General features: G+C 64.4%; 166 protein-coding genes, 5 tRNA genes, 2 rRNA genes, 1 other RNA gene and 3 pseudogenes. 65 read left to right on the top strand and 112 right to left on the bottom strand.

Features of this window, described 5'->3' with window-relative positions; genetic code table 11:
* The first annotated feature begins 361 nt into the window (after window positions 1-361).
* On the top strand, window positions 362-1,336 hold the full coding sequence (locus BMON_RS09195) for a polyprenyl synthetase family protein (RefSeq protein WP_051917833.1): 975 nt from the start codon (window positions 362-364) through the stop codon (window positions 1,334-1,336).
* Between the two features lie 10 nt (window positions 1,337-1,346).
* On the opposite strand, the gene cydC is transcribed toward BMON_RS09195, so the two are convergent.
* From cydC to BMON_RS10550, 9 genes are all read right to left on the bottom strand, one after another.
* Complete coding sequence (cydC, locus tag BMON_RS03335) at window positions 1,347-3,284, bottom strand: thiol reductant ABC exporter subunit CydC (protein WP_051917832.1); 1,938 nt, start codon at window positions 3,282-3,284, stop codon at window positions 1,347-1,349.
* A 7-nt stretch (window positions 3,285-3,291) separates the two neighbouring features.
* Complete coding sequence (gene cydD / locus BMON_RS03330; RefSeq protein ID WP_033512605.1) at window positions 3,292-5,142, bottom strand: thiol reductant ABC exporter subunit CydD; 1,851 nt, start codon at window positions 5,140-5,142, stop codon at window positions 3,292-3,294.
* Between the two features lie 211 nt (window positions 5,143-5,353).
* Window positions 5,354-6,376 (bottom strand): cytochrome d ubiquinol oxidase subunit II, encoded by a 1,023-nt coding sequence (gene cydB / locus BMON_RS03325; RefSeq protein ID WP_033512603.1) that lies wholly within the window; start codon window positions 6,374-6,376, stop codon window positions 5,354-5,356.
* Window positions 6,373-7,872 carry a cytochrome ubiquinol oxidase subunit I gene (locus tag BMON_RS03320; protein WP_081882829.1) on the bottom strand — a complete coding sequence of 500 codons (1,500 nt, stop codon included), beginning with the start codon at window positions 7,870-7,872 and terminating at the stop codon, window positions 6,373-6,375. Before BMON_RS03320 ends, cydB begins: the two co-directional genes overlap by 4 nt.
* Window positions 7,873-7,932: 60 nt before the next feature.
* Entirely contained in the window at window positions 7,933-9,108 is a 1,176-nt protein-coding gene (locus BMON_RS03315; RefSeq protein ID WP_033512601.1) for an NAD(P)/FAD-dependent oxidoreductase, read from the bottom strand.
* Window positions 9,109-9,486: 378 nt separating this feature from the next.
* Window positions 9,487-9,702, bottom strand: coding sequence for a CsbD family protein (locus BMON_RS03310; protein WP_033512687.1), 216 nt, complete (start codon window positions 9,700-9,702; stop codon window positions 9,487-9,489).
* A gap of 142 nt (window positions 9,703-9,844) precedes the next feature.
* Entirely contained in the window at window positions 9,845-10,093 is a 249-nt protein-coding gene (locus BMON_RS03305) for a GlsB/YeaQ/YmgE family stress response membrane protein (RefSeq protein ID WP_033512600.1), read from the bottom strand.
* 353 nt (window positions 10,094-10,446) lie between these two features.
* Window positions 10,447-11,790, bottom strand: coding sequence for a ClC family H(+)/Cl(-) exchange transporter (locus tag BMON_RS03300; RefSeq protein WP_051917831.1), 1,344 nt, complete (start codon window positions 11,788-11,790; stop codon window positions 10,447-10,449).
* 133 nt (window positions 11,791-11,923) lie between these two features.
* Window positions 11,924-12,502, bottom strand: a complete 579-nt coding sequence (locus tag BMON_RS10550; RefSeq protein WP_051917830.1) for an excalibur calcium-binding domain-containing protein — start codon at window positions 12,500-12,502, stop codon at window positions 11,924-11,926.
* Window positions 12,503-13,242: 740 nt separating this feature from the next.
* On the opposite strand from BMON_RS10550, the gene BMON_RS03290 reads away from it, so the two are divergent.
* Window positions 13,243-14,049 carry an SDR family oxidoreductase gene (locus tag BMON_RS03290; RefSeq protein ID WP_237745308.1) on the top strand — a complete coding sequence of 269 codons (807 nt, stop codon included), beginning with the start codon at window positions 13,243-13,245 and terminating at the stop codon, window positions 14,047-14,049.
* Between the two features lie 574 nt (window positions 14,050-14,623).
* On the opposite strand, the gene BMON_RS03285 is transcribed toward BMON_RS03290, so the two are convergent.
* Window positions 14,624-14,705, bottom strand: a tRNA-Leu gene (locus BMON_RS03285).
* A 227-nt stretch (window positions 14,706-14,932) separates the two neighbouring features.
* Here BMON_RS03285 and BMON_RS03280 point away from each other — a divergent pair.
* Window positions 14,933-15,934 (top strand): AEC family transporter, encoded by a 1,002-nt coding sequence (locus BMON_RS03280; protein WP_033512597.1) that lies wholly within the window; start codon window positions 14,933-14,935, stop codon window positions 15,932-15,934.
* Window positions 15,935-16,284: 350 nt separating this feature from the next.
* Here BMON_RS03280 and BMON_RS03270 read toward each other — a convergent pair whose 3' ends face one another.
* Entirely contained in the window at window positions 16,285-17,622 is a 1,338-nt protein-coding gene (locus BMON_RS03270; RefSeq protein WP_033512594.1) for an MFS transporter, read from the bottom strand.
* 117 nt (window positions 17,623-17,739) lie between these two features.
* Here BMON_RS03270 and BMON_RS03265 point away from each other — a divergent pair, with 117 nt between their 5' ends.
* Window positions 17,740-18,363 (top strand): winged helix-turn-helix domain-containing protein, encoded by a 624-nt coding sequence (locus BMON_RS03265; RefSeq protein ID WP_161786323.1) that lies wholly within the window; start codon window positions 17,740-17,742, stop codon window positions 18,361-18,363.
* Between the two features lie 266 nt (window positions 18,364-18,629).
* On the opposite strand, the gene rdgB is transcribed toward BMON_RS03265, so the two are convergent.
* The 3 genes from rdgB to BMON_RS03250 form a co-directional block, all read right to left on the bottom strand.
* Window positions 18,630-19,280, bottom strand: coding sequence for an RdgB/HAM1 family non-canonical purine NTP pyrophosphatase (rdgB, locus tag BMON_RS03260; RefSeq protein WP_033512592.1), 651 nt, complete (start codon window positions 19,278-19,280; stop codon window positions 18,630-18,632).
* 252 nt (window positions 19,281-19,532) lie between these two features.
* Window positions 19,533-20,303: a ribonuclease PH gene (gene rph / locus BMON_RS03255; protein WP_051917827.1), complete on the bottom strand. Its 771-nt coding sequence runs from the start codon at window positions 20,301-20,303 to the stop codon at window positions 19,533-19,535.
* 104 nt (window positions 20,304-20,407) lie between these two features.
* Window positions 20,408-21,037, bottom strand: a complete 630-nt coding sequence (locus BMON_RS03250) for a Pr6Pr family membrane protein (RefSeq protein WP_033512589.1) — start codon at window positions 21,035-21,037, stop codon at window positions 20,408-20,410.
* A gap of 294 nt (window positions 21,038-21,331) precedes the next feature.
* On the opposite strand from BMON_RS03250, the gene BMON_RS03245 reads away from it, so the two are divergent.
* The gene (locus tag BMON_RS03245) at window positions 21,332-22,657 is read left to right on the top strand and encodes a nicotinate phosphoribosyltransferase (RefSeq protein ID WP_033512587.1); all 1,326 of its coding nucleotides are present in this window, start codon (window positions 21,332-21,334) and stop codon (window positions 22,655-22,657) included.
* Window positions 22,658-22,952: 295 nt separating this feature from the next.
* Here the strand turns inward: BMON_RS03245 and BMON_RS03240 are convergent, their stop codons facing one another.
* Window positions 22,953-23,288: a DUF3039 domain-containing protein gene (locus BMON_RS03240; RefSeq protein ID WP_033512680.1), complete on the bottom strand. Its 336-nt coding sequence runs from the start codon at window positions 23,286-23,288 to the stop codon at window positions 22,953-22,955.
* A 1,021-nt stretch (window positions 23,289-24,309) separates the two neighbouring features.
* Here BMON_RS03240 and coaD point away from each other — a divergent pair.
* The 7 genes from coaD (at window position 24,310) to ilvN (ending at window position 30,406) form a co-directional block, all read left to right on the top strand.
* Window positions 24,310-24,810 (top strand): pantetheine-phosphate adenylyltransferase, encoded by a 501-nt coding sequence (gene coaD, locus BMON_RS03235; RefSeq protein WP_033512585.1) that lies wholly within the window; start codon window positions 24,310-24,312, stop codon window positions 24,808-24,810.
* Entirely contained in the window at window positions 24,803-25,576 is a 774-nt protein-coding gene (locus BMON_RS03230) for a cell division protein (RefSeq protein WP_237745307.1), read from the top strand. Before coaD ends, BMON_RS03230 begins: the two co-directional genes overlap by 8 nt.
* A 1-nt stretch (window position 25,577) precedes the next feature.
* Window positions 25,578-26,207, top strand: coding sequence for a YceD family protein (locus BMON_RS03225; protein WP_033512582.1), 630 nt, complete (start codon window positions 25,578-25,580; stop codon window positions 26,205-26,207).
* Between the two features lie 276 nt (window positions 26,208-26,483).
* Window positions 26,484-26,690: a 50S ribosomal protein L32 gene (gene rpmF, locus BMON_RS03220; RefSeq protein ID WP_034885246.1), complete on the top strand. Its 207-nt coding sequence runs from the start codon at window positions 26,484-26,486 to the stop codon at window positions 26,688-26,690.
* A gap of 132 nt (window positions 26,691-26,822) precedes the next feature.
* A complete protein-coding gene (gene rnc / locus BMON_RS03215; RefSeq protein ID WP_081882824.1) occupies window positions 26,823-27,695 on the top strand; it encodes a ribonuclease III in 873 nt (290 codons plus the stop codon).
* A gap of 194 nt (window positions 27,696-27,889) precedes the next feature.
* Window positions 27,890-29,842, top strand: coding sequence for an acetolactate synthase large subunit (locus tag BMON_RS03210; RefSeq protein WP_033512578.1), 1,953 nt, complete (start codon window positions 27,890-27,892; stop codon window positions 29,840-29,842).
* A 9-nt stretch (window positions 29,843-29,851) separates the two neighbouring features.
* On the top strand, window positions 29,852-30,406 hold the full coding sequence (ilvN, locus tag BMON_RS03205; RefSeq protein ID WP_033512576.1) for an acetolactate synthase small subunit: 555 nt from the start codon (window positions 29,852-29,854) through the stop codon (window positions 30,404-30,406).
* A 10-nt stretch (window positions 30,407-30,416) separates the two neighbouring features.
* Here ilvN and BMON_RS03200 read toward each other — a convergent pair whose 3' ends face one another.
* On the bottom strand, window positions 30,417-32,657 hold the full coding sequence (locus BMON_RS03200; RefSeq protein WP_033512574.1) for an ABC-F family ATP-binding cassette domain-containing protein: 2,241 nt from the start codon (window positions 32,655-32,657) through the stop codon (window positions 30,417-30,419).
* Window positions 32,658-32,702: 45 nt separating this feature from the next.
* A complete protein-coding gene (locus BMON_RS03195) occupies window positions 32,703-33,425 on the bottom strand; it encodes a type 1 glutamine amidotransferase (protein WP_033512572.1) in 723 nt (240 codons plus the stop codon).
* A gap of 79 nt (window positions 33,426-33,504) precedes the next feature.
* Between BMON_RS03195 and cysS the strand changes: the two genes are divergently transcribed.
* Window positions 33,505-35,115, top strand: a complete 1,611-nt coding sequence (cysS, locus tag BMON_RS03190; protein WP_033512675.1) for a cysteine--tRNA ligase — start codon at window positions 33,505-33,507, stop codon at window positions 35,113-35,115.
* A gap of 30 nt (window positions 35,116-35,145) precedes the next feature.
* Here cysS and spxB read toward each other — a convergent pair whose 3' ends face one another.
* On the bottom strand, window positions 35,146-36,993 hold the full coding sequence (gene spxB, locus BMON_RS03185; protein ID WP_051917826.1) for a pyruvate oxidase: 1,848 nt from the start codon (window positions 36,991-36,993) through the stop codon (window positions 35,146-35,148).
* Window positions 36,994-37,341: 348 nt separating this feature from the next.
* On the opposite strand from spxB, the gene ffh reads away from it, so the two are divergent.
* The 6 genes from ffh (at window position 37,342) to trmD (ending at window position 42,789) form a co-directional block, all read left to right on the top strand.
* Window positions 37,342-38,997, top strand: coding sequence for a signal recognition particle protein (gene ffh, locus BMON_RS03180; protein ID WP_193345831.1), 1,656 nt, complete (start codon window positions 37,342-37,344; stop codon window positions 38,995-38,997).
* Window positions 38,998-39,034: 37 nt separating this feature from the next.
* Window positions 39,035-40,198 (top strand): endonuclease/exonuclease/phosphatase family protein, encoded by a 1,164-nt coding sequence (locus tag BMON_RS03175; RefSeq protein WP_034881716.1) that lies wholly within the window; start codon window positions 39,035-39,037, stop codon window positions 40,196-40,198.
* Between the two features lie 244 nt (window positions 40,199-40,442).
* The gene (gene rpsP / locus BMON_RS03170; protein WP_033512569.1) at window positions 40,443-40,874 is read left to right on the top strand and encodes a 30S ribosomal protein S16; all 432 of its coding nucleotides are present in this window, start codon (window positions 40,443-40,445) and stop codon (window positions 40,872-40,874) included.
* A 1-nt stretch (window position 40,875) separates the two neighbouring features.
* Window positions 40,876-41,109: an RNA-binding protein gene (locus BMON_RS03165; protein ID WP_033512567.1), complete on the top strand. Its 234-nt coding sequence runs from the start codon at window positions 40,876-40,878 to the stop codon at window positions 41,107-41,109.
* A 1-nt stretch (window position 41,110) separates the two neighbouring features.
* Window positions 41,111-41,713: a ribosome maturation factor RimM gene (gene rimM, locus BMON_RS03160; protein WP_033512565.1), complete on the top strand. Its 603-nt coding sequence runs from the start codon at window positions 41,111-41,113 to the stop codon at window positions 41,711-41,713.
* 149 nt (window positions 41,714-41,862) lie between these two features.
* On the top strand, window positions 41,863-42,789 hold the full coding sequence (gene trmD / locus BMON_RS03155) for a tRNA (guanosine(37)-N1)-methyltransferase TrmD (RefSeq protein WP_033512563.1): 927 nt from the start codon (window positions 41,863-41,865) through the stop codon (window positions 42,787-42,789).
* A gap of 27 nt (window positions 42,790-42,816) precedes the next feature.
* On the opposite strand, the gene BMON_RS03150 is transcribed toward trmD, so the two are convergent.
* The 9 genes from BMON_RS03150 to rpmB (BMON_RS03110) all read right to left on the bottom strand — a co-directional run bounded on the left by BMON_RS03150 (window position 42,817) and on the right by rpmB (BMON_RS03110) (window position 49,860).
* The gene (locus BMON_RS03150; protein ID WP_033512562.1) at window positions 42,817-43,419 is read right to left on the bottom strand and encodes a nitroreductase family protein; all 603 of its coding nucleotides are present in this window, start codon (window positions 43,417-43,419) and stop codon (window positions 42,817-42,819) included.
* 226 nt (window positions 43,420-43,645) lie between these two features.
* Window positions 43,646-44,224 carry a 16S rRNA (guanine(966)-N(2))-methyltransferase RsmD gene (gene rsmD / locus BMON_RS03145; RefSeq protein WP_152595758.1) on the bottom strand — a complete coding sequence of 193 codons (579 nt, stop codon included), beginning with the start codon at window positions 44,222-44,224 and terminating at the stop codon, window positions 43,646-43,648.
* Between the two features lie 134 nt (window positions 44,225-44,358).
* Window positions 44,359-45,006: a DUF1345 domain-containing protein gene (locus BMON_RS03140; RefSeq protein WP_081882823.1), complete on the bottom strand. Its 648-nt coding sequence runs from the start codon at window positions 45,004-45,006 to the stop codon at window positions 44,359-44,361.
* 53 nt (window positions 45,007-45,059) lie between these two features.
* Entirely contained in the window at window positions 45,060-47,471 is a 2,412-nt protein-coding gene (locus BMON_RS03135) for an ATP-dependent DNA helicase RecG (protein WP_033512667.1), read from the bottom strand.
* A gap of 114 nt (window positions 47,472-47,585) precedes the next feature.
* Window positions 47,586-47,996, bottom strand: coding sequence for a hypothetical protein (locus BMON_RS03130; RefSeq protein ID WP_152595757.1), 411 nt, complete (start codon window positions 47,994-47,996; stop codon window positions 47,586-47,588).
* A 131-nt stretch (window positions 47,997-48,127) separates the two neighbouring features.
* On the bottom strand, window positions 48,128-48,292 hold the full coding sequence (locus tag BMON_RS09845) for a recombinase family protein (protein WP_156098613.1): 165 nt from the start codon (window positions 48,290-48,292) through the stop codon (window positions 48,128-48,130).
* A gap of 280 nt (window positions 48,293-48,572) precedes the next feature.
* Window positions 48,573-49,040 (bottom strand): P-loop NTPase family protein, encoded by a 468-nt coding sequence (locus tag BMON_RS03120; protein WP_033512557.1) that lies wholly within the window; start codon window positions 49,038-49,040, stop codon window positions 48,573-48,575.
* On the bottom strand, window positions 49,037-49,480 hold the full coding sequence (locus BMON_RS03115) for a MarR family winged helix-turn-helix transcriptional regulator (protein WP_051917825.1): 444 nt from the start codon (window positions 49,478-49,480) through the stop codon (window positions 49,037-49,039). Before BMON_RS03115 ends, BMON_RS03120 begins: the two co-directional genes overlap by 4 nt.
* 185 nt (window positions 49,481-49,665) lie before the next feature.
* Complete coding sequence (gene rpmB, locus BMON_RS03110; protein ID WP_033512553.1) at window positions 49,666-49,860, bottom strand: 50S ribosomal protein L28; 195 nt, start codon at window positions 49,858-49,860, stop codon at window positions 49,666-49,668.
* Between the two features lie 258 nt (window positions 49,861-50,118).
* Here rpmB (BMON_RS03110) and BMON_RS03105 point away from each other — a divergent pair, with 258 nt between their 5' ends.
* A complete protein-coding gene (locus BMON_RS03105) occupies window positions 50,119-51,183 on the top strand; it encodes a PfkB family carbohydrate kinase (RefSeq protein WP_051917824.1) in 1,065 nt (354 codons plus the stop codon).
* Between the two features lie 49 nt (window positions 51,184-51,232).
* Here the strand turns inward: BMON_RS03105 and BMON_RS03100 are convergent, their stop codons facing one another.
* Window positions 51,233-52,456 carry a lactonase family protein gene (locus BMON_RS03100; RefSeq protein WP_237745306.1) on the bottom strand — a complete coding sequence of 408 codons (1,224 nt, stop codon included), beginning with the start codon at window positions 52,454-52,456 and terminating at the stop codon, window positions 51,233-51,235.
* Window positions 52,457-52,581: 125 nt separating this feature from the next.
* Between BMON_RS03100 and BMON_RS03095 the strand changes: the two genes are divergently transcribed.
* From BMON_RS03095 to BMON_RS03085, 3 genes are all read left to right on the top strand, one after another.
* A complete protein-coding gene (locus BMON_RS03095; RefSeq protein ID WP_081882822.1) occupies window positions 52,582-53,877 on the top strand; it encodes a DUF2974 domain-containing protein in 1,296 nt (431 codons plus the stop codon).
* A 123-nt stretch (window positions 53,878-54,000) separates the two neighbouring features.
* The gene (locus BMON_RS03090) at window positions 54,001-55,170 is read left to right on the top strand and encodes an adenosine deaminase (protein WP_237745305.1); all 1,170 of its coding nucleotides are present in this window, start codon (window positions 54,001-54,003) and stop codon (window positions 55,168-55,170) included.
* Window positions 55,171-55,195: 25 nt separating this feature from the next.
* Entirely contained in the window at window positions 55,196-55,969 is a 774-nt protein-coding gene (locus BMON_RS03085; protein ID WP_033512551.1) for a mechanosensitive ion channel family protein, read from the top strand.
* 21 nt (window positions 55,970-55,990) lie between these two features.
* Here the strand turns inward: BMON_RS03085 and BMON_RS03080 are convergent, their stop codons facing one another.
* From BMON_RS03080 to BMON_RS03065, 4 genes are all read right to left on the bottom strand, one after another.
* Window positions 55,991-57,049, bottom strand: coding sequence for a CPBP family intramembrane glutamic endopeptidase (locus tag BMON_RS03080; RefSeq protein ID WP_161786322.1), 1,059 nt, complete (start codon window positions 57,047-57,049; stop codon window positions 55,991-55,993).
* Entirely contained in the window at window positions 57,046-58,191 is a 1,146-nt protein-coding gene (locus BMON_RS03075) for a D-alanine--D-alanine ligase family protein (protein ID WP_033512660.1), read from the bottom strand. The genes BMON_RS03080 and BMON_RS03075 overlap by 4 nt, the downstream gene beginning before the upstream one ends.
* A gap of 82 nt (window positions 58,192-58,273) precedes the next feature.
* Window positions 58,274-59,272: an NAD(P)H-dependent glycerol-3-phosphate dehydrogenase gene (locus BMON_RS03070; RefSeq protein ID WP_033512549.1), complete on the bottom strand. Its 999-nt coding sequence runs from the start codon at window positions 59,270-59,272 to the stop codon at window positions 58,274-58,276.
* 147 nt (window positions 59,273-59,419) lie between these two features.
* Window positions 59,420-60,304 (bottom strand): lysophospholipid acyltransferase family protein, encoded by an 885-nt coding sequence (locus tag BMON_RS03065; RefSeq protein WP_033512547.1) that lies wholly within the window; start codon window positions 60,302-60,304, stop codon window positions 59,420-59,422.
* Window positions 60,305-60,405: 101 nt separating this feature from the next.
* Here BMON_RS03065 and BMON_RS03060 point away from each other — a divergent pair, with 101 nt between their 5' ends.
* Window positions 60,406-61,068 carry a DNA-3-methyladenine glycosylase I gene (locus BMON_RS03060; RefSeq protein ID WP_237745304.1) on the top strand — a complete coding sequence of 221 codons (663 nt, stop codon included), beginning with the start codon at window positions 60,406-60,408 and terminating at the stop codon, window positions 61,066-61,068.
* A 72-nt stretch (window positions 61,069-61,140) separates the two neighbouring features.
* Here BMON_RS03060 and murA read toward each other — a convergent pair whose 3' ends face one another.
* The 5 genes from murA to leuC all read right to left on the bottom strand — a co-directional run bounded on the left by murA (window position 61,141) and on the right by leuC (window position 66,745).
* Window positions 61,141-62,466, bottom strand: a complete 1,326-nt coding sequence (gene murA / locus BMON_RS03055) for a UDP-N-acetylglucosamine 1-carboxyvinyltransferase (protein ID WP_033512656.1) — start codon at window positions 62,464-62,466, stop codon at window positions 61,141-61,143.
* Window positions 62,467-62,647: 181 nt separating this feature from the next.
* Window positions 62,648-63,796 carry a tRNA-dihydrouridine synthase gene (locus BMON_RS03050; protein ID WP_033512545.1) on the bottom strand — a complete coding sequence of 383 codons (1,149 nt, stop codon included), beginning with the start codon at window positions 63,794-63,796 and terminating at the stop codon, window positions 62,648-62,650.
* Between the two features lie 230 nt (window positions 63,797-64,026).
* On the bottom strand, window positions 64,027-64,305 hold the full coding sequence (locus tag BMON_RS03045) for an Lrp/AsnC family transcriptional regulator (protein WP_033512543.1): 279 nt from the start codon (window positions 64,303-64,305) through the stop codon (window positions 64,027-64,029).
* Between the two features lie 243 nt (window positions 64,306-64,548).
* A complete protein-coding gene (gene leuD, locus BMON_RS03040) occupies window positions 64,549-65,232 on the bottom strand; it encodes a 3-isopropylmalate dehydratase small subunit (RefSeq protein ID WP_033512541.1) in 684 nt (227 codons plus the stop codon).
* 109 nt (window positions 65,233-65,341) lie between these two features.
* Window positions 65,342-66,745, bottom strand: coding sequence for a 3-isopropylmalate dehydratase large subunit (gene leuC / locus BMON_RS03035; protein ID WP_033512539.1), 1,404 nt, complete (start codon window positions 66,743-66,745; stop codon window positions 65,342-65,344).
* A gap of 262 nt (window positions 66,746-67,007) precedes the next feature.
* Between leuC and BMON_RS03030 the strand changes: the two are divergent.
* Window positions 67,008-67,736: pseudogene (locus tag BMON_RS03030) on the top strand (IclR family transcriptional regulator); the annotation flags it as partial.
* Between the two features lie 26 nt (window positions 67,737-67,762).
* Here the strand turns inward: BMON_RS03030 and BMON_RS03025 are convergent.
* A complete protein-coding gene (locus BMON_RS03025) occupies window positions 67,763-69,118 on the bottom strand; it encodes a metallophosphoesterase family protein (protein ID WP_081882820.1) in 1,356 nt (451 codons plus the stop codon).
* An 80-nt stretch (window positions 69,119-69,198) separates the two neighbouring features.
* Between BMON_RS03025 and BMON_RS03020 the strand changes: the two genes are divergently transcribed.
* Both BMON_RS03020 and BMON_RS03015 read left to right on the top strand, forming a co-directional pair.
* The gene (locus BMON_RS03020; protein ID WP_161786321.1) at window positions 69,199-70,284 is read left to right on the top strand and encodes a permease; all 1,086 of its coding nucleotides are present in this window, start codon (window positions 69,199-69,201) and stop codon (window positions 70,282-70,284) included.
* Window positions 70,281-71,054: a TIGR03943 family putative permease subunit gene (locus BMON_RS03015; RefSeq protein WP_051917819.1), complete on the top strand. Its 774-nt coding sequence runs from the start codon at window positions 70,281-70,283 to the stop codon at window positions 71,052-71,054. The genes BMON_RS03020 and BMON_RS03015 overlap by 4 nt, the downstream gene beginning before the upstream one ends.
* On the opposite strand, the gene BMON_RS03010 is transcribed toward BMON_RS03015, so the two are convergent.
* The 3 genes from BMON_RS03010 to BMON_RS09185 all read right to left on the bottom strand — a co-directional run bounded on the left by BMON_RS03010 (window position 71,042) and on the right by BMON_RS09185 (window position 76,603).
* Window positions 71,042-73,579, bottom strand: coding sequence for an LTA synthase family protein (locus tag BMON_RS03010; RefSeq protein ID WP_237745303.1), 2,538 nt, complete (start codon window positions 73,577-73,579; stop codon window positions 71,042-71,044). The genes BMON_RS03015 and BMON_RS03010 overlap by 13 nt on opposite strands.
* Before the next feature lie 262 nt (window positions 73,580-73,841).
* Entirely contained in the window at window positions 73,842-74,759 is a 918-nt protein-coding gene (locus tag BMON_RS03005) for a metal ABC transporter solute-binding protein, Zn/Mn family (RefSeq protein ID WP_081882835.1), read from the bottom strand.
* A gap of 260 nt (window positions 74,760-75,019) precedes the next feature.
* Entirely contained in the window at window positions 75,020-76,603 is a 1,584-nt protein-coding gene (locus BMON_RS09185) for a hypothetical protein (protein WP_051917818.1), read from the bottom strand.
* Between the two features lie 57 nt (window positions 76,604-76,660).
* Here BMON_RS09185 and rpmB (BMON_RS02995) point away from each other — a divergent pair, with 57 nt between their 5' ends.
* The 7 genes from rpmB (BMON_RS02995) (at window position 76,661) to BMON_RS02965 (ending at window position 79,520) form a co-directional block, all read left to right on the top strand.
* Window positions 76,661-76,894, top strand: coding sequence for a 50S ribosomal protein L28 (gene rpmB / locus BMON_RS02995; protein WP_033512646.1), 234 nt, complete (start codon window positions 76,661-76,663; stop codon window positions 76,892-76,894).
* 180 nt (window positions 76,895-77,074) lie between these two features.
* Window positions 77,075-77,245, top strand: a complete 171-nt coding sequence (gene rpmG, locus BMON_RS02990; protein WP_033512533.1) for a 50S ribosomal protein L33 — start codon at window positions 77,075-77,077, stop codon at window positions 77,243-77,245.
* 45 nt (window positions 77,246-77,290) lie between these two features.
* The gene (gene rpsN, locus BMON_RS02985) at window positions 77,291-77,596 is read left to right on the top strand and encodes a 30S ribosomal protein S14 (protein WP_033512532.1); all 306 of its coding nucleotides are present in this window, start codon (window positions 77,291-77,293) and stop codon (window positions 77,594-77,596) included.
* 70 nt (window positions 77,597-77,666) lie between these two features.
* A complete protein-coding gene (locus tag BMON_RS02980) occupies window positions 77,667-77,933 on the top strand; it encodes a type B 50S ribosomal protein L31 (RefSeq protein WP_033512530.1) in 267 nt (88 codons plus the stop codon).
* 201 nt (window positions 77,934-78,134) lie between these two features.
* Complete coding sequence (locus BMON_RS02975; protein WP_033512528.1) at window positions 78,135-78,257, top strand: ribosomal protein bL36; 123 nt, start codon at window positions 78,135-78,137, stop codon at window positions 78,255-78,257.
* Window positions 78,257-78,424 carry a 50S ribosomal protein L32 gene (locus BMON_RS02970; RefSeq protein ID WP_033512526.1) on the top strand — a complete coding sequence of 56 codons (168 nt, stop codon included), beginning with the start codon at window positions 78,257-78,259 and terminating at the stop codon, window positions 78,422-78,424. The genes BMON_RS02975 and BMON_RS02970 overlap by 1 nt, the downstream gene beginning before the upstream one ends.
* Window positions 78,425-78,596: 172 nt before the next feature.
* Entirely contained in the window at window positions 78,597-79,520 is a 924-nt protein-coding gene (locus BMON_RS02965; protein ID WP_123644364.1) for a hypothetical protein, read from the top strand.
* A gap of 258 nt (window positions 79,521-79,778) precedes the next feature.
* Here the strand turns inward: BMON_RS02965 and BMON_RS02960 are convergent.
* The 3 genes from BMON_RS02960 to gltX form a co-directional block, all read right to left on the bottom strand.
* Window positions 79,779-79,853: transfer RNA gene (locus BMON_RS02960), tRNA-Gln, on the bottom strand.
* A 43-nt stretch (window positions 79,854-79,896) separates the two neighbouring features.
* Window positions 79,897-79,969: transfer RNA gene (locus BMON_RS02955), tRNA-Glu, on the bottom strand.
* Between the two features lie 313 nt (window positions 79,970-80,282).
* Window positions 80,283-81,812 (bottom strand): glutamate--tRNA ligase, encoded by a 1,530-nt coding sequence (gene gltX, locus BMON_RS02950; protein ID WP_033512523.1) that lies wholly within the window; start codon window positions 81,810-81,812, stop codon window positions 80,283-80,285.
* A 281-nt stretch (window positions 81,813-82,093) separates the two neighbouring features.
* Between gltX and BMON_RS02945 the strand changes: the two genes are divergently transcribed.
* The 3 genes from BMON_RS02945 (at window position 82,094) to BMON_RS02935 (ending at window position 85,133) form a co-directional block, all read left to right on the top strand.
* Window positions 82,094-83,152 (top strand): ABC transporter substrate-binding protein, encoded by a 1,059-nt coding sequence (locus BMON_RS02945; protein ID WP_033512521.1) that lies wholly within the window; start codon window positions 82,094-82,096, stop codon window positions 83,150-83,152.
* A gap of 86 nt (window positions 83,153-83,238) precedes the next feature.
* Window positions 83,239-84,042, top strand: coding sequence for an ABC transporter permease (locus BMON_RS02940; protein WP_051917842.1), 804 nt, complete (start codon window positions 83,239-83,241; stop codon window positions 84,040-84,042).
* 188 nt (window positions 84,043-84,230) lie between these two features.
* Window positions 84,231-85,133 (top strand): DUF805 domain-containing protein, encoded by a 903-nt coding sequence (locus BMON_RS02935; protein WP_051917817.1) that lies wholly within the window; start codon window positions 84,231-84,233, stop codon window positions 85,131-85,133.
* On the opposite strand, the gene BMON_RS02930 is transcribed toward BMON_RS02935, so the two are convergent.
* Together BMON_RS02930 and BMON_RS02925 are read right to left on the bottom strand one after the other, a co-directional pair.
* On the bottom strand, window positions 85,124-86,164 hold the full coding sequence (locus BMON_RS02930) for a hypothetical protein (RefSeq protein WP_033512519.1): 1,041 nt from the start codon (window positions 86,162-86,164) through the stop codon (window positions 85,124-85,126). The two genes, BMON_RS02935 and BMON_RS02930, sit on opposite strands and share 10 nt — an antisense overlap.
* A gap of 96 nt (window positions 86,165-86,260) precedes the next feature.
* Entirely contained in the window at window positions 86,261-86,920 is a 660-nt protein-coding gene (locus BMON_RS02925; protein ID WP_033512518.1) for a histidine phosphatase family protein, read from the bottom strand.
* Window positions 86,921-87,139: 219 nt separating this feature from the next.
* On the opposite strand from BMON_RS02925, the gene BMON_RS02920 reads away from it, so the two are divergent.
* Window positions 87,140-88,483, top strand: a complete 1,344-nt coding sequence (locus tag BMON_RS02920) for an MFS transporter (protein ID WP_033512517.1) — start codon at window positions 87,140-87,142, stop codon at window positions 88,481-88,483.
* Window positions 88,484-88,616: 133 nt separating this feature from the next.
* Here BMON_RS02920 and BMON_RS02915 read toward each other — a convergent pair whose 3' ends face one another.
* Window positions 88,617-89,174, bottom strand: coding sequence for a GtrA family protein (locus BMON_RS02915; RefSeq protein WP_033512515.1), 558 nt, complete (start codon window positions 89,172-89,174; stop codon window positions 88,617-88,619).
* 252 nt (window positions 89,175-89,426) lie between these two features.
* Here BMON_RS02915 and BMON_RS02910 point away from each other — a divergent pair, with 252 nt between their 5' ends.
* Complete coding sequence (locus tag BMON_RS02910) at window positions 89,427-89,774, top strand: phenylpyruvate tautomerase MIF-related protein (protein ID WP_033512514.1); 348 nt, start codon at window positions 89,427-89,429, stop codon at window positions 89,772-89,774.
* An 88-nt stretch (window positions 89,775-89,862) separates the two neighbouring features.
* On the opposite strand, the gene BMON_RS02905 is transcribed toward BMON_RS02910, so the two are convergent.
* From BMON_RS02905 to BMON_RS02870, 9 genes are all read right to left on the bottom strand, one after another.
* Window positions 89,863-91,380 (bottom strand): formate--tetrahydrofolate ligase, encoded by a 1,518-nt coding sequence (locus BMON_RS02905; RefSeq protein WP_033512513.1) that lies wholly within the window; start codon window positions 91,378-91,380, stop codon window positions 89,863-89,865.
* Window positions 91,381-91,520: 140 nt separating this feature from the next.
* Window positions 91,521-93,161, bottom strand: coding sequence for a C69 family dipeptidase (locus tag BMON_RS02900; RefSeq protein WP_033512511.1), 1,641 nt, complete (start codon window positions 93,159-93,161; stop codon window positions 91,521-91,523).
* Window positions 93,162-93,293: 132 nt separating this feature from the next.
* A complete protein-coding gene (locus BMON_RS02895; RefSeq protein WP_051917816.1) occupies window positions 93,294-93,872 on the bottom strand; it encodes a YbhB/YbcL family Raf kinase inhibitor-like protein in 579 nt (192 codons plus the stop codon).
* Between the two features lie 130 nt (window positions 93,873-94,002).
* Complete coding sequence (locus tag BMON_RS02890; RefSeq protein WP_033512508.1) at window positions 94,003-95,154, bottom strand: DNA polymerase III subunit delta'; 1,152 nt, start codon at window positions 95,152-95,154, stop codon at window positions 94,003-94,005.
* Complete coding sequence (tmk, locus tag BMON_RS02885) at window positions 95,151-95,852, bottom strand: dTMP kinase (protein WP_033512507.1); 702 nt, start codon at window positions 95,850-95,852, stop codon at window positions 95,151-95,153. The genes BMON_RS02890 and tmk overlap by 4 nt, the downstream gene beginning before the upstream one ends.
* Entirely contained in the window at window positions 95,849-98,929 is a 3,081-nt protein-coding gene (topA, locus tag BMON_RS02880; RefSeq protein WP_081882819.1) for a type I DNA topoisomerase, read from the bottom strand. Before topA ends, tmk begins: the two co-directional genes overlap by 4 nt.
* Window positions 98,930-99,018: 89 nt before the next feature.
* A complete protein-coding gene (locus BMON_RS02875) occupies window positions 99,019-100,113 on the bottom strand; it encodes a phosphatase PAP2 family protein (RefSeq protein ID WP_051917815.1) in 1,095 nt (364 codons plus the stop codon).
* A 54-nt stretch (window positions 100,114-100,167) separates the two neighbouring features.
* Window positions 100,168-100,264: signal recognition particle sRNA small type (gene ffs, locus BMON_RS09460), an RNA gene on the bottom strand.
* A 41-nt stretch (window positions 100,265-100,305) separates the two neighbouring features.
* Entirely contained in the window at window positions 100,306-101,010 is a 705-nt protein-coding gene (locus BMON_RS02870; RefSeq protein WP_081882818.1) for a DsbA family oxidoreductase, read from the bottom strand.
* 277 nt (window positions 101,011-101,287) lie between these two features.
* On the opposite strand from BMON_RS02870, the gene trhA reads away from it, so the two are divergent.
* Window positions 101,288-102,064: a PAQR family membrane homeostasis protein TrhA gene (gene trhA, locus BMON_RS02865; protein WP_051917814.1), complete on the top strand. Its 777-nt coding sequence runs from the start codon at window positions 101,288-101,290 to the stop codon at window positions 102,062-102,064.
* A gap of 115 nt (window positions 102,065-102,179) precedes the next feature.
* Here trhA and BMON_RS02860 read toward each other — a convergent pair whose 3' ends face one another.
* Window positions 102,180-102,503, bottom strand: coding sequence for a branched-chain amino acid transporter permease (locus BMON_RS02860; RefSeq protein ID WP_033512506.1), 324 nt, complete (start codon window positions 102,501-102,503; stop codon window positions 102,180-102,182).
* Window positions 102,490-103,191: an AzlC family ABC transporter permease gene (locus BMON_RS02855; RefSeq protein WP_033512636.1), complete on the bottom strand. Its 702-nt coding sequence runs from the start codon at window positions 103,189-103,191 to the stop codon at window positions 102,490-102,492. The genes BMON_RS02860 and BMON_RS02855 overlap by 14 nt, the downstream gene beginning before the upstream one ends.
* A gap of 278 nt (window positions 103,192-103,469) precedes the next feature.
* Here BMON_RS02855 and glf point away from each other — a divergent pair, with 278 nt between their 5' ends.
* A complete protein-coding gene (gene glf, locus BMON_RS02850; RefSeq protein WP_051917840.1) occupies window positions 103,470-104,693 on the top strand; it encodes a UDP-galactopyranose mutase in 1,224 nt (407 codons plus the stop codon).
* Window positions 104,694-104,892: 199 nt separating this feature from the next.
* Here glf and BMON_RS02845 read toward each other — a convergent pair whose 3' ends face one another.
* Window positions 104,893-106,035, bottom strand: a complete 1,143-nt coding sequence (locus BMON_RS02845) for an inositol-3-phosphate synthase (RefSeq protein WP_033513022.1) — start codon at window positions 106,033-106,035, stop codon at window positions 104,893-104,895.
* Window positions 106,036-106,240: 205 nt separating this feature from the next.
* Between BMON_RS02845 and BMON_RS02840 the strand changes: the two genes are divergently transcribed.
* Window positions 106,241-108,583, top strand: coding sequence for a transglycosylase domain-containing protein (locus BMON_RS02840; RefSeq protein WP_081882816.1), 2,343 nt, complete (start codon window positions 106,241-106,243; stop codon window positions 108,581-108,583).
* Window positions 108,584-108,723: 140 nt separating this feature from the next.
* Here the strand turns inward: BMON_RS02840 and leuA are convergent, their stop codons facing one another.
* A complete protein-coding gene (gene leuA / locus BMON_RS02835; protein ID WP_033513024.1) occupies window positions 108,724-110,637 on the bottom strand; it encodes a 2-isopropylmalate synthase in 1,914 nt (637 codons plus the stop codon).
* A gap of 122 nt (window positions 110,638-110,759) precedes the next feature.
* On the opposite strand from leuA, the gene BMON_RS02830 reads away from it, so the two are divergent.
* Entirely contained in the window at window positions 110,760-112,001 is a 1,242-nt protein-coding gene (locus BMON_RS02830) for a glycosyltransferase family 4 protein (RefSeq protein ID WP_051917813.1), read from the top strand.
* A 133-nt stretch (window positions 112,002-112,134) separates the two neighbouring features.
* Here the strand turns inward: BMON_RS02830 and BMON_RS02825 are convergent, their stop codons facing one another.
* The 13 genes from BMON_RS02825 to BMON_RS02765 all read right to left on the bottom strand — a co-directional run bounded on the left by BMON_RS02825 (window position 112,135) and on the right by BMON_RS02765 (window position 123,857).
* Complete coding sequence (locus tag BMON_RS02825) at window positions 112,135-112,755, bottom strand: DUF5701 family protein (RefSeq protein ID WP_033513027.1); 621 nt, start codon at window positions 112,753-112,755, stop codon at window positions 112,135-112,137.
* Window positions 112,756-112,868: 113 nt separating this feature from the next.
* Window positions 112,869-113,939: an aspartate-semialdehyde dehydrogenase gene (locus BMON_RS02820; protein WP_033513028.1), complete on the bottom strand. Its 1,071-nt coding sequence runs from the start codon at window positions 113,937-113,939 to the stop codon at window positions 112,869-112,871.
* A gap of 134 nt (window positions 113,940-114,073) precedes the next feature.
* Window positions 114,074-114,634 carry an ACT domain-containing protein gene (locus tag BMON_RS02815; RefSeq protein WP_033513095.1) on the bottom strand — a complete coding sequence of 187 codons (561 nt, stop codon included), beginning with the start codon at window positions 114,632-114,634 and terminating at the stop codon, window positions 114,074-114,076.
* A gap of 140 nt (window positions 114,635-114,774) precedes the next feature.
* Window positions 114,775-115,539, bottom strand: coding sequence for an aspartate kinase (locus BMON_RS02810; protein WP_051917812.1), 765 nt, complete (start codon window positions 115,537-115,539; stop codon window positions 114,775-114,777).
* 94 nt (window positions 115,540-115,633) lie between these two features.
* A complete protein-coding gene (gene recR / locus BMON_RS02805) occupies window positions 115,634-116,236 on the bottom strand; it encodes a recombination mediator RecR (RefSeq protein ID WP_033513030.1) in 603 nt (200 codons plus the stop codon).
* A 9-nt stretch (window positions 116,237-116,245) separates the two neighbouring features.
* Complete coding sequence (dnaX, locus tag BMON_RS02800; protein WP_033513032.1) at window positions 116,246-118,984, bottom strand: DNA polymerase III subunit gamma/tau; 2,739 nt, start codon at window positions 118,982-118,984, stop codon at window positions 116,246-116,248.
* 180 nt (window positions 118,985-119,164) lie between these two features.
* Window positions 119,165-119,557 (bottom strand): Rv3654c family TadE-like protein, encoded by a 393-nt coding sequence (locus BMON_RS02795; RefSeq protein ID WP_272944899.1) that lies wholly within the window; start codon window positions 119,555-119,557, stop codon window positions 119,165-119,167.
* The gene (locus BMON_RS02790; protein WP_237745302.1) at window positions 119,554-119,949 is read right to left on the bottom strand and encodes a TadE family type IV pilus minor pilin; all 396 of its coding nucleotides are present in this window, start codon (window positions 119,947-119,949) and stop codon (window positions 119,554-119,556) included. Before BMON_RS02790 ends, BMON_RS02795 begins: the two co-directional genes overlap by 4 nt.
* Entirely contained in the window at window positions 119,949-120,236 is a 288-nt protein-coding gene (locus BMON_RS02785) for a DUF4244 domain-containing protein (RefSeq protein ID WP_051917839.1), read from the bottom strand. The genes BMON_RS02790 and BMON_RS02785 overlap by 1 nt, the downstream gene beginning before the upstream one ends.
* 312 nt (window positions 120,237-120,548) lie before the next feature.
* Window positions 120,549-121,100 (bottom strand): type II secretion system F family protein, encoded by a 552-nt coding sequence (locus BMON_RS02780; RefSeq protein ID WP_051917811.1) that lies wholly within the window; start codon window positions 121,098-121,100, stop codon window positions 120,549-120,551.
* 58 nt (window positions 121,101-121,158) lie between these two features.
* Window positions 121,159-121,833, bottom strand: coding sequence for a type II secretion system F family protein (locus BMON_RS02775; RefSeq protein ID WP_052122224.1), 675 nt, complete (start codon window positions 121,831-121,833; stop codon window positions 121,159-121,161).
* Window positions 121,823-122,869: a TadA family conjugal transfer-associated ATPase gene (locus tag BMON_RS02770; RefSeq protein ID WP_081882815.1), complete on the bottom strand. Its 1,047-nt coding sequence runs from the start codon at window positions 122,867-122,869 to the stop codon at window positions 121,823-121,825. Before BMON_RS02770 ends, BMON_RS02775 begins: the two co-directional genes overlap by 11 nt.
* Window positions 122,859-123,857, bottom strand: a complete 999-nt coding sequence (locus BMON_RS02765) for a CpaE-like family protein (protein ID WP_152595781.1) — start codon at window positions 123,855-123,857, stop codon at window positions 122,859-122,861. Before BMON_RS02765 ends, BMON_RS02770 begins: the two co-directional genes overlap by 11 nt.
* An 848-nt stretch (window positions 123,858-124,705) precedes the next feature.
* On the opposite strand from BMON_RS02765, the gene BMON_RS02760 reads away from it, so the two are divergent.
* The 4 genes from BMON_RS02760 (at window position 124,706) to upp (ending at window position 129,954) form a co-directional block, all read left to right on the top strand.
* Window positions 124,706-126,925, top strand: a complete 2,220-nt coding sequence (locus BMON_RS02760; protein WP_033513036.1) for an RNA degradosome polyphosphate kinase — start codon at window positions 124,706-124,708, stop codon at window positions 126,923-126,925.
* Between the two features lie 95 nt (window positions 126,926-127,020).
* On the top strand, window positions 127,021-128,139 hold the full coding sequence (locus tag BMON_RS02755; RefSeq protein ID WP_033513038.1) for an NUDIX hydrolase: 1,119 nt from the start codon (window positions 127,021-127,023) through the stop codon (window positions 128,137-128,139).
* A complete protein-coding gene (locus BMON_RS02750) occupies window positions 128,129-128,911 on the top strand; it encodes a hypothetical protein (RefSeq protein ID WP_033513040.1) in 783 nt (260 codons plus the stop codon). The genes BMON_RS02755 and BMON_RS02750 overlap by 11 nt, the downstream gene beginning before the upstream one ends.
* A gap of 404 nt (window positions 128,912-129,315) precedes the next feature.
* Window positions 129,316-129,954 carry a uracil phosphoribosyltransferase gene (gene upp / locus BMON_RS02745; RefSeq protein ID WP_033513042.1) on the top strand — a complete coding sequence of 213 codons (639 nt, stop codon included), beginning with the start codon at window positions 129,316-129,318 and terminating at the stop codon, window positions 129,952-129,954.
* Window positions 129,955-130,104: 150 nt separating this feature from the next.
* On the opposite strand, the gene BMON_RS02740 is transcribed toward upp, so the two are convergent.
* From BMON_RS02740 to BMON_RS02730, 3 genes are all read right to left on the bottom strand, one after another.
* Window positions 130,105-131,172 carry a glycerophosphodiester phosphodiesterase family protein gene (locus tag BMON_RS02740; RefSeq protein WP_033513043.1) on the bottom strand — a complete coding sequence of 356 codons (1,068 nt, stop codon included), beginning with the start codon at window positions 131,170-131,172 and terminating at the stop codon, window positions 130,105-130,107.
* A 231-nt stretch (window positions 131,173-131,403) separates the two neighbouring features.
* Window positions 131,404-133,188 carry an ABC1 kinase family protein gene (locus BMON_RS02735; protein ID WP_081882814.1) on the bottom strand — a complete coding sequence of 595 codons (1,785 nt, stop codon included), beginning with the start codon at window positions 133,186-133,188 and terminating at the stop codon, window positions 131,404-131,406.
* A 21-nt stretch (window positions 133,189-133,209) separates the two neighbouring features.
* Window positions 133,210-133,446: a phasin family protein gene (locus BMON_RS02730; RefSeq protein ID WP_051917835.1), complete on the bottom strand. Its 237-nt coding sequence runs from the start codon at window positions 133,444-133,446 to the stop codon at window positions 133,210-133,212.
* A 217-nt stretch (window positions 133,447-133,663) separates the two neighbouring features.
* Here BMON_RS02730 and BMON_RS02725 point away from each other — a divergent pair, with 217 nt between their 5' ends.
* On the top strand, window positions 133,664-134,377 hold the full coding sequence (locus tag BMON_RS02725) for an MIP/aquaporin family protein (RefSeq protein WP_202805440.1): 714 nt from the start codon (window positions 133,664-133,666) through the stop codon (window positions 134,375-134,377).
* A gap of 140 nt (window positions 134,378-134,517) precedes the next feature.
* Here the strand turns inward: BMON_RS02725 and BMON_RS02720 are convergent, their stop codons facing one another.
* Genes BMON_RS02720 through dnaB form a run of 3 tightly spaced genes read right to left on the bottom strand, consistent with a single transcriptional unit; the run spans window position 134,518 to window position 138,377 of the window.
* Entirely contained in the window at window positions 134,518-135,270 is a 753-nt protein-coding gene (locus tag BMON_RS02720) for a type 1 glutamine amidotransferase (protein ID WP_033513045.1), read from the bottom strand.
* 13 nt (window positions 135,271-135,283) lie between these two features.
* A complete protein-coding gene (locus BMON_RS02715) occupies window positions 135,284-136,930 on the bottom strand; it encodes a MurT ligase domain-containing protein (protein ID WP_237745301.1) in 1,647 nt (548 codons plus the stop codon).
* 1 nt (window position 136,931) lies between these two features.
* Window positions 136,932-138,377, bottom strand: coding sequence for a replicative DNA helicase (gene dnaB, locus BMON_RS02710; protein ID WP_161786340.1), 1,446 nt, complete (start codon window positions 138,375-138,377; stop codon window positions 136,932-136,934).
* A gap of 414 nt (window positions 138,378-138,791) precedes the next feature.
* On the opposite strand from dnaB, the gene BMON_RS02705 reads away from it, so the two are divergent.
* Window positions 138,792-140,171, top strand: coding sequence for an MATE family efflux transporter (locus tag BMON_RS02705; protein WP_051917809.1), 1,380 nt, complete (start codon window positions 138,792-138,794; stop codon window positions 140,169-140,171).
* A 104-nt stretch (window positions 140,172-140,275) separates the two neighbouring features.
* On the opposite strand, the gene BMON_RS02700 is transcribed toward BMON_RS02705, so the two are convergent.
* The 4 genes from BMON_RS02700 to ftsY all read right to left on the bottom strand — a co-directional run bounded on the left by BMON_RS02700 (window position 140,276) and on the right by ftsY (window position 145,343).
* A complete protein-coding gene (locus BMON_RS02700) occupies window positions 140,276-142,108 on the bottom strand; it encodes a [protein-PII] uridylyltransferase family protein (RefSeq protein ID WP_033513046.1) in 1,833 nt (610 codons plus the stop codon).
* A gap of 136 nt (window positions 142,109-142,244) precedes the next feature.
* Window positions 142,245-142,583 (bottom strand): P-II family nitrogen regulator, encoded by a 339-nt coding sequence (locus tag BMON_RS02695; RefSeq protein ID WP_033513048.1) that lies wholly within the window; start codon window positions 142,581-142,583, stop codon window positions 142,245-142,247.
* 1 nt (window position 142,584) lies between these two features.
* Entirely contained in the window at window positions 142,585-143,868 is a 1,284-nt protein-coding gene (locus tag BMON_RS02690; protein WP_033513050.1) for an ammonium transporter, read from the bottom strand.
* A gap of 176 nt (window positions 143,869-144,044) precedes the next feature.
* On the bottom strand, window positions 144,045-145,343 hold the full coding sequence (ftsY, locus tag BMON_RS02685; RefSeq protein ID WP_033513051.1) for a signal recognition particle-docking protein FtsY: 1,299 nt from the start codon (window positions 145,341-145,343) through the stop codon (window positions 144,045-144,047).
* 116 nt (window positions 145,344-145,459) lie between these two features.
* Between ftsY and BMON_RS02680 the strand changes: the two genes are divergently transcribed.
* Window positions 145,460-146,395 (top strand): TetR/AcrR family transcriptional regulator, encoded by a 936-nt coding sequence (locus BMON_RS02680; protein ID WP_237745300.1) that lies wholly within the window; start codon window positions 145,460-145,462, stop codon window positions 146,393-146,395.
* Here BMON_RS02680 and BMON_RS02675 read toward each other — a convergent pair.
* Window positions 146,376-147,884 carry a C69 family dipeptidase gene (locus BMON_RS02675; protein WP_033513122.1) on the bottom strand — a complete coding sequence of 503 codons (1,509 nt, stop codon included), beginning with the start codon at window positions 147,882-147,884 and terminating at the stop codon, window positions 146,376-146,378. The genes BMON_RS02680 and BMON_RS02675 overlap by 20 nt on opposite strands.
* A gap of 276 nt (window positions 147,885-148,160) precedes the next feature.
* Between BMON_RS02675 and BMON_RS02670 the strand changes: the two genes are divergently transcribed.
* Together BMON_RS02670 and BMON_RS02665 are read left to right on the top strand one after the other, a co-directional pair.
* The gene (locus tag BMON_RS02670; RefSeq protein WP_033513052.1) at window positions 148,161-148,430 is read left to right on the top strand and encodes a mycoredoxin; all 270 of its coding nucleotides are present in this window, start codon (window positions 148,161-148,163) and stop codon (window positions 148,428-148,430) included.
* A 205-nt stretch (window positions 148,431-148,635) separates the two neighbouring features.
* Window positions 148,636-148,708, top strand: a tRNA-Lys gene (locus tag BMON_RS02665).
* 317 nt (window positions 148,709-149,025) lie between these two features.
* On the opposite strand, the gene BMON_RS02660 is transcribed toward BMON_RS02665, so the two are convergent.
* Window positions 149,026-150,195 (bottom strand): hypothetical protein, encoded by a 1,170-nt coding sequence (locus BMON_RS02660; RefSeq protein ID WP_033513053.1) that lies wholly within the window; start codon window positions 150,193-150,195, stop codon window positions 149,026-149,028.
* A gap of 344 nt (window positions 150,196-150,539) precedes the next feature.
* Between BMON_RS02660 and BMON_RS02655 the strand changes: the two genes are divergently transcribed.
* Entirely contained in the window at window positions 150,540-151,241 is a 702-nt protein-coding gene (locus BMON_RS02655; protein ID WP_033513055.1) for an MgtC/SapB family protein, read from the top strand.
* A 24-nt stretch (window positions 151,242-151,265) separates the two neighbouring features.
* Here the strand turns inward: BMON_RS02655 and BMON_RS02650 are convergent, their stop codons facing one another.
* Window positions 151,266-152,996, bottom strand: a complete 1,731-nt coding sequence (locus tag BMON_RS02650) for a flavodoxin domain-containing protein (protein ID WP_033513056.1) — start codon at window positions 152,994-152,996, stop codon at window positions 151,266-151,268.
* Window positions 152,997-153,265: 269 nt separating this feature from the next.
* Here BMON_RS02650 and BMON_RS09180 point away from each other — a divergent pair, with 269 nt between their 5' ends.
* The 3 genes from BMON_RS09180 (at window position 153,266) to BMON_RS09175 (ending at window position 156,767) form a co-directional block, all read left to right on the top strand.
* Complete coding sequence (locus BMON_RS09180; RefSeq protein WP_051917808.1) at window positions 153,266-154,105, top strand: metal-dependent transcriptional regulator; 840 nt, start codon at window positions 153,266-153,268, stop codon at window positions 154,103-154,105.
* 233 nt (window positions 154,106-154,338) lie between these two features.
* The gene (locus BMON_RS02640) at window positions 154,339-155,661 is read left to right on the top strand and encodes an FtsX-like permease family protein (RefSeq protein ID WP_033513058.1); all 1,323 of its coding nucleotides are present in this window, start codon (window positions 154,339-154,341) and stop codon (window positions 155,659-155,661) included.
* Entirely contained in the window at window positions 155,658-156,767 is a 1,110-nt protein-coding gene (locus tag BMON_RS09175; RefSeq protein ID WP_051917807.1) for an ATP-binding cassette domain-containing protein, read from the top strand. Before BMON_RS02640 ends, BMON_RS09175 begins: the two co-directional genes overlap by 4 nt.
* 15 nt (window positions 156,768-156,782) lie before the next feature.
* On the opposite strand, the pseudogene BMON_RS02630 reads toward BMON_RS09175, so the two are convergent.
* From BMON_RS02630 to metG, 9 genes and pseudogenes are all read right to left on the bottom strand, one after another.
* A pseudogene (locus BMON_RS02630) lies at window positions 156,783-157,554 on the bottom strand (HD domain-containing protein).
* A 144-nt stretch (window positions 157,555-157,698) separates the two neighbouring features.
* Window positions 157,699-158,531, bottom strand: a pseudogene (locus tag BMON_RS02625) (class II glutamine amidotransferase domain-containing protein).
* Window positions 158,532-158,596: 65 nt separating this feature from the next.
* Window positions 158,597-160,978, bottom strand: a complete 2,382-nt coding sequence (locus tag BMON_RS02620) for a KUP/HAK/KT family potassium transporter (RefSeq protein ID WP_081882810.1) — start codon at window positions 160,976-160,978, stop codon at window positions 158,597-158,599.
* A gap of 162 nt (window positions 160,979-161,140) precedes the next feature.
* Window positions 161,141-162,097, bottom strand: a complete 957-nt coding sequence (locus tag BMON_RS02615; protein ID WP_033513061.1) for a TatD family hydrolase — start codon at window positions 162,095-162,097, stop codon at window positions 161,141-161,143.
* A 34-nt stretch (window positions 162,098-162,131) separates the two neighbouring features.
* The gene (locus BMON_RS02610) at window positions 162,132-162,815 is read right to left on the bottom strand and encodes a YesL family protein (RefSeq protein WP_033513062.1); all 684 of its coding nucleotides are present in this window, start codon (window positions 162,813-162,815) and stop codon (window positions 162,132-162,134) included.
* Window positions 162,816-162,935: 120 nt separating this feature from the next.
* On the bottom strand, window positions 162,936-163,664 hold the full coding sequence (locus BMON_RS02605; protein WP_033513064.1) for a hypothetical protein: 729 nt from the start codon (window positions 163,662-163,664) through the stop codon (window positions 162,936-162,938).
* A gap of 127 nt (window positions 163,665-163,791) precedes the next feature.
* Window positions 163,792-165,597, bottom strand: coding sequence for an ABC transporter ATP-binding protein (locus BMON_RS02600; protein ID WP_033513065.1), 1,806 nt, complete (start codon window positions 165,595-165,597; stop codon window positions 163,792-163,794).
* Window positions 165,598-165,608: 11 nt separating this feature from the next.
* The gene (locus BMON_RS02595; protein WP_033513066.1) at window positions 165,609-167,453 is read right to left on the bottom strand and encodes an ABC transporter ATP-binding protein; all 1,845 of its coding nucleotides are present in this window, start codon (window positions 167,451-167,453) and stop codon (window positions 165,609-165,611) included.
* A gap of 991 nt (window positions 167,454-168,444) precedes the next feature.
* On the bottom strand, window positions 168,445-170,382 hold the full coding sequence (metG, locus tag BMON_RS02590; RefSeq protein ID WP_051917806.1) for a methionine--tRNA ligase: 1,938 nt from the start codon (window positions 170,380-170,382) through the stop codon (window positions 168,445-168,447).
* 177 nt (window positions 170,383-170,559) lie between these two features.
* On the opposite strand from metG, the gene BMON_RS02585 reads away from it, so the two are divergent.
* Window positions 170,560-171,312 (top strand): hypothetical protein, encoded by a 753-nt coding sequence (locus BMON_RS02585; RefSeq protein WP_152595782.1) that lies wholly within the window; start codon window positions 170,560-170,562, stop codon window positions 171,310-171,312.
* Between the two features lie 345 nt (window positions 171,313-171,657).
* On the top strand, window positions 171,658-171,939 hold the full coding sequence (locus BMON_RS02580; protein ID WP_051917805.1) for a variant leucine-rich repeat-containing protein: 282 nt from the start codon (window positions 171,658-171,660) through the stop codon (window positions 171,937-171,939).
* Window positions 171,940-171,993: 54 nt separating this feature from the next.
* Here the strand turns inward: BMON_RS02580 and rsmI are convergent, their stop codons facing one another.
* Window positions 171,994-173,028, bottom strand: coding sequence for a 16S rRNA (cytidine(1402)-2'-O)-methyltransferase (gene rsmI / locus BMON_RS02575; RefSeq protein ID WP_237745298.1), 1,035 nt, complete (start codon window positions 173,026-173,028; stop codon window positions 171,994-171,996).
* Between the two features lie 142 nt (window positions 173,029-173,170).
* On the opposite strand from rsmI, the gene BMON_RS02570 reads away from it, so the two are divergent.
* Window positions 173,171-174,814: a dolichyl-phosphate-mannose--protein mannosyltransferase gene (locus BMON_RS02570; RefSeq protein ID WP_081882830.1), complete on the top strand. Its 1,644-nt coding sequence runs from the start codon at window positions 173,171-173,173 to the stop codon at window positions 174,812-174,814.
* An 8-nt stretch (window positions 174,815-174,822) separates the two neighbouring features.
* Here BMON_RS02570 and BMON_RS02565 read toward each other — a convergent pair whose 3' ends face one another.
* Window positions 174,823-175,659, bottom strand: a complete 837-nt coding sequence (locus tag BMON_RS02565; RefSeq protein WP_033513070.1) for a carbohydrate ABC transporter permease — start codon at window positions 175,657-175,659, stop codon at window positions 174,823-174,825.
* Window positions 175,656-176,510 carry a carbohydrate ABC transporter permease gene (locus BMON_RS02560; RefSeq protein WP_033513072.1) on the bottom strand — a complete coding sequence of 285 codons (855 nt, stop codon included), beginning with the start codon at window positions 176,508-176,510 and terminating at the stop codon, window positions 175,656-175,658. The genes BMON_RS02565 and BMON_RS02560 overlap by 4 nt, the downstream gene beginning before the upstream one ends.
* A 321-nt stretch (window positions 176,511-176,831) precedes the next feature.
* Between BMON_RS02560 and BMON_RS02555 the strand changes: the two genes are divergently transcribed.
* Window positions 176,832-177,503, top strand: coding sequence for a DedA family protein (locus tag BMON_RS02555; RefSeq protein ID WP_033513073.1), 672 nt, complete (start codon window positions 176,832-176,834; stop codon window positions 177,501-177,503).
* Window positions 177,504-177,644: 141 nt separating this feature from the next.
* A tRNA-Ala gene (locus BMON_RS02550) sits at window positions 177,645-177,717 on the top strand.
* A 64-nt stretch (window positions 177,718-177,781) separates the two neighbouring features.
* On the opposite strand, the gene pntB is transcribed toward BMON_RS02550, so the two are convergent.
* The 7 genes from pntB to dnaK form a co-directional block, all read right to left on the bottom strand.
* Window positions 177,782-179,173, bottom strand: coding sequence for a Re/Si-specific NAD(P)(+) transhydrogenase subunit beta (gene pntB / locus BMON_RS02545; protein WP_237745297.1), 1,392 nt, complete (start codon window positions 179,171-179,173; stop codon window positions 177,782-177,784).
* A complete protein-coding gene (locus BMON_RS02540; protein ID WP_081882809.1) occupies window positions 179,173-180,747 on the bottom strand; it encodes a Re/Si-specific NAD(P)(+) transhydrogenase subunit alpha in 1,575 nt (524 codons plus the stop codon). Before BMON_RS02540 ends, pntB begins: the two co-directional genes overlap by 1 nt.
* 116 nt (window positions 180,748-180,863) lie before the next feature.
* Window positions 180,864-181,541, bottom strand: coding sequence for an HAD family hydrolase (locus tag BMON_RS02535; protein ID WP_051917804.1), 678 nt, complete (start codon window positions 181,539-181,541; stop codon window positions 180,864-180,866).
* A 40-nt stretch (window positions 181,542-181,581) separates the two neighbouring features.
* Window positions 181,582-182,145 (bottom strand): heat shock protein transcriptional repressor HspR, encoded by a 564-nt coding sequence (locus tag BMON_RS02530; protein ID WP_033513075.1) that lies wholly within the window; start codon window positions 182,143-182,145, stop codon window positions 181,582-181,584.
* A 5-nt stretch (window positions 182,146-182,150) separates the two neighbouring features.
* Entirely contained in the window at window positions 182,151-183,164 is a 1,014-nt protein-coding gene (locus tag BMON_RS02525; protein ID WP_033513077.1) for a DnaJ C-terminal domain-containing protein, read from the bottom strand.
* Window positions 183,165-183,213: 49 nt separating this feature from the next.
* Complete coding sequence (gene grpE, locus BMON_RS02520; RefSeq protein WP_033513078.1) at window positions 183,214-183,927, bottom strand: nucleotide exchange factor GrpE; 714 nt, start codon at window positions 183,925-183,927, stop codon at window positions 183,214-183,216.
* Between the two features lie 2 nt (window positions 183,928-183,929).
* Window positions 183,930-185,828 carry a molecular chaperone DnaK gene (gene dnaK / locus BMON_RS02515; RefSeq protein WP_033513080.1) on the bottom strand — a complete coding sequence of 633 codons (1,899 nt, stop codon included), beginning with the start codon at window positions 185,826-185,828 and terminating at the stop codon, window positions 183,930-183,932.
* Between the two features lie 356 nt (window positions 185,829-186,184).
* Here dnaK and BMON_RS02510 point away from each other — a divergent pair, with 356 nt between their 5' ends.
* Entirely contained in the window at window positions 186,185-187,204 is a 1,020-nt protein-coding gene (locus BMON_RS02510; RefSeq protein ID WP_033513082.1) for a LacI family DNA-binding transcriptional regulator, read from the top strand.
* A 39-nt stretch (window positions 187,205-187,243) separates the two neighbouring features.
* Here BMON_RS02510 and BMON_RS02505 read toward each other — a convergent pair whose 3' ends face one another.
* Window positions 187,244-189,019, bottom strand: coding sequence for a glycoside hydrolase family 13 protein (locus BMON_RS02505; RefSeq protein WP_033513084.1), 1,776 nt, complete (start codon window positions 189,017-189,019; stop codon window positions 187,244-187,246).
* Window positions 189,020-189,274: 255 nt separating this feature from the next.
* Here BMON_RS02505 and BMON_RS02500 point away from each other — a divergent pair, with 255 nt between their 5' ends.
* A complete protein-coding gene (locus BMON_RS02500) occupies window positions 189,275-189,910 on the top strand; it encodes a YesL family protein (protein ID WP_033513086.1) in 636 nt (211 codons plus the stop codon).
* A 175-nt stretch (window positions 189,911-190,085) separates the two neighbouring features.
* Here the strand turns inward: BMON_RS02500 and BMON_RS02495 are convergent, their stop codons facing one another.
* Window positions 190,086-191,408, bottom strand: coding sequence for an ABC transporter substrate-binding protein (locus BMON_RS02495; protein ID WP_033513087.1), 1,323 nt, complete (start codon window positions 191,406-191,408; stop codon window positions 190,086-190,088).
* A 204-nt stretch (window positions 191,409-191,612) separates the two neighbouring features.
* Window positions 191,613-192,311 carry a histidine phosphatase family protein gene (locus BMON_RS02490; RefSeq protein ID WP_033513088.1) on the bottom strand — a complete coding sequence of 233 codons (699 nt, stop codon included), beginning with the start codon at window positions 192,309-192,311 and terminating at the stop codon, window positions 191,613-191,615.
* Window positions 192,312-192,484: 173 nt separating this feature from the next.
* Here BMON_RS02490 and BMON_RS02485 point away from each other — a divergent pair, with 173 nt between their 5' ends.
* Both BMON_RS02485 and BMON_RS02480 read left to right on the top strand, forming a co-directional pair.
* A complete protein-coding gene (locus BMON_RS02485; RefSeq protein ID WP_051917803.1) occupies window positions 192,485-192,907 on the top strand; it encodes a DUF4235 domain-containing protein in 423 nt (140 codons plus the stop codon).
* Window positions 192,908-193,044: 137 nt separating this feature from the next.
* The gene (locus BMON_RS02480; protein WP_033513089.1) at window positions 193,045-193,833 is read left to right on the top strand and encodes a nitroreductase family protein; all 789 of its coding nucleotides are present in this window, start codon (window positions 193,045-193,047) and stop codon (window positions 193,831-193,833) included.
* An 83-nt stretch (window positions 193,834-193,916) separates the two neighbouring features.
* Here BMON_RS02480 and BMON_RS10320 read toward each other — a convergent pair whose 3' ends face one another.
* The 4 genes from BMON_RS10320 to BMON_RS02460 all read right to left on the bottom strand — a co-directional run bounded on the left by BMON_RS10320 (window position 193,917) and on the right by BMON_RS02460 (window position 198,840).
* Window positions 193,917-194,123 (bottom strand): hypothetical protein, encoded by a 207-nt coding sequence (locus BMON_RS10320; protein WP_081882807.1) that lies wholly within the window; start codon window positions 194,121-194,123, stop codon window positions 193,917-193,919.
* Window positions 194,124-194,175: 52 nt separating this feature from the next.
* Window positions 194,176-195,114 (bottom strand): aldo/keto reductase, encoded by a 939-nt coding sequence (locus BMON_RS02470; protein WP_033513091.1) that lies wholly within the window; start codon window positions 195,112-195,114, stop codon window positions 194,176-194,178.
* A 372-nt stretch (window positions 195,115-195,486) separates the two neighbouring features.
* Window positions 195,487-195,603 (bottom strand): 5S ribosomal RNA (rrf, locus tag BMON_RS02465).
* A 177-nt stretch (window positions 195,604-195,780) separates the two neighbouring features.
* Window positions 195,781-198,840, bottom strand: a 23S ribosomal RNA gene (locus tag BMON_RS02460).
* Window positions 198,841-199,030 lie beyond the last annotated feature (190 nt).

Below are 199,030 nucleotides of genomic sequence, written 5' to 3'. Positions count from 1 at the left end.
ACGATGTAAGGACGATGGCTTCGATGGGTCCCTGGCCGGTAAGGTCGTCTGCACCGTGCTGGGTAGTGGAGGTGCGGCTGCCTTGACCAGGCCCTGCCGGGCGTGGTGGTGCGTCCCAGGCGGAGGCAGGTGCACGAGCGGTGCGGGTGCACGACGGCGCGAAGGCAGATACCCGTACCCGGGCGAGCCGGAGGCAATAACCCGCGGTCCGCCCGCCCTGGCCCCGCCTTTCGGACGCCGGCGCATGACACACTCGGCGCGACCCCGCCACCATGCCGGGGCGTATCGAATATCGTGCACGGCCTTATCGGATGGTGATGGGTAGACTGGCAGCAACGACACCACAAGAGTAGGGAAGCGCATGGCACTGAGACGGGACACGGTTTTGCATGCCGATATGCAACGGGTCATCGAGACCCTGCACCGCGAGCGCACCTCGGTGGAGCCCTATGCCGACCAATATCGCGAACTGCTCGACAACCACGGCAAGATGATCCGCGCCTCACTGGTGCTGGCCTTCGCCCACGCCCGCGCCCGCGGCAATGCATCGGCACCGGCGCCCGACCGGCTCGACGACCTCGTCATCACGGGGGCGGCCGCCATCGAAATGCTGCATCTGGCGACGCTGGTGCACGACGACGTCCTCGACGGAGCACCGGTACGGCGCAACCAGCCCACGGTGCAGACCATCGTCGGCAACAAGACCGCGATCTATCTGGGAGACCTCATCCTGACGCGGTACATGGAAATCATGGCGTCAATCGCCCCGAATCTGGCATTCGTCCGGGAACAGTCATCGACGCTGCGCGAGATCGTGGCCGGCGAGCTGATGCAGGAATCCTCACGCCACGACACCACGGTGAGCGTGGACCATTACATGCAGGCCATCGGCGGCAAGACCGCGGCGCTGTTCCGGCTCGCCTGCCTCACCGGACTGCGGTTGAGCGGCGACGAGGCGCCCGCCGACGCGTGGATCACGGCGGCGACGAACTTCGGCGACCATCTGGGCACCGCCTTCCAGATCGTCGACGATCTGCAGGATTTCGATCTGTCCAAGGACACCGGCAAGCCCAAGCTCGAGGACATCGCCGACGGCATCTACACGCTGCCCGTCCTGTTGGCCCTGCGCGAGGACCCCGCCATGGCTGATATCCTCAACGACCCTCAGGCCGTCGTGACGTATTTCGCCGACCACCCCCAGGCGATGCGCGAGAGCCGATCCATCGCGTCATACCACGTGCACGAAGCCGCCGAGGCACTCGATACCGTGCCGATGCACGAGCCAATCAGGACGTTGCTCGACACGACGCTGCGTCGTTTCGACGCCAGCATCTGAAGGTTGGCGCTCAGTCCCCGTCGCTTTCGCCGACATCGAGATGGTACAGGGCCCGGAACCGCGCGTTCATCCGATAGAGTTCCGCGGGTTTGCCCTGCATGACGATGCGGCCGTGCTCGAGGAAGACAATGCAATCGGCCTGTTCGAGACCCTGCAGATGGTGCGTCACCCACAGCAGCGTGCGTGAGGCGCTGGCCCGCAGGATGACGGTCATGACGTCGCGCTCCGTGATGGGATCCAGTCCGATGGTGGGTTCGTCGAGCAGAATCACGGGCGTGTCCTTGACCAGGATCCTGGCCAGGGCGAGGCGCTGGCGCTGCCCGCCCGACAGGCGTTGGCCCGACTCGTCCACCGGGGCGTCGAGACCACCGGGCATGGCCTTCACCTGTGCGTCGAGACGCACATCCTCCAACGCCTTCCACAACCGCGCGTCGCTCGCCTCGGGCACACCCAGGCGGATGTTCGCGGCGATGGTCGTGTTGAATACGAACGGGGCCTGGTTGAGATAGCCGAAGATGGCCGACCGCGCATCCTGCAGGGCCCGCACGGGGATGCCGTTGACTCGAATCTCGCCGGATTGCGGCAGCAGGTCGCCCAGCAGCAACTGCAGGATCGTCGTCTTGCCCTCGCCGCTGGGGCCGAGGAGCGCCACTTTCTGGCCGGTGGTGATGTGCAGCGTGAAGTCGTCGAGCAGCGGCGGGTCATCCGGGGTGTAGGCGAAGGTCACATGGTCGAAGTCGATGGTCCTCACCGGCCCATCGAGGCGGCGTTGGGGCACATCCACGGGCCGATGGCTCTCGACCCGATCGGTCAGGGCATTGAGGTGGCTGAGCGAATCGGTGTACAGCGGGATCTCCGCCGCGGCCTGCGCCACGACAATAAAGCAGTCGATGAGCGGGAACAGGGACAGCACGACCGCGGCCGCGAAGTCGGCGTGCGCCGTGGTGCCGGTCAGGAACAGCGCCGAGCCTACGATGAGACCCACCGCCGCAATGCCGAAGACCAGCTGGATGGCGAGGTTTCTGTGCCGTTCGAAGGTCTCGCGCTCGCGCCGGCTCGCTGCAATGGTGGTGAACTGGCTGGCTCCGGCCGCGGCGAATTCGTCGGAGCGATGCGTGATCACCCAGTCGCTCAGTCCGAGGAACCCTTCGGTGACGCGGGTGTACTCCTCCTGGCGCGCGACCTTCTCGCGGTGGTAGCGCCCATCGGCGAAGCCCAACGAGACCATGGGGGCGAGCACGAGCACAAGGGCGAGCAACAGGAACATGAGCGCGCTGGTCGGCCAGGAGAACACACCGACGGCGACGGTGACGGCGACCCACATGATGTAGGCCACGACGGCCGGGAAGATCGTACGCAGATAGAAGTTCTCGAGGTGATCGAGATCGTCGGCCAGCACACCGAGCACCGAGCCGGTTCGCTCGTGCTCGGTGAGGAAGGCCGCGTCCCTGGACAGCGTGCGGTAGAGCTGCACGCGCAGTTTCGACACGACGTGCAGCACCCAGTTATGGCTTTGGATGCGCTCGAGATAGGTGAAGGTGGGGCGTCCCAGGCCGAAGGCTCGCGTGAGCACGATGGGCACGTAGACCATGAGAATGTTGTAGGGGTGTCGGGCCGAACGGCTGATGAGGAAGCCCGAGGTGAACATGAGTCCCGCCCCGCACACGAACGTCAGGGCGCCGAGCAGGAAGATGAGCGTGAGGCGCACGCGGTTCTGCTTGAGGTACGGCCAGAACCAGTGGTCGTGGCGCCATACCCGCAGATACCGCCGCAGGCCGGGCCGCGTGCGGTCCTCATTGGTTTCATCGGACCCGTTGACCGCGGAATACTGCCCCGTGGATGATGTGGACCCGTCCTGCGGTGTCGCATGGCGCGTCGCCGTGTGGGGTTGCGGACCTGCGCCGGCGACATTCTCGTCGGCGGCCTTCGTACCCATGGTTGCAGTCATTGGTGTTTCAGTCATTGGTGTGGTATCCGTCAATCTGGTTGCCTCCCATCTCGCCGATCAACTCGTCCAGCGCCCCGCCCCGGCCCTTGAGCTCACGGGGGTCGCCCTGCTCCACGATGCGGCCGTGATCGAGCACGACCACGCGGTCCACGTCGTCGAGCCAGTGCAGCCGGTGTGTGGCGAGGATCACCAGATGGTCGCGCATCACGGGCAGTAGGGTGCGTTTGAGCTCGTATTCGGTCTCGATGTCGAGATGGGCGGTGGGCTCGTCGAACAGCAGGATCTCGCGGCTGCCGTCGAGCATCACGCGGGCCAGGGCGATCCGCTGCGCCTGGCCGCCGCTGATGCCGCGGTTGCCCTCCCCGATCGCCGTGTCCAAACCGTGCGGCAATGTGGCGAGCCAGTCGGCGAGTCCGGCCCGATTGGCGGCCACGCACACCTCGTCGTCGGGCGCATCGGGACGGTAGAACCTGATGTTGTCGGCGATGGAGCCGTGGAAGATGTACGGCGTCTGGGGGATGTAGCTGATATGCCGCTGCCAGGCGGCGACATTGAGATGCGGCAGGGGTGTGCCGTCGAGGGTGATCGTGCCGTATTGGGGCAGATGGAATCCGGCGAGGAGGTTAACCAGTGTCGACTTGCCCGAGCCCGAGCGCCCGATGACGGCGACGCGCTCATGGCCGTGCAACTCGAGATCGAGGCCATCCAGGACCACCGGTCCGAGCGAGACGGTTGTCTCGGCCGACGCCGTCGTCGCGCGTTCGCCGCGACGCCTACGGCCACGATCGGGTGTGGACGGTTTGGCCGGAGCCGTGGGCTCCTCGGCCCGTGGGTAGGAGAATGTCACATCGTGCAGGGCCAGCGTGCTGGAAGGCGTCCAACCATCCCAGGCCGTCGTCTCGTCGCGCGGGGGCGCAGGGGTTTCAAGCAGGGTCATGATGTCGTTCAGGGCGTTCTTGCCATTGAGGGTCGCGTGGTAGTCGTTGCCGAACTGCCGGATCGGCAGGAAATACTCCGGTGCCAGGATCAGGGCGAACAGGGCCGGGAAGAGCGCGATGGCGCCGCCAATGAGGTTGTTGCCCAGAAACACCGCGACGATGGCGATGCTCAGCGTGGTGAAGAAGTCGAGGGCGAAGGTCGAGGTCATCGCGACGCCGATCACGGCCATGGTCCTTCTGCGGAATCGTTCGCTGACCGTGTAGACCTCGCGCTCGTAGGCCTGCGAGACGCCGAGCATCTTGAGCGTCGGCAGGCCCAGGATGGTGTCGACGAAACGGTTGTTCAACATGCGGAACTGCTCGTATTGACGGTCGGACTTGTCGCGGGCGGCGATGCCCAGAATCGCCATGAAGAAGATGAGCAGCGGAAGCGCGCAGAGCAGCACGAGGCCGCTCAGCCAGCTCTGCGACCAGACGACGATGAGCACGACCACCGGGATGATGGACATATCCATCATCTTGGGCAGGACGGTTTGGATGTAGGTCTTCGTCTGATCCAGCCCGTCGATGAGCATCGTCACCGTCGCACCGGTACCGCGCCGCGCCATGCTCGAGGGGCCCGCGGCGAAGATCGCGCGCTGGACGCGGGGCCTGAGCTCCGCGATGGTGCGGTCGGCGAAACGCGTGCCGACGCGCTGTTTGCCGACCTCACACAGCTGACGCAGCACGAACGATCCCGCGAACACGGCCACAGGCACGGGCAGCGCGTCCAACGACCGCAACTGCCACAGACGCACCAACGACTCGGTCAGCCCATAGGACTGGCCGAGAATCGCCAGCGCCTGGACGAGCGACAGCAGCATCAGCACGCTCATGGCGGCCCGGAAGCCCGGGAACTTCTGCAGACGTGGATCGATCACTGGATTGCATCCCCTTCATCGGCATCGCGCCTCCTTGATGCCGTACGTCATCAGGGCCGACGCCGAACGTCGCCCTAGCGGCGCCCGTCACACTGGATATTCGATATGGTACGACGGCGCCCGGCAACTGCCCTCCCCGTACCAGGACGCCTCGCATAGGCGAAACGTCATGAGTGCACGGGGGGGGGGACGCGGTCGGGCGCCGACGCGGTCAGTAAGCCTGCGAAGCCTTTTCGTCGGAGACGGACAGGCGCTTGCGCTGGATGACGTAGCTCCAGATGAAGTACGCCAGGACGATGGGCAGGAGCACGACCAGCACCACCGTCATGATGCGCAGCGTGTACGGGCTCGCCGAGGCACTCGCGGCCATGAGGTCGTGCATGCCTCCGCGGGAGACCATCACGCGCGGGAACATGCCGTTGAAGATGAAGGCGATCACGCCGACCAACGTCAGGCCCGAGGCCACGAAGGCCACGCCACCTCGATGATTCGTGGCCGCCAGATGCGCGACGACGGTCGCGGCGAGGATGATCACCGTGATCAGCCAGCTCGTGATGGGCCGCAACCGGTAGAAGTCGGTGAGGAAGAACGCGAGGACCACGAAGACGACGAGAGCCGGGTAGGCGATCCAGTAGAGCTTGCGCGACGTGTTGAGCATGTGGCGCGAGCGATTGGCGTCGAGCTTGAGGCTAAGGAAATGCAGCCCGTGCACGAAGCAGAAGAATACCACCGCCACACCGCCGACGACGGAGAGCCAGTTGAACACGTCGGTGAAACCGGCCCAGACGTTACCGTCCTTGTCCATCGGCACGCCCTGGATGAGGCTGGTGAGCATCATGCCCAGGAAGAACGGGGCCGCGAGGCATCCGACGAAGTTCGTCCACTGCCATACGTTGCGCTCACGTCGGGTCAGCGCATGGGCCGAGAACTCGAAGGAGACGCCGCGCAGGATGAGTGCGACCAGCACGAGGAACAGCAGCAGGTAGTAGCCGGAGAACAGGCTGGCATACCACAGCGGGAAGGCGGCGAACATGGCGCCGCCCGCCGTGATGAGCCAGACCTCGTTGCCGTCCCAATGCGGGCCGATGGCGCGCATGTAAAGCCGCCGGTCCTCGGAACCTTCGGCGATGAAGCGCGTGGCCATGCCGACGCCGAAGTCCAGTCCGTCAAGGAACAGGAATACGGCGAACAGCAACGCGATGACGAAGAACCATAATCCTTGCAGCACACTCATGCGAGCTCCACGCTCCTTTCATGCGATGCGGCCGCACCGGCCGTACCCTTCGGCGCCAGATGCAGGGCCGCACCATCCGGGCCATCCATGCCGTCGATATCCTCGATCGGCAGGCCGTCGCCGGCCGGACCTTGCAACAGCACCCGACGCGAATAGAAGATCATGACACCGCCCAGCACCAGGAAGAGCAGGAAGTACACGATGTTGGTGAACAGCAGGCTGCCCACGGTGGCCGTCGGCGAGACGCCGTCGGCGATGGTCAGCAGGCCGTACACGATCCACGGGTAGCGCCCCATCTCGGTGATGAGCCAGCCGCCGGTGTTGCCGATGAACGGCAGGAAGGTGCACACCCCCAGCACCCACAGCATCCACCGGTTGCGCAGCAGCGTCGTCTTGTTCCGCCGTGTGAACCACAGCGCGAGCAACGCCACCAGCGCCACCCCGAAGCCGACCGCGGCCATGAACCGGAAGCTCCAGAACAGCACATTGACGGGCACGTAATAGTTCATGTCCGCGCCGAATTTGCCGTCGTACTGCTGGTGCAGCTCCTGGTTGATGGTGTTCATGCCCTTAACCCCGCCGGACAGGCGGTGGTAGGAAAGCAGCGAAAGCATGTAGGGGATCTCGATGCCCTTGGAGGTCTTGGCCCCCTCGTCGATCAGGGCCACGGGGGTCCACGCCGCCGGGTCGCCGCTGTCCTCGTAGAGCCCTTCGGTCGCGGCGAACTTCATGGGTTGGTCGTCGATGATGAACTGGGTCTGCAGATCTCCGGCCCCGATGGTCAGGACGGCGCCCACCAGCGCGACGACGGCACCGAACCTCACGGACTTGGTGAAGAAGATCCGGTCGGAGTCGCTGTGCTGCGTACGCTTGCGCAGCAGACCGAAGGCGGCCATGCCGAGCATGACCATGCCACCGGTCAGCACCGCGCCGAAGATGACATGCGGGAACGCGCGCCACAATTGCGGGTTGCCGATCACATCGGTGAAGCTGCGCAGTTTGACGTGCCCCGTCTGCTTGCTGATCTCGAATCCGGTGGGGTGCTGCATGAAGCTGTTCGCGGCCAGGATCCAGATGGCCGACATGATCGAGCCGAGGCACACCAGCCAGATGAACACGGCGTGGACGGCCGGCTTGAACCGGTCCCACGTGAACATCCACACACCGATGAAGGTCGACTCCAGGAAGAACGCGAGCAGCGCCTCGATGGCTAGCGGGGCGCCGAAGATGTCGCCCATGAACCGCGAGTAGTTCGACCAGTTCATGCCGAACTGGAACTCCTGGATGATGCCCGTGACGACGCCCACCGCGAAGCTGAGCAGGAAGACCTTGCCCCAGAACTTCGCCATGGTCAGATAGATCTCATGCTTCTTCACGGCGTACATCGTCTCCAAAATGGCGACGCAGAGCGCCAGACCGATGGATAACGGCACGTAGAAGAAGTGGAATATGGTCGTCATGGCGAATTGGAATCGCGACAACCCTAGGATACTCACGACCGTGCTTCCTTTCCCAAGCGCTGCGGCACGCCTCCGGTGGTTCCGGCGGCCGATGCGTCAGTTGCTTGCCAGCATTTCCTTGACATGCGCCAGCTCCAGCACGGAGCGGTCGTTGACCAGTTTCTTGACCAGGGAGACCTTGTGCCCCTTGAGCTTCCAGTGTCCGAGCATGTCGATGCTGGCCACGCCCTCGTGGGGGCCCAGCGAGCACACGGTGCCGACGCTCTTGAACACGAAGGGTTGGGTCGGGCGGCCGTCGATGAGGGCTGCCACGTTCGCCGCGGCGGCGTCGGCCTGCGCGATGGCGATCTGCGCGGTGGTCGGATAGAGCCTGCCGGAAGAGGCGTCGGGGACGGCCGAAACGTCGCCGATGAGGAACTCCCCGGGGTGCCCCTCCACGGCAAGGTCCTCGCCCACGACCACGCGATTGCGCTTCTGGTCGTATCCGGAGTCGTTGATGACGTGGCTGCCGCGCACGCCCGTGGTCCAGATGACGGTGTTGGCGTGGAACTCGAGGTCGCCGCCGATGACGACGCCCGGCTTGACCTCGGTGATCGCGGTGCCGGGGTGCATCTCGACGCCGTGCTTGGTGAGAAAGTCGACCGCCCAGGTCGAAAGATCCTCGGGCAGCATCGGCAGGATCTTCTTGCCGGCCTCCACGCAGATGATGCGCATGCCGCCCTCGGGCAGCCCGTATTGCTTGGTCCAGCGCGGGACCTGGTGGACGAGCTCGCCCAGCAGCTCGATTCCGGTGAACCCGGCCCCGCACACGACGATATGCAGGTCGTTCTCGTCGTGGCTTGTGGCGTAGTTGGCCAGCGTGCGTTCGATGTGCTCGTGGACGGCCACGGCGGAATCGATGTCGGTGAACGACAGGCTGTGCTCCTTGACGCCCTTGACGCCGAAGGTCTCCGACTCGAAGCCCAGCGCATTGACCAGGTAGTCGTAGGCCAGCGGCTCGCCGTGCTCGAGGATGACGCGCTTGTTCTCACGATCGATCGAGACGACGGTGTCGATGACGACGTCGACCCGGTGGTCGACGGCCTCGCGGATGTCGAACGTGATGTCCGCCGAGGTCTTCGTGCCCGCCGCGACCTCATGGAGTTGGGTGGATTCGTAGTGATACGGATGATTGTTGACGAGCACGATATGCGCGTCGACCTTGTCGTGCATCAGACGTTTCACCGTCCGAAGCCCCGCGTAACCGCCCCCGAGAACCGCTATAGTCGCCATTGTTGCCGCCTTCAGCATTACAGAGTGAATTTCCTGCGGGGTGGATTGGCAAACGTCGTCGTTTCCCCGATGACGCGGGAATCCGCCCACTGCCCATGAGTATAGTCAATCCGACCGCACGGCAACGCGGTGAACGGCCGTGAAGGGGCCGAAACGTGCCGTTTTGAGGAATATCTCACATTGCGATCGAGTGGTCGACATCCGCCGCCTGGCACGGGGCATACCCACACATAACGAGACCGGCCCGCCGCGGATCTTACGATCATGCGGCGGGCCGGTCTGATCCGCGGTCATCGAACTGAGATCGCGGATCAGGACACCGGGGTTACTGCTCCCCTGCTTGTGTCAGTTACTTGTGTACTTGTGTACTTGTTGTCGTTACTTATTGTCGCCCTTGGAGTTCTTGACACCTTCGCCGACACCATCAATGGCATCCTTGGCGTCGGCGAAGGCCTCCTTGGCCTTGCTCATGGTCTTCTCGACCAGACCCTCGGACTCGGCCTTCTTGTCCCCGGTCACCTGGCCGAAGGCCTGCTTGGCCGCGCCCTTGAGCTCATCGAACTTGTTGTCCGCTGCGTGGTTGTCATCTGCCATGATATGCACCTGCTGCTTTCTGTTGTTGATTGGGTTGTTGGTTGGTTGACATCTCTTGACACCTGTGGTGCCGGTGGTGTCGGCGCCGTGCTTCTAACGTGTTGTGACCAGCGCCGCGCGCCGAGCCTCACCGGACCGGGTGTTACTTGTCCTTGTTGACGCTTCGGATGACGAAGGAGACGACGAGCACGAGAATGACCGCACCGATGATGGAAGGAACAATCGCCATACCCGCAAGGCTGGGTCCCCAAGTGCCGAACAATGCCTGCCCGATCGACGACCCGATGAGTCCCGCCAAGATATTGGCGATCCACCCCATGGATTTGCCTTTATTCGTAATCGCCCCCGCGATGACACCGATAATTGCGCCTACGATAATGGACCAAATCATTATTGCCTCCTTACTGACCGGTCTCAAAAAGCGACCAGCCGATCTGTCGTCGTTACAGGCTATCACAGCGAAGACTGCGCAACCTGAATGCGCCGGGACGAACGCCGGGACGACACCGCCCTCAGGCCTTGCGGCGCTTGACATGACGGCTGTTGGTAGCAGATTCCCAGGCGGCTGCACAATCCACCGAGAACGAATATCGTCACGATGCCGCCGCGATTGTTGTAAAATATTGTGTTTAGGCGATGCGCGCCGGAATGCGCCGGGATACACGCGAGGATACGCCGGAATGCGTCAAAATCCTCGAAAACCGTAAGAACCCTTCAGGATCCTTCAGCAATCGTCAGCATGTGTCAGGGCCGGATTGGTGCGGGGCCGCCCAACGCCTCGTAGATGGGCCGTCCACCCAGCACGTCATAGATGATGTAGGCGATGAACGTCACGAACGCCAGCGGCATGAGCACGCCGAACGAGGTCATCTCCGCGACGAGCACCACAGCAGTCAGCGGGGCCTTGCTCACCGCGCCGAACAGCCCGCTCATCCCGGCGACGATGAGGATCGGGACAATGGACGGCCGCCCCGCCCAACCGAGGTCGCCGAGCACACCTCCACACACCGCCCCGACGAGGGCCCCCAACGTGAGAATCGGCAGGAAAATGCCGCCGGGACTGCCCGAACCGTAAGTGATCTGCGACACCACGAACCGCACGGCCAGAAATCCCGCAACGATCGGCAGGGCATACCCGCTGCCACCCAACGCGTTGATGAGCGCGTTGCCACCGCCGAGCAGCACGGGGTGCCACAGGCCCACCGGCATGGTCAGCAGCAGCGGCACGGCCGCGCGCAGCCAGACAGGGATATGGCAGCGCACATACCAGCGATCGGAACGCAACACGGTCCACGCATATGCCCACGCCCCCAGGCCAAGGGCCACGGCGAGCACCGCGAGCGCACCGTACTCACCCAGACCCGGCGCGGCCAGCGTGGGGAAGCGAAAGACCGGAGCCAATCCGAAAACCTGCTGGGCGACCGCATCCGACGCGAGGGCGGCGGCGAAGGATGACATGCCGATCTGCAGGGAGAATCTGCCGTAGACCTCCTCCGCCACGAAGAGCACCGCGGCCACCGGGGCATTAAAGGCGGCGGCGAGCCCTGCCGCGGCGCCTGCAGCGACGAGCTCACGCCGGAACCGACGTGTCGTCGCCGTCCTGTCCGACAACCCCATGCCCACGCAGGCGCCGAGCTGAATGCTGGGGCCCTCACGCCCCGCGAATGCGCCCGGACCAATGGCGAGAATGCCCCCGATGAATTTCTTCCACAAGACGTCCCACCACGGGAACGAAAGCGCCGACGGGCCGCGCAGACGGCGTTCGACGTCGGGGATGCCCGACCCTTTGATGAGTGGCTGCGAGGCGATCAACCCGGCGATCACCGCCGACACCACGAGACAGCCCGCAATAGCGGGAACGATCTGCCAGAGATGATTCGGCAGCCCCCAATACCACCATTGCACCGTCTCCAGGCCCCTCGCCAACAGCCAACGGAACGCGCTGACCACCGCCCCGCCCAGCACGCCCACGAGCACGGACCAACCCACGAGCCGCAGGGACACGGTATGGTGCGATACCGTCCGGTGCGACGCCACCGCCACTCGGCGCATCATGCGCCGCAAGACATCCGCCCGTTTCCTGCCCATGCTTGGCACGATAACCACGCACACGGACGAGGCCCGCGACGCCATCCGATTCGCGTGCGTCGTCTCACGATGACCACGCGTGCGGACGAGGGCCGTCACCGCCCAGGCGACATCGCGGCGGTTGCCCGATCACTCATTCACACCCGACACCGTCGCCATCGCGATCGAGACGGTGGTCATACCCAGGCTCTCCCACCCTGATGGGTGCCTTCCCGGCAGCTCTGACCGCGGCGCAGCTGGCGTAGAAGACATTCTGATCCTGCGCCGGCGGTTGAGGTGGGTTCTGGTCCGGAGCAGGGGTTCCCGAATTCGTCTGACCATCATGCTGATGTTCAGCGTTGTTTCGTTCCACCTCCTTTCGTTCCGCCTCCTTACGTTCCGCCTCCTTACGTTCCGCCTCCTTTTGATCGGCGACTTTCTGATCGATGCTGTGCCGCACGGCATCCATATCCCGCTGCAGGGCATTGACCCCATCCTCGTAATCCGGGAGGCTCTTGGAGTCGAGCGTGGCCACACGATCTATGTCACCGTGCAACGTGTTGCGTGTATTGTCGTCGGACACCTTGCCATCTGAGGAACTCAGCAATGCGCGGACATCATGCACCTTGGCGGTCAGGCCCCGTTTCGCTTCGGCAAGCTTGTCACGGGCGGCCCGATCCTTTGCGGATTCATGTACGAGCAGAATCCGTGGGGAACCATCGTCATCCGACACTGATTTGACGATCCAGTTGGACTTCTTCCAGACTGTTTTCCATCCGAAGTCTCAACCGTGTACTCGCCCTTGTCGATATGCGCATGGTTCAATATCTTGCGCGCATCCGTCCACGCCATTCCCACCAGACCGAGTTTCGCGACCTCCGAGTAACTGCCGGTGTCCGATTCGCGAGCAGGGGCAGAAGCGGAGGCGGCCGTCATCGGAGCTGTCGCCTCATGCTCTCCATCACCCGTCGACCCGCCGCATGCACACAACCCCAGCACCATGGCCACTGCGACCTCTGGGGTGTGACAGTGGAAGGTGGTGGTGGGCTTCGGTGGGTGTGGCCGGGTAGTTTTCTTCCATCAGCTGAAAGATCGTCTTGTTTTGTGTCCTGTGTTGAGGCCCTCTACTGTTGGTTGTGCGGGCGGTGGCCTTATCCATGATGTTGCGGAGCCGCCATACGCGGCGGGGCGCGCACGTCAAACTGCTTATAAGCGTCTCGGGCAGGCCGGGTGGCCGTTTCTTCCGGTCTGTTGTGTTTTCGGCCGTGCGGCGTGGCACGGCCGAATGTGAACAGGAATTCGAATCAGTAGGCGCGCCGATTCCATGATTCGGTGAACGTCTGTCAGCCTTCCAGGAAAGGAACTCTGATGACAGGTCTCGATACTTTTGAAAAAAATACAAACAGGGCACCGAACCATCCAGGGCCAGGTTTCCGTGAACAGACACAGAACCCTCCGGGTACGACGGCGGCCATGACGCCTGAACCGGACCATGGCGAGAACTCCTGGGTCGGTAGGAACAGGCTCGAAGGGGTGAGGGCTCTGATCACGGGGGGCGACTCGGGAATCGGGCGTGCCACGGCTATCGCTTTCGCCCGGGAAGGGGCGCATGTGGCGATATCCTGTCTGTCGTCGGAACTCGAGGACGCGCGGCGTACGTGCGAGTTGATTGATGTCGACGGTGGTGGTTCGTGCCGGGTGTTCGAGACTGACATCCGTGACGAGAAGCGGGCCAGGGAGCTTGTCGATGATGTCGCGTCCGCGCTGGGTGGGTTGGATGTGCTGGTCAACAACGCGGGTACGCAGTGGGGTCGGCGTCCGAATGGTTTAGAGGATGTGACCGCGGATCAGATGCGTGACGTGTTCGGCACGAATCTGATCGGTACCTTCCTGGTCACACAGCAGGCGTTGAAGTATATGAAATCCGGGGGGAGCATCATCAATGTCACGTCGATCCAGGCTTATGACCCGTCCGGGAATCTCATCGATTACGCGGCCACGAAGGCTGCTCTGACTAATTTCACCGCGAATCTGGCGCAGCAGCTAGGACCGAGGGGGATCCGGGTGAATGCCGTTGCTCCCGGACCGATCTGGACGCCGTTGATCACGTCGACCATGCCTGCCGAAAGCATCCCGGAATTCGGGAGGAACACTCCCTTGGGCAGGCCGGGGCAGCCGAGCGAGCTCGCGGGGGCCATGGTGTTCCTCGCCAACAACGCCGAGGCTTCCTATGTGAGCGGTACGGTGCTCGCAGTGACCGGTGGAAGACCGATCTTCTGATGACGCCCGCACCCGATGGCGGATCCGCCTATACCGGTCCGCCATCGGGGCTCAGGCCAGCTGTGGACCCATCTCCCACGCCTCCCGATGCACCACCCCATGCAATCTGACCAGTGTCTCCTCCGACATGAGACCATCATCATAAAGCTGCTGGCAGGCCGCATCGAAAACGGCCAAATCGTGGTGGAGGACATCGGCGTCAAGCATGACCACAGGATAGCAGGGGTGCCTATTCCGCGCACTGCCCGCGACGTGGGTACCCGAGATCTAGACCCGGGGAGATAGGGTCACGATAGGCCCCCCTTAGTCAATCGACCTCAATGACGAGAGTCGGTCCGGGCACGTTGAAATCAGTCTTCCAAACTGATTACGCGGGTTCGGTACTCACCTGATGCCAATGTTCACGGGCTATCATGTCATTCATTTCTGACTACATTTTGAGCACACTTTATCGTGATAGCCCGTGAAACATATGATTTGCCATGAATTCGTAAGACAAGAGATCAACAACGGAAACCAAGACGGCAGTAGACCTCACCCACTCACAGAAGAGATTACTGAACATCGCAAAAAGTGCGAGCAAAGGGACTCGAACCCTCACGACCGCAGTCACAGGAACCTAAATCCTGCGCGTCTACCAATTCCGCCATGCTCGCGGCGCCCCGGATGCCGCATGGGAGACCACGCACCCATCCGCCGGAACAACGTGACCAATCTAGCATGCACCGCGAACGCCTTGGCTCATTAACAGCAGGTGGCTCATCGACAACGCCGCGCTTATCTGCAACACGTCGGATATCTACAACATGTCGCTTATGAACAGGGCGCATTACAGTGGTGGTCGTACGCCCGCAGTCCGTCGAGCCTTCGCAAGAGGAGCGCCATGTCCGCCACCATTCAGCCGCTGACCCTGCTGCTCATCCTCCTCGCGGGCTACCTGTTCAAACGATTCGGGCTATTCTCCGACCGCGATTACCGCGTCGTGCAGACGGCGGAATTCAACCTCGTGCTGCCCGGGGCCATCATCTACTCCTTCGCCACCAATCCGCACCCCACCTCGCTGCTGCTCATCGCCGCACTCTCCTTCGTGGCGGCGCTGCTGCCGGCGGCACTCGGTTTTCTGGCGACGAGGCGCCGGCCAGTCGCCGACCGCGCATTCCTCATGCTCAATTCGTCCGGGTTCAACATCGGCTGCTTCACCTTCCCCGTGCTCCAGTCGCTGCTCGGCCCTGCGGCGCTCGTGCCCGCGGCGATGTTCGACATCGGCAACAACATCATGGTCGCGGCCGGCACCAACGTCATGACGCAGACCCTGCTGCACATCAAACCCGGCGCGACGTTGGCCGAACAGCACGCGGGGGCGGCCCCCACCCTGCAGTATGCGCGGCCCGCCGACCGCGACGCCCGCAGACTGACCAGACGGGCGCTGCTGCGCAACATCGCACGCGGCTTCCTCACCTCACCATCCTTCGACGTGTATCTGGTGATGATCGCGCTCATGGTGACCGGCCTGAGCATGCCGCAGTGGGTGGCGACGGTCTCGCAGCCGTTCGCTACGGCGAACGCCTTCTGCGCGATGCTCATGGTCGGCATGCTCACCGATCTGCCCGAGTCACGGCGCGACGTCCTCGCCGTCGCCGAAGTCATCGCCTGGCGCGTGCCGTGCGGCCTGGTATTCGCCGCCGCGGCGTGGTATCTACTGCCGTTCGATCCTCTGGTACGCGAGGCCGTGGCCCTGTGCTGCATGGCGCCGACCGCGGTGTTCTCGACGATGTTCACCGACCGCGTGCTGGGCAACGCGAAACTGGCCGGACTGACCCTGTCGCTCACCGCCGTCCTAGCCATCGTGATGATGGTCGGCACCCATATGATCCTGCACGTCTGATTGTGTACGCTTGATCCGTGCGGGCGAGATGTGCGAAGCCGAACGGGGATGCCGACCATCCTCTCCGATTGGGCCACCACTGCCGGTGGCTCGGGTGATCCGGATCTGCCGGGAGCATGGCCTGACCCGTTCCATGGACGCCAAGGGCCGCTCTCGGAGACCATCTCGTCCGGTACCGGGAGGGGAAGGATCAAAACCCGATCCGGCATGAGCATCACCACCAAACGCCGTGAGCTCGGATTTGTGACATGATGCAGGAACACAACAAGGTGCCCGACAATTCGTCACCCCCCAGCTCAATGTGGCACGACGAAACACATGAGTCCACAGGCCATCAAACGGATTCACGCCTATAACGCGACTTCGCTCCATGCGGCCGCCCGGGGAATCGCCCGTATGGAGGGCGACAACAGGACGATCAATGCGCCGACCACCAGCATCGCCAGGAAGAACACCACGGCTACACGGAACCCAACCGCCGTGATCAAACCGCCCGCACACGCGCCGCAGAACGCGGACAGCGCCTGGGCCGGTGCAGTCAGGCTGCTGGCGATCCTGCCCTGCATGCGTTCCGGAGCCTTGGCGAAGACGAACCCGAGCAGCAGCGCATTGATGAGAGGAAACGGCAACCCGACCAATGAATTGCTGATGAGTATCAACGCATAGCCGTCGCCCAACGTCATCGGCACCACGACGGCGCATATGAAGGCAAAGGCCACGCACATGGAGCGGCCCACAGGGACCGAGCCGCCGATCCTGTTCGCCAGCAGCGATCCGAGGAGCATGGACGCACATATGCCGGCGTTGATGAGTCCTATGTTGGCTGCGTTCACTCCACGGGAAGCCAGAGAGAGCTGTATCGCATACTGGACACCGTTAATCCCGAAATTGGCCAGACTCGCGGCCATGACGATACGCATGACGGTTGCACGACGCAGCATCCACCGCCATCCACTCACGAAATCGCCCATGAAGGACGCCGTTCTCCCGGAGCCGACGACCATGCACCCAGCTTCGGCTCCTTCGTCGGCCCCAGCATCGGCCCCGTCACCGGTCACTTCGCCGGCGGTTTGCGATTCCCTGATCCTGCAGGCCGCGACACCCGATACCATGTGGGCCACGGATGAGACCAGAAACGGAAGCCAAGGACGAACCGCGTACAGAAAACCCCCTACGGGACCTCCCGCCATATTGACAACCGCGTCCCTTCCCTCGTTCACGCTTCGCGCCCAGGGATAATCGCGGATATCGATGATCGATCGGAGCATAGCATCGGCGGCGCTTCCAAGCAAACCGTTCACGGCGGAGGCGAGGACCGCTATCACCAGCAAGTTCGTGAAACGCAGCATTCCGTACAAACCCAGCATCGCGATGCTCCCCCAGGCAAGGAAGCCGACGAACGCATTCACGATGATCAGCCGTTTCCGGTCATGGCGGTCGACGTACGTCCCCCCGACGACGCCCATACCCTGTTGCGCCAGCAGCGACGCCGTTGCAAGCCATCCGGCCCGGGTGAGGGAACCCGATACTGCATACCCGATGAGCGACAGGGCGAGGGTCCTGAGCGATACCCCCACGGCCCCAGCGGTGTCGGCAGCGAACCACGAGGCGTATCGAGCAGACGCGTACCATGGTTTGCCCGGGTCCGCTGAGCCTGAGGTTTGTTCTGCGTTGGAGGTTACGATCATGGCCGGCTCATGTTCTTTGCTGTAATGTTGCCCCGAGTCTCGGTAGTAAGTGCGAGCCTATCATCAGCAAACTATTTGCACAAGTTATTTGTGCAAATAGTTTGCTATCATTGTCCCATGACGCAAACACACCTTGGAACACCGGGAGAGGACAAGCCCCGTACCGGCACCCGACGCGACCCAACCGATTCGAACGCCCTGACGGCGATGTCGAACCCGCTGCGCATGAGGATCCTCGGTATACTGCGGGTCGAGGGAATCCAAACCGTGGGATCCATCAGCACACGAATCCACGAGGCGCCGGGTTCGGTGAGCTACCACCTTTCCCGACTGTCACGCGCCGGTCTCGTGGAGAAAATCCACCACCACGACGGCGACATGAGGAAAAGCTGGTGGAAAGTCACACGACATGCCACGTTGCTCCCCGCCGCCAGGCGACCCGACGACCCGGGCGCACCGCATGAGGCCACGGACCCGTTCCGCAGATCGGCGGCCCTGTCATACGAACAGGCCTACGAACGGTATCTCGATGCCATCCCACGACTGTCCGCGGATTGGGTCGAAGCGGGGACGAGCGACAACGCCGTGCTGCGGCTGACCCCAGACGAGACGAACCGCATGATCCGTGACCTCACCGAGGTGATACACCGCTGGTCGGCCGTCGCGGACGCGCATGTCCCCGACGATCCACGCACCAGACAGGTAGCAGTGATACTGCAGGCCTTCGCCTGGATCCCCTGAACGACGGCGAATACAGGCGGCTGGACATGGTTTTTCGCTCGTTTCCTGGTCGTTTCGAGCGGGTCGTTCACGTTGTGTAGTGAATTCCAGGCAGCTTCGACTCGATGGCCTTAAAGGAACGGCTATATACCGCCAATTCGCGTGACGGCCCGAGACCGGACACCGTCGGTGTCCGCAAAAAGACTACACAACGTGAGAAAGGAGACGAACGTCCACATGAGGGGCCCGTTTGGTGCGCACCCGCGCGCACCCACGCACGACCGGTATCAGCGCCGACGTACGGCGTCAAGCATGCGGTCGACGGCCGGCATGAGCGCCTTGATGGCCTTGCCACGGTGGGAGATCGCGTTTTTCTCATCGGCGGTGAGCTGGGCGCTGGTGAGCACCGAGCCGTCCGGGTTCGTGCGGTTCGGCTGATCGTCCGGCTCGAAAATGGGGTCATACCCGAATCCGTGCTCACCGCGAGGGCCCCGGATGATCCTGCCCGGCATCTCGCCCATCCCCACATGCTCCCCGCCCGCGGGGTCGACAAGCACAGCGGCGCAACGGAACCGGGCCGTACGCTTGGCATCGGGGATATCGGTGATCTGAGCAAGCAGCAACATGTTGTTCTCACGGTCATGCCCGTGGACGCCGGACCACCGCGCCGACAGGATGCCGGGGGCCGCGCCAAGCACATCCACGATGAGACCGCTATCGTCCGCGATGGCGGGCAGGCCCGTTTCGCGCGCGACCGCACGGGCCTTGAGCAGGGCGTTCTCCTGGAAGGTCATCCCGGTCTCGATCGGATCCGCCAGATGCAGCGAGCCCGCCGACACCAATTCGACATCGGCCGCACGTTCACCGAGATCCTCCTCGAGAATGCGGCGCATCTCCACCAGTTTGCCCTCGTTATGCGTGGCCACTACGATCTGCATCGCGACCCATCCTTCCCATCATCCATCGTCATATCACCCGAATATCAGCCGACAGCCGGGGTTCGGCGCACATGGCCGCACCGGGCACGCAGTCGTCACACGGCCGTAGCACCCAGCCATCAGATACTCGACTGCATCCTCACCGAAATCCTCGGCGGCACCCTCGGCGACATCCTCATGCAGACGCTCGTGCACATCCCCGCCGCACCCTTACTCGGTACGCCGTTAATCGGTACGCCGTTAATCGGCGCATTAATCGGCGAGCGCCTCGCTCTGCGCGCGCTGCAACTCGCGGTTGCCCTGCTCCGCCAGGTCGAGCAGACGGTTCAGCTCAGTGCGGTCGAAGGGACGGTGCTCGGCCGTGCCCTGGATCTCGATGAACTTTCCCGCGCCGGTCATGGCGACGTTCATGTCGGTCATCGCCCGGCAATCCTCCGGATACGGCAGGTCAAGCATCGGCGTGCCGTCGATGACGCCGACCGATACCGCGGAGACGCAGTCGCGCAGCACCTTGTCGGGCGAAGAGATATACCGCTTGTGCGCAGCCCAGCGCATGGCATCGACGAGTGCGACGTAGGCACCGGTCACGGATGCGGTTCGGGTGCCGCCGTCGGCCTGCAGCACATCGCAATCGAGCTGCACCTGATATTCGCCCAGGGCCTTCATATCGACGACGCCGCGCAGGCACCGTCCCACTAGGCGGCTGATCTCGTGCGTGCGACCGCCGATCTTGCCGCGCACGGACTCCCTGGCGGTGCGCTCCGAAGTCGCCCGGGGCAGCATCGCGTACTCGGCCGTCACCCAGCCCAACCCGCTGTCGCGGCGCCAACGCGGCACGCCGGCCGTGAACGTGGCGGTGCACATCACCCTGGTGTTGCCGCATTCGATAAGCACCGAACCCTCGGGGGCGTCGGTGAAACGGCGCGTGATCTTCACGGGGCGCAGTTCGTCGACCTTCCGCCCGTCGACGCGCACGGTCGCGTCGTCCCTTGTTTCGTCAGCAGTATTGTGCGTTGCAGTCATGGTTTCAACGTATCACCAGGCGCTAACGCTCCCCGGCCTCAGCTCATCGGCCGACCAGTATGGATCGGGGCGGTCGGCGGACGTGAACGGAACGCTCCCCGGTCTCAGCGGCCGACCAACGGTTTGGCCGGCAGGATGCGGTCGATGAGGAAGATCACCAGCCCCAGAATGGCGAACCCCGCAAGCATGCCGACGCAGTTGATGGCCAGCTGCTCCCAGCTGATCTGCGTCGGATCGATGAAGCCGTACGGGTACGGGTCGCCGCCCGCCCGCGGGCCCGAATGCGGCCAGAGCCAGCCCCGGATCAGCACGAACGCGAGATAGACCGGGAAGTAGAGCAACCAGGTCAGCGGGTACGTCCAGCCGATGCGCCGGTGCTTATCGAACAGCAGGAAGTCGATGACCGCCATGATCGGCGCGACGCGGTGCAACAGGATATTGGTCATGATGCCGAAGACGTATTTCGCGGTGGCCGGGTCATCGGGTGGCAGAATCAGCCAGGCGACCAGACCGGTGACGATGATGAACAGCGTCACGCAGCCCTTGAGCCACGCCGGCGGCTGACGACCGTCCAGCAGGCTCGCCGCACCCGCCCAGAGCATGACGAAACCGAGCAGCAACCCGGTCTGGAAGGTGAAGAACACCCAGTAGTTGACGGCGTGCCAAGCCACGCTCACCGATGCCAGGCACACAAACGCGGTGGCCAGACGCCACAGTCCCACAACATATCTCATGCCGCCCAGCCTAGCCGGACCACGGCATCGCGCCGCAACCGGGGCACCTAGACGTCGGAGGCGAAGGCGGCCGCCGTACCAAGGACGCCGGCATCGCGGCCGCCACCACATTCCATGTGGGGTCGGGGGGGGGGGCGAACATGCGAACTGTCGCCTCGCCCGCCGCCCTGTCCGCCGCCCTGCCCGACGCCCTGCCCACCGCTTGGCCTGCAGAACCCGTCCGTCGGGACGTCACCCGACGCGACTAGACTGGCGGCTACATACGCCCTGATGCAGGAGATCTAAGGAGACCCGATGGCCGACGAGCAAACCACAGCGCTGATGACCGACATGTACGAGTACACGATGCTCGACGCGGCATTGCGGGACGGTACCGCGCAGCGCCGGTGCGTGTTCGAGGTCTTCACCCGACATCTGCCCGAGGGACGTCGCTATGGGGTGGTGGCTGGGACGGGCAGAATCCTCGACGCCCTCGAACGATTCCACCTCAGCGACAGCGACCTGGCCTTCCTCGCCGACCGTTCGATCGTGAGCCGTGAGACCATCGACTGGCTCGAGCACTTCCAGTTCTCCGGCCGCATCTCGGGCTACCGCGAGGGCGAGATGTTCTTCCCCAACTCCCCCATCCTGCAGGTCGAGGGGACCTTCGCCGAATGCGTCCTGCTCGAGACGCTCCTGCTGTCGGTGCTCAACTACGATTCCGCGGTCGCCTCGGCCGCTTCGCGCATGGTCACCTCGGCCAAGGATCGGCCCTGCATGGACATGGGCGGTCGCCGCACGAACGAATCGGCCGCGGTCGCGGCATCCCGCGCCGCCATCGTCGGCGGGTTCCAGGGCACGGCGAACCTGCTCGCGGCCAAGATGTACGACCTGCCTGCCATCGGGACAGCCGCGCACTGCTTCACGCTGTTGCACGACTCCGAACGCGACGCATTCCAAGCCCAGATCGACGCCTTGGGCAAGAACACCACCCTGCTCGTGGACACCTATAACATCGAGGAGGCCGTGAAGACCGCCGTCGAAGTGGCCGGCACCGAACTCGGCGGAGTGCGTATCGATTCGGGAGATCTGGCGGCACTCGCGCAGCGTGTGCGCAACCAGCTCGATGCGCTCGGCGCGCGCAATACGACGATCACCGTGACCAACGACCTCGACGAATACGCGCTGGCCTCGTTGCAGTCCGCCCCCGTGGATTCCTACGGCGTGGGCACGATGCTGGTCACCGGCTCCGGGGCGCCGACCTGCGCCATGGTCTACAAGCTGGAGGAACGCGAGAACCGCGACGGCGTCATGCAGCCGGTCGCCAAGAAATCCAAGGACAAGGCCACCGTACCGGGGCGCAAACTCGCCTACCGGTCCTACGAATACCAATTGGCGGACTGCGAACACGTCATCGCCGGCTCCGAGGAGCAACTGAACGCATTCCAACCGCAGGACAACTGGAAGGACCTCTTCGTCACCTACGTCGGCCACGGTCAGATCGACCACTCCTACCAGGGACACGACGCCATCATGAACGCCCACCGGCACCGCGCCGAGGCTTTGCGCGAACTGCCCATCGCCGCGCAGTCGCTGATGAAGGGCGATCCGGCGATCCCCACGGAGACGACCGTCCTGTGAGACGGACTCCGGCGTCGACGCTTTGGTCCGTCGATTAGGACTAGGCCTGCGGACTCAGCGTTGATTCATCAACTCGGCGTTGACCTGTGGATTCGACGTTGGTCCGTCGATTAGGCCCTGGAGACTCGGCTTTCAGAATTGACCTGCCGACTCAGCTTGCGGACCCGGTCTTGGAGGCTGGGCCTGCGGACTCGGCGTTGGAGACTTCGGCGTCGACAACGCTTTGGTCCGTGGACGACGCCATCTCCGAATCAGCTCATCGCCGTATCCGAATCAGCTCCGGTTCGACCCCGGATCAGCTCCGCGTCATCTCCTCGTAGATGCGCTTGCAGTCGGGGCAAACCGGATACTGTGAGGGATCGTGCTTCGGCACCCATATTTTCCCGCACAGCGCCACGACCGGACGGCCAGTCATGCGGGACTGCATGATGCGGTCCTTGGAGACGTAATGCGCGAAACGATCGGCATCGCCGTCGTCGCTCTTCTGTGTCTGTTCCTTGGTCTCCGGACGCTCCAATACCGCGGTGCCGGTGCCGGAATCCGGGTCCGACAGCGGAGAGACCGGATCGTCGGGACCATCGACCACGCGATCACACACGGTCCGTGCCTCGTATGCCCATACCTTGTTCATATGCATGCCTCCGCAATCTCGTGTTTCAAGCCGGCTTCCATGATACCGCGGGGCTCCGTTCCGGTTTCTGCCCCCGTTGTCCGTAGGCCTGTATGTCCGTATGACCGTAAGTCCGTATGCCTGTATGCCTGTACGTCCATATCTCCGTATGCCTGTATGCCCATATGACCATATGCAATCCGGACTCCTGCATGCCTGCATATCCATATGCAAGCGAAATACCGAAGAATTGGGGAATGCCCGTTATCCATATTTCCCCGTGCCCGCATTTCCCCCGTGCCACATGCAACAGATCGCAATCGAGGCCCCTGGCACATCAAACAAGATGAACCCAATGCGATACGACCCGGTCGCCGGCAGTATGACCGGAATGTGAGACTCGAATCCTCAGGCGCCTCAGACAAGTCGGGCATTACAAAAAGGGAGCCGCGGAATTCCGCCAGTGAATAATTGTATTGGCCGAGTTGTCTATGTGAACCTACGACTCTTGTCAGCGAACCTGCGACCTGTGTACGTGAATCGTCGATCCCTGTACGCGAACCAACGACCCTTGTCTGCGAACCGTCGATCCTTGTCAACGAATCAACGACCCTTGACGACGTACCCGCGACCCTTGTCGGTATACCTGCGACTCTTGTCGGCGAATCGTCGATCCTTGACAGCGAACCGGCGACCTGCGTAGGCAAACCGGCGACCCTTGACGACGTATCCGCGACTCTTGACGACGAACCTACGATCCTTGTCGGCATACCTGCGACTTGTGTAGGCAAACCTACGACTTGCGTACACGAATCGGCGACTTGCGTAGGCGAACCTACGACCCTTGACGACGTATCCGCGACGCGCGTACGCCAACCCGAACCCGCAAACCGCCAACCTGCCTATGCGAAACCCACAACCCTCGCCCGCAAACCGCATCGAAGCACGGATCGGATGCACGACGCAGGCAAGTCCGGAGCCCACGGACCGACGACGCGGGCCCGCTTTTCATTTGACGGCTCGGCGGGCTAGTCTAGGCACCATGACCATCGCAGTGTGCCCAGGCTCCTATGACCCCGTAACCGCAGGACATCTCGACGTCATCGAACGCAGCTCCCGGCTTTTCGAGGCCGTACATGTACTGGTGGCGGTGAACGCGGCGAAGACGCCGATGTTCTCCGCCCAGGATCGCGTGCAGGCGATCCGACGCGCGTTGGATGAGGACGGATACCCCCAAGTCCAGGTGGCCTCCACCACCGGTTTGGTGACCGACTATTGCACCCAGGTCGGTGCGACGGTTATCGTCAAGGGCCTGCGCCAGAACGGCGACTACGAGGCCGAACTCGGCATGGCCCTGGTCAACCGCAAGCTCGCGCGGGCCGAGACCCTGTTCATCCCCGCGGATCCGGTACTTGAACATATTTCCAGTTCCATCGTCAAGGATGTGGCCCGCCACGGCGGCGACGTGAGGGGTATGGTCCCCGACTGCGTCATACCAATGTTGGCCGATGTCCTACACAAGGAAAGAGTCAATCATGGCTGATGAATCACACGATACGGCGGCCGGACGCCACTCTGCGACGAACGGCCAGGGCGACACGGGCACGCAGCCCTCGAATCTCGGCAGCCAGCCGATCTACCAGCCGCAGGATGATGACCGGACCGGGCAGACGGAAGCCGTGACGAACCTGTTCGCGGCCACCCCGCTTCCCGACCTGCGCGAGGGCGACGACGTCGCTGCGAACCCCGATGCGAAGAGCCGGGCCGAGTTCACCACCGTCTACGACACCATCGACCGGCTCGAGGCCTCACTGGCCGAGGCCAAGGGCTCGTTGTTCGCGCCCGGCATGGTGAAGGTGGATCGCGACGAGTTTAGCGAACAGCTCGACCTGCTCAAAAGCAAGCTCCCCGTGCAGCTGGAACGCGCCTCGTCGCTCATGCGCGAATCCGAACGGCGTCTGGAGACGGCGCAGAGCCAATCGAACGCCATCATCGCCTCCGCGCAAAGCCGTGCCGCGGACATGGTCAAGGAAGCGCACGAACAGGCCGAATTCCTTGCCGGCCAGGAGAACGTCACCGAACTTGCGCGGCAGAAGGCGCGGGTCATACTCGACAAGGCGCAGGAGACCTCCGACCGCCTGACCCAAGGCGCCAACCAATACTGCTCGAAGGTCATGGGAGAATTGCAGGACCAGCTGGGCAAGCTCGGCCACGACGTGCAGGCCGGGCTCGACCTGCTCGACCAGCGCCAGCAGGAGGCGGGCGAGGTCCTGCCCCATCTCGAACAACACGATTATCCGGAGGCCTGACATGCCACGTCCAGAAGATTCACCATGGGCCGTGCCCGTCGCACGGCTCTCATCGCGCGCCGGGCAACACCAGGACGTCGATGACGTGTTCCCCGCCCCCGACGGCATCGGCGACCACGTCGTCGGCATCAAGGAGGGCTCGGACATCCGCGTGACCGGGTCGTTCGACTCCATCGTCGACGGGCTGATTCTCTCGGCGCGCATCAGCACCCGGTTGCAGGCCGAATGCACGCGCTGCCTCACACCGATCGACCGCGAGTGGCAGGCGAGCGTCACAGCATTCTTCCCCTACGAGGAGCCATCCACGGGCAGGAACCGTCGGGATGGCCGCACAGGCAATCACGGCATGGATGACGCCGACGATGACGCCGAGATCCTCGCCGGCGAAGAGGAGAGCGAGGACACCTACCCGCTGAGCCCCGACGGTGGTTTCGCCGACCTCGAGGCGTTGCTGCGCGACACCTTCGCCGAGCATCTGCCGGTCCAACTCGTGTGCCGTCGCGACTGCCGGGGACTGTGCCCGCAATGCGGCATCAACCTCAACGAGCATCCGGAGCACCATCACGAGCTGCCAGACCTGCGCTTCGCCGGTCTGGCCGGGCTCAAGGCGCGCCTCGAACAGCAGCAATAACCCGAGACGACGGGCGAAGTACCGCTGGTTAGGTACCAGCGGCCGCGCGTACGGATACCTCAGGTAGGCACCAGGAGCCGCACATGCGGATACGACGAGTACGCACAATCCCGAATGCGCGGATATCGCGCGTACGGATACCTCAAGTAGGACAATCCCGCACGTGTAGATATCGCGAGTACACGCATGCCCGAATGTGCGGATGCGCGCGCCTCTTGTCGATGTACAACGGGTGCGTTAAGATTCTGTACGCTTAAGCTCAAGAGTTCGAACGAAATAGAGGAATACCATGCTTTGCCAAAGTACAAGACTTCGCGCGCCAACACCCATTCGCGTCGTGCGAATTGGAAGGCGACCGCCGCCCAGACCATCAAGTGCCCGAACTGCGGTGCACCGATGCTCTCCCACATGGCATGCCCGAGCTGCGGATCGTTCCGCGGCCGCGTGTACCGTGAAGGCATCCGCACGTCCCACACCAAGTGAGTCCTGCGACAAGCAACATGAAGACCCTGCCATCGACGGGTGGCGGGGTCTTCGCATATCCACCATCGAAGACCCTGCCATGGCGCCCGGCACGTAACGGCGTCACGGCACGACAGAGAGTGTGAGAACACCATGGACAACGAGCACAGCGAACACAGCGATACCGCATCGAACCAGGCCGCGCAGGCCAGTCGTCATGAAGACGACCGTCACGAAGCAGACCGAACGGCCACGCGCAGCGCGCAGCAGCCGGTGAAGGAACCGAGTGAGGAACTGCTCGGCAGGCTGGGCACGACGCTGTCCCCCGACCTCCTCGTCGAGGCGCTCACCCACCGGTCCTTCTCGCATGAACACCCCGGCGCGCTGAATTACGAGCGCCTTGAATTCCTCGGTGACGCGGTGCTCGAGCTCGTCGCCACCGAAACCCTCTACCGCATCCACCCCGACATGAACGAGGGGCAGCTTGCGAAGATGCGCGCGAAGGCCGTGTCCGAAGAGGCCCTGTCGGCCATCGCCCGGGACGTGCTGCAGGTCGGCCCCTATATCCTCCTTGGCAACGGCGAGGCGGAGACCGGCGGGGCCGAGAAGAGCTCGATTCTGTGCGACATCGTCGAATCCCTGATCGGGGCGACCTTCATCGAGCACGGCATCGACGAGGCCCGCAAGGTCGTGCACCATCTGGTCGATGACACGTTGGACGAGGTGTCGCATGAAGGCCCGGCGCTCGATTGGAAGACCTCACTTACCGTGAAGGCGCACGGCATGGGACTGCAGGACCCCGAATACCGCATGGGCGTGGACGGTCCGGAATTCGCGCAGATGTTCACCGCCCGCGCCGTACTGCCCGACACCGACGAGGTGCTGGGCACCGCCTCGGGCACCAGCAAGCGCAAGGCCCAGCTCGCCGCCGCATCTCTGGCATGGAAGACCCTCGACGCCCGCGACCACACGAAGGCCAAGCACGGCAAAACCGATCGGCGCAGGCACGGTTCCGCGCATAGGTAAACGTCCCGACTCGCCAGCATGTGGGCGTCGACACGGGATGTCGCTCGCCCCACAGTACGATGAATCCCAATTGCACGGGCCGGCGAGCGCCACAAGCCATCCGCAGGGTCCGCGCATATCCCCGACCACACCGCGTGATGTGACAGCGGGCGTGGTCGGTTCGGGGGACAGCACCAACGTAAGAGGAGAGGACCATGGCATCACCAACGCCGCTTCAGGCGTTCAGTTCAGTGCCCACACCATCGAGGAAGCCCGCGCAGCGCACGGACGATGGCCGCGGGGAGCGGATGACCGGCGCACAGGCACTGATTCGATCACTGGAGGATCTGGGCGTCAAGGACGTCTTCGGCATCCCCGGCGGGGCCATCCTGCCGGTCTATGACGCCATCACGGACGATGTCTCGTTCCGTTTCGTCCTCACCCGCCACGAGCAGGCGGCCGGCCATGCGGCCGAAGGGTACGCCATCGCCACCGGTGAGGTCGGCGTATGCATCGTCACTTCGGGCCCGGGCGCCACGAACATGGTCACCGCGATCGCGGACGCGACCATGGATTCCGTGCCGCTCCTGGTCATCACGGGCCAGGTCGGCGTCGATGCCATCGGCACGGACGCCTTCCAGGAGGCCGATATCGTCGGCATCACCTACCCGATCGCCAAGCACTCGTTCCTCGTCACGCGCGCCCAGGACATCCCCCGCGTGCTCACCGAGGCTCACCACATCGCCCGGACCGGACGCCCCGGCCCCGTGCTAGTCGACATCACCAAGACCGCGCAAAAAGAGATGATGTCGTACTCCTGGCCGCAGCGCATGATCCTGCCGGGATACCACCCCACGACCAAACCACACGGCCGGGTGCTCGCCCAGGCCGCGGAGCTCTTCACCCAGTCCTTCCGCCCCGTGCTGTACGTGGGCGGCGGCGCGGTTCGCTCGAACGCCGGAACCCAGGTCAAGGCCCTCGCCGACCTGACCGGAGCCCCCATCGTCACCACGCTGCCCGGACGCGGATTGGTGCCCGACGACGACCCCAAGGTGCTGGGCATGCCCGGCATGCACGGCGCCATTGCGGCGACGGGCGCCTTGCAGCGTTGCGATCTGCTCGTCGCCATCGGCGCCCGATTCGACGATCGCGTCACCGGCAAACTCGAGAACTTCGCCCCGGCGGCCCGCGTCATCCATATCGACATCGACCCGGCGGAGATCGACAAGAACCGCCAGGCCGACGTGCCGATCGTCGGCGACGTGGCCACCGTGCTCGAGGCGCTCATACCCGTCATCGAGCAATCGTGGAAGACCCACCCCCACCCCGATCTCGACGCCTGGTGGGCGCTGCTGCATGACTGGCTCACCCGCTATCCGACCACGTACGAGGAGTCGCCCGACGGCACCCTCGCCCCGCAGTGGGTCGTCAAGGAGCTCTCCGCGCATGCCGGCCCCGGCACCATCTGGGTGTCGGGCGTGGGGCAGCACCAGATGTGGGCCTCGCAGTTCGTCAACTTCACCCACCCCCACACCTGGATCTCCTCGGGAGGCCTGGGAACCATGGGATACGGGCTTCCCGCGGCCATCGGAGCGACTGTTGGCGCCGCGAGGGACGACGGCCGTCCCAGGCCCGTATGGCTGATCGACGGCGACGGCAGCTTCCAGATGAATTCGCAGGAGCTCGCCACCGCATTCCTCGAGCACACGCCCGTCAAGATCGCGATCCTCAACAACTCCGTGTTCGGTATGGTGCGGCAGTGGCAGACGCTGTTCTTCCACCAGCACTACTCGCAGACGGATCTGCGCGACGGCCAGGCAGGCAGGGACACGGAGACCGCCGGGACCTCAGGAACCACAGGGACCACAGGGATCTCAGGGACCTCCAAGGCCTCCGACACCGCGGACACCATGCAGTTGGGCCCCGACGTCCCCGACTTCGTGACGCTTGCCCAGGCCTATGGCTGCGTCGGCATGCGCGCCCGCACCAAGGAGGAGGCGGTGACCGCCATCGAACGCGCCAACGCCATCAATGACCGGCCCGTGCTCATCGACTTCCGTGTCTGGAAGGACGCCATGGTCTGGCCCACGATCGCCGCCGGCGTCTCCAACGACGAGGTCGCCTACCGGCCCGGCATCAACCCGCTGCACGCGGAGACGAAGGAGTAAGTAACTCACATGGCCATCTATCCCGCTTCACAACCGGGCTCGCATCGTCACACGCTGTCCGTGCTGGTCGAGAACCGCCCAGGCGTCCTCGCCCGCATCGCCGGACTCTTCGCCCGTCGCGCCTTCAACATCGACTCCCTGTCGGTCTCCCTGACCGAACGGCCCGACATCTCACGCCTGACCGTCACGGCGGAGGTCGAGGAGATCCCGCTGGAGCAGATCATCAAGCAGCTCAACAAGTTGCTGCACGTCCTCAAGATCGTCGACCTGGACCCGGGCACCACCGTCGAACGCGAGCTCGTGCTCATCAAGGTCACGGCCGACGAATCCAACCGCTCCGACGTGCTGGAGATCGTACGCCTGTTCCGCGTGCGCGTCGTCGACGTGCACCCCGCCTCCCTGACCATCGAGGCCACCGGAGCCGAAGGCAAGGTCGACGCGCTGCTCGGGCTGCTCGAACCCTACGGGGTCATCGAACTCGTACGCTCGGGATCGGTCGCCGTGACGCGGGGACCGCACGCGCTGAGCGAAAAGGTCATCGGCTCGGAGGTCACCGGCCGCTAGGGCCGCCGAATCACTCCTCGATCCGCTCGGAGAGCTCCATCCACTCCTCTTCGAGCGCGGAGCTCTGCGTGCCCACGGCGTTGAGTTTCGCATTGAGCTTGTCGAGTCCCATGAAATCACTGGGATCGTGATCCGCCATCTTCTGTTCTATGGCGGTTTTGCGTTCCTCGAGTTTGGCGAGTTTGCGCTCGATGGCCGACACCCGTTTCGTGACCTCATGGAAAGCCTTGCCGGTGAGCTTGCCGTCGTCGGACGCACCGTCGCCGCCGGCAGAACCCGAGTCATCCCCCGTGGACGCCGACCCCGATGCCCCCGACGACCTCGACGACCCGCCGGCATGTGCCTGCGCCTGCTCGATCAGGCGCATGTAGTCATCGACACCGCCGGGCAGGTGGCGCACCTTGCCGTCGATGAGGGCGAACTGGTGGTCGGTGACCCGCTCGAGCAGATACCGGTCGTGGGATACGACGATGAGGGTGCCCGGCCAGGTGTCGAGCAGATCCTCCATTACGGCGAGCATATCGGTGTCCAGATCGTTGCCCGGCTCGTCCATGATGAGCACGTTCGGCTCGTCCAGGAGGATGAGCAACAGCTGCATGCGGCGCTTCTGGCCGCCGGAGAGGTCGCGGATCGGCGTCATGAGCTGCGCCGATTCGAAACCGAGCCGCTCCATGAGCTGGGCCGGCGTGACCTCCTTGCCGTCGACGATGTAGGAGGGCTTGTATCGGCTCAGCACCTCTTTGATCTTGTACTGGTTGAGCTTCTCCAGTTCGTCGAGCCGCTGGGAGAGCACGGCGAATTTGACGGTCTTGCCGATCTTGACATGACCGCCCGTCGGCGTCAACGTGCCGTCGATGATGCTCAGCAGCGTGGATTTGCCCGCCCCGTTGGCCCCCACGATGCCGAAACGGTCGCCGGGGCCGATCAGCCAGGTGACGTCGTCGAGGATCATGCGGCCCCGCACGGTGACCTTGCGCGCGGCCGACGTGGGCTCAGGCGCCGATGCACCGGTCACCGAGGTAGCGTCCGTTGAGCCATCGATCACCGGGCCACCGGCCACCGTATCACCCGTCACCGAACCGTCGGACGTCGCAGCGTCGCCGTTGGTCGCGAGGCCAGTCGTGCTGCCAGTCGAGGGGCCAGTCGCGGAGCCCGCCGATACGGGGCCATCGTCGAGTCTGACCCCGGCGTCGATCAACCGGGGGTCGTCCGCCGTGTCGACGTCGACCTCCAGCGATCCGGTGAGTTCGGGCTCGGCGTAGCGCGCCGGGACCACGTCGACATGCGATGCGGAGGCCGCACTCGCCTCCCCCTCGTCAGGGGCCTCATGCCCGTCCGTATTCCGCGCCGCGGCATCGGCGAAGATCTGCGTCACGTCGTTGAGGTCGACGACTTGCTTGCCCAGGCGTGAGGTGGCCATCTGCCTGAGTTGCAGGGTGTTGCGCATCGGCGGCACGTCGGCGATCAGCGCGTTGGCCTGCTTGACGTGGAACCGCTGTTTGGTGGCGCGCGCACGGGCTCCCCTGGAGAGCCATGCGAGTTCCTTGCGCGCCAGGTTGCGACGCCGGTCCTCACGCACGCCGGCCTGTCGATCGCGCTCGACGCGTTGGAGCATATAGGCGCTGTACCCGCCTTCGAAGGGTTCTATGGTGCCGTCGTGGACCTCCCACATCGAAGTGCACACCTCGTCGAGGAACCAACGATCGTGGGTGACGAGCAGCAGTGCCCCCTGACTTTGCCCCCACCGGTGCTGGAGATGCTCGGCCAGCCAGTGGATGGTGACCATATCGAGATGGTTGGTCGGCTCGTCCAGCGCGAGGATGTCCCAGGGGTGCAGCAGCAGACGCGCGAGATCGACCCGTCGGCGTTGGCCGCCGGAGAGCGTGCCGACCGTGGCCTCGAGGTTCATGCCGCCCAGCAGCGCCTCGACGATATCGCGCGAATCGGCATCCGACGCCCACTCGTAATCCTGTCGATCCTCCAGGGCGGCGTGGCGGATGGTGGCATCGTCATCCAGCGCATCACGCTGGTCCAGCATGCCGAAGCTCAGATCGCCACGCCGGGTGACCTGCCCACTGTCGGGCCGCTGCGTTTCGGCGAACAGCCGCAGCAAGGTGGATTTGCCGTCGCCGTTGCGGCCGACGATGCCGATGCGATCGCCTTCGAAGACCCCCTGGGTCACATCCGTGAATACGGTGGTGGTGGCGAAGCTGAGGGAAACATGGTCGAGTCCAAGGTCATAAATCGGCATAATGCACCAATGTACCGCCGCCTATGGGCACCGACCGCAGACGGTCTATTCGGCCAGGGTGCGCGCGTAGGTGCTGCAGCGCGCGGCGAACGCCGAGAAGATCTGTTCGGCCAACGGGTGCAGCCGCGGTTCGTAGAGCACGAAGTCCTTGCGGATGGCGGCTATCTGCGACTTCTTGAGGCCCTTGGTCATCGCGGGTTCGGCGAGCCATTCCTCGAGCAGGGTCGCGGTGACCTCGAGGTGGAACTGCAGGCCCAGGGCCGATCCGACCCGGAAGGCCTCGTTCGCGGTCTCGGGCGAGCGTGCGAGCAGTTCGCCACCCTCGGGGACGCCGACCTGGTCCTGATGCCATTGGAGCACATGCACCTGCTTGCTCCACATGGAGAAGTAGTCATGGTTGACCACACTGGTGATCGGTTCGAAACCGACGATCGGGGCCTTGCCACTGGAGAGCTTGGCACCCAGCGCGGAGGCGATGATCTGGTGCCCCAGGCACACGCCCAGCACCGGTTTGCCCGACCCCACGGCGGCCCGCACCAGCTTGGCCTCGGCCTTGAGACCGGGATGGTCGCCAAAATCCTGGGCCCCCATCGGGCCTCCCATGATCACCACGCCGCACAGCTCGTCGAAGGACGGCAACTCGGGTTTCTTCTCGTCGGCGACGATCACGGTCCGCGTCCCCAGATCCAGATCCTCGAGGTTCTCGAGGATGCGACCCGGTTTCTCCCACGGCACATGCTGCACGATGAGCACATATGATGAAGTCATATATACATCATGGCATTGCCCCTGTAACACGTGGCCGCAGCGCACGATGTTGTCTGCCAACGCCTCTACGCTCGAGGGTATGCATACCGACGGTAAACCGCTTGATTCCAGCCTTTCCCTAGCCTCCGCGGCCGCAGCGCTGCGGCTGTACGACACCGCTTCGCACGCGGTCTCGCCGTTCACCCCCCTGGTGCCGGGGCGGGTCGGCATCTACGTCTGCGGGGCCACCGTGCAGAGCTCCCCGCACATCGGCCACATCCGCGCCGCCGTGGCCTTCGACATCGTGCGTCGTTGGCTCATGCGTCTGGGCTACCAGGTCACGTTCATCCGCAACGTGACCGATATCGACGACAAGATCCTCGACAAGGCCGCCGCAGCGGGCGAGCAGTGGTGGCAGCGCGCCTACCGGTACGAACGTGAATTCACGCAGGCGTACGACGCCCTGGGAATGCTTCCCCCGACCTATGAACCCCGGGCTACCGGGCACATGGGCGAGATGGCGGAGCTCATCGCCCGGCTCGTCGACCGCGGGCACGCCTATGTGGTGCGCGATGCGGCGGGCCGTCCCACCGGCAACGTGTACTTCGACGTACCCAGCTGGCCCGAGTACGGCGAGCTGACGCATCAGAAGCAGTCCGCCCAGCCCGACGATGAGGCCTCCCGCGTCGCGGACAGCATGGGGCCGAGCGTCGACGACGAGGGCGAGGACCGATACAACCCGGCCGATCCGGCCGACGCCTCCCCCGACAAGCGCGATCCGCGCGACTTCGCGCTCTGGAAAGCCTCCAAACCCAGCGACCCTCCGACGGCCCGCTGGTCCACCCCCTTCGGCGTGGGCCGCCCGGGATGGCATCTGGAATGCTCCACGATGAGCCACCGGTACCTCGGCGAGATGTTCGACATCCACGGCGGTGGGCTCGACCTGCGTTTCCCCCATCACGAGAACGAGATGGCGCAGACCAAGGCGTCCGGCTGGCGTTCGGCCAACCGCTGGATGCATTCCGCATGGGTCACCGCCAAGGGTGAGAAGATGTCGAAATCGCTGGGCAATGGTCTGTCGGTGGGCCAGGTGCTCGCCGAGGACAGCGCCTGGGTCGTGCGCTACGCCTTGGGGGCCGTGCAGTACCGTTCCATGCTCGAATGGTCGCAGCGCTCACTGACCGAGGCCGAGGCCGCCTACGAACGCATCTCGAACTTCATCCAGCGCGCCGGCGAGGCCGTGGGCGGCCAGCCCTCCCGCGCGCAGATCGCCGCCGTGGGTGCCGACGCGTTGCCTGAGGCCTTCACGGCCGCGATGAACGACGACGTGAACGTCTCGGGCGCGACCGCCGCCGTGTTCACCGCCATCCGCGAGGGCAACACCATGCTCGCCGCCTCGGGCGAACGGACCGCCACCACCACGGCCGCTATTCGGTCCACTCTGGTGGCCGTGCGGGCCATGCTCGACACCTTGGGCCTCGATCCGCTCGCCGACCCGTGGGCGACGGGCCGGGATGACGCGGACGGCGGTCACGACGAGCATGAGGCGCTCGACGCCCTCGTACGTGAACGGCTCGAGGCCCGCGCCCAGGCACGTCACGCCAAGGACTTCGCCACGGCCGATGCGATCCGCGACGGCCTGGGCGCCGCCGGCATCCTCATCGAAGACGGCGCCCAGGGCTCCTCGTGGAGCCTGGGCGCCGCCAGATAACGGGATCGCGCGGGTCCTACCCGCGCAACGTCAGAACCCGCCCTGTTCGACGACCTCGATGCGGGCGTCAAGCCCCTCCTTCTCAAGGAAGTAGCTCAACGGCTTGAGGTCCTCGGCCTCGTAGCGCTTCTTGAAGGCCTCGATGCGCTCGGCGCTGAACAGCCTCGGCTCCAGCTCGAGCATCTCCGCGGGTAGCGGCCGCTCGTTGGTGATCCTGGCATTGACCACGACCACCTTGCCGTCACGCACCTCCTGCGCGGCCTGGGCGAGAACGGCATGCGCCTCGTCGATCGTGTTCACGGTGTGGCCCACGGCACCCATGGCCTCGGCGAGCTTGGCGTAGTCGATGTCCATGAAGTGCACGCCCAGGTACCCCAAGTTGGTGTCCTCCTGCTCGTCCTTGATGAAGCCGTACTGCTGGTTGTTGAACACCACGTGCAGGGTCGGCAGGTCGTACTGCACGGCGGTGGCGAGATCCTGCATGGTCATGTTGAATCCGCCGTCCCCGGCCAGGTTCCACACCTGGCGGTCGGGGAAGTCGAGCTTGGCGCTGATCGCCCCGGGGATGCCCACGCCCATGGTGGCGAACAGCGATGACGTGCGCCACATCTGCTTGGGGTTCATGTGCAGGTGCCGGATCGAGGTCTGGGTCACGTCGCCGACGTCCACGGAGAAGATGGCGTCCTCTTCGGCCACTGCGTTGATGGCGTCGTAGACCTGGTAGAGCTGCAGGTCACCCTCCCGCTTCTTCTCCAGCTTCGTGACGTACTCACGCCAGTTGGCGACGTTCTCCAGATTCGCCCGCCACCATCCGGTGCCGGGCTTCTCGTCCACTTTGGCGTGGATCGCGCGCAGGGCATCGCCCGCGTCGCCCAGAATCGCCACATCGGTGCGGTGGCGCTTGCCCAGCTTCGAGGGATCGATGTCGATCTGGATGAAGTGCCTCACGTTCTTGAACAGATTGGACACTTCGGCGAAGGGGTAGTTGTTGCCCACGAACAGCACCGTGTCGGCCTCGGGGAAGCATTCGACCGAGGGCTTGGTGGACACGCGGTTGGGGCTGCCCAGCAGCGCCTCGAAATCGGAGGGGAAATTGTCGAAGCTGATGCCGGTGTTCGCCAGCGGCGCCTTGATCTTGCGGCACAGATCCATGACGATCTGGTGTTCCCCGCGTGTGCCGATGCCCGCGAAGACGACGGGGCGTTCGGCGTGGTTCAGGATCTCGACGGCCGCGTCGATGTCACGCTCGTCGAGCGTCGGGTTGGGGTAGCGGCGCGAGGCGTTCGCGGCGGAATACCAGCCGTCCTCGGGGATATCGACCCAGCCGAGGTCGACGGGGATCTGCACGACCGCCACGCCGTTCTTGGCATAGGCCTGCCGGATGGCCTCGTCGATGACGTGGGGCATCTGCGCGGCGGTCGACACCTGACGGTTGTAGATCGCGACGTCGGCGTAGATGGGGTTCTCGTTCATCTCCTGGAAGGTGTCCCAATTGAGGCCGGCCGTGCCGAACTGCCCGATGAGGGCCAGCAGCGGCACATGCTCCTCGCGGGCGTCGTACAGGCCCTGCAGGGTGTGGGTGCCGCCGGGGCCGGCGGAACCGAAGCACACGCCGATATGCCCGGTGTACTTGGCGTGCATGGAGGCGGCGAGCGCCCCCACCTCCTCGTGGCGCACCTGGACGTAGTCGATGTTGTCGCGCTCGACGTAGAGCGCGTCCATGAGCGAGTTGATGGAGCCTCCGGGAATGCCGAAGATGTGCTTGACCCCCCAGGATTCCAGCACCTTGACGGTGGCGACACCGGCCTTGATGGCGCCTTCCTTGTGCTGGTTCGCCGTGGCGGCGTCGAATCCGAACTGAATGACGTTCTTTGCCATGATCTCCCTTGCCTTACGGGCCGCCGTGGCCCTGTGGTCCATACGATCGCGTGGCCGTTTCGACGGGCAACTTCGTCCGACGCTCTCGATTCGACCCCGAATCGGCCCGGCCTGCCCGGGCATCTGTTCACGAGCCACTGTATCATCGCGCATTCGGCGCCGACGGTTGTTCGCTATGAGGTTCCTCACAGTGTGAGATTGCTTATATTCCGGGCTTCGCGGGACACCCCACGCACCGTGTGAGACGGGTGCCATGTTCCGTGAGCGGATCGGATGGAGTCGGGGCGGCGCTGCGTACGCCGCGACCGCGGTCCTTCTTCCGTATGCACGGCTAAACTGAATCGCATTATGGCAGCATTTAGTTCTTTGACAGACCGGCTCTCGAATGCCTTCAAGCATCTCAAGAGCAAAGGCAAGCTTTCCGAAGCGGACATCGACGGGACGATCCGCGAGATTCGGCGTGCGCTTCTCGATGCGGATGTGGCGCTCGAGGTCGTGCGCCCCTTCACGGCGCGCATCCGCGAACGCGCGTTGGGTGAGGAGGTCTCGCAGGCCCTGAACCCGGCGCAGCAGGTCGTGCGGATCGTCAACGACGAGTTGACCGCGATCCTGGGTGCCGGGGTCGACCGGCCGTTGGCGTTCGCCAAGAACCCTCCCACCGTCATCATGCTCGCCGGCCTGCAGGGCGCGGGTAAGACGACGCTGGCGGGCAAACTCGGGTACTGGCTCAAGGACGCGGGGCACACGCCGCTGCTCGTGGCGGCCGATCTGCAGCGTCCGAACGCCGTCACACAGCTCGAGGTGGTCGGCGAACGGGCCGGCGTGCCGGTCTACGCGCCTGACAAGGGCGTGCAGTCGGAGGGCGGCGAGGCCGTCTCCTCGCCCTCGGGCACCACCGGCGACCCGGTGAAGGTCGCACGCGACGCCATCGAGGTGGCGAAGACGAAGCTGTACGACACGGTGATCGTCGATACCGCCGGACGTCTCGGCGTCGACGAGGAGCTCATGCGTCAGGCGCGCGACATCCGCGACGCGGTGCACCCCGACGAGATCCTCTTCGTCATCGACGCGATGATCGGCCAGGACGCCGTGAAGACCGCCAAGGCCTTCGACGACGGCGTGGACTTCACCGGCGTGGTGCTCTCCAAGCTCGACGGCGACGCCCGCGGCGGTGCCGCGCTCTCCGTGGCGAGCGTGACCGGCAAGCCCATCCTCTTCGCCTCCAACGGCGAGGGGCTCAAGGACTTCGAGGTCTTCCACCCCGACCGCATGGCCTCGCGCATCCTCGACATGGGCGATATCCTCACCCTCATCGAACAGGCGCAGCGCGAATTCGACGAGGACGAGGCCAAAGAGGCCGCCCACAAGATGTCGCAGGGCACCTTCGGGCTCGACGATTTCCTCGCCCAGCTGCAGCAGGTGCGCAAGCTCGGCTCGATGAAGAGCCTGCTCGGCATGATCCCGGGCATGGCACAGCACCGCAAGGAACTCGAACAGCTCGACGAGCACGAGATCGACCGCACCGAGGCGATCGTCTATTCGATGACCCCGGCGGAACGGCGTGAGCCTTCCATCATCGACGGTTCGCGCCGGGCACGCATCGCCTACGGCTCGGGTACGACCGTATCCGCCGTCAACGGCCTGCTGCAGCGTTTCGAACAGGCCGCCAAGATGATGCGGCGCATGACGAACAAGTCGGGCATGGGCGGAATCCCGGGATTCGGCGGCCCTGCAGCCGGCGGCGGGCGCAAAGGCGGCAAAAACAAGAAGCGGCGGTCCAAGTCCGGCAACCCGATGAAGCGCGAGGCCGAGGAGCGGGCGCTGCGCGACAAGCTCGCCGGCAAGGGCACCGCGTCATCCGGCGGCTCGGCTTTCGCCAAGCGGCCCCAGCACCCCGAACTCCCCCCGGAGCTCCAACAGGCCCTCGGTGGGGAACCGGGCCAGGAGGACGGCCCGCAGCTTCCGCCGAATCTCGGTGGCGGACTGTCCGGCCTGTTCGGATAGTCGTGTACGACACATATCACGCACGAGGAGGATGCCGATGATCTGGTTCATCGTCGTCCTCCTCGTCGTTGTCGCCGCATGGATGGCCCTGCGCCTGTTGCCCGCGGGTGCGGATGGCCATATGCCGTTGCCGTACCTGATCGCCTTCACCCGGTACCTGTGGATTCCGGGGTTCGTCGCGGCCCTGCTGGCTGCTTGGTCGGGCCTGTGGTGGCTCACGCTCATTGCGGCGGCGCTGGCGCTGGCCGCACCCGCCTTCGACCTGCCGTATCTGCGCCACTTATGGAGCCCACAAGATTGGTCCGGAACGCAACCCAGCTCCCCCGCCGCGGCCCGTGGTCGCGATATGGTACCGGGCCGGCCAACGTACCGGGTCATGACGCTCAACTGCCGGTACGGTCACGCCGACGCCAGGGCCATCGTCGATGCCGTGCGCGAACGGGACATCGCGGTGCTGGCGTTGCAGGAGATGGACGCCGGTCTAATCGAGCGGCTTGACGACGCAGGATTGGGCGCCATGCTGCCGCGCCACCAACTCGGCAACATGCACATCACCGACAACGGCGGATATAACGGCATCTGGACCGCGCTGCCCGTCAACGCCAGCACGCCGATGACCGTCGACATCCCTGCGGCGGAGTCACCCGGCATCGTGGTCCCCCTCGCGAGCGGAGCCAGCGCGGGCACCGGCGGGCCCTGTGCCGGCACCGATGGGCCCATGGCGGTCGGCGCTTCGCTCGACACATCCGCCGCCACCACCGCCACGACCATGTCCGGCGACGCGGTCCCCGAGGCGAGCGGCCCCACCGCCGCGTCGCCGGAACGCACCATCCTGTTCGTCTCGGCCCATCCCAAGTCGCCGATGCGGGGATGCGCCGACTGGTCTCGGGGCATCATCGGGCTGGGTGCGGTGCATGAGACCCTGCGCGCCGGCGATATCGCGGTGGTCATGGGCGATCTCAACTCCACCAACCACCACCCCAGCTTCCGCCGGCTGCTGCGCTCCGGTTTCCGTGACGCGGCCATGGCCCGCGGACGGGGCCGGGTCCTCACCTTCCCCTCCTGGCTCGCATGGCCACGGTTGGAGCTCGACCACGTCCTGTTCACGGACGGGCATGGTGTGGTGGTCGACGAGATCTCATCGTTCCCCGTCCCCGGCTCCGACCACCTGGCGCTGACCGCGACGCTGCACATGTCGTGACGTTGAGACTGCGGCGACGGACAGACCTGTCGTGAAGGTCAGGCCTATCCGTGATGCCGAGCCCATGATGACGCACACGCGGACCGCCGTGACGCACATCCATACCTACGAGTTATAATGACCCAGTTATTCACGGGTGCGGGACCCTCTCAACCCGCATGCCGCGAGGAACACGTGGTTCGAGGAGACCGTGCCCCACACGGCGACCTACGATCCACACCCCGTAATACCAAGGAGAGCCATTGTGGCAACCAAGATTCGTCTGACGCGACTGGGCAAGAAGTTCTATGCCTTCTACCGTGTGGTCATCACCGATTCGCGCAACAAGCGCGACGGTCAGTCCATCGAGGAGATCGGCATCTACGACCCGAACAAGCAGCCGTCGCTGATCCAGATCGATTCCGAGCGCGCACAGTACTGGCTGGGAGTTGGCGCCCAGCCTTCCGCAGCAGTGTTCAAGCTGCTGAAGATCACCGGTGACTGGCAGAAGTTCAAGGGTATCGAGGGTGCCGAAGGCACGCTCAAGACCCCGGAGGCCGGCCCCGACGCCGAAGCCCGTGTCGAAGCCGTTGAGGCCGAAGCGCAGAAGATCAAGGCCGCGAAGTCCGCCGCCGAAGCCAAGGCCGCCAAGGCCGAAGCGCCCGAGCAGGCTCCCGCCGAGGACAAGGCTGAGTAACATGCTCGCGCAAGCCGTACAACATCTGATCGGCAACATCGTTGATTTCCCCGACGACGTCTCCGTGAAATCGCACGAGAACCCACGGGGCGAACTGCTCCGTGTGCGTGTCAACCCCGAGGACGTCGGCCGGGTCATCGGCCGTGGCGGCCGGACCGCGAATGCGATCCGCACCGTGGTCCAGGCGTTGTCCGACCATAAGGTACGCGTCGACATCATGGATGTCCGCCGGTAGTATGGCGGGCACTCATGATGGGGACCCTCAGCAGCCCGGGCTGCTGAGGGTCTGTCGTATCGGACGGGCCCAGGGACTCAAGGGTGAGGTCACCGTCCAATCCTTCACCGACGAACCCGACTACCGCTACGAAGCGGGTTCGCGGCTGTTCACCAGGGACGGGGCCACCGTCTATACGGTCGCGCGGTCACGCACATTCAAAGGTCGCTGGATCCTGCTGTTCGAAGGCGTGTCGAACCGGGAAGGGGCCGAGGCCCTGGCCGGCACGGAACTGTACGGGCAGGCCGACGACCCCGAGGCCATGGCCGAAGAGGGACTGTGGTATCCCAAGGACCTCATCCGCCTCGAGGCACGGCTCGCCAGCACCGCCACGCCCGGCCGACCCGACGGGGCGGTGCTGGGCACCGTCGTCGACGTCGATGCCGCACCGGCACAGGCGCTCCTCAAGATCCGTCTGTCCGACGCCTTCGCCACGCCGGAGTCGCGGACGGCGCTGGTGCCGTTCGTCGAACGTATCGTCCCCACGGTCAACCTCGCCGAACGGTATCTGACCATCGACCCGCCCGGCGGGCTGATTCCCGGACTCGAGCCCGCAGACCGCTGACGCCCGGCGTCCCTCCTTGGCCGTCGCGCCCGTTGGGACCGTTGGGACCGGCCGGCGTGGCAGCGGACACGAGCCGACCCGATGCGCAGCGGGACAGGCAGTGACACGTACGGCAGGGCTGACCTGACGCTGCCGTAGGGTGGTGCCTTATGGATATCGATATCGTCAGCGTATTCCCCGAGTATTTCGACGTGCTGGGCCTCTCCCTGCTGGGCAAAGCGCAGGAGCACGGCCTGGTGCGCATCGCCGCGCACAACCTGCGCGACTGGACCCACGACGTCCATCACTCCGTGGATGACACTCCGGTGGGCGGAGGAGCCGGCATGGTGATGAAGCCCGAGGTGTGGGGCGCATGCCTCGATGAGCTGCTGGGGTCTGGCACATCAGGCAATATCACCGGCGACGACTGCGCCGACCATGCCAACACGACGCATGTGGGCACCGCCACCCAATCGGCGAGCACCCAATCCGCCACCACTGAATCCGCGCTCACACAACCCAGCACCACCAGCCTCACGCGGCACTCCACGCTGATCTTCCCCAATCCTTCGGCGCCCTTGTTCACCCAACGGGACGCCACCGAGCTTTCGCACGCCGAGCATCTGGTCTTCGCCTGCGGACGGTACGAGGGCTACGATGCCCGCATCCCCGAGTACTACCGCGCACAGGGGGTCGACGTGCGTGAATACTCCATCGGCGACTACGTGCTCAACGGCGGCGAAGTCGCCGTATCCGTCATGCTCGAGGCGATCACACGGCTGCTGCCCGGATTCATGGGCAATCCGGAATCCATCGTGGAGGAATCCTACACCGGGGGTGATGCCCTGCTGGAACACCGGCAGTACACGAAGCCGGCCGTATGGCGTTCCTTGGCCGTACCCGATGTGCTGCTGAGCGGAGACCACGCCAAGGTGGACCGCTTCCGGCGCGACGAGGCGCTGGAACGCACGGCCCGCATACGCCCCGATCTCATCTCGGCGCTCGACTGCGGCCGACTGGACAAGGCCGACCGCAAGACGCTCATGACCTTGGGGTGGGAGGTGTCGGGCTCGCACCCCCGGCGCTTGGACCGGTAACGCGCAACCCCATCGGCCGATGCGTCTTTAGAGCCCCAGAACCCTGACCCGCTCGTCGGCATCGATGCGCTCCGAGGACTCAGCCGGTCGCACGACATCGCCGAATGGCATCTGTGCCATGAGACTCCAGGTTGCGGGCAGGGCGAAGTCCCGGCGTACCGCCGCGTCGATCAACGGATGGTAATGTTGCAGCGAGGCGCCCAGCCCGCGCTCTGACAACGCAGTCCAGACCGCCAGTTGCAGCATACCGTTGGACTGCTCGGCATACGAGGGGAAATGCTCGGCGTACAGTGGGAAGCGCACCCCCAGGTCCGTGGTCACGGCTGTGTCGTCGAAGAACAGGACGGTGCCATGGCCGGCGGCGAACGCATCGATCTTGGCCTGGGTCTTGGCAAACGCCTCCTCATCGGCGGCCACGTCGCGCAAGGCGTCCTTGACGATATTCCATAGCCTGGCATGATCGGCGCCGAACAGCACCACCACACGTTGCGATTGCGAGTTGAAGGCGCTGGGCACGCTGAGCGTGATGCGTTTGATCGTCTCGACGAGCTCGGCATCGGGCACCTTCGACGTCCCGGTGATGGCATACTGCGAATGGCGGCGCTCCAATGCGGAGACGAAATCGGACATGGTTCCTCCTTGGATTCACTGGGTTATCCGGTTCTGCACCCGATCCGCGTCACCCGAGGAATGCGGTCTGCAATGATCATCAGCATACGGTATGAGCCGAAGCGCGTGGCCATGAATTCGCTTGCGGAGGAGCCTCGTCATGACGCTACACCGACGACCGCCGTGCCGCTTCCCCGCCATTCGTCGGCATCTCCTCAGACGGTGGACTGCCCGGCATCGGCGATCATCACGCCTCGAGGAACCACACGGCCGTCTCGCCGTAATGACGTTGGTCGACGACCTGCCAACCCTCCGGGATACGCACGTCACGGGAACGGGTCGAACGCTCCAGGACGACGACGCTGCCCTCCCGGGTCGCATCGCCCGCAGCGAGCACCCGCAGCAGGGCCTCGCAATCCTCGCTGGACAACGCATAGGGAGGATCGATGAAGATCACATCGAACGGGTCGCCACGATACCGTTGTGCATAGGCCTCCGCCCGCGTGCGCAGAGCCCGGGCCGCCATACCCGGCGCCCACCCACGCTGACCCCGCAACGCCGAGAGCGTCGCGTTCAACCCCGCCACGGCCCGGCTGGAGGCTTCGACCGCAATCAGCTCGCGAGCGCCACGAGACAAGGCCTCGATACCCAACGCTCCGGTGCCCGCGTACAGGTCGAGCACACGGGCAGCATCGAGCAGCCCCTTGGCATCAAGGTGCGAGAACAACGCCTCCTTGGTGCGATCGGTGGTGGGTCTGGTCCCGGAACCCACCGAGGGCAGGGACAGACCTTTGAATCGACCGGAGATAACGCGCATGACACCCACTGTAGCGCCAATCGGATTGCACGCTCCGACCTCAGTAGCGATACGAGGGCAAATCCATCTCACTTGTTCTTAGCATTACCGAACCAACCAGGCGACCATTGCCATAGCCGCCATAGCCGCCATAGCCGCCGAGTTCAGATGATGAGCCCTGCGAGCAGATTGATGGTCGCACTGAGCAGCAGCGTGCTGAACAGGAAGGCGAGCAACGTGTGGCCCAGTGCGGTCCGACGCATTGCGCTTGTTGTCAGACTGGTGTCGGCGACTTGGTAGGTCATGCCCATGGTGAAGGCCACATAGGCGAAATCGGCGTATCGAGGTGGCTCGGAACCGTTGAAATCGATACCCCCGACCGGCTCGGTGTAGTACATGCTGGTGTAGCGCAGCGTGTAGAGCGTATGAATCAGGGCCCACGTGAGCAGCAGGCTCAGCAATGTCAGTGTGCCCGCGAACGTGACGGAATCACTGCGGGCTCTCACTCTCAACAGCACCAGCACGACGGCGCCGACCGAAGCGAGACTCGATAGGATCATCAGCAGATCGGCGGTGGTGCGGCTGGGCTCCTCATCCTGCGCATCGTCACGCGTTTCCGCGGCGTTCATACGACCTATGCGCAGCCAGACCCACGAGAGATAGGCCATACACGCCACGATCCAAGCAATCACCAGGGACGCGGGGACGTCGATGCCGAGGGACAGAGCCACGACGCCGCCCACACCTCCCGCAGCGAGCATCACCAGGAAGCGGCGAGTAGAACGCCGACGCACACCCGAAAAAGCCATCATGCGCGCGATGCTACCACGGTCCGCTCCTGTCCGCGTTTCCCCGCCCGCACGCCTCAGCTGCTGGCTATCTGGGCCTCGCCGCAGCGCGTGAAGTCGAGCACGGCACCGGCCAGCTGCACATGTCGGGACAGATCCGGATCCGCCTCCAAGACCGCCGAAGCATGGTCACGGGCTTCGGCGATGATCTTCGCATCCTTGACCACCCGCAGCAGTTTGAGCCCGGAATGCCCGCCGGATTGCGCATCGCCGAGCACATCGCCGGCGCCGCGCAACTCCAGATCGGCCTGGGCTATGACCGCGCCATCCGACGAGGTGCGAATCACCTCAAGCCGCTGTGCGGCCAGATCGTTCTCCTGTGCGCGCGAGACCAGGAACGCCCACGCGTCACCGCCACCGCGGCCCACGCGACCACGGAGCTGATGCAACTGCGACAACCCGTAACGGTCCGCGTCGAAGATCACGATGCAGCTGGCCTGCGGCACATCCACGCCGACCTCGATTACCGTGGTGGCCACCAGCACCGGGGTCGTGCCATCGGTGAACTCGCGCATCACCCGCGTTTTCGTCGCATCATCATCGCGCCCCGTCAGCGTGGCGAAGCCGACGCCTGCAAACTGGGGCAGGGACCCCAGGCGCTGTGCGATCTCCGAGACGGCATGCAGGGGCTCGCGTGGTCGCTCATCGCCGCTCCCATCGACGTCCCGGTCATCACGGCCGCCCTGCGCCTCGCTGTCATCAAAGGCCACGAAACCATCGTCCGCGTCGCCATCAGACCCCTCCTCATCGTCCGCGTCGATGCGCGGGCAGACGACGTAGGCCCGCTCCCCGGCGTCGATGCGACGGCGCAGATGCGTGAACATGCGCGCCATGAGCGAGGCGTCGGCCTCAGGGATGACGAAGGTGGACACCGGTTTGCGGCCTCCGGGCAGTTCGGTGAGCCAGGAGATGTCGAGATCCCCGAACCATGTCATGGCCGCCGTGCGCGGGATCGGCGTGGCCGTCATGACCAACAGATGCGGTATGCGCTCGCCCCGGTCCAGCAGCGTCTCTCGCTGCTCGACGCCGAACCGGTGCTGTTCGTCGATGACCACGAGGGCGAGCTCGGGCGCCTGGAAGCTTGCGGAGAACGCCGCGTGGGTGGCGATGACGATGCCGGGCTCGCCGCTGGCGACCTGGGCCAACGCCGCACGCCTGGCCGCCAAGCGCATGCCCCCGGTGATCGTGGTGACCGGAATCGATACGTCCGCCTGCTCCTGCAGCGCCTCGACCATCGCGCCGATGGTATGCCGGTGCTGTTCGGCCAACACCTGGGTGGGAGCCACGAGCACAGCCTGATGCCCCGCTCCGACGGCCAGCATCATGGCCGCGAGCGCGACCACGGTCTTGCCCGAACCGACCTCACCCTGCAACAGCCGGCGCATCGGATGACCCTGCCGCATATCCGCGGCAATGGCGTCGATCACCTCACGCTGGCCCGCCGTCAGGGCGAACGGCAGCGATGCGATGAATCGGTCGCGCAGGTCCTGTTCCTCGCACTGGTACGCGAGCAACCGCCGTGATGCGGTGCGCTCCTGCAGCACCACGGTCTGCGAGACGAAGGCCTCCTCGAACCTCAGCGCCGCGATGCCCCGATGAAATTCCTCCGGGGACTGCGGGTCATGGACCGCGACGAAGGCCTGCGAACGGTGCATCAGCCCTTGGGCGTCGCGTACGGATTCGGGCAGGATGTCGGGGATGACCGCCGTCAACGCCTCGCCCAGCCGCTCGGCCAGGGGCTTGGATTGAGCCTCCCCGCTCCCCGAATCCACCGAATCCTCTGGAGTCTGCCCGCCCAACAACCCCAGGAACCCCAGGATGGATTCGTGGATATGCTCGCTCGAGATGCGTGCGTTCGCATGATAGACGGGGCGCGGCCGACAAACACGACGCAGGGCCTGTTCCTCGTCACCGGCGTCGTACGTCTTTGGGGCCGCCTCGGCACCCCCCTCGCCCGACGTCGTCGCGCCGTCGGCCGGCGGGATGGTGAGCAGATCGGGATGCGTGAACTGCAACCGGCCGTTGAACTCGGTGGGCGTGGAGGCGATCACGACCCGGGCGCCCACATGAAGGCGCCCTCCCAACCAGTGCATGTACTGACGTTTCGAGGAGAAGAAGACCAGCTGCGCCGTGGAGCCGGGCAGCCCTCGCGAGGCCGCGAAGGCCTCGTCGTCGACCGTGGCCTCAAGCCGGAAACCCCGTCGGGCGTTCATGGGCACGATCCGCATCTGCCGCACCTGCGCGGCGAAGGCCATGGGCCGGCCGACCGTCGCCTCTCGCAGCCCCGCCAACGGCACCGGATCGGTCACCCGGAACGGATAGTAGGTCAGCGCGTCGCCTAGGGTGATGACGCCAAGCGCCTTCAACGCGCCGACACGACGCCGGTTCGTCATCACCGAGGAGATCGGGGTATCCCATGCAACGCTCATGGTGCTCATTGTCGCCAGCGAGGCCGACAGCCGGATACGGGTCTGGATCGGTATCTGCATGGCATCGGTATTGCTCTTGGGTTTTATGGCAGGCGCCGGCGGTCATCGACGCGTTCACCCGTTGCCGAATGAACGCGTCACCCACCCGCTCCCATCCGACGACCTGTCGGGAGCATGCTCGAGCACGTATACGTAGGAGCCTCTGGGCGACATGGACATCGTCCAGGCATTGAACGTGTCGCACGCATACGACATGAGGAAAGTGGCCAGGTTCGAGTCGTTGGCCCCTTCCCCGTCCGGCGACCCGGGCCCCACGTACGATATCGCCTTGATGGAGCAGCCCCGCATGAAGGACACGTCATGCTCGATATGCCTCACGCCCCCGTGCAGCGCACCCGCCGTGAACGGACCGGACGCGGGCACCTCGCGACAGGTCCACCGGCGCCACGCGAGGAACGCGACGACGGCGATGACCGCCAACGCCCCGACCACCCAGCAGATCCCCATCTTCACACCACGACGCATGCCCATACCACTATGATAATGAACACCACCATATGGCGGAGAACACGTCGAAGACCAGCACGCCTCCGAACGTGGGGCATCCATGTTCTCGGTCAGGCTTGTAAACCCGACTGTCGTGCACTGCAGGAGGCTCATGAGATCAGCAGATCCACGAGGTTCGGTACGCTCCCGCCCAGCCGGTCGAGATTCCACACGTCTCCGTCGCGGATCATATCCAGCGGACGATCCGATTCGTGACGGTGCGCCTTCACGCTCAACACACGGTCGTTGAACAGCCGTTCGCATCTGGCGTTCATGTCCGCTGGGCACCCCATGGAGTGTGTTCGATGACGATTACCCCGAAGTCATCGTCGCCATGTGTCATGTTCATAGCTTGCGCTCTTATGCCATTGGACAGAGTGATGTTCCGGCTTCTGCTTCTTCCCGTGCATCAGCAGATCCATCAGCCCAGCAGACCACCCCCGTAAGGGTGCATCATTGTCGAAGAATCCGGATTCCGTGTATCTCGTCAACCTCCATCCACCAGGCTGGAAGGTGGGGAAACGGATGGCACCTTGGTTCAGCGACTTCGACATGTCAAGCAGTGATTCGGGAACTATGGTCCTGACTACACCCCAACCCTTGGCATCTCGGGCACATGCCCGATGGCGTGTTGAAGGAGTATGCCATCGAGTACCCGATGAAAGGCTTGGCGATTCTGGAGAACAGAAGCCGCAGAGGGGTATAGAGATCGCTGTACGTTCCGACCGTGGAACGCGCATTGCCGCCTATGGGTTTTTGCCCGACCACTAACGAGAAGGGCACATTTTCCATGCGCTCGACTGAGGGAAGCGGATATTTGGGCAACAACTGCTGAACGTAGGCACTGTATGATTTGTTCACGCTTCTCTGGGACTGGGCAGCTAGTGTCGAAAACACGAGCGATGACTTTCCAGAACCGGATACGCCAGTGACCGCCGTGATTTCATGCTTGGGAATGCGTACCGACACGTTCTTGAGATTATTGGTGGCCGCGTGCTCGATGATGATCTCGTGATTGCTCATTGGGCGATCCTGTTCCTGCGAAGCGCATCGATCAGTCTTTGCGACAGTTCTTCGAACTGGGTCTGCTCGCCGTCGGACCAGACGGACCGTGCAACATCCGCAAGCTCCTGATGCTGCCGATCAACATCGCGCATACATGTCATTCCAGCATCAGACAGGGTCGTCCGCAACTCCCGTCGATCACCAACACCCGGAACCTGCTCAACGTAGCCCAGTGTTTTCAGGGCGCCAAGATTCTTCGATAGTTTCGAGCGCGCAATCCCCAAACGCTCGCTCAACATGGAGGGCAGGCACGCCCCATCACGCAACGCGAACATGATATCGTATTGCAGCCAGTTGATGTTCTGCGGATTCACGCGGTTCCGCTCGGCGACGAACTCGCACTGCAACAGCATAAGAGACTCACCGAACGATGACGAAGTTGTATCACTTAGTTTCATAATAGAAACTATATCATAAATAGAATCAATTTATCGTTCCGCAGCACGCCAACGACGCAGCTCATGGGCACGCAACGCCTTCCCGCCAACACACGACAGAACACCACATACAACGAACCCCGGCAACCTTACGATTGTCGGGGTTCGCATCTTCACGATTACCTAACGGTAGTATATCTCGCGATTCACGCGGCCACGCGCTGAACCTTGCCAGCCTTGATGCACTTGACGCATACGCGAACGCGAACGTTCTCGCCGTCAACAGTGGTACGCACCGGCTGCAGGTTCGGACGGAAGGTGCGCTTATTGCGGATATGTGAGTGCGAGACGGTGAAACCGGTCTGCGGTCCCTTGCCGCACACTGCGCAACGAGCTGCCATAATGAACTCCCTATTCTTTGACTTGCAAGTCTTGGTGATTACGCACATGCGGGCATGCACGCGAACACACAACTACACAAGTGTACAACCGGGCCCGACATCGCGCAACCGCGGTCGGCCGACGGCGCTCCACGCGTGAAGGAACCGCGAGGCTCCACCGATATTCAGGAGACACCCATGCGCGTGCGCTATACCTGAATGACCGGTGCAATCCCGGGCATCCATGTCATCGCACAGGAATGTCACAAGGAGGTCGCAATGTCGCAGATCACACCAACCTCGGGCGGTCACGGCCGCGCCGAGCACACCCCCGTCGTGATGTCGCTCGGACAGATCTGGGTCGACATCATGATGAACGTCGACGCGTTGCCCCGTCTGGGCGACTTTATCGTCCCCCGCAGCGTCAGCCAATCCATCGGCGGCAGCTACCGGGTGCTGATCGCCGCGAAACGCATGGGCTCACCGTCCGAGCACGCCGGCATCATCGGACAGGGCATGATGGCCGCCACAGTGCGCGCCGCCCTGTCCCGGCACGGCATCGGCCATATCGGCCAGGACCGGATCGACACCGACACCGGCATGCGCCTGGTCCTCACCGACGGCGAACGCAAGACCTTCATCGCGCCGTACGGCGCGGAGGCACAGGGAGGAGCCGACACGTTCGACGACATCCACCCCGAAGCGGGCGACGTCGTGCACATCAGCGACAACACCCTGCTCGACCACCCCGCCGCGGGGGTCGAGGCCTTCTTCCGCCGCACGCTGCGCGATCCCAGACACCGCGCCTACACCATCGTGCTCAACCCGACCAACACCCTCGAGTTGGTGAACGACCACCTGCTCGAGGATATGATCCTCTCCCAACCGACCTGGTCGTGCAACCGCCAGGAGGCCACGACGCTCGCCGCACGCCTCGGGGTCACCGTGGACGAAAAGCCACAGCTGACCGTGGGCGGCGGCTTCGACCAGTCGATGCTCGCGCTGTGCACGGCGCTCGGCGCGGTGCTGCGCGCCCCGCTGGTCTTGCGGGCCGGGGCACGAGGCGCATGGGTGCGCGAGCCGGGCGGTCTGGTCACCCACATCATGGGATTCCCCGTCAAACCCGTGCATATCAGATCCGCCGGCGCCAGCCACACCGGAGTGCTCTGCGCCATGCTGGCGCAGGGATGGTCGTTGCTCGACGCGGTCACCATCGCCAACGCCGCGGCGGCGCTCGCCATCGAACATCACGTCGACGGCATACCGCACTGCCCCGAACGCGAGCCGGTCATGGCGCTCCTGCGTGATCACCGGTGGTCGGGCGACGGCACGGATCACGACTGACCGGCGCCCCGATCGCAGCGTCCAGGGCGTCAGCCTCAAAGTGGTGGCCTCAGAGCGGCAGCACCACGGTGGGCGACGGGGCGTCGACGGAGGCGACCTGCCTCGGCTCCCCGTCGGCGCCCACGGTCATGACCGCCAGGCTGTCCGAGGTCTCGTTCGATACCACCAGAAGACCTCCCACGGCACATATCTGCCGCGGCCGGCCACCGCCGCAGGAGACGCCGCGACCCCGCCAGCCCGCTATCCAGGGATGGTCGAGACGGGCGAGGGACTCGCCGTCCCAGGACAGCGTCACGATGCGGTCGGAACCGCGCAGGCCGACATAGGCGAATCCCTCAATGGCTGCATCGACGGCTGCATCGGCACCGGACGCTGCGCCTCCATCGACCTTGCCACCGCCGGCCGTACCGCCGGTCCCGTCACCGGCAGTGTCACCGACCTTGCCTCCGCGACTGATGGGCACGTAAGCCAACGAGGCCGCCTGATCGATGTCGTCGCCACCCAGATCGACGGTGCCGACGACGCGAATATCATCATCGTCGGCCGCTCCCCCACGCAACACCGTGACGCCGCATCCCCATTCATCGACGACGGCGACACGCCAGCCATCACTCCGGGTGGGCAGCAGATGCATGTCACGGGGACCGGTGCCGGGCTTGAGCCGCACCGCCCCGGTCCGCACCAACCGGCCGTCGCTCCAGCGATGCACGCGAATGCGATCGGCTCCCAGATCGGTGCTGAGCACACGACCATCGGGCAACGGCAGGACCCAATGGGCGTGCGGCCCCTGCTGCGCCGGCAGCGGTCCACCGCCCTCACCCTCGAGCCATTGCTCGGCCGCACCGACCACCCCATCGGCACCCACGCCGTGCACGCTGAGCGAGCCGTCACCGTAATTCGCGGCGATGAGATGACGCACGCCACGGTCGTCGACCGCCACCGCCGCATGGGTCGGTCCTGATCCCCGCACCGGCACGGTGCCCTCGACGACCGCATGCCAGCCACCGGTCTCGCGCACGAGGCGCAGACTGGCTATCTCCCCGGTGTTCTCCAACACCGCGTAGACCATGTCGCCCTCGCGAGCCAGCCACGTGGGCGAAGCGAGCGGGACGAGCAGCCCGAGATGGTCGAGTGCCACGTCGTCGGCCTCCCCCACGCCCCGGACCAGGCGATACCGCTCCACACCACGACTGTTCTGGCCGTTGAGCGGGCCGAACCCGCCGACCAGCATATCGATGCCGTCCCTGCCTTGCGGCGTCGTATCCATTACCATGCGATGCTCCTCTCCGATGCAAGACATCCTACGCGACACGGAGGGCGAGTCCGACGGCGTCCGTGCGCATCCATCATCGTCTACCATCGGAGACAGCGGGCGCGGGCCCGGGCCAGGAGGGCGGCATGGGTACCATACTCGACTACGCCGAGCGGGAACGCCACGGATTCGACGAACGACCGTTCAACGCCGTCGACGCGCTGATCCTCTCCAGTCTCGCCTATCAGGACATGCCTGACACCGTCACCGACCTGGCCGGTGTGCAGCGCCGGTACGGCACGCTGCGCTCACGGCTCAAGCTCATCGACCCCATGCACCCCATCGCCGCGTGGCGGCCGCTGCGCCGTGCCCCCTTCCCCGGCACCCGGCTCGACGCGCTCACCGAGCGTCTGGAGCGCCACGAATTCATCGAGGGCCACGGCCCCAAGGGGTTGACCGACCCGCACCTGACCATGGCACTGTATGCCAAGGCGGGACGCAACCCACGCTTTTCGGGCATCGAGGTCGCGGCGTTCGACCGTCGTTTCAGCGCGGAGCACCAGACCCAGTTCGCGGCCGAAACCTTCCGTCTTCCCGACGGCACCCTGGCCATCGCCTTCCAAGGCACGGACGATTCCTTCGTCGGGTGGAAGGAGGACTTCAACATGGCGTTCCAGTACCCGGTTCCGGCACAGGAATCCGCCGCCGACTACCTCGCCTCGGTGGCCGCGCTCTGGCAGGGCCCCATCACGCTGATGGGACATTCCAAAGGCGGCAATCTGGCCGTCTACGCCGCATTGCATGCCTCCGGGGACCTCGATGCGCGCATCACGCGCGTCTACAGCCTGGACGGCCCCGGGTTTCCCGAAGAGGTCGTGTGCGGCGAGCGCTACCGATCGCTCATCTCGAGGATCGACAAGATCGTGCCCAGTTCCTCCATCGTCGGCATGATTCTGGAGACGCCCGAACCCAGTAGGGTCGTGCAATCGGATCAACGGGGGATCATGCAGCATCTGGCCTTCTCCTGGCAGGTGGAAGGCGACGGTTTCGTGGAACTTCCCGCGGTATCGCCCGGTTCGCGCTATTTCAATACCAGTCTCAACACCTGGCTGCGCGGGATGAGCACCGAACAGCGACACCGGACCGTCGACGCCCTCTTCTCCGTGCTCCATGCGACCGGCGCCGAGGGGTTCACGACGATGATGGCCTCCTTCCCCCGGGTGCTGCCCGAGATGATCGGCCGATTCGCGGGACTCTCCGACGAGGACCGGCGCAACATCCTGTTCGCGGCGAATCTGCTCATCAGGGCGCGATTCGACCACACCTTCCGTGGCACGCAACACATCTCGGGCGATGATGCGGCCGACTCCGTCACACCCTCGTCCGTCCCCGTGCATCCCACGGGCGGTGCACCCTCAGGGCCGGTCCCCACCGCATCCTGACCCGTCTCGGCCGAGGTCCGCCATGGCGCACGGCACGGCTGGACCTGGGCGCACTACACTGGGGCGCAGCACATATCCCGCACCGCACGGCCACTGCCGTGCCGTATGAAAGGTCGCCCGCCCATGGACGAAGCCCAGGCATATCGCGATACGATCCCCGCCGCCCCACACGCATCCTCGAATACACCCACGCACGACGCCTCCACGAACGCACCGGTCGATGGACCGATCTCTGCAGCGGCTTCGAAAGCGACCGTGGAGATGCTACGCCGCATGCCCAAAGCGGAACTGCATCTGCACATCGAAGGAACGCTCGAACCGGAACTGGCATTGCGACTGGCCCGCCGCAATGGCGTCACCCTGCCGTGGAAGGACCTGGGAACCCTGAGACAGCAGTACGAGTTCAGCAACCTGCAATCGTTCCTGGACCTGTACTACCAGCTGATGGGCGTGCTCAGGACCGCCGACGACTTCCGTGACCTCATGCTCGACTACCTCGATCGCGCTGCCGCGGACGGGGTGCGTCACGCCGAGATCTTCTTCGATCCCCAGGTGCATATGGCCAACGGCATCTCGCTTGACACCGTCATGGACGGCCTGATCGAAGGCCTACGTATCGGCGGGGAACGCCACGGCATCACCGGATCGCTCATCGTGTGCATCGTGCGTGACATGCCCGTGGACTCGGCGGAGGCATTGCTCGATCGCATCGCCCTGCGGGTCGGGGACCTCGTCGGCATCGGCCTGGACTCGGCGGAGGTGGGATACCCGCCCTCGTTGTTCACCAAAGTCTTCGCCCGTGCCCGACGCATGGGACTGCGCGTGGTGGCGCACGCCGGCGAGGAAGGGCCCGCGGACTACGTCGGCGAAGCGCTCGACCTGCTACGCGCCGAACGAATCGATCATGGGTGCCGGGCGATCGACGACGAGACGCTCGTCGGACGCCTCGTCAAGGCACGCGTGCCGCTGACGATGTGCCCGCTGTCGAACCTGCGGCTCAACGTGGTCGACGATCTGCGCGATCTGCCGATCCGCCGCTACCTGGACGCCGGCGTCGTCGTCACCGTCAACTCCGACGATCCCGCGTATTTCGGCGGGTACATCGGCGACAACTATCAGGCCCTGTACGACATCGGTTACACGCTCGAGGACCTGGCACGGTGCGCCCGCGCCTCCATCACCGGCTCCTTCGCCAGTGAGACACGACAGCGAGCATTGCTGGAGGAATTCGACGCCTGGCGCGCGACGGCGGCCATCGAAGGCACCGCACATCCCGACTCGACACTCGCCTAGCACCTCACCCGAGAAAGGGACCATCATGATGATCGTCTGGCAATGGGCGCAGTCGCATGCGGACCGCATCCTCCTGCTTGTGGCCGTCGTGGTCATCGCCGCCGTGCTCTCCAAGGTCGTGGGCCGTGTTCTGCGCCGCATCCTCGACCAATCGCAGATTCCGAGCGCCTCCATTTTCGTCAATCTCGCGCTCGCCACCATCTGGTTCTTTGCCGTCACCTTCCTGCTTCAACCGGTGTTCGGCATCAACCCCACCACCCTGATCACCGCACTCGGCGTCGGCGGCCTGGCGTTGTCGCTGGGGTTCAAGGACACCATCGCGAACATCGTGGGCGGATTCGGACTCATGATCGGCAAGGTGATCGTGCCGGGCGACACCATCACGATCTCCGGCGTGACGGGGACGGTCGTCGATATCACCTGGCGTCAGACGGTGGTGCACGAGCGGGGTGGCAACGAACTGGTGATCCCCAACTCGCTGCTCAACACCTCATCGCTGCAACGCATCACGCCGTTGAGCGAATCCTGCGTGCTGGTGCCGTTCACCGCGAAGGCGCAGAGCGATCCGGCCGACGTAAGCCGGCGCATCGCCGCCGCGGTGATCGCCGCCACGGGCGATCTGGCATTGCCCGCCCCGGTCCCCGCCGTCCGGTTCACCGGATTCTCGCCCTACGGGCTCGAGGGGAACGTGGTGTTGTTCGCCAAACCGGACATCGCACGGACCACGGTGAACGACGCCGTGGTCCGTGCGTTGGCACACGCCGACTTCATCGAGCAGCGCGCCGCCGTCGGGCAGTGACGGCCCATCGGCGCACCCCGATTATCCGCGAAGCCCGATCACACCCATGGTGACGGCCGTGACGGCCAGGCAGAGGACCACGTAACCGATGATGCCGGGATTGCCCAGCACGATGCGCAGCCGGGTCCCGCGCGGGAGTTCCTCGGGTGTGCGGTACCACACGATCCGGCGACGCATGGTGATGAGCAAGACGATGCCCACGATGATGAGCGCCAGGATGGCCAGGCCATACAGTCCCACGGCCAGCAGTCCGGGTGCGGCCTGCGCAAGCAGCCGTTCGCTCTCCTGCAGGGATCCGGATTCGAGCGCCTGCAACGTTTTCGCGTCCAACAGCGACAGAATCCGCGGAGCGAGGAAACCGCCGTTGAAGTTGATGATCATGTGCATGAGGATCGTGTAGCGCAGACGCGAGGTCCTCAGATAGACGTAGGCGAACACGAGACCCAAGCCGAAGGCGTAGAAGAACTGGAAAAGATTCAGGTGGAAGAGCCCGAAGGCGGCCGCCGACACGAGCATCGCCGGAACCTCGCCGTACCGGCGCAAGCGGTCGATGAGCTCCTTGCGGAACACCCACTCCTCGAACACCGGTGCCACCAGCACCATGAACACCAGCACGGTGAGCGGATCCGCATTGGTGGCCAGTTCCTGGATCGGATTGTCGGCCGTCCCGCCCGAAAGTGCCGCCGACAGCATGGAGCCGATGAGACTGCCAAGATACATGATCGGCATGCAGATGATGAGCAGGATGAAGAACCGGCCCACCCCCAAGGGGAACTTTCTCGTGGGAATCCTCGGTACCGCCCGCATGAGCAGCACGGCAATCGGCATGGCCAGCGCATACAGGGGGCCGTTGCCGGCGATGAGCTGCAGCCAGGTGGGCATGGCCCCGGTATTCACGCCTTGCATCCGCAGCAGCGCGGCGATGAGCACCTGCAGACCCAACCATACGAGCAGCAAGGCGCACAGGGCGAACCCGATGAGCGAGAAGCGACGTCGTGCGACCTGCCACCACGGGCGGGCGGCGCGACCCGCGCCAGAGTCATGCACTGATGGATCGGAATTCACAGGACCCCAATTCACAGGACCCCTTCGATGAGTTCGGTCAGCAGTTCGCCATAGGGCACGCCCATGGCCTCCCATGCCTTCGGGTACATCGATATCGGCGTGAAGCCGGGCATGGTGTTGATCTCGTTGACCATCACCTCACCCGCTGCGTTCACGAAGGTGTCCACGCGGCTCAGCCCCGCCCCGTCGACGGCCTTGAACGCGCGCACGGCGACGTCACGCACACGCTGCAGCGTCTCCTCGGGCAGGTGGGCCGGCACCTCGGCGTGCGAGGCATGCGCGTCGACGTACTTGCTGTCGAAATCATAGAACGCGTCCGTGTCGCCGTCGGCATGGTCGAGCACGATCTCACCGGGCAGGCTCGCCTTGGGCTCCTCGTCACCGGCCGCGGCCCGTGGGGCGAAGACGGCGCACTCGATCTCCCGCGCGTCGATGCCCTGCTCGACCAGAACCTTCCAGTCGTGATGCGAGGCCTCGAGGACGGCCGCGGCCAACGCCGAACCATCGCCCTCGGATTCCACCTTGTGCACGCCGAAACTCGAACCGCCGCGCGACGGCTTGACGAACACGGGATAGGGCAGGTGCGCCCTACGCACGCGATCCACCATCGCCGCGGCATCGGGCTTGAACGCATGGGCCGCATCAAAATCGCGGGTGTCGAACATGACACCGGGGGCGACGGGGATGCCGGCAGCCTGGAGCAGGACCTTGGTGAAATGCTTGTCCATGCACGCGGCCGAAGCGAAGACGCCACAGCCGACGTACGATACGCCCATCATCTCGAGCAGCCCCTGGACGGTGCCGTCCTCACCGAACGGACCGTGGAGCACGGGGAACACCGCGTCGATATGGCCCAGCGACACCAGGGAGCCATCGGGGTCACGGGCGAAGAACCCGTCGGATCCGGCGCCGATATCCAGCACCACCGGACGAGAGCCTTCCACGGCCCGCACAGTAGGCAGATTCCGGCCGTCCATGACGAATCCACGAGGATCCTCGCCGTCGGTGATCCACTGCCCCCGCTTGGTGATGCCGATGGGAATCGCCTCGAAGCGGTCCGCATCGAGCGCATTGAGCACCGCCGCCGTGGAGATGCAGGAGATCGAGTGCTCGTCCGCCTTGCCGCCGTACAGCACCGCGATTCGTTTCTTGGCCATATCCGTCCTTCGCTGATCGAAACCGTCGGCCTCGCCGACCTCACCTACGCTCGCCATCGGCGGGCGTCACATGCCTGACACCTTACTCTGCGGTGATCGCCTCGTCGAACAGCGAACCGAGCATCTGGCCGCACGTCAGCCCTTCCGCCAGCACCCGGCTCATCGCCGAGGCCAGGGGTGTCGGCACGCCGAGACGGGACCCCAACGAGACCACGGCATCGGTGGTCGGCACGCCTTCCGCGACGCCGTTGCTGGCCTTGATGGCCTGCTCCACGCTCATGCCCTTGCCCAGGTTCGCCCCGAACATATAGTTACGGCTCAACGGCGACCCGCAGGTGGCGACCAGGTCGCCGACACCGGCGAGTCCGCTGAAGGTGCACGCCTGCGCCCCCGCCGCGACCCCCAACGCCGTGAGCTCGGCGAGACCGCGCGACTCGATCATCGCGGCCGTGTTCTCGCCGTACCCCGCTCCGCGGGCCATGCCGACTGCGAGCGCGACGACGTTCTTGAGGGAGCCGCACATCTCCACACCGATGACGTCGGTGGATACAAATGGCTTGAAATACGGGGTGCCGCAGGCTTGCGCGACCATGCGGGCGCCGTCGATGTCCGCGCAGGCCACCACCGTGGCGGCGGGTTGGCGATCGGCGATCTCACGGCTGAGGTTCGGTCCGGATATGGCGGCGAACCGTGCGGCGGGCAGTCCGCCGAGGGCCTCGCGCACGACCTCGTCCATGCGCTTGCCGGTGGTGCGTTCGATCCCCTTCATGAGCGAGACCACCATGCAATCATCGGGCAGCAGCGGCGCGAAATCCTGCAACGCAACACGCGCGAACTGGGCCGCGATGGCGACGACGACGATACGCGCCCCCCGCACGGCCTCGGCCTTGTCCCCGGTGGCGGTCATGGTCTCGGGCAGGGTGGCCACACTGGGCAGACGCACCGCATTATGGCGGTGGTCGCGAATGCCCTCGACGATCTCGGGCTCCCTCGCCCACATCGTGACCTCATTGCCCGCGTCGGCCAGCACCTGCCCGAAAGCGGTGCCCCACGCACCGGCACCCAACACCGTGATCTTCATCGCCGCAACTCCTCGCGTTCGCTCTGTTTCACCATCCGCACCCGCGCCCTCAGACCGGTTGCGCACCATGGATACGCGCGCTTTGGCACGCACGTCATGCATGGCCATGCTACAGCGCACCTTGACCTTGACCGGGCGCCGCAACCCTTACTTTCCGGACACCCTGCTCATGGTGCGGTAGTCCCAATATCCCTCGGGAGGCCGTTCGTCGCGAATCTGCGCCATCACGGCCTGCATGCGCTCGCGGATGCGCCGGGCGAGCTCGTCGGCGGCGGCTCTGGGCGGTTCCGGGCCCCACGATTCCATATCCGCGAGCAGATCGGCGTAATCAAGCCGCTCGTCATAGCACATGACGACGTTTTTGCGCGGCCAGGGCCACCAATGGTTGATGCTGGCGGCCCCCCAGGTCACCGCGCAGAACAGCGGCACCTGATGCCCCAGCTTCCTGGAGGCCTGCAAGGCGATGATGCCGACGCCGTTCTTGAGGCTCATGGGCCACTTCTTCGGATCCCGCGTCACCGTGCCTTCGGGCCAGACGGTCAGCGGACGTCCGGAGGTGAGGATGCGGATGGATTCGTCCTCGATCGCCTTCGCCTGCCCGCTGCGACGCGGCACGGGCTGCATGCCCACAAGGCGGAACCATCGGCCGATGACGGGCCAGTGCCCCAGCTCGGCCTTGGCCATGTACCGCGGGCGACGGCCCATATGGAACAGGGCCATCATGGGGACGAACACGTCGAACATGGTCACATGGGTGGCCGCCGTGATGAACACGCCGCGCTCGGGAATGCGTTCGAGGCCCCATGCGCGCACCTTGCTGTGCAGGCGGACGACGAACGAGGCACCGGCGAGCAGCCATCGGGTCTGCCGCGGGTTCTGTTCCTCGATCTCGGCTTCGTTGTCCTCGCGGGGGCCGGTCGGCCGTTCCCGGGACGGGTCGACGAGGTGGTGACGGGCATCGAGGCGCGCGACCTGCTCATCGCTTAAGGGACGGACGGCCGAACGGGGCGAAGGTTTTCCTGGTGACGTCATGCTCCTATTCTCCCGCATGAAGCGACAACACGCAGCCGACCCTTCGACCACATGACCGCGACCCGCACCCGCCCGTGCACACGGCCGCCTAGACTCCAACTATGCATCAGATGATATCGACCGCCGTGTCGCCGCAGGCCACGCCGCTCTCCGAGACGCCTCCGGCAGCATTGCCCCGATGCTCGTGGGGTGAGACCGACGACCCACTCATGCGCGCATACCACGACGACGAATGGGGCACCGCCTGCCATGACGACCGCGCCCTCTTCGAACTGCTGTCGCTCGAAATCATGCAGGCCGGACTCAGTTGGCGCACGGTGCTGCACAAACGTGCGGCCTTCCGCGCCGCGTTTCATGATTTCGACTACCACCGGGTCGCGGCCATGGCCGACGACATGGACGGCGTCATGGACGGGTTGCTGGCGAATGCGGCGATCATCCGCAACCGTCGCAAGCTCGAAGCGGTCATGGCCAATGCCGGGGCCGCCGTGGCCCTCGAGAAGGACGGCCGCACCCTGTCCGCATATCTGTGGTCCTTCGTGGACGGCACGCCCATCGAGCATGACATCGTTCGCCACGAGGGCGTCCCCTGCTCCACGGAGCTCTCGCGCACGATGGCCACGACGATGCGCCGCGACGGGTTCCGATTCACCGGACCGGTCGTGGTGTATTCGCTGCTTCAGGCGAGCGGTATGGTCAATGACCACGAACGCGGGTGCTTCCTCGCCCCCGAAGGGGCCGAGCGCACAGAACCGATACAGTGACGCGACCATCCGGGCGATGCCGGCTGATGTCTGCCATGAGGCACGTATCTCACGGCCGGCTCATGCCCCGGATCAGCTGATGTCGGCGCCGAGCGCCTCGAGCTTGCCCCGGAAGTCGGCGTAACCGCGGTCGATGAGGCTGATGCCGTGCACATCGGAGGGACCGTTGGCGGTCAGCGCGGCGATGAGATGGCTGAAACCGCCACGCAGATCGGGCACATCGATATCGCGGCCTTCCAGCGGCGTGGGACCGAAGATCACGGCGGAATGCTTGTAGTTGCGCTGCTGGAAGCGGCAAGGCAGCGACCCGAGGCATTCGCGGTACAGCTGGATGGTGGCGCCCATCTGGACCAACGGCTTGGTGAAGCCGAACCGGTTCTCGTACACGGTCTCGTGCACGATCGACAGGCCGTTCGCCTGGGTCAGGGCGACCACGAGCGGCTGCTGCCAGTCGGTCATGAACCCGGGGTGGACGTCGGTCTCGATGGCCACCGGCTTGAGATTGCCGCCCGGATGCCAGAACCTGATGCCCTGATCGGTGATGTCGAAGGCCCCGCCGATCTTGCGGAACACATTGAGGAAGGTCATCATCTCCGGCTGCGTGGCGCCCTTGACGAAGATGTCGCCGTGCGTGGCGAGCGCCGCCGACGCCCAGGAGGCGGACTCGATGCGGTCGGTGAGCGACGTGTGGGTGTAGCCCTTAAGCTCCTTGACGCCCTCGACGCGAAAAGTCCTATCGACGTCGACCGAGATGAGCGCGCCCATCTTCTGCAGCACGGCGACCAGGTCCATGATTTCCGGTTCGGTCGCGGCTCCCGACAGCTCGGTGCGCCCCTCGGCCTGGACGGCCGCGAGCAACGTCTGTTCGGTGGCGCCCACCGAGGGGTACGGCAGGTGGATCTTGGCACCATGCAGCCCATCGGGCGCGGTGATGTGGATGCCGTCCTGGTGCTCCTTGTCGACGTGGGCGCCCAGTTTGCGCAGGGTCTCCAAGTGGAAATCGATCGGCCGGCCGCCGATGTTGCAACCGCCGAGCTGGGGGATGAACGCCTCACCCAACCGGTGCAGCAGCGGGCCGGAGAACAGGATCGGGATGCGCGAGGATCCCGACAGCGTATCGACGTCCGCCACGTCGGCGAGCTGGACATGGGTCGCATCGATGGTCACGACGCCGTTATGGCCGTCCACGTCGACCTCGACGCCGTGCAGCCTGAGCAGATCGGACACCACATGCACATCCCTGATCTCGGGGACGTTCCTGAGCACGGACACACCCGGGGCGAGCAGGGCCGCGACCATGGCCTTGCTCACGAAGTTCTTCGCGCCACGCACTTTGATCGTGCCCTCGAGCGGCTTGCCGCCGACGACATGCAGCACATCTTCCGTATCCTCAGTCACCCGGACCTCTTTCATCGTTCTCATCCGTTCCAGGGCATCATCACGATGGTGCCACCATTGTTTCAGTCTGCCACAAGACCGGCACACGCACCGGGGGAATGTGCCCGAAGCCTAAACCCGCTCACGGTTCCTTCACGCATCGCACGCGCAGCACGTGCGCACCGCCGCACATCTTGGCATCTCAGCGCACGGATCGCACCTCGCGAATCTCCCGGGCCAGATTCGGATTCCACATGGCTCCCGTGGCGCTCATCACCACATCGGCACCGGCCTCGCGATACTCCTGATAGTCGGATGGGGAATCCACGCCGCCCACGCCGACGATGACGAACCGCAGGCCGCGACGGGCGCGGATGGCGGACAGGCGGCGGACCATGTCCAGACCGGCCTCGCGGATGGCGGCGCCGCAGATACCGCTGTGCTCACGTCCCTCGCCGGGCAGCGCCTGGCGGCCGTCACGATCGACCAGACGGCCCGAGATCGTGTTGATGGCGGCGAACCCCTGCACCCGTCCATGCGCGGCGGTCTCGTCGACCATCCGCTCCAGCTCCGCGTCGGTGGCCATGGCCGCGAGCTTGACGATGAGCGGCATGTCGCCGATCTCGCTCTTCACCGCTTCGGCGATCGTGCCGACCAACGTCGGATCGTTGCACAGCAGGCGGTTGCGGCCCTCGTTGGGGCAACTCGTGTTCATCTCCATCAGCCGCGCCCCGGTCTCGGCGACGAGTCTGGCGGTGGTCACATGGTCGGCGATGTAGGCCTCGGTATCCATGCCGGCGACCCTCGACCCCTGGAAGCTGGGAACCAGCAGTTGCCCCTGACCGGCGGCCACGATGGCGTCGCGCATATCGGGCTGCCACTGGTCGGGGTCACGTGAGGGCACACCGAAGGAGTTCGAGATCGACAGCGGCTGCTCGTAGCGGTCATCGGCGAGCACCCCCTCGTCGAGTTGCGGATCACCGGGGTGCAGGGCACCGTCCGGCGCATCAGGATGCACGGCCAACACATTGGGGAATGGGTTGCAGTCCCAGGCACGCGAACGCACGGTTTTGTACACGGCCACATCAAAGCCCATGCGGAAGGCGGCCGTGGTGAATCGCGAGTTGAGCAGCGGGCCCGCAGGGATGCCGAACGGCAAATCTATCGGGTTGCCGAAGAGTTCGTAATCGGGTGCGGCATCCGGGGCATCACCCGCATCCGAGGCCGTATGCCGAGGGACATCCGCGGTATCCGCGGCCAATGCCTCGGCGAATGCGCCGAACGGCCCCTCGCGGTAATTCTGTTCGTAGGTGCGTCGTACGTCATAGAATAATGCGGAATCCCGGACCATCTTGCTCCCTCAGGTTTTTCCCCAGTATAGGGACGATGATGCCCAAGACCCGCGAATCGGCGCCACCCGGCCCTGCTTCACACCGCCGGGCCAACCCACCGCACCACGCTGACATGCCGACGGACGGCGCGGCGGGCAGTAGAGCAGACGTCTGAGCTAACAGCGCGGCGGACAACCCGATAAGCGCTCGGCTGCGGACTCGGCGATCGGTGGAACGACCGGCGCGGCGCTCAGTCCATGCCGAGGTTGAAGGCGGCCGCCTGATCCTTGGAGGAGTATTGGCGGAAGGCCATGAGCGTCTGCGTGCTCACGACGCCGTCGACGCGCGCGATGCCCGAGGGGATGACCTCCGTGAGGTCGTCGAAGTCCGGCACGGACACCACCGCGACCAGATCGACCTCGCCTGCCACGGAGTAGACGTCACGCACCCCGTGGATCTCAACGATGGCCTGCGCCACCCGAGCCACCTTGTTCGCCTCGGTGTTGATCAGCACGATCGCATCGGCCATCGTCGCTCCTTACGTCCACGCACTCGTCTCGTACGTCGGTTCACCCGCGGGCCCGAACCCATGCGCTATCCGCGCACCGCCGTCTCGCCGCGGCCATCGTCTCCAGCATATCCGGAATTCGCATCGGCGCCGTGCATCCGATTCACCAGACGAACCAACAATGGCACCAACAGCGACACCGGCAAGGATGCCCAACAAGAAAACCATCAACCAACCGGCCGACGAATCGTCAGCCGAATCCAATCAGGCCTTCATGCCGAGCGGTCCGGCCCACGCGCTGTCGTCACGCTCACGTGCCGAGGCGATGGGCTGCTCGGGCATATGCCGTGCGGGCAGCGTGCGCGGCTTGAACGGGAAGCGCTTGGCACGCATCTGCTCATAGCGGGCGATGTCATCCTCTTGCTGAAGCGTCAGGTCGATGTCGTCGAAGCCGTTCATGAGCCGCCACCGCGTGTAGTCGTCCACGTCGAAGGGCAGGACCACGTCGGCGCAGGTCACGGTGCGCTCGCCCAGGTCGACCGTCATGGCCGTGCCGGGATGCTCCTCGAGCAGCTTCCAGAGCAGCTCGACGCTCTCCTGGGGCATGACGGCGGCCAACACACCGTTCTTAGCGGTATTGCCGTAGAAGATGTCGGCGAACCTGGGGGCGATCACTACACGGAAACCATAGTCGTGCAGCGCCCACACCGCGTGTTCTCGCGACGAGCCAATGCCGAAGTTCGGGCCGGCCACCAGCACCCTGCCGCCGGCATACCGCTGCTGGTTGAGCACGAATTCAGGGTTGCGGCGCCACGCGTAGAAGAGGGCGTCCTCGAACCCGGTCTTCGTCACGCGCTTGAGGAAGACGGCGGGGATGATCTGGTCGGTGTCGACGTTCGAACGACGAAGCGGCACGCCCACCCCGGTGACGACGGTGAACTTCTCCATAATGGTTTCCTTTCCCGCTGACGGGGCGGTTCGTATGCTGTCATCCTCGCATCCGCGGGTCTCGACCACAAGGGTTCGCGGCGGATTGCGATCCGGATTGTCGGTCAGTTCACAGATCGTTCAGACTGGATATCGTGCCGCGGATCGCCGTGGCGGCCGCCACGATCGGCGAGGACAGGTGGGTGCGCGACCCACGGCCTTGGCGACCTTCGAAATTGCGGTTGGACGTGGAGATGGACCGTTCGCCGGGCACCATGGAATCGGTGTTCATTCCCAGGCACATCGAGCAGCCGGCGTTGCGCCACTCCGCTCCGAAGTCCGTGAAGATCTCGTCGAGGCCTTCGCGCTCGGCCTGCAGCCGCACCCTGGAGGAGGCCGGCACGACGAGAACGCGGTGGATCGACTTGGCCTTGTGATGGCCCTTCATGATCTGGGCGGCCGTGCGCAGATCCTCGATGCGGCCGTTGGTGCACGACCCGATGAACACCGTGTCGACGGCGATGTCCTTGATCGGCATGCCCGGCTTGAGACCCATATAGCGGATGGCGCAGGAGGCCGCCTCACGCTCGGCCTCATCGGCGATCGCCTCCGGCACCGGCACATTGGCGGTGATCGGCAGACCCTGGCCGGGGTTGGTGCCCCAGGTCACGATCGGCGCAAGCGTGCTGGCATCGAGGTTGACAACAGTGTCGAAGACCGCGTCGTCGTCGGTGCGCAACGACTTCCAGTATGCCAAGGCCTGGTCCCACATCGCACCGGTCGGCGCGTGGGGGCGTCCCTGCAGATAGGCGTAGGTCGTCTCGTCCGGCGCGATCATGCCGGCGCGGGCCCCGCCCTCGATCGACATGTTGCAGATGGTCATGCGCGCGTCCATCGACAGGTCGCGAATCGCCTGTCCGCGGTATTCGATGACGTGGCCCTGGCCGCCTCCGGTGCCGATCTTGGCAATGATGTCCAGCACGATGTCCTTGGCGGTCACACCACGCGGCAGCGTGCCGTCGACGTTCACCGCCATGGTCTTGAACGGCTTCAGCGACAGGGTCTGCGTCGCCATGACGTGTTCGACCTCGGAGGTGCCGATGCCGAAGGCGAGCGCGCCGAAGGCTCCGTGTGTCGACGTGTGCGAATCGCCGCACACGATCGTCATGCCCGGTTGCGTGAGCCCGAGAATCGGGGCGAAGGCGTGGACGATGCCCTGATCGGCGTCGCCCAGCGGATGCAGCCGGATGCCGAACTCCTTGCAGTTGCGTTCCAGCGTGGTCAACTGCAGGGCCGATGTGGCGTCCGGATTCGGACGGTCGATGTTCACCGTCGGCGTGTTGTGATCCTCGGTGGCGATCAGCTGATCGATGTGGCGCGGCTTACGCCCGGCCAGCCGCAGACCCTCGAAGGCCTGCGGACTGGTGACCTCGTGCATGAGCATGAGGTCGATGTACAGCAGGTCCGGTGCGCCATCGTGCCCTTGACGCACCAAATGATCGGCCCAGACCTTCTCCGCCAACGTGGTTCCCATACCGTCTCCTCCAACCCATGCGAATCCGCGACGTGGACGGCCGGCATGACCCACGCCATGCGCCCCAAACCGTGCCCGTTTCATCGCGAATGCGTCATTGTCCCTCGAGTATGGGCGTCGGTGCTGGGTATGGACTTTTGCATTTCGAAATATGAGATGGCATAATCCGTATATGGCATCACCTTCAAGGCCGGCCCGCGCCATCACCGAGTCCGACGACCAATCCACGGCCGCCGGCACCTCTGCAACTCCTTCACGTCCCGATACCGAGATTCATTCCGGCGTCGGCGTACTGGATAAAACCATCAAGATTCTGGACGCCCTGCAGTCGGGGCCGTCGACACTGGGGCAACTGGTCGCCGCCACCGGCCTGGCCAGACCCACGGCCCATCGGCTGGCGACCGCCTTGGAACGCCATCGTTTCGTGCTGCGCGACCAGCACGGCCGCTTCGTGATCGGCTCGCGGTTCGCCGAACTTGCGGCCGCCGCGGGCGAGGACCGCTTGCTCACCGCGGCCGGGCCGATCCTGCAGACCCTGCTGGACCGCACGGGCGAATCCGCGCAGATCTACCGCCGTCAGGGCGACCAACGGGTGTGCATCGCCTCGGTCGAACGCACCAGCGGTCTGCGCGACTCCATACCCGTAGGCGCCATACTCTCCATGGAGGCGGGTTCGGCCGCACAGATCCTGCTCGCCTGGGAGGATTCGGAACGGATGCATATGGGTCTGCGACACGCCCGGTTCACCGCCACCCGACTCGCCGAAGTGCACAAACGCGGATGGGCCGAATCAGCCAACGAACGCGAGGACGGGGTCTGCTCGATCTCGGCGCCGATCAGGAACGCCTCCCAGCAGGTGATCGCCGCCATCTCGATCTCGGGACCCACCGGCCGCATGGGCTCGACGCCCGGGCGCCGCTACGCCCCCCTGGTCATGAGCGCCGGACGCTATCTCAGCGAAGCCCTCATCCGCGCCAGCACCAGCGCCTGACGGCGCCGACCTGTGCGGGCCACCCGCTAGCGGCGACGTCGGATATGTCGGTCGCCGCCCAAACGCTGCAGCATCCGACGTATCAGGCCGGGCCGATCCAACAGATCGATCGTCTCACCCGGTGAGGGCGCGGTGCTGTTGAGCGCATAGGTGTAGGCCTTGTGCGATCCCGGCTTGCCGCATAACGCGCCGAACTCCAACAGTTGGGTGCGCGGATCGTGCGGGTGGCGGGTGTCGAATTCGATCAGCCGCACCGCCCGCTGCGCCGGGGCCGGGCCATACGACCCGAAACCGCAGGTGGGTGTCGCCGCGAGCGCCACGCCATCGACCTTGCCCACGAAACGGTTGCGGTGATCGTGACCCGCCGCCAACGCGAAATAGCGGGCCGCGTGCAGTACGTCGAACTCCCCGCTGTCCTGATCGGGGCAGCTCACCCCCTCGCCCAGGTAGCTGCCGGGCAGCGTCGTGGTCTCGTCGATCACGAAATGCCTGCCCGAGAACGCCCGGTATCCTTCGACCGCATGCGCGGTGGTCGCGGAGACCTCCTTGAGCAACCGGTAGTACTGGGGCACTGGGATGTGCTGGAAGGCCATGCACCGGGCTCCGAGCATCTTCGGGGCGTCGGCGAGGAACGCGAGCGCACGCGGGGAGGGGGCGCCGTACCCGCCCAGCAGGTCGTAATCGCCCGAATCGACCATGACCAGCCCCAGAACGGTGTGCGTGCGGTCCACGTCGCACACCGGCAGCGCGAACGTGCCGGGTTCACACGGCAGGATCCGCTCGTCGGGCAATCCGGATACGGGGCTGGTGCGGGGCCGGCCGTACCCCGTCGCCGTCGACTCGGGGTTGAGGCATCCGGGGAATTCCCGATAGATCGCATCGAGCTCGGCGTTGTCGAGACCGCATTGGAAATCATGGTTGCCGTAGGTCACGGCCCAGGGAATGCCACGGTCGATCATGGGTTTGAGGAACTGCTCGATCCCTTGACGCACCAGGTCATGGGTGTGGCGCAGACTCGCGGCGTAACGCTCCTCCTGCCGTCGGCTCATGCGGTTCCATCCACCGTTCCAACGACGTTTGCGGAAGGTCGGCGCGTAGGCCTCGTCGTACCCGGCGATCTGATTGCCGGAGAGCACCACGACGTCGGGGCGCGCGGCGTCCAAGGCGGCGGCGATCAGCCGAACGGTGTCCGAGGCGACTTTGGGGCCATCCTGGATATCGGCCAGCTGCAGGACACGGAATTTACCGGAGTTGTGGAACTGCAGCCGCCCCAGCCGGGCCGAAATCGACACCGGCGGCGCATCGGGTGCGTCGGCGTCCAACGGGTGACCATGCGGATGATCCGGCGACGATGCCGGAGGCATATGCGAGGTTGAAGACATGACCACCACTGTAGTGCAGTTCGCCTGCGGCGTCACGGCCCCGCACCGGTGGGCCCCCGTGGCCTACAATGCGGGGTGTGATGAGGACCAGACACCGCCCGACGTTCCAGGGTTTCGTCGTCGCCACCGCGTTGACGGCGAGCGCTTTGGCGCTCTCGCCCATCGTGGACGCCACGGGGGTGCCGCTGAGCGCCGTATTGGGCGGCGCCATCGGCCTGTTCCTGCAGGCCTTCCCGTTTCTGTTGATCGGCGTGCTCCTGTCCTCCGCCATCGAGACCTTCCTGACCCAGGAATTCATCGAACGTCATTTCCCCAGGCACGCATGGGCCGGCATGGCCGTGGGCGTGATCGCGGGGTTCTGCATGCCGGTGTGCGACTGCGCCACCGTGCCCGTCTTCGCCCGGATGCTGCACAAACGCATCCCCCTGCCGAGCGCCGTCGTGTTCCTGTGCGCCGCGCCGATCATCAACCCCGTGGTGATCTGGTCGACCTGGTTCGCCTTCCCCGACAAGCCCTATGTGACCGCATTGCGCGTGGGTCTGGGCATCGTCGTGTCGCTGGCGGTGGGTGCCACCTTCCTCGTGACGCCGGCATCACGCGGCATCGCTTCGACCTCGGTGCTGCGCGCGGACGCCTTCGGCCCGACGCATGATTCGGCCCACGGCATGGCCCACGATTCGTTCCAAAGCTCGTCCGCATCCTGCACCGTGCCCGACCCGGCCGTCTCGATCCGTCGCTCGCCGCGCACGCTGACCGCGTCGTATCTGCGCCATGCGCACGGCGACCTCATGCACATCATGCCGTATATGCTCACCGGCATCCTGCTCGCCTCGTCCATCAGGGTGCTGTCCGGGTCGCGGCCCCCCGCGTGGCTCGGCGGCCACGGCCAGCTCCTGTCCATCGCCATCATGATGCTGTTGGCGTTCATCAGCTCCCTGTGCTCGAGCTCCGACGCGGTGATCGCCCGCGGCCTCGTCTCGCTGTTCCCCACCGCGGGACTGCTCGGATTCTTGGTCTTCGGCCCCATCATGGACGTCAAGAACGTCCTCATGCTCTCCGCATCGTTCAATCGTCGTTTCGTGGTGCGTCTGGGCGTGACCGTGACGATAGTCTGCTTCGCCGCAGTCGCGCTCGTCGCGCCGGTGCTCGAAAGGCTGGGACTATGAGCGCCACCACACTGCGATCGGCGTCGATGCCGCCCATGAACGCCCCGAATCGCACGGGCGCGGCCGACCGCATCCAGGGCGCGAGCCTCATGCTTCTTGCCGCCGCCATCACGATGCTCATCTGGTCGGGGCGCTACCTGTCCTATGTGACGCCGCGCAGCATCCCGTATCTGGTGGTGGCCGTGGCGGCGCTCGCCGTCTTCGCGGTGGCCGCCTGGTGCGGCGTCTTCCACTGCACCATGGCCACGCTGTACCGCACCCTGCTGGTGGTGATCGCCCCCATGCTGCTTATGGTGCTGCCCTTGGACGCCGGCAGCGGCACCATGGGAGGCACGAACCGCGCCATCGCGATCAGCACCACGGCGACCTCGGAACCCGCGGGATTGAACCGCGCGGCGAAGACGATCACCATAGCCGACGACGACTTCGGGGCCTGGTTCGACCGCATCGACCACGATCCCGGGCGGTATGCGGGCTACACCGTGATCGTGACCGGGTTCGTCTCCATCGATTCCTCCATGGCACCGCACCAGTTCGGCGCGGACCGCATGCTCATGACCTGCTGCGTGCTCGACATGACGGGATTCGGCTTCGCCGTGCAGACCAACGAGGCCGCACTGCCCCGCGAGAACTCCTGGGTGACGGTCCGCGGCACAGTCGCACGCGGCCGCATCGGCACGGCAGACCACGGCTACGACGGCATCGTGCTCACGGCGACATCGATCACGCCAAGCGACACCGCGCCATCCGGATACTTCTACCGCAGCTGACCGCTGGTCTGTCCCTCGACGCGGACCGAATCCGAACGGCCTTCAGACAGCCTGAGCAGGCCCGAAGCCCGCTCCGAGGCCGAGGTCTCCTGAGCGGCGGCGTCCTTCGATGTCGTGGCACCCGATGCGGTCGCACCCGATGCGGTCTCGCCAGTCTGCTGCTTCGCCGTCGTCTCGTACTTCGACTGCTTGGTCGACGCAGTCGTCGAACTCGGCACGGTCATGAAGTCGGAGTTCTGCAGATAATGAGATCCTGCCGTGATGTCGTACTGGATGAGCTGGTAGTCATGCAGCAGCTGCTTCGTGGTGGCGTCGAAATCACGTTCGGCCATCGGATTGCCATTGCCGTCGAGATAGATGGTCTGACCGGCGGGGATCCGCACCCACCCCTGGATCTGGTTGACCACGGGCGGCTCCATGGCGGCGATCTTGCTGTGCATCTTCGTGAGGAACGCGATGTACGGCGAGACCTTGGCGTTCATGTGATCGGCCATCTGGGCCATGAAGAAGTTGGGTGAGGTGTAGGCGCTGTCCGCGATTTTGGTGCCCCGCGTGGACGAGGCGGCGTTCGACCAGATGAAGTAGTCGGTTTCGTGCAGGGCGATCGAGTTCGCCTTGTTCGCCCCGGCCGTGGTGTAGACACCGGGCAAGTGGTCGCCGTAGAAGACCACGGTGATCGGCTTCTTCTGGGCGTCGAGCTCGTCGAGGAACTGCTTGGTCGCGGCATCCGTATGGTTCATGCCCTTGGCGTAGGTCTCGATGGACATCGCCTCGTTGCTGCCCAGCGCCTTGGCACCAGGAGTCGCCGTCGCGGTGAACTGGTTGTCGTTGTACCAGTTGTTGAACGGCATATGGTTCTGCATCGTCACGAGCTGCACGAACTGGTGGGCCGAATTGCCCTCGATCTTCTCGATGGTGCTGTCGTACGCTGACTGGTCGCTGATGTAGGGACTGTTGTCGATCCGATGCTGATGTGCGATGAACTCGGGGCCGCTACGCGTCCAGAAATGCGAGAACCCGAACTTCTTGTAGTTCGACGAGCGCGAATACATCGAGGCCTCGTACGGGTGCAACGCGATCTGGTTCTTGCTCTCGCCCCACGCCTGGTTGATGGTCGGCGTCCAGGCGAGCCCGGGGACCAACTGCTGGTACGGGCTGGTGAGCGAGGCGTCGAAGTTGGCCATGCTCAGGCCGGTGAGGGCCTGGAACTCGAGGTTCGCGGTGCCTCCGCCGTATCCGGAGGACAGCATGAGGCCGCTGGTCGTGGAGTCCTTGATGGCGCGAATCTGCGGCATCGGATCCTCGTTGATGCTCAGGCCGGGCACGCGGGTGGGGTCGGAGAAGGATTCGGAGAGGATGTACACGACGCTGTTGTCGCTCATGTACTGGTTCCGGGAGGCGTTGATGGTCTTCGCCTCGTTGTCGTAGCGGGCCACGACGTCGCGCATCGTCGCCTCGCTGTAGTCCGAGGGCATATCCATGATCTTGGGGTTGAGCTGTCGGGCGAAGGAGATCAGGGCGCCGTTGCGTTGGGCGTCGTAGACCGAATCCCACATGGAGGGGATGTCGCCCATCCACTGCGCGAAGGTGTTGCCCCAGGCCCCCACGGTGCCGACGGACTGGACGAACATGCCGAGGAACAGTGCCGGGACGAGGATGCCCACGAGGCGGCCCGATGCCCCCCACGCCCGGTTGGCGCCGGTGAGGATGCGGCCGCGACGCAGATCCATGCGATGCAGCAGCACGCACAGTGCCGCGACGACCACGATGATCGCCACGACGACGAGTATGGTGCGCTGGGCGCCGGCGGGAAGGAACGAGGCGATGGCGCCCGCATCACCGCCGCCCAGGAAGTTGAAGTCGGAAGGCAGCAACGTCTCGTATCGCGACAGCACCTTGAGATGGCCGATGACGGAGACGGTGAGGCACAGGGCCACGAACACCGGGGTGGCGACCCAGAACCGGTTGAACAGGAAGATCAGCGTCAAATACAGGGCGCCGAGCACGAGCAGGTTGAGGAGAAAGACGTACCGGTGGTCCTGCCGCAGGGTCTCGATCAACGACCACAGGCCCACCAAGGGCGTGGGGAGTTCCGTCTCGGAACTGGAGACCGTGACGCCCCACTGCAGGATGCCGACCCCGGCGATATCCACCAGCAGGAAGAGCACGGCGTACGCCCAGGAGGAGAATCGGGCGGCGACACCGCGGGACCGGGCGGAGTCCCCGTCGGCGTCGGCGTGCCCGGCGTGCCCGTCATCGGCGGCGATACCCTCGGATGCGCTATCCACAGCAGCAGTCGACGCGTCAGCGTCGGCGTCCTGGGTGGCGGCCTCGTCCCCGTCGTCCCGACGGCTTATGCCAGCAGCTGAATCGCGATCCTCACCCTCGTGCATGGCGACCGTCACATCGCCATCGGTCCGGGATTCGTTGCGTGCATCGTCCGAGCGATCCGGATCCTGTGGATCCGACTGCCGAGGCGCGGACTCCCGTTGTACCGGTTCGACCTCGTCACGATGGTCCTGCATTGTATCATCAGCCTTCCGAGGGGATTCTCCACGATTGAGCATATTGCGCAATTCTGCCAACCATTCCCGACATCACGGACGCCGCCATCCGGGGAATCGGGCGTATGCGCGGCATGCGAAAAGCGGCCGTACGGCATAACCGCACGACCGCTTCATAGCCACATTTCAGGTCGAAAGGATTAACGCGCTACCGACCATCTTCGATTGATATCACATTCGACCATCACTTACGACCATCGCATATGACCATCGCATGCACCGCTCAGGCGAGCGCCTTGGTGAAGTCCTGCGTCAAGGCGTCCATCCAGTCCAGCAGGTTGGTGTACTGCTTGGGCATCTGCTCGGTGAGGTTCACGATCGGCACATTCGACTTCTTGGCCGCATCGGTGAGCTTGTTGGTGACCGAATCGGCCTCCTGGCTGTTGAAGACGAGCATCTTGATGCCGCCCTTGCCCAGCGCGGTCGTGAACTCGAGGATGTCGGAGGCCGACGGTTCGCTCTCGTTCGCCGAAGCCTGGGCATAGCCGTGAGGCGTGGCATCCTTCATGCCCAGATCATCGGCGAGGTACCAGGCGACGGACTCGGTGGCCGCATAGGACACGCCCTCCGTCTTGCCGCGAGCGTCCGAGATCTTCTTCTCGAGAGCGGCTTCCTTGCCGTGCCAAGCGGCGTTCTGCGTCTCGAAATAGCTCTTCTGGGAGGGCATGGCCTTTTCATACGCCTTGGTGATGGCATCGGCGGTCGTCTTCCTCACATCGGCGGAGAACCAGACGTGCGGGTTGTCCCCGGCCTTCTTGCCGTCGGTCGCGCCGGCATCCACGAGCGTGGCCTTCGTCGACTTGGCGGCCTTGGAGGCCCACGGGTCGTAATCCGCACCGTTGACGACGATCACGTCGGCGGCGGAGATCTTGCTGATATCGGCGGTCGTGGGCTCGTAATCATGCGCCTCGACGTTGGTGTTGCTCATGATGGAGGTCACCTTCACCTTGGAGCCTCCCAGCTCCGAAGCCACGGAACCCCACTGGTTGATGCTCGCCACGACGTTGATGACGCTCTTGGCGCCCTTGTCCGCCGAGGAGTTCGAAGAGCTCCCGGAACCGCCGCAGGCGGCCATCGCGAAGGTCGCAGCCGAAGCCGCCACCACCGCTACCATACGAGTCGCACGCTTCATCCATGCCATGCTCATAGTTATGTGCTTCCTTTTCCATTGCCCGCCACGCCGTGAAACGTGCGGTGGTGAGGACGGGCGGATCGGGTCCCGGCGGGACCGTGGCATCACCCATCACGTGATATATCACCTTTATAGTGATATCCGTTATCAGTATAACACGAGTGCCGACTTCTCACTCACCCGCCACGGCGCCCGGTTCCAGATCGGAACCCGTTCCCCTTCCGCGACCGACCAGCACACGTCGCGCTCATGTCGTGCGCAAGCCATGTTCACGCCACCGTCATCCATGTGGTGAAGGCGTCATGCTGGTCCAGCCACGCCCGCTCGGGCAGGCGCATCTCGGCGTCGGTGAGCGGCAGAGCCCGCAAGGCCTCACACCAGGTCTCGGCGGTTTCGCCGGCACCAGCGGTACTGGGAGCGTGCCCCACGCCCACCACGACCATCAGCTCCGTGCCCGATGATTCACCCGCATCGGCGGTTACCAGCCGGTCCGAAACCACGCCGTCGGCCGCCGCATCGACGTACGCCGCACCACCATGCGCAAGACCGTCGTGCGTCACACCGCCGTCACGCAATGCACCGTCGTCATCCAACCCACCAAGGCTCGAGGCGTCGGCATCGGCCTCATCGACCACCGCGATCTCCGACCCCCGTGGGTCAGCCTCCCAGGCGAATACGGAGAACGGCTTGTTCGGGACGGTGAACCGCCCACGGATATGCATCGGCGCCGCTTCACGCTGCAGGAATTCCGACAATCTGCCGGGGTGCAGGGGCCGCGACGTCCGGATGCTCATCGCGACCACCCCCGGGGCCAGGGTGGCAACCGTCCAATCTGCAGCGGTATGGGCATCGGCACCGACGGACTCGTCGCCATGCGCAGCGGCGTGATCATGGCTCATGGGCATGCCCTCGGCACCCGGACGACCCGTCTCGCTCGACGCGGCCTCCGCATCGCCCGTATCCCCGCCACCGTCCTGGGCCAGCCGATCGAGGCCATCGAGATCGGCGGCCGTCGCATCCCCATGCACCTGCGCGCCGACGCACACCAACGTCCGCACCACTTCGGCGACCTCATCGCCCCGCGCCGACCGAACCTCGGGCCGCGCATGAGACTCCGTCCGACCGCCCGTGGATGCGCCACCCCCCGGCAGCAGAAGCACATGATCCGCCTCGCCCAACAAAGCGGCGAACGCCTGACCGACGCAACGCCCGTCGTCATACCCCTCGACGTCGCCCGACCAATCGAAGGAATCGGCGTCGAACAGCCGATCCAGCAGACCATCGGTCCGGGCGACATCGACGACGGCGGCCACCCGCATGCGGCGGCTCGGAGCGCGATCGCCCACATGACGATACGGATCGTCTCCGAAGGACTCCTCCATCGTGAACGACTCATCAAGATACCTCGCCACCGGGGCCGCCTCCATGCCGCCGGGCAGCACGACGATGGCGTCGCCGGCATGGCACATCCCCTGCAACACGGTCAGGACGTCGCGCTTCACGGTGCACGTCAGGCAGCAGCCATCCAACGGAACGGCGACGGTATCGTCGGGCGCAGCGGACCACGCATCGTCGCGGCGGGAGACGGTGCGGAAGACACCAAGCCCCTCGCCGGCCGCACCCTCAGCCACCGGCGCATCGTTCGCATACCGCCGCACACGGTACGAGACGACCGGAGCCGCGGGATCGTCGGCCACGAGCATATGGGCCGTCATCGCCATGACCGCCTCGTCCATTCCCGTCATGACATAGACACGGCGGGCATCCGGACGAGCGGCGACCCGTCCTTCATCTGAGGACCGGACCGAATCCTCCGGACGCTGCGTGGACGGGAAGTCACTGGTGTCGTGCATAACGCACCCTTTCAGCTCAATTTGCGATAATGGTTCTCATTAGTTATGATGGCATGCATGTCCAAATCATGTCAAATCCTGGGCACGCATCTGAGCTTCGGCAACACCGTGTCCCATTCACATATCCGTACACGTCGGCGATTCCTGCCCAACCTCCACCGCAAGCGGTACTGGGCCCCATCGCTGCAGCGCCACGTCACGCTCATGGTCAGCGTCAAAGGGATGAGGACCATCGACCGGCGCGGCATCGACGCCATCGTGCAGGAGCTCGCCGCCCGCGGAGAGCTGTGAATCGAAGTCGTCGCGCCGCAATGCGCTCAGCGATATCGGCTCGCCGTCATGCACTGAGTGCCGTTCCCGCGGTTCATTTATCCGGTGCAGTTTCTGTTGCGTCACCCACACCGCACCGCTTTGCCTAGTGTCATTTACTCAATGTCATTTACCCAGTGCCGTTGTATATAAGGAGAACCCATGGCATCACGTTCAGCCGCGAACCGGCCCGTCATCACAATGCGCTCCACCGAAGGGACGGGATCGACCTACACGACCACGAAAAGCCGTCGCAACACGCCCGACCGCCTCGAATTGGTCAAGTTCGACCCGGTCCTGCGTCGTCGCGTCACCTTCCGCGAGACCCGCTGACCGGTCCGCCCACACCCACCATCTCAAGAAAGCAGGATCGCATCCATGGCGAAATCCAGCAAGATCATGAAACAACGCCAACGCGAACGGATCGTGGCCCGTTACGCCGAGCGCCGCGCCCAATACAAGCATGACAGCGTCAGCCCCCACCTCAGCCCCGAACAACGGGCCGAGGCCATGGCCGCGCTGCACGCCCTGCCGCGCGATGCCAGCCCCACCCGGCTGCGCAACCGCGATTCGACGGACGGCCGGCCGCGCGCCTATCTGCGCAAATTCGGCCTGTCCCGCATCACCATGCGCGACAAGGCCCATCGCGGCGAACTGCCAGGAGTCACCAAATCGAGCTGGTGAGGCCGCACCCACCACTTCCCCGCCGATGCCCACGAGACACACGGCACGCAACACCCAAGAAAGGCACATCATGCAGCACGGCATACATCCGGCCTACGGATACGTCGTATTCCAGGACCAATCGACCGGATCCGCATTCCTGACCAGGTCGACGCTCGTGGCGAGGGCCGACACACTGCCGACCATCACCTGGACGGACGGCGACACCTATCCACTGGTCAGCGTCGAGGTCTCCTCGGCCAGCCATCCGTTCTACACCGGCAAGAACACCGTGATCGACACCGCCGGCCAGGTCCAGAAATTCCGCCGCCGATACGGCATGGGCCGCAAGGCCTGAGCGGGTACGGGCGCGGGCGCTCGTGCTATGGGGCATTGCCTCTGGTCGACATCCGGCGGTTCGCCGGTGCTGTCGGTATTCGGGTATTCGGTTTTCCGGATACCCGGCTATATGGCAATTCGGCTACCCGTCTACCCGTCTACCCGACATCCGCCGGCTACCCCGCATCCCCGGTTATTCATACAACAGTAAGGAACGACGATGAAGGTCAAATCATCGATACGCTCGTTGGCGCGCAAGGACGGATCCACCGTGGTCCGCCGACGCGGCCACCTGTACGTCGTGAACAAAAAACACCCCAACTTCAAAGCGAGGCAAGGCTGATGGCACTTCCCAAGACCAGAACATCACGGGCGAACACCCACGCCGGACGATCACAGTGGAAGGCACAGGCCGTCGATCTGGCGACCGTGACCACGCCCGAAGGCGAGACCGTGCGTGTCCCGCAACAACTCGCTCAAGCCGTGCGCAAAGGCTACGTGAAGCTCTGAGCGCGACTGTGCACAAACCCAGTCAACCAACTCGGGCCGGGGCCGCATATCATTACGGCCCCGGCCCGAGTCGTATGCGAGCCACACCAGTCTGACTCGCACGCATCGAATCATTCGACCACATGCGGCGCCAAGACACTAGGCATTCGATACGAGTACGTAGAGTCCAGGAATGAATACACGCGCCGAACTGAAGAAGTTTCCAAGATACCTTGACGCCCATCTTGCAAGGAACGTTGTCGATCACCCCGATAACCCCTGCTGCCGCGACCCCGGCGACCGGCGCAATCCCGGGAGAGAAATCAATGTTGACCCATATATTGCCGCCGTGATGCGATCACGAAAGATGCTCACCTTTGCCGGGCTCACGGCGCTGCACATGCTCGGATTCCCGGAACTCAGACACATGGCCGGCACACGCTACCCCATCCAAGTCTGCGTGTCCGATCCCAGCACCCGATCGAAACTCACCGGTGTGGATTTCCTGTGCTGGCCGCTGCCGTACGAAGCCTCGGTGTATGAACTAGGGGAAAGAACTATCCGTATCGTTGACCCGATCACGGCATGCCTGCAATCGCTGAGATTTCTCGACCATATTGAGTCCGTCGTAATGTTCGATTCCTTACTCAGCCGCCATAGGAGTAATCGCGCACCCAAGCTTGCCATGCTCGAAACACTGATTCTAGGTCCTCAACGATTCAAAGGCAAAACCACTGGAAAATGGGCTTTGAGGCGCACGAGGGGAGGCACGGACTCCCCCATGGAAAGTCGTGTGAGGATCAAACTGCAACAGAGCAGGTTCCCCGAGCCCGTCATCAACCACCCAATCCTGCACCCCATCACAGGAGAACGATGGTTCGCCGACATGGCTTACCCACGGCTTAGAATCGCCATTGAATACCAAGGTATCGAATTTCACGCAACGAGAGCGGGCCTCGAACGGGACAGCAGAAAAATATCGGGATTACAGGGGCTCTCCTGGAACGTGATTCCCCTGACCGCAACCGACGTGTTCAGCCGTAGGGGCTGGGAACGCTTCACAGATACCCTCAGGGCCGTAATCCGAGCCCAATCGAAACGAGTTTGCAAGTTTTGAGAACTGGTCGAAGTACACAAGGCCGTTTTCTGCCTCATTCCAGTCGATTTTTCAACGATTTCGGACTTTGCTACTTTGTCAAGTTCTCAAAACTTGCAAACTCGTGCCACACCCGGCCTTACTCCGAAAGTTAGATGCAGAATAGCGCGGAGTTCCACTCTTCGCTGGTGTGAAGTGGGGGACATCGCACACGGATGACACCTTTATCGAAGAGCAAACAAAAAACCGAACCGTTGAAACTCAACGATTCGGAATGATTGGCTGGGGTACCTGGACTCGAACCAAGAACAACAGTACCAGAAACTGCCGTGTTGCCAATTACACCATACCCCAATGGCTCAGATACTCCATTCGTTTCCGAACGGGATACCTTGCGTACCTCCAACCGGATTTGAACCGGTGTTGGCGCCGTGAGAGGGCGTAGTCCTAGACCGCTAGACGATGGAGGCTTAAATTATCTGCCACCTTCTCAGGCAACAGCTAATGACTATACCCAGTGACGCCGGTTATATCAAACCGGCGTGTCGAACGTCAGGCCGACGGTAACACGTGACCAGCACCGAAGACGAGGCCTGCGGCAACACATGGCAGGTGCGGAAGACGAGGCGAGTGTCGGACACACGGCTGGCGGTAAGACGCGGCAATGTCGGAGACAACACGAGACCGGCACCGGCCATACACGGTTGAGACGAAGCACCGACCGCATGCGGTTGAGACGCACGGCCGGCACAAGTCCGGAAACTCACCGAACGCCGGCAGCCCTCACAGATGAGCGCGCAGACCGCGCAGACGCGCCAAGGTCAGGGGCTTGCCGATGATGGCCATCGACTCGAACAGCGGGGGCGAAACGCGGCGTCCGGAGACCGCCACGCGAATCGGGCCGAAGGCCAGGCGGGGCTTGATGCCCCCCTCCTCGACCAACACGCGATCCAGGAGTTCGTGCAGCGAGTCGGTGGACCATGCGGCGTCGTCCACGCCTTCGAGCGCGGCGATCGTCCGGTCGAGCACGTCGGCGGCGGAATCCTTGAGCTGCTTGCGGGCGTCGGGCGCGGGCTCGATGTACTCCTCCCCGCTCAGCAGGCTCGCCACCATGCCGGAGACCTCGCCGAGGAGGCGCACCCGGGGCTGGACCAGCGGCGCGGCCGCTTGCAGCACCTCGCGCTCACGGTCGGTCAACGCATCCCACGAGTCGGCGGAGACGACCCCGTCGCGATGCAGGTACGGCACCGAGCGGTTGAGGAAGTCCTGCGGCTCGAGCATGCGGATATGCTCCGCGTTGATAGAAATGGCCTTGTCGATGTCGAAGTGGGCGGGATTCGCCTTCACGTCGCGCACGTCGAAGTGCTCGACCATCTCCTCCATGGAGAAGACGTCGCGATCGGGGGCGATGGACCAGCCGAGCAACGCCAGGTAGTTGAGCAGTCCCTCGCGGATGAAGCCATGGTCGCGGTGGAGGAAGAGGTTCGACTCCGGGTCGCGCTTCGACAGCTTCTTCTTGCCCTTGCCCATGACGTAGGGCATGTGGCCGAACAACGGCATCTCCTTGGCCACGCCAAGCTTCATGAGATAGCGGTACAGCACGATCTGGCGCGGAGTGGAGCTGAGCAGATCCTCGCCGCGCAGCACGACGTTGATGCGCATCATGGCGTCATCGACCGGGTTGGTGAGCGTGTACAGCGGGTCGCCGTTGGGGCGCACGATCACATAGTCCGGCACGGAGCCAGCCTTGAATTCGATGCGGCCGCGGATGAGATCGTCGAAGGCCACATCCTCATCGGGCATGCGCACGCGTAGGGCGGGCTTGCGGCCCTCGGCGCGGAACGCCGCCTTCTGCTCGTCGCTGAGATCGCGATCGTAGCCGTCGTAGCCAAAGGCCTTCGGCCGGCCGGCAGCCACATTGCGTGCCTCGATCTCCTCGGAGGTCGAGTAGGACTCGTAGGCGTAGCCGGCCTCGAGCAGCCGCTTCGCCACATCGGCGTAGATCTCACTGCGCTCGGACTGGCGGTACGGCCCGTCGGGGCCACCGACCTCGAGGCCCTCATCCCAGTCGATGCCGAGCCAATGCAGGGCATCGAGAATCTGGTCGTAGCTCTCCTCGCTGTCGCGATGCGCATCGGTGTCCTCGATGCGGAACACGAAGGTGCCGTGTGTGTGACGGGCCTCCGCCCAGTTGAACAGGGCGGTGCGAATCATGCCCACATGGGGCGTGCCCGTCGGGGAGGGGCAGAAACGAACGCGTACGTCGCGTGGCATCTCGGGGATATCGTCATGTGCGTTTTCGGCTTGTGTCATAGGCCCTATTGTGCCGCGCAACTCGGACGTGGCGGCAGCCATCGACCGTTCGCCCACGACCGACGGCCCGATGGCGACCTGGGAGGCTATACTCGTCGGTGTTCGCGTGGCTGGTGGCAGCAGCCGCGCATAGCTAGCACAGACCACTATTCCGTCCCGAAGCGCCGCATGTCGAGCGTGGCGGGACAAGCGGCCCGGCACATCACGCGGACTCCTCACCTTTCCGCGCCGACGCGCCGGGCCATGATTTCGCGCACGTCGCGAAGACAAGGTGAACGCTTATGCGTCAGGCATTGCATACCATCATCCGTTCCGCCGCAGCGGCATTCGCCGCCGCTGCACTGATCGCCCCGATGGGCGGGTGCGGATCCGATACCGCCACGGATTCCGGCTCCGGCACACCGAAGATCTCGTTCATGCTCGACTGGACGCCGAACACCAACCACATCGGACTCTACGTCGCCCAAGAACTGGACTACTTCAAGCAGTCCGGCGTCGACGTCTCCATCCTGCCCACCGCACAGGCCGGCGCGGAGACGAGCGTCGAGAACGGCGTGGCGAACGTCGGCTTCACCACCCTGAGCAACGTCGCGGCCTTCAACGCGAAGGGGGCCGACCTCTCCTTCGTCTTCGACCTGACGCAAAAGCCCGCGGCACGTTGGTGCGCGCTCGCCAGCCGCAAGGACATCGTCACCCCCAAGGACCTCTCCGGCAAGACCTTCGTCAGCTTCGGCTCGGCGGAGCAGAACGCCGTGGTGGCCCAGATGATCAAGCACGCCGGCGGCACGGGCAAGTTCTCGACCGCCACGGCCGGCACGAACACCTTCTCGACGCTGACCAGCGGCAAGGGCGACTTCGGCGGCTTCTACGCCACATGGGAAGAAGTGCAGAGCAAGCTCGACGGCCCCGCACTGCACTGCTTCGTCGCCTCCGACTGGGGCGTGCCGGGCAATCCGGACCAGCTGGGTTACGCCGTGAAGGCCTCCTGGCTCAAGGATCCCCAGCACCGAACCGCGCTCACCTCGTTCCTCACCGCCGCGCGCAAGGGATACGACTACGCCCTGAGCCACCCCAAGCAGGCCTCCGACATCCTCATCAATCGCAACAAGTCCGCACTGCTCGACCCCGCGCTGGTGAACGCTTCGATGGACGCAATCATCAAGCAGCGTTACTGGAGCACCGACGACCCGAAGCGCATCGCCGCCGCCACCGATCTCAGCCAGGCCCAGCCCTACCTCGACTTCCAGTACCACGCCGGCACCTACCGTGACAACGACGGGCACAACCCGGCGAGCGCCCCGAAGGCCGCCGATCTGGCGACCAACGAGTATCTGCGGTGACCACGCCCGTACTGGATCGGGCCGCCATGGACGACGCCCCGAGCGGCCATCACGGCCCGGGCAACCCAGGCAACCCGGGCAACTCGATGTCCCCGCACCGCCGACACGCGGCCATCGCGAGCGCCGTATGGCCACCCACCGTCAGCATCGTGCTGCTGCTGGTGGCGTGGGAGGCATCGGTGCGCTTGGGCTGGGTCAGCGAGCGCACCTTAGCCTCGCCCACCCAGATCGTGCGGTCGATGGCGGATACGTGGCCCGATCTGCTCGCAGCCACCGCGGTCACCACCTACGAGACCGTGCTGGGATTTCTCATCGCCGTGATTTCGGGCATCCTGATCGGCGTGGGCCTCTACCGCTTCTCACTGTTCAACCGGGCGCTCTATCCATTGCTGGTGGCCGCCCAGACCATTCCCCTCATCGCCATCGCCCCTTTGTTCATGATCTGGTTCGGCTTCGAACCCACGGGCAAGGTCGTGCTGGTGGCTGTGTTGGCCGTCTTCCCCATCGCCGTGCAGACCTGCCGGGGGCTGATCGCCGTCCCCCGCTTCTACGAGGACGTCGCGCTCACCTGCGGGGCCACGCCCGCCTGGACCCTGTGGCATGTGAAGCTGCGGGTCGCGGGGCGACAGGTCTTCGGCGGCATCCGCATCAGCGCGGCCTATGTATGTGGCACGGCCGTCACCGCCGAGTATCTCGGAGCCCGCAACGGACTGGGCATCTGGCTGCAGGCGGCGTTCAACTCCTTCCGCACCCCGCCGATCTTCGCCGCCGCGCTCGTCATCATCCTCGAGACGGGTGTCCTGCTGGCGCTGGTGAGTCTGTGCGAGCGGCTCATCCTCGGGGCCGACGGCGAGACCCCTCGGCATGACCGCAGCCGGCGTGCATCATAGAACCCGGCTCGCGTGTCCGGTGGTGCCGGGCGATAATCCGGGAACTGCTACGCGATAGGGCCGGGCACCGCGTCCCCGCCGCGGATCTTCGCCTGTGGACTGAATCGATGCACTGACCTCATCATCTGCGACAATGGGGCAACAAGGGAGCGTATCTCCATCAGCGATTGCTATGGAAAGGAAGATCGATGACGAACGAACATATTGACCCCAATGGCACCGGAGCGGACTCCGAGCCACAGGCTCCCGGACAGCCTTACGGCCAGCAGTACGGACAACCGTACGGGCAGCCCCAGGTCCCTCCGCAGACCACTCCCCAGACTCCGCAGTATGGCCAACCGTCCTACGGCCAACCTGGTTACAGCCAACCTGGGTACGGCCAACCCAACGCCGGTGGACCGAACTACGGCCAACCCGCCGGCACCCCGATGTGGCAGCAGGCGGGCCTCACCATGGGTGCCGCACCGGATACGATGGTGCCCCCGCTGAACAAGCCCTATTACGGGTGCCCGCCGCAGGAAGCCGTGACCCGATTCTTCCGCAAGTACGTGGTGTTCAGCGGACGCGCCTCACGCAGTGAGTTCTGGTGGGCGATTCTGGGGTATGTCATCGTCAGCGTCGTGCTGTCGTGGCTCGGTGAGATGTCGCGCAATGGTCTTGATTGGCTGTCCTCATTATGGAGTCTGGCGACCTTCCTGCCCATGCTGGCCGTACTGGTGCGACGCCTGCACGACTCAAACCGTTCGGGTTGGTGGGCCGCCCTGCCCTCGGGACTTTCCTTCGCAGGCTTATTCCTGGTCTTGATCGGCGCAGCGCAGTTCATCTTCGGCCTCGGCTCCGCGTTCGGCATGCACACCGGCTCCTCGGACTGGGCGCGAACGATTGGTATCGGCGCGCTGATCTGGATACTGCTGGCGGTGCTGTGCTGGGTGGCCTCGCTCATCAGCTGGATCATCTTCGCGACGGCCTCCAGCAATCCGGCCGGCGCCAGGTTCGACGACGACGCCCAGCCTGCAGGAATGCCACCCTACCAGTACGGCGGTTACCCGCAGGGACCGGGCACCATCCCCACCCCCGGCCCTCAGCGGTGAGGCATGTCGCCGCCTGATTCGGTGCCGGAGCCCTCCGGCACATGCGCGAATTTGGCGGCCAACGCCTCCCGATTCCTGCGGGCGTCATCCTCTTTCGCCCGCTTCTTCGCCTCCTCGGGATCCCACAGCAGATCCTCACGGTGACGATCCCATTCGGCGCCGGCAAGCGGGGCGATGCACCGGGCGAACTCCTCCGCGCCATGACCGCCGAGCGACACGACCTTCTCATGCACGGCGAGCATATCGAGAAACTCACGCCTCCCCCAGTAGACCGGCGGGATGGCCAGACGCTCGCACAATTCGGCCGCATACAGCATGACCGGCAGCACCATGTGGGCACGGCGCAGCCCGGCGGCGGTGTCATCACCACGATCGGCGGCGGGAATGCCGTTCTCGATGACGCCCATCACCCCATTGCAGGCCGTCGCCACCGTGGCGAAACGCTGGGCCACCGCCTCGATGTCGACTCCGCCGTCGACCGTACGCATACCGGCGTCGAGTGGCCGGGTGCCGTCGCCGTCGCCATCACTCGCAGCGGCCCCCGGGACGTCACCTGATCCGGACGCCGACCCCGGAACGGACGCGCCGATACCTTCCTCGATGTAGGCGAGTGCCTCGGCCACGGCGTGCACGGTGTCCTCATCCCACGCGACCTTGAGTGCGCCGGCGGCCCTCATCACCAACGTCGTATCCCCCGTGGCCGAATATCCGGCCACCGTGTCGCAGGCCTCATTGGCGGCGAGCAGCGCCTCGACGATCTCCTGGGGGCGGCCGGGTATCTCGTCGGCGCCTTCATACACGAATTCGGCATCGGGCATCGTCACCTCCTGGCCCGTGATCAGCCCCGCGATGGCACGGGTGACCCGCACCTGCCTATTCTCCGTGTACTGGGCATCATGGCCCAGCTTCACCGCGTCGAGCGGCCACAGATCCATAAGCCGGACCCCCGCGACGGCAGCCTCCCGCACCTCATCCAGCAGCGCGACCCGCGCTATCGAGGCGTCCTCGAAATCCAATGTCGCCGATGCCATATCAGCTCCTTTGCTTGACGTCGTGTGTCGCCGCATCCGCGGCCCGATACCACTGTAATCCACAAATACAGGAACCCCGCCCGACCACCGACCGACTCATTCGACGTCCGCAGCGGGGTCCGCGTATGCGATGCCGACCACGCGACCGGTCTCACTGTCGTAGGAGATCGAGGTCACCGACGCGAGAGCCGTGTGGCGCAGCAGCATGTTGTGCTCCGGGTGCCCCGTCTCCAACAGATGCCGGTAGGACCATATCGGCGACTCATGGCTGACGACGATGAGATGCTCGCCGGGGTGGCGCCACACCTGCTCCTGAGCGAACCTGCCGACCCGGTCGGCGATGCTCGCGTAACTCTCGCCCCAACTCGGCTTCCACAGGTTATTTACCAGAGCGAGGTTGCGGCCATGCCACAGCGCCCCGTCACCGTGCCCGATCCGCCGGCCGCGGAACTCGTTGCCCGCCTCGATGAGCCGGTCGTCGGTGACCAGATCCAGCGTCGGCAGCCCCTGTTCTGCCCGTCGGGCGTTGAGGGCCGTAAGGATCTCCTCGGCGGTCTCGCGCGTGCGGTCCAGCGGCGAAGCGTAGACGGTCGTGGAGCGGCTCATGTCCGGATCGGCCGCGATGAACCGTGCCGTGGCACGCGCCATCCGGCGACCCCGGTCGGAGAGATGGAATCCGGGCAGCCGCTCGTAGAGCAGATGATCCGGATTGAACACCTTGCCATGCCTCACGAAATGGATGGTGGTGATGGGCATGCCTCAAGCCTTTCGACACTGGTCCGGCGCTCCTCGGACATGGCCGGGAAAGCCGGAAATCGGATTTCGCTCCCGGTCCCAATCTAGCGCGTGTCATGACCTTACCGGCGATTACAGTTGCTGTGTCTTCGACGCGGCGGCGCCGCACGGCCGCACCCGCCACCCACCCATCCACCCACCTCGACCATCGATCGCCAGGTCCTACGGAAAGGAGCCATCATGGTTCACCCCACCATCGCAGGTCTCAACGCGGCCGTACGCCGCCTGTTCGGCGGATATGCGGAACTGTTGCGCATGCCGCACGCGGCGCGCTTCTCGATCGGCTCCGTCATCGCCTGCATGCCCTTCCCCATGGTCGGCATGACCATCACCATCGCCGTGCAGCATTACTACGGCAACTACACGCTCGCCGGCTCACTGACCGCCGTCCAGGCGATCGCCCTGGCCGTCACGGGTCCGGTGCTGGGCAAACTGGTCGATAAATTCGGTCAGCATCAGGTCTCGATCCCCACCATCCTCGTCTGGATCGTCGCGGCGATGTCCCTGGTCTCGTGCATCACGGCCCGCGTGCCCGCGTGGATCCTGTACTGCATCGTCCCGTTCATGGCGGCGATACCGCCGTGGGGCGCCATGAGCCGCAGCCGCTGGACGCATATGCTCAAAGGCGACCGGGTGAGGACGGACCGGGCGTTGGGCCTATCGGGCGTATTCGACGAGTGCATGTGGGTCATCGGCAACCCCCTGGCCTCGGGTCTGGCCGTCATCTCGGGCATCCTAGCCTTCTCGTTCACCGGATTGTGCGTCGTGATCGGCGCACTCATGTTCCTCACGGAACTGACGACGGAGCCGCCGAGCCAGACCACGCTCGCACGCCAGGCGGGCATGACGCGCGCCGAGTACCGGGCACGCGAGGACCAACGGGCGGCCATGCTGCATAACGACACGGGCAAGGGCACGGGCAAGGCCCGGAGCTCGATCTGGGGACCGGGGCTCATCGCGGTCTGCGTCACCTGGTTCGGCCTGGGGTCCTTCCAGTCGGCGGCAAGCATCTCCATCATAGCCTTTGCGACGGAACAGCAGATGAAGCAGTACACCGGTCTTGTCTTCGCGTGCTTCTCCCTGAGCTCGCTGATGGGCGCCTTGGTCTACGGCGCGAAGAACTGGGTGATCCCCCTGTGGAAGCGCTTCTATTTCTGCCTGGCCGTGGTTGATCTGGGCATCGGTTCATTCCTGTTCGCCCGCCACCTGTGGGTGATCATGATCATCTATCTCATCATCGGCGTATGCCAGGCGCCGACCTGGATCAACGGGAACCAGCTCATGCTGCACCTCGTGCCACCCACACGCTTCACCGAGGGGATGGCCTGGATGGGTGCGATGAACGCCGTGGGAGGTTCGGCGGGATCCGCGATCGCCGGCGTCTTCATCGACCGCCATGGCTCGCAGGGCGGATTCCTCGTCGTCTCGGTGCTGGCGATCCTCTCGCTGGTCCTGGCCTTCATCGGCTTCCGCCAGATCAAGGAAGGCACCGAGACCCCGACGCTCACCGCGATCGAGGTCTGAACCCGGTCCGGCATCACGCACGGATGTCGTCGATGCGGAGCCGGGCGCCCATTGCCAGGCGACTATTGCCGTGCGTTCAGTGCTTCATACTGATCGCTTCATACTGATCGCCTGATACCCAGCGCCCATCCGCTCATTGCCATCCGTGCGGCGTATGCTCCATGGACCAGCGTCCCAGACGATGCGCGAAACTACGCTCCCACTTCGCCTGCAACTCGGCCTCGGTGAGCCGGGCATCCTTGCTCTTGAGGCGATTCATGGCATTGGTGTGGGTGTCGTCGAGCAGCCACTTGCGGATGATGAAGTTCCACACCATGACGACGGCCGTGGCGACGAGCTTGCCGATGTTCGTGCGCAGCAGGTACTCCGCATGCTGCGAAACGTACGCATCGTGGTTCATGCCGTAGGTGCTCAGCCAGATGATGACGTCGTTCATGAACAGTCCGGCCGCGGATGCGACGAAGAAGATGAGGATCTCCATCCAGCGCGCCATGTCGTCGCGGTGCTTGAAGACGTATTTCATGCTCGCCAGATAATTGAATACCAGCGAGACGAGGAACGAGATCGTGCCGGCGAGCACGTTGTGCATATGGAAGACGCCGACCAACAGATTGAGGATGCCCCAATCGATGACGAAGGCGATGGCCCCGACGATGCCGAACTTGACCAGCTGTTCAATCAACTTTTTCACAGTCCTCCATTTAACACGGGCTGCCTGATAACCGTGCTGCACGATATGAGCCCTGCCCAATATGCGCACAGCGACGGTGCCCGCATCGGACGACGCCCTCCCTCCTTCCGCATCGGCGTATAGGCTGGGGAACGACGCAGCATATGCGACGCGGCGCATCCCGGCGATGCCCACCAGCGTCGTATGAGCGCGACGCCGCACCACGCGCGGTGTCGCCTCACCATCACGTTGCGCAAGTCACAAGGAGGAACCATGCCGGTCATTCACACCCACGTTTCGGTGAGCACGACGCACGAGCAGCGCGAAGCCCTCAAGGCCGCCTACGGAGCGGCCATCACGGCCGTGCCGGGCAAGTCGGAGGGGTGGCTCATGTGCCCCTTCGAGGACGATATGCCGATCTACTTCGCCGGCGACGACACCAAGCCCGCGGCCTACGTCGAAGTCAACGTCTTCGGACGGTCGGTGCCCGGCTCGGCCTGGGAACATCTGACGGAGGCGATCATGGCCGCCCTGCAACAGGAACTCGGCATCCCGCAGGACCGCACGTACATCCGCTACACCGCGACCAGTGACTGGGGCTGGAACGGCTCCAACTTCTGAGCCGTTCCCGCGTGGTGCCGGTCGTTCCCCCGTCGGTGCGGGCGGCTGGCGACCACGCTCGTCCCGAGACGATCCCCTGAGCCGTTCCTCAGACGATCTTCGGCATCGGGGTGGTCAGCGAGGTCGTCAGGTTCACCTGCACCACACCGGCCCCGGCGTGCACCTCGACCTTCTTCAGGGTCACGGTGCGCCGGTCCTCCGGAGCGGAATCGTCATCGGTCATCGTGGCCGGTGATTTCACGGCCACGAAGGCGAGGTCGTCGATGCTCAGGCCCAGTTGCGAGCACAGCTCGTCGGCATCGGACAGGGAATCGACGAATCCATCCCTGAGCCGCACGCGGTCGGCGGGGACGCCGTAGGCGTGTTCGGCGATCCACTTCGCGTTCTCGATGAGCGACATGCCGCGGTGGCTGTGCCGCTGTGCGGGAGCCGATCCCGCCTCGAGCGTCCTGACGAAGGGGTCGAGCTGCTTGACCAAGGCGTCTCCGCCGTCACGGAACAGGTTGCCGATGATGGGCTCGCGGAACTCGGCCTCCTTGGCCGTGGCGCGCAGCTCCTCGACCTGTCCATCCTCGCCTTCCCACAGGTTGATGAGCGGGAACGTGGGAATGTCCAGCATCTCAAGGCGCTGGACATGGAACGGGTAGCGCCACGACAGCGTGGGGTCGTCGCGCCAGGTGGTGGCGCGGGTGACGATCACGGCGGCCGCAGGCCATTGGGCGCCGTATTCGCGGCAGGCGATGTCGAGCCACTTCTGGGCCCCGGCGTCGGCGCCGTATCCGGCCTCGACCACAACGACGTCATGCAGGGCGCAGGCCATCCGCACCGACACCAGCGAGGGGATGCCGAGGGAGACGTTGGCGAAGGGTCCGCAGTGCACATACACCGGCGACCCCTGACGGGTCTGGGTCCTGGCGGGCTTGACGGCATCGGTCAGGATGTTGGTGATGCGCCACAGGTCGATGAAGGATCCGAACGTGACCGGAACCCCGTCCTTGGTACCGGCGACCATGACCGCGACCCGTTCGCCGATCTCCTCCATGGAATGCGACAGCACGACGATCTGCATGAGCTCGCAGGTCGGGGTGAGCACGACGCGTTCGGCCACATCGCCCTTGCCGTGATCAACCGTGATATGACGCAATGAGCGTGAGGGCACCTCGCTGACACGGGGGACGAGGATGGTGTCGATGAGCCCGTCGTCAATGGCCTTCTCGGCGAAGGAGACGAGCAGGTTCTGCGCGGCTTCGATGGCGCCCATCTCGCCGCACAGGCCCCAATCGACCAGTTCGGCATGCTCCAGGGAGGCCTTGCCGCCGCCCGAGGCGCCGCCCTTCGAACCGGCGGCGGTGATACCCATGCTGGGTTGACGCAACACGGCGGCGGCGTCGATGCCCCGTGCGCGCAGGGCGTCGATGAGGGCGATGGTCGTGGTGGTTTTGCCTTCGCCGCGCGAGGCCTTGAGCGGGGTGTCCGCCGTCACCATCACGATCTTGCCGTGGCGCCTGGGCTCGTCGGGGTGCTCGTCGAGATGCTTGAGATAGCCGAACGCGTCCATTTTCGACATGGGGCCGTACTGGGAGGTGAACTGATCGATCAACGTCATGTGTCCTACTTTCCACGGCGGCTCGGCGCCCCCGCATCGGGTTTTCGACGGCCGTCACACTACGGCGGCCAAGCATCTACGGCCGGTCAGGCCCCGGAAGACGGGATCCGACCGGCGATCTTGTGGGTGGGTACGGGAGGTCAGTTGTCGGAACGGTTGAACCCGTTGCTCATCTTCATGCTCGTCGTGTAAAGCACGGAGTCGAGCAGACGGTCGGTCTCGAGCTTGAGATGGTCGGCCATGGCCTGGTTCGCGGCGGCGAGGATCTCACGAACCTCGTCGTTATCGGTCGCGGCGACGATATCCGCGGGCTTCATGGGATCCACGTCGGCGGGCGCATCGTCGACGTCAGCGTCATTGGACTGCGTGCCATCGGACTTGCGGGCGGTCTTCGCCGTGACGTGGGTCTCATCCGGTCCGCCGAGACGCCCGACCTGTTCGTCGGTCGCCTTCACCAGCCGGTGGCCCATCGCGCCGGTCTCCTGCTGGTAACGCTCGATGGCGTTGACGGTGTCCGAGAACGCCGCGTTGCCCAGCGCCGCGATGATGCGGTTCGCCCAGTAGAAATTCTCCGAGGTCACGCGGGTGGTGGTGTCGGCGAGATAGTCCGGCGTCACGTTGACGTTGGGATAGAACGGCGCCAGGGTGTTGAAGGCGTTGGACCCATAGGAGATCCATTGCAGGGCGCGGCTGGCCTGGGGCCGGTAGGGGCGGATCTGCAGTACGGACAGCTGGCTCTGCCGGTTGATGCCGATGGTGCGGAACATGTGGCGGGTGTGCTCGTCGCCCAGCTTGCCGTAGGGGTCGTAGGGCGTGCCCTGATAATGCGAGCTGAGCACGTATTTGACGTCTTCGATCGTCACCTTGCGCTCGGGCTGGCGACCCCATGGGATGTCGTCGCTGTCCGGCCGATGGTCGGCGTCCGGGCCGTCCCACACCTCGTCATACGGGTTGAGGAACCGTTGCATGAACCAGGCGCGCGGCGTGTTGTAGACATGATCCGAATCCGAATGCGAGCCGAAGGCATCCCGCGGATTGAGGGGACTGGCCGATTCCACGGCGAGGTCCAGATGGTTGTCCTCGATGAACGCCTCGAGATCGGCCGAGCACATATGCGAGCGCCGATCACCGAACGCATCCTCAAGATCGAATTCGTCGATGCCCAGCTGGTTCGGCATGGTCACATAGGCTTCGTCGGGCACGCGCTTGGCGATCCAATGATGACCGCCCACGGTCTCCAGCCACCAGATCTCGTCCGCGTCGCTGAATGCGACGCCGTTCATCTCGTAGGTGCCGTACCGCTCAAGCAGGGCACCGAGCCGCAGCACGCCCTCGCGGGCCGTAGCGATGTACGGCAGGACGATGGTGAGGAAGTCCTCCTCGCCGATGCCTCCCGCGACCTCGGGTTCGTACCCGTCCTGACCCGGCTGGCCCTTGGCGGGCGCGTATTGCACGAACGGATCGGCGCCGAGCACACGCTCGTTGGTGGTGAGGGTCTCCGTGGCGCTCATGGCCACGTTGGCGGCGTTGACTCCCGCCTCGCCCCAGACGCCCTCCTTGAGATCGGCGTTGGGCATGGCCGTGTACCGCATGGGATCGTCGGGCAGATCGATGTCGAGCCGGCCCAACACACTGCGGTAGTGCCGCGGCTGATCCTGCGGGCCGACGACGACGAAGCGCTTGGGGTTGAACTCGCCGTTGGCTGAATCCTCGTTGCGCGCGATAATGGTCGAGCCGTCATAACTCGCGTTCTTGCCTACCAGAATGGTGGTGCAGGCCATGGATGCCGTCCTTCTTTCCGTGATGTACCGTGACGTCACTGCGTCATCTGCCCGGAACATGTAACCGGGTGATGTGACTGCGTGCTATGCCTCTAGGATAAAGCCCGCACGCTACGACCGCGCCGTACCGGTTCAGGCGCGTTTCGGTGCCGGAGCGTACGCCAGGACGATGCCGCCCTGGTCCACGCCGCGACCGTCCGCCTCACCCCGACCGGGCAGGGCATGCAGCAGTTCGTTGAGCCAGAAGCCCTGCCGCAGGTTCGGCAACGGTTCGGCGGTCGCCCAGACCCGCAGCACGTACCCGTGCTGCGCATCGGGGGGCTGCGGTCCGTTGTACCGCATCGTCACCTGAGGATTCGTCCCTCCCACCATCGAGCCTGCGGAGGAGTTCCTGCCCTGCAACGCCTCGGGGATCATGGAGGGCATCGCACGGGAGAAGTCGGGCGGGATCTGCAACGCCTTCGAGTCGTTGAAATCGAACATGAGGGCATCGACGGGAACGTTGGCCACCGCCCAATGAATCCATTCGAATCCGCACACGGGGATCGAATCGGGATCCACCAGCTCCCAGTGCAGGTAGTGCATGCCGGGTTCAAGACCTTCGACGTAGAAGGGGAAGGACACAACGGGCACGCCATCGACGAGATTGGTCTCGGGCGCACGCGCGGCGAACTCATCAGGGACCGTGGTGAAATCAGCTGAAACTCTCATGCTCCCAGTATCGCCCATCGCACTGACCGGTGTTCACGCCGTCGGACGAATCGAGACCCGACGCATCCGGTACCGGTGACGGTGCCGGTCGCAGCGCGGTGCTGCGCCGACGACCGACGCACCGCACCGTCTAGAACACCAACGAGCAGAAGAGCGCCTCGAAGACCAGCGTCGGGTTGCCGTTGCCCGCCAGCCGACGCCTCGCGACGGCGATGCGTTCGAGCCGCCGAACGGCTTGTTCGCGGCTCATCCGCGCCGACAATTCGGTGATTGCGGTGCGGTTCTCCAGATTGATGAGGCCGACCGCATCCTCGGCGTCGTTCTGCAGCACGGCGACGTCGCGGTACACACTGGCGACGGAGTTGAGCGCGCGGTCGAGCACATCACGGCTGCGGCGGGTGGTGCGCCGGCGCAGTTCATCCTTCTTGCCGATCGCATGGTAGGCCCCGCGCAGCTTGGGCGGTATGCGGTCCTTCTCCCCCAACCCGTTGATGCGCCGGAAATCGGCCTCCTGCACGGCCGCAAGACGTTCGACATCGGCGGCCGCCTGCGCGTTCGCACTGTCGATGAGACGACCGGCCAACAGCACGGCGTCGGAGGCCCGGGCCAGGGTGAGCACGCCGACGACGAGTTCGTCGCGATCGGACATCACCTGATCGTCGCGGGCGTACATGCGCGCGATGCCGATATGGCCTTCGGAGAGCCGCGCGGCCCGCTGGGCGAGGGAGGGGGCGACCCCGTCACGCTCCTGTAGGAACCGGGAGACGGCCGCTTGGGTGGGTACCGCCAAATTCACGATGCGGGTGCGCGAACGGATGGTGGGCAGCACGTCCTGCGGGCTGGGGGCGCACAGCAGCCAGATGGTGTGGGCGCTGGGCTCTTCGATCTCCTTGAGCAGCACGTTCGTGGTGCGTTCGAGCATGCGGTCCACATCCTCGATGAGGATGACCCGCCATGGGGCGGTGACGGGGGTCTGCTCCGCGGTGGCGATGATGTCGCGCACTTCGTCGATGCCGATAGTGACCTTGTCGGTCGCCAACAGGGTCAGATCGGGGTGGGTACCCGCCAGAATCTGCCGAGTGACCGCCGTGGGCTCATCCGACATGCCATGATCCGGGCTCTCAAGCGCCGCCGCGAAGGCGCGCGCCACATTCGAGCGCCCCGAACCCGGAGGGCCGCAGATCAGCCAGGACTGCGTGATGGCCGACGGGTCGCCTCCGGCCACGGCCTTGAGTTGCTCGACGACGCGATCCTGGCCAACGATGGAATCCCAGACGCTCATCGCGACCCCGCTCTCCGCGACAAGGTCGCTGGCGTCGTCGGCAGGGAACCGGACACCTGCGACGAGCGCAACCCATCGAAATCCTCACGGATGCGTTCCCAGACCTCATCCACGCCCCCGCGCGCGTCGATGACCAGGAACCGGTCGGGATCGGCCGCTGCCAGATCCAGGAAGGCCCGGCGGGTTCGTGACTGGAACTCATCGCCGGCCGCCTCCATGCGGTCCTCGTCGTGGACGAGCCGCCGGTGCGATTGCGCGGGGTCCATATCAAGCAGATAGGTCCGTCGGGGCATGACCCCGTCGGCGGCCCACATGTTCAGGCGCCTGACGTCGTCGAGCGTCAGCTCACGTCCGCCCGACTGGTAGGCGAGAGAGGAGTCGAGGTACCGGTCCGTGATCACCACACCCCCACGCCGCAGGACGGGCGCGATGACCTGCGATACATGCTGCGCGCGATCGGCGGCGAACAACAACGCCTCGGCACGGGGACCGATATCCCCGGTTTCGGTGCCGTCGGCGCCACGGACCCCATGGAGCAGCATCGCGCGGATGGCGAGGCCGAGGGCGGTGCCCCCGGGTTCCCGCGTCAATACGGTCTCGGTGCCGTCACAGGACGCATAGTCGCGCAGTCGCTCGGCCTGCGTCGTCTTGCCGACGCCGTCGACCCCCTCGAACGAGACGAACAGTCCCGCGGTCATGAGGCCGCGACCGCCGATGAGGAACGGGACGATGCCGCCTTGCCCGTCGTACCGCCGGAAGTCTTCCTGGCGCCAGAGGCCTTGCGGGTCGTGGTCGTTGTGGCCGCCGTCTTGGCCGCCGCCGTCTTCTTGGCGGTCGTCTTCTTGGCCGAGGTCTTCTTCGCCGCAGTCTTCCTGGCGGAGGTCTTCTTGGCGGTGGTCTTGCGGGTCGACGTCTTGCGCGACGATGCGGAACGCCGGCCACGACGCTTCGTGGGACCGGCGGCGCGTTTCTCGGCCAGCAGCCTCATGGCCTCTTCGACGCTGATCGATTCCGGCGTGTACTGCTTGGGCAGGGTCCGGTTGGTCTCCCCATCGGTGATATACGCACCGTAGAACCCGTCCTTGATGGTGACGGTCTTGCCGTTCTCCGGGTCCTGTCCCAGCTCGCGCAGCGGCGGCTTGGCGGCTCTCCGGCCACGCCCGCGGCCGTACTTCGGCTGGTCGAACAACGCTTTGGCGCCGGCGATGTCGACGGTGAAGATCTGGTCCTCCCCGCTCAGCGAACGCGTCTCGGTGGAACCATCCGCGGCCGTCTTGGTGAGGTACGGGCCGTAGCGACCGTTGCTCGCCGTGACGGTGGCCTGTGACACCTCGCCCGTCTCGGCGTTGGTCTCCTCCACCGTGCCTACCGTGCGGGGCAGGTTGAGCAGGCTCAGCGCCTGTTCAAGCGTGACCGTTTCCGGGGTCATGGTTTTGAACAGCGACGCCATCTTGGGGCGCGGTTCCGCCGGCTTCTTCGAGGAGCGCTTCGTGGATGACTTCGCCGCAACTGACTTGGATGCAGCCGACTTCGAAGCCGTGCCCGCTTCCTTCGCGGATGTTCCGCTCTGTCCCGCAGCTTGCGCATCCGGAGCCGTGACCGGCATGAGCGCGACGTACGGGCCGAATCGGCCATTGCGCACTTCGACCGTGCCGCCGGTGACGGGGTCCTTGCCCAGCTCGCGCGGACCGGAAGCGTTCTTCTCGATGATGTCGCGCCCGGACTCAACCGTGAGCTCGTCGGGGGCCACGGTGTCGGGCAACGAGGCGTGCCGCGGCTCGCCGTTCTCATCAAGGTTGTGCGTGTCCTCGAGATACGGACCGAAACGCCCGACCCTGACGTGCAGCCCGTCGCCGATGTCGATGGTGTTGATCGCGCGCGCATCGATCTCGCCGAGCTGCGCGACCTGCTGCTGGAGGCCTTCATGCGCCTCCTCGGCGTTCTTCGCACTGTCGGCGCCGGAGCCGAAGTAGAACCGGGTGAGCCACTGCGTGCCGGTCTCCTTGCCGTGCGCGATCTGATCGAGCCCATGCTCCATATCGGCGGTGAACCGGTAGTCCACATACGTGGGGAACTTGGTTTCCAACAGCTTGGTGACGGCGAAGGCGAGCCAGGAGGGAATCAGGGCGCGGCCCCGCTCGTAGACGTATCCGCGATCGATGATCGTCGAGATGATGCTGGCGTAGGTCGACGGCCTGCCGATCTCCTTGGCCTCCATCGTCTTCACGAGCGAAGCCTCGGTGTAACGTGCCGGCGGCTGCGTCTCATGACCTTCGGCTTCGACGCCCTGCGCGCGCAGGGTATCGCCCTCACGCATCGGGGGCAGGGATTCATTCCGGTCGGGGTCGGCATGACGCTCGGCATCGTCGCGGCCCGCAGATGCAGTGGACGACGCCTGGGCGCGAGACGACGTGGCTTTAAGGAAGCCCGGGAACTCGATGACGGTGCCGGAGGCGTGGAAGATCGCCTCGCCGCGGTCGCCGCCGTCCGCACGCAAACGCACGGTAGCCGTCGATCCGATGGCATCGGCCATCTGCGAGGCCAGAGTGCGCTGCCAGATGAGCGTATACAGCCTGAGCTGATCCGGCGGAACCTTGCCGGCGAGCGCCCGTGGATCGCGGAACTGCGATCCGGCGGGACGGATGCACTCATGCGCCTCCTGAGCGCCGGCGGTCTTCGTGGCGTACTGCTTGGGCGCGTCCGAGAGGAACTTCGGGCCGAAATGCTCACTCACGGATGCACGTGCCGCGGCGATGGCCTCCTGGGAGAGCGTCACCGAATCAGTACGCATATAGGTGATGTATCCGTTTTCGTACAACCCTTGGGCCGCGCGCATCGTCTGGCGCGAACTCATCGACAGCCGGTTGCCGGCCGCCTGCTGCAGCGTCGAGGTGGTGAACGGAGGCAACGGGCGACGCCGGTACGGCTTGGATTCGGTCGACACGACCGTGAACACCGCATCACCCAGCGTGGCCGCCAACGCCGTGGCGCCTGCCTCATCGAGGCGGCACACCGCATCGCGACTCGCGGCGGGGGTGAGCTCGCCGTTGTCCGAAAAGTCCTTGGATCCCGCGAGACGATGACCATCGAGCGACACCAGGCGGGCCGCGAAATCAACGTCCTGGCCCTGGCTGTCCGCAGCGCGCAGCGCGGCGCTCAGATCCCAGTACGAGACGCGCACGAACGCCATGCGTTCGCGCTCGCGCTCGACGATCATGCGGGTCGCCACGGACTGCACGCGGCCGGCCGACAGGCCCGGACCCACTTTGCGCCACAGGACCGGGGACAGTTCATACCCGAAGAGACGGTCGAGCACGCGGCGGGTCTCCTGCGCATCGACCATGTGATCGTCGACCTCACGAGTCTTGTCCAGCGACGCCTTGATGGCCTCGGGCGTGATCTCGTGGAAGACCATGCGCTTGACGGGGACCTTGGGTTTGAGCGTCTGCACGAGATGCCAGGCGATCGCCTCGCCCTCGCGATCCTCATCGGTTGCGAGGAAGAGTTCGTCGGCGCGTTTCAGGGCGGCTCGCAATTCGGCCACCGTCTTCTTCTTCTCGGCGCCCACCACATAATACGGTGCGAATCCGTCGTCGACATCGACGCCGAATCTGCCGAATTTGCTCTTTTGTGCGGCGGGGATCTGGCTGGGTTGGGCGAGATCGCGAATATGGCCCACCGAGGCCATCACGGTGTAGCCCTTGCCAAGGTATCCCCCGATTTTCTTCGCCTTGGTCGGAGACTCCACGATGACGAGCTTAGTGCCGGTTGCCATTTGCCCCTCCTTGTTCATGGGTCGTTCGAGACGCCATCATACGCATGCCGTATGGCCAAGCTCCAAATCGCGGGGCCCTCACACGGTCCTCACACGGTGGGTGGAGCCGGTGGAGCACCCACCAATCCCAGCCTGGTCAGCGGCGCCGCGGTGAGCTGGCGCAGCGCAAGACCGAGGCCACACACGACGACACAAACCGCGACGATGAGCACACCCGAGGAGGACACGGCCGCCGGAATCGCCCATCGGGCACCCAACTCCAGTCCCGGCTCGATCTGCCAGATGACATAGGACGCATACGCGATGCCGACCACGCCCGCGGTGATCATGACGCTGGCGACGATCTGCACGCCGGCCGACGAGAACCGACTGCCCGGGGCGTCCATCCCCGAAACCCGGCTCCCCGCCAGCACCAGCAACGCCAGCCCGCCGACCAACAGCAACGCCATGACGACATCGGTCGGCCGATGCCACCGCCCGACGATCACAGCCAGCCCCACCAACGAGGCGAGGCATGCGGCGTACATGGCCGCGGCGGCCCTCCAGACCCTTGGCACGGCCAGCAGCAACGCCACACCGGCCGCGGCGGCCAGCAGCGTGTGACCGGAGGGTGCCGAATTCGCAGGATTCGAGATGGTGTTGACCAACACGGGCCGGGGAAGACGGTACTTGAGCATGTGCGCGGCGAAGACGAGCAGGGCGAAGAGAACCAACTGGCCCAACAGCCACCAGCGCCGACGCATCACCGTCACCAGTGCGGCCGCGACTCCGGTCGCCACGCTCACGCCGATAACCACATAGGTGTGGGTGAAGAGCCTGAGGAGCGCCATCGGGGCGGCGGGCATCACCGTGTCGAGGTTGGCGAAGACCATGTCATCGTAATTCTGCCCCTGAGCCGTGCGCACGCCCAACCACCAGACCCCGGCCGCGGCGAGGAGCAACAGCAGGCCAGCGATAATGCACACCAGCACGCTCGAGACTCGCGGACGCTTGGTAAGGGGGTCGAGACGCGCGAGCCCCTCGTCGATCTCATCACGCTTGGCATCAACCGTGGCATCAACGGTTAAGTTGGGCTTAGCTCCAGCCGTTGCATCAGTTGCGGGATCAACAGGATCAATACGGTGAAACACCACACCCGCATCGTTCGCGGTCGGGCTCGGCACCGTTTCGGATTCATCACTCATAGTGCCGACTGTAGAGCCCGAGGCCCACAAACCACGGCACGGCGTGGGAGAAAAAAGAGTAAACCCCCACGCACCCGTCAGAGGCCACTTACCCTTGCTGCATTCCTGCCCTGGGGGGATTGGGTGACATAACGCCACGTGGAGGCATGCATCAGTGTACACCATGGTGGGATGGCGCGGCATCCGCCACTATCACCCGCAGGTGCGCACCCGCGACCAGGACCGGTCGATCGCGCCGGCATACCGTTCGACGCTTGCCGCGCCGGGAACGACCTCGTCTCCGGCGAACACGGCGAAGGGCACGCCCGTGACGCCGCGGTCGATGGCCTCCTGCCGATCCCCGCGCACCTCGTCGGCATATCGATCACCGTTGAGCACCTCACGAATACGCGCGGCGGGGATGCCGATGGCCACGCCCAGCCGCAGCAAGGTGTCCGGCTCGAACGCCTCCGGGCCACCGCCGAACACCGCGGCCTGCATCGACTGCAGGTACCGCCATCCGACGCCATGGCGCCGCCCCAGATGCACCAACCGCAGCATATCGAACGAATTGCCGGTCACGTGGTCCGTCTCGTAGACCAATCCCTCCGCGCGAGCCTGCCGAGCCAGCCGCTCCCCTTTGGCGCGCACCCGATCGACGTTCTCGCCGGCCGCATGCGCGAGGAACTCGACCGCATTCATGACGCCCGCCGGGGCCTCCGGCTCGAGCTGGAAGCTTCGTGGGCGCAACTCGATGTCGGCCGCGTGCATCGACAACGCGACGGCCCGCGCGATCCGGTGCACGCCGATGTAACACCAGGGACACACCACGTCGGCCCACACATCGATGACCAATGGCGCCCGACCTGCGCGGCCCTCGGACGGCGCCCTCCCGTCGGGTGATTGTTCCGCGGCCATGCCCTGCGCTCCATTCATTGTGTTGGGATCACACTCCCGATATGCATGTGAGCGTATCAGAGGGCTCAAGGCGGTTTCAGCCCAGGGAAAGACAGCCATATGGTCACATTGCACGTCCGGGTCCGCACTACAGCCACCAGGCCGGAGCGTACGGCAGAGCGTTCCATGAAACCGGCGCAGATATCATGAAGTTACGTTATAGTAAGTTACGATAGCGTAATGAACCGGACCGCCCATCACGGCTCCGGCACCGGACACTTCAGGAAGTCGAGGCACCATGAGCACGACGATCGCTTCACCGCTGCATCTATCACCACTCGGCCCGACGTCGCCGAGCCCATCAGCGACTCGCGCATCGGCACGTCGCACACCGGAGCCGCGACAGCCCCGGTCGACGCCGGTCGACGCCTTCGGCGTGCCCAAACCCCGCCTGCGCGGCTGGCTGCACCTCATCACCCTCCCCCTGTGCATCGCGGCCTCCGTGGTCCTCATCTGCATCGCCCCGCGCGGCGCCGTCACCGCGGCCTGCGCCATCTACGGTGCCTCCGCCATACTCCTGTTCGGCAACAGCGCACTGCTCCACGTCGTGCCATGGACCAGCGTACGCATCACCCGCATCCTGTGCGGCATCGACTATTCGAACATCTTCCTCATCATCGCCGGCACGAACACGCCGATCCTGTTCGGCCTGCCCGAGCGATTGCGCCGACCGTATCTTCTGGTGATCTGGGCGACCGCCCTGGCCGGTACCGTCGCCCATCTGCTCTGGTTACGCGCCCCGGGTTGGGTGTTCACCATCGTCTACGTCATCCTGGGTCTGGCGCCGCTCACGCTCACGCACGCGCTCTGGACCGCTCCGGCCGTCGGCCCGGCGGCGACGATTCTCATCGCGTGCGGAGGCGCGGCCTACATCGCGGGTGCGGTCTGCTTCGCCACGCACCACCCGAACCCGATACCGGGATGGTTCGAATACCACGAGGTCTTTCACCTCGGCACCATGGTCGGCTACGTCTGCCACGTCGTGGCGGTCTATCTCGTGGTGTGCGCCTTGTAGGGCGGCCGTTGGCCATCACCGCATCCAGCGCTCCGCACAGCCACACCGCCAAACATGCCCGCAGGCCATCACCGAACACCGGCCCCATAACCCGACGCCGGTCAGCGCCCAGCGTTCACACGAGCTGCAGGAGTCCGATGTACAGCACGGTCCCCACGACGATCGACAGGAGCATGTTCTTCCTCCACCACTGCATGCCGGCCGTCGCCAGACCCGCGACCACTGCGATCACCGTCGTCGCCGACAGTTGGGTGAGCTCGTCCTGATAGCAGTAGACGACCAATATCCCGAAGATGGCCGGCGGGAGGAACTCCCCCAGCCTGGTGACGAACACAGGCGCCGTATCCGGGTCGGGGAACAGCAGGAACGGCACGAAGCGAGTGGCCATCGTGGCCAGCGCCGCTATGGCGATAGTGATGACCTGTTCATCGAACGACACTGTGCCGCCACCTTCCATGGTCGAGCATCACGAACAACACGACGACCAGCACCAGGGACAGGGGCAGGAACGCCTGCTTGCCGGTCAGCAGCAGACAGGCGATCGCCAGAACCACGCCGGCCACGGAGCTGACATGGCTGCTCTCCCTCATGAGTTGGTTGACGAAGATCACGATGAACAAGGCGGTCATGACGAACGACAGGCCTTCGATCCGCACCGGCATCAATCCACCGAAGAGCCCTCCGAGCATCGCGCCGCCCACCCAATACAACTGGTTGAGCACGGTCACATACGTCATGAAGCGCACGCGATCGACGCCATCGGGCACCCTTGTGGAGGAATTGATGGCGAACGTCTCGTCGCACATGCCGAATATCAGCAGCGGCTTGCGCCAGCCGGTATGCCCGTACCGTCGCAGCATGGCGATGGCGTAGAACACATGGCGCGAATTGATGATGAGGCTGATGGCCAGCACGGCCCACGGGTCGAAGGCCTTGGTCAGGAGGTTCGCGATCACGAACTCCACGGATCCGCCGAAAATCGTCAGGGCCATGAACGTCGGGTACAGGAAGTTGAACCCCTCCTGATGCATATACAGCCCATAGGTGAACCCGAGGAACAGGAACCCCGCCAGTATGGGCAACGTCTGACGGAATGCGAACCTCCAGGTGCTGCGTCCCGTACTCACCACTACCCCTCCCGACCTCATTCGCGTCACGGCACCCCGGCAGGAGTGCGACGGATAGCGATGGTAACGCATGCCGGGCATGTGCGGCACGCCACATACCAATCCCCGGCCGTGTGCACCGGGCGCAAGCCCGTGGCCTGCGGCATGACAGGACGGCATGGCCGTGGGCGGAAGACCACTCCGTGGCGACCGATCCGCGCACACTACGAGCACCATTAAGGGCGTCCATCCGATAGGATGGCTGGCAGCACAGCAGAACGCAACGGAAGGATATGGTCATGGTTGGTGGGCGTGTGGGTGAGGGGAGTGCGTCGGACAGGGGCGTGTTGGATGGTGTGGATCTGGTGGTGGTGGGCGCGGGCCTGTACGGCCTGACGGTCGCGCAGCAGGCCGCGGAACGCGCCCGGGCCCGCGTCCTGGTCATCGACGTGAGAGGCCACATCGGCGGCAACGCGTACAGCAGCATGGACGAGAGGACGGGCGCGGAGATCCACCGGTACGGCGCCCACCTGTTCCACACGTCCAACCCGCGCGTGTGGGACTACGTCAACCGCTTCACGTCGTTCACCCGTTACACGCACCGCGTGTACACGACGCACCGGGGCGAGGTGTACCCCCTGCCCATCAACCTGGGCACCATCAACCAGTTCTTCCACGCCCACTACACGCCCCGGCAGGCCAAGGAGCTCATCGCGGGCCAGGCGGGGGAGCTGGCGGGCAGCGACCCGTCGAACCTCAACGACAAGGGCGTGTCCCTGATCGGCCGGCCCCTGTACGAGGCGTTCATCAAGAACTACACCGCCAAGCAGTGGGACACGGACCCGGCCGACCTGCCCGCCGGCATCATCAAACGCCTGCCGGTGCGCTTCGACTACGACAACCGCTACTTCAAGGACACGTGGGAGGGCCTGCCCGTCGACGGGTACACCGCGTGGATGCGGCGCATGGCCGCCGACCCCCTCATCCGCGTGCAACTGGACACGGACTTCTTCGACGCCTCCCAGCCGGTGAACCGCGACGCGGTCGTGGGCCGGGTGCCGGTGGTGTACACGGGCCCCGTGGACCGCTACTTCGACTACGCGCTGGGGGATCTGAAGTGGCGGACGGTGGACTTCGACGAGGTGCGCTACCCGGAGGCCGACCACTACGGGTGCCCGGTGATGAACTTCGCCGACCCGGACACGCCGTACACCAGGGCCATCGAGTTCAAGAACTTCAACCCCGAACGCCGCTCCTCGCAGAACCCCGGGGAGACGGTCGTGTGGCGCGAGTCGAGCCGGGCCGCGGGCCGGGGCGACGAACCCTACTACCCGGTGAACACGGCCGCGGACCGGGCCCTGTACCACCGGTACGCGGCGAAGGCCGGCGAAGAGCCCGGCGTGGTGTTCGGGGGCCGGTTGGGCACGTACGCGTACTACGACATGCACCAGGTCATCAACTCCGCTTTGGTCGCGTACGACAAGCGCATCCACCCCATGCTCACCCGCACCGACGGGCAGTGAACCGGGTCCGCCCGTGACGTCGACGGCACGGGCGCGCGGCCGGCGTGAAACCGGCATGAAGGAGGGGGTCCCGCGCATCAACCGCGCGGGACCCCCTCCTCTATCTGACCACTGTGTACCGTGACGTCGTGTTACCCGACGTCGTAATACTTACCGTCGTGTTACCCGACGTCACTCGGCGGTGCCGGGTATGGCTTCATCAGGCGTGCCACACGTCCTTGCCGTTGTCCTTCGCGGCACGCACGTCGGCGTTCAGCTCGTCCTCCGTGGCCTCGACGTCACCGGAGATGAACTCCTCCACCAGGTGACGGGCCTCGGTGTCCTCGTGCTGCACGGCAGGGGACTTCATGAAGTAGGAGCTCGGCGCAAGCACCGGGCCGGCCAGATGGCGGTCCAGCGCGATCTTCGCGGCGCGCACGGCGTCGATGACGATGCCGGCGGAGTTCGGCGAATCCCACACCTCGAGGCGATACTCGAGATTCAGCGGCACGTTGCCGAAGGTGGTGCCCTCCAACCGCACGAACGCAAGCTTGCGGTCATCGAGCCATGCCACATAGTCGGACGGTCCGATGTGCACGTCGCGGCTCTCCATCGGATGCGGCAGGATCGACGTGACCGCGCGCGTCTTGGAGATCTTCTTGGACTCGAGACGGGTACGCTGCAGCATGTTCATGAAGTCCATGTTGCCGCCGACGTTGAGCTGATACGTACGGTCGAGGCGTACGCCACGATCCTCGAACAAACGGGCCATGACGCGGTGCGTGATGGTGGCGCCGACCTGGCTCTTGATGTCGTCGCCGACGATCGGAACGCCGGCGTCGCGGAACTTCTGGGCCCACTCGGGATCGGAGGCGATGAAGACCGGCAGGCAGTTGACGAATGCGCAACCGGCATCCATGGCGGCCTGGGCGTAGGACTTATCGGCCTCTTCGGACCCGACGGGCAGGTAGCTCACCAGCACGTCGACCTTCTTGTCCTTGAGGACCTTGACCACATCGACCGGCTCCTTGTCGGACTCCGTGATCATCTCGCGGTAGTACTGGCCCAGACCATCGTGGGTCGGCCCGCGCAGAACCTCGACGCCGAGATTCGGCACATCCGCGAACTTGATGGTGTTGTTCTCCGAGGCGCCGATGGCTTCGGACAGATCCTTGCCCACCTTGAGGGAATCCACATCGAACGCCGTCACGAATTCGATGTCATGCACGCGGTAGCCACCGAAGTTGTTGTGCATCAAACCGGGGATCTTCTCATCATCGGCAGTATTCTTGTAAAACTCGACACCCTGGACCAATGACGAGGCGCAGTTGCCCACGCCAGCGATCGCCACTCGAATGCTCATATTGACTCCTCTTATAACCGTAAAGCGTTATGCGTTCAACGACCAAGCATAGCGCCGTATTTGGAGAACCCTTCGTGACCGGGGAAGACCCTCAGTCATTGCAGGCTCTCCCTACATCCTACGACATCGTAACTTCCCATGCCGATTTGTGCCGATTCTCGGTAGTCCTGACGGGTTCTCAGGGCCAGCGGTTACGGTGGTGGGCATGGTTTCAAGCAGTAGCACCGTTTCATTGCGCACCGCACGGGTCTCGAGCAGCAGCTCGCATGGGCCCGCCCGACGCTCCGCGTCCTCGCGACGGACCTCGGGCGGTTCCTACCGCACGTCGCGCCGCGGGTCCCGGGGGTCGGGCCGCAACGGCAACGGTCGCAAGCGCAACGGCGGGCGGGGCGGCAAGCGCCACCTGATACTCAAATGGTTCCTGGGTATCGTCGGAACCCTGCTTGGTCTGGGCATCCTGGCCTTCGCCTATCTGTACATCACCACCGAAGTCCCGGCGGCCGAGAAAATCGCGCTGGCCTCCAAGACGACCGTCTACTATGCCGACGGGAAGAGCGAGATAGGCTCCTTCGCCGACCAGAACAGGGAGATCATCGACTGCAAGGTGCTGCCCGCCTACGTCGGCCAGGCGGTCGTCGCCTCGGAGAACCGCTCGTTCTACAGCGACCGGGGCATCGACCTCAAAGGCGTGGCACGCGCCCTCGTGAACAACATCACCACGGGCTCCCGCCAGGGCGGCTCGACCATCACGCAGCAGTACGCGGAACGGTATTATCTCGGCGAGACCACCTCATATTCGGGCAAACTGCACGAGGCGTTCCTGGCGCTCAAGATCGCGCAGACGCAGGACAAGAACCAGGTGCTGTGCAACTACATGAACACGATCTACCTTGGCCGCGGAGCCTACGGCATCCAGGCCGCCGCACAGGCGTACTTCGGCAAGGACGCCAAGGATCTGAGCCTCCAGGAGGCGGCGCTCCTGGCCGGCATCATCCCCGCGCCGACGGATTGGGACCCGGCCGTCGGTCCGAAGGAGGCCGGCATCCGCTTCAACCGCGTGCTGCGGATCATGAAGGAGGACGGCTACATTTCCGCGAAGGACGCCTCCTCCTCCACCATTCCCAAGACCGTCGAGGCCCGGCAGCAGAACTCCTTCTCGGGGCCGTCGGGGTACCTCATGGAGATGGTGCGCGAGGAGCTGACCAAGAACGGGACCTTCAGCAAGGAGGATCTCGACACCGGCGGATACCGCATCATCACCACCATCGACAAGGCCAAGCAGGACGAGATGTATCGGGTGGCGAGCCCGACGCAGGACGGCAAGGGCACCGTCCCCGAAGGCCTGCAGGTGGGCAGCATCTCGCTTGACCCCAGAACCGGCGGGATCATATCGATCTACGGCGGCGACGACTATCTCGCCAAACAGCTCAACAATGCCACCCAGGCCATCTACGAGCCGGGTTCGACGATGAAACCCTTCGCCCTCCTCTCGGCGGTGCAGCAGGGCATGAGCCTCAACACCACCTTCAACGGCAATTCCCCACGGACATACGACGGCATAGCGGCGCCGGTGCAGAACTTCGCGAACATGAGTTACGGCTATATCAATATGTACAGCGCCACGGCGAATTCCGTCAATACCGTCTATATGGAGCTGCAGCAGGATCTCGGTACGACGGCGGTCGCGAAGACGGCCAACCAGGCGGGCATCAGCGCCAAGCGCGTCACGGGCAAGAACCCCTTCACCGTGCTGGGCAACGACGGCGTGCACGTCTCCGAGCTGGCCCAGGCCTATGCCACCATCGCCAACCAAGGCGTCAAGACGACGATGCATATCGTCGCCGACGTCACGGACCACAACGGCAAGGACATGTACCAGGCCCAGACGCAGACCGAACGGGTCTTCACGGCGCACGACACCGCCCTGGTGACCAAGGCCATGCAGGGCACGATCCAGAACGGGACCGGCTCCGAGGCCCTGGCGGTGGGCAGGAACCTGGCCGGCAAGTCCGGCACCGCCAACGACTCGACCGCCGGCAGCTTCGTGGGCTTCTCCCCGAACACGGTGAGCGTGTTCGCGATCTGGTACCCGGACGCCAACGGCAACCCGCAGGTGATTCCCCCATTCGGCGCGTACACCGGCGGCAGCGACTACCCGCTGCATCTGTTCACCGCATACATGACGCAGGCCATGGCGAATATGCCCAACGAGCCCTTCCCCTCCGTGACCGACGACGGCAAGATCGGCGGACCCAACGGCACCTGGGGCACCGGTTCGCGCACCTGGCAGCAGCAGAGCGACGAGGCCGCCAAGCGCAAAGCCCAGGCGGACGCCGATGCGGCTGCCAAACAGAAAGCGCAGGAAGACGCCGACGCCGCCAAGAAAGCGCAGGACGACGCCGACGCCGACGCCGCAGCGAAACAGAAGGCCGATGAGGACGCCGCCCGACAGCGTGAGCAAGAGAGTCAACAAACGCCTTCACCCACGAAAAGCGCGCAGAACCCCGATCCCACCGACACCTATAACTCCAAGCCATCAAGTGACTGATTCCGCGGACCGTCCATACCTCCCGGGCAGATTCCCAGCCGGCCCACTTAGACCCAACCCGCTGAGCCCCACCTATGGTAATGGCGGTGACCGCCACAGGCAGCCACCGCCATTACCGAACCGATTCAGGCCCCGTCCCCCTACCTGCGGGAACGGTTAATCGCCGAGATGATCGCCTTGAGCGAGCTGGTGGTGATCGAGGAATCCACCCCGACGCCCCAGATGATTTTCATATCCGATTCACCGCCGATCTGGCATTCCACGTACGAGGCCGCCATGGCGTCCGTTCCCGTGGTCATGGCGTGCTCGACATAATCCATCACGGACACGGAGATGCCCAGGTTCTCCAACGCGTTGAGGAAGGCGGCGATGGGGCCGTTGCCCATGCCGCTCAGCTCGCGCTCGACCGGGTGGGCGTCCGGCGTCGTCCCGCGATCGAGCAGACGCGCCTTGAGGACGGTATCGGATCCGTCCTCGCCCGAGGATACCGAGACCTTGAGCAGCTTGAGGCGGCCCCACGGCTGCAGGTTCGTGTCGAGGTAATCCCCGGTCTGCGTGCCGTCATCCGCCTCCGACGTCCCCTTGTTTTCGACCGGGAGGTACTCGTCCTTGAACAGACGCCAAATGTCCTCGTCCTTGACTTCCTTTTTCGTCCGGTCCGCATAGGACTGCACGATCTTGTCGAACTCAACCTGCAGGCGCTTGGGCAGATCGAAGTTGTGGTTGGCCTTGAGCAGATAGGCCATGCCGCCCTTGCCCGACTGGGAGTTGACGCGGATGATGGCCTCGTACGTGCGTCCGATGTCCTTGGGGTCGATGGGCAGGTACGGCACGAGCCACAGGAAGTTCTCGAGCGATGTCTCCGCCCGCATCGCCGCATCCTGACGAGCCTCGAGGCCCTTCTTGATGGCGTCCTGATGGGAGCCCGAGAACGCGGTGAACACGAGGTTGCCGGCGTAGGGGTGGCGTTCCGATATCGCGAGCTGGTTGCAGTATTCGACCGTCTTGCGCATCTCCGGAATGTTCGAATAGTCGATCTGCGGATCGATGCCCTGCGTGAGCATGTTGAGTCCCAGGGTGACCAGGTCGACGTTGCCGGTGCGCTCCCCGTTGCCGAGCAGGCAGCCCTCGACGCGGTCGACGCCGGCGAGCATCGAGAGCTCGGTCGCGGCGACGGCCATGCCCTCGTCGTTGTGCGGGTGGATGGAAAGCACGATGGAATCGCGATCGCGCAGGTTGCTCGAAATGTATTCCACCTCGTCCGCGAACACGTTCGGCGTGGTCATCTCGACGGTATTGGGCAGATTGATGATCATCTGGTGATCGTGCGTCGGCTTGATCACGTCGATCACCGCCTCGCAGACCTCGAGCGAATACTCGGGTTCGGCGCCGGAGAAGGATTCCGGGGAATACTCATAGTAGAGGTCGATGCCCTTGGCCTCGCCCTCGAGCTCCTTGCACAGCGTGGCCGCATCGGTGGCCAGCGTCTTGATCTGCTCGCGGTCCTTGCGGAACACGACCTCACGCTGCAGGATCGACACCGAATTGTAGAAGTGCACGATGGCGCGCCGAGCGCCCTTGAGGCATTCGTATGTCTTGCGGATGAGATGTTCGCGCGCCTGGGTGAGCACCGCTATGGTCACGTCGTCGGGAATGAGCTCACGCTCGATGAGCATGCGAATGAAATCGTAATCCGTCTCCGAGGCACTCGGGAACCCGACCTCGATCTCCTTGAAGCCCATGGAGATGAGCAGGTTCCAGAGCCGCAGCTTGCGCTCGGAATCCATGGGATTGACGAGCGCCTGGTTGCCGTCGCGCAGGTCTACCGAACACCAGCGGGGCGCACGGGTCAGGACCTTGGTGGGCCATGTGCGATCAGGGTAGTCGAACGGCACCTGACGGTAATACGGAGCGTACTTCTGGTAGGGCATGGTGCTGGGGCGCTGCGCTCCCCCGATGAAACGTGCAGGAGGCTGCAGCAGGTCGTTGTTCCCCCAGTTGGACGTCGCGGCATCCGCCGCAAGATCGAATACTGACGTGTGATCCTGACCCATGAATCCTCCTTCTGTTGTTGATGCCGCCACAGCGGCGGTCGATGTGCATGCCAAGGCGCGGGCCGGGTCCGCACCGCCCTCATAGTACCGACGACCTCGCCCGCGACCTCGTGGGGTGCCATATGCCGGAATCGGGCGAGTACACTGGGACCGTCGCAGCACACAGGGCGGGGGCAGCATTGCGCATAGGATTCGTCTTCGATGACACGCTTGACACCGCCGACGGCGTACAGCAGCACATCGTCACGCTCGGCCGCGAGCTCGCTCGGCTGGGCCACCACGTCGAATACCTCGTGGGCCAAACGAGGCATTCACCCGTCCCCCACACCCATTCACTGTCCACGAACGTCATGGTGTCGTTCAACGGCAACCGCATGCGCATCCCCGTGTCCGCCAAAGGCCACGAACTGGATGAGACGCTGGACGACGGGGATTTCGACGTACTCGACGTGCAGGCGCCTTACAGTCCTCTGCTCGCCGGACGCATCATCGCCAGGGCGCATCCCTCCACCGGCGTCGTGGCGACATACCATATCGCTCCCACCGGCCCGCTGTCGCTGGGTGGCGGCGTGCTTCTGGGCGCGATCAACCACCATACCCATCGCCGCATCGACGTGGTGACGGCGGTCTCGGACGTGGCCGCGGACTATGCCCGCACCACCGCACATGCGGCCAGTACGGTCATCCCCAATCCCATCGATGTCGCCGGTCTGTTGTCACGACGCCATACCGCCGGCGCCGACACAGTGCACCGCCTGCACGGCGACGGCCCCCACGTGGTCTTCATGGGTCGCTTCGTGGCACGCAAAGGCGCCGAGAACCTGCTTGACGCGTTGCGTTGGGGCGAGGACCATGATCTGTTCCCCGAGGGCCTGCACGTCACGATGGCGGGCAAGGGGCCGCTACTCGAGGCATGCCGTTCGCGGGCCGCAGCGCTGCGCACCCCGGTGCGGTTCCCCGGTTTCATCACCGAAGCCGACAAACCTGCCCTGCTGGGCAGCGCGGACATCGCGGTGTTCCCTTCAATCAGCGGCGAATCATTCGGCATCGTGCTACTGGAGGCCGTTGCGTCCGGATCGCACGTCGTGCTGGCCGGCGACAACCCTGGATACCGTTCGACCTTGCTCGGCGACGAGAATGCACTCTTCCCGGTGAAAGGCACGTCGCGGGCGCAGGCGTTGGCGGAACGGATACAACGTACGCTGGTGGACGGCGCCTGGTCCGACGCTATGCACGAACGCCAGACGGCACTGCTCCATCGTTACGATGTGACCACGGTCGCCCCCCAGGTGCTCTACGTCTACGAGCGAGCCATCGCACAACGGCGTGCTATGGACGGCGCCTCAGGATCTTCCGGTCGCTAGAACCGTTGGCTGGCCGCCGCCATCCGACGAGTCATCGTTGAGGAGGGACGTCCCTCCTCAACGCCGCCGCCACGCTACGGGTCAATCGAAGAGGCGGAGCCTCCCTCCTGAACACGGTGGTGAGCACCGAGCCTCAAGCAAAGAGCGAAACGCCACGACGCGCCATGCAGTAGGCGTTGCCGAGCCAGGTATGCCTCGAATTGGGCCATACCGCGCCCAGACGGGGGGAATTCTGGCTCATCCAGATGCTCGGCACCCGGCCGTCGGCACTGCGCGACCCCAACAGGTTGAATCCGTTCTTCCGCACCAACCAGTCGGGATGCTGCGTCGCGATGGCCAGCCCCTCCTCGAGCGTGAGCGGCAATCGCTCGTCGGAATCGATGAGCTTGCGGGCCACATCGGGTTCACGGTTGACGTAGGCCGTGCCCGTATGTGGGTCGACGACCAGATAGAACGGGCCCTCGGGGGGTTCGAATCCGTCCTGGGGCAGAAAACTCGCGATATCACGCGGCGGCATGGTGGTGAAGCCGGCCATGCGATTGATGCTGGTCCTGGCGATCAACGACTCCGGTGATATCAGTTCATGCGTCGGCACCAGTAGGATCTCGGTGCCCAAATCGCTGTGTTCGAGGGCCGAGATCAGCGGCGCCGCCAACGCACGGAACGCCGCCTCGCTCATATCCGCGACATCCGGATACCCCAAAGCGACGATACGGTCCAACTGACCACGTACTGCTCGTGAAGCTTGCGACATAGCTCCTAGTATGGCACGCCTCGTCGCGCACCGCACGACACGCCGTCAGCATGCGCCACCGTTCGGAGCCACACCAACAGGTGCAGGGCCGTGCGTGATATCAGCGCCTCGCCCTACAGCCGATCGGCGAAATGCTTGCGAATCACGATTTCCGCGAGTTCGACGGCGTTGAGCGCCGCACCTTTGCGCAGATTGTCGTTGGCGATGAAGATCGCCAGACCGCGATGGCCGTCGACGGCCTGATCCTGGCGGATGCGCCCGACGAAACTGGGGTCCTTGCCGGCCGCCAGCTGGGGGTTGGGAATGTCGCACAGTTGCACACCGGGGGCGTCACGCAGAAGATCGCGAGCCATATCAGGGGTGACGTCGCGTTCGAATTCGGCGTTGACGCTCATGCCATGAGCGGTGAACACGCCCACGCGCACACAGGTGCACGAGGCCTTGAGGTTCGGCAGATGCAGAATCTTACGACTCTCGTTGCGCATCTTCTGCTCCTCGTCGGTCTCCTCGGAGCCGTCGTCCACGATCGCCCCGATAAACGGCACGGCGTTGAACGCGATGGTGCGCACGACCTTGGTGGGCTTGGGGAAGTCGATCGCCGAACCGTCGAACACCAGCTTGTCTGCTCCCTGATCGACCGCGGCCTTTGCCTCGTTCATGAGTTGTTCGACCCCGGCGCGACCGGCGCCGGACACCGCCTGGTAGGAACTGACGATGAGCCGTTTGAGGCCGAACGCGACGTCCAGGGGCTTGAGCACGGGAATGCACGCCATGGTGGTGCAGTTGGGGTTCGCGATGATCCGGCGGGGAACATCGTCGAGATCGTCGGGATTGGCCTCCGCCACGACCAGCGGCACATCGTCGTGCATACGCCACTGCGAGGAGTTGTCGACCACATACGCACCGGCCTCGGCGAAGCGGGGGGCCCAGACCTTCGACGTGCCGCCGCCGGCGGAGAAGATGGCGATGTCGATACCCGACAGGTCGGCCTTCTCCACATCCTCGACGACGATGTCATGGCCGCGCCACGTGAGCGTCGTGCCCGCGGAATGCGCGGAGGCCATGAACCGCAGGTCATGAATGGGGACGTTGCGCTCGTCAAGCACCCGCCTCATGACCATGCCGACCTGCCCGGTCGCACCGAGTACCGCGACATTCACTCCGCGATCGCTTATCCGCACCATATCCACTCCTCGTCTTGCCTGCAATCCTGACTGCGCTACTGACTACATGCCGTTCGCAGTCTACCTCGCCGCACCGTCCGTATGCCCCAGCGGCTCATCGGCCTCGATCCCGATCGGGTCGACGCCCGATCGACTCAGCGCCCGGTGCCGCCATACACAACCGCTTCGACCCGTTTGGCGTCGAGCCCGTAGGCGGTGTGCAGGGCACGGACCGCCTCGTCCAGCACATCGAGCGGCACCAGGGCCGCGATGCGAATCTCGGATGTCGAAATCATCAGGACGTTGATGCCATGCGCGCTCAGGGCGTCGAAGAACTTGGCCGCCAACCCCGAATGGGTCTTCATCCCCACACCGACCACCGCCACCTTGCCGACGTTGAGATTCACGTCGAAGGTACGGTACGCGAGCTCATCGTGCCGTTCCCGCAACGTCTCCTCGACGTGGTGGACCGTGGACTCCGGCACCGTGAACGAGATATCGGCGGTGCCCGTCGACGCTCCGGCCTGCACGATCATGTCGATGTTGACGTTCGCCTCGGCCAGCGTCGCGAAGACGCGCGCGGCCACGCCGGGAACATCGGGGATGCCGCGGACCGTCACCAGCGCCTCGCTTCGATCGTGGGCGACGCCTGATATCACGGGAGCCTCGGGTCCCAGATCGGGGAACAGATCCCCCATCGAAGCCTCATCCCGCATCGTCTGCTTTGCTGTCATGATTCACACCTTATCAGTCGCTCTTCGATCATCGTTCGCCTCGACCGCATACCGTGGTATCGCGATCGTCGGCATGCACCATGGGGAATTCGTCGCCCATCGTCTGGCGCACACCAGAACCATCACCCCAGGTTGGGCAACGACGCCGGATCCACGCCGTCGGGCACGATGAGCGTGCCGACGCGATGCGAGAAGGAGCTGCGCACATGCAGCGGCATGCGGAAACGCTGTGCGTATTCGACGCAGCGCAGCGCCAGCACCTTCGAACCGCAGGACGCCATCTCGAGCATGGACTCGTAATCGATGCTCGGTATGCGTTTGGCCGTGGGCACGATGCGGGGATCGGCGGTGAAGATGCCGTCGACGTCCGTGTAGATCTCGCAGATATCCGCACCCAGCGCCACGGCCAACGCCGCAGCCGAGGTATCGGAGCCTCCGCGGCCCAACGTGGTGGCGTCGCCGCCCTCGTTCACGCCCTGGAATCCGGCCGCTATGGCCACACAACCCTTGTCGAGCGCCCGGCGGACCCGCTTGGGTTTCACGGCCTTGATGTGGGCCGTGCCGAACTGGGCGTCGGTAAGGAAGCCCGCCTGCGAACCCGTGAACGAATACGCGTGCAAGCCGGCGGCGTGAATGGCGATGGCCAGCAGACTCATGGAGATGCGCTCGCCCGCGGTCATGAGCATATCCATCTCACGGGCCGGCGGATTCGAGTCGATGCTCATGGCCTGGTCGATAAGGTCGTCGGTCGTGTCGCCCATGGCCGAAACAACCACGGCGACGTCGTTGCCCGCCTTCTTCGTCTCGACGATCCGTCGCGCCACACGCGTGATGGAGTCGGTGTCCGCGACGGACGACCCGCCGTATTTCTGTACGATAAGAGCCACGGTTGTCCCTCTCCTCACCCTCGTTCCCTAGGCGCTCATTCTACGCAAACGCCGCGATTACGCCCGCGGCAGGCACGCACGCCACAATACCGGATCACACCTCACGCCGCCCGGCCAGTGCACGGCCGAGCGTGATCTCGTCGGCGTATTCGAGATCGCTGCCGACCGGCAGACCGCTCGCCAATCTGGTGACCGTGATGCCCAACGGGGACAGCAGACGGCTGAGATAGGTCGTGGTCGCCTCGCCTTCGATGTTGGGATCGAGCGCGAGGATGATCTCCTTGACCTCGTCGCCTTTGAGACGGTCGAGCAGTTTCGGGATGTTCAGGTCGGTGGGCCCCACGTTGGCCATGGGGTTGATGGCGCCGCCCAGCACGTGGTAGACGCCGTGGTATTCGCGCGTCCTTTCGATGCTCATCACATCCTTGGGCTCCTCGATCACGCAGATGATGCTGTGGTCACGCCGCGGGTCGGCGCACACCGGGCAGGGACTGGTTTCGCAAACGTTCCCGCAGATATCGCAGAACCGCACCTTCTGCCTGGCCTCGGCTATGGCCTCGGCAAGATTGGTCGACTCCTCGTCGCCCGCCGACAGCAGGTAGAAGGCGATGCGCTGCGCCCCTTTGGGACCGATGCCGGGGAGATGCGCGAACGCATCGATCAGCCGTTGTATCGCGTTGTCATACGCCAATGCCATGGGTTGTGATCAGCCTTCCTGATGCTTGTTCGCAGGTTGCGCGTTCTTGGGGTTATGCGGATCGTCGGCCGCGAAATCCTCGACCTGCTTCACATCGAACATCTTCGCAATCTGCGCGATGTCCATCGCCGCCGTGGAGTCCAACGACTTGTCGCTCAACGAATAGACGTCGTCCTCCGGAGCCACCTGCGGATGCCGGACCGGGTCGCCCCGATTCGCATTCGCACCCATGTCTGGGCTCGGGGTAGCGCTCGAGCCGGAATCCATCGGCCGCACTCCGCCGTCTGGCACCACCGATGCGGAAGACGATGAAGCCGCCTGTTGCGAGACGGGGAACGGCGCTGCCACCGAAGAGGCACGCACCGCGGAAGGGCCCTGCGGCGCGGATGCCGTTGGGGAATTCTGCGCGGGTTCCGCCGATGACGGCGGGACTGCAGACGATGCACCCTCCGGCGCGACACCTCCGGGGAGGGCAGGTATGGCCCACGGATCGGTGTCATCGCTCATATCGGGAACCGCGACGTGTTTATGATGGCCAGCGCCTCCCGCACCACCGTTGGCCCCTGCGACAGCGGGGGCATGCATCGTATGCGCGGACCCGTCATGGCCGGGCCGAACGGCGTCGCGATGGGCGGCACCAGCGGGACTTGTCTCAGCGCCGGCATCGACACCATGGGCGGCAACACTGGACCTTGCGGAAACCGGCCGGAACCATGGATCGTCGTCATCGCCGGTACGGTCGTTGGCTACACCGGCGCGGGGATGACTGGGGTCGTCGGCGTCACTCGATGCCGACCCGGCCGGGGTCTTCGACTCCTTGCCCTGCTCGGCGGAGGCCTTCGTACGTGACGCCGCGGCGGCGAGCGCCGTATTGGCCAACCCGGCCTTGGCCAGGGCTATCTGTCGTTTCACCTGGGCGAGCCGCTCGGGCGCCATGCGGGATGTCGGCTCGACGCGTTCGCCGTTCGCGGCGACCTTCGTCGGGGCGATCATGACATCCTCGCCGAAGACCTGGCGCACCGTGTGCAGCACGATTGCGGAGGCTTTGGATCCACTGTGCGCGGCGTCCGAGGACAGCGCGAGCGCGAAGGCATGCTGGCTGATGGCACGGTCGAAGGTCATGGAGAGCCTGCGTCGACCGTTCCTCCCGACGCTCAGGGCCACGTTCGTGACCCTGTCGCCATCCACATATTCGCGGACATCCTGAGGCAACGCGGAGAGGACCGCGGCCCACCGCTCTTCGACGCTGCGTTCATCATCATGGGGGGCATTCCCAGCGGACGCGACACCATTATGAGCATCCGGTGACGCGGCCGCCGACCCATGCGCCGCATCCGTATCAGCCGCGGCATTCCCACCTGCCGCCAAGGCGGACTCGGGCTCCACGGGGGCAGCCGTCGCTTCCGTGCGCCCGGAGTCGGAGGATTGGGCGGGGGCTGGCTCCACTTTGGCCGTCGGCGCCGGACCACCGGTGGGAGCGGACTGCGGCGAGGACTGTCGGGCGGCACCGGCGAATCCGGCCCGCGTTCCCCCGGACGGCGATGATGCCGGGGCGGTGCGTTGCGAGGCCTCATGCCGCGAAGCGACGGGCGGCTGAGCCGAAGGCCGCGCAACGTCATGCCGCACTTCGGACACGGTTTCGGGGTCACGCCCGGCCAACAGCCGCGCGGCGAGCAGCTCAAGGCGCATACGGGGCGACACCGCCCCCGTCATGGCGGCGAGCGCCGTATTGATGGTCTCCGCCATGGCGCTCAGGGCATGCAATCCCAGTGCGGCGGCCTGCGTATGCAGTTGCTGCACGTCATCGACGGCGGCGTCATCGCTCAGCACACGTTCGGCATGTTCGCCGCCGATCGTCAGCACAAGCAGATCCCGGACACGGGCCAGCAGATCCTCGACGAAACGACGGGGATCGTACCCACCCACCACCACTTTCTGCACGACGCCATACAATCCCTCGCCATCGCGTTCGATGACGGCGTCAATGGCCTGGGCGATGAGGGCATCGGGCGTGAAGCCGAGCAATGCGACGGCCACGTCGTGGGAGAGAACGCCATCCACCGACCCGACCATGAGCTGGTCGAGGATGGAGAGCGTATCGCGCACCGAACCACCACCGGCACGCATCGTCAGCCTGAGCACGCCGGGTTCGCACGTGACATGCTCCTGCTGGCAGATCTGCTCGAGGTAGGGCCCCATGATCTCCTGGGGCACCAACCGGAACGGGTAGTGATGGGTCCGGGAACGAATCGTGCCGATCACCTTGTCGGGTTCGGTGGTGGCGAAGATGAACATGACGTGTTCGGGCGGTTCCTCGACGATCTTGAGCAGAGCATTGAAGCCCTGTTGGGTGACCATATGCGCCTCGTCGAGGATGAAGATCTTATACCGGTCGCGAGCGGGGGCGAATGTCGCGCGCTCGCGCAGTTCACGGGCGTCCTCGACACCGTTGTGGCTGGCCGCGTCGATCTCGACGACATCGATGGACCCCGGGCCGCCGTTGGCGAGGTCCTTGCAGCTTTCGCATTCGCCGCAGGGATGGGAGGTGGGGCCCTTGGCGCAGTTGACGCAGCGCGCCAGGATGCGGGCGGAACTGGTCTTGCCGCAGCCCCGGGGTCCCGAAAACAGGTAGGCGTGGGTGAGTCGTCCGCGGTCCAGTGCCCGCGACAACGGGACCGTGACCTGGTCCTGGCCAATCACCTTGTCGAAGGTGTCGGGCCTATATCGACGATACAACGCCAATGCCATGCGTACGCTCCCTCAAGACTCGTGATGCCCTAGGCCGCCGATGCGTCCGGACGACAACCGACCCATGTCAGCCATCACAGGGACCACCGCGGCCATCGGCGGCGATCACCTCTAACCTACTGGTACCCGGCTATCTTGATCGCCCTCGCCCCACCGCTCCGAGGGACCCCGGCCTCCCCGCTATTCGCATTCCACGGGGCCTGCCGCGGCGCGTTCGGACACCTCCCCAGCGAACGGCACCCGGGTGGGGATGGCCACCGTGACCACGACATCCTCGCCATCGACCCGACACGACGCGAGACGGCCACCGTGCCGATCCGCGATGGTGCCCGCAGCCGCACAGGCATCGCCCTGCGTATGCCAGAGCACCGCCGCCGAGGAGAGCGCCGTCAGGTCGGCCGCCGAACGGGCACGGGCCTGGCACACCATGAGATTGCCCACTGAGGCGGCCATGGCCAGCAGCACCGCCGCGGCGGCCACAAGGCCCATGCCGACCATGGTGCCGGATCCTTCGTCCTCACGCGTCCAACACGGCCGCCACCGTGACCATAATTCCTTGACGCCCCCGTTCACTGCAGCCTCCCGACGGCCGTGGCCCGCACCCTCGTGGGCAGCACATTGCCCGGCCCGGGTATGACCGGGCACGATGTGGTGACCGTGACCGTGTCCCCGGCCCTATCCACCGCAACCGTGGCCCCGGGTCCCGCGACGCTGCGTACCAGCGCACCACCATCCACCTCACCCCGCGCCACCACGAGCTCGCGGGCGAGCACGGCGGCCGCATCCTGGCAATCCATCGAGACCACGACCGCTCTCGCCAGCGACATCAGGACCAGAGCGATCACCATCACCGCGGGGAGCACGGTGGCGAACTCGGCCGTGACGGCCCCATCGTCGCCGCCATGCAGCCAGCGTGCGACGCCGTGAACGCGGCGGCGCACGGCCGCTGCCCCATACCTCATCATCAGGTGTTCAGGGCCTGCCTCACGATGTTCGTGAGCAGGCCCCGCACGGCGTCGGATTTGAGCAATGCCACCAAGAGCCCGGCGAATCCGGTGGCAGCCACAAGCACCACGGCGTATTCGGCCGTCGCGGCGCCCCGCTCCGGTTCCGCCATCATCGTGCGTATTCGGGCGTCGAGCAGAGTGATGCGCCCCCGCGCGGCGCCCAGCATCGCGGACAACCGCTTTGGAAAGCCGCCCGCCCGGTCGCCGCACCCCGCCGCAAGGGCTGCATCTGTTGTCGTAACCATCGGTGTACCCATCATCGTTCCTTTCGTCAGTACCGGCGGCCATCGCCGATAGCACCAGTGTGGAGGGGCCCGGCCACGCAAGGCGGTGTGCACCGGCACTGTGGTCGAGGACCCATGGGCAGGGAGGCTGCGGTGTGTCGCCGTCGTCGGACACCAGGAATCAGGTATCAGGTACCAAGCACCAGCTTTCGCACATCGGGGGCATAACCCGGATGCACCGCCAACACCTCCGCGAACGTCACATGACGGCAGACGACGCCTGAGCACCGCTCTCCCCCCCCCCCTCAAGGCACGAACGTGATTCACATAGAGTCACATGGAGAACGAGCCGATCGAAGGAATGACGCCGATCAGAATGAAGGCGGGCAGGAAGCACAGGCCCGTCGGCACGAGCAGACGTATGGCCAGACGCGACGCTCCGCGCTCGATGGCCCCACGCCGACGCATTCTGATCTGCTTCACCGCGACATCCAGACGGCCCACGGGAGACACTCCTTGATCCCACGCATCCTCCAAGGCGTCACGAATCAACGAGAGCTCCTCATGCCGCCCCGCAGCCAACACAGGGACCCAGGCGTCACGCCAAGGCACCGCACGATGCAATGCCCGCGCCACCCGGACGAGAGACGCTCCGTACGAACCCGCCACGCTCTCCCCAATGACCTCCAAGGCACGGGGGATGGATGTCCCCTGACCGACGGCGGTCGCCAGCAGCTGCAAGATCAGCGTGATGCCGGGGTCGGGTTGAATCGAGCCCACGGCGGGACGGCGCCACGGAACGCAGCGCCGGACGCGCGGACGGGCGATCAACACGATGATCGAGATACAGCACGCGCTGACGATCGCATAACCATTGGTCTCCATTCCCACTCCCCCAATTCTCGACGCAATCCACGATGCAGCGGACGACTTGCTCCACGAGTCACTCTTCAATCCGCATGGCGGACTCGGCCCAGGACTTCATCGTCGCCCCACGCAGCAAGGACCGCACCCACACCATGCCGAACGCATACACCGCACCACCCAACACGAGGCAAACCAGCCCTTGCCGTGAGCCCAGTAGAAAGGCGACTGGCCGCGCACCCATGACTTCCCCCAGCAACACGGTGACGATCGGCAGCAAGGACAGCAGCTTCACGGTCGCCTGGGGCATGGCCAGAGCATTCGCCTTAAGCTCTTCAAGGGCGGACCAGGCACGATACGAATCGGCGACGTCATCGAGGCAGCGGACCAACTCGCATCCCAGACGTTCGCTGCACCTCACGGACAGGGCCAATTCCACGGCGGCATAATCAATCTGCGCCGGCGTCTCACGCGCCAAGGCCCTCATGGACAGCACTCTTCCAAACCACGACGCCTGGTTCCCGGCACCGGTCCAGTCATCGTCGCCCAACCCCCCGAACGCCTGGGCAATGGATCCCCCGGAACGAATATGCGCGGAGGCCTGCGCGATCACCGCAAGCACACCGATGCGCGGTCGCCCGACGATCGGCACGGCACCCAGACCCCTCACCCGGTGCAGGGCCTGCGGCGCCGGGGCCGTCAACAGCAGCGCGACCATCAATGCGGCGGCCGCGTACCAGGAATCAACCATCATGCCTCCCCATCGACCCGGAACCACCGCCGTGCAGCCATGTGCGGGCGAACATCTCCCAATCGGCGCCCGGGCGGACCTCCCCCACGCCGTCCCAGGTGGCGAGCGCCTGCCCCTGCAACGCGCCGTCCCGCGACAGGACCAGACGACCGATCTGCGCAATATGACGCCCGCCCCCACGCTGGACCAGATGAAGCACCACATCGAACGCCCCTTCCGCCAGCATGGCCAGGGCCCTCGGATCCATACCGGCGAGCAACCCCAGCGAGATGAGCCGGGCGGGAACCCGGCGCACGCTGTCGGCGTGCAACGTGACCATGCCGCCATGATGGCCGGAATTCAATGCCCGCAACAGGTCGGCCACCTCCTCGCCGCGGCACTCACCCAACACGACGCGATCCGGCCGCATCCGCAACGTGGCCTTGACCAGTTCGGTCAACCCCACGGCGCCGGCACCCTCCACATTCGGCTCGCGGGAGACCAGCGACACGTAATTGTCCCGTGATAACTCGCCCAGCTCGCGCACCTCCTCGACGCTCACCACACGCTCCCGCACGGGGCATGCGCCGAGCAACGCCCTGAGCAGAGTGGTCTTACCCACTCCGGTGCCACCGGTGACGAGGATCGTCGCCTTATGCCGCACCAAGGCACGCAACAACGCCAGCCAGCCTTGCGGGAACACTCCGATCGCATGCAACTCGTCGAGGTCGGGCGCACGGGCGCCGGGAAACCGAATCGAGATCACGGCACCCCGCGCCACGATGGGCTCCAGCACGGCATGCACACGAATCCCACTCACGCTCGAGGCATCGGCTATCGGACAGGCGTCATCAAGCCTGCGGCCCAATTGAGCGCAGAGATTGACGGCATAGGCGCGCACCACGGCGGGTGAGGCAAACGGTATGCGGGGCCGGCATTCCTGCATGCCCATGCCATAGTCGGCCCACACCCTGCCGTCGCACGTCACCGTCAGATCGGTGACCGGACGATCGGCCACGATGTCGCGCAGGGGGCCGAGGTCCAGCTCGTCATCGAACATCGTCCACCACCCTCCGATGCTTTCCCGCCGCCGCGACGGCATCGGCACCCAACATGCCCTCCACCCGCTGCGCAATCCGCGTCGCCATACCACGACCGGACCGGCTGCCGCGCGTGATGCCCAGCCCCTCCAACACTTGATATTGCAGTCCTCGACGATGCCGAATCGGCCCCATGACGGGGCACCCCAAATAGTCCGACGCCTCGTCGACGCCCAACAGCCGGCGTGACCTCGAGGCGCCACGCGGATGCAGTCCCACGACCATGGGTTTCATCCCGGTCGCCAAGCCATCGAGATCAAGACGTGCGAGATACGTCTTCGCCCGAGCCAGGCCCAATACCGAAAGCTCGACCGCGACGCAATGCACGGCTCCGACGCGCTCCATACCGGCAGGAAGCGATGCACCGGACCCGGCATCGACGAAGACGACGTCGGCAGCCTGCCCCAACCCGCGCAGTACGGCCTCCACCTCCCACCATTCGGGGGGAGCGCCGTTCCATGCATCGTAGGGCAACACCCGCACGCCCTCCCACACCACCAGTTTTTCGCGCAATGCCGGCCCCTCGATACGGCCCAACGGCGCCTTCACGTCGGAGAACCTCATTCCCCGCTCGTGTTCGACGCCAAGCAGGACATCCAGTCCCCCGGCGTGGAAATCAGCATCGACCAACGCGCAATCATGGCCGAGATCGGCCATCTCCCAAGCCAGCCTCGCGACCAACACACTGAGACCAAGACCCCCGCTCACGGCTGTGCACACCACGATGTTACGGCCCCAGGATTCATCGGTCGCTCCCTGGGGCACCATAGCCCGGCGACGCTCTATGCCATGTACCATGCCGCCGCCCATCCACGAGGGACGGATCTGAGCGGAACCGGATGGGGACACGATGGGAATCTCGGACGTGTCGTCCCCTGTTGGACCAGCCGTGTAGAACCTTCTGCGGTCGCGGCTGCGCGGTGCGGCGATACTCGGATCATTGCTCATGACACAATCGAACCGCCATGATGGGGTGCGTGGCAATCCGGTGAGACCTATGTGGTCGAAGGCCACACACGCCTTCGCGCCCATGATCCCGTAACCCGGTAGCCCCGAATGCGCCACCTTCGACGCCTCGTTGCACGTTGTGTAGTCAATACCGCGGGGCCCGCTGGTGCACGGACCGGCGCAGTCCTGCGGTTTGGCGGTATATGGCCGTTTCTGGTTCCCCACTGTTCGAGGCTGTTGGGGAAGTGCTACACAACGTGAGGATATGGCGCCCAACGTGAGCAGTCCGCCCGAATCCACCGAAGACGCAACCGTTCAGTGCAACCGTTCGGCGATGACCTTTCGGCAAACAAGCCGTGCGACCATTCGGTCATGACATATCGGTACAACAGACGGCGTAGCGGGCAGAAAAAAGGAGACCCGCCGAAGCGGGTCTCCTTGCAAGTAGAACCAGGCAGAATCTCTGCACAACCTCATCGTTGCAACGGTAAGTCTATCCATTGCCCGTCCAACGTAGTGGTCATCGTGACCATTTCCTTTTGTGGGCTTCTGCTCTTAAGTTTTCCTTGCACTTATAATTATCCACATCTTCGAGCGGCATGCAACCCGGGAAGGCCCTTTGTTCGCTTATTGTCACAACTGTGCACTCACGTCCGCACCCAGCCGCGCCATGATGCAATCTGAGCGTTTCCGCAGCCCATATGTGCACCCGTGTGCGTATGCGGATTCCCTCGGCGTGTCGCGACATCGCCCACAACACGCCGCTGGGATTCGGCGTCCCGTGAACAACACCTGAATTCCGGCGCGTTCTGGTTCTCACCGACACACGCAACGCCTAGAGTAGGAGCATGGCACAGATTTTTGACGCACCCTCGAAGGCGCTCCTGCGCAGCCAGATCGCTGAGCACATCGCCGAGACCGACAAGACCGACAAGACCCAACAGCGCGCCGGTGAGGCACCGTTGACCGCGGAGCGGTTCTTCGACAGGGAACTCAGCTGGCTGAAGTTCAACAAGCGCGTCCTGGAACTCGCCGAGGACAAGGACCAGCCGCTGCTGGAACGCGCGAACTTCGCCGCTATTTTCGCCTCGAACCTCGAGGAGTTCTTCATGGTGCGGGTCGCCGGCCTCAAGCGACGCATCGATTCGGGCATCGCCGTGACCGCGGCCTCCGGACTGAGCCCGCGTCAGCAGTTGCGCGCCATCAGTGAGGAGGCGCACCAGCTGCAGGCCGAACATGCACACGAGGTGATCGATGAGATCCTGCCGGCCCTGGCCAAGGAGCATATCGTCCTGCTGAGCTGGGACAAGCTCAACACGTCGGAACAGGAACGGCTGTCACGCTACTATCGCCAGCTCGTGTTCCCCGTGCTCACGCCGTTGGCCGTCGACCCGGCCCACCCCTTCCCCTACATCTCCGGCGGCTCGCTCAACCTCGCGGTGCTGGTGGAGAACCCGTCTTCCGGCAAATCGCATTTCGCCCGCGTCAAGATCCCCGACAACCTCAATCGCCTGCTCCCCGTCGCGGATATGACCGACGAGGGCGGGTCCAAGGAGCGCTACGGGTTCATCCCCCTGGAGAACCTGATCATCGCGCACCTCGAATCCCTGTTCCCCGGCATGATCATCAAGGAGGCACGCTCCTTCCGCGTCACGCGTAACGAAGACATCGACGTGGAGGAGGATGACGCCGAGAACCTGCTCAACGCCATGGAGAAGGAACTGCTCCGGCGCCGTTTCGGACCGCCCATCAGGCTCGAGATCTCCGACACCACCAGCCCGTTCCTGTCGCAGCTGCTGGCAGGCCGGCTGCGTGTGAGCGAGGAGGAGGTATACCGAATCCCGGCACCGCTCGATATGACGGTGCTCTTCGAATTGCAGAGCATCGACCGCCCCGACCTGAAGTACCGGCCGTTCATCCCGATCACCAACCGCCAGATCGCGGAGGTCGAGTCGAGCCGTGCGCAGGACATCTTCGCCGCCATCCGCAACCACGACATCCTGCTGCACCACCCCTACGACTCCTTCTCCACATCCGTGCAGGCGTTCCTCGCCCAGGCGGCCGCGGACCCCAAGGTCCTCGCCATCAAGCAGACGCTGTACCGCACTTCGAGCAATTCGCCGATCATCGACGCGCTCGTCGACGCGGCCCACGCCGGCAAGCAGGTTCTGGCACTCGTCGAGATCAAGGCACGATTCGACGAGGGCGCGAACATCGCGTGGGCCCGCAAGCTCGAACGCGCGGGGGTGCACGTCGTCTACGGCATCGTCGGACTGAAGACGCATTGCAAGCTTTCGCTGGTCGTGCGCCAGGAGGATGACGGGCTGCGCCGCTACTGCCATGTGGGCACCGGCAACTACAACCCCAAGACCGCCCGACTCTACACCGATCTGGGCCTGCTCACCTGCGACCCCGTGGTCGGCCAGGATCTCACCCGTCTGTTCAACCAGCTGTCCGGCTATGCGCCGCGTTCGAGCTTCCACCGGCTCCTGGTGGCACCTCGGACGGTGCGCAGCGGCCTGATCCAGCGCATCGAACGCGAGGAGGCCGCGGCCAAGGAGGGCAAGGAGGCCTGGATCAAGATCAAGGTCAACTCCATCGTCGACGAGAAGACGATCGACGCGCTGTACCGTGCCAGCCAGGCGGGCGTGCACATCGACATCGTGGAACGTGGCATCTGCGCACTCAAGCCCGGCATTGCCGGACTCAGCGAGAACATCAAGGTCCGTTCGATCCTCGGACGGTTCCTCGAACACAGCCGCATCTACGCCTTCGCCAACGCCGATGGCCCGCAGATCGGAGAAGGGCCGGCGGCCGGTCCCGAGGTGTGGATCGGATCCGCCGATCTCATGCACCGCAATCTGGACCGACGGGTCGAGGCGCTCGTGCGCATCAGCGATCCCGAACAGATCGAGCGCCTGCTCAACTACGTCGATCTGCAGATGGCGGACTCCACGATTTCGTGGCACATGCTCCCCGATGGCGAATACGTGCGACATGCACGCGACGAGGAGAACCGGCCCTTGGTCGACAGCCAGGAATACCTCATCCACACGCACCAACGCTGAGTGCCGTCGTCAGGCCGAACCGGCTGGACGGCATCAGGTGCCATGTCACCGTCGGGCCGGACCGGCGGCATGGCACTAGGTAAGGAGTGAGACGAATGGCGAATCGCGTGGTCGAAGCGGCCGGCGGTATTACGTACCGGTGGGTCCATCGTGCGGCGCCCGCCGAGGAACGTCCGGCGGGGCACGGAGACGATCATGCCCCCGATGCCCGCCGGCACCAGATCTCAACCGCAACACGGGATGCGCTGGCCCACCTCGAACTCTGCATGGTGCACCGACCTAAATACGACGACTGGAGCTGGCCGAAGGGCAAGCTGGAACTCCACGAAACCCATCGTCATGCCGCCGTGCGCGAGATCGGTGAGGAAACCGGTCTGGCGGTGGCGCTCGGTCCGACGATCGGCGAAGTCGAATACCCGCTCCTGGCCGAGGGCACGCGCAACCGGCACAGCAGCAAGGGCAAGGGCACCGCCAAGCATGTGCAATACTGGATGGCCACCATCGTCAACCCCTCTGACCCGCAGGCCAGATCCAATGCCCTGGGCCCCGTGTTCCCCGCCGACAGCGGAGAAATCGACCAGATCGCCTGGGTTTCCGTACGGCAGGCGCGGCGGCAACTCTCCCACCCCCAGGACCGCGAGATCCTCGATCAGTTCGTCGACCGGGTCGAAGAGGGCGCCCTGCACGGCGGGACCATCATCATCGTGCGCCACGGCAAGGCGATGGCCCGCAAACTCTGGAACGGCACGGACTCCAACCGGCCGATCACCCCCAAAGGCGCGGCTAGCGCCTATGCCCTGAACCGAGAGCTCGCCTGCTATGAGCCGGCACATCTCATCTCCTCGCCGTGGATCCGCTGCAAAGAGACCCTGCAGGGCTTCTCCTGGCTGACCGACCTGCCGTTGATCATCGCCCCGGAGCTGACCGAAGACGCCTTCGCCGCCAACCCGGATTCGGCATGGCATGTGATCAGGGACGAAATCGCACGGGTGACGACTTCCGGCACCACGTCGGCCATATGCATGCATCGCCCCGTCATCGGCGGCGTCTTCAGCCACTTGCGGAGGCTGTGCCCGTCCAAATCCCTATCGCGCCAATTGGCCGGATCCTCGCCGTACATGCCGACGGGATGCGCCATCGCGTTGTTCATCGTCCCCGGCCCCGACGGGCCGGCCGTCATCGACATACAGAGAGTGACACCGCTTGTCTACTAATACCAGCAATGCCTTCCATAACGGCTCGTCATCCATTCACGCCAGCCGCGAATCCTTCGCTCCCGCCAGGACCGGGTCGTCACGACCCTCACGCCCGGCGCAGATCGACCCTACGGTGGCCGCGCACGTCGCCGGAGGGGCCGACCCTCAGGCCATCGACGAGATGAGCCACGCCTCCGCGGCCGCCATGCTCGACCGTGTCCACCACAGCCAGGATCCCGCCGTCGTCGAGCGCGTGCTCACCCTCGTCGAGCGCGAGGGCGTGGATATCATCGCGGAACTCTGGAGCCACGCGCAGCCGGATACGCTGCCGGCCATGCTGTGGCGGCTGTACCTGCTGCGCACCTGGATGCACCGGCACCAGCAGTCACTCTCGCGACTCTGGCGTGCCGGCGAACCGGTGGCGACCGTCGATTCGGTCGTGGCCGGGATCGATCAGGCTCCTGAGGCGCAGAACATCGCGCATACGGCTGATTCCATCCTGTCCGGGGCGTTCACCGGGGACTTCGCGGTGGCACTGGAGCGTGCCGCGGCCTTCACCGATGTCATCGCCGGCGGCCTGCATGCCCAGGCGAAGCGGCTGGTGCATGGCGATCATGCGCCCAGGGATTCCGCACATGAGCACACAGCACCTGGAAACACACAGAATGAGCCGACGAGCGACGACCGGACGACCGCGGCACGGCTCATGCATACGGCCGGCAATCTGCTCGTGACCGCCCATGACTTCCGCAGCGGGGCCAACCAATGGCGCCGCGGCCGACTCGAATAACCTTCCGGCGGTAACCAATCCCCACCGCTCTGCCTGCAGGCCGAGTCGCTGCGCAGACCCAATCTCTATGCATACCCAATCCCTGCAATCCCTGCGTAGATCCGGTCTCTACGCGGGTCCGAATCCCGAACGGCACTATGACCGGTTCGCCTCCACAATGGTCCGTACGACATCCCGCTGCACGCGTAATGGTGCATTACCCCGGATGAACCGCTATACTGATGTGGCGCACCGGGCCATGCTTAAGCCCCGGGCTCCATTTGTTGCCGCTGCGAGCGGCGTTTGCGCCGACAGGCGCTTTCATGGTTCGGTGCGTTTCTCACTATCTTGTCACAACACCGCCCACCGAGCGGTACGACGACGCGTGCACGGCATGTATCACCGCAGGGTCTACTCTTGGAGATATGCAACTCCATGTTTTGAATCATCCGCTGGTCGAGCACAAGATGACCGTCCTGCGTGACAAGAACACCCCTTCCAACATCTTCCGAGAGCTCGTCTCCGAACTCGTCACCCTCGAAGCCTACGAAGCCACCCGCAACCTGACGCTCGTGGATCGTAAGATCGAGACCCCCATCGCCCCGATGGTTGGCAAGCACCTCGCCTCCCCCCGCCCCATGGTCGTTCCCGTGCTCCGCGCCGGACTGGGCATGCTTGACGGCATGACCAAGCTGCTGCCGACCGCCGAGGTCGGATTCCTGGGCATGCGCCGCGACGAGAGCACACTCGACATCATCACCTATGCCAATCGTCTGCCCGAGGATCTCACCGGACGGCAGTGCTTCCTGCTCGACCCGATGCTGGCCACCGGCGGCACGCTGGTCGCCGCCACCAATTACCTGGCGGAGCGTGGCGCCAAGGACATCACGGCCATCAACATCATCGCCGCACCCGAGGGCCTCGCCAAGCTCGAGGCCACCATCGACCCGAAGATCGACTTCAAGGTCGTCGTGTGCGCGGTCGATGAGAAGCTCAACGACCAGGCCTACATCGTGCCGGGTCTGGGCGATGCCGGAGACCGTCTCTACGGACTGATCGACTGAATCGAATCGAGCGGTCGATCTGATCGACCCATCTGTCCGTCGCTCTGAGCGACCGGCCCAATCCAAGTAGTGCCATGCACCAGCGATAACGGGGTGCGACGGCCATCATCAGCATGGCCGCCGCACCCCATTTTTCCATACCATGGTCCGCTACAGGCGCGGGACAAACGCCTCGAAGATATGGCGGCTGAACCGCTTGGCGCTCCTGTCGAACTCCTCCTGGCTGCGCAGCGTCCAGGACACCGCCGTCACGCCCATGGCCTTGACCAGACGCATCTGCGCGGCGTCACCGCCATGCCAGTCGTAGGCGACGAAATCCGGCCGAGACATCCAGTTGCCGAGCAGCTTGCCCGCCGCCCAATCCTTGATGTCCGACTGGTCGAACGCGGCATCCGCAGCCAGCTGGCCACGGTACACCTCGGGACGATGCTTCGCATACCATCCCATGGCCATCGGATGGAAGGACTCGACGGCGTAGGCCCCCTCGTAGTCATCGAGCAATGCGGCGCCCTTCTCCATGAGCTCCACCTGCCGCGTACCCCACTCGTATCCGGAGAACTTGTATTCCACGATGATCGGCACCCGCCCTTCGACGAGCGTGAGCACGTCATCGAGCAACGGCGCATGCTGGAAGTAGCCTTGGGATGCCTGGCCCTGATCGCCGTCGCCGGACGCATCCACATGCACATCCGTCTCCGCGCTCTCACCGGTCGACAGCGGTTGCGCGACCGAATCACCGGGTTTGGCAGGTACGGGGAACAGAGCGATGCCGCACAACTCGTCGTAGGTCAGATCCTCCAGACGCCGCGGATCGCCGGCGACGCGCAGCAGATCGGCATCATGCAACACGACGACCTTGCCGTCGGCCGTGAGTTGAATGTCGAGCTCGATGCCATACCCGGCCTCGCAGGCCGCAGCGAACGCGGCCATGGAGTTCTCCGGAGCGATCGGACCGACGTGGTCGGCCGTGCCGTACCCCGCACGCAACGCCATGCGCCGCGCCAGCGCGACATACTCCCCGCTCTGCGCGACGTAGGCCGGCACCAGCCCCGATCCCGCGTCATGCAACCCACGATGCGCGTACATCACATCGGGCAACGCGTGCACACCATGAGCCTTACGGTTCTGGGCACTGCGCGGCCCCATGGCCCACACCGCCGCGGCCGCGGCCGCCGCCGACCCGAGCACCACACGCTTGAGGAATCCACTACCCGCCATATCACGCCCCGTTTTCCGTCTATACCATGTTCCGTACGTATCCGTCATCATCAGCCGACAACGACCGGCGGCATCCGTCACCGGCACCCATCGCCGGCAGGCGGTCATCGCCAATCCAGTCATCCTCAACCGATCGCACGCCGCACCACGCGGCGCCGACGTCTTCATCCATAGTAGCCGCCACGGCCCATCGCTATGCGAGCGAACACACGAAACGCGGAATGGGGAACACTATCGGCGCTTCTTGCGATGGCCTTTGATCGCGATGTCGAAGACGATCCATGCCGACAGGACGAACGCGACCACGTACCCCATGAATCCCACGACGGGGATACCAAACACGATGGGCTTCATGCCCGCGAAGTAGACGATCGACGAGCCGACGAACAATCCGACGACGATGAGGGCCATGGTCAGCCGATTGACCATATCGGAAAGCATGGCGAACGGCTCCTGCGATCCGACCAGCTCCATGTTCACGCGCAGCTGACCACGCGTGAGCATACGCATGGCGATCCTGCTCTCCGCAAGGGCGGCCAACGACCCGTGCAGGGCGCGCCGCCCCTGGGCACCGAGCGTGGCGAGCTCCTTCTTCGCCACACCCGGCAAGGTGTCGCCGGAGGCGATGTGGCGGGAGATGATCTCGATCATATTCACGTCCGGTATGAACTCATCGAGCAGCCCCTCGAGCGTGACCAGGGCACGACCCACCGTCGTGATCGAACTGGGCATGGCAATGCCATGGCGCTGCGCCATCTGGGTGAGCGAGGCGAGGAACTGCGCGATATCAAGCTCGGCGAGGTCGACCGTGCCGAACTCCTTGACGATCCCGTCCAGATCGACGAGCAACGAGGCATAGTCCTCCGGGTCGGTCTTCGCGCCCGAGAACCGCAACAGCCCTTCCGCCAACTGCGGGGAATCCTGTGCGGCGACGGCGAAGATCATCTGGCGCAGCACCGCACGGGTGCGCTGGTTCAGCCGCCCGACCATCCCCAAATCGATGAGTACGATCTTCCCACCGGAAACGAGAATGTTGCCGGGGTGCGGATCGGCGTGGAAGAAGCCGGCGTCGAGCATCTGCGCGGCGTAGTTGTCGACGAGCTTCGTGCCGATCTCCTCGAGGTCGTACCCGTCGGCACGCAGTTCGTCCGTATGCGAGACGGATATGCCATCGACGTAATCCATCACCACGACGTGCTCGGTGCACAGCTCCATATACGGCCGCGGGCAATCCATATAGGCATAGGAGCCGCAGAATCGCTTGAATTCACCGAGATTGCGGGCCTCGAGCAGGAAATCGGTCTCGCCCTCGAAGGTCTCCCACAACTCCTCGACCACACCGCTCAAATCGACGACCTGCGCGCTGCGCACCACCCTGCTGGCCATCCTGGCGATGGAACGCATGATGGAGACGTCCTGCGCCATGGTCTCGCGCACCCCCGGACGCTGCACCTTGATGGCGACGTCCTCGCCCGTTGCCAGGGTGGCGCGGTGCACCTGCGCCAACGATGCGGAGCCGAGCGGCGTGGCGTCGATATGGTCGAAGATCTCCTCGATGGGCCTGCGGTATTCGCGGCTCAAGGTCTCCAACACGGTCACGTAGGGCATGGGATCGGCGTCGGCACGCAACTTCGCGAGTTCGTCGCAGAAGTTCTGCGGCAGGATCTCGGAACGCATCGACAGAATCTGGCCGACCTTGACGAACGTGGGGCCGAGCGCCTCGAGCATAAGCCGGAGCCTCACCGGGGTGAGCCCATGCATCACATCGAATTCGCGCGCGATGGACGCGATCTGCGCCAGACGCTTGATCTTGCCGCGACGGGTCAGATGGTAGCGCTGGGAGAAATCCTCGCGGTTGCGGCCGAACAGCCCGATGGTCTCATCGCGCTCGTCGCGAACGGTATAGGAGCCAAGCCCATGCGCATCACCAGCTGCGGCACCAGGCGCGGTGTGCGATGACGCGGACGATGGCATCGTCGTCTCCGGTGTCCGCGTCTTCACAGTTGGTGGCTCCATGATCCTTGGTGTACCGGGCGGTCACTCCCCGGTTGTCGTCTCCGACCGTCCGTTGGCGTCAGCGTCCTGATCGCCCTTGCCCTCGTGGGTCCGGCGCTTGAGTTCCGTGTTCAGGGCCTTGCCCTGCTCCACGGTCAACTCGCCCTTCTTCACCAGGTCATCGACCAGGCTCTGGCTTTTCTCATACGTGGTGGCCAGCGCGCCCACGCCCGCGAGGAAGACCTTGCGCAGACCTTCGCCAAAATCAAGATTGCTCATCATGTGCCTCCTTCAGGTCACGGTACGTATCACTCTACTCCATGGAACCGAGTGTGACATGGCTCTCAGTTGGCGGCAATCGCTGTATTCGCACCGTGAAATGACCACCCGCATGGCCGCCGTACCGTACACTCGAATGTGAGTGCCACGGGCCCACCGTCCGCGGCAATGGGGTGCAACCATCAGAACCACCGCCATGAAGAAGGGAATACCACCTATGAACATTCGTAAATACATCGCCGAGTTCATCGGCACCGCCATACTGGTCACCGTGGGCTGCGGCACCGTCATCGGTTCGACCGCACTGACCGGCGCGCTGGGTCTCAAGGGCTCGGCCCTGGCCATCAGCTCGGTCGTCATCGCCATCGCGTTCGGCATGTCCATCGTGATCGCGGCCTACTCGGTCGGCAACGTCTCCGGCGCGCATCTCAACCCCGCCGTCTCGCTCGGCATGCTCATCGACGGACGTCTGAGCGTCGCCGACTTCATCGGATACGTCGTCGCGCAGTTCCTCGGCGCCATCGCGGCCGCCGGCCTGCTCGTGGCCTTCACCGGCTCGAACGCCTCGCTGGGCGCCAACGGCTTCGGCGACGCCTCGGCCATGCACACCGGCATGGGCACCGCGTTCCTCGTCGAATCCGTGCTGACCTTCTTCTTCGTGCTCGTCATCCTCGGCGTCACCGCGAAGCCTGAGTTCTCCAAGATCGCCGGCCTCATCATCGGCCTGTCCCTCACCGCCATCGTGCTCATCGGCCTGCCCTTCACCGGCACCGGCGTCAACCCGGCCCGTTCCTTCGGCCCGGCCCTGCTGGCCGGCGGCGAATCCCTCGCCCAGGTCTGGCTGTTCATCGTCGCCCCGCTGGTCGGTGGCGCGGTCGCCGCATTGGTCCACCGCTTCGTGTTGGCTCCGGCCTATCTCACGAAGGACTGATGACGCGTCGATCCTCAAACGATTGGCATTGGTGCTGGTCATAGCATCGTAATCATGACTGCGGGCCCGGCTTTCCCATTGAGAAGACCGAGCCCGCAGTGTATCCACCGGCCGAATGACCCATATCATGACGCATCACGTCACCGTGGGCGGGACGCCGCCACCTCACGGGCCTGCTCGGCGATGGCGTCCAAGCGTTCCAGGGCCGTGCGTTGCTCTTCGGTCTGGTCCGGATGGAACTCGCCGTATCGCCGCGTCGCCGCGGTGCGGATGAGATGGTCCGCGATGCGCGGATTCTTGGGCAGCAGCGATCCATGCATATAGGTGCCGATGACATTGCCCACCTGGGCACCCTCGGTGTGGTCTTTGCCGTTGTTGCCGGTGCCCTCACGATCGACCACGCCCAGGGGCCGCACGCCGTCGCGCAGGAAGGTCTGCCCCGAATGGTTTTCATAGCCGATGATGTCGCCGAACCGGTCGGAATGCTCCACGAGATTGCCGATCATGCGCACGTCATGACCTTGCGTATAGACCCCGAAGATGCCGATGCCCTCGATGCGCTCCCCCGCCACCGTCTCGAAGTACTCACCGAACAGCTGGTACAGGCCGCAGATGGTGAGCATCGGAGTGCCCTCGGCGGCGAGCTTGCGCAATGTGTCGGCACGCAGGAACAGATCCTCGGCGATCCGGCCCTGACCGGTGTCCTGCCCGCCGCCGCCCAGGATGAGGTCGACGTGGTCCGGCCACGCGTCGCCCTGGTTATAGGCGTGCACGCGCGGCGTATATCCATAGAGCGACAGCCGCCTCGTGACGGTCAGCACATTGCCCCAGTCACCGTAGATGTTCATATCATGCGGATACAGCGACACGACATCGATCACCGGATGTTCCATGACGGCTCCTCTCTCACCGGCCGACGCCGGCATCGGCCACGTCGGCCAGACGTGCAAGTCGGGCGCGCAAGCGCAACATGGCCGTATATGTGCAGTAGATGTGTTTCGGCACGCCGGGGTTCGCGGTGACGAACCGCTCCACGGACTCTTCCAGATCGGTGTCGGTCCGCGCCACCTTGACCTCGTCATACCCCAGACGCAAGGCCATATCCCATGCCCTCGTGCCGGAGACCATGGCCACGCCGGTCTCACGCAACGAGGTGAAGTCGACGTCCCACAGCCAACTCATATCGCGGCCGTCGGCGTATTCGTCGCAGATCGCGATCATCGTATCGTGGCCCGGTGCCGGGAACGAACCCAGCGACAGCCTGAATCCCATCGGGTTCTTGACGAGCAGCAGCTCAACGGGCGCACCCTGGACCTCGATGACCTCCCCGCGGCCGAAGGCGGGGGTGACTTCGGCGAGCGCCTCCATGAGGCGTCCCCCGTCGACGGACCGACCGGCGTCGGCAAGCACGGACCGCACCACGGTCAGCGCCGCGGCGGCGTTGAACAGATTGTAGATGCCTTCGAGTCGGACACGACCTCCCACGGTGGCACCGTCGATGAGGAATTCGGCCTCGTGGTCGCCCACGCGCCGCAACGTGACGTCGGCGGGCTGCGCGGTGGAGGCGAAGGCTTCGCGCCCCACATCGAGCCGCGGGGATTCTCCAGGGATCAGCGACGAGGGCGCGCCGGACAGTGAAGCGCCGGGACCACCCGCACCGAACGCGGCCATCGCCGACGACGCGGCACCGTCGTCAGCTCCGTCGACCGCTCCGTCATCCACGTCGGTTCCACTCATGGCGGTGCGACGAATATCAGTGCCATGCATATCGTCGTCGGAGGGGAAGTAGGAGCGCAGACTGTTGACGAGCCCGAAATACCGCACCGCGGTGCCGTCCGGCACCTGTTCCGACAACCGTGCGATGCGGGCGTCCTCGCGATTGAGCACCACGGTGCCGGTGGTCGCCTGCGCGACATGACCCAGCAGGCGCGCCGTGTTATCGATCTCACCGAAACGGTCGAGCTGGTCGCGCATCACGTTGAGCAGAAGACTGTAGCGCGGTCTGATCTGCCGCACGAAGTGCACGGCGTACGCCTCGTCGAGCTCCAACACGGCGATATCGGCATCCAGGGGCCTACGGCCGTCGATGGCGCCCATCAACGCGGACACCACGCCACGCGTGAAATTCGAACCGGTGGGGTTGGTGAACACCTTGAGTCCGAGCTGTTCGAGCATGAGAGCCACCATGCGTGTGGTGGTCGTTTTGCCGTTCGTCCCCGACACAAGTACGACGCCGTAGGGCAGCGTACCCAAGGTCCGCGCCAGGAAACCGGGGTCGAGCACCTCGACGACACGACCCGGCAACGCACTGCCGCCATGTCCGGCCAGGCGCGACGCCCATTGGGCAGTCCTGCCGGCCCACGGAGTCAGCGCCGAAGGCCACCACCAGTGACCTCTCGGAACCTGAACCGATCCGCCCGCAGCGTTCGGGCCAGCGGGTTTCGCAGCGTGGGTCGCCGCGGGAGCCTCGGCACGCGCGGTAACGGCCCCATCATCCACGACGACACGGGCACCGTCATCGCGCTCCGGACGGGATTCGTCATTCATCGCCATGTCACACCCCCTGCTGATAGTCCTGCGGCATGTCCTTGAATTTGGACGTGGCCCCCAGGAAGGCGAGATGGAAGGTATCGGTCGGTCCGTTACGGTGCTTGGCCATGATGATGTCGGCCTCACCCGGCCGATCCTCCTTGTCGTAGGCATCGGGCCGGTGCACGAGCAGCACGACGTCGGCGTCCTGCTCGATGGAACCGGATTCACGCAGATCGGAGAGCTGCGGCTTGCGGTCGTTGCGCATCTCGGGACCGCGGTTGAGCTGGCTCAGGGCCACCACCGGCACCTCGAGCTCCTTGGCGAGCAGCTTCAGGGCACGTGAGAACTCCGACACCTCCTGCTGACGACTCTCGACCCGTTTGCCCGAACTCATGAGCTGCAGGTAGTCGATGACGACGAGCTTGAGATCGTTGGTCTGCTTGAGCCGGCGACATTTCGCGCGGATCTCCATGAGACTCATGTTGGGGCTGTCGTCGATGAACAGCGGCGCCTTGGCGAGCTTGCCCCAGAACGTGTTGAGGGTGTTCCACCGCTCGGGCGTGATCTCATCGGCCCGACGCAGGGCGTTGAGCGGGATGTTGGTTTCGGCCGAGATGATGCGCTGGGCGAGCTCGACCTTGCTCATCTCGAGGGAGAAGACGACGGAGGCCATCTGGTGGTGCAGGGCCGCCGAACGGGCGAAATCGATGCCAAGCGTCGACTTGCCCATGGCCGGCCGGCCGGCGACCACGACCATCTGCCCGGGCTGCAACCCCTGGGTCACATCGTCGATGTCGCGGAATCCCGTCGGCACACCGCTTTCCACCTCATGGTTCTGCAGCTTGTCGAGCTGGTCGAGAGCGTCGTGGACCACCGATTCGATCGGCGCATAGTCTTGCCGAACCTTGCCCACACTCATCTCGTAGACCTCGGACTGGGCGAGGTTCACCACGTCCTCGGCCTGCGAGCCTTCGGCCGAGTACCCCAGCTGGGCGATCTTGGTGCCGGCGGCGATCACGTTGCGCAGGATGGCGCGCTGATGGACGATCTCGGCGTAATAGGTGGCGTTGGCGGCGGTCGGAACCGAAGCGACGAGGCTGTGCAGATAGTCGGCGCCGCCGACCTTGTCGAGTTCGCCGTCGGTGAGGAGCCTGTTGGCCACGAGCACCACATCGACGGGTTGCGACGTGGAGAACAAGGCGATGATCGCCTCATAGATCGTCTGGTGCTTGGGCTGGTAGAAATCGGCCACGTCGATCATCTGCGAGACCTCGCCGATGGCGTCCTTGCTCATGAGCATGCCGCCGAGAACGGCCATCTCGGCATCGTCGTCGTGCGGCGGGACCCTGTCGAACAACGGGTCGTGCGCGCTCGAACCCGTCGAACCGGACACGTACGAGGATCCCCCCGTGTACCCGCCCGATCCGCCGTCCGATCGCTTGTCTTCCCACGCCACTGCATCTGCCATACGCTCGAGTATAGGGAGACCGGCGGAGCGGTACGCCATCGTGCTTGGGCCGCTCGGCGACACTCACGGAGTCTTCACGGTGGATAGAAAAACCGAGTTATCCACAATTCAGGCGTGTTGCAGGGGATAATCCACTGAGTTATCCACACAATGGGGATAAGTCGGTGCACAGTGTGGGGACGGCGCATCCGTGGCACAACATCGATTTGTGCGTTCCGCGATTCGGTGGTAGCACCGACCCGACCTCTGCGACGTGGCAGCACGACAGGCACCGACCCAATCGCGATGAGGTCTCGGCGCTTGTCCACACGACCCAATCTCCCTAGGCTGGGAGAGCCACACGATCGTCGCCCCTCCACGGGCGGCGTATGCGCGGCGAGCAGCGAACGACAACCCGAGGAAGCACCGATCCATATGCGACACGACACCGAGACCGCACCACCCAGCACCTCCACCACGTTCGGCCCGTTGTTCGCGCTGGCCCTGCCCACGTTCGGCCAGCTCATCGCCGAACCGGCCTTCGTCATGATCGATACGGCGATCGTGGGACACATCGGCACACCGGCGCTGGCCGGGCTCTCCATCGGCTCGACCATCCTGCTCACGACGGTGGGCCTGTGCGTGTTCCTCGCCTACGGCACGACGTCGCATGTGGCCCAGCTCATCGGGGCCGGACGCCGCAAGGAGGGCATGGAGGCGGGTATCGACGGGCTCTGGCTCGCCCTGATCATCGGCATCGTCGTCTCGCTCGGCCTGTTCGCCGGCGCGGAACCGTTGTGCCGTGCCATGGGAGCTCAAGGCCCGGTGCTGGTCAACGCCGTGCACTACCTGCGCGCCATCATCTTCGGACTGCCCGGCATGCTGCTCGTCTATGCCGCGAATGGCATCTTCCGCGGCATCAGGAAGGTGCGCATCACCTTTGTCGCCGCGGTCGCCGGTGCGGTGGTCAACACCGTGCTCGACGTGATCTTCGTCTTCGGCCTGCACTGGGGCGTGGCCGGATCCGGTGTCGCCACCCTCATCGCGCAGTGGTTCATGGGGATCTTCCTCGTCGCGCCCGCCCTGGTGTGGGCCTCCCGGGAGGAGGCCGACTGGAGGCCCCGCCTCGCCGGCATTTTCCGCACCGCGGGCGAAGGCGTGCCGTTGTTCATCCGCACCTTGGCGCTCAGGGCCTCGCTCGTCGCCACGGTGATGCTGGCGGCCCAGATGGGCACCCAGGTCCTGGCGGCCTATCAGGCGGTGAACTCCACGTGGAACTTCGTGCTCAACATGCTCGACGCCATCGGCATCGCGGGGCAGTCCCTCGTCGCCACCCAGTTGGGCGCCGGCGACCGTGACCGCGCGCGCCTCATGACACGTACCGCGGGCAAGGCCGGGCTGCTCGCCGGTGCCGCCATCGGCTTGGGCCTCATCGTCTTCGGCCTGCTGGCCGCGGGCATGTTCAGCCCCGATCCCGAGATCCGCCATCTCATCATGGTCGGCACGGCGGTGCAGGGGGTGCTGCTGCCGCTAGCGGGCTGGATGTGGGCACTGGACGGTATCCTCATCGGCGCCCAGGACTACCGCTACCTCGCCATGACATGCTCGATCACCGCCGGCGTCTATCTCCTCGCCTTGGCCGGCGTCGACGGGCTCGATGCGCTCCTGTCGCCCGATGACACCGTGCGGATGGCGGTGCTATGGGCGATGCTCAACGTGGTCTTCATCGGCATGCGGGCACTGTTCAACGGGTTGCGCCTGCACGGCCTGCGCTTCCGGGGACGCACCTGGATGGATGTCTCCGCGCAGGGGTGAAGGGCAGGAGCGAGCGCTGGGGGTCAGCGATCGGGTCAGTGCTCACCCGAGCGCTGGTGGTCAGTGCTCGGGTGAGCGCCGGGTTCAACGGCTGCAGTACGCAGCTATCGCCGCATGGCGGCTCGCACCGTATCCGCCATGGTGACGACCAACCGTTCGCGCCATTGCGACCACCCATAATGCTTGGTGATCGTCTCGCCCGCCGTGGCACCGAGCGATGACCCGTCGGCTTTCGTCAGGTCGAGCAGCATGTCGAGCAGCACCGGATCATGGTCGAGCCGAGCCGCCAGTTTGCCCGCACTTGCGATATCGTTCGGATCGCAGGTGCCGGCCAGACGGGACAGGGACAGATGCTCACGCACCAACAGCGCGACCCGATCGACCACCCGAGGCGCAAACCCCATCCGTTCAAGGATGACGGGCACATGGCGCGCGCCTTCTCGGGCGTGATCATCGACTCCGGGCCGCTTGCCGATGTCGTGCAGCAGACCCGCCAGCAGGAGGATCGCATATTCCTCGTCATCGTAGCCATGACCGTGCTGACTCCGTCGTCCCAACCGTGAAACGACCTCGATCATATGACGGTCGATGGTGAACCGGTGTGCCGAGGAGGCCGATGGCCGATTGCGAATCGCCAGCCATTCGGGAATCCACCGCCCGGGGATGTCGACGGAGTCCAATTCCTCCCACACATCGGTCAACGCCGACCCAGAGGCCAACAGCCTGATGAGTAGCGCCCGCATCGAGGCGCTCCAATCGCGATCGGTGATCGGACAGCGCCCCAGATTGCGCAAGGTCAACGCGTTGATGGGAAGACCGTATTCGGCTGCAGCGACCGCGACGCGCAACGGCAGCTCGGCATCGGTCTCCGGCTTCACGGAAGGCGCGAGCACCACCTCACGCTCATGCTGTGCGACGCCGGGGGCCAGTATCTCGAAGGTCGGGGCCTCTCGCCTGCCCCCGAACCGCGGTGTGAAGACCTGGAAGAAGGCGAAGCGCGGCTTGTCATGGGTGAGGGTGTGGGAGGCGCGGGCGGCGGTGGACTCCCAGGAGAAGGCGATGGCGCGGCCAAGCCGGGCGAGCATGGTCTGCAGATCGTCGATGGCCTTGACGTCGCGCTCGTTGCGGGGCAACGTCGGGTCGTCCAATCCGAGCAACGCCGCGACGCGGGGCTGATACGCGGCGAGCAGTATGTCCGTGTCCTTGCGCGCCGCCAGATGGAGGCAGTCGCGTATGTCGAGCAACCGTTCCACCGCCTGGTCGTACCGTCCGTGCGGTCGATCCGCCAGCCAGGACGCGGCCAACGCCGAGATGAGGGTGGTGTCGCGCAAGCCGCCGCGAGACTCCTTGACGTCGGGTTGGTTGAGGTATGCCAGCCGACCCGAACGTTCCAACCGTTCGGACGCCGATCCGAGCAGTTCGGGCAGCCGCTGGCGGGCCGCCTTGCGCCAACGGGCGAGTATCTCGGTGGCCGTGCCGGCGAGGTAATCGACATCCCCGGCTATGGGCGTCATGTCAAGCCATCCGACGACCGCCGGCAGATCCTTGTCGGTGATGTCTTCGCACTGCTGACGGGTGCGCACGGATTGGTCGAGGCCGAGGCCGCAATCCCACAACGGATACCAGAGCTTCGACGCGAAGGCGGCGAGCTGCTCCTGATCGAGGATGTGCACATCGTGGACGATCACCAGGTCGAGATCGGAGCAGGGGCCGATCTGACCGCGCGCCAGAGAGCCGACCGCGGCCAGACCGATGCCCTCGCGCGGCACATCGAAGGGGACGTCCTCGCATGCCTGGGTCCACAACTCGCGCAGAGCACGCACGGCCAGGTCGGTGCGTCGAGCGCGCCGTTGCGGGCCGTCACGGTACACGCCATCGGTGTCCGGCTCGCTGATTTCGAGGAACCGTTGCTGCAGACCATCGACCGCAGTGCTCATGATGCGCCTTCCTCATCCCCGAACACATCCCGGGATCCACCCGGGACCAGAGAGACCATATATAACGAGGGTGGCCCATGGACCGAACGTCCATGGGCCACCCGATATCGTCCGCGTCACGCGGATGGTGTCGCGGTCAGATGGCCGCCGACCCGGTCTCGCCGGTGCGCACGCGCGTCACCGAGTCGAGCGGGGTGACCCACACCTTGCCGTCGCCGATGGTGCCGCTTTGCGCGGCCTTGACGATGACGGAGACCAACGTCTCGGCGTCGGCGTCATCCGCCAGGACCTCGACTCGGATCTTCGGAATGAGATCGACCGTATACTCGGCTCCGCGGTAGACCTCAGTGTGGCCGCGCTGGCGACCGTACCCATTGGCCTCGGAGACCGTCAGACCATGCACGCCTGCGGCGGACAGCGCCGTCTTGACGTCATCGAGCTTATGCGGCTGAACAATCGCAGTTATAAGCTTCATCTCACCTCAACTCCTTCAGAACGGCGCTGGCCGTGCCAGCGAAATCGTAGGCGCTCTCGCCCTGGTCGGCCAGGTCGACTCCGCCGACCTCCTGGGCCGGGGTGACGCGCCATCCCATAGTCTTCTCCAACGCGAAGGCGATGATCGCCGTGATGACGCCGGAGTAGAGAATCGCGATGAGGGCGATGCACGCCTGCACCGCGAGCTGACGCCAGTTGCCACCGGCGAGCAGACCCGTGCCCTCGCCGAAGAAGCCGATGAGCAGGGTACCGGTCAGACCGCCGACGCCGTGGACGCCGACGACGTCGAGCGAATCATCGTAACCAAGCTTGAACTTCAAGCCGCAGGCGAGGCAGGTGAGCACACCGGCGATCGCGCCGAGGACCATGGCCCACAGCGGCGAGACCACATCGGCGGCCGGGGTGATGGCGACGAGGCCAGCCACCATGCCGGAGGCGGCGCCCATGGCAGTGAAGTGACCGTTGCGAATCTTCTCGGTGAAGCCCCAGAAGAGCATGGCCGCACCGGTCGCCGCGGTGGTGCTCACCCAGGCGTATCCGGCGGTGCCGTTGGCACCGAAGGCGGAACCGGCGTTGAAGCCGAACCAGCCGAACCACAGGAGGAAGGCGCCGAGCATGACGAAGGGCACATTATGCGGCCGGATGGGCTGCTTGCCGAAGCCCTTGCGCTTGCCGATGATCAGTACGATCACGAGAGCCGCGACTGCGGCATTGATATGCACCACCGTGCCACCTGCGAAATCGTGGGCGACGGCGCCGATGGCCTGGGAGATCGCGCCCTTGCCGGACAGCAGACCGTTGTTCCACACCATATGGGCCATGGGGGCGTAGTCGAAGGTGATCCACAATGCGACGAAGACCATCCACGTGCTGTATTTGATGCGCTCGGCCAACGCGCCGCTGATCAACGCGACGGTGATCATGGCGAACGTGGTCTGGAAGGCCACATCGATGCTGCCGGGATAGGCGCCCGTGGTCTTGGCGGCGGTGAATACGCCGTCCGATACCTTGATTGAGTCCTTCAGCAGGAACCCGGTCGCGGGATCGCCGAAAATCCCGCCGATGTCATTGCCGGCATAGGCGATCGACCAACCCCAGAACGTCCATACGACCGCGGTGACGGCTAGCGCACCGGCGGACAGCATGAGCATGTTCAGGATGGCCTTGGCCCTCACCATGCCGCCATAGAAGAACGCCACGCCGGGCGTCATCAGAAATACCAGCGACGCGGATGTGAGCATCCATGCTGCATTTCCCGTATCCATGCCTACCTCCTTCTCTACTCTCTCCCGATCCCCGCATATGCGGCGACCGGATCATCCATGATGCCGCTCCACCATGTGGAGCCAACACCGTTATCGAACGCCTGCGGCGTTTTCTTCAGGTTACGTCAGGTTACGGGGATGTAACACCTCGGCCGGGCGCCCACAGCTGCGGCTGCTCACGCCAGGATGCCATCGATGAAACCGGCGGCGTCGAAGGGCGCGAGGTCATCGGGCCCCTCGCCCAGCCCCACGAGCTTGACGGGGACGCCCAGTTCCTTCTGCACCGAGATGACGATGCCGCCCTTGGCGGAACCGTCGAGCTTGGAGAGCACCACACCGGTCAGACCGATCGCCTCGGCGAAGACCTTGGCCTGGGCCATGCCGTTCTGCCCGGTCGTGGCGTCGAGCACCAGCAGCACCTCGTCCACCGGTAGGACCTTCTCGGTCACGCGCCGGATCTTGCCCAGCTCGTCCATGAGATTCGCCTTGTTCTGCAACCGTCCCGCGGTGTCGATGATGAGCACGTCGGCATGCTCGTCCTTGGCCCGCTGGGCGGCTTCGAAGGCGACGGAGGCGGGATCGGCCCCGTCCTTGTCAGAGCGCACGACGGGCACCGCGACCTTGGCGCCCCATGTTTCGAGCTGATCGGCGGCGGCGGCGCGGAAGGTGTCGGCCGCCCCCATCATGACGGATTTGCCTTCCGCCACGAACAACCTGGCGAGCTTGCCCGCGGTGGTCGTCTTGCCGGTGCCGTTGACGCCGACCATGATGATGACCCCAGGCTTATGCGCATAGGGCTTGTCGGCGTTGAGCCGGCGGTCGACGTCGGCGCCGGTCCCGACGAGGGCGAGCAGTTTCGCACGCAGGGCCTCCTTGACCTGGGCGGGGTCAGCGGTGCCGGTGATGCGCGCATCGTTGCGCAACTCGTCCACCAGCTCCTCGCTCGCCTGCGCACCCACATCGGCGAGCAGCAGCGTGTCTTCGACATCCTCCCAGTCCGACTCCGACAGTTGGTCCTTGGCCAGGATCGAGAACAGCGCACGGCCGAAGGCGTTGGAGCTCTGGGAGAGCCTCGCCTTGAGCCTGACGAGACGCGAATCCGAGGATTCGGGCTGTTCCGTCGACGGCCCGGTGGGCTGGGTGGCCTCGGTCGCCTTCTGCACAGTCCCAGCAGGGCCAGAGGACAAGTCAGCGGACGGTGCGGACTGTTGCACGCCGGTCGACTGCGGCGCGGATCCGGCCCGTTCAGCCTGTTCGGCCTGTTCGGCCTGCGATGCGGCGGCCGCCGTGGCCGTCGACCGGCCATCCTGGCTGCCGGTACCGCCAACGGCGCCACCGTCTTGCCGGGTAACAGCGGATTTCGTCGCGAGCGCATCGTTACGCCGCCGGCGCGACCGCCAGATCAACAGACCGGCCACCACGGCGATGACCGCCACGACCGCGATCACGACGCTGAGCATCAATGAAGTATCCATACCACAAGCCTATGGTTTTCAACGGACAGCGCCCGTGCCCCGGCTGCATCCCGTTGGACGTACCCCCACCATGCGCCACCGTCGGCGAAGTTGCCGGCCCGTGGGAGACTGGAGCCATGTCCAGCACTTCAAGGATGACCTCGTACCAGCGCCGCGAGCAACTCATCGCCATCGGCCGTTCCCTCTTCGCCACGGAGGGTTTCGAGGCGGTCAGCGTCGAGGCGATCGCGGCCGCGGCCAAGGTGAGCAAACCCATCGTCTACGAGCATTTCGGCGGGAAGGAAGGCTTGTACGCCGTGGTCGTGGACCGCGAGATGCGCTCGCTCAACGAGGCGCTGACCAGCGCGCTGTCGGATCCCGGCGCCCACCCCCGGCGCATCGTCGAACGTACGGCGTTGGCCCTGCTGACCTATATCGAGGAGCACGCGGAAGGCTTCCACGTCCTCGTCAGGGACTCCCCCACCACCGACCCGTCCGGGTCCTTCAGTTCATTGCTGGGCGACGTGAGCATGCGCGTCGAGGAAATCCTCACCCAGACCTTCAAGTCGCAGCACCTGCCGCTCAAAGGCGTGCCGTACTACGCACAGATGCTCGTCGGGCTCACGGTGTTCACCGGCCAATACTGGGCCGACCGCCGCAAGGTGAGCAAGGAGCAGCTGGCGGCGCATATCGTGAACCTCGCCTGGTACGGACTGTCGCGGCTCCAGGCGAAGCCCGAACTACGCTTCGAGAGCGCCAAGGCCAGAAAGGCCGAGGAACGACGCCTCGCGAAGGAGGCCAAGGCCGCTGCCGCCGCCGAATCTCAGGCTGCCGCAGCCAAGCCTGATGCCGACACCGCAGAAGCGCCGTCGCCCGTCACCGACACGACCGCGGTCGACGGGGCCAATGCGGACACGGATTCGCACACGGATGCAGGCACCTCCTCACACGACGAGGGCCCGACCGACGACGCGACCAGTACCGCGACCGGCGATACCAACGGCGACGCGACCGGCGATACCGGATCCGATACCGGGTCCGACGCCGGCGACATCACCGGTCGGACATCGTGAAGGCGTTCCTCATGAGATTGCTCGACGTGTAGAGCACCTGGGAGAGCAGCTGATTGGTCTGCGAACGCAGATAGTCGGCCATCATCTCGTTGGACTGTTCGAGCAGGTCGGGCACATGTTCGTCCCGGCGCGAGACGGCGTCCGTTTGCGCCACGAGACGATCCCCATAGGACAGGACGTGCTCCCGGAAATGCTCGACGGCATCGGAGTTCTCGGTGAAGTGGGGATCGGCGATCGCCGCGATGATGCGATTCGCCCAATACAGCGAATTCGTGGTCACCTCGCCACTCGTGTTGCTCAGGTACTCCGGTGTGGTACGCACATTGGCGTAGAACGGCGCCACCGACGTGAAGGGGTTGGAACCGTATGACAGCCAGATGAGCGCGCGGTTCGACTCCGGCTCGTAAGGCCGGAGCTGCAGGATGCCGAGATGACCGTTGCGGTTGATGCCGATCGGACGGAAGCGTCGGCGTGATTCCTCGGTGCCCCGGGTGCCATAGGTGTCGTAAGGGGTGTCCTCGTAATGCGAGCTCATAAGGAAATCGATGTCACCGATGGTGATCCGCTCTTCGGGACGGCGACACCAGGGAATGTCCTCGGAGATCGGCGTATACCGGGCCTGGGGTGAATCCCAGTCCTCGCCGGGGTTGAGCGTGCGCTGCATATACCAGGCACGCGGCGTGTTGTAGATGTGGTCCTTGGACGTGGCGGTGCCGAACATCTTGCGCGGATTGAGGTGCCGCGTATGCTCCGGCCGCCGGTCCATGCTGCGGTCGAGATGGCGGGCGACCACCCATTCGCGCAGATCGGCGCTGCACATGTGCTCACGCCGATCGCCCAGCGCATCCTCGAGATCGAAATCATCCAGCCCCAACTGGTTGGGGATCGCCGCATAGCAATCGTCCGGCACCCGACGTGCAATCCAGTGGTGGCCGCCGATCGTCTCGACGTACCAGACCTCATCTACATCGCTGATACCCACACCGTTGGCCTCGTAGGTGCCGTACCGTTCGAGCAGGGCGCCCAGCCGTTCGACGGCCTCGCGCGCGCTCGAGACGTAGGGCAGCACCAAGGTGATGAGATCCTCCTCGCCGATGCCGCCGGGTTGTTCGGGGACGTATTCGGGCGAGTGCGGGTCGCCGGATGCCGGCCGGAACTCGACCATGGGGTCGGCGGCGAGGACGCGCTCGTTCACGGCTATCGTCTCGGTCGCGGTCATCGCCACGTTGCGCACGCTGATTCCCGCCTCGGCCAGTATGCCCCGGTTGTTCAGGACGTTCGGCGCGATGGTGTACCGGCAGGGGTCGTCGGGCAGTTCGATGGCGACATGGCTCAGGACGCTGCGGTAGTGCCGCGGCTGGTCCGCGGGGTCGACGGCGATGAATCGCTTGGGGTCGTATTTGCCGTGGCCGCTGTCGTCATTGCGGGCGATGATGGTCGACCCGTCGTAGGTTGCCGATTTTCCGATCAGAATGGTGGTGCAAGACATGGCCACCATGGTATGCGACCCGCTCGAACGAAACGGCGCACGGGGCGACGTCGGTTCACGGTCGTTCCCGGCACTTCCGCCCGACCCTTCCATCCGAGCCTCCCGCCCGACCGTGATCCACGGATCCACCCCCACGGCCAAGTGCTCAAACTCGTGTTCGGGCACGTGCTCAGAGCTGAACGTGGTGCGCCTTGCGACGATGTTGTAGATTGGCTGCGACATACGGATGGCCGCGAACCACGGCCACCAACGATACAGCGATATGTGGAGGCATGCATGAGCAGCGAAACCGATGCGACCATCGAAATGTACGGAGCCGACTGGTGCGGCGACTGCAAACGCGCGAAGGCGGCGCTTGACCGCTTCGGTGCCCCGTACCATTGGCACGACATCGAGCAGGAGGACGGCGCGGCCGACAAGGCCGTCTCGATCAGCGGCCAGAAGCACATTCCGGTCGTCCAGTTCGGCGACGGATCCTTCCAGGTCGAACCGTCCGCGAACGATCTGCAGGCCAAACTCGTGGAGCTCGGCCAGCTCGCCAAGTAGTCGGATCGCCAATCACCCGATGCCGCAATGACTGCCTGCACAGACCGCCAACACTGACCGCCCACCTTGGCTTGGTGTCCTCGCGTATTCGACATCACCCGTCAACGGATGTGGCAGGTATTTCGATTCCGCGGAATCACGCCCGGGAAACGCGGCGCTATGCGGCAGCGCAACGTCTCGCCATCTTGTATAATGTTCTTCTGTTGCCCCTCTGGCTCAATGGTTAGAGCAGCGTCCTTTTAAGTCGTGGGTTGTCGGTTCGAGTCCGACGGGGGGCACGATTTCCCTTGATTTTCAGCCGTTTTCGTATGAACGGCCGAATATTCGATACACATATTTCCGCAGATGCCCGACAGCTTCGTTGCAGGTACCCATGCACCGGATCCGTTCGCCGGCTGGTCTCGAATGGCGCTAACAATCCGCGATCACCCATGATCCGGGCATCTCGTTTGACCGTATGACAGCAGCGCACATCGCCAAGGGGTCAGACATGGTGCGGGTCGCGCGATACGAATCGCGCGACCCGCACCATGGGACTATTCAGTACACGGCTACGGTGACGCCGGGTCGACATCACCGTCCCGAGCGTTCGGGGTCAGGCCGAAACCTTGCGCTTCGGGCGCAGTCTCATATCGGTGAACGTGACCAGCGAGCGGACGAAGGGGATCTTCGCCATCAGCAGGACCACCACCGTGATGAGAGCGAACCACAGCGTGCAGATGACGAACCAGACCAGCGAGAACGGTATGGGCGAACCGCCGATCGGGTACAGGGTCTCCCACAACGAGGTGAACGCCCCGGCGAATACACCCCTGACGAGCAGCGTGCCGAAGCACCAGCCGACGAGGATGGTACCGAGAGTCGTCGGGGAGACCCGCAGGACGAATCGACCCAGTCGCGACTCGGGCTTGATGACGTCGTTGAGTTTGAACGAGATGATGACGTAAGGGATCATCATCGGCAGGTATCCGCCCGTCTCATACATCACCACCGGCATATGCCCGGTCGTGGCCCAATAGACGAGGCCGTACTCATGCCCGAGCACGGCCTCGAGCGCGAACCCGGCCAACGCGATGACGATGACCAGCCACCAGCCCATATCCCTCAGAACCCGCTGCACCTGCACGTCGCGCGCGAACCATCCGCCGAGCACATACATGGCGAGCCAGAAGTTGAACCAGGTGAAGTGCAGCGTCGTCAAGGGCGACACGGCGAGGAAGGCGCCCAGCATGGATTTCGGGTCGGCCGCCAGCACGTCGGTGCTGAAGAAATTCATGAACGGGACGAGCGTGGCATATCCGACGATCACCGCGGTCATGATACGGATGGCCTTCATGCTTGCGGTGGCGAAGAACGGACGGAACAGTGCGGCGAAGAACGCGACCCATGCGAACCCGACGAAGAAGAAGGCGGGACCGATATTGTCGGTGATGGTACCGTTCTGCGGCGTGATCAGGCTACGCAGCAGATGGAGCAGACTGTCTCCCAGCGATTTGCCGGCGAACGGCCGCTCGGTGGGCCACAGCCCCGGTGCGAGCACCACCAGTATCGAGAACAGCAGCACCCAGCGGATCCAATACCAGATGTTCTTCCAGAAATTGCTGATGGATTTGCTCCAATCATTGTCGCGCATGGCCCGCCCGAGGCCGAAGTACCCGCTCAGGAAGAGGAACATCGGCACGCATGCGGGCACGAAGTTCTCCCACCACAGCGGCGGGCTGATCCAGCTGTCCAATGGCGCCGGCTGGAGAATCTGGGCCAGCATCTTCGGTCGTTGCTGGAATATGGTGATGAATTTGATGCTGCACGATCACTCGTGGGGGCTTCATCGCCACTCCTCCCGCCGGTTCAGCGTCGTGACACACGACGTGGCCATCAACGCGATACGGGGTCGAACGGGCTTCGGTGCCCGATCAACGTTGGTATCCATAATACCGGAAAACGCGGCGCGGCACGTGGAGTGGGACAACGGGGGCGAGGCCGCGCCCCGACCCACCTGCGCAAGCGTATCGTGGATAGTGGTATTGCCGACGACCATATCGTCACCGACACCACCGCATCACCGACCACCGAGACACGACGCCGGCACACGGCCGAGAGGAGCACCACATGAGCGGCATTCCCACTTTCGGCATTCCCACATGGCAGCAATTGCTGTCGCTGACGACGACCGTGCTGCTCTGCGGCCTCATCGGGTTCGAACGAGAATTCCACGACAAGGATGCCGGCATCCGCACCAACGTGTTGGTCGGTCTGGGCAGCTGGCTGTTCACCGTGGTGTCGTTCTACGGCTATCGGGCGGTTGCCGGACTCGGCGTGAGCTGGGACGCATCGCGGGTCGCCGCCCAGGTGGTGTCGGGGATCGGCTTCATCGGCGCCGGGGTCATCTTCATCCAGCGCGATAACGTGCGCGGAGTGACCACCGCGGCGGGCATCTGGGTCGCATCAGCGATCGGCGTGGCCGCGGCGGCGAACATGCTGGCGGTGAGCCTCGTGGTCACGGTGATGTACTTCCTGGTCGTACTGGTGATCGCGCCCCTCACCTACCGTGTGACGCGCCGACATCGATTTGAGACGATTCGCCTGGTGTACGAGAACGGCAAGGGTTCGTTGCGTGCGGCGCTGGTGGAGATGGCCCGGGCAGGCCTCACGGCACAGGTATTCTCATCCCGTAACGTCGACGTTGACGCCCGGACCATGGTGGCTGTGGGAGTGCGCGTGCGGGGACCGGTGACCACCGAGCTGCTGTCATCCCTCATCGCCATCTCCGGCATGAAGGACGTGGAGACGCTGCCGCCGAACGAGGAGTAAGCGCGGCCCCGCTCGACGCCCACGTCAGTGCCGCAGCCGGCCGCTGCGTTCGAGATCGGCCATATACCGGTGCGCCTCGTCCGAGGACATATGGCCCTGGTCCTCGACGACCGCCGACACGGCGGCCATGATGGACGCGACGGCCGTCCCGCCGTGGCCGCAGATGAAGACGCTCGCCCCGGATTCGATCCACCGCCATAGATCCGATGCCGCAGCGGTGATGAGATCCTGCACATGCTGCGGGTCCTGCTCGTCGCGCGACCAGGCGACATCGAGACGGGTCAGCAGGCCCGTATCGCGGCACCGCCGCAGTTCCTCGCGATACAGGGCATCCTGCCTCGGATGGCGGTTGCCGACCATGAGCCAGGCACGCCCCGATGCGTGATCGTAGGCGCGTTGCTGCAGGAAGGCCCGATATGGCGCGATCGCCGATCCGAGGGCGATCATGATGACATCGGCCATCCGATCCGTCGGGAAGTGGAATCGGGGGTTGGATACGATGTCGGCGCTGATCCGGGAGCCGATGGGCAGGCCGGTGAGATACCCGGTGCAGGCGCCGACCAGGGTACGCCCGTCCAATTCATGCGTGACCCGGGTCACCGTCAGATCGACAAGGTGCGCGCCCTCAGCCCCGACATCAGGCCAGACCTCGGCCACGGTCACACCCTGATCGCCGCCGCAGTTGTCACCGGCCACCGGAGTCGGCTGTGCGTTGGATATGGAGTACAGGCGCCGGCTGGAACCGGTGAAGATGTCAAGGGCGTCGGCCATCGTCGCCGTCCCCGGAAAATCATGGAACAGGGCCTCCGGAGGGTTGGCGCACGCATACCGTTCCAGGAACAGCGGGTCCCCCACCGCGGCGCGTACGGTTTCGTTGCCCGAGATCGACGCATAGCGGGCGATCAGGGACGGCGAGGTGTTGGTGATGTCACGGTCTCGCAGTGCCTCAGCCAGCTTGTCGAACAGCGCAGGATCCGCATTGCGGGCAGCGTCGCGGGTGGCGGCTTCACAGGTAGCATCACGAGTTCCATTACGGGTGACGACGTCTGAACCGGCGTCATTGGCTCCCCGAAACGCGGCGTCGAGGACCCGTCGCACCGTCTCATCGTCATTGCGGTAGCGCACCGCCATCATGTCGCCGGGCTCATACTCGATCGCGTGAGCAGCCGCGAGACGTATCCGGTACACCTGCTTGGCGCAGTCGGGCGAACTCAGCAAGGTGCGCCCGACCAACGTATAGGCGTCCTCCGAGGCACCCGGCGACACTACATTCCCCGACACTTGCGAGGACTCCCCCGGCTTCGCCCCGAGGGCGGCGACGACATCCCCGATCCACCGCTCGGCCGTGGCCTCGTAGTCGAGATCGCATTCCCGGTGAGGCATGAGCCTGTGCGCACCCAATTCGGCGTACCTCGCATCGAACCACCGGGCCATGCGGTTGAAATTCACCCCGTACGCGCTGTCGCCCAATCCCAGGACGGCGAATTCCACACCATCCATGCGCGGCGCCGCCTCACCCATGACGTCGTCATACAACTCCTCGGCTTCCATGGGGGGCTCGCCCTCCCCTTGCGTCGACGTGACCATAAACAGCAGGTCCTCATCGGGAAGCGACGACGCCGGATAGTCGAAGGCGTCCACCAACCGCACCGTGTCACACAGCGGTTCGAGGGCGTCACGCAGCCACTCGGCCACCTCCCGGGAGTTCCCCGTCTCCGAGGCGGACAGCACGGTGATACGACGCGACAGCAACATGATGAACACTCCTCATCTAAGGTCTATGACTCAATGACTTGAGGCTCAGCTCCACACCACAGGGCACACGAACCACAAGATATGGTAGATGGCCATCAGCATTAACACAATATCTAGGTATTATTGCGTTGCATACGGCGCGGGTTCATGACGTTGCGCAACGCGTCGAAATCACGTCATCCGAACGCCGTGCAGGCCTCGGCCCCAACACCGCCCAAGGTCATGGAATCAGACGCATCGCAACTGAGCGCATACCGTAGACTGGGCGCATGACGCTGCAGGATCTTTCCCCACAGGCCCAGGACTATCTGAAGATGATCTGGGACCTGCGGGAGTGGGGGCACGGCGCCGTGCAACCCTCGGCACTGGCGTACCGCGCGCATGTGCGGGCATCGACGGTCTCCGGAGCGGTGTCTCGACTGGTCGCCGGCGGATATGCGAGGCACACCCCGTACGGCGCCATAGCACTGACGGAACGCGGCGAGCGATACGCCGTGCGTATGGCGCGCAAGCATCGATTGCTCGAGATGTTTCTCGTCACGACACTCGGCTACCGCTGGGACGAGGTCCATCCCGAAGCCGACGCCCTGGAGCACGCGGCCTCGGACCTCATGATCGATCGCATCGACGAGCTGCTGGGCCACCCCGACGCCGATCCCCACGGTGATCCGATACCCCGAGCGGATGGCAGTCTGCCCACGCAGGCCGCCATCACCCTCGTCGACCTGCCGGACGGCGTCCCGGCGCGCATCGTACGGGTCAACGACGTGGAACCCACGCTATTGCACCGCCTCGAACACCATGGCGCGGGGCTGCACGCCGTCATCGCCGTCAGCAGGCCCCAAGAGGACGACGCCGCGACGAGTGGCGGGCATGCCGATAGATCCGGCGACGAAGGCCCGATCATGCATATCGTCGCCCTGAACACCGGTGACGGTTCCCCGGACACAGCCCCCTGCACCATCACCGATCCCTCAGACCCCCCCCCCAACCCCACCAACCGCATCCCGCTCGACGCTGCCGAGACCGCACGCATCCGTGTGCTGCCATTGCGCGACGAGCGGGCCGTCGGCCGCGGCGAGGCGGCAGCCAACGTCCCACGGTCCTGAGCGACCAGGGATCCACACACCGCCCGTCCCACCATTCAGCCACCTTTCAGGAAGCTTGTAGGCGTATAACAGTACTGCGCAAGAAAACTTGCACCCAGCACGACAAAAGTGACTGTTGGTGAAGATGGGCCACCGCGCACGAGACGCATCTTACGGTAAGCTACATGGAAATACGTTGTACGCCGCGGCCTGCACGGATGCCGACGACCACAGAAGAAAGTGGAGAAGACCGCATGTTCGTTCTCAAGAACGCATGGATGTCACTGGAACGCCATCCTTGGCGCAGTATCACGACCGTCCTGATCGCGTTGGTGGTGGCGTTCGCCACCCTGTTCGGATGGTCGGTACAGGCCGCCGAAACCACGGCGGCGGGCCCCGGTGAGCAGGCGCTCAAACCCGCGGCCGCCATACGCCCGACCGCAGCCACCCTGGCCAAGCGCAACGGTGCGGACGCCTCGTGGACGAAGCATTATCTGTCCTGGGACGATTACACCAAGTACGCCACCGCGGCCCAGTCGACCAACCTGCAGTTCTCCTACACCTTCCTCGAATCTGCACCCGTCCGGCAGTCGTCTTCACTCACCGCCATCGCCGGCAGCGCCGACCAGCCTGCCTCGAAGACGGGCGGCGAGCTGACCATGACCGGCCTGTACACCGCCGACGCCCTGCAGGACAACGAGGCCGGTCAGATACGCATCGTATCCGGCAAGGCGATCGACTATACCGGCCAGGCCGAGGCGAACCGTCACGAGGCCCTCATCTCTCAGGCGCTCGCCACGAAGAACCACCTCAAGGTCGGCGACAAGGTCACGGTGGGACGTCCCGGCGATGCGACGAAGACCTTCACGCTCACGGTGCGCGGGATCTATGCATACACCACGCCCGACGCGAGCGCCCCGGCGAAACTGGCCAAGGACAACCGCGACAACACGATCTACACCGGGTATTACGCCTTCAACTCCAACGGCCTCGACGCGAACAACGCCAAAGGATGGGCCATACCCGACCTCAACATCGTCTTCAAACTCAGCAGCATGGGCGACTACCGGCAGTTCACCAAAGCGGTCAAGGGGGCAGGCCTGCGCGCCACGCACGAGGTCTCCTCGAGCACCGTCACGCGGTACCGCGCCTCCATCGCACCGCTCGCCGACCTGGCGCACTGCATGAGGCTGGGTCTCCTGATCGCCTGGATCGTCGGCGGTCTGTTGTTGCTCGCCCTCGTCATCCTCAATCTGAGGAACAGGGGCGGTGAGATCGGCACGGGACTCGTCATCGGCGTCTCCCGCGGCCGTCTCGGCTGGCAGTTCATGCTCGAGGTGCTCATGCCCACGGTGGCGGGCGCCGCGATCGGCATACTTGCGGGCGCCTTCGCGTCCGGACCATTGGGCTCGGCCCTCGCATCCGGCCATGCCACCGCCCCCGACGCCGGTATCATATGGCACACCATCGGCTGGAGTGCGCTGGCGGCCGTCGTGCTGGCGGTTATCGCGCTGGTCCGCGTGTTCCTGTTCCAGACGACCACGCTGTTCACCACCCGCGAGGAGGCCACACGATGAGCGACACATTGCACAACACATCGGACCACAACATGCCCGACGAAGACGCACCGGACAACGACGGGACGTCCACGCTCGACGAGCACACGGACGCCACCGGAGCGGACGCCGACACAGGCAACACCCCGAGTGGCCAGGCCCCGTCCCCCACCGAGATTCCATTCGACATCGTCTACGACGACGAGGATGCGATCACACCGGCCGCCGTCGCCGACGGCAAACCCGACGACACCCCCATCGGCGATCAAGCAGAGGACCCGGACGGCAGCCCCACCACGGAACCGACCGCGGATGCCGGTGCCACATCATCCGACACCTCATCCATCCCCACTCCGGCCAACGAACACGATTCCAGGACGGCGAGCGAACCGGATGCGACCCCCGCCGCCGGCGATACGGAGGAGGACGACCACCTAGCGGTCACGGATGAGGTGGCGGACGAGATTTTGCTCAAATCCTATCCGACCTTCGCGCTCAACCATGCGACCCTGCACGACCGCAAGTCCGGCAGAGCCCTCCTCGATGACGTCCAACTGGGCTTCTACAGCGGCAGACTGTATGCCGTGACCACGCATGACGCCGACCAACGGCACGCGCTGCTCAGCGTGCTCGGCGGCCTGCGCAGGCCCGATACTGGCCAAGTCATGCTCAAAAGCGCCGACCTGGCCACCATGCCCTCCGTGGCGATCCGCGGACACCGCATCGGCCTGGTGCCGCAACGGTTCGCGGTGCGCGATGATCTCGATGCGACCAGCAACCTCGTGTACACCATGCAAGCGGCCGACCGCACCTTCCTGCGGCCGATGCGCGACCTGGCGCACGATCTGCTCGCCACCGTGGGCTTCAGCGCCGCGGCCACGGGCACCCCCGCCGCCGACCTCGACATGCTCGACCAGCGCCGTCTCGCCATCGCGCGGGCCATCGCCTGTGAGGCGACCGCAGTGATCGTCGACGCCCCGACCGTCAGCCTCGACGACGCCGGGAGCACGGCCATACTGACGCTACTGACGACCCTCGCCCACGACACGACGACCCCACGTTGCGTCATCATGGTCACCGACGAGGAACGCGACCTCAACGCGGCCGACGAGCGTTTCGAACTCTAGGCCGACACCGGCCGCTCAGACGAGCCGCATATCGAAGCGCTTCGCCAGCGCGGGGATGTCGGGGACGCCGTACTTCGCCACGACGTCGAGCCAGCGCCGTTTGTTGCCCTCACCGAACCGAGCGGCCTTCTTCGTGTAGGCCTCGACAGTGAGGAACTTGGGCGGGACCGATTTGCTGTGGTATTTATCCGCCACCATCACCACCTCCTGCTCCAGCGTCGTAGGGGCGTAGTCGTCGGGCGGCAATGCCAGCCCCTGTCGTTCGACATCTTCACGCGTGAGCCCCACCCCGGTGTGGTTCCTGGCGAAGGCCGCGACGGCTTCATCCACGCCCTGTTCCAACAGGTACCGATACCCCAACAGACCATGCTGTATGTAGCGTGGCCCGTCGAATCGCAGCGGCTCACCATCGGAGCCGTCATGGGCCAGCACCCGGTACGTGCCGATGTCGTGCACCATCGCGCCGATCACCGCCATGCGCGCATCGAGCAGCCGGGGAGGAACGGTGCCGTCGCGCACCCCGTCGGTGGGGGGGCACCACGGGCGCGTCGAGCATCAGCGGCGACGGTTCGGCACCGGCGTCTGGCCTGCGGCTGGCAAGCTCGGGGACGTCCTGCGGCAATGTGCACCGCCGCACGAACAACGCGTTCTGACGTTGAACCAGCTGACGCGTGATGGTCGCGACGATCACGCAATGGGTGTGAATGAGGTCATAAGCGGCATCCGAGGGGCTGATGGCATGATGCATCTCGTCGATCTGGGCGAGTGTGGGTATGAAACCGGTCATACGCCCCAGTCTAGGCGTGCTCCCGCGCGCCGTCGGCCAGCCTTCCAACCGCATCCGATGCCCCCCCATACGGAGCCGTCCCGCGACGAACAACCGCGGCACACAACGTGACCACCATCACGGCGCACTCACCGGAATCCGCCGCTACAGGGGCCGTACTTCGTACGTCGCGTCACGATTCGACATGACGAGCATATGGTCGTTGCCCAGCTCGCGGCGACCACCGCATGGAGCGCGCCACGGCCATCGCGCACCTCCCGATAGCGGACCGTGCGGTAGTCGTGGGCCTGTCCCTCGCGCCCATAGTCCTCATAGATCTCGCAGATGCGGGGAGGGACGTCGACACGACCGGAGGCCTGCACCACCACGGTGCTCTGCGGGCTTTGAATCATGCAGTTGTAGCTCGATTTGGGGCAGATGGCCCGCAACCTGCCGATGGCCTGAGAGACCGCGGAATCCAAGGGCGCACCGGAACGCACGTATGCAAGCATCACGCCGAAGAACAACACGGAATCACTGCGGCCGCCGGTGGCCAGGAAGTCCTTCCGTCCGATCACGTCATCGGCATGTTCCACGATGTTGCGGCCACGATCGTCGGAGATATCGCCGTTATGGATGAAGCTCAGACCGTGCGCATGGAACGGCTGCTGGTTCTCGACGATGACCGGCAGATGGGAACTGGCCAACCGTAAGTGCCACAACGCCCCGCGGCACGCCTGCCGCGACAATTGGGTGAAGATGGGGTCATGCCGGGCCTCGACGGTGTTGCGATACACGCGTCCGCCGGCGTGGTCGGCGCCGGTGCCGACGGCGCGTGGATCGTCGCCGGCGGGCTCGTCATCGGCCGGCAATGCACATCCCCATCCGTCATGGTAAATCTCACTGAGCCCGCGGAAATCCTCGACCGCCGCATCGCCCAGCATGTCCACCAAACTCATGTCGGTGCCGTCCGCCGCATACCCGAGTAATCTGCACATAACCCAACACTCTAACGTAGACGATCAACGACCTGATGACGCCCGAAGCGCCACCTCCCCGCGGCCTAATCCGTCACGTTGGACTGCTGCTGCAACGGCTCCTCGTTCGGATGCTTGCCCGACGGTGCAACGGCATGCGCCTCCGTCTTCACAGACGCCGTCTCGGATTGCTTCACGCTCTCCTTGCGGGTGGTTTCACGGGCACGCAACGCCTCGCGATGCAGTCTCGGCGGCCGACGCGTGGTGACGAACAACGGCTGGACCTCGACCTGCGGGTTGTAGGGCGCAAGACCGAACCACTTGATCGGCGAACCGGCAAGATGCCGGATGGCGTACTTCATCTTCAGCGACAGGGCCTCGCGGGTCGTGATGTTGGACTCGGGCATGAGGGCCTTGTGCAGCAGCACGTAACGGATGGTGCCGATGTCCGGATCCGCGTCGACCTTGGGGTAGGTCGACTTCTGCTGGGGCAGTTCGCCCGTATGCGACAGGTCGTGCATGATCTGGTGGATGTAGGCCGGGATGGACTGCGACACCTTGAATCCCAGCCGTATACGCACGCGGAAGATGTGGTCCGTGCCGAAGTCCTCCACCGCGTAGGCGCGGGTGAACGGCTCGTCCGTGGTCTGCACGGAGACCGCCCACCAAGCCCGTGCGCGCTTGGGGTGGTCGGCGAAGATGGAGAAGAAGATGTCGGTATCGAGACGACGCATCTCCGTATCGGAGGTCAGATAGATGATGTTGTCCGCGTAGTACGGGATGCGGAAATCACTGTGCAGTTTGTCGACCGCGGGCAGGAAGTCCGAAGGCTTCATATGGCGTCGCTGCGAACGCTCGATCTTGGTGCCGTCGTCCCACGTGATCATGATGAACAGGATCATGAGGGTCAGCAGCATCGTGAACCAGCCGCCGTGCATGAACTTCGCCATGGAGGCGATGAAGAACATCGCCTGGATGGTGAGGAACAGGAGCGTGAACACGATGGAGAACGCACGTTTGCGGTGGTACCACATGTGAACGGCCAGCAGCACGGTCGTCGTGATCATGGTGATGGTCAGGGCGAGGCCGTACGCGGCGGAGATATGCTCCGAATCGCGGAACAGCGCCAGCACCGTCAACGTGGCGACGCACAGCACCCAGTTGACGACCGGGATGTAGAGCTGGCCGCGGGTACGCGCCGGATACCGCACCTGCAGATGGGGCATCCAGTTGAGACCGGTCGCTTCGGAGACCATGGTGAAGGCCCCGGTGATGAGGGCCTGCGAGGCGATGACGCCGGCGGCCACCGACAGCGCGACGGCCACATACCGCACGTTCGGCCCCATCATCTCGAAGAAGGGGTTGAGGCCATCGGCCTTGGCATAGGCCGGATTGTCCTGGTTGCGCAGCATCCAGGCGCCCTGCCCGAAGTAGTTGAAGATCAGCGCGACCTTGATGAAGGGCCATGTCGCGTAGATGTTGCCACGCCCCACATGCCCCATGTCGGAGTACAGGGCCTCGGCGCCGGTGGTCGACAGGAACACCGTGCCCATGAGCGCGATGCCCGCGAGGTTGTGCGGGCTGAAGAGGAACCGCACGCCGTACACGGGGTTGAGGGCTTCGAAGACGGTCCAATCGTTGCTCAGGCTCACGATGCCCACGATGGCAAGGAAGCTGAACCACACGAGCACAACGGATCCGAAGACCTTGCCGATGCTCTCGGTGCCTCGTGACTGCACGGAGAAGAGGATGACGATGATGAGGACGGTGATGATGAGCGAAAGATTGGGATTCTCGGTGAACACCGGTTGGAACAGGGGTATGGTCTTGAGACCTTCGACCGCCGAGGAGATCGAAACGGCCGGGGTGAGCACGGAATCGGCCAGGAAGGCGGCGCCGCCGACCATGGCCGGTATGGCCAACCAGGCACCATGCCGGCGAATCAGGGAGTACAGGGCGAAGATGCCGCCTTCGCCGTTGTTGTCGATGCGCATGGCGATGAGCACGTATTTCACGGTGGTGATCAGCGTGATCGACCAGAACACGAGGGAGAGCATGCCCAGCACGGCCTCACGGTTGGTGTTGGCCAAGCCGCCCTGACCGGACAGGAAGGTCTGCGCGGTGTAGAGCGGCGATGTGCCGATGTCACCGTAGACGACGCCAAGCGCGACGATCGCCATACCGAAGCCGATCTTGTTCTGACTGCGCTGCAGCCCGATCCACCAGCGGCCGATGGGCCCCTTGTCCGCGACCTTGGAGAGCCACTCATCCTCCTGGCGCCGGGCCTGCTCCTGCTTGGTGAGCTCCTCGCGTTCCTCCTTCGTCAGGGTACGCCGCGAGACCTTGGGGGCGTTCGTGAAGGTATCGGCGCGCAACAGCGTCTCGTCGATATCGTCGGTAGCGGCCGAATCGGCGGTCCGACGCGATCTGCTCCGGCCAGCCGCCGGACGCTTACGCTTCTGCACCATTGATCATCCTCCATTACGTGGCATCGCCACGCCTCTCGTACGCCGCCACCATCCACATATCACATCCGATGACAGACCAAGCGCAAATCTTAACCTGTCCATGGCGCTTATACCAACTTCCAGGCCGTCTTCTTCACATGCGCCGCCCTTCACTATCTCTCGTCATACGCCATAGACCGTTCGGGTGACCGCCCGCGTCGCCCGCGCGACGTCGGGCACGCTCATCCCCATGGCCTGCGCGAGCGCCTCAAGCGTATAGGGAATCATGTAGGGGGCGTTCGTGCGGCCGCGGTATGGCATCGGCGTCAGATACGGGGCGTCGGTCTCGACCATGACGTGCTCGGGCCCCACGATGCGCGCCGCCTCGCGTATGTCGTCATTGCCCTTGTAGCTCACGATGCCGGAAAAGCTCAGATACCAGCCCTGATCGCGTGCGATACCGGCCATCTCGGCGTCACCGGAGAAGCTGTGGAACACCGTGCGCTCGGGACTGCCGCCGGCTAGGAGCGTGTCGATGACCTCCCGGTGGGCGTCGCGGTCATGGATCTGCATGGGCAGGCCGAGCTCCTTGGCCAGCGCGATATGCGCCCGGAACGCCTCGCGCTGGATTTCCTTGGCCCCCTGCCCTGTGCGGAACAGATCCATGCCCGTCTCTCCGATGGCGACGACCTGCTCGGGGTGGGCCAACGCCAGACGATGGACCTCGGCGAGCGCGTCCTCGAAACTGGTGTCATGCCAGGGCTGATAATGCAACGGCAGGCCATCGGGCCCGGGAACGCCGCGATGCCCGTGCAGGACCGCCTCGTTCGGGTGGATGGCGAGCGCCGCATGTACCACACCCGGGTGGTCCAGCGCCATACGCACGGCGGTCTCGAGATGCGGCAATTCGCATCCCACGTCGATGATGCCGGCGACGCCCACCGCGGCGGCCTGCGCCAGCAACTGGTCCTCGTCATAGACGGGAACGGCGGGTTGGCCCTTCTCCTGCGCCTCATGGTTCATGGCTCGGGCGAAGGGCACCACGGAGGCCACATGCGTATGGTCGTCGATGACCCATGCGTCCCGTGGCAGGGGTTGCGGTGCGGGTGCCCAACTGCGGTTGCGATGATGTCTGCTCATAGGCCCCCAGTGTAGGCAGCCCCGATGAAAGGGGTCAGGCCCGGCCCTCGTCGTGGCGGCGCTGATCGCGTTCCGTCGGCTCGATCTCGTGCACGTCCATGCCGGGCAGCCTGCCCCAGGAGTACACGGCCATCATCGTGGCGAACACCGGCACGGAGACACCGAAGGCGGCCATCAACCCCGGCCAGGTGTAATAGGCCCAGACGGTGATGAGGAAGAGGACGAACACCATGAGCGAGCACAGGGGGCGGGCGATGACCATGGTCAGCGAGGTGCGCAGCACCCAGACGAACCCCTCGTCGAAGTTCGAACGCACGGCCCAGCTCATGAAGACGAACAGGCCGTACAACAGGTTGAGTACGAGCAGGACACCGGAGACCACGATGCCGAAGGTGCCCATGTTGTTGGTCATGGTGAGCCAGTATTCCCAGATGAGCAACGCCCAGACGGCGAACTGCGGCCAGCCGAAGGCGTTGGCCGGTCCCAGCTCCTGCTTCCATGCCCTGTGGAACACCGTCCACGTGTGCTTGACGGTCCACGACCGGTCCTCGACCTCCAGCAGCCAGGTGCGGTACGTGGTGTTGCTGGCGGCAAGGGAGGGGAAGAACCCGCACACGACCAGGCCGAGCAGTGTATGCACGATGACGGCGATATGGACGATCAGAATCATCATGATGATGCGGGCGAAATACTCATAGCCCATGGCGAACCGCTTCATGACACACCTTCCGTTGGTTGGGCCCATCGGGCCACGCAGGGCCGGCGACCCGACGTCACGCGACCATGCGACCGGTGGCCCATCCTACTCCGATCAGGTCCTCCGCCGACCCATGCCGCTCTACGAGAAGCGCAGATAGGCGACGAACCGCTGCGGGTACACCTTGCCCGACTGTACATTGCTGAATCCCAGGATCGCGTCGGAGGGCAGCCCCGCCGAACGCCAGACCGCCGATTTCGACAGATCAAGGCCGGCGGCATGCGCGGGATCGGCCACGGCATGCCCCCGGGCGTCGACCAAGGCCCCGGCGACGGCCCGCAGTTGCGCGGCGGTGAGCACATCGGCCGGCTTCGAGATGTACCCACGATGGTCGAGGGTGGCGAACATGGTCCGCCCCGCGGCCATCATGTTGATCTGCCCGGCGGTGACCATGGTCATGACCTTGGCGGAATCGTCGGCGTACCCGTCGCCGCCGATGGACAGCGTGCCATCGACCTGGACGAGACGGTGGTCCTCGATGCCCTGGTCCCGCAGGAAGCCGTCGCGCAGCCGATCGAGCGACGAGGCATAGCGGCTCATACCGATGCCCTGGACCGCGAGCAGCGGGGTGGGAGGCTTGGTCAGGAAGCTGACGGCCAAGGAGATCACGACGATGAGCGCCACGAGTATGGCGGATGTCGCGAGCAGGAAATGCTGGACGAAGAACGGCCACCGTTCCTTGCGCGGCAGTTCTCGCAAGGTCTTCCATTTCGACTGTGCGGCGTAGGCGTTGTGCGAGGCGAGCACGTCGATGGCATCGCGCTGCCGCTCGTTCAGGCGGCCATCGCCGTCGGGGTCATCCATGGCCATCCGATCTCCTTACACCTCATATCGATTACCCGCGGCAGTCTACTCGCCACCCCATCCTCGAACGCCATCCCCGCATGCCACGCCGATCAGTCGACGGCGGTCAGTCGACGGCGGTCAGTCACACCGGTCAGTCGACGGCGCCGGTATGGGCGCGGATCATGGCGTACTGCGACTCGTAGAGCCGGTAGTAGGCGCCCCGCTGCCGCAAGAGCTCCTCATGGGACCCGTGTTCGACGATCTGGCCATGGTCGATGTAGAAGATCTCGTGCGCGTTCTCGATGGTCGAGAGCCGGTGGGCGATGATGAAGCTTGTGCGATTCTTGAGCAAATGCCGTAGCCCGTCCTGCAACGCCTCCTCGGTCCGTGTGTCGATGCTGCTCGTCGCCTCATCGAGCACCAGCACCCGCGGATCGGCGAGCAGCACACGGGCGAAGGAGATGAGCTGGCGCTGGCCGGCCGACAAGGTCGAACCACGTTCCTCCACGACGCTGTCGTAGCCGTCGGGAAGCTCCATGATGAACTCGTGGGCGCGCACGGCCTTCGCCGCCGCTTCGATCTCCTCGTCCGTCGCGTCGAGTTTGCCGTAGCGGATGTTCTCCCGCACCGTCCCCGAGAAAATGAACGTGTCCTGCAGCATCACGCCCATCTGGCGACGCAGGGAATCCAGCGTCACGTCGCGCACATCATGGCCGTCGATGGTCACCGAGCCCTCCGACACGTCGTAGAACCTGGACAGCAGGCTCACGATCGTCGTCTTGCCCGCACCGGTCGGCCCGACCAGGGCCACGGTCTCGCCCGGTTCGATGTGGAAGTCGACGAGGTTGAGGATGTTGCGCCCGTCGGGCTCATAGCGGAACACCACGTCGTTGAAGTCGACCTTGCCCTTGATCGGCGGGAGCTCGGCCGCCCCCGGGCGGTCGGTGATCTCGGGCCTGACGTCGAGCGTCTCGAAGATGCGCTCCAGGTAGGCCGAGCAGGTGATGAGCTGGTTGTAGAAGTTGCCCAGATCGATGACCGGGTTCCAGAAGTTGTTCGCGTAGCCGACGAAGGCGATGAGCACGCCGGTGCTCACCGAGACGCCGCCGAAGCCCATGATGCCCGCGTAGTAGATGAACGCGATGGTCATGGTGGCTATCGTCTGCACGCCGGGCCACATGAGGAACTGGATGTGCACGGCCTTCATCCATGCCGTACGCACATCGTTCTGCTGTTCCTGGAAGGTGCGGAACTGCGCGCGTTCCTGGGCGAAGGTCTGCGTGGTCTTCACGCCGGCTATGGATTCGTGGATGTAGGCGTTGAGGTTGCTCTGCTTGTTGGAGAGCTTCTGGTAGGCGCGACGCTGGAAGGTCTGCAGCACGCGCACCCACAGCAGCAGCAGCGGGAACAGCACCAGGCTCCATAGCGTCATCCGCCAGTCGATGGCGAACATGACCACGAGCGTGATGAGGAACGTGAAGACGTCGGCGATCACGTTGATGACGCCCGAGGACAGGGTGTCCGACAGGGTGTTGACGTAGTTGACGATACGGATGAGGATCTTGCCGTGCGGCCGGGAATCGAAGTAGCTGAACGGCAGGCTCTGGACGTGCGTGAACAGGTCCCGCCGCATGTCCTTGAGCATGAGCTGGCCGACGCGGGTGATCTCGAGCGTCCGGTAGCGCATGCCGCATTCGAACAGCACGATGAGCGCCGCCAGGATGCCGACGAGAACGCCCAGCTGGCGCAGGTCGCGGTGCGGTATGGTCTCGTCGATCATGACCTTGGTCAGGTACGGGACGGTGACCGCGATGACGCTCATGAGCACCACGACGAGTGCGACCCGCAGGACGCGGCCCAGATAGGGTTTGAGGTAGCGGGCGACCCGCAGAAGGTCGTGGACGTTGATCTGCTCCTCGAGCTCCTCGTCCTCACGGAAGGTGTTGCGTTGTGCCATGATCTCTCCTCCTACTCCCCGTATCCCTGCGACTGGCCGGACTGCAGGCCCAGCTGCTTGCGGTAGATCTCCCAGTACCGGCCGTGCGCGGCGACCAGCTCCTCGTGCGTGCCGCGTTCGACGATGCGACCGTGCTCGAGCACCAGGATGAGGTCCGCGTCCTTGACCGACGAGATGCGGTGGGCGATCGTGACGATCGTTTTGGCCGTGTCGAGCTCCTGCAGATGATGCTGGATCTCCGCCTCGGTCTCCATGTCGACGGCCGAAGTCGTGTCGTCCATGATGAGGATCGCCGGGTCGTCGGCCAGCGCCCGGGCCAGACTCAGGCGCTGCTTCTGCCCGCCCGAGAGCCCCACGCCGCGTTCGCCGACGATGGTGTCGTAGCCCTCCGGCATGCTCCGGATGAAATCGTCGGCCCCCGCGATCGAAGCCATGTGCTGGATGAAGTGGTCGCCGCGCCCGCCACGAGTGCCGAACCCGATGTTGCCGCCGATGGTGTCGGAGAACAGGAAGGTGTCCTGCGCCACGACGTTCACCTGGCTGCGCAGCATGTCCAGCGGCCAATCGCGCGCGTCGATGCCGTCGACGAGCACCCTGCCGTACGTCGGATCGTAGAACCGCGCGATCAGGCTCACGAGCGTCGACTTGCCGGCGCCGGTCTCACCCAGGATGCCGAGTTTCGATCCGGCGGGAACGAAGAAGTCGAGATCCTTGAGGACCGGCGTCTCGGGCTCGTCCGGGAAGGCGAAGCTCACATGCTCGAAGTGGATCTCGCCTTTGATGCGTTCGGAGGTCGCGGCTTCGCCGCTGACCTGGGTGTGGATGGACACCGCCTGATGGACGGATTCCTTGGCGTCCGGCCGCTCGACGATGCGCGAGGTCGCGGTCAGGAGGCGACGGATTTTGATGCAGCTGGCATTGAAGCGCTGCCAGTCGTTGATGAGCCATCCGGACTGGCGCACCGGCCCGTCGATCATCCACAGGAAGCTGTTGAAGCTCACCAGATTGCCTAGGGTCATGTCCCCGCGGATCACGAGGAAACCGCCGAAACCGAGCGTGATGAGCTGCAGCGAGAAGCCCAACCCGTCGAGCCACGGCATGTAGCGACGGCTGTTCATGGCCAGCTTCATGTTGCGTTGCATGTAGTCGTCGTTGTGCTCTTCGAACCGCTCGATCTCATAGGGTTCGCGCACGAAGGCCTTGACCACGCGGTTGCCCTCGATGTTCTCCTCGACCATGGAATTGAGGTCGGCGAGGGAGTTGCGGATGGCGAAGAAGAGCGGGTGGGCGTGGCTGGCGAGTGCCCGGGTGAGCACGAACAGGAACGGGGTCACGCAGGCGAGCGCGAGCGCGAGTCGCCAGTCGATGACGAACATGACCGCCAACGCCCCGATGAACATGACGACGCAGTCGGCGACCTGATAGGACACCCAGCTCAGACCGTGACGGATGGCGTCGGTGTCGGAGGTCATCCGGCTCATGATGTCGCCCGTGCGGGTGTGGTTGAAGTAGGTGAAGTCGAGTTGGTGCAGCTTCTCGTATTCGTCGCTGACCAGGCGGAACACGGAGTTCTGCCCGAAGCGCTCCATCCACATCTGGTAACCATACCGGGAGATGACGCGCACGAGCGTGACGACGACCATCATCACGCACAGTCGCATCAGCTCACTGACGTGACCTTGTGTGATGACCCGGTCGACGATGAGCCCGGAGAGCAGCGGCATGATCATCGCCATGGTGTTGTTCACGCAGAACAGGACGAAGGCCGCCGCCACACGGGGCAGGTCTGGCCGGCAATACGGCATAATCCATTTGAGATTGCCCGACTTGAGGTTTCGGGTCTGATCGACGTACATGTGAGCGCACACTCGCATTCCTGGGTGGTGGGTTGTTTGCCTGCTGTGGGACGCCGCCGCCGTAGCCGACGGCACTCTCGGCCGGTACGATACGGGACATCTGTTCTGTTGTGCGAAGCTCATCGTGGCCCCGCTCATTCACGCCTGGTGCGTCGACCGGCTATCCACCGCGTCACGTCACCTCATCCGCAAACGCGGTTCATTCTATTCGAGTGATTTCGAAACGCAACCCCCGAGGCACGGCGTGTTGCGCCACGGCAGAGGGGTTCCGCCGTACCCCGAAGAGTGGCTCGTCGTACCTCTTGTGGAGCGGCTCGTCGCACCCCATGTGGAGCAGCTCGCCGCACCTCCTGCGCATTGCATCTCAGGCCCCGTGACCTCATTGATGCGGGCACGCCGTTCGAAGTCCTTGTTGTCTCTCGACCAAACGTTCAATCCCTCAGTTGCGCCTTGTTGCACGTTGTGTAGTCAATGGCGCAACGATCGTCGCGGCCCGGACCGTCGCGGTTCTGCGGATCAGCGATATATGGCCGTTCCGGGTTGTCCGTTTTTCCCGGTCCAGGCGAAAGTACTACACAAAGTGAGCGGTCCGTCCGAATCCGACGTATCGCCGAAAGTTGTGCAGCAGCACAGCGGTGTCGACGCAAAAATGTGGCGCGGCAAAGCTGGGCTGAAAAAAGGAGAAGCCCGGCGGGGAGAGCCGCCGGGCGAGAGAAGAGAGAAGAAGGGGTTCAGTTATGGGGTTCGTGTAGGAACCTCGCCTGCGGTGTGTGGCTTGGTGTATCGCTGACATCTACGATATAACCGCACGATGCTGAACGAAGCAATGCGTAACCCTCAAAGAACGCTGTGAAGCCACTGCCAAAACCGTGTGACCGTCCTGCTGTGCCACGCCCAGCGGGTGCAGCGGAACTCGCGGGCCTGGCAGACATACAGGACTCGTGGGCCCCTCCGGCACCGGACGAGCCCACGATGACGGGATTAACGTCCGTTACACCTCATCGGCCGTCTTCGACTGCTCCGGCTGGCTGGATTGCGGCGCCGAGGCATGCTCAGCTGCCGACTCGGCCTGCGCCGTGGTCTTCTTGGCGGCGGCGAGGCGTTCACGCTCCTCCTCGCGCCGCTTGCTGAGCATCGTGTCGAACCGTTCCAGCTCCTCGTCCACGGCCTCCACGGGGATCTTCTTGAAGATCGGCGAAGGCTTGGGCACGGACGTCCCGGCCGTCAGCGGTTCACTAACCCATGGATGCAGGGTCTGACCCAGCGTATAGGTGCCGGTGATGATCGGATAGCGGAACCCGGGCTTGTCGAGATCCTCGACCTCCTCGATACGCGGCAGGGGCGAGAACGTCCCGGTGCCGCCGAGGGCCTCCCACACCTTCTGCGCGGCGTGGGGCAGGAAGGGCGCGAGCAGATGGTTCGCATCGGAGACCGCCTGCGCGGCCACGTGCAGCACCGTGCCCAGGCGCCGTTCGTCGTCCTTGATCTTCCAAGGCTCCTCCGCCGAAATGTATTTGTTGATCGTGCCGACGATGCGCATGGCCTCCGACAACGCGTTCTTCTGGTGATGACGCTCGATGAGCCCCCCGACCACGTCGAACGCCGCCGAGGTCTCCTCGAGCAGCGCGCGGTCCTCGGTCGTCATCGAATCCTCATCGAGCTCGGGGATGACGCCGAAGTCCCTGCTGATGAGGTTGGCGACGCGGTTGACCAGGTTGCCCCAGCTGGCGGCGAGTTCCTCGTTGTTGTGCCGCACGAACTCCGACCACGTGAAGTCGGAGTCGGAACTCTCCGGCCCGGCGACGGAGATGTAATAGCGCACCGCGTCCACGGGGTATCGGGCGAGCAAGTCCTTGACGTAGATCACGATGCCGCGCGAGGAGCTGAACTTCTTACCCTCCATGGTCATGAACTCCGAGGCCACGACCTGTTCGGGAAGATTCAGGGTGCCCAGCTCGCCGGGCTCGCCCCCCTTGGACCCCTGGCCGTTGTACGCCAGGAGCTCGGAGGGCCAGATCTGCGAATGGAAGGTGATGTTGTCCTTGCCCATGAAGTAGTAGGCCGGGGTCTCCGGGTCGTTCCACCAGGCGCGCCAGGCCTCGGAGTCGCCCTGCCGACGGGCCCATTCGATGGAGGCCGACAGGTATCCGATGACGGCGTCGAACCATACGTACAACCGCTTGTTCGGATTGTCGATCCAACCATCGACGGGCACGGGAATGCCCCAGTCGATGTCGCGGGTGATGGCACGCGGCTTGACCTCGCGGAACAGGCCGAGGGAGAAGTTGATGACATTGGTGCGCCAGCCTTCACGGCTGTGGAGCCAAGCAAGATTGGCGTCGGCGAGGGCGGGCAGATCCAGGAAGAAGTGTTCGGTCTCCTGGAACCGCGGGGTTTCGCCGTTGATCTTCGATACGGGGTTGAGCAGTTCGTCGGGGTCGAGCTCGTTGCCGCAGTTGTCGCACTGATCGCCGCGGGCGCCATCGTACCCGCAGATCGGGCAGGTCCCTTCGATGTAGCGATCGGGAAGCGTGCGCCCGGTGGAAGGAGAGATGGCGACCTTCTGGGTGCCCTTGTAGATGTAGCCGTTCTTGAGGCACTGCCGGAACATCTGCTGCACCACATGCTCGTGGTTCACGGTGGTGGTGCGGGTGAACAGATCGTAGCTCAACCCCAGATCGCACAGGTCCTTCGCGATGACGCGGTTGTACCGGTCGGCGAGCTGCTGGGCCGAAAGCCCCTCTTTCTCGGCCTCCACGAGGATGGGCGTGCCGTGCTCATCCGTTCCGGAGACCATAAGCACGTCATTGCCCTTCATGCGCTCGTAGCGTGCATAGACATCGGAGGGGACGCCGAAGCCGGCGACGTGACCGACGTGACGGGGACCATTGGCATACGGCCAGGCGACATTCACCAGAATATGACTCATAATCCACGATTATCAGGCCCAGCGGGGACAGCGGGCTCCTGCGGCACACGAATGCCGCACCCCCGACCGTCCACAAGACCATCCACATCGGGCACTTGCGGCGGAGTGTTTATCCACTTATCAACAGCACAGAGCACACGTGGCTCCTCCCGATCTCGTATCGGTTATCGTCGGAGCATGACCAGTGCAACAGCCCTTCCCGCCGTCACCACATCAGGTCGCGCGGCCGCCTCGCTCCTCCACGCGTTATCTTCTCGCGCGCTGTCCCTCCAGGCTCTGCCCCCGCAAGCTCCGGCCCAGTCCCTCCAGGCTCAATCCCTCCAGGCTCAGTCCTCGTCCGCCGCGGCCGCCGCATCCATGTCCCGCAGCGGCATGCCACCCAACGCACGGGTGCTGCACGGCAGCGATCTGCCCGGACCCCTCTCCCTGCATCGCCTGGCGCATATGGGCGCGGTGCGGCGACTCGACGATTCCCATGCCTATCTATCGGAGCACGATGACACGCTCTATGGCCGTGGCGCCCTGATGGCCTCGATGGCACCACGACGCATGAGCGTCTGCGCGGTCACCGCCGCATGGGTGTGGCTCGGCGGCCAGTTCCCCAAGACCATCGACATCCTGTCGACCTCACACTTCCGATCCCTGATCTTCGGTAGGAAGATACGCGTCTTTAATCGCAACGCGCCGGCATCGCATCTCACGACCGTGGGAAGTCTGCGCATCACCACCCCGGCGAGGACCGCCTGCGACATCGCCCTGCTCAGCGATGAGGAATCCGCCGACCTGTATGCCAACGAGATGGTCTGTTCGCTTATGGAGACCTACGAATTCCGGCCCGCCGACTGCCTGGCGATACTCGACGAGAACCGTTTCTGGCAGAACTCGCCGCGGGCCCGACGGTTCTTCGATCTCATCTCCTATTGCTTCTGAACGCATTGATTCTGAATGCCCCGCCTGTGAATGCTCAGCCGTTGAATACCTTTTTGAATACCCAGACGTCCACCCGGCCTGCGCATCACCCACCCGGGAGGTCCACACACGATAGCGAGAGGTGCCATGTTCCCGAACACATCGCGACGATCGAGCGAACCGAACACCGCGGGCCGAAGCCGTCGGGGATCGCCCGCATCAACCGCGACAACGCCTCCGACGGAGGGCCAACACCATCGACTGAGCGTCTTGCACCACGACGCGGGTTCGGGACGGCCTCGGCGCGACGGGCACGACGCCCGACAGATCGCCGACCAGCCGCGGAGCAGAGGGCCGAGTGCCTCGATGCGGCCACCACGTCCCCCGATCGAACTGACGCCACTGCTCGCCTGCGACGGCACGACCGACATGGCGATCCTGTGGCATATCGCACGCGAGGCGCCGGAACTGCGGCGATGGTTGATCGCGAATCCCCGCGCGGATGCGACACTGCTGGAATACGTCGCCCAGGCCGGCGGACCGGGCGTGACCGAAGGACTCGAGGTGCTGCTCACCTCCATCGACCCGGCGGGCACCGATGCGGCACACGGCGCGACAGGCAGGGTCCATGCCGAAGCTCCCCGGTGAACGCCCGGTTAAGCGCCCGGTGAACCACGTGGGACGACGCCCCCATCACGGTGATCAGCGACGTTGATCCTTGAGCGCCAGCACCCGGGCGTACACGTCCTTGCGACTCAAGAGCGAACCATCCGGCAGGGGGTGCTCGGCGACGACCTGGGCGATGGCGTCCTTGACGCGAATCCCCGCGCTTTGGGCGCGTCCGGCAGCGAGCGCCGCCAGATCATCGGGATCCGCCGCCGTGGGGAAGGCCTCCGCGGCCTCCTGAGGCGACGCCCCGGCCAACACGAGCACGATCTCGCCACGAGGCGGATCGTCGACCACCCCTTGGTGGATGGTACGGATGTCACCGCGACGAATCTCCTCGAAATCCTTGGTCAGCTCGCGGCACAGGGCCATACGACGATCGGGGCCGAAGACCTCCTCGAGGTCATCCATGGTCGCGGCTATGCGATGCGGCGTCTCGTAGAGCACAATGGTGCGCTCCTCGCCCTTGAGCATCCGCAGGCGCTGCAGACGCTCGGCGTGACGGCGGGGCACGAATCCCTCGTAGCAGAACCGATCCGTGGGCAGCCCCGACAGGGCGAGCGCATCGAGGACGGCACTCGGGCCCGGGGCGCAGGTCACGGCCACCCCACGCTCGATGGCCCGGCGCACGACGGCCAGACCCGGATCGTTGATCGTCGGCATGCCCGCATCGGAGACCACGAGGACGGTCGCACCGGCCTCGGCCTCATCGATGAGCCCATCGGCCTTCTCGTGCTCGTTGTGATCGTGGTAGGCAACGACGCGACCGCCCACACGCACACCCAGACGATTCGCCAGATCATACAGTCGCCGCGTGTCCTCGGCGGCGACGATGTCAGCGCGTTCCAACAGGGCCATCAGTCTCGGCGACGCATCCGAGGTGTTCCCTATGGGCGTGGCGGCAAGGACCACGGTCGCCGGGGGCACCAGCGCGGCGCCACGTGCATGCCCCGCACCCGTCGTCGCCCCGGATCCCGCCCCCTGCGATTCGCGGGAATCCTCCGGGCGCGGATCCACCGGCCGTTCCGACGTGACGGCATCCGCCGCCGGCTGCTGCGGGCTCTGCATCATACGACACTCCATTATCTATCCCGGTCACCTACTGTTGGTCGTATCGGTACGACACGGAACGGGACGCTATAGTACGCAACGGTACAACACGGAGGAGCCCATGGCATCGATCAGCTTCGGACGGTCTGCGCGACCCGCCCACATGCGGCGACCCGCAGCGCCCCCACGCCCGACCGGCACCGGTGAACCGACGCATGTCCGCCCGCTCACGGCATGGCTGTGGACGCTGGTCATCGCCCTGTTCGGCGGCCTGCTGCGCATGGTACGGCTCGGCGAGCCCCCGGCGATCATGTTCGACGAAACCTATTACGTCAAGGACGCGTGGACGGCACTGCTCACCGGCCAACCACGAACATGGCCCACGACCGTGGACTTCGAGGGGGCCCGTCAGAGCGTCGACGCCGCATTCGCCGCCGGGGACACCAGCACGTGGCTGGCGAGCGCCGAATACGTCGTGCACCCACCCGTCGGCAAATGGCTGATCGCCGCCGGGCTGTCGGCGTTCGGCGGCGCGGGGAACCCCTTCGCCTGGCGGGCCGCCGGCGCCATCGCGGGAACCCTGGCCATCGTCCTGATGATGCGTGTCACGCTGCGCCTCTTCCACGATCTTCCGGTTGCGGTGCTGGCGGGCATGCTCATGTCGGTCGACGGCGTCGGCATCGTGCTGAGCAGAACCGGTCTGCTCGACATCTTCATCATGGTGTTCGCCCTCGGCGCGTTCAGTCTGATGCTCGTGCACCGCGACCGGGCCAGACGCCGGCTCGAGGACTGTTATCGTGCGGACGCGGCCGCACCCGGCGCCCGGTGGACTCCGCGGCGTCGGCCATCGTCGCATGCCGGCGACGAACACGCTCACCTGATCCTGGATTCGCGCGGCCCGGTGATCGCCTTCTCGTGGTCCCGCGCGGGAGCGGCCGTGCTGCTGGGCTTGGCGACAGGCGTGAAATGGTCGGGCGCCTACTTCTTCGCCGCTTTCTGCATCATCAGTGTGCTCTGGGACGCTTGGGAACGCCACCGCGTCGGATACCGCGGCTGGCTGCTGTCGGCGCTGAGCAACGACGGACCCATCGCCGCCGCGTTCATGCTGCCGATCTGGGCCCTGACCTACCTGGCGGGATGGTCGGGCTGGCTGCTGCACCCCGACGCCTACATGCGAGATTGGGCACAGACCCATCCGGGCGAGGGCCTGACCTGGCTACCCGCGTCGCTGCGATCCCTGGCGGCCTACCATGCCGAGATGTGGCAATTCCACACCACGCTCGATTCACCGCACCCCTACCGCGCGAACCCGTTGACCTGGCCGTTGCAGATCCGCCCGACCAGCTTCTACTGGGAGCGGATCACCAGCCATCCGGGATGGTGTTCGCTCTCCCCCGACTCGTCCTGCGTGACCGCCGTGACCTCGCTGGGCAATCCCCTGATCTGGTGGCTCGGCTCCGCATGCGTCATCATCGCCATCATCCTGGCGCTGTGCACACGCGGCGACTGGAGGATCTGGGCGGTCCTGGCGGGCTTCCTCGGCGGATGGCTGCCGTGGACCCAGTACCTGCACCGGACCACCTTCACCTTCTACTCGATCGTGATCCTGCCTTGGATCATCCTCGCCATCGCCTACGTCATGCACTGGCTGCACGGCCGGATGCCGCGCGTCGCCTGGCGCAGCGTCCTGGGCGTGACGCTGGCGCTCATACTGCTCGTCTCCGCGTTCTTCTACCCGATCTGGACCGCGATGCCGGTACCGTATGGCTTCTGGCTGAGCCACATGTGGCTGAAGTCCTGGATCTGAGGACCCCGCTACCCCTTGACGGCGCCTGCCGCGATGCCCTGGATGATGTACTTCTGGCAGAACACGAAGAAGACCACGATGGGGATGATGGCGAGCACCAGGCAGGCCATCATGGCCCCCATGTCGATGCTGCCGTACCCGCCACGCAGGTACTGTATCGCGATGGAAATGGTCTTGAACTGCTGCAGATCCAAGGTCAGATAGGGCAGCAGGTAATCGTTCCAGATCCACATGATCTCGAGGATGGCCACGGAGATGATGGAGGAGCGCATCATCGGCACGACGATGGTGAAGAACATCCTGAAGGTATTGGCGCCATCGATCATCGCGGCTTCCTCGATCTCGTCGGGGATGGATTTGACGACGCCGGTGAAGATGAACACGGGCAGGCCCGCGCCGAACCCGAGGTATACGAGCCACAGCCCCCACGGGGTGTTCAGGCCGGTCATATCGGTAAGCTTGGAAAGCGGGAACATGACCATCTGGAACGGCACGATCATGTTCAGAAGGAACACCAGGTAGATCGCGGTGGAGAACCTGCTCTTGACCCTGACGATCCACCATGCGCACATCACCGTGCACAGCAGGATGACGACCACGGAACCGACGGTGGTGACCACCGTCCAGAGGAAGCTCATGAGGAAATCGGTCTTCGCGATGCCTTCGGTATAGTTCTCCAGACCGGCTCCGGCATTGCCGATGGGAAGGCTGAAGGTACTCGTCGAGATATAGACCTTCTTCTTGAAGGAGTTGATGACGACGAGCACGATGGGAAAGATCCATGCCAGGGAGACGACCGTGAATATCGCGGTCCACCACGCTCCGTGCTTCACATGCTTGATCATGCCTGCACCTCCTTGCTGGTGGTGATCCGGTTCTGGATCACGGCGATGACCGCGACGATGATCAGGAAGATCACGGCCTTGGCCTGGCCGATGCCTTCGAATCCGATACGGCCATAGAACGTTCGATAGATGTTCAGGGCGAGCAGTTCCGACGTGTTCGACGGGGCTCCGTTGGTCAGCGCCAGGTTCTGATCGAACATCTTGAAACCATTGGTCACGGTCAGGAACGAACACACGGTGATGCTGGGCATCATGAGCGGCAACGTCACCCCGAACAGCGTCTGACGCGATGACGCGCCATCGACGGCGGCGGCCTCCATGAGCTCGCCGGGCACGTTCTGCAGACCGGCGATGTAGATGACCATCATGTACCCGATCTGCTGCCAGCAGACGAGGATGACCATGCCCCAGAAGCCGTACTTCGCGCTGTAGGTCAGCGAGATGTTCCACCGCGCGAGAATGCCGTTGAGCAACAGCTGCCAGATGTAGCCCAGGATGATGCCGCCGATCAGGTTGGGCATGAAGAATACGGCCCGGAACAGCTTGGCGCCTTTCATGGCCTTCGTGAACATGTACGCCACGAAGAACGCCAGAACATTCACCAGAACCGTCGTGACGATGGTGAACAGCACGGTCAACCAGAAAGCATGAAGGAACTCGGGGTCCTGCACCGCCCTGCGGTAGTTCTTCAACCCGACCCACACCGCATCGGTCACCGTGGTGAATCTGGAGAAACTCAGATAGATGCCTTCAAGCATCGGGACGATGAACCCGAGAATGAACGCGGCGAGCGTGGGAAACACGAACACCGGCCACCACCGGCGTATCGCACGCCCTTTCATGCTGATCATAGCTACCTCCCTGTATCCCTTGTCCGTCACGCGTTCCCGCCATGCCCCGCCGCTCGTTGCCTCGCTGCGCACAGGACGAGACCCGCGCTCCCACCGGTCCAACCTCGCCAGCCCTGACGGTTGTTGATCCGGAATCTCAATATAAATGATAACGGTTGCAGTGCCAATGTCAAGCCGGCATCGACGCCATTTCGAGGCGGCTCCCCACCGTCCGGGGCTCCGCGATGACGTGCCGCCGACACCGAACCGACCGGTCTGCGGCTAAGCTGGTGACTTCGGTACCGGGTACAGGGCAGCCGCAACACATATGACAGGATCGCCATGGGAATCATCAACTTCTTCATCGAACTCATCAAGGACCCGCGCACGGCCATCGCCGCATGGATCACCATGGGCGTCGCGCCGACGCTCGGGTTCATCTTCCTGATCGTGTTCATCGAGACCGGCGTGGTCTTCTTCCCCTTCCTGCCGGGCGACTCCCTCCTGTTCGCCGCCGGATTCTTCGCGGCCCCCGACGCCGCCACCGGTACCTCGGCGCTGCCCATCATGGCGTTGCTGCCGGTGATCTGGACGGCACCCATCGTGGGCGATCAGTGCAATTACTTCATCGGCCATTTCTTCGGCCGCCGGATCATCGATTCGGGCAAGGTCAAGGCCATGACCCCGGAGCGTCTCGCCTCGACCGAGGCGATGATCGACAAATGGGGTCCACTCGCCGTGTTCCTCGGCCGTTTCTTCCCTTTCATCCGCACGTTCATGCCCTTCATCTCCGGCATTTCGGGCATGCGCTGGACGCGCTTCACCCCGTTCTCGGTGCTGGGCGGCCTCACCTGGTCGACGCTGTTCACGTTGCTCGGCTACTTCTTCGGCGGCATTCCGGTCGTACAGGATAACTTCGAGCTCGTGATCGTCGCCATCCTCGTCATCTCACTGCTGCCCACCATCATCGGTCTGATCAAGGCACGCGCCTCGCGCCGCACATCCCAAGACTGAGCCCGCACCGCCCGGTCCCGCGCCGTCAATACCGGCCCGACCATCGCTCACCGCAACACGGCCGACCCCATCGCCACCTGCGGAATTGCGCTTGGACACCGCTCGTACTACACTGGCCAACGTTGTCTTGAAAAGGGCAATGGGGCTGTAGCTCAGTTGGTAGAGCGCTTCGTTCGCATCGAAGAGGTCGTGGTTTCGATTACCATCAGCTCCACAAATATAAAGATCGTCCGGGATTGTTCCCGGACGATCTTTGCATTTCCTACGAACCCTAGGCGTTAATGCATCGCCTCAAGCACCTTGTCCACGCTGGCCTTCGCGTCGCCGAACAGCATCTGCGTGTTGTCCCGATAGAACAGCGGATTCTGCACGCCGGCGTACCCGGTGGCCATGGAGCGCTTGAGCACCACGACCGTCTTCGCCTTCCACACCTCGAGCACCGGCATGCCGGCGATGGGAGAGTTCGGATCCTCCGCGGCCGAGGGGTTCACGGTGTCGTTGGCGCCGATGACGAGGACCACATCGGTGTCCGGGAAGTCGGGGTTGATCTCATCCATTTCCAGGACGATGTCGTACGGTACCTTCGCTTCGGCCAGCAGCACGTTCATATGGCCAGGCAGGCGCCCCGCCACCGGGTGGACGGCGAACCGCACCTCCACGCCCTTGGCGCGCAGCCGCTCGACCAAAGTCGCGACCGGGTACTGCGCCTTGGCGACCGCCATGCCGTAGCCCGGCGCGATGATGACCGAATGCGCCGCTTCAAGCTCCTGGGCCACATCATCGACCGTCACCTCGTGGTATTCGCCCTCGACCTTGGCCGCCTGCGCGTGCTTCTCGTCGCCGAACCCACCCAGGATGACGGCGAGGAACTTGCGGTTCATCGCCTTGCACATGAGATACGACAGGATGGCGCCCGAGGAGCCGACCAACGACCCGGTGATGATGAGCAGGTTGTTGTTGAGCATGAACCCTGCCGCCGCGGCAGCCCAGCCGGAGTAGGAGTTGAGCATGGAGATGACCACCGGCATGTCCCCGCCGCCGATCGCCGCGACCAGATGGAGGCCGAGCAGCAGCGCGAGCACGGTCATCACGGCCAGCGCCCAGACCGAACGGGTGGGCACGAACCAGCCGATCATGGCCAGCATCGCCACCAGGACGACGGCGTTGATGACGTTGCGTCCGGGGATCATGAGCGGCTTGGAACCGATCTTGGCGGCGAGCTTGAGGTAGGCGATGATCGAGCCAGTGAAGGTCACCGCGCCGATCAGGACACCGATATAGATTTCCGTGAGATGGGCGGCATCGGCATGCGGTTCGGTGATGAAGGAGTTATAGCCGATCAGCACGGCCGCGATGCCTACGAAACTGTGCAGCATGGCGATCAGTTCGGGCATCTGCGTCATTTCGACGCTCTTCGCCCTCCAAATGCCCACCGACGCTCCGACGATGAAGACCAGGGCGATGAGCAGCGCCGTCACGGCGACGGGGCGCACCGAGTCGCGCAGGGCCAACACCACCGTCGCGACGATCGCGAGCGCCATGCCGACCATGCCGAGGATGTTGCCCCTGCGGGCGGTCTCCTGTTTCGACAGACCGGCCAGCGAGAGAATGAACAGGACCGCGGCGATGAGATAGGCGTCCTGAGATATGGTGCCGAGAGTCATCGTCATCACGCATCCTTCCTGAACATACCGAGCATGCGGTAGGTCACGAGGAACCCACCGAACACATTGATCGACGCGATGGCCGCCGACAGCACCGCCAACACCGTGACGAGCGTGTTATCGGAACCGATCTGCAACAGCGACCCGACGAGGATGATGCCGGAGATCGCGTTCGTCTGCGACATGAGTGGCGTGTGCAACGAGTGGCTGACGTTGGACACGACGTAATAGCCGACCACGATGGCCAGCACGAAGATGGAGAAGGTGAGCAGGAACGCGTGGTTGGTGAACGCGAGCGCCACCGCCAACACGGTGCCCGCGACCACGGTAAGCACCCCGTTGCGTCGGGTGGCGGCCGCCTTACGTTCGGCTTCCTCCCGGGCTTTCACCGCCGGATCGGGTGCCTTGACTGCAGCCGACGCCGTATTCGACGCCGAGGCAACAGGTGCCGCGGACACCGCGACCGCTGGCGGAGGCCACAGAATGTCGCCGCCCCGCGAAACCGTCATACCGCGTTGCACCGGATCGTCGAGGTCCAGGGTCGGCACGCCGTCGCCCTTCGGAGTGATCAGTTTCATCAGGTTCACGACATTGGTGCCGAACAGCTGCGACGTGTGCTGGGGCATGCGCCCGGCCAGGTCGGTGTAGCCGATGATGGTCACGTCGTTGTCGGTGACGATGCTCCTGCCGGGCACCGTCAGCGCGCAGTTGCCGCCGCCGGTCGCCGCCACGTCCACGATCACCGAACCAGGCTTCATGGCCGCCACGGCCTCCTTGGTGATGGTCGGCACGGCGACGCCACGCACCAATGCGGTGGTGATCACGATATCGGCCTGCGAGGCCTCCTGGGTGTACAACGCCAAGGTGGCCTGCTGCTGTTCGTCACTCAAGGCGCTGGCGTACCCCGTACTCGACCGCTGCTGTTGGGCCTGCGGGGCCCTGACGAATGTGGCGCCGAGTGATTCGATCTGCTCCGCGGCTTCCGGCCGCACATCGAAGGCGCGCACCTCGGCGCCGAGTGAGGCCGCCGCGCCGATGGCCGACAGTCCGGCCACACCACCGCCGATCACAAAGACCCGGGCCGGCGGCGTTTTACCCGCCGCGGTGACCTGGCCGGTGAACATGCCGCCGAATTCCTCCGCGGCCTCAATCACGGCGCGGTACCCGGCGACGTTGGACATCGTGGAGAGCACATCGAGCGACTGCGCGCGTGAGATGCGCGGCACGGCATCGAGGGCGAGCGCGGTGACCTGATGGTGGGCGAGCGTGCCGATGAGTTCGGTATGGGAATGCGGCGCGAGCCTCGACACCAGCAGCGCGCCGGGTTTCAGCGCATCGATCTGACGATCGGTCGGCGGATCGACCGTGGCCACGACATCGGCGCCCCACGCCCGATCGGCGTTGACGATATAGGCTCCGGCGGCCACGTAGACCTCATCCGAGAAACTCGCCGCATGCCCCGCCCCGGATTCGACGGCCACGTCGTATCCCAGTTTCTTGAGCTGCACCACCGTTTTGGGGGTGGCCGCCACGAGACGCTCCCCCTCGAGCGTCTCCTTTGGTATTCCGATTATCACCATGACTCCTTCCCAGATCATTCGGGGACAGGGCCAAAGCCACATGGTGTGCGACATTGCCCGACCAGCCAATGCTCAGCGTAGTAGCGGGAGGGCGGTATGGCAAACACCCGTGAGGATCATGCGGACATATTCGCCATGCGTCGGCGCACGTACTCGTCAAGGGTTGCGACGTCGATCCCATCGTATCCGTTGATCGTCGCGAACTGCGGGCCGTCGGGCGACGGTTTGGCGGTGAAACCCTCCTGCGCGATCGTGGTGGCGCCCGAATCCGCGGCCGATTGCAGGCCGGTCGCGGAATCCTCGATGGCTATGCAACGCACGATATCGTCGTGGCCGACGTCCAGCAGCGCGGCTGCCGCCCGATACGGGGCGGGATCCGGTTTGCTGGGCAGCGAGTCTTCACCGCAGATATACCCGGCGAACGCGCCGCGCGGCGCCTGGTCGACCAGATGCTCGGCCATGGCTCGCGGCGAAGCGGTGACCAGGACCGAGGGGATGCCCGATCGGACCAGCGACTCGAGTACATCGCGCACGCCGGGTATCCACGGCATGCGCGCCTCCTCACGTCCGGCCACATCGGCCACGAGTCGGGTGACGATCTCATCGGGACTGAGTGCGACACCGTGCGCGACCATGGTGCGGGCCACCTCGATCACCGGTGTGCCGGATCCGCTCCAGGCGAGGCGTTCATTCCATTCGCCGCCATGGATGCGGGCCAGCTCGTACTCCGATTCGTGCCAGTAGGGCTCCGAATCGATCAACGTGCCGTCCATATCCCACAGCACCGCCGCCATGGTCAGACCGGCGGACGCATGTGACAGGGACTGCGTTCGGCTAATCAAGGAACCGTCCCCACACCACCATGGATTTCGAATCCGCGTCCTCGTCACGATCCTGCGACATCGCGCTGAGTTCACGCGTGCGCACATGGATCTCATGGCGCCACATCCGTGCCTTCCTGGAGCGCTGGACCTCGGTGATGTCACCGTCGGCATCGGCCGCGAAGACACTGGACCCCGCTGGCGTCTGCAGGCGTTTGAGTTCACGCCGGAGTTGGCGGTTCTCCTCCTGCAGATCGAGGATCCGGGTGATGCCGGCGAGATTGACGCCGGCATCCTGGCTCAGATGCTGGGCATGAACAAGCCTGTCCAAATCCCTCAAGGAATACCGCCGCGCGCCGCCCTCGGTGCGTTGGGGCACAATCAGCCCGACCCGATCGTACTGGCGCAACGTCTGGGCGTGGATATCCGCGAGCTCGGCGGCACGCCCGACGCTGAACAGGGGCAGATCGATGTCGAAACCGACATCGTCCGCACCGTCGAGGTTGGCCCTCGATTGCACCAAAGCGACGGCGCACATCTCATAGAGCGCCCGTACCTGTCGTGTAACCCGCGGCATGTCGATCAGCGCTCCTGGGCAAGATCAGCGACAAAGTCCCCCGACTCCTCGTCGAATTCCTTCGCCTTTCGTTTCAGTGCGAGACCAGGACGCGAGGGGACCCGAATCTCGACACGACCGACGAGATCGGCGTCCCGGCCGGGCACGCCCTTGCCGTGGATGCGGATCTCATCACCGCTCGAAGAGCCCGAAGGCACACGGAAGACCACGGTTTCGCCGTCGAGGTCACGCGCTTCGACTTTGGCGCCCGCCACCGCCTGTCCCACCGTGACCGGCAGCGGCATGACGATATCGTCGCCGCTCATCGTGAACTTGGCATCGTCCTTGACGTGGATCGCCAGGAACATATCGCCGTTACGGCCCCCGTTACGGCCGGGCCGGCCCTTGCCCGCCAGGCGTATGCGCTGTCCGTCGTGCACGCCGGCCGGAATATGGGTACGGAACTGCCGTCCGTCGACCCGCAGGGAGACCGTCGCCCCTTTGACCGCCTGACGCAGAGTCAAGGTGATCTTGGAGTTGCGGTCCTCACCGCGCTCGGGTTGCGGCGGCTCACGGTATGAGTCGTTGCCCCGAGCCCCGGCGAAGGGGCCGCCCTGACCGGCGCCGCCGCCGAACATGGAGAAGATATCGTTCATGTTCGGCTGGCCACCGCTCGAGGAGAACCGAATGCGCGTACCGCCATCGGCCGACCCCGCACCCTGTCCGAATGCGTTGCCGAAGAGGTCGGAGAAGCCCGACGCGTCGAACCCACCGGCATGGGATCCGCCGGCGAATCGCGCCCCGCCCATGCCGAACTGGCGGATGGCGTCGTATTTACGACGCTCCTCCTTGTTGTTCAGCACATCGTAGGCCTCCGAGAGGTCCTTGAACTTCTCCTCGGCCTGCTTGGTCTTGTTGAGATCCGGATGATACTTACGGGCCAACTTGCGATAGGCCTTGGTGATATCGGCCTGGCTGGCATCCTTGGAGACACCCAGAACCTTGTAGAAGTCCTTGTTCAGCCATTCATTCTCAGCCATGTTGTGCCTCCTTTCCTAAGGCAGACGACATGTCGCGCCTGGGCGCGACTCAGTTCTTCGGTGATGCGACCACCACGCGCGCAGCCCTGATCACGCGGTCCCCGACCCGGTACCCGGCTTCGACCACGGTATCGACGGTCTCCTTGGTGGCCTCGGGGGCGGGCTTGTGCAGGACCGCCTCGTGCTTCGTCGGATCGAACTCCTCACCCGGTTCGCCGAACTTCTCGACGCCGAACTTCGCGAAGGCCTTGTCGATCTTCGCGGCGACGGCGTTGAAGGAATCGTCCAGCTCGCTGTGGGCACGGATGCGATCGATGTCGTCCAAGGCGGGCAACAGCGCGGTGAGCACGTCGGTGATGCCGTGTTCGCGGAAACGCTCCTGCTCCTTCTTGGACCGGTTACGGAAGTTGACGAATTCGGCACGCTCGCGCTGGAGCGCATCGAGGTACTCCGCCGCTTCCTTCTTGGCCTGGCCTAGCGGTGTGAGCGTCTCCTTCGAGGCGTCGCCGTGGGCATCTGCGCCGTCCGCATCCGAGGGACCCTGCTGCTGCTTCGGTTGTCCGTCGGCATGGTCATCCGACCCGGCATCAGCATGCGCAGCCTGTTCGGCACCTGCATCGGAGGCTTCCGAGGGCTTCGACGGTTTGCCCTGAGGCGATTCAGGGGCGGCCGATGCCGAGGCGTCGGCCGCAGCATCGTGCGGCGCGGCGTCCCCGGCATCCGGCAGATCATCCAGATAGTCGTTGGCATTGAACCCGGACATGATTACTGCTTGTCCTTGCCGTTGTCGGTGTCGTCATCCACAACCTCGGCATCGACGACATCGTCATCAGACGACGGGGCGGAGGTGGAACCGGCCGCTTCACCGGCGCCGGCCGCCGCACCTGCCGGCGCGGCGCCCTCGGCGCCCTGCTGGGCGTACAGCGCCTGACCGATCTTCTGGGCGGAGGTCATGAGCTCGCTCTGCGCGCTCTTGATCTTCTCGATGTCCTCGCCCTTCAGGGCTTCCTTCAGGGCGTTGACCTTGTCGGTCACCTCTTTCGAGACGTCGTCGGACAGCTTGTCCTTGTTGTCGCTCACCAGTTTTTCGGTCTGGTACGCGAAGGACTCGGCCTGGTTGCGGGTGTCGGTGTCCTCACGGCGCTGCTTGTCCTCAGCCTCGTGGGACTCGGCCTCCTTGACCATGCGATCGATCTCGTCCTTGGGCAGGCCCGAGCCCCCGGTGATGGTCATGGACTGTTCCTTGCCGGTGCCCTTGTCCTTGGCGCTGACGTGGACGATGCCGTTCGCGTCGATGTCGAAGGTGACCTCGACCTGAGGAACGCCACGAGGGGCGGGCGCGATGCCCGTCAGCTCGAAGGTGCCGAGCGGCTTGTTGTCACGGGCGAACTCACGCTCGCCTTGATACACCTGGATGAGCACTGAGGGCTGGTTGTCCTCGGCGGTCGAGAAGACCTCGGAGCGCTTCGTCGGAATGGCGGTGTTGCGGTCGATGAGCTTGGTCATGATGCCGCCCTTGGTCTCGATGCCCAGCGACAGCGGGGTGACGTCGATGAGCAGGACATCCTTACGGTCGCCCTTGATGACACCGGACTGCACCGCGGCGCCGACCGCGACGACCTCATCGGGGTTGACCGACTGGTTCGCTTCCTTGCCGCCGGTGAGTTCCTTCACCAGTTCCTTGACGGCGGGCATACGGGTCGAACCACCGACGAGCACGACGTGGTCGATGTCGCTCACGGAGATGCTGGCGTCGGACAGCACGTTGTTGAACGGCGTGCGGCAACGGCCCAGCAGATCGGAAGTCATCTCCTCGAAGTGGGCACGGGTGAGCGTCTCGTCGAGATGCACCGGAGTGCCGTCGGGGGTCATCGCCAGGTACTGCATGGAGATCTGGGTCGACGTGGAGCTGGACAGCTCCTTCTTGGCCTGTTCCGCCGCTTCCTTGAGCCGCTGCAGTGCGATCTTGTCCTTGGCCAGATCGATGCCGTACTTGTTCTTCACTTCACCGACGAGCCAGTCGATGACCTTCTGATCCCAGTCGTCGCCGCCGAGCTTGTTGTCGCCGTTGGTCGCCTGGACCTGAATGGTCGAGAATCCGTCGTCGTCCTTGCCGATCTCCAGCAGGGAGACATCGAAGGTGCCGCCACCGAGGTCGAAGACCAGGATGCGCTCGTCCTCCTTGCCCTTCTCAAGACCGTAGGCCAGAGCCGCGGCCGTGGGCTCGTTGATGATACGCAGCACGTTGAGCCCTGCGATCTTACCCGCGTCCTTGGTGGCCTGACGCTGTGCGTCGTTGAAGTACGCCGGGCAGGTGATCACCGCATCGGTGACGGGTTCGCCGAGATAGGACTCGGCATCCCTCTTGAGCTTGATCAGCACCTGCGCCGAAATCTCCTGGGGGGTCCACTTCTTGCCGTCGATGTCCACGGACCAATCCGTGCCCATATGCCGCTTCACGGAGCTGATCGTCCGATCGACGTTGGTGACCGCCTGACGCTTGGCCACTTCGCCGACGAGAATCTCCCCGGACTTGCTGAACGCCACGACCGACGGCGTCGTGCGAGCGCCCTCGGCGTTCACGATGACGGTCGGTTCACCGCCTTCCAGTGTGGCAATGCAGGAATTGGTAGTACCCAAATCAATACCGACTGCGCGTCCCATAACCATGATCTCCTTTGTTGTGTTGCTCTGTCGTTCCACTACGGTTCCGCTTGGCCCCCGGCCACGGACCTCGCGGTCCGCGTCCGTGCCCCAAGCGATATCCAAGCTTGCTTTCAAACTTGAGCCTACATCACTCAACTTTTAAAAGTCAAATATATTCCCGCCGTGTCGCATATTCCCCGCACCCGTGCGCATGGCGCCCCTCCGCCCCGCCCCGGCCCACAACCCGGTCCCGGGCTGGACGATTTCACGTGCCCCACACGGCACATGCCGCCGCGATGCGTGGGCATGATAGCGTTGTCGTGGCCGTGAAGCGTGGGGCTTCCGGCGTATGGCCGTTGTGTTCAGGAGGTGCCATGAAGGCAAGCATCAAGGACGTCGCCCTGCGCTCGGGAGTGTCCGTGTCCACTGTGTCGCGGACCTTGTCCAAACCGAATCTGGTGCTTCCCGAAACACGCGATACGGTCCTGGCCGCCGCCCGGGCGCTGGACTACCACGCTTCGAGATCAGCCGCTTCGCTCAAATCCGGCCAGACCATGCGCATCGCCCTCCTGAGCGGCAGTGCGGCTTCGACATGGTTCAACGCCAACGCCTTCGCCGGACTCGATTCGGTATTACATGACGCCGGCTACGACACATCGATCTTCACGATGGCCAATGTCGAGAAACGCCGCGAGTTCTTCGACCAGATGCCGGTCCTGCGCAACGCGGATGCGGTCGTCGTCAACTCCTTCGACATCGACTCACGCGAAGCGGTGCGCCTCAAGGCCGTCAACGTGCCGATCATCGGCCTCAACGTGCCGTCGAACGTGGGTTTCGACGCCGCGGTCAGCATCGACGACAGACGCGCCATGCGCATGGCCGTCGACCATCTTGCCGCAATCGGACACCGGAGAATCGCCTACGTCTACACGAAGGCCGACGACAGCACCGGCATGAGGTTCAGCGCCGAGACGCGTCTCCAGGGCTTCATGCAGGCCTGCGCGACGCATGAGGGGATGCGACCGGAACAGATCGCGATCGACACCGACGCCGACGCCGTCAACGCCGTTCTGGGATACCTCGATGCCACCGCCCCCGCACCCACCGCGCTGTGTTTGCAAAGCGATGGCATCGCACTCCCCGTGCTCTTCCGACTGCGGCAATACGGGCGGGACATCCCACGCGACCTCTCCGTCATCGGTTTCGACGATGTCCCGCTGGCCAAGGCGGTGGGTCTGACCACACTTGGCCAGGATCCCTACGCGCTCGGCCGCGCCGCGGCCGTACGAACGCTCGCCGCCATCAATGGCACGCCGCACGAACCGCGGTTCGCCACGCAACCCGTGCGGCTCATGCTGCGCGAGACCACGGCCGTGCCGCACACCGGTCGGTGAGGAACGCACGGCCGACCGTCTGCATTCCCCCCGCCCCGCTCACTGCCTGACGAGCACCCAGGCCGTCGCATCCTGAGGAAGGCGCCCATCCTGCAACGGCACGGACGACAGCACCACCTCACCCCCGGGGACTTCGACCGGCGTGCCGCCGAAGTTCGTCATACTCACCAACCGAGATCCAGGGTTCTTCGCATCGTCAGCCACGGTACGGGTATAGGCGATGACATCGGGCCCGGCCTCGACCATCCGGCACACCGCATCATCCGCCGACCCGAACAACGAGGCACGCAGGCCAAGGACGGTACGGTACAGGCCGAGCATCGAATCAGGATCGCGATCCTCGACGTTCACGGCATACCGGCCATACCACAGCGGTTGGGGCAGATGCGGCTCAGCCGCGGGAGCCCCGTCCCCCGTGCGACGAGCGGGAGAGAATCCGAAGGACGCCCCATGACCGAAATGCGCATTCCAGTCCGCGGGCTCCGGGGCATCGGCCGCATCCCACGGCAACGGCACACGGCAACCGTCACGGCCCTTCTCGGTGAAGCCGCCACGCGTGAAGCGTGCGGTCGGATCCTCGAGCCGGTTCCAGGGGATGTCCGGCACCTCGAACAGGCCGAGCTCCTCGCCCTGATAGACGTACATCGACCCGGGCAGACCGGCCTCCATGAGGATGGCCGCCCGCGCCCTGCGCTCACCGAGATCACGGTCCTCCGTGTACGTGGTGCCGTCGCGCAGGATCCAGTCCTTGGCGAGCTGATGATAGTTCGCCGCCGCCACCTGCGGCAGCCCGTAGCGTGAAGCGCTGCGCGGCACGTCGTGATTGTTCATCACCCAGGTGGTGGTCGACCCGTGCGTCTCCTGCGCCGATTCGAGGCCTTCCTCGATGGCGGTGCGGAAGGCGTCGGCGGTCCAGTCGGCCTTGGCGAATTCGAAGTTGAACACCTGGCCCAGTTCGTCCTGGGAGGCGTAACGATACTGATGCTCGGGCACCACCCAGGCCTCGCCGACGGCGAAACGGGGAGGCTGGTACTCGTTGAAGACCTTGCGCCACTCATGGTAGATCTCATGGACTTCGTCACGGTCCCACAGCGGATGCATGCCGTCATGGTTCATGACCTGATGCACCGGGTAGCGCCTGCCGAGCTCCTCAAGGGAGGCACCATGGAAGTCCTTCGCCAGGCCGTGAGCCACGTCGATGCGGAACCCGTCCGTGCCGTGGTCGCTCCAGAAACGGAAGGTGGCGTTGAATTCCTCGTGCACCTCGGGGTTGCGCCAGTTGAGATCGGGCTGCTGCACGGCGAAGATGTGCAAATACCACTGGCCGTCATCGACACGCTCCCATGCCGAGCCGCCGAAGAGGGAGAGCCAGTCGTTCGGCGGAAGCTCGCCATGCTCGCCGCGCCCCTCACGGAAGATGTAGCGATCACGGGCGGCGGAACCGCGCCCCGCGCGCAACGCCTCCTGGAACATGGCATGCCGGTCGGAGGTGTGATTCGGCACGATGTCGACCATGACCTTCATGCCGGCGCCATGCGCGGCATCCACCATGGCGTCGAAATCGTCCATGGTGCCGAGTCGCGGATCCACATTGCGATAATCGATGACATCGTATCCACCGTCGGCCAACTCCGATGGGTAGAACGGGGAAAGCCACAGGGCGTCGACGCCCAGGTCCTTCAGATACCCGATCTTGGACGTGATGCCCGCGATGTCGCCGAGCCCGTCGCCGTTCGCATCCTTGAAACTGCGCGGATACACCTGATAAACGACCGCTTGTTTCCACCAATCGGCCCGTTCGTTGTTTGCGGTCATGACTTCCTCTCCATGATGACGTTGCCACCCCGGACACCGCATCAACGTTTCACGGCGGGCGACCAGAACGATGACAACGATATCACCAGAGGAGCTCACTTGCTGTGTCGCCGCGTCGGGGCCCACCACGTGAGTCGGATACCGCCGCCAGTCACGGCATCAGGAGCCCCTATGCCGGCGCATGCCGCCAGCCGCCACCCGGAATCGAGCTAGAATGGTCGACGTCCCACCATCGGCCGTATCGTCAGGAGCGCCATGCAGATGCTGTCACCGGATTCCGGATTCATGCGAGGCCTGAACGGTCTCGTTGACGGTATATGGCTCAACGTCCTCATGTTGCTCACCAGCATTCCGATCATCACCATCGGCGCGACGTTGGCCGCCGGTCACGACACGGCCCGAAGGACACTACGGGGCGAGGGACACCTAACCAAGACCTATATGCGGTCCTTCAGGAACAACTTCCTTCAGTCCACGACGATATGGCTGTGTTTTGGCCCCACCCTCGTCGCGATCGCCTACACATGGGCAACGTGGCGCATTCTGCCCCTGCTGATCGCCCAATTCACCGTCAGCATCCTCTGGGCCATCGGCTTCGAGTGGGCATGGGCACTGCAGGCCCGGTTTTCGAATCCTGTCGGCCGTACACTCATCAATGCCTTCGTTTTCGGCATATCGCACGCCGGCACCACACTCATGCTCCTCATCATCGACGTGGCATTCGCCGCTCTGCTCGTCTGCTCATGGCTCTACATGCCGCAAGGACTGTTTCTTCTCGTCATACTGGGATACGGCTCGCTGCTGATGCTGCACGTCCCCCTCCTGGAGCGAGCGCTGGCTGAATACACCACAACAGGTCATTCACCGACCTCACCCGAAGGCCGTCGCTAGACTGCACCACGCCCGAGCGGTGCGTCCCGACACCGACCGACAATGAAACGGGTGTGGGTGCGTACGGCGACCACACAGATCGATCCCGCACACACCCACACCCGAATACACTGTTCTACCGCCACACGAACAGCCTCACCGCACCATCAGCACAGCAAGGCCGCTCCGACGAGCATCACTCGTGCGTGGCCGCATATTCCTTTGCCCAGCCATCGACATAGGCATTCTTCACTGCATCCCACTTGCCGGTGCCCTGCGCATACTCCAGCATGGCGTTGCCCAGGTTGTTCTTCCACTGCTCAGAGGGCATCATGGTGAAGTTCCACGACACCGGAATCTTCCCGGACTTCTGATCCTCTACCGCGGCCTCCACCAGGGGATTGTCGTTCTTGACGGACGAGAACGTCTTGAATGGCGCGGTGAAGCCCATCTCCTTGCTCAGTGCGTTCTTACCCGTATCCGAGGTGATCACCCACTTGAGGAAATCGGCGGTGGCCTTCTGATCCTTCTCGGAAGCCTTGGCGTTGATGCACCAGTAGTTCTCCGAACCGGTGGCCAGACCGCCGTTCTTCTCATCGGGCCCGCCGATGTAGATCGGCATCATGCTGATCTGATCCGCCTTCATGCCGGCCTTCTGCAGATCCGTCCAGGCCCAGGTGCCGTTCTGGTAGAACGCCGCCTGTCCGAGAGCGAACTCCGAATTCGCATCATCGGCCGTCTTTGAGCTCAACTGGCTGGGCGGGGTGGTGGAGTCGCGAAGATACAGATCGAAGATGTTCTTGAATTCCGGCAGATACGTGCCCTTGATCGTCGCGGGCTGGGTCGTGATCTTGTTCTCCCGCAGCTCGTAATACAACGGCAGATTCGCCAGATGGGTCTTGAACCGCCAATCCGAACTGGCATCGAAGCCCGCCGACGTGAACGCGCCCTTGATGCCCAGTTCGTCCTTGCGCGCCTGCATGTCATCGGCGACGGCCTTGAGCGCGGGGAAGGAATCGATGTCCTTGATCGCCTTCACCTTGGCTCCGGGCAACGCGACGTACTTGTTGAGAATATCCCGATTGTAGATCAGGCCATACGTCTCCATGGCGTAAGGCACACCGACGACCTTGCCCCCGTCCTTGAGCGCGATGTCGGGGTTCTGCAATTCCTTGTAGACATCCGTCGACTTCATGTCGGCGGTGTAGGTCTTCCAATTGGCGTAACCAACGGGGCCGTTCACCTGGAACAGCGTGGGAGCCGCCGTTTTCGCCATCTCGCTCTTCAGCTGCTGCTCATAGGTTCCCGACGCCGCTGTCTGCACATTGACCGGGACTCCGGTCTCCTTGGTGTACGCCTTGGCGAGACCCTTCCACTGATCGGCGGCTTCAGGTTTGAAATTCAGATAGTACACACTACCTTTGCCGCTATTCGAGCTCGCACCCCCACAGGCTGCAACACCCAACGACATGGCGGCCACGGCTACCAAAGCGATGGCCGATTTACATACGTGATTCATCGATGAACCTTCCCTTTCTCACCCGACGACGCCATCTGTCAACACCGACGTCTTCGGAAGAATAATCTAACTACATCTTCTATTATGCCCCGTAACGGCCCAAGCTGCAAACGATGGCAATACTAGGCCTTACCCATCGGCCCACGACAATTAGGGCCACAGGCGATGCAACCGGTTGCAATATCCTCGGCTCCGTACCGGCGATCACACGTTCCAGTGATCGATGACCCTATCGCCTTTGTACAGGCTCAGCACGCTGAAATGGGCCGTATCGAGCCGCAGGAGCTTGGCCACATGCGGGTCGACGCCAAGCCACTGCGTCGTGAGGATGCGCAGGATGTGGGCGTGGGCGACAAGCAGCACGCTCTCTCCCCCCTCGATGACGGGCAGCACGTCCTCCACGACGCCCCGGGCGCGCGCCGCCACCTCGTCGAGCGCCTCGCCGGCGGTGTTGCGCACCCGCACGGTCTCACCGGAGGGGAGCAGCTCATCATGCTCTCCCTCATATTCGTGCCCAAGCACCTGGGTGCCGTCACGCCACAAATCCCAATCCCCCTGCCAAGCCTCACTGATCTGCGTTCGGGTCCGGCCCTCCGCCCGACCGTAATCCCACTCCGCGATACCAGGACATGTCGCCGCCCCGGCGAATCCGGCGTACTGCGCGGTCTGCCGTGCACGCCGCAGCGGACTGGAGAACACACGCCCCTCGGCGAACCCCTCGGGGAACTCCCGACGTATGCGTGCGCCCGCCGCAACCGCCTGCCCTTGCCCGACAGCGGTCAGAGGGATATCCGTGCGACCCGTATGCTGGCCGGACACGCTCCACGCGGTCTGCCCGTGACGCAGCAGGACCAGGTATCCGGGATGCTGGGCATCATTGCCCGATGTGCTGAATGTAGCCATACCCACCACTGTAATACGTCTCCCGGTACGACCACGGCACGGCACCGGCGGTGTCATCGGGACACGGGCGGCAATGCTCAGGCCGATCACCCGTGGCGGTGCATATGTCCCGCAGCCCCTTCACGCGCAGCGCACATCAAACGGCGAACCACACGTTGAATTAGTATGGGCCTATGAATAAGCAGACGATGGACACCCAAGACGATGGCTTCGACGCCGGCGGCGATTGGTCGGCGAGCGCCGACGCACTGGTCCATAGGCTGGAGACGTTCAACGACAAGGTGACGGCTATGCAACAGGAACGTATCGACGACCCCGATACCGTGGGCGACAAGATCATCAGAATGGCGTTGCCCGCGATCGCCGGATTGGTGGCGGGCAAGATCTTCGAAACTATATGGAATGCCGGCGTCGCCCGTCATGGAGGCGTGAACAAGGAAACCGAAGAGGACTCACGCCGTCAGGGCCTCATGATGAGCCTGCTGTTCGCGGCGGTCTCGTCGGCGTTCGGCGCCGTGATTTCGCAGCTCTCGGATCGCGGATCACAGCATCTGGTGTCGCGGCTGCAACATCGCCGCGAAGCAAAGCAGCGCTGAGGCCGCCGGCACTCCTCGCACTGCCGTCACCGGGCGCGCAGGCTCAGCGCTCGGCGGTCGCCATACGCCATGGCGTCCGCATCCGCCGAGCGTGAACGCGTCGCGCGGATGCGCGCGAAGCGTTGTAGACCGACACTATGAACGAACACAGCACCAATACGGTCATCCACACCCTGCTCAACCGACGATCCATCCGACACTTCGCCCCCGAACCGATCGATCCCGATATCGTCGACCTGCTCGAACGCGCGGCCCAGCAGGCCGCATCCAGCCAGTTCCTCAACGACTGGTCCGCTATCCGCATCACCGATGACGGCCTGAAGCGGGCTCTGGCGGATATCGGCAACCAGGACTACATCGCCCAGGCGCCGTTGCTGTATGTCTTCGTGGTCGACGAACACCGCAATCTCGCGATAGCGCGTCATGCGGCCGACGGCGGCACCACTGCCGCTGCCGACTCTCCAACGCTCAACGTGAGCTACCGGTACATCCAGGGACAGAACGATGCGACGCTGGCCCTGCAGAGCATGGAAACCGCGGCCAATGCGCTCGGCTTGGGATGTGTGATCCTCGGATCCGTACTCAACGACGCCAATCGGCTCATCGATCTCCTGCATCTGCCGGAACTGACCTATCCGGTTCTCGCACTGGCCATCGGCAAACCCGCCGAATCACCGGCGCTCAAGCCTCGTATGCCACGACGCATGCAGTTCTTCGACAACGCGTACCCCGGCGACGACGCCACGATCCTGGAGTCTGTGGGCGAGTTCGACGCGACGTTGCATCACTACTACGACCTGCGTCACGCCGACCGCCCGGTCGGCCCATTCAGCGACCAGATCGCCAAGGCCTCCACGGATGAAGGCCCCCTGATCCGGCCGGTGGCCCCCATCGCCGCTCGGCAGGGCTTCGACCTCAGCCGTTGACCTTGCGCGGTCGGATACACGGCGGGTGCGGACGTACCGTTCGCCGGCGTGTATCCGGCCACCACGCGGCACGTGGATGGATGTTACCGGCGACGCGGTTTGAATCCACGTTTGCGCGAATGCGGCCTTCGTGAGCCCGTATGAGGGCCATTGGTCATCGGGGAGTTGGGGTCCCGGTGGGTCAGGTGCCAGGTGCCGCAGAAGCGGCATCGATACACCCACAAGGTGACCCCACGCTCGACAAGACTGTCCTCGGCGGCCTCGAGGGCTTTCGCCTTGTCGTGATACATGATCTTATCGGCGGCCGCACATCGTCGGGGGACAAAGAAGTGCGCCACGATATCAGGGCAGATCGTTGCCCGCGGCAACGTACAGGTCATACCATTCCTGTGCGGTGATGTGCACATCGGTTCCCGCTGCCATATCGGCGATGCGGCTGGGCGTCATGGAACCGAGCAACACCTGCATGTGCGCCGGATGACGCAGGATCCATGCCACGGCGACGGCGCTCTTGGAGACGCCATAATGCTGGGCGACGGCATCCAGCGCCGCATTGAGCTCAGGGAACTTCGGGTTGTCGAGGAAGACACCGTCAAAGAACCCGAATTGGAACGGGCTCCACGCCTGGATGGTCATATGATGCAACCGCGAATAAGCAAGCAACCCACCATCGTGGTCGATGCTCGGCGCGCTGTTCATATTCACGTGGAATTCCTGGTCCAGCATACCCGTGTGCCCCAGGCCGAACTGCAACTGGTTGATCTCGAGTTTCTGGGACAGAGCGCTCTGCAGGAGATCCACCTGCATGGGGTTCACATTGCTGACACCGAAATGCAGAACCTTGCCGTCGCGTTCCAACTCATCGAAGGCGCTGGCGAGGTCGGGCAGATCCACCAAGGTGTCCGGGCGGTGCAGCAATAGGAAATCGACATGGTCCGTCTGCAGACGGCGCAGCTCACCATCCACGGCCTCGAGAATGTGTTTGCTCGAAAAATCGTAGCGGGTGATGGTGCCGGTGCCGGGATGCTGGTAGATGCCGACCTTCGTCTGCAACAGCACGCGGTCGCGGGCGATGTCACCGTCCTTGAGGGCCTGGCCGAGACGTTCCGAGCTGTCGCCGGCGGCATAGCAGTCGGCCGTATCGAAGAAGGTGATGCCATGGTCGACGGCGGTGCCGACGATGGCGGCCGCCTCTCGTGCGCTCTTCGTGTTGATGCGCATCACACCAAGCGCCACATTCGGCGCGATGACTCCGCTGGAGCCGAGTTCGTTGTATTCCAAGGATCCTCCTTATTGGCCACGCCTGACGCGGTATACGGCTCGTGGCCGTCCGCGCGGCATGATTGCAGTATGGTTGCAGGCACCAGCTTAGCCACTGACCGGGTATATCCACGCGGTGTTCGTCGCCGGCGTTCGCCTAGGCACCCTGGGGAACGGGGATAATAACGGTGTTGTGGGACGGAACCACATACGTATTCCCCATTGAATCCGACGTTTTATGGGTGGTGTGGTGGTTTGTGGTGTGTTCATGGCAGGCCCGCCGTGCAACGGTCCGTGCGCCGCGTGCGGATGGCGATGCCATGCGGCATACCCCCGGATATACGAATGGATCCCGACGGGCATCCAAGCCCGCCGGGATCCATCCAACGTGTAATGCGGCGGCGCGCTACTCTCCCACACCCTGTCGAGTGCAGTACCATCGCCGTGCTGGGTCTTAGCTTCCGGGTTCGGAATGGGACCGGGCGTCTCCCCCAGGCTCTGACCGCCGCAAATCTTGAATTATCGGGCCGACCAACCAACCGTCGGACCGGAAGGTGGTGGTTCGGGGACCGGAGAGTGGACGCGCGCATATATGACTTTGAATCGTTGAGTGACCACCAAGCGCTATCATCGCCTGGAAACCAACCATTATGAACCATTACGGACCCCCTCCCGAAGAAAGGGATTGTATGATTGCCTTTCGACCATTAGTACCGGTCAGCTCCACCCCTCACGGGGCTTCCACGTCCGGCCTATCAACCATGTGTTCTGCATGGGGTCTACAGGGACTCGAAGGTCCCACGGAATACTGATCTCGGAGCAGGCTTCCCGCTTAGATGCTTTCAGCGGTTATCCCTTCCGAACGTAGCCAACCGGCCGTGCCACTGGCGTGACAACCGGCAAACCAGAGGTTCGTCCACCCAGGTCCTCTCGTACTATGGGCAGGTCTCCTCAATATTCCAACGAGCGCAGAGGATAGAGACCAAACTGTCTCACGACGTTCTGAACCCAGCTCGCGTGCCGCTTTAATCGGCGAACGGCCGAACCCTTGGGACCTGCTACAGCCCCAGGATGCGACGAGCCGACATCGAGGTGCCAAACCATCCCGTCGATATGGACTCTTGGGAATGATCAGCCTGTTATCCCCGGGGTACCTTTTATCCGTTGAGCGATGCCGCATCCGTATGCCGGCACCGGATCACTATTTCCGACTTTCGTCCCTGCTCGACCCGTCAGTCTCACAGTCAAGCTCCCTTGTGCAATTACACTCAACACCCGATTGCCAACCGGGCTGAGGGAACCTTTGAGCGCCTCCGTTACTCTTTAGGAGGCAACCGCCCCAGTTAAACTACCCGCCAGGCAATGTCCCTGACACGGATCACGTGTCGAGGTTAGACGTCAAATATGGACAGAGCGGTATTTCACTTGATGACTCCACAACGGCTGGCGCCGCTGCTTCGAAGTCTCCCGCCTATGCTACACAGTCCACACCTAACGACAATACCAAGGTATAGTAAAGGTCCCGGGGTCTTTTCGTCCTTCTGCGCTTAACGAGCATCTTTACTCGTACTGCAATTTCGCCGAGCTCCTGGTCGAGACAGTGGGGAAGTCGTTACGCCATTCGTGCAGGTCGGAACTTACCCGACAAGGAATTTCGCTACCTTAGGATGGTTATAGTTACCACCGCCGTTTACCGGGGCTTGAATTCACCGCTTCGCCGAAGCTGACGGATCCTCTTAACCTTCCGGCACCGGGCAGGCGTCAGTGCATATACAGCGACTTTCGTCTTCGCATGCACCTGTGTTTTTGGTAAACAGTCGCTACCCCCTGGTTTCTGCCACCCGCCGCAGCTCGCCCCGTGAAGGGGTCCACCGCAACGGGTCTCCCTTATGCCGAAGGCACGGGAGTGATTTGCCGAGTTCCTTGACCAGGATTCGCTCGATCGCTTTGGTATTCTCTACCTGACCACCTGTGTCGGTTTGGGGTACGGGCGACTGACACCCTCGCACCGAAGCTTTTCTTGGCAGCTGGGATCACCGGATTCGGGCCATACGGCCCCCATCGTCACACCTCACCCTCATGCCCCGCGGATTTGCCTACGGGACGGGCTGCGTGCTTGACCACGGAAAACCACCTCCGCGGCCGGCTACCCCTCTGCGTCACTCCTGTGCTGTCCTACTACCCGGATCGGTCCCAACGGGCCGGAATCCGGCATCCCGAAGGACGCCATCAACCGGACCGGAGGTTAGTACTCCGAGCCTCGGATCTGTCGGTTGCCAATCGGTGGGAGAATATCAACTCCCTCATCCATTCGACTACGCCTGTCGGCCTCGCCTTAGGACCCGACTAACCCGGGGACGTTGAACGTGGCCCCGGAACCCTTAGTCATCCAGCGGACGGGATTGTAACCCGTCTTTCGCTACTCATGTCTGCATTCTCGCTTCCAAACGGTCCACGGCAGGCTTACGCCGCCGCTTCGCCCCGGATGGAACGCTCTCCTACCCAGTGTCCATAAGGACACTGCCGCGTCTTCGGTGGTGTGCTTGAGCCCCGCTACATTGTCGGCGCGGAACCACTAGACCAGTGAGCTGTTACGCACTCTTTCAAGGATGGCTGCTTCTGAGCCAACCTCCTGGCTGTCTATGCGACTCCACATCCTTTCCCACTTAGCACACGCTTAGGGACCTTAGACGACGATCTGGGCTGTTTCCCTTTTGACGACGGAGCTTATCCCCCGCCGACTCACTGCCGCGGTAAACCTCACAGGTATTCGGAGTTTGGTTGCTGTCGGTATCCTATACGGACCCTCAAGCATCCAGTAGCTCTACCCCCTGGAGGCAATGACGCGACGCTGCACCTAAATGCATTTCGGAGAGAACCAGCTATCACGGAATTTGATTGGCCTTTCACCCCTAACCCCAAGTCATCCCCTCAGTTTTCAACCTAAGTGGGTTCGGTCCTCCACGCGGTCTTACCCACGCTTCAACCTGCTCAGGGCTAGATCATCCCGCTTCGGGTCCAGGACACGCGACTAAACGCCTTTTAAGACTCGCTTTCGCTACGGCTCCCCCACTCGGGTTAGCCTCGCCACATGCCACTGACTCGCAGACTCATTTTTCGATAGGCACGCCGTCACCCCGAAGGGCTCCGACGGTTCGTAAGCGCATGGTTTCAGAAACTATTTCACTCCCCTCCCGGGGTACTTTTCACCTTTCCCTCACGGTACTCGTTCGCTATCGGTCAGACAGGTATATTTAGGCTTACCCAACGGTCTGGGCGGATTCACACGGGATTTCTCGAGTCCCGTGCTACTTGGGAGAAACGATCGGAAGGCAGCGCGATTACGGCTACGGGGCCATCACCCTCTACGGCCCGGCATTCAATCCGGTTCGCCTCGCACGCTGCTTTATGACTTCCGCCGACCCCGTCAGAGGCCGGACACGTTTTCCCACGACACCGGACGCGCAACGCCTGACGGCTATCACACGCGGCCGGTTTAGCCTGTTCCGCTTTCGCTCGCCACTACTCACGGAATATCTTTTCCTGCAGGTACTGAGATGTTTCACTTCCCTGCGTACCCCCCGCACGAATGCGGTGCCGGCCCATGACGGCCGGCGGGTTGCCCCATTCGGAAATCCTCGGATCAAAGCCCTGTTGGCGGCTCACCGAGACTTATCGCAGCCTCATACGTCCTTCTTCGGTACTGTCTGCCAAGGCATCCACCATACGCCCTTGCAAGCAACGCATACCCATGGGGTATCCATGCCGCAAGATCCATAATCCTAGCTTATTCCCAGACAACAAATCATCACACTATAATGATCACAAAACGATCGATCGACTCCAAATACAAGAGTCGGTCTGAAATTGTCATATATAAAGCAAGAAGACTTCACGTCTTCCTGCTCGCGTCCACTATCCAGTTCTCAACCACCAC

The sequence above is a fragment of the Bifidobacterium mongoliense DSM 21395 genome (assembly GCF_000741285.1).
Lineage (GTDB): Bacteria > Actinomycetota > Actinomycetes > Actinomycetales > Bifidobacteriaceae > Bifidobacterium > Bifidobacterium mongoliense.
Note: the sequence above shows the minus strand (reverse complement) of the source record. Positions and strands in the feature narration are given on the sequence as shown.

Excerpts from the sequence above, each read along its gene's own strand:
- BMON_RS03050 (WP_033512545.1), bottom strand. The coding sequence starts at position 63,796 with ATGGTCCGGGATTCCGCATTATTCTATGACGTACGACGCACCTACGAA.
- BMON_RS02790 (WP_237745302.1), bottom strand. The coding sequence starts at position 119,949 with ATGATGAGGTATGGGGCAGCGGCCGTGCGCCGCCGCGTTCACGGCGTC.
- BMON_RS02940 (WP_051917842.1), top strand. The coding sequence starts at position 83,239 with ATGTCCCCGCACCGCCGACACGCGGCCATCGCGAGCGCCGTATGGCCA.
- BMON_RS09845 (WP_156098613.1), bottom strand. The coding sequence starts at position 48,292 with ATGAACGCCAGATGCGAACGGCTGTTCAACGACCGTGTGTTGAGCGTG.
- BMON_RS02605 (WP_033513064.1), bottom strand. The coding sequence starts at position 163,664 with ATGGCCATGGATGACCCCGACGGCGATGGCCGCCTGAACGAGCGGCAG.
- BMON_RS02700 (WP_033513046.1), bottom strand. The coding sequence starts at position 142,108 with ATGAGCACTGCGGTCGATGGTCTGCAGCAACGGTTCCTCGAAATCAGC.
- cydB (WP_033512603.1), bottom strand. The coding sequence starts at position 6,376 with ATGAGTGTGCTGCAAGGATTATGGTTCTTCGTCATCGCGTTGCTGTTC.
- spxB (WP_051917826.1), bottom strand. The coding sequence starts at position 36,993 with ATGGCAAAGAACGTCATTCAGTTCGGATTCGACGCCGCCACGGCGAAC.
- BMON_RS03195 (WP_033512572.1), bottom strand. The coding sequence starts at position 33,425 with ATGACTTCATCATATGTGCTCATCGTGCAGCATGTGCCGTGGGAGAAA.
- rpsN (WP_033512532.1), top strand. The coding sequence starts at position 77,291 with ATGGCGAAATCCAGCAAGATCATGAAACAACGCCAACGCGAACGGATC.
- BMON_RS02595 (WP_033513066.1), bottom strand. The coding sequence starts at position 167,453 with ATGTACGTCGATCAGACCCGAAACCTCAAGTCGGGCAATCTCAAATGG.
- BMON_RS02670 (WP_033513052.1), top strand. The coding sequence starts at position 148,161 with ATGAGCAGCGAAACCGATGCGACCATCGAAATGTACGGAGCCGACTGG.
- BMON_RS03315 (WP_033512601.1), bottom strand. The coding sequence starts at position 9,108 with ATGGCGACTATAGCGGTTCTCGGGGGCGGTTACGCGGGGCTTCGGACG.
- BMON_RS02970 (WP_033512526.1), top strand. The coding sequence starts at position 78,257 with ATGGCACTTCCCAAGACCAGAACATCACGGGCGAACACCCACGCCGGA.
- BMON_RS03225 (WP_033512582.1), top strand. The coding sequence starts at position 25,578 with ATGCCACGTCCAGAAGATTCACCATGGGCCGTGCCCGTCGCACGGCTC.
- BMON_RS02500 (WP_033513086.1), top strand. The coding sequence starts at position 189,275 with ATGCAGATGCTGTCACCGGATTCCGGATTCATGCGAGGCCTGAACGGT.
- BMON_RS03245 (WP_033512587.1), top strand. The coding sequence starts at position 21,332 with ATGGCCGACGAGCAAACCACAGCGCTGATGACCGACATGTACGAGTAC.
- BMON_RS02775 (WP_052122224.1), bottom strand. The coding sequence starts at position 121,833 with ATGATGGTTGATTCCTGGTACGCGGCCGCCGCATTGATGGTCGCGCTG.
- BMON_RS02910 (WP_033512514.1), top strand. The coding sequence starts at position 89,427 with ATGCCGGTCATTCACACCCACGTTTCGGTGAGCACGACGCACGAGCAG.
- BMON_RS02585 (WP_152595782.1), top strand. The coding sequence starts at position 170,560 with ATGACCAGTGCAACAGCCCTTCCCGCCGTCACCACATCAGGTCGCGCG.
- BMON_RS02715 (WP_237745301.1), bottom strand. The coding sequence starts at position 136,930 with ATGGCGATGAATGACGAATCCCGTCCGGAGCGCGATGACGGTGCCCGT.
- BMON_RS02650 (WP_033513056.1), bottom strand. The coding sequence starts at position 152,996 with ATGTTGCTGTCGCGTCGTATCACCGTGCTGTCCGCCTCGGAGACGGGG.
- rpmB (WP_033512553.1), bottom strand. The coding sequence starts at position 49,860 with ATGGCAGCTCGTTGCGCAGTGTGCGGCAAGGGACCGCAGACCGGTTTC.
- BMON_RS02705 (WP_051917809.1), top strand. The coding sequence starts at position 138,792 with ATGCGACACGACACCGAGACCGCACCACCCAGCACCTCCACCACGTTC.
- BMON_RS03025 (WP_081882820.1), bottom strand. The coding sequence starts at position 69,118 with ATGTCTTCAACCTCGCATATGCCTCCGGCATCGTCGCCGGATCATCCG.
- BMON_RS02945 (WP_033512521.1), top strand. The coding sequence starts at position 82,094 with ATGCGTCAGGCATTGCATACCATCATCCGTTCCGCCGCAGCGGCATTC.
- BMON_RS03100 (WP_237745306.1), bottom strand. The coding sequence starts at position 52,456 with ATGGTAATGGATACGACGCCGCAAGGCAGGGACGGCATCGATATGCTG.
- metG (WP_051917806.1), bottom strand. The coding sequence starts at position 170,382 with ATGAGTCATATTCTGGTGAATGTCGCCTGGCCGTATGCCAATGGTCCC.
- BMON_RS03115 (WP_051917825.1), bottom strand. The coding sequence starts at position 49,480 with ATGAAACTAAGTGATACAACTTCGTCATCGTTCGGTGAGTCTCTTATG.
- BMON_RS02480 (WP_033513089.1), top strand. The coding sequence starts at position 193,045 with ATGAACGAACACAGCACCAATACGGTCATCCACACCCTGCTCAACCGA.
- BMON_RS02675 (WP_033513122.1), bottom strand. The coding sequence starts at position 147,884 with ATGTCTTGCACCACCATTCTGATCGGAAAATCGGCAACCTACGACGGG.
- leuC (WP_033512539.1), bottom strand. The coding sequence starts at position 66,745 with ATGGGAACCACGTTGGCGGAGAAGGTCTGGGCCGATCATTTGGTGCGT.
- BMON_RS03045 (WP_033512543.1), bottom strand. The coding sequence starts at position 64,305 with ATGGCCGATGCGATCGTGCTGATCAACACCGAGGCGAACAAGGTGGCT.
- rph (WP_051917827.1), bottom strand. The coding sequence starts at position 20,303 with ATGACTGCAACGCACAATACTGCTGACGAAACAAGGGACGACGCGACC.
- BMON_RS02925 (WP_033512518.1), bottom strand. The coding sequence starts at position 86,920 with ATGCCCATCACCACCATCCATTTCGTGAGGCATGGCAAGGTGTTCAAT.
- BMON_RS02540 (WP_081882809.1), bottom strand. The coding sequence starts at position 180,747 with ATGGTGATAATCGGAATACCAAAGGAGACGCTCGAGGGGGAGCGTCTC.
- leuA (WP_033513024.1), bottom strand. The coding sequence starts at position 110,637 with ATGGGTCAGGATCACACGTCAGTATTCGATCTTGCGGCGGATGCCGCG.
- leuD (WP_033512541.1), bottom strand. The coding sequence starts at position 65,232 with ATGGAGAAGTTCACCGTCGTCACCGGGGTGGGCGTGCCGCTTCGTCGT.
- BMON_RS03005 (WP_081882835.1), bottom strand. The coding sequence starts at position 74,759 with ATGGCATGGATGAAGCGTGCGACTCGTATGGTAGCGGTGGTGGCGGCT.
- BMON_RS02930 (WP_033512519.1), bottom strand. The coding sequence starts at position 86,164 with ATGGCATCGGCGACATTGGATTTCGAGGACGCCTCGATAGCGCGGGTC.
- BMON_RS02870 (WP_081882818.1), bottom strand. The coding sequence starts at position 101,010 with ATGGCCGCGGAACAATCACCCGACGGGAGGGCGCCGTCCGAGGGCCGC.
- BMON_RS03105 (WP_051917824.1), top strand. The coding sequence starts at position 50,119 with ATGTCGCAGATCACACCAACCTCGGGCGGTCACGGCCGCGCCGAGCAC.
- BMON_RS09195 (WP_051917833.1), top strand. The coding sequence starts at position 362 with ATGGCACTGAGACGGGACACGGTTTTGCATGCCGATATGCAACGGGTC.
- rpmG (WP_033512533.1), top strand. The coding sequence starts at position 77,075 with ATGGCATCACGTTCAGCCGCGAACCGGCCCGTCATCACAATGCGCTCC.
- BMON_RS02610 (WP_033513062.1), bottom strand. The coding sequence starts at position 162,815 with ATGAAGCGGTTCGCCATGGGCTATGAGTATTTCGCCCGCATCATCATG.
- BMON_RS02485 (WP_051917803.1), top strand. The coding sequence starts at position 192,485 with ATGAATAAGCAGACGATGGACACCCAAGACGATGGCTTCGACGCCGGC.
- BMON_RS02690 (WP_033513050.1), bottom strand. The coding sequence starts at position 143,868 with ATGGATACGGGAAATGCAGCATGGATGCTCACATCCGCGTCGCTGGTA.
- BMON_RS03290 (WP_237745308.1), top strand. The coding sequence starts at position 13,243 with ATGACGCCTGAACCGGACCATGGCGAGAACTCCTGGGTCGGTAGGAAC.
- BMON_RS10320 (WP_081882807.1), bottom strand. The coding sequence starts at position 194,123 with ATGTATCACGACAAGGCGAAAGCCCTCGAGGCCGCCGAGGACAGTCTT.
- BMON_RS02505 (WP_033513084.1), bottom strand. The coding sequence starts at position 189,019 with ATGACCGCAAACAACGAACGGGCCGATTGGTGGAAACAAGCGGTCGTT.
- rnc (WP_081882824.1), top strand. The coding sequence starts at position 26,823 with ATGGACAACGAGCACAGCGAACACAGCGATACCGCATCGAACCAGGCC.
- BMON_RS02845 (WP_033513022.1), bottom strand. The coding sequence starts at position 106,035 with ATGAGCATTCGAGTGGCGATCGCTGGCGTGGGCAACTGCGCCTCGTCA.
- BMON_RS02735 (WP_081882814.1), bottom strand. The coding sequence starts at position 133,188 with ATGGAGCCACCAACTGTGAAGACGCGGACACCGGAGACGACGATGCCA.
- BMON_RS09175 (WP_051917807.1), top strand. The coding sequence starts at position 155,658 with ATGAGCGACACATTGCACAACACATCGGACCACAACATGCCCGACGAA.
- BMON_RS03150 (WP_033512562.1), bottom strand. The coding sequence starts at position 43,419 with ATGTCCGATTTCGTCTCCGCATTGGAGCGCCGCCATTCGCAGTATGCC.
- BMON_RS02875 (WP_051917815.1), bottom strand. The coding sequence starts at position 100,113 with ATGAGTGATGAATCCGAAACGGTGCCGAGCCCGACCGCGAACGATGCG.
- BMON_RS02720 (WP_033513045.1), bottom strand. The coding sequence starts at position 135,270 with ATGGAACATCCGGTGATCGATGTCGTGTCGCTGTATCCGCATGATATG.
- BMON_RS03070 (WP_033512549.1), bottom strand. The coding sequence starts at position 59,272 with ATGAAGATCACGGTGTTGGGTGCCGGTGCGTGGGGCACCGCTTTCGGG.
- trmD (WP_033512563.1), top strand. The coding sequence starts at position 41,863 with ATGGATATCGATATCGTCAGCGTATTCCCCGAGTATTTCGACGTGCTG.
- grpE (WP_033513078.1), bottom strand. The coding sequence starts at position 183,927 with ATGTCCGGGTTCAATGCCAACGACTATCTGGATGATCTGCCGGATGCC.
- BMON_RS02785 (WP_051917839.1), bottom strand. The coding sequence starts at position 120,236 with ATGGTTACGACAACAGATGCAGCCCTTGCGGCGGGGTGCGGCGACCGG.
- BMON_RS02530 (WP_033513075.1), bottom strand. The coding sequence starts at position 182,145 with ATGCCGCGGGTTACACGACAGGTACGGGCGCTCTATGAGATGTGCGCC.
- ffh (WP_193345831.1), top strand. The coding sequence starts at position 37,342 with ATGGCAGCATTTAGTTCTTTGACAGACCGGCTCTCGAATGCCTTCAAG.
- BMON_RS03270 (WP_033512594.1), bottom strand. The coding sequence starts at position 17,622 with ATGATCGTAACCTCCAACGCAGAACAAACCTCAGGCTCAGCGGACCCG.
- ilvN (WP_033512576.1), top strand. The coding sequence starts at position 29,852 with ATGGCCATCTATCCCGCTTCACAACCGGGCTCGCATCGTCACACGCTG.
- BMON_RS02770 (WP_081882815.1), bottom strand. The coding sequence starts at position 122,869 with ATGTTCGATGACGAGCTGGACCTCGGCCCCCTGCGCGACATCGTGGCC.
- BMON_RS03140 (WP_081882823.1), bottom strand. The coding sequence starts at position 45,006 with ATGATGGCTTTTTCGGGTGTGCGTCGGCGTTCTACTCGCCGCTTCCTG.
- gltX (WP_033512523.1), bottom strand. The coding sequence starts at position 81,812 with ATGACACAAGCCGAAAACGCACATGACGATATCCCCGAGATGCCACGC.
- BMON_RS03265 (WP_161786323.1), top strand. The coding sequence starts at position 17,740 with ATGACGCAAACACACCTTGGAACACCGGGAGAGGACAAGCCCCGTACC.
- BMON_RS03165 (WP_033512567.1), top strand. The coding sequence starts at position 40,876 with ATGCTCGCGCAAGCCGTACAACATCTGATCGGCAACATCGTTGATTTC.
- BMON_RS02740 (WP_033513043.1), bottom strand. The coding sequence starts at position 131,172 with ATGGCGGGTAGTGGATTCCTCAAGCGTGTGGTGCTCGGGTCGGCGGCG.
- trhA (WP_051917814.1), top strand. The coding sequence starts at position 101,288 with ATGAGCACGACGATCGCTTCACCGCTGCATCTATCACCACTCGGCCCG.
- dnaB (WP_161786340.1), bottom strand. The coding sequence starts at position 138,377 with ATGGCAGATGCAGTGGCGTGGGAAGACAAGCGATCGGACGGCGGATCG.
- BMON_RS03175 (WP_034881716.1), top strand. The coding sequence starts at position 39,035 with ATGATCTGGTTCATCGTCGTCCTCCTCGTCGTTGTCGCCGCATGGATG.
- BMON_RS02965 (WP_123644364.1), top strand. The coding sequence starts at position 78,597 with ATGAATACACGCGCCGAACTGAAGAAGTTTCCAAGATACCTTGACGCC.
- BMON_RS02555 (WP_033513073.1), top strand. The coding sequence starts at position 176,832 with ATGGGAATCATCAACTTCTTCATCGAACTCATCAAGGACCCGCGCACG.
- BMON_RS03075 (WP_033512660.1), bottom strand. The coding sequence starts at position 58,191 with ATGGCCAAGAAACGAATCGCGGTGCTGTACGGCGGCAAGGCGGACGAG.
- recR (WP_033513030.1), bottom strand. The coding sequence starts at position 116,236 with ATGGCATTGGCGTATGACAACGCGATACAACGGCTGATCGATGCGTTC.
- glf (WP_051917840.1), top strand. The coding sequence starts at position 103,470 with ATGGTTGGTGGGCGTGTGGGTGAGGGGAGTGCGTCGGACAGGGGCGTG.
- BMON_RS02725 (WP_202805440.1), top strand. The coding sequence starts at position 133,664 with ATGAACATTCGTAAATACATCGCCGAGTTCATCGGCACCGCCATACTG.
- BMON_RS03090 (WP_237745305.1), top strand. The coding sequence starts at position 54,001 with ATGGACGAAGCCCAGGCATATCGCGATACGATCCCCGCCGCCCCACAC.
- BMON_RS02780 (WP_051917811.1), bottom strand. The coding sequence starts at position 121,100 with ATGGAGACCAATGGTTATGCGATCGTCAGCGCGTGCTGTATCTCGATC.
- BMON_RS02935 (WP_051917817.1), top strand. The coding sequence starts at position 84,231 with ATGACGAACGAACATATTGACCCCAATGGCACCGGAGCGGACTCCGAG.
- BMON_RS02580 (WP_051917805.1), top strand. The coding sequence starts at position 171,658 with ATGCGGCCACCACGTCCCCCGATCGAACTGACGCCACTGCTCGCCTGC.
- rimM (WP_033512565.1), top strand. The coding sequence starts at position 41,111 with ATGGCGGGCACTCATGATGGGGACCCTCAGCAGCCCGGGCTGCTGAGG.
- BMON_RS03065 (WP_033512547.1), bottom strand. The coding sequence starts at position 60,304 with ATGACGTCACCAGGAAAACCTTCGCCCCGTTCGGCCGTCCGTCCCTTA.
- BMON_RS02510 (WP_033513082.1), top strand. The coding sequence starts at position 186,185 with ATGAAGGCAAGCATCAAGGACGTCGCCCTGCGCTCGGGAGTGTCCGTG.
- BMON_RS02525 (WP_033513077.1), bottom strand. The coding sequence starts at position 183,164 with ATGGCTGAGAATGAATGGCTGAACAAGGACTTCTACAAGGTTCTGGGT.
- BMON_RS02905 (WP_033512513.1), bottom strand. The coding sequence starts at position 91,380 with ATGACGTTGATCGATCAGTTCACCTCCCAGTACGGCCCCATGTCGAAA.
- BMON_RS09180 (WP_051917808.1), top strand. The coding sequence starts at position 153,266 with ATGACGCTGCAGGATCTTTCCCCACAGGCCCAGGACTATCTGAAGATG.
- BMON_RS02980 (WP_033512530.1), top strand. The coding sequence starts at position 77,667 with ATGCAGCACGGCATACATCCGGCCTACGGATACGTCGTATTCCAGGAC.
- BMON_RS02535 (WP_051917804.1), bottom strand. The coding sequence starts at position 181,541 with ATGGCGGCGGTGCTGTGGGATATGGACGGCACGTTGATCGATTCGGAG.
- tmk (WP_033512507.1), bottom strand. The coding sequence starts at position 95,852 with ATGACCGCGGGACTGTTCGTCTCGTTCGAGGGGGTCGACGGCGTCGGC.
- cydC (WP_051917832.1), bottom strand. The coding sequence starts at position 3,284 with ATGACTGCAACCATGGGTACGAAGGCCGCCGACGAGAATGTCGCCGGC.
- BMON_RS02660 (WP_033513053.1), bottom strand. The coding sequence starts at position 150,195 with ATGCTGGCCCAGATTCTCCAGCCGGCGCCATTGGACAGCTGGATCAGC.
- BMON_RS02695 (WP_033513048.1), bottom strand. The coding sequence starts at position 142,583 with ATGAAGCTTATAACTGCGATTGTTCAGCCGCATAAGCTCGATGACGTC.
- BMON_RS03130 (WP_152595757.1), bottom strand. The coding sequence starts at position 47,996 with ATGCGTCGTGGTGTGAAGATGGGGATCTGCTGGGTGGTCGGGGCGTTG.
- rpmB (WP_033512646.1), top strand. The coding sequence starts at position 76,661 with ATGTCCAAATCATGTCAAATCCTGGGCACGCATCTGAGCTTCGGCAAC.
- BMON_RS02755 (WP_033513038.1), top strand. The coding sequence starts at position 127,021 with ATGGCGAATCGCGTGGTCGAAGCGGCCGGCGGTATTACGTACCGGTGG.
- BMON_RS02620 (WP_081882810.1), bottom strand. The coding sequence starts at position 160,978 with ATGGTGCAGAAGCGTAAGCGTCCGGCGGCTGGCCGGAGCAGATCGCGT.
- pntB (WP_237745297.1), bottom strand. The coding sequence starts at position 179,173 with ATGACGATGACTCTCGGCACCATATCTCAGGACGCCTATCTCATCGCC.
- BMON_RS03015 (WP_051917819.1), top strand. The coding sequence starts at position 70,281 with ATGAGCGCCACCACACTGCGATCGGCGTCGATGCCGCCCATGAACGCC.
- BMON_RS03310 (WP_033512687.1), bottom strand. The coding sequence starts at position 9,702 with ATGGCAGATGACAACCACGCAGCGGACAACAAGTTCGATGAGCTCAAG.
- BMON_RS02900 (WP_033512511.1), bottom strand. The coding sequence starts at position 93,161 with ATGGCCTGCACCACCATTCTGGTAGGCAAGAACGCGAGTTATGACGGC.
- BMON_RS02680 (WP_237745300.1), top strand. The coding sequence starts at position 145,460 with ATGTCCAGCACTTCAAGGATGACCTCGTACCAGCGCCGCGAGCAACTC.
- BMON_RS03085 (WP_033512551.1), top strand. The coding sequence starts at position 55,196 with ATGATGATCGTCTGGCAATGGGCGCAGTCGCATGCGGACCGCATCCTC.
- upp (WP_033513042.1), top strand. The coding sequence starts at position 129,316 with ATGCAACTCCATGTTTTGAATCATCCGCTGGTCGAGCACAAGATGACC.
- topA (WP_081882819.1), bottom strand. The coding sequence starts at position 98,929 with ATGGCAACCGGCACTAAGCTCGTCATCGTGGAGTCTCCGACCAAGGCG.
- BMON_RS02560 (WP_033513072.1), bottom strand. The coding sequence starts at position 176,510 with ATGATCAGCATGAAAGGGCGTGCGATACGCCGGTGGTGGCCGGTGTTC.
- BMON_RS02640 (WP_033513058.1), top strand. The coding sequence starts at position 154,339 with ATGTTCGTTCTCAAGAACGCATGGATGTCACTGGAACGCCATCCTTGG.
- BMON_RS02615 (WP_033513061.1), bottom strand. The coding sequence starts at position 162,097 with ATGAGCAGACATCATCGCAACCGCAGTTGGGCACCCGCACCGCAACCC.
- BMON_RS02830 (WP_051917813.1), top strand. The coding sequence starts at position 110,760 with ATGCCGGAATCGGGCGAGTACACTGGGACCGTCGCAGCACACAGGGCG.
- BMON_RS02975 (WP_033512528.1), top strand. The coding sequence starts at position 78,135 with ATGAAGGTCAAATCATCGATACGCTCGTTGGCGCGCAAGGACGGATCC.
- BMON_RS02825 (WP_033513027.1), bottom strand. The coding sequence starts at position 112,755 with ATGTCGCAAGCTTCACGAGCAGTACGTGGTCAGTTGGACCGTATCGTC.
- cysS (WP_033512675.1), top strand. The coding sequence starts at position 33,505 with ATGCATACCGACGGTAAACCGCTTGATTCCAGCCTTTCCCTAGCCTCC.
- BMON_RS02600 (WP_033513065.1), bottom strand. The coding sequence starts at position 165,597 with ATGGCACAACGCAACACCTTCCGTGAGGACGAGGAGCTCGAGGAGCAG.
- BMON_RS02570 (WP_081882830.1), top strand. The coding sequence starts at position 173,171 with ATGCGGCGACCCGCAGCGCCCCCACGCCCGACCGGCACCGGTGAACCG.
- ftsY (WP_033513051.1), bottom strand. The coding sequence starts at position 145,343 with ATGGATACTTCATTGATGCTCAGCGTCGTGATCGCGGTCGTGGCGGTC.
- BMON_RS02760 (WP_033513036.1), top strand. The coding sequence starts at position 124,706 with ATGGCACAGATTTTTGACGCACCCTCGAAGGCGCTCCTGCGCAGCCAG.
- BMON_RS03200 (WP_033512574.1), bottom strand. The coding sequence starts at position 32,657 with ATGCCGATTTATGACCTTGGACTCGACCATGTTTCCCTCAGCTTCGCC.
- BMON_RS03280 (WP_033512597.1), top strand. The coding sequence starts at position 14,933 with ATGTCCGCCACCATTCAGCCGCTGACCCTGCTGCTCATCCTCCTCGCG.
- BMON_RS02490 (WP_033513088.1), bottom strand. The coding sequence starts at position 192,311 with ATGGCTACATTCAGCACATCGGGCAATGATGCCCAGCATCCCGGATAC.
- BMON_RS02495 (WP_033513087.1), bottom strand. The coding sequence starts at position 191,408 with ATGAATCACGTATGTAAATCGGCCATCGCTTTGGTAGCCGTGGCCGCC.
- BMON_RS03060 (WP_237745304.1), top strand. The coding sequence starts at position 60,406 with ATGCATCAGATGATATCGACCGCCGTGTCGCCGCAGGCCACGCCGCTC.
- dnaK (WP_033513080.1), bottom strand. The coding sequence starts at position 185,828 with ATGGGACGCGCAGTCGGTATTGATTTGGGTACTACCAATTCCTGCATT.
- BMON_RS03250 (WP_033512589.1), bottom strand. The coding sequence starts at position 21,037 with ATGAGATATGTTGTGGGACTGTGGCGTCTGGCCACCGCGTTTGTGTGC.
- BMON_RS03010 (WP_237745303.1), bottom strand. The coding sequence starts at position 73,579 with ATGCAGGACCATCGTGACGAGGTCGAACCGGTACAACGGGAGTCCGCG.
- dnaX (WP_033513032.1), bottom strand. The coding sequence starts at position 118,984 with ATGGCATTGGCGTTGTATCGTCGATATAGGCCCGACACCTTCGACAAG.
- BMON_RS03135 (WP_033512667.1), bottom strand. The coding sequence starts at position 47,471 with ATGAGCGTTGCATGGGATACCCCGATCTCCTCGGTGATGACGAACCGG.
- BMON_RS02820 (WP_033513028.1), bottom strand. The coding sequence starts at position 113,939 with ATGGTGCGGATAAGCGATCGCGGAGTGAATGTCGCGGTACTCGGTGCG.
- BMON_RS03210 (WP_033512578.1), top strand. The coding sequence starts at position 27,890 with ATGGCATCACCAACGCCGCTTCAGGCGTTCAGTTCAGTGCCCACACCA.
- BMON_RS03300 (WP_051917831.1), bottom strand. The coding sequence starts at position 11,790 with ATGGGCAGGAAACGGGCGGATGTCTTGCGGCGCATGATGCGCCGAGTG.
- rsmI (WP_237745298.1), bottom strand. The coding sequence starts at position 173,028 with ATGATGCAGAGCCCGCAGCAGCCGGCGGCGGATGCCGTCACGTCGGAA.
- BMON_RS02765 (WP_152595781.1), bottom strand. The coding sequence starts at position 123,857 with ATGAGCAATGATCCGAGTATCGCCGCACCGCGCAGCCGCGACCGCAGA.
- BMON_RS03020 (WP_161786321.1), top strand. The coding sequence starts at position 69,199 with ATGAGGACCAGACACCGCCCGACGTTCCAGGGTTTCGTCGTCGCCACC.
- BMON_RS02730 (WP_051917835.1), bottom strand. The coding sequence starts at position 133,446 with ATGAGCAATCTTGATTTTGGCGAAGGTCTGCGCAAGGTCTTCCTCGCG.
- BMON_RS02840 (WP_081882816.1), top strand. The coding sequence starts at position 106,241 with ATGGTTTCAAGCAGTAGCACCGTTTCATTGCGCACCGCACGGGTCTCG.
- BMON_RS02655 (WP_033513055.1), top strand. The coding sequence starts at position 150,540 with ATGAGCGGCATTCCCACTTTCGGCATTCCCACATGGCAGCAATTGCTG.
- BMON_RS03120 (WP_033512557.1), bottom strand. The coding sequence starts at position 49,040 with ATGAGCAATCACGAGATCATCATCGAGCACGCGGCCACCAATAATCTC.
- BMON_RS02890 (WP_033512508.1), bottom strand. The coding sequence starts at position 95,154 with ATGAGCGTCTGGGATTCCATCGTTGGCCAGGATCGCGTCGTCGAGCAA.
- BMON_RS03095 (WP_081882822.1), top strand. The coding sequence starts at position 52,582 with ATGGGTACCATACTCGACTACGCCGAGCGGGAACGCCACGGATTCGAC.
- BMON_RS03305 (WP_033512600.1), bottom strand. The coding sequence starts at position 10,093 with ATGATTTGGTCCATTATCGTAGGCGCAATTATCGGTGTCATCGCGGGG.
- rdgB (WP_033512592.1), bottom strand. The coding sequence starts at position 19,280 with ATGCAGATCGTAGTGGCCACGCATAACGAGGGCAAACTGGTGGAGATG.
- coaD (WP_033512585.1), top strand. The coding sequence starts at position 24,310 with ATGACCATCGCAGTGTGCCCAGGCTCCTATGACCCCGTAACCGCAGGA.
- BMON_RS03240 (WP_033512680.1), bottom strand. The coding sequence starts at position 23,288 with ATGAACAAGGTATGGGCATACGAGGCACGGACCGTGTGTGATCGCGTG.
- BMON_RS02895 (WP_051917816.1), bottom strand. The coding sequence starts at position 93,872 with ATGAGAGTTTCAGCTGATTTCACCACGGTCCCTGATGAGTTCGCCGCG.
- BMON_RS09185 (WP_051917818.1), bottom strand. The coding sequence starts at position 76,603 with ATGCACGACACCAGTGACTTCCCGTCCACGCAGCGTCCGGAGGATTCG.
- BMON_RS03230 (WP_237745307.1), top strand. The coding sequence starts at position 24,803 with ATGGCTGATGAATCACACGATACGGCGGCCGGACGCCACTCTGCGACG.
- BMON_RS02920 (WP_033512517.1), top strand. The coding sequence starts at position 87,140 with ATGGTTCACCCCACCATCGCAGGTCTCAACGCGGCCGTACGCCGCCTG.
- BMON_RS02815 (WP_033513095.1), bottom strand. The coding sequence starts at position 114,634 with ATGCGGGATGAGGCTTCGATGGGGGATCTGTTCCCCGATCTGGGACCC.
- BMON_RS02565 (WP_033513070.1), bottom strand. The coding sequence starts at position 175,659 with ATGATCAAGCATGTGAAGCACGGAGCGTGGTGGACCGCGATATTCACG.